Source organism: Microbulbifer magnicolonia (genome assembly GCF_035117725.1).
In the GTDB taxonomy this organism is placed as follows: domain Bacteria; phylum Pseudomonadota; class Gammaproteobacteria; order Pseudomonadales; family Cellvibrionaceae; genus Microbulbifer; species Microbulbifer magnicolonia.
The window spans coordinates 918522-1149207 of record NZ_JAYEFD010000002.1 but is presented as its reverse complement, the minus strand read 5'-3'; the positions used below and the strand labels follow the sequence as shown (position 1 = coordinate 1149207).

Sequence of the window (230686 nt, the reverse complement as noted above, 5' to 3'; positions counted from 1 at the left end):
GCCAGTGCCGTACTCGGCGACGAACTGGGACTGCTGACACCCAAGGGGGATGCGGTGTTATGGCGCGCGCATACCGGCTGCCTGAACTGGTTTGCGGCGCAGCTGGTGCGACTGCCGTTTGCCTTCGAGATTCTCGCACCGTCAAACCTCAGGGCGGAGTTGCGCCGCCAGGCGGAGAGACTCTTGACCATGACGAAGGCCTAGTATGTCTGCACAAACAGCGTCCGCGGGAAGCCGCGTAAAGGGCAAGATCAGCAGCTGGAACGACGACAAAGGATTCGGCTTTGTTGAGCCAATGCCTGGGGGCAAGCGGGTCTTTATCCATATCAAGGCCTTCGCCAATCGCCAGCGTCGGCCGCAAACCGGCGATGTGGTGACATTCGAGCTGTCTTCCGACCGACAGGGGCGCCCCCGCGCAATCAAAGCCGTGCTTGCCGGGGACAAACCCCAGGTCAGGCGCAAATCCGCTGGTTCCCATCCAACCGGTTCCCGCCCAATGCTGATCGGCCTGATATTTTTCGGGCTGGTTGCGGCTTCGGTAGCGCTCGGCAAGTTACCCCCGCTGGTGCTGATGTTCTACCTCGGCATGAGCCTGCTGACCTACCTGCTCTATTACCTCGACAAGTCCGCGGCGCGCAGCGGTGGCTGGCGCACCAAGGAGAGCAGTCTCCATCTGCTGGCCTTGCTGGGCGGCTGGCCCGGTGCTTTGATTGCGCAGCAGAGGCTGCGGCGCAAATCCCGCAAGCAGCCGTTCCGCTTCCTATTCTGGCTTACGGTGCTCGGCAACCTCGGCGCTCTGGCCTGGCTCCATACGGCGGAGGGTTCGGTTTACCTGCGCGCGCTACTGGGTAGCTACGGCAACTTTCCTTTTTGAGCGATTCGAGAACTTATGAAAGCTTTCTTGTTGGGCCTTGCCCTGATCGCCGCCGACGACCTGGCCTTCGCAGAAGCAGCGGCAACTGCCGGCTATGTCATTGAGCATGAGGCGGAGATCGCGGTACAGCAGCCGGGTCCACACAAAGGCGGCGGCGAAACTACCGGCTACCCGTTCTTCGCCGATGTCCCCGCCATGGACCTGGTGTTTAAAAAACGCGTGCTCCACCCGAGCTCGGCGATCGGGTATCACGAGCAGCACAAGGACGAGATCTATTATGTGGTCAGCGGTTCCGGCGAGCTGACCATGAACGGCGAGAAGTCCAAGGTGGGGCCGGGGACGGCGATTCTCACACGCACGGGCAATGCCCACGGGCTGCGGCAGACCGGTGGCGAAGATCTGGTTATCTTTATTGTCTACCGGAAAGAGTCGCAGCAGTAGGTGACTCACAGACTTCGTTCCCGACCTGTACGACTGCTGTACACTGCCTCCTAAACCCCGCGCCCACTATCCGATCAGCTCAGGAGTGACCAGTCATGTCCCTATTATTTGAAGAAATTGACAGCCAGGCCTCACCCCTGGGGGAGATCTCCCTGCGCAGGCGGCGTATCCCCGCGCTCGGGGACAGGGATATCTACGAGGTAAAGCTCGGCGAAGAATTCCTGATGTCGAGCATGTTTGTGGAGGCGGAAGAGGCCCTGTCTAATCTCGGCCTGGCTCGGGTTCAGGGCGACAGGCTCGATGTGGTCGTCGGTGGACTGGGGCTGGGTTATACCGCCGTGGCGGCACTGCGGGACGAGCGGATTGCCGAGCTGCTTGTGGTCGAGGCCCTGGACACGGTCATCGGCTGGCACAGGGATGAACTGGTGCCGCTGGGGAAAACCCTCAACGCAGATGCGCGCAACCGCTATGTGCACGGCAGCTTCTTCGATCTGGCCACGGCCCCGGATACAGGCTTTGACCCGGACAGCCCGGGTAGGAAGTTCGATGCCATTCTGCTGGATATCGACCACTCCCCGACCGAATTCCTGAATGCGGCCAACGCGGGCTTTTATACCGGCGACAACCTGGCGCTGATGGCGGAGCAACTGAAACCCGGGGGCGTATTTGCCATGTGGTCGCAAAACCTGCCGGAGGAACGTTTCGAGACTTTGCTGAAAACGGTTTTTGAAACTGTCGATTCCCATGTGATTTCTTTTTATAACCCCTTCCTGAATGGCGAATCTACAAACTCTGTTTATGTCTGCGTGAAGGGGGCGGTTTCGGCCAGAAAGTGATGGCCAGCTATAGTCTTTAGGACCAGGCCGCAGATGATGGGCACGTCGCTGCGCTTCTCTTGCATGTTCCGCCCCCCTACCGGGAAAGCGGCTTGTGTCGGCCAGTGGCGACGGGGTTTCTGGATTCCCGCCTGCGCGGGAATGACGATACTTAGAGATGTTCGAGAGTCTGTGTCGCGCCAGATCCGCGGGGGGATGAGCCCGTACAATCGCGTCAGCTCCGCCACACCATAGTTTCACCGGCAGATAGCCGGCCAGGTAGTCAGTCAAGATGCAGGATTCCCAACCCAACAACCCGCTCCACGGTATCACGCTGGCCACCATCGTCGAGGAGCTGCAGGCGCACTATGGCTGGGACGGGCTCGCGGAGCGGATCGATATCAATTGTTTCAGGAATGATCCGTCCTTGAAGTCCAGCCTCAAGTTTCTGCGCAAGACGCCCTGGGCGCGCAGTAAGGTCGAGGCGCTGTATATCGATACCTTCCATGACCCGAGCCATGACCCGAGCCATAAACCGAGCCATAAACCGAGCCATAAACCGAGCCGCAAACCGGGCCCGTGGGGCCGGCGCTGACCGGCCATTCCGTGCCGCGCAGCCGGCCTCGCACGGTCAAACTTTGAGCAAAACCCCTCGACTCCGGGCCGCCAAATCCCTATAGTGCGCGGTCCGCTGTCTCTCTGTACCGCCGCTTTGGCGACGCTGGGTTCCCAGCATAGTCACTGTTGCAGCGCCTTACACAAGCACACAAGCCCCCGGGAATACACTCTTGATCACCACCGCGAACATCACCATGCAGTTCGGTGCCCAGCCGCTGTTTGAAAACATCTCTGCCAAGTTCGGCAACGGCAACCGCTACGGCCTGATCGGGGCCAATGGCTGCGGCAAGTCCACTTTTATGAAGATCCTGAGCGGCGCGCTGGCGCCGACCGCCGGCAATGTGTCCATGACCCCCGGCTGCACCCTGGGCATCCTGAGCCAGGACCAGTTTGCGTTCGAAGACTACACCGTGGTGGACGCGGTGATCATGGGCGATACGCGCCTGTGGGAGATCAAGCAGGAGCGCGAACGCATCTACGGGCTTCCGGAGATGAGCGAGGAGGACGGCATGCGCGTGGCGGAGCTGGAGGTGCAGTTCGCCGAGCTGGACGGCTACAGTGCCGAGAGCCGCGCGGGCGAGATCCTGCTGGAGGCGGGCATCGAGGAGTCGCTGCACTTCGGCCTGATGAAGCAGGTAGCACCGGGCTGGAAGCTGCGCGTGCTGCTGGCGCAGGCGCTGTTTGCGGACCCGGACATACTGCTGCTGGACGAGCCCACCAACAACCTGGATATCCACACCATCCACTGGCTGGCGGAGGTGCTGAACCAGCGCAAGTCCACCATGATCATCATTTCCCACGACCGCCATTTCCTGAACCAGGTGTGCACCCACATGGCGGATATCGATTACGGCGAGCTGCGCATCTTCCCCGGCAACTACGACGATTTCGTCGCGGCCTCCACGCTGATCCAGGATCAGCTGCACGCGGAGAACGCGAAGAAGACGGCGGAACTGGAAGAGCTGCAGTCGTTCGTGAACCGCTTCTCCGCCAACGCCTCCAAGGCCAAGCAGGCGAGCTCGCGGGCCAAGAAGATGGAGAAGATCAAGCTGGCGGAGATCAAGCCGTCCAGCCGGGTGCGGCCCTACATCACCTACCAGCAGTGCAAGAAGCTGCACCGGCAGGCACTGACGCTGGAGGGCCTGTCCCACGGCTTTGACAATGAGCCGCTGTTTGCCGGTGGCGAGATGATCCTGGAAGCCGGTGCGCGCCTGGCGGTGATCGGCGAAAACGGCGTGGGCAAGACCACCTTGCTGCGCTGCCTGGTGGACGAGCTGCAGGCCGACAGCGGCGTGGTGAAATGGTCTGAGAACGCCGCCATCGGCTACTGTCCGCAGGACAGCAGTGCGGACTTCGACAACGACCTGACCATCTTCGAGTGGATGTCCCAGTGGCGCACGCCCAAGCACGACGACCTGACTGTGCGCGGCATGCTCGGCCGCCTGCTGTTCACCGCGGATGACGCCAACAAGAAGGCGCGCGTCTGTTCCGGTGGTGAGAAGAACCGCCTGCTGTTCGGCAAGCTGATGATGATGGAAACCAATGTGCTGATCATGGACGAGCCCACCAACCACCTGGATATGGAATCCATCGAGGCCCTGAACAAGGCGCTGTCCCAGTACGAGGGCACCCTGATCTTCGTCAGCCACGACCGCCAGTTCGTGTCTTCCCTGGCCGCCCGGGTGCTGGAGATCAAGGACCGCCAGCTGATCGACTTCCAGGGCACCTACGACGAGTACCTGACGGACAAGGCGCGCGCGGAAGCCCGCGCGGCCTGATTCGACTGACCTGGCGCAGATCTCCGGATATACCGCGATCTGCGCCAGGTAATATCTGAACAATTTGTAGACAGGGCGGCCAGTTCCCTATAGAGTGGCCCCTGCTAGAAAGAAAGACTTTTATTGATACCGCTATTTCGCTGTTTTATTCGTAATACCTCGTCCTGCAGTTTTTAAGAGCCTTTACCTCCAGCACCACCCGCCTCTCGCAGGCATCACTCTGTTTAAATTTCAGGAATGTTTTATGTCCAATACAGTGAAAGGAACCGTTAAGTGGTTCGACGAAGCCAAAGGTTTTGGTTTTATTGAGCAGCAGTCTGGCCCGGACGTGTTCGCACACTTCAGCGCTATCGCCAGCACCGGATTCCGCACCCTGACCGAAGGCCAGACCGTTGAGTTCACCGTAACTCAAGGTAATAAGGGCCCGCAGGCTGAAAACATCATAGTGGTTTAACACCTCTACGCATGTGAAAACGGGCCCTTAGGGGCCCGTTTTTGTTTGTGTGCCACTTGAATATCCTGTGGCCATATTCCAGCCGCAACTTAACCCCTACCCCACGCCCTATTCCACCAGCGGCTTTTGCCTCTCTGAATCCTGAAACTGCAACTCCGCCAGCCTTTTGTACAACGGCGAAATTTCTATCAGTTCTGCATGCTTACCCTGCGCGACCAGCTGCCCCTGATCCAGCACGGCGATGCTGTCGGCGTGCAGGATCGTCGCCAGCCGGTGGGCGATGATGATGGTGGTGCGGTTCTTCATTAGCGCCTGCAGCGCCTGCTGCACGTGGTACTCGCTCTCGGCGTCCAGCGCACTGGTGGCTTCATCCAGCAGCAGGATCCTCGGGTCTTTCAGGATCGCGCGGGCAATGGCCAGGCGCTGTTTCTGCCCACCGGAGAGCCGCGTGCCCTGCTCGCCCAGGTGGCTGCTGTAGCCGTCCGGCAACTGCTCGATAAACTCATGCGCATGGGCCGCCCTGGCCGCCGCGATCACCTCCGCATCGCTCGCGTCGGGTCTGCCGTAGCGGATGTTGTACCAGACATCCGCGGTAAACAGCGCCGGCTGCTGCGGTACCACGGCGATCTGCCGGCGCAGGCTGCCGGTATCCAGCGCGCGGATGTCGACGCCGTCCAGCGTGATGCGCCCGCCCTGTGGGTCGTAAAACCGTTGCAGCAACTCCAGCAGCGTCGACTTGCCGGCGCCCGAAGGGCCGACCAGCGCCAGGCTCTTGCCGGCGGTCACATCCAGGCTCAGCCCGCGTATGGCGGGATGATTGGGGCGGGCGGGGTAACTGAATTCCACTGCCTCGAAGGCCACCTGCCCCCGGGACGCGCGGGCGGGCTGCTCGGGCTCGGCAGTCGTGCTGACCGGAATCTCCGACTCGACGTGCAGCAAGTCCATCAGCCGCTCGGTGGCACCGGTGGCGCGCTGCAGCTCGCCGTACACTTCGGAAATCGTCGCCACGGCAGAGCCCATCAAAAAGGCGTAGAACACGAACGCCGCCAGATCGCCGCTGCTCATGCGCCCGGCGATCATGTCGTTGCCGCCCACCCACAGCAGGCCGCCGACAGCGCCGAACATCAGCAGTATCACCACCGCGACCAGCAGCGAGCGCTGGCGTATTCGTCGCTTGGCGACGTTGAACGCGGTTTCCACTTCTTTAGCAAACGCCTGCTGTTCATAGCGCTCGCGGGTGTAACTCTGCACGGTCTTGATGTGCTGGATAATCTCACCGGCGTAGCTGCCCACATCGGCGATGGAGTCCTGGCTGGCCTTGGACAGCTTCCTGACCCGGCGGCCGTAGAGCACGATCGGCAGCAGCACCAGCGGCACGCCGACCAGCACCATCAGGCTCAGCTTGAGGTTGGTGAACAGCAGCAGGATCAGTGCGCCGGCAAACATCAGCGCGCTGCGCAGCGCCATCGAGAAGGAAGTGCCGATGATATGTTGCAGCAGGGTGGTGTCGGTGGTGAGGCGGGACATGATCTCGCCGCTGCGGTTGGTCTCGAAATAGCTCGGGTGCAGGGTGACGATATGGTCGAACACCGCCTTGCGCAGATCGGCCACCACCCGCTCCCCCAGCCAGGACACCAGGTAATGGCGCGCGTAGGTGCCGATTGCCATCAGGCCCGCCAGCACCAGCAGCACCAGCACGGCGTGGGCCAGCGCCTGGCTGGTATCGCCCGTCAGGCCCTGATCGACGAGCAGCCTGACGCCCTGGCCGATGGACAGGGTGATCACCGCGGTAAACACCAGTGCCACAGCCGCGCCCGCCAACACCAGTTTGTAGGGCCGCATAAACTGCCAGAGCGCGACCATCATCTCGCGCGCGCTCATGCTGGCGGCGGTTCTTGCGGGCCGGTCAGCCACCGGAACGCTGGCGGTAGGTTCGAGGGTATTCGACATAAGGCTCTACAGATAGACAGAGGACGTCAGTATACGGGGCCTGCGCAAATTTTTGGCGCACTGCTATTAACGCACTGGACGGCGCGCCAATCGCCACAACGAAAGAAGCAGGTGCAAAGCGTCTGCCCTGCACCTGCGTCTCAATTTGCCCGTGTATTCGTGGGCGCCCACCCGCGACGCAGAATTTACTTGAACATCAACTCCGGATTCACCATCGACTTCATCTCCAGCACATTTCCGTTCGGATCCTCGGTGAAGAGAGCTTCCAGCTCGCACTCGTCGCCGACGAAGCGGCAGTAGGTCTTGTCCGGACACCCCGGGCCTGCAGCCTCGATGAGGCGCTTCAGTGTCCGGAATTCATCGCCCAGCAGGTGGACCCAAGATGCGGCACGGCCGCCGCACCCCTATCGACCGCATAGCGGACATTCGGCAACCGCTCTTCACTTCGATTGCACAAATGGCGCAACAAAAGGGGGCTGGCCAACTTTTTGACACCGATTCGAACTTGTTAACCCCCCTCTAAATTACAATCTGCCTATCACTGAATGGCGTCGTTGAAGCCCGACTTTTTCGCTTAACTCCTTTTTGACGTCTCCCAACATGCTATCCAGAGCGCAAATGGCCGACAGACTTTTTTAGTAGCACTCGACTGCATACGGAGGATGGTTTAACCAATTCGCGCGCGGGCTTACAGCAAGGGTTCATGCCGAGTCTTTACGACTGATCACGCCAACCTACGGCCTACCACCGAATCTGAAAATGGCGCAGGCAAAATGATGTAGGCGCCCGGGGAATTTATCTGCGGAATTTCAGCGGGGAGCATTGTCGCTCCGGATTCTTGCGGGAAGTAAGGCTCAGGCATTGCCCAGTGTAATCAGAAAAATACCCGCTGTAATGCTACTGCCAAGCCGGAAATCGAGCTGATGGAACAACGCGTAAAAAAACTATCTGACTGGATAGGGCGAATCGTCTATGGACTCATAAGTTTAAGCTTATGCCTTATCAGTGTTGCTATGATGGTAGTAGCCATGTGGGGCATCTGGATTTCAATTCACGAAAAGGCTTTGCTTATAAGCGCTCTACTAAACGCCATCGGTTTAATAGTAATTGGCATGGCAGTATTTGATGTTTCCAAATTTTTGCTGGAGTAAGAAGTTCTGAGCAGCAGTCGCGGAAAATCACTCTTGGAGCAACGAGCGACGCTTTTAAAATTTCTGGTGATTATAATTATCGCGGTCAGCCTGGAAGCCTTGGTGTTCGTTTTCGATGCCGCCAAAAAGGATATTCGCAACCTGATTTATCCAACTTTTTTGTTGGTCTCCGCTGGATTGGTGGTTATTGGCCTAGGCCTATATCAAAAATTGACCGCCCAGGAAAACATAAATGGCGAGTCAGACCGGGAAGGTTCAGGGTAAATTCAATTGATCAGAGCAGAATTTTGATATCCATTGAAAATCTGCAGTTCAGGATATAAACCGACCACATGTCAGTAAATTTTTCTGATCATTGTATCGAAACCGACGGATACCAATTTAAAGCGCTGCTTATGAATTCAGCCGAAAAAGAAGAATTGCCAGCGTTGCTCACCGAGATCAATGAAAACGTTCCTGCGGTGAAATTGGTCGTCGCGACGCATGCATCAAACTGCACAAGAAAATCGATCACAACGACTGATCGGCGGCCGGAGCGCGGCTATTGCAGGAAAGCGGCTCTTACAACGATCGAAAGCTCCGAGAACCGCCTCCCTCATCGCTGGCATTCACAGCTCACTTGAACATCAGCTCCGGATTCACCATCGACTTCATCTCCAGCACATTGCCGTTCGGGTCCTCGATGAAGAAGGTCTCCTGTTCGTACTCGCTGCCGACGAAGCGACGATAGGGAATATCCAGGTACTCCAGGCCCGCGGCCTCGATGCGCGCCTTCAGTGCCTGGAACTCGTCGTCCGGCAGGTGGATGCCGAAATGCGGCACGGCCACCTCGCCCATATCCACCTTGTGGCGCACGTTGGGCAGCTGCTCCTCGCTCTGGTGCAGGGTCAGCTCGTTGCCCCAGAAGTCGATATCGACCCAGCGCCCCGGTTCACTGTTGCCCGTTTTACAACCCAGCACTTCGCAATAGAAGGTCATCGCTTTCGTGAGATCCCCGGCGGGGATCGCAAGATGCAGACAATTGGACTTCATGGTGCCTCCAGCAATTCACTATTCTTGAAATAATCCAGTTAATACTAAGATTTTTGCGCAATATTAATCCTCAAAAATCGCGCGTTGACGGCAAGAACCCATCAAAATTTAACGATTCTCCCGACTATTCATTCACTAGAGGAATTACGTGCCAGATCCCGTCGCCCTGAAACGCTCGCTGTCACTGCCGGTGACCAGCTGCTACGGTATTGGCACCATCATCGGCGCCGGCATCTACGTGCTGATCGGCAAGGTGGGTGCATCGGCGGGAGTGTCGCTGCCCTATGCGTTCCTGCTGGCGGGCGTCATTGCCGCGTTTACCGCACTGTCCTACGCGGAACTGTCTTCGCGCTTTCCCCACAGCGCGGGGTCTGCCGCCTATATCCACAATGCGTGGCACAGAGGCTGGCTCGCCCAGCTGGTCGCAGTTCTGGTGGCGATCACCGGCATAGTCTCGGCGGCGACCATCGCCAACGGCTTCGTCGGCTATCTCGAGCTTTTTATTCAGACTCCGGATTACCTCGCCATCGTCATCCTGATTGCGGTACTGACCCTGATCGCACTCTGGGGCATCAACGAATCCGCGCTAACAGTGACACTGGTAACGCTGGTTGAGGTCGGCGGATTGCTGTTTGTGATCTACGTCAGCCGCGAGGCCGCGGCGGTACAGGAATGGCAAGCGGTTTTTGCGGTTCCGCAGCCGGAGGCCTGGAGCGGCCTACTCGTCGGCAGTTTTCTGGCTTTCTATGCCTTTATCGGTTTTGAGGACATGGTCAATATCGCCGAGGAGGTAAAGAACCCGCGCAAGACGCTGCCGCGGGCGATACTGATCGCCATTGCCGTGTCGACATTACTCTATATGATCGTCGCCGCCCTGGCGGTGCGCACCATTCCGGTTCGGGAGCTGGCCGAGAGTGCGGCTCCGCTGGCAACCATGGTCACCAATGCCGGCCACTCCACCGCCTTTATCGGCGTTGTCAGCATGTTTGCCGTGGTGAACGGTGCACTGGTGCAGATCATCATGGCGTCGCGGCTGCTGTACGGAATGGCCAAAAAAGAGATGGCCCCGCGAATTTTTGCCACGGTCAGCGCCAGAACCCGGACTCCGGTTGCGGCCACGCTGCTGGTTGCGGCGATTATTCTGGTGTTCGCGCTGTGGTTGCCGCTCACCGTACTGGCGCAAACCACCGCGTTTATCATGCTGGTGATTTTCTCGCTGGTTAACCTGTCTCTCGTGGCCATCAAGATTCGCGGCGCCAACGCGGATGAGGACGCGGTCAGCTATCCGATATTGTTTCCGGTGGTGGGATTTCTGTTGTGCGTTGCGCTGATTGCCTTCCAGCTATTGGCTTGAGGGCGTGCCGAGGAGCTGGTCGACTGGCGACGCGGAGCCGCCGCGCCATTCCAACCTGTCGGCTACTCGATCATCTTTCGCAGCGAGCGTTCGATCTGGCCGCCGCAGTAGCCCTTGCCATGCTGCTGCCGCTGCCTTTCCAGAAAAGGCCGGATGTGCGGGCGCGCCTCGACGCGCTGGCAGAGGGTTGCGATATGCGGGGCGTTTTCCTGCAGGTCAGTCTGCAGCTCCGGGAAGGAATGGACCAGCGTGCCAAACAGGGCAGCGGTGGCGATATCGGCTACTGAGGGAGTGGCGCCGAGCAGGAAACCCTGGTCACTCTTGAGGCCGTGCTCGAGCCCGGTCTTTTCGAAGATCTTCATCCAGTCCGGCAAGCGACCGTAGCGGAATTCCTCCCAGCTGCCTTTCTCCCACATCACCATGCCGTTGAAGTTGGTGATCTCCATCAGCACGTCGTTGCAGTCCAGGATCGTTTTCAGTGCGATGGTGTGGGTGTCGGCGCGCTTGGGCAGGTAGTCATACTCCCTGCCCAGGTGCATTAGGATAGCGGGCATCTGCGCGAAATAGGTTTTGCTCTTGCACTCGTACAGATAGGGCGGCGCCATGCCGGGGTTCTTGATCTTCAGGCTTCGCTCCGGGTAGATATCGGTGGCATCGTGCCGTTCATACTTGGCTTCGACCTCTTCCAGGAACAGCTGGATGAAATTGCCCCGGAACGGCAGGTCCCAGTAGTAGAGCTTGTAGTCCAACATATTCTCCCTGGAGCGTTATTTAGTGGGAAGACTGGAGACCGGCGCTTGTGCAATTTTGGTCGGATGCAGGCTAATCGTGGTGCTCGGCCATCGCCTCGGCTTTGGTCTTGTGCAGGGTGCCATCCTTGTGTTCGGGCGGACTGTAGACGGTATAGAGTTTCAGATCCCGGGTGGCAGATGTGTTAATGACGTTGTGCCGGACTCCAGCCGGTATCACCACGGCGTCATCCGCCTTAACGCGATGCTCTTTGCCATTGAGGATAACCTTCGCTTCGCCCTCTTCGAAACGAATGAACTGGTCGATACCGGTATGCACCTCTTCCCCGATCTCCTCGCCCGGCTTCAGGGACATGACCACGAGCTGACTGCGGGAACCGGTGAAGAGCACCTCGCGGAAATTGGAGTTCGACACGGTTCTCTCGTCGATATTCACGATGTAGCCGTCTTCACTTTTCATTTCTTCCGCATGCGGATTGAAAGAGGCGGTCATCGCAAGTAAGGCGGTCAGGTACCATTTGTTTGCTGCCATAGTTAACCTCCAACGCCTCCCACGAATGGCGATCCGATTCCAGAAAATTTGCCCATTGCCAACTGGCGGCAAGCGCATGATCCGCTCTGTTCAGCCGCGTCAAAATGAAACTATAGACCGCCTGTGGTGGACGATAGCGAGCGCAGGGGCGCGATTCTTGTCCGGGAGATCAATCTCGCGCCTGCCCCCCCAGACGACCGGCTGCTCTCGAGCCAGCTCGATTACTGCCCGCCCCATAGGAATTTTTTCTCCATATTCGCCACTTTAAAGTTCAAACTTGCGCAACTGCCTGCCAGGTCACGCATTCCTCTACTCAAAAGTGGAAAACGCGCCTCCAATCCGGTAAATTCCGCGCTCATTTTTTGACCATGCCGGCCGGACCTGGCCAGCCGCACCCCGTCGCGACCCCCCGGGAAGCGCCATTTCTGCTGATCGCTGATGCTGAGGTACCCGTGAATCTGCCTAAGTTCCTGCTGTTTTTTACTGCCGGCCTGCTGACAGTCGCCGTCCGCGCCGAGGTACTCTGGCAAGACAACAGCCTGAGCCTGCTGAGCGGTAGCGACTACAAGGTCGATTACAGCCTGGACACGGACGACTCCAGCCGCACCGTGGCCACCTACGAGCACGCCAGCGGCCACAGCTGGGGCGACTTCTTTGTGTTCGCCGATTACCTGACCTCCAGCGCCGGCTCCGACGAGCTGTACACCGAGGTGTCTCCGCGCCTGAGCCTGGGTAAATTGGGCCTGGGCAAGCTGAGCGGCCGCGAGCTGGCCTTCGGGCCGGTCAAGGACGTGCTGCTGGCATCCACGCTGGAATTCGGCAACTTCGACGATCCGGACCACCTGACCGCGACCGGCCCGCATTTCACCAACAAGCTGGCCGGTATCGGCGTTGACCTGGCGGTGCCGGGCTTCTCCTTCGTGCAGGCCAACCTCTACCACCGTATCAACGACGACAGGGCGGATAACGAGCAGCTGACCCTGGTGTGGGGCCTGCCGTTTGCACTGGGCGGTTATGACTTCCTCTACGACGGTTTCATCGACTGGACCAGCGCGTCTGCGGATGCGCACCCGAGCCTAAATTTCACCTCGCAGCTGAAGTGGGATGCGGGCGCCCGGTGGGGTCAGCCGAAGCAGCTGTATGCGGGCATCGAATACGCGCACTGGGATGACAAGTTCGGCATCGAGGACCGCACCTTCGGCATCGACTCGAACGAGCGCAACGTGAACCTGCTGGTGAAATACCACTTCTGATTCCTGCAACCGGGCACGCTTATGACTGATATCAATTCCTCGGTAAACGTCACGGCCGCACCGCAATCGGTTGGGCGCCCCTCGCTGCTGGAGCGCTTCTTCAAGCTGTCGGAGCGCGACACCACGGTGCGCCGGGAAGTGATCGCGGGGGTGACCACTTTCCTGACGATGGCCTATATCATTTTCGTGAACCCGAACATCATGGCCGCGGCCGGGATGGACAAGGGGGCGGTGTTCACGGCGACCTGCCTGGCCGCGGCCATCGGCTGCCTGATCATGGGGCTCTACGCGAATTATCCGTTCGCGCTGGCGCCGGGCATGGGACTGAATGCGTTTTTCAGCTTCGTGGTCGTCGGCGAGATGGGCTACAGCTGGCAGGTGGCGCTGGGGGCGGTGTTTATCTCCGGCGTGGTGTTCCTGCTGCTCAGCATCTTCCGGATACGCGAGTGGATCATCGACTCCATTCCCATGTCGCTGCGCCAGGCGCTGGCGGCGGGCGTGGGCCTGTTCCTCGCCATTATCGCACTGAAGAGCGCGGGCATCGTGGTGGCCAGCCCGGCCACGCTGGTGACCCTCGGCGACCTCACCTCCAGCGACGCCGCACTGGCGGCGCTGGGCTTCTTCCTGATTACGGCGCTGGCCCACCGGCGCATGCTCGGTGCGGTGATGATCGGCATTCTCGCGGTCACCGTGATCGCGCTGCTGATGGGCAAGGTGGAATACGCCGGCCTGGTCGCGGCACCGCCGAGCATGGCGCCGACGTTTATGCAGCTGGATATCGCCGGCGCTTTCGAGGTGGGCATGATCAGCGTGATCTTCGCCTTCCTGTTCGTGGACCTGTTCGACACCGCCGGCACGCTGCTGAGCACCGCCGACCGCGCCAGGCTGCTGGACCAGAAAGGCCAGCTGCCGGGCATGGGCAGGGCGCTGATGGCCGACAGCTCCGCCTCGGCGGTCGGCTCGCTGCTGGGCTCCTCGACCACCACCACCTATGTGGAGAGCACCGCGGGCGTCGCCGCCGGCGGCCGCACCGGCCTAACGGCGGTGGTGTGCGCGGGCCTGTTCCTGCTGGCCCTGTTCTTCTCGCCGCTGGTGGGCATGGTACCCGCCTACGCCACCGCTGGTGCGCTGATGTACGTGGCGGTGCTGATGACTTCCGGCCTGTCGTCCATCGACTGGAATGACATCACCGAGGCCGCACCGGCGGTGGTGGCGGCGGTGATGATGCCGCTGTCTTTCTCCATCGCCAACGGCATCGCACTCGGCTTTATCGCCTATGCCGTGATCAAGACATTGAGCGGCCGCAGCAGGGATGTCAGCATCAGCGTCTACCTGCTGGCGGCGCTGTTTATTGCCAAATTCATCTTCTTCTGAGGACTTCTTCTGATGGGTAGCAATGTGAAAAAGCACTTTGTCAGCGCGCAGCAACTGCTGGCGGATTCCTATGCGCTCGCCGAGCAGGTCTTCCAGAGCGGCTTTCGCCCCAACTATATCGTCGGCGTCTGGCGCGGCGGCGCACCGGTGGGCATCGCGGTGCAGGAACTGCTGCACGTGATGGGCGTGGACGCAGACCATATCGCCATCCGCACCTCGTCTTACAGCGGCATCGGCCAGCGCGACAAGCATGTGCGCGTGCACGGCCTGACCTACCTGATCAAACGCCTGGAGTCCCACGACAACCTGCTGATCGTCGACGACGTGCACGACTCCGGCCTCAGCATCGACCAGACCATCAAGGACCTGCACAAGGCCTGCAAGAAGAACACGCCGCAAATCCGCGTCGCCACGCCCTACTACAAGCCGGCCAACAACAAGACCGAGCGCGAGCCGGATTACTTCCTGCACGTTTCCGACAAGTGGCTGGTGTTCCCGCACGAGATCGACGGCCTGTCGCGCGAGGAAATCCTCGAGTACAAGCCGGAGCTGGCGCCCTACATCGACCGGATCAGGACTGTAGAGCCCGCCGCTGAGCCGGCCTGATCGATTGCGCTTCCGGGGCATCGGCCGATGCCCCGATTATTTCCCTCTTCTCCCAGCGCCCAGCGTACCAGCCTTCCCCGCCTCTAACGCGCCTCACGAGAAAGGCCGGCTCGCAGCCATACCACCGGCGCGCGTGGCCGCGGCTAAGCTACTCAAAAGCAACACCGAAACCGGAGACGCGACATGCCACGTCCTGTCGATTGCCCCGGGACGCGCAATTTCAGGCGGAGAGGAGCACCATGATCACTGAAGCCTATTACCGACAGTACACCAGTGATTTCAATGCCGCCTGCGCCGGTGACGGCACCGGCTTCGAGGCCTTCTACGACAAGTACTACGAGCGCAATGCTACGTTCGAATACATTCCCAATGCGACGAAGAATGCGGGGAAAGAGGTGACGGTATCTTTCTGGAAACATGTGCATGATCTGATGCTGGAAGTAATCCGGGACCACCACACACTGGTGATTGGCAAGAACCAGGTCGCCGTGGAGGCACCCATCGACTTCACCTGCAAGAAGGATCTCGAGTGGGTCGGTGTAAAGCACCGCGCGGGCGACTCGTTCAGGCTGATGATGGCGGCGTTCTACGATGTGAGTGCGAATGATAAATTCGAGTATGTCCGCGTCTATTCAATTTTTCACCCGCACTACCAATTAAAATAATTCTCTCGTCTTTTCACGAAATTGCATTGCCTATCGGAGACTAACGGCGCGTGCAAACTAATCGCAATCTCACTGGCCGTGCGCCGTCCCCAGACAATCCCAAAACGTCTGCACGATCCGCGACGGCTTCGGCGATAGCCGCTGTATCGCGACGAAATCACACTGGTACTGGTATTTCTGCGGACACAGCGGACGTATCTCGCCCTTCTTTAAAAACGCCTCTGCATAGTGGTCCGGCAGATAGCCGATATAGCGCCCGGACTGCAGGCAGTGGACGATCGCCTCCTGGTCGTTGACGGTGATGTCGCGCTCCAGCCCCAGCCTGTTGCCCACTTCCATATTCGGCGAGTGATAGCCGAGGCCGGCGTATTTGCAGCTGCGGATGGCGTCGTCGTCGATGGCGATATCCGCGGTGCCGAACAGCGGGTGGCGGTAGCCGCAGTAGAGGTACATCTGCTCGAAGAACAGGTGCTGGTAGTCGAGGCTCGGCGATGACCGGTGCGCGGGGATCACCCCCAGCTGGAAGCGGCCCTCCATCACGCCGCGCTCGATCTCGTTGATCGGCTCGATATGGATATCCAGGCTCACCTCCGGCGCCAGGTCGTCGAAACGGCGCAGCGCCTCGCCGATATGGGCGGCCGGGTTGGTGACCATCTTGTCGAACAGGGCGATGGCGATATGGCCGGTCATGCGCCTGTGCACATCGGCCACCTCGCCGCGGAAAGTGTCCAGTGAGGCCAATAGGCGCAGTGTCGCCTGGTAGATCTGCCGGCCCTCGCGGGTCAGCGCGAAACCGCCGCGGCCGCGCTGGCACAGCGTCACGCCCAGGCGCACCTCCAGGTCCTTGATATGGCGGCTGATGGTGGAGCGCCCCACGTTCAGCTCCAGCTCCGCGGCGGAGAAGCCGCCCGCCTCCGCCACTGCGCGGAAGACGCGCAGCAGGCGCAGGTCGATATCGCTCAGCTGGCCCAGCAGGGCGGCCTGTTTGCGTCCCATATACCTATCTCTGGTTCAGTTCGTTTGTCCGCTGCCGGAATCGCAGTCCGCCCTGGATCCCGGGTCGAGCCCGGCATGGCGAGTCCGAATAGAAAGTTTCAGGTATATGAAACCAAACATCGATAAATTGCAATTTATGAAACTTAAAGAGTGACCCAGAATTCTCGTCAATCCCTACCAATCCGAGCCGGAGAATAACAATGAGTGACAAGTTTGCCGGGCTGACCCAGGCGCAGCTGGACGCCCACTGGATGGCGTATACGGGCAACCGCCAGTTCAAGAAGGACCCGCGCATCATCACCGGCGCCGAGGGCTGCTATTACACCAGCGCCGACGGCCGCCGTATCTTCGACGGCCTGTCTGGCCTGTGGACCTGCGGTGCGGGCCACAACCGCACCGAGATCGCCGAGGCGGTGCACAGGCAGCTCACGACCCTCGACTATTCCCCGGCCTTCCAGTTCGGCCACCCCAAGGCGTTCGAGCTGGCGGAGCGCATCACCCAGTTCATGCCAGAGGGCCTGAACCGCGTCTTCTTTACCGGCTCCGGCTCCGAGTCCGCCGAGACCTCGCTGAAGATCGCCCGCGCCTACTGGCGCAAGAAGGGCATGCCGTCCAAGACCAAGCTGATCGGCCGCGCCAAGGGCTATCACGGGGTGAACTTCGGCGGTATCAGCGTCGGCGGCATCGGCGCCAACCGCGCCCTCTACGGCACCGCCGTGGACGCCGACCACCTGGCGCACACGGTGCTGCCGGAGAACCGCTTCAGCAAGGGCATGCCGGAGGAGGGCGCGCACCTGGCGGACGAACTGCTGGAACTGGTGGCCCTGCACGACGCCTCCAATATCGCCGCGGTGATCGTCGAGCCGATGGCCGGCTCCGCCGGGGTGCTGCCGCCACCGGTGGGCTACCTGCAGCGCCTCAGAGAAATCTGTGACCAGCACAACATACTGCTGATCTTCGACGAGGTGATCACCGCCTTCGGCCGCATGGGCGCCGCCACCGGTGCCGAGGCCTTCGGCGTGACGCCGGACATCCTCAATACCGCCAAGCAGCTGACCAACGGCGCCGTGCCGATGGGCGCGGTGATCGCCAAGCAGGAGATCTACGACACCTTTATGGAACAGGGCGGCTACGACTACCTGCTGGAACTGCCGCACGGCTATACCTACTCCGCGCACCCGGTGGCCTGCGCCGCGGCACTGGCCTCGCTGGATATCCTCGAGCGCGAGAACCTGTTCGACCGCGCCGGCGAGCTGGCCACGGTACTGGAAGAGCGCGTGCACCAGTTGAAGGGCACCCCGCTGGTCACCGATATCCGCAACTGCGGCGTGGCCGCCGGCCTCACCATCGAGGCGGCACCGGGCGAGCCGCTGCTGCGCCCCTATCAGATTGCGATGAAGATGTGGGACAAGGGCTTCTACGTGCGCTACGGTGGCGACACCATCCAGCTCGGCATGCCGTTCGTGGCGCAGCCGGAGGAGATAGATACCCTGGTTAGCGCGCTCGGCGACGCAATTACGGAAGTCGCCGCCAGCTAAAACCCCACTGCCGTCATCCCGGCGCAGGCCGGGATCCAGACCAGCGGAGCCGGGAGATCCTGTGGATCCTGGATGCCGGGTCAGGCCCGGCATGACGAGAAAATAATTAGAGATTCAGATAGAGAGGAATAACCATGAGGATTGTGGGCCACTACATCAACGGCCGGGTCAGCGAGGCCGCCGAGCGCACCCAGGACGTGTTCAACCCGGCCACAGGACAGGTCACCAAGCAGGTCGCCATCGCCGCCAAGGAAACCGTCGAGGAGGCCATAGCCGCGGCTCAGGCCGCCTTCCCGGCGTGGCGCAACACGCCGCCGGCCAAGCGCGCCAGGATCATGTTCCGCTTCAAGCAGCTGCTGGAGGAAAACGCCGAGCAGATCTGCGCGATGATCGGCGAGGAGCACGGCAAGATATCCCACGACGCCATGGGTGAACTGACCCGTGGTATCGAGAACGTCGACTTCGCCTGCTGCGGCCCGCAGCTGTTGAAGGGCGAGCACAGCCGCAACGTGGGCCCGGGCATCGATTCCTGGAGCGAGATGCAGCCGCTGGGCGTGGTGGCCGGTATCACGCCGTTCAACTTCCCGGCCATGGTGCCGCTGTGGATGTTCCCGCTGGCCATCCTGTGCGGCAACACCTTCGTGCTGAAGCCGTCCGAGCGCGACCCGTCCGTGGGCCTGTACCTGGCGCAGCTGATGCAGGAGGCCGGCCTGCCGGACGGCGTGCTGAACGTGGTCAACGGCGACAAGATGGCCGTGGATACCCTGCTGACCGACGCGCGCGTGCAGGCGGTGAGCTTCGTCGGCTCCACCCCCATCGCCGAGTACGTCTATGCCACTGCGTCCGCCCACGGCAAGCGCTGCCAGGCTTTGGGCGGTGCCAAGAACCACGCGATCATCATGCCCGACGCCGACATGGACAATGCCGTGGCCGCGCTGACCGGCGCCGCCTTCGGTTCCTCCGGCGAGCGCTGCATGGCGCTGTCAGTAGCCGTCTGTGTCGGCGACGCGGCCGCCGATACGTTTATCGAGAAGATGAGCGGCGAAATGCAGAAGCTGAAAGTGGGCGCTTACACCGACAGCAGCAACGACTTCGGCCCGCTGATCACCGAGGCGCACAGGAACAAGGTAAACGGCTATATCGCCAGCGCCGCCGAGCAGGGCGCGACCATCGTCGTCGACGGCCGCAACCCGCAAGTGCAGGGCTACGAGAACGGCTTCTTCGTCGGCGGTACCCTGATCGACAACGTGAAACCCGGCATGACCTGCTACGAGGAGGAGATCTTCGGCCCGGTGCTGCTGGTGGTGCGCGCCGAAAGCATGGAAGCCGCCATGCGGATGATCAACGAGCACGAGTACGGCAACGGCACCTGCATCTTCACCCGCGACGGCGAGGCGGCGCGCTACTTCAGCGACAACATCCTGGTCGGCATGGTCGGCATCAACGTGCCGCTGCCGGTGCCGGTGGCCTACCACAGCTTCGGCGGCTGGAAGCGCTCCCTGTTCGGCTGCCTGTCCGCCTACGGCCCGGACGGCGTGCGCTTCTACACCAATCGCAAGACCATCACCCAGCGCTGGCCCTCCAGCGGCGTGCGCGAGGGCGCCCAGTTCTCCTTCCCGAGCAACTGACCCACCCCGACTTAGTGACCAGCCTGGGACTCCGCGTCCCGGGCGTCCCACAAGATCCCGAGATTTTCTACGGCGAAAGACACCCGCAAAAGTAGATAATCCCGCAATTCACAGCTTATCCACAGAATCGACTGGCGCGCGGTGAGGCGCACCATTAGTGCGACGAAACGCCCGCCAAGCAGGGACCACCGTGGTATAAGGATCGACTGTTTTTGCAGCAATGCAGTCTCGAAAACAATCGATGTAACGGGGTACCCCATGATCAAGACCGGAAAACTGACCGCGCCCAAGTTCGCGGCCACCCTGCTGTGCAGTGCCATACTGGCGGCCTGCAGCCAGGAGCCCGATAACCAGCAGGCAGTCGACACCAGCGCCGCACCGGCAGCCGTGACCCGCGCCGACGCGCCCGGGCTGTCCGAGCGCTACGCCAAGCTGCGCAAGCAGCAGATAGCACAGGTCGACTACGAACTTTCGGTCACGCTCGACAAGAGCGGCGGCAGCTTTTCCGGCCAGGCGATCGCGCATACCAGATTCAACGGTCAGCTCGGGCAGCCGCTGACCATCGACTTTGCCGGCGGCACCGTGGATGCGGTCAGCGTCGACGGCCAGGCAGTGCCGTTCGCATACGACGGCCACTTCATCACCATCGCGCCGGAGTTGCTGCCGGGCAGCGAGCACGCGATCGCAGTGAACTATAAGCACCCCTATTCCACCGACGGCTCCGGTCTGCACCGCTTCGAGGATCCGGAAGACGGCCGGATCTATATGTACACGGACTTCGAGCCCTACGATGCCAACCGCCTGTTCCCGCACTTCGACCAGCCGAACCTGAAGGCGCACTACACGCTGAATGTGACCGCGCCGAAAGACTGGACCGTGGTCAGCTCGGTGCGCGAGAGCAAGATCGAGCAGGACGGCGAGGTGAAGCACTGGCAGTTCCCGCAGTCGAAGAAATTCTCCTCCTACATCTTCTCCCTGCACGCCGGCCCCTTCCACATCTGGGAAGACGATGCCGACGGTATCCCGCTGCGCCTGATGGCGCGCCAGAGCCTGGCCCAGTATGTGAAGCCGCAGGACTGGTTCACCTTCACCAGGCAGTCGTTCGAGTTCTTCCAGAAATACTTCGAGATCGACTACCCGTTCGTGAAGTACGACCAGCTGATCGTGCCCGACTTCAACGCCGGTGCCATGGAGAACGTCGCCGCGGTAACCTTCCGCGAGGGCTTTGTATCCCGCGGCGAGAAAACCCAGGCCGAGCGCATGCGCCTGGCCAACGTGATCGCCCACGAAATGGCGCACATGTGGTTCGGCGACCTGGTGACCATGAACTGGTGGGACGACCTGTGGCTGAACGAGAGCTTCGCCACCTATATGGCCAACCTGGCCCTGGCCGAGAACAGCGAGTTCAAGAACACCTGGGAAAACTTCTACCTGGGCACGAAACAGTGGGCCTACCACTCCGACCAGCTGCCCACCACCCACGCGATCCAGCTGCCGGTGAAGAACACCGACGAGGCCTTCGCCAACTTCGACGGCATCACCTACGGCAAGGGCGGTTCCATCCTGAAGCAGCTGCCCTACTACCTGGGCAGGGAAGAATTCCGCAAGGGTGTCAGCAACTACCTGAAGGACTTGTCCTACCAGAACTCCACCCTGGACGATTTTATGGGTCACCTGGGCAAGGCCGCGGGCAAGGACCTGGACCAGTGGCAGCAGCAGTGGCTGTACCAGGCCGGCCTGAACACCATCGAGGCCAGCTTCCAGTGTGAAAAGGGCGAGGTCACCAGCCTGACCCTGGCCCAGTCGGCGCCGGAGGAGTACCCCACCCTGCGCGAGCAGCGCACCCAGATCGGCTTCTACAACATGGCCAACGGCAGCATGGTGCTAAGCAAGGCCATCCCGGTGCTGTACCGCGGCGCCCAGACCAATGTGGCCGAGGCCGTCGGCCAGCCCTGCCCGCAGATCGTCTACCCGAACGAGGGCGACTGGGCCTTCGCCAAGGTGAACCTGGATGCGGTATCCGTCGAGAATATGGCCAAGCATATCAACGACATCGAGCAGCCGTTCACCCGGCTGATGCTGTGGCAGAGCCTCTATGACAGCGTCTACGACGCCAAGCTGCCGCTGGATGAGTACGTGAGCTTCGTGCTGACCAATGCCGGTGAAGAGCGCGATATCAACGTGGTACGCCTGGTGTCCAAACACCTGGGCTACGCCTACGGCTACCTGCACCAGGTGGATATCGACGCGGCCCGCCGCGACGAGCTGCAGCTGGCGATCGAGAACTTCGTCTGGCAGCAGCTGCAGCAGGCCGAGGCCGGCAGCGACGCGCAGAAGACCTGGTTCGACACCTTTACCGGTGTGGCCCACTCCGACGCGGCGCTGGCCAATGCCAAGCAGCTGCTGCGCGGCGAGCTGGACATCGACGGCCTGACCCTGGATCCGGACATGCGCTGGAGCCTGATCGCGCTGCAGAACGAATACCTGTACGACGATTACGAGCAGGCGATCCAGCGCGAACTGGCCAAGGACAACTCCGACCGCTCGCAGCTGAACGCCATCGCCGCGGAAGCCATCCGCCCGCTGGCAGAGAGCAAGGCCAAGTGGCTGGAGAACATCCTCGCGCACCGCGACAACTTCAAACTGAGCCAGCTGAAGGCGGCCGCCTACACCATGTTCCCGCCGCAGCAGGGCGACCAGTTTGAGGCCAACGTGGAGCGCATAGTCGCCGCCCTCGACGACGTCAACGCCAGCGATTCGCCGGAGTTTGTCGGCACCTATGCAAAACTCTTCCCGCTGAATTGCAGCGAGCAGGGCGTACAGGCGCTGAGCAAAATCCTCGACAGCGGCAAGCCGCTGAATCCGCTGCTGGAGAAAGGCCTGAAGAACCGCCGCCAGGAAAACCAGCGCTGCCTGAATATGGCGGCGCTGCTGAGTGGCAGCAACAAGGGCTGAGCGCATCGACACCCCGGGCCTGACCCGGGGCCCGGTGCCTCGGCACCTGGATCCCGGCCTGCGCCGGGATGACGACAACCCCAATAATTTAGAGGCCCCGCGGGGCCTTTTTTATTACCAACCGTAATTATCGGCCGGCTCCCGCTTTTCCGATCCGTATTTGTCGATGCTATAAACAATTATTGAGCATCGGAATTCACGCTGCCGGGCTGCCGCGCCTGCATCTGGAGGCTGACATGCGGTTTTCACGACCCTTGGTCACGGCGCTTCTGTGCGGCGCTCTGTTGAGCGGCTGCGGCGAGAAGACGCCACCGTCAGAGAAGGCCGTCGAACCAACAAGCACGGCTGCTGCGAAAATCAATGCTACCCCGCTCGTAACGCGCCCCGATGCCCCCGGGCTCACCGCCAATTACGCCGCCCTGCGCAAGCAGCAGATCGCGAATGTGGATTACCGGATTTCCGTGGACCTGGACGGCGAGTCGGACACCTTCAGCGGCCGCGTGGTCGCGGAGACAGATATCGCCAGGCCGCTGCGCAACCCGCTCACGGTCGACTTCACCGGTGGCGAAGTGAAATCGGTCAGCGTCAACGGCAAGGAAATTCCGTTCGAGTACAACGGCTACTTCATCACCATCGCGCCGCAGCACCTGCCGCAGGGCCGGAACAACATCGCCATCGCTTACACGCACCCCTATTCCACGGACGGCTCCGGCTTGCACCGCTTCAAGGATCCGCAGGACGGCAATGTCTACCTCTACACTCATTTCGAGCCCTACAAGGCCAATCGCTTCGCGCCGCTGTTCGACCAGCCGAACCTGAAGGCCAGCTATACGATCGACGTGAAGGCGCCGGCGGACTGGCAGGTCGTGACCACCTCGCGCGAGGACCGCATCGAGGAGCTGGCGGACGGGCGCAAGCACTGGCACTTCCCCGCCACCAAGAAATTTTCCACCTACATATTGCCGCTGCACGCGGGCCCCTTCGTGGTTTGGGAGAGCAAGGCCGGCAATATTCCGCTGCGCCTGATGGCGCGCAGGACACTGGCGCCGAACGTGAAGCCGCAGGACTGGTTTACCTTTACCCAGCAGTCTTTCGATTTCTTCCAGAAGTACTTCGGCATCGAGTATCCGTTCCGCAAGTACGACCAGCTGATCGTGCCGGACTTCACCATCGGCGCCATGGAAAACGTCGCCGCGGTCACCTTTAACGAGGCCTATGTCTCCCGCGGGGAGAAAACCCAGGCCGAGCGGCAAAAACTCGCCAATGTGATTGCCCACGAGATGGCGCACATGTGGTTTGGCGATCTGGTGACGATGGACTGGTGGAACGGCCTGTGGCTGAAGGAGAGCTTCGCCACCTATATGGCCTCGCTCGCTCTGGCCACCAACAGCGAATTCGAAGACGTGTGGGAGAACTTCTATCTGCGCTCAAAGCAGTCCGCCTACCAGGCGGACCAGCTGGCCACCACCCATCCCATCGAAGTGCCGGTACCCAATACCGCCGAGGCATTTTCCAATTTCGACAGCATTACCTACGGCAAGGGCGGCTCGGTACTGAAGCAACTGCCGCACCTCCTCGGCAAGGAGGCTTTCCGCCAAGGCGTGAGCAGCTACCTGGAAGAATTCTCCTATGGCAACGCCGAACTGAAAGACTTTATGGACCACCTGGGCAAGGCCGCAAACCAGGACCTGAGTCGGTGGACCCACAACTGGCTGTACAAGCCCGGCGTGAATACCATTGCCGCCGGCTATCAGTGCTGGGACGACAAGATTACCGTATTGCTGATCAACCAGAGCGCGCCGAAGGAATACCCGGTGCGGCGCCGGCAGAAAGTCCAGCTCGGCATCTATCGACTGCAGGACGGGGTCATGGCGCGCGTCGCGGCCGTGCCGGTCATTTACAGCGGCGCCAAGACCGATGTAAAGGAAGCGCGGGGGCAACCCTGCCCGCAGATCCTGACTCTGAACGACGAGGACTGGGGCTATGTAAGAACCAGCCTCGACAACAGATCCATCGCCCAGGTTTCCCAGCACATCAATGCCATCGAGAGCTCCTTCACGCGCCTGATGCTGTGGCAGAGCCTGTTCGACAGCGTGACCGACGGGAAGATGCCGCTGTCCGAGTGGATCGACTTCGCGCTGAACAATGCCGGCGCCGAGAGCGATATCAACGTAATTCGCCTGATCGCCAGCCATCTGGAAGCTGCCAGCGCCTACGCGCACCGCTTTGACATCGCGGAGCCGTTGCGCCGGGAACGACTCGAGGCAATCGAAAACTTTGTCTGGGCCAAGATCAACACCAGCCCCGCCGGCAGCGATGCGCAGAAAGTCTGGTTTGAGACCTTCACCCAGCTCGCCCACACGGATCAAGGCCTGGGCAACGCCGCACAATTACTGTCCGGAGAGCTCGCCATCGACGGTCTATCGATCGACCAGGACATTCGCTGGCAACTGATCGTCCTGTTGAACCGCCACCTGCACGGCGACTATGCAAAGCTGGTTAAGGACGAACTGCAACGGGACAACTCCGATCGCGCACAGAACTACGCGATCAGCGCCCGCGCGATCCGCCCGGTCGCGCAAGAAAAAAGAGCGTGGCTGGACAACATCCTCAACAAGCGCGACCAGTACAAACTGAGCCAGATCCGCGCCGCCGCCGCTGCGCTCTTCCCCGCGGAGCAGCTGAACTTGTACCGCGACATGAGCACGCAACTGTTCGGCGCCGTGCCACAGGTCAGCGACACCAAAGATACCTTGTACAACAAGGCCTATGCGATGCTGTTCCCGATCGTTTGCAGCAAGGCGGACATCAGCCAGTATGCCGAAGCGCTGAAACAGAATAGAGACCTGATGCCGGCACTGGGGCGAGTGTTGCAGGACCGCAGGCAGCAGAGTGAGTGGTGTATGGCGATGGAGAAGTCGCAGAGGAGAGGAAGTACCGACTAATATTCGGATTCGCCATGATGCCCCGTCGCAATTCCGATAAGGCTCCAACGGGTCTTATACATATCCGCCTTTAAAGCGAATTACATCTTATGACAAGGCATCGCAGCATCTAAATGAACGTGATATAAGTCGGCTCGGCAGCATTTTGCTGTCGAATATCAATAACATTAAAAAGGATTTTCCGTGAAAAAAATTACCTCCATATCGTTAGCTTCTGCGTTAGCTCTGTCAGGGTGTTCTGGAGTCGTGAGCACCCCATCCTCATCCGAGACTAACATGCCAGGCCTTACTTACTATCTGCCGGCGAAGGCCGCCAAGGTCAGCGTAACAGTAAGTACAGTGGATGAAAAGAAGGACAAAAACGGCAAAGTTATCCAAGCGGAAGGAACCCGCATCAGCAACATCGAAATCAGCACGACAGAAGCCTATCCAGATCTGGACCAGCGCTATGTACTTAATTACGAAAACAACCCTTTTGCCAAGAACACCTTCAATTTCGGCGTCTCCAGGTCCGGACTGTTGACTTCAGGCAATACCAAGAGCGATGTGCAACTGTCAGAGACACTGAATGCACTCGCCGGCAGCCTGGGAGCAGCAGGCACAATCAAGGGAACTAAGAGCTGGAACCAGAGACGAAATTATTGCGACTCACCGCGAATCTACACTTACATAATTGCCGATACGGCCAGCTCACCGGACAGCAAAATTTGTGGTTACTTTGACTATTCTTTGATGCCATTAAATGATTTCATAACTCGACTTAATGGCAACGACGGTAATCTTTTCGGTGAAAACCCGAGCGAACTCAATGCCGCCGGATTTAAAGGCGCTGATCAAAGTGTATCGGCGAAATCACGGAACGGAGTCTATTACCGCCAAGAGCAACCCTATATATTCACGCTTTACGAGGGTGACAAGAGGGTGGAATCAGTGATTCTGAGTCTCCCTTCCAATGAGGTACATTTCCTGCCACTCGCCAAGACGACATTTTCGGACAATGAGGCCAGCTTTGCCTTTGAAGACGGCATACTGACCGGATTCAACCAGACCACTGAGGGCGAGGCGCTAGCCATCGTCAAGCTGCCAGCCGAAATCCTGGACTCCTACTTCTCGGCCATAGGATCCGTGCTCGACGGACTCAAGGAAAATGCGGACAAGGAAAAATCCCTTGTCGAGGCGACCGAACAACTGGACAACAACCTTGCCAGGCAGAACGCGCAGCTGGCTCTACTGAACAAGACCCGGGAACTGGAGAAATCTGAAGCCTGCCTGGAGGCCTTCCGAGCGGAGGACAAGGATAGGCTTGAGGCTCTCGGCTGCAATTGATATGGAACTGTGATTTGAGCCTTGCCCGCGCCGCGCATTCAACTGCATTTCTGCTATCGCGGTGACGGGTGCGGCCTATCATCCAGAAACACCACACTGTTACTGAAGTCTGAGTCGCACCCACTCAAGGAGGCGCTTTGTCACTAAAGACAATCACAAAATTTGCCGCCCTGCTGCAGGCTGTCGCCTGGAGTGCGGCCTGCCTTGCTGCCGAACCAACCAATCCCCCATCGTCGGACGACGGCTGGCCAACGGTTTCCACCGCCGGGGCGGGGCTGTCCGGCGAGCGGTTGCTACAGATGGACAGCGCCATCCGCAACGGCGATTTCGGCAGCATCACCAGCGTGCTGGTGGCGCGCAGTGGGCGCCTCGCCTTCGAGGGCTATTTTTCCGGGGATGCGGCCACCCTGCGCAACACCCGCTCCGCCACCAAGACGGTGGCCGGCATGCTGGTGGGGCTGGCTATAGACGAGGGCCGGATCTCCGGTGCCAGTGCGAAGGTATTGGCCTATCTGCAGCAGCGGCCACAGCTTTATCTGGACCCGCGCAAGGCGGAGATCACTTTTGCCGACCTGATGACCATGAGCTCTGTGCTCGAATGCAACGACTGGAATTCCTTTTCCAGCGGCAACGAGGAACGCATGTATCTGCGCGAGGACTGGCTGCAGTTTGCCCTGGACCTGCCCATTCGCGGCACGCCGCCCTGGGAGCCCAAAGCAGAGCAGCGCCCCTACGGCCGCGCTTTCAGTTACTGCACCGCGGGTGTCTATATGCTCGGGCGGGCGCTCGCCGGCGCGGTGGCTATGCCGCTGGAGGATTTCGCCCGCGACAAGCTGTTCGCACCCCTGGGCATTGCCGGCGCCAAATGGCAGCGCTCCCCCACCGGCGAAGTGCAGACCGGTGGCGGCCTGGAACTGCGCAGCCGCGACCTGCTGAAGCTGGCACAACTCTATGCCGATGGCGGCAGCTGGTCGGGAAAACGCCTGCTCTCAGAGCGCTGGGTGCGCGACTCGGTGCAAGCGCGCGTGCAGTTCGAGGGTTCGAACGGCAGAGTCTACGAGTACGGCTTTCTATGGTGGCTGCAGCCGTTTGAGATCGGCGATCAGCAAATACCCACTTTCCATATGTCCGGTGCCGGCGGCAATATCGTGCTGGTCGCACCGACGCTGGATCTGGTGGCGACCATCACCAGCGAGAATTTCCGCCGCGGCGATGCCCACGAACTGACTCGCAGCCTGATAAGCGATTACATACTGCCGGCAGCGCTTTGACCGGCGGGTTGATCGGGTCAGCGTTACCAGACACGAAGCCCGCGCTGGCAGTCGCGACGCCGCGCGATACTGCGCAATGCGGCGCAATACTGGCAATGTCGTAAAAGTATCGCCGCCCACCCCCGCCTCAATGGAAAGCGCCTAGTCTTAAGGAAACTGCCTGCTGTGCCGCAGGCCGCCCTTGCTGTGGGAGGAGGATATGCTCAGTGTCAGCCCCGACAACGTCTGCCGCCTGGTCGAACTGGCGCGGGAATTTCACGCCCAGGAGGCAGTGACCATACCGGAGGATCCCGCCAACCCCAGCGGTGACTGGGCGGTACAGATGCTGGCCAGCCACGCGGATGACGCCAGCTTTCTGGAGTTCAAGGCCATCGTTGACGATCTGGAACCTGACCAGCAGCAGGAGCTGGTGGCGCTGCTGTGGTTGGGACGCGAGGATTACGGCCGCCCCGAGTGGCGGGACGCACTGGCGCAGGCGGCCGACAGCTGGAACCCGCAGACGGCGGAGTACCTGATCGCACACCCGCTGCTGGCCTCCTACCTGGAGAAGGGGCTCGACCTGCACGGTTACCAGTGCAATGAGTAGCGACGGAGTCTCTCGCTAGAATTCTGCGCCTTCACGTCAATCACCTGCCAACCAGGAGCCGCGTCAGATCTATGCGCCGCAAATACCCGGCGCAGAATCCCAGTCTCTCTACCGCTGCACCAACCCCGGTGGATACGGCAGCGGCAAGCGACTGCCGGCGACAGGCCCGCCCCTCAGGTCTCCGCTACAGTCACGGACGTCTCGGCAATGCTGGCGCGGAAATCGAGATAGGCACTGAGTACGCTCGCCGGTGCCTCCGTCTGCGGGTAGTGGCCGATGTCGGCCAGTTCGGTGACATTCGCGTCCGGCACCAGCTGCCGGTAGCGGGCCACCATGTGCGCGCCGGAAATGGGGTCGAGCAGGCCGTCGATCAGTTTCACCGGGATCCACTCGTTGCACAGCGCCCCGACCCAGCGCGCGCGGTGCTGCCGCCGCTGCGGCATATAGCGGATCAGCCGGTGCATCACCCCCAGGCCGTCGTTCTGCCGGATCAGCGCCCAGAAGCCGTCGATATCCGCCGCCGTGGGCGGCGTCGCGGGGCCGCAGATCTTGCGCAGGTTCGCGGCGAACTTGCGCTTGCTGGTCAGCCTGGCGACCAGGGCGCCGAGCGGCGAGAGCAGCAGTTTCTGAATCAGCACCGGCTGGTGCGTTTCCGGGAATATGCCGCCGTTGAGCAGGCAGACACTCCGGATGCGCAGTTTGGGCACGCCTGTGCGGGTGACATTCAGGCGCTCGCGATCCCTGGCCAGCAGCTCCTGCGCCACGGTATCGCCGTAGTCGTGCGCGAGGATATGGTAATCGCCGACGCCCTGCTCCATCAGCCAGGTCTCGATCAGTTCGGCCTGGTCGGCGATCAGATAGGAAAAGTCGCGCGGCTTGGCGGAATCGCCGAAGCCGAGCATATCGATCGCGTAGAGCGCATAGCGCTCGGCCAGCTGCGGCCAGATCTTGTTCCAGTCCCAGGAGGAGGTGGGGAAACCGTGAATCAGCACCAGCGCCTCGCCCTCCGGGTTGCCGCCGGTGCGGGTGAATACGGGCCAGCCGCGGTATTCGAAGACGCGCCCGCCGCGGCGCCATTCCTGCAGGTTGATCATGATTTTTATCTTGTATTAACTGATCAGCCGGTTAGCTTAACGGCGGTGAGCGTATCCGGCCAGTGATCGGTTCGCGATTTCAGCGCAAGAATTTATTCACTTCGTCATACCGGGTCAGGCCGGTATGACGAGAGCACTCTGCAGGGACGTTGCTGTTGTATAGACTGTGAATCCGGCATCGACGCTCAGCAGCGGGGATCACCATGGGTTTCTACGAAAACCACTGTCTGCCACACCTGATCAACTGCGCCTGCGGCCTCAAGGCCTTCCGCAGCCAGCGGCAAATCGTCGTGCCGCAGGCCCGCGGCCGCGTGTTGGAAGTCGGCTTCGGCTCGGGTCTGAACCTGCCCTATTACGATCCCGCCAGGGTCGAATTTGTGTGGGGCCTGGAGCCCTCCGCGGGTATGCGCAGGCGCGCGCGCGACAACGTCGGCAACTCGCCATTGGACGTTCGCTGGCTGGATCTGCCCAGCGAGCAGATTCCGCTGGAGGATAACAGCGCGGATACGGTGCTGCTGACCTACACGCTGTGCACAATTGCGGACTGGCGGCGGGCGCTGACTGAAATGCGACGCGTGCTGAGGCCGGGTGGTGTACTGATATTCAGCGAGCACGGCAGCGCGCCGGATGCCGGCGTCAGGGAGTGGCAGGAGCGGTTAAATCCATACTGGGGCCGGGCCTTCGGCGGCTGCAATCTGAACCGGCCGATTCCGCGGTTGATCGAACAAATGGGCTTCAGTATTCAGTCGATGGAATCCGGCTATATCCTCGCGCCGAAATTTGCCGGCTTTAATTACTGGGGTGTGGCCAGGCAGGCGTCCTGAGCAGTTGCCACGTCAGTTACCGCCGCGCAATTAAAAAAGCCCCGGCCTTGCGGCCGGGGCTTTTCGGTTACAGATGGCTTAGCCTTCTTTCCTTGCCAGCTTTGTCTGCGTCTTTTCGACCGGCTTGGGGTCGCCCTGCAGCTCCGCCAGCATCGTCTTCATCTGCTCGAACTCTTCTTCGTTATCCAGTTCCAGCATCAGCGGCTTGGCGACGCGGGCGAAGAATTCGGCATCCTTCTGCTCGTACAGTTCCTGCGCCAGCCACTGGGCGATATGGGCCTCCCGCGGCGCGCGCAGGTAGGCCTGCTCGAGCATTTCCACATACTTGTCCCGCGGGTAATCGAGCATTTCCATCGCCATGGCGAGCCCGAACCAATGGGAGGCCGTGTCCGCATCGTTGTTCACCAGGAACACGAATTCGTCGCGCACTTTTTTCAGTGCATCGCGGTCGCGCGCCTCGCCGGGGAGACCGACCTGGCGATTCAGGCCCAGCCACGCATCGGCGGTCTGGTACCAGATCTCGTCGCGGCGCCCGGCGGGGACGGTCGCGAGCAGCTGCTGCGCGCGGTCGAAGTTGCCGATGCGGGTCTCCGCATCCGCCTGCACCGCGGTGAGCTCCGGGCTGTCGACGCCGGCGGCGCTCGCGTACTGGAACAGGTGCAGCAGGCCCTCGAGGTTGTAGCCGGACATCACCAGGAAGCGTCCGATCTCCGCCACCGCATGCCGCGGGGACAGCTGCGTGACAACGGGCTTGGCCTCGCGGAAATCCGCCGGCACTGTGCCACCGGCAAGGTCGAAGGTGCCGTTCTCGAACATGGCCTCGTATTCTTTGTCGATCTGCGCGAGGGACATACCCAGGGATTTCTCCAGCGCTTCCACCGGGTCGGCGCCGTTGTTGTAGGCATTCACATATTCCTTGAACTCTTCCACCTTGCCGCTCTTCATCAGCAGCCAGTGGGCCAGCATCCAGCCGCTGGCGTAGACGCCGCCCTTCTCGTTGTCCGGGGTGTTGTAGACGGTTGCACGCAGCAGCTGCTCCAGCGGCATCGGGCTGGTGTAGACCAGGGTCATGGCCCGCTCTTCCGGAATGGCGCCCAGCTTATAGCGACCGTTCTGATCGAAAGTCATGGTCGACATAAACTCGGCAAAGCCCTCGCTGTACCAGTAGGGGTAGTGCGTGGTGTTGCCGTTGTAACTGAGGTAGTGGGTGTACTCGTGGAACAGGAACTCGCGCGCCTGCAGCTGGCGCTCGCCGCTGCGGCCGTCCAGGTTTACCAGTGCGTAGCTGCCCTGTGCGGTAGTGTCGAACAGGCCATTGGTCATTTCCGCCAGCTCTTCGCCCACCAGGCCGCCATAGCTGTCGCGGTCGGCGGCGGCGTAGATGGTCAGCTTCTGTTTGCTCGGTTCGGCACCGAGCAGCTGCAGTGCCACTGCGCGGTAGCGCTCCAGATCCGCGGCCAGGGTCTGCACGGCGGCGGGATCGCCATTGGTGACGATGCGGAAATTGTCGCTCTCTACCTGGTACCAGGTTTCCTTGCCCAGGTTCTGCTGCACATTACAGCCGGCCAGGACAATACCGAAACAAATTACCAATACTGACGCGGTGCGACGAAATAGTGTTCTAGCCACCGGATTGCTCCTTCTCTGGCCCTCCGTGGCGGAACTTGGAAGCACACACCCTACCGGTTTTTACTGTTCAAAAAAAGAACAATTTTAGACCAGAACCGTATATCCGTCGGTTTTTTCGGGACTGAAAAGTCCGCACAAGTCACTGACTCCGGGCGCTGCAGACAGATACTCCGGGAACCAATGACCGGGATTGACTATTCAGTATCAATTTTCCGCCCGCCAGCGCCCCACGGCGACCGCACAGACGGAGGCGAACACCGTGTCGCCCCTGCGGATCACCTCGCCGCGCCGCCTTCGGCAATGGCGTCGCAAATCATTACAATACCGGCGTTTGTAAATTCACCGAGTTGTCCAATGAGTAGTAGATCCCTGCGCTGCCTGCTGGCCGCCGCGCTGCTGGCTGCGGCCGGCTGCGGCCTGGCCGGTTGCGGCCCGTCCGACAAGACCGCCGAAACCGGCCCCGCAAAGTCCGATCAGAAGCCCGTCGTACAGGCCCCTGCCGACGCCGCCGAGCAGGCGGATTACAGCGATGCCCCCGAGGGCAGGCTCCCGGAGGGCGTGCGCCCGCAGGCCTACCGCCTCGACCTGGTGCTGGATCCGCGCCGGGACGACTTCTCCGGCAGTGTGGAGATCGATATCCAGCTGGCCAGTGCCGCCGACCATATCTGGCTGCACGGCAAGGACCTGCAGGTCAGTGACATACACGCGACCCTGCCCGACGGCAAGCAGGTGCCGGCCGAATACAGAGAGGTGCTGGACAGCGGCGTCGCCCGGGTCGGCTTCGCGGAAAAGCTGCCCGCCGGCAGCTTCACCCTGCATATCGACTACAGCGCCGCCTTCGACCGCAACCTGGCCGGCCTGTTCAAGGTCGAGGAGAAGGGCGATGCCTACGCGCTGGCCAAATCCGAGTCCATCCAGGCGCGCAAGTATCTGCCCGGCTTCGACGAACCGGGCCTGAAGGCGCCCTTCGATATCAGCCTCACCGTACCCGCGGGCTACGCCGCGGTCAGCAACGGCGCCGAACTGAAGCGCGAGCCCGCCGGCGACGGCATGGAGAAGGTCACCTTCGCCACGACACTGCCGATGCCCACCTACCTGCTGTCGCTGTCCACCGGCCCCTTCGACGTGGTGGAACGCGCGGCCATTCCGCCGAACAAGTACCGCTCCGAGCCGATTCCGCTGCGCGGTTTCGCGCGCAAGGGCCGCGGCCAGGATATGAATTACATCCTCGATATCACCCCGCGCATGGTGGAGATTTTCGAGACCCAGCTGCAGCGGCCCTATCCGTTTGAGAAGCTGGATATCGTCGCCGCGCCCCAGTGGCCGAGCGGCGCCACGGAGCTGTCCGCGGCCATCACCTACCGCGAACAGCGCATCCTCGTCGGCGACAAGCCGGCGCCCGGCACGCGCCTGGCGCTGGTCGAGGTGCACGCGCACGAACTCGCGCATATGTGGTTCGGCAACCTGGTCACGCCGCCCTGGTGGGACGACCTGTGGCTGAAGGAGGGCTTCTCCACCTGGGGCGAGCCGCTGGCGCTGACCATTTTCGAACCCCAGGGCGGCCACGACCTGAATGCCGCGACCGCCGCCATCAGCGCCATGCAGCTGGATTCCCTGGCCAGCACCCGCGCGATCCGCGAGCCGGTGACCGACAACCACGATATCCGCAACGCCTACGATGCCATCACCTATTCCAAGAGCCTCGGCGTGATCAACATGGTGGACAGCTACTTCGGCGCGGAGCGTTTCCGCCCGGCGCTGGGCCGCTATATCGAGACCTTCGCCGGCGGCGTGGCCGACTCCCCGGCCTTTTACCAGGTGATCGGCGAGGAGACCAACACCCCGGAACTGACGGAGACCTTCCGGAGCTTCGTCGAGCAGAAGGGCGTGCCGCAGCTGGATCTGGTGGTGGACTGCAGTGAGGAGGGCGCGGCAAAACTTCTGGTACGCCAGCGCCGCTACAAGCCGCTGGGATCGCCCATTAAAGATGCCGACCAGCACTGGAGCATTCCGTTCTGCTTCAGCAGCAGCGACGGCGTGCAGCAGTGCCAGATGCTGACCAGCGTGGAAGAGGAAATCGATATCCCCGGTGGCGCCTGCCCGCAGTGGCTGATGCCCAACGCCCAGGGCAGCGGCTACTACCGCTGGAGCGTCGCCGAGGACCAGTGGCGGGCACTGATCGAGCGCTTCGCCGACTTCTCCCCCACCGAGCAGCTGTCCGTGATCGACAGCGCCTTTGCCGCGTTCGAAGCCGGCCAGCTGTCCGAACCGCTGCTGCTGGAGCTGGTGCAGCAGTCAGCCCGCGCGGACAAGCGCCAGGTAATCACCGCGCCGCTGCGCTACCTGCAAAAGTACCGGCAGCACTATCTGGCGGAAAAGGATCAGCCGGCTTTCCTGAATTTTGCCCAGAACCTCTATCTGCCGCTGCTGGAGCGGACCGGCGACAGCCCCGACAGCGACGAACAGCTGCTCAACAGCGAGCTGCTGAGCTTTATGGCGCTGGTCGCCGGCGACGAGGACGCGCGCAAGACGCTGCGCGACAAGGCCACCGCCTTTACCGGCTTCAAGCGCGAGCGCGATGCAGAGGCCCTGGATTCCGACCTCTACGAGGCCGCGCTGACCGTCGCGGTGCAGGATGCCGGCGACGACTTCCTCGATCACCTGATCAAAATGCGCAGCGAACTGGACGACCCGCGCTTCGAAAATGCCAGCGCCAATGCGATCGGCGGCAGCAACAGCCCCAGGCAGCTGGAGACAATTCACCGGCTGGCGCTCAGCGAGGATATGGGCCCGCGCGAAGCCTTCGGCCTGATCCAGCGCTCGCTCGCCGAGCCGGCGGTACAGGAACAGAACTGGCAGTGGCTGCAGCAGAACTTCCCGGCGGTGGTCGACAAGATTCCCGCGCAGATCCGCCGCCACACACCGTCCTTTGCCCGCGCCTTTTGTGACAGGGAAAAACTCGGCGAACTGCAGCAGCTGTTCAAGCAGCAGGGCAAGCTGACCGCCGGCTACCAGCGCAGCCTGGCGCAGACCGAGGAGCAGATTCAGCTGTGCATGGCACTGAAGGAGAAGGGGCAGGCGCTGATGCAGGCTCTGCCGCAGGCGGCGAACTGAGTAGTTCTTGCAGACATCGATCGCGGCCAAGGGCCGCTCCTACAGAATTTTTTTAACTCCATGTAGGAGCGGCCCTTGGCCGCGATAGATCCATCCGCATTATTCGATCTCGATACCGCCGGCGGTCAATATCTCGGCCAGCGGCCGCAGCTGCTCCCGATAATTCTTCCACTTGCCGACCGACGACTTGTATACCGGCTGGCGCACCTGGGCGGCACTGGCAGTCGCCGTGCCCTGCTTGTCCTGACGGTGGAAGTCCAGCACCGACTCGGTCCACTGCAGATCGCAGAAATCGAACAGCCTGCGACTCTCTCCGGCCAAATCTTCCACCAGTTTTTCGTAGTGCAGATCGTAGATGGCATCCGGCAGCAGTCCGCGCCAGTGATCCATAAGCCGCCGATAGCCGAGATAATACTGGCCGAGCTCCGACTGGTCGTAAGAAAACGGATATGCGTTGCGGAACTGGGTTTTCAGAATGGCATAGCAGCTGTCCATCGGGCTGCGGCGCAAGTGCACGATGCGCGCCTTCGGCAGTGCCAGCCGGATCAAGCCGATATACAGGTAATTCATCGGGTTCTTGTCGATGATGACGCGGGCGTTTTCGACTCCAGGCCGGCTTCTTAATTCCGCCTGATAGCGGCGGCCGAGCTCGGCGAAATCTACCGTTCTGGATCTGCCCACGAAGTCGGCGGCCACTGACTCCGTGATCTCACTGGTACCGGCCTCCCCAACCAGGCCGGTCAACTCACGTGCAAAAATTCCCGGTTCTCCTGCCGAAAACACACCATCTCCCGCACACAGAATTCGGTCCACCAGCGTAGTGCCCGTTCTCGGCATTCCCAGGATAAAAATGATTCCCTCACCGCGAGCTTCCGCCGGAGTGCTCTGCCGCGATTCCTGGTAACTACGGATAAAATCAACGTTGTAGGCGGATTCTATCCCCTGCAGTCGCTGCAGATCCTGCTCGATGCTGTAGCGAATGCCACTGCGTCGCAAACAGCAGGCTTCGGTCAGGGCGGCGAAACTCTGTTCGTATTCGCCTAGATCTTCAAATTCTTTCGCCAGCGCAAACTGCAGCTGACTGGCACCCAGTGACAGGAGGCCAGGCTGTGCGGAAACCCGCTGCAGCTCCGGGACATGGTTGCACGCCGGCGTTTGCCGACGCAGATCGGAGCGATTCTTGTAGGCCTCGAAGTCATCTGGCCGCATAGCAATCAGCCGGTCGTACTGCGATTCCGCCCTGGCCAGATCGCCCATCGCCCGGTTCGCTGCCGCACAGTTGAACAGCAGTTGTGGATTGTCCGGTGCCAGTTTCAGCGCGCGCTCAAATAAATCTCTGGACTCCCGGTGGGCTTCACATAGTGAGTAGAGGAAGGCTGCCTGACCGAGGGGCTGAAAATGCTCAATATCGGCCACGGGCAGATGGTCCAGTTGCTGCCGGGCCTCGCCATGCCTGCCGGCACGGACGAGAATTTCGGCCAGATGCAGACTGACACTGACCCACTGCCTGGTGTGCAGCTCGGTGTACTGCTGGGCCCGACCGAGGGACTCGACCGCCCGGCCCAGCTGCCCCAGCGCGGCGCAGCTATCCGCCAGTAACCGCCAGCCATTCACCAGCCGCGGATCCAGCCGCAGGACGCGCTCCGACATCTCGATGGCTTGTGTGAATTCCTTGCGCTGATACCGGTTGAGTGCGGTTTGGTAATGCTGATTTGCGTCAGTCACAGTTAGGCCGAGGTATTTACTCTTTTCGCAGCCAGCATACCACTGTCGCCATAACGTCGCTGGTGGAAATGTAGTGGAGCAAAACAAAAAAGCCGGCCACGAGGGCCGGCAGATGAGCAACAATGCAAGAGATTAGAAGCTGTAGCTTCCGGAGAGACCAATGGTTCTGGGCAGGCTGATATAGTCCTTGGACGAATTGCCCAGGAAGCCTTCACTCGGATCGGTGCCCATATGGCGCTCGGTAATCAGGCCGGTTACACCGTCTTCATTGAACAGGTTCTTGATAAACAGTGTGGCGACCCACTTTTCCGCGACCAGCGAAGTGTTGGCACCCCAGAGCTGGAAGGCATCAATTTCCGCCGCAGTGAGGCCGCTGCCGATGGCGTTCTCAGACTCCGACTGGTAGTAGCCGTTGATACGGGAAACCCAGTCGATACCGTCGCTGAATGCGGTGGTGTAGTCCATCGCCACCGAGAAGGTGTTTTCCGCGGTACTCGGCAGGCGCTCACCCTCCTCGGCGATGGTGACGCCGGTGGGAGTCACGAAGTCCGCGGTCAACTCGCCGTCTACATAGGTGTAACCCAGGGTGTAATGCAGACTTTCGGAAAGATTGCCCTCCATCTCGAATTCGATACCCTGCACACGCGCCGATTCTCCGTTCATCGCCGCAAAGAAGCCCCAGTTTGGTGTGGCAGTATTCAACTGCGGGTCCTGCCAGTCGGTGTAGAAGGCGGATACCGTATAGCGGAAGACATCGGTCGCGCCTTTTAAGCCCAACTCGTAGTTCACTACCGAGTCCGAGTCATAGCGGAGATAGCCTGGATCCTCGGCATAAAAACCGATAGTCGGCACCGCATTGGCCCCGCCGCGACGATAGCCCTCGGAAACCGTTGCGTAGCTCATCAAACTGTCGGAAATATCCCAGGACAGGTTGCCCTTGAACAGCGTATCGTTTTCCTCAGTTTCGAAGGCTGCATCGCCGTTGCCGAGGAAGGGCCAGATTGGCAGAGACAGCTGCGATTCGTTGATCAGTTCATTCTGGAAGCTGCGCATACCCAGCGTCAGGCGCAGCGTGTCGGTGAAGTTGATGGTCGCCTCACCGAACACGGCCTTGTCAACAAAGCTCTGATTGCGGCGGAAATAAAAGTCCTGATCCTGAACGTCGGCCGCCCAGCCCGTGAGGGTTTCCGCCAGAGACGTGGCGGGATCCCAAGGGGTCGGTGCTACAGCCATCCAGTCAGACCAGCCCGGCATGGTGCTGTTCTGGCCGGCCTTGGAGTCCTGGTCCATGTAGTAGAAGCCGAGAATCCAGTCGACTTTTGCATCGGTGGCGTTCGACACCAGGCGGATCTCCTGTACCAGCGCGGAATCGTCGTAGAAGCGCTCGGCCCTCGCTACCGGGCGGGGAGTGCCGTAGTAGAGACCCTCGAACCAGTCCATGGTGGCGTAGAAGCCGGAGTTATCGCTGATACCCACACCGCTGTGGCTGTAGTCGGCGGTACTGGAAGTCAGGGTGGCGAAACCCATATCAACTTCGACTTCCAGGGAAGTCATGTCGACTTCGCGCTCGGACGGTTCCAGGATCACCGCGCCGTTTTCGTAATCGTCGTAGGGCTGCTCGGTGCCATTCACCCAGTTCGTGCCCCTGGTCACCTGGCGGCGGCCGCCGATGCTATCTTCCTGCTGCTGGTAGGACAGCTGAATACTGGCGTTGTCGGTGGGCTCGAACAGGATTGAGGCGCGACTGTAGGTGATGTCCACGGTGTCCGCATCCTCGACACTGCGGAATACTGGCCCGCCGTTGGCGATATCACCGCCCGCGGCAAGCGGCGCACCACTGGCATCCAGTTCATAGACGTTGGCGTAGTCGACGATACCGTCGTTATCGATCTTGCCGATATTCGCGCGGAACGCGACCTTGTCCCCGAGGGGCAGGTTCAGCATCGCGTCAGAGTTGAGGTTGTAGCCACTGGAACCCTCGGTCTGACTGAAGCTGGTGCCAACCTTGGCCGCAAATTCTCCGACCTGTGGTTTGTTCATGATGTAGCGCACGGTACCGGCCAGGGAGCCGGAGCCGTAGAGTGTGCCCTGTGGGCCGCGCAGTACTTCCACGCGCTCGATATCCTTCAATACGAAGTTCGCATAGAGGGGCGTATCGTCGACATAGGTCGCTACGGTGCCGATGGCCGACAGCGGCACATCGCCGTTTGCGCCGGTATCGATATTCATGCCGCGAATCACCACGCCATTGACGGTCCCTGAATTGCGGTAGCCGCGATCCACGACAGTCAGACCGGCGATACTGCGCATCATTTCCGCAGCGTCGGTCACCTGCGCCGCCTCGAGGTCGTCACCGGCAACCGCGGAAATATTGTAGGGAATATCCTGTACACTCTCGGCGCGGCGGGTGGCCGTCACAATCACCTCTTCCAGCAATGCCTCCTGCGCAAGCGAGACTTGCGGTACGGACAGCAGTGTACCGGCGGATACGGTGGCGACCGCTGCAGCCAGTGTTTTCTTGCTAAACCCCTGCTTGCTTTGCTCTTTCATGGCTCCCTCTACGTTTCTTTTATTTTCTGGCCAAACCGCGCCGATTGATACTGTTGTTGATGAAATATGCTACGCACCCAACTGGAAAACCCTAGCGCCAGTTGACGCGCACCGACTGGTCCAGTTTTTTGCCCTTATTACTCGGGCACCTTCAATGGACCCAGCTCCTCATAGGCCGGCGATACGGCGCCCGGCTCATACTGTGGATACCGCACCCGCGCATCGCGGAAACTTTTCAGTGTCTGCCCCAGGCCCTTCATGCCGCGCTCGCGCACCTGCTTGACCTTGTGCAGATCCACTTCGAATGCAATCACCTCTTCCTCCACCGACGCCTCGTGGATCACCTCACCCTCGGGGCCGACGATGATCGAGCGGCCGACGCCCTGGGCGCCGGCAGAATTGACGTCGACGATGTAGCACTGATTCGTGACTGCGCTGGCGCGCACTATGGCCAGCTCGTCGCGGCGGTCGATGGTATCGGTCTTGGTCGGGTGGATGATGATTTCCGCTCCCAGCCAGGTGAGCGCGCGGGTGGTTTCCGGAAACCAGATGTCGTAACAGATGGACACGCCGAAGCGGCCTATCTCCGGCACATCGAATACCAGGAACTGGTCGCCGCCGGTAACGCCCTTCTCGTAGGGCAGGAACGGATAGATCTTGCGGTAGCGGCCGACGACTTCGCCGGCAGGGTTGATCACCGGGGTGGTATTGAACACCGCACTGCCGCATTTTTCATACATGGAGCCGGGCACCAGCCAGATGCCCAGTCCGCGCGCGCTGCGACAGAAGGCCTGCTCCTCCGCCGACGGCAGCTCCCGCGCGTGCTGCACGCCGACACCGCGCAGGGCCAGCTCGCTCAGCACGATCATCTTTACCCAGGGGAAACGCAGCTTGGTCTTCTGGATGCGCTCCAGCAGCAGTTCCAGGTTATCGGCCTCTGCCAGTTTCAGCTGCAGCGCCGCGATTCCGAAGTGTTTGCTCTTATTGTTCATCGCCAGACAGTTCCCGCTTGTCGGTGCCGCTATGGCGGCTTGTATCTGGCTTTATCTTGGAGGATTCGGCGAGGCGGCAATAGGGCCAGATTTTCCTATGCTATGAGTCCACGCGGGCGAAACTGGCTCCAAATGGCAGGAATCGCTTTACCCACCCCTGCGTGGCTCCATAGCCGGGTCGCATCTGGACCTATCTTCTCACCGGCAATGGGTTAGCTTTGCGCCAGGTACAGGAAGTAAACTGATCGTATGGCACGGCTTCAACGCGCTTGAGGCGGTGCCGAATAATAATTGGGGCAGTGCCCGGCGGGAGTAGCCATGAACGATAATGCGGAAAGTCTGACAGGCCAGCCAGCCGGCGCCGAAAATTCTTTGGGTAATATTTCCAGTATCTTTGCAGCGGCGGCACCGCAGGGCTGGATGGCCAGCCTGTTGCTCGCCTTTCTTTCCTCCGCCGGCCTCTATTACGTGAACATTTTCCCGGTCATCGTCGACTCGCTGATGGCCGGCGCCGGCCTCTCGGCGGCCCAGGCCGGCGAGATCACGTTTGCCAATACCATAGGCGCGGTGATCGGCGCCTTCACCATTTCACTGTTCGTCAAGAAAATTCCGCGGTGGAAGCTCGCCGCTTTCGCGCTGCTGCTCTGCTCCATCGGCATGGATGTACTGACTATCATGCTCGCGAACCTGGAACTGCTGATTCCGTTGCGGCTGGTGCACGGGGTGCTCGGCGGCGCACTGGTCGGGCTGGGATTTGCGGCCATTGCGCGCAGCGGCATCGCCGGGCGCACCTACAGCATGGTGCTGCTGGTTCAGTACACCGGCGGCGCACTGGGCCTGGGTTTTCTGCCGGATCTGGTCACCAGGTTCGGCACCTATGTGCCCTTCTATGCGCTGATCACCTTCAGTGTCATCACACTCGCCATGCTGCCCTTCCTGGCCGACTATCCGCTGCCCAGCAAGCAGAAAGAGAAGCAGGGCGGGGAGAAGGAAACGCTGAATGCGAAGGTAGCCATGGGACCGATGCTGATTACGCTGTTGGCGCTGTTCTGCTTCCAGTTCGCCAATATGGCGCTGTTCGCGTTCATCTTCGATCTGGGTAAATCCTTCGCACTGCCGCTGTCATTTATCAGCCAGACGCTCTTCTGGGCCAACCTGATCGCGATCGGTGGCGCCGCGCTGGCGGCCTACACCGGCCAGCGCTTTGCACTGACGATACCGCTGGGCATTGCACTGCTGGTGACGCTGGTGGGGCTGGCGATGTTTATGTTCAGCGACCTGAAGCCGATGTTCATTATTGCCAACGTGGTGACCGGTATCACCTGGGCCTTCTGTGTGCCCTACCTGCTGACAATGGCTTCGAAGTTCGATGCGGCGGGTCAGATGGGCGCCTTCGGCGGCTTCGCCTCGAAGATGGGCCTGGCCTGCGGTCCGCTGCTGGCCGGCTATTTCATTTCCGGCGGGGGCAGCTATACGCAGCTGATCGCGATTGCCTGTGGCATGCTGGCGGTGTGCCTGCTGGCCCTGCCTTCGGCGGCGCGACTGGACAAACACACGATTTGAATCGCGGTGAGGTCAATGGACTGACTTGCATTGCCCAGAACGCCGCGTGCATGACAGGCAGCCCTGACAAGCCAGGGCCGCCCGATTTATGGATAGTGTTTGGTAAACGGATCGTATTCCGGCGCCGCTATTTCGGCGCTGGAGCCCGCCATCAGTGTCTGAGTTTTTGCCGCGCTTTGTCGAAGGCGGACTCCATCTTTCTCCAGGCCGCTTCCGCGCCCTCCTTGACCGAATCCCAGGCGTCGTCGCTGGCTTCGGCTACCTGATGAAGCTGGTGCTTCAGCTCCGAATGCCTGCGTTCCAGCTCGTCCGCCTGACTATTCAGCGCGATGCGCGCATTGGCATCGGCCTCACGCGCCCTCGCGCGCAATTTGTCGATATCTGCCTTGCGCTGGTCGAGCTTGGCCTGCAGTTTTTTCTCGTACGCGGATCTGTCACTCATAGTGCCACCGATTGTCAGTGATGGATGATTGGGAGGGGAAAATTCGTAATTCGGCATGGCTCCCCGCCTGTGGTCACAGCCGGAGAACTCTATAAAAGGCTAGTAGGCACTCCGAGGGAGCGCCAGCGGAATCGCCGGGCGGGGCACCGGCACAGCAGGGACCTGCGCGCTCGCAGCTCGATATTTACCGGCGCCGGAATACGCCCGTCAGCTCTCGAGCGCGCGCATGTCCGCCGCACTTGACGCAGCCGCCCCCGCAGCGACCGGGCGGCCGAGAAACTTCAGCGCTCCGTAAAGCACCGCAGCGCACAGGGGCAGGCCCAGCACCGGCGACAGGCCGAAGCCCGCGGGCAGCGCGCCCAGCAGCAGCGCCACCAGCCCCACCAGTGCCGCGTAGGGCAGTTGGGTGCGCACATGCTCGATATGATCGCAGCCGGACGCCATCGAGGACAGCACGGTGGTATCGGAGATCGGCGAGCAGTGATCGCCCCAGATGGCACCGGCCAGTACCGACGCAATCGCCGCATAGAAGATATGCCCCTGTGCCGCCAGGCCCGCCTCACCACCGGCGAGCGACCAGGCGAGCGGCACCACCAATGGCATCAGAATGCCCATGGTGCCCCAGCTGGTGCCGGTGGCGAAGGCGGTGCCGGCCGCCAGCAGGAACACCAGTGCCGGCAGCAGCTGCGGCGTCAGAGTGCCGCCGATGCTCTCGACCAGATAGCGGGCGGTACCCAGCTCCGCGCTGACGCCGGCCAGCGCCCAGGCCAGCACCAGGATGATCATGGCATAGAACATCGCGCGCGCCCCGGCAAACCAGGCGTTGACGGTCTGCTCCAGCGTGAGGATGCGCTGCCCCACCGACAGCACCATCGCGACCAAGGAGCTGGCGACCGCGGCCCACATCAGCGCGCGATAGGAGTCCGCCGCGGCCAGTATTTCCGCCGGCGCCTTGCCGCTGCCACCTCCGCCGGTAATCCACAGGCCGGCGATCACGCCGCCCACCAGCGTGGCGATCGGCAGGGCGGCATTGATGGCGCGCACCGGCCGGTCGGGCAGCGGCTCGACCACGTCGTACAGCGGCGACTCGTCCGCAGCCTGTGCGGCCACCGCGGTACCACCGGCGCGCGCCGCGCGCTCGGCGGCGAGCATGGGGCCGAAGTCGCGCCCGCTCACCACCACCAGCGATACGAAGAAGATCGCCAGCAGCGGATAGAAACTGTAGGCAACGCTCTGCAGGAAGACGCCATAGGGTTCGAGACCCGCGCCGGCATCCTGCAGCGCATCCTCGATCAGGCCCACTTCGAAACCTATCCAGGTCGTCACCAGCGCTATGCAGCACACGGGCGCCGCGGTGGAGTCCACGATATAGGCGAGCTTGGCACGGGAGATTTTCATGCGGTCGGTGACCGAGCGCATGGTGTTGCCCACCACCAGTGTATTGGCGTAGTCGTCGAAGAATATCGACAGGCCCATCGCCAGCGCGGCCATCGATGCGCGCCGCGCACTGCTGGCCCAGCGGACTATGTAGGTCACTATGCCGAGCATGCCGCCGTTTCTGGAGACAATGCCGACGGTGCCGCCGATGATGAAGGAGAAGATGATGATCGCTGCGTGATCGGTGTCGGCCAGGGCGCCGGTGACATACTTGTCGGCGCCGGTGAACAGGCCGGAAAGCACCGCGCTCAGGTCACCGCCCTCGATGACCCAGGCTCCCACCCAGACGCCGGCAAACAGTGCCGGCAGCACCTGGCGCAGCAGCAGCGCCAGCAGTATCGCCAGCAGCGGTGGCACCAGGGACACGGGGCCGGCGTGCGGGAGCTGCGCTGTGTCGGCCCAGGCGCCGAGCGGAGCCAATGCCACACAGGCGATCAGCAGCAAGCCCGCCCCCACCCTCCCCGATCTTCGCGCCGCGCGGTGAAAATCTCTGTGGGTGGTTGCTCGCATTGCTCGCTCCTTGTCGTTCGTCAGCCGGCCGTTTCCACGGAGCTGGTGCGGTGTGCCCGCGTGGAGGGTTCGGTCACACTGAAATCGCCTTCCAGCGCGTGCAGATACCAGTCGAAGAAGCGCCTGGGCGTGTCCTCGAACTGCGGGTGCTGCGGTCCCGGCTCGTAGAAGTGCGAGCGCACGCCGCGCGCGTTCGCATCCATGATGCGCTTGTCTTCCAGCGTGGTCTGATGCCAGACGCTGATCAGCTGTTCGCGGTCGTAGTCGATCCCCTCGCGGGCATCGCCGCGCACGAACCAGACAATCTCCATGTCGGCCTTGTCGATGGCGCGCGGTACATAGCGGAACAGCACGCAGTGATCGGGGTAATTCAGCATGTAGGCGAGCGGACCGAACTGGAAATCCCCCGCGCCTTCGTCGAAGCCGCGGAAGTCGCCCATCAGCGGCGCCAGCGGCGCGCCGTCGGCACTGCCGGTCTTGAAGCCGGGGAAGAGCGCATAGCGGCTGGTATAGACACAGGCGCCGAACGCCGGCGCCTCGCGGAAAATCCGGTACAGCGATTGCTCCAGCCCGGGCACGCCGGTGCTGCCGGCGGAGCGCGCCCACATGGCCCGGTTCAGTTCCGCCACCTCGTGCTCGAGGGACTTGAAGGAGTGGATGCGCGAATAGAGCCGGTGGGCCGTCTGGCAGTGGTAGCACTCCAGGTAGTTGCCGAGGGCGATCTTCCAGTTGGCATCCACGGGATAGGTCTGGCGGTGCGCTATCTTCGCGCGCTCGAGCCGGTAGGGTGCCATCTGCCGGTCGAGTAGGGCCATGTGCGCCGCGAAGTCCGCCGCGCCCGCATCGAAGTTGATAAAGATGAGCCCGAAGCGCACGGCCACGCGCACCTTTTTCAGACCGAGTTTTTCCTTTTCGAATCCCTGCAGGCACTCCATCGCGCGCGCGGCGCGCAGCGCGCCGTCGCGTTCGTAGACCCAGCCGTGGTAGGGGCAGACAAATGTCTTGCGATTGCCCGCCTGCGCTTCGCAGACCCGCGAGCCGCGGTGGCGGCAGCTGTTGATCAGCCCGTGAATGCGCCCGTCATCGCCGCGCGCGAGGATCACCGACTCGTCGGCTAGTTCAAACAGGAAGTAGTCGCCGGCCTGCGCCAGCTGGCTCACATGGCCGGCGTAGTGCCAGCTGCGGAACATGATGGTTTCCAGCTCGCGCCGGTAGACGAAGGGAGAATGATAGAAATAGCGCGCGGGGGCGGCATCCGGGTCCCGGCGCTGCAGAGCGATCTGTTCGCGCATCAGCGCGAGACCATCGTCCCTGTCGCTGGCGAGAAAATTCTGCATAGTTTTTATTGCTGTTATTTTTGGCCCAGTCTACTCCAGTATTTCCGCTGCGGAAAAGTAAAAAATCCCGCGGCGTATTCCACCTGTCTCAGAATATTGAAAGACCCCACCTCTCCCTTGAAGCGGGAGCGGTGGCGGCAAAGCACTAAGACGGGTATTTCGAAACGCTGTAAATACGTCCTTGTAAGCTCCGGCGGCGACGTCCTGTCGCCGACGGTTCGAAATACCCGCCCTAGCACTTTGCCTTCGATTCTGGCTGCGGGACCTTGTCAGCATCCGAGGCGTACTCCACCTGCCTCTTGGCGCCGGCGGGGTGCATGGCGCAATATGCGCTTGTGGCCACGAGGCTTTCATCCTGGCCCCTGTCCTGCCCCGGCGCCATCGAGTGAGCAATGCAGAATGAACAATAAGGCTGTAGCGGACCTCCCCGATTACCGACCCGAATGGCTGCAGTCGCAGCCGCTGGCCGAGGCCAGCGCGCTTGTCGCACCCTGCTATACCGACCCGCGCTGGCTGGCACTGGAGCAGCGCGGCATATTCGCGCGCAGCTGGCAGCTGGTCGGTCACCTCGAACAGCTGGAGAGCACCGGTGACTATTTCACCTGCGAAGTGGCCGGTGTGCCGCTGCTGCTGGTCCGTGACAACGGCGGCGCCCTGCGCGCCTTCCACAATGTCTGCCGCCATCGCGCCGGGCCACTGCTGCAGGGCTGTGGCAGGGGCGCCAAGGCGCTGCGCTGCCAGTACCACGGCTGGAGCTACCGGCTCGACGGCCAGTTGCGTGCCGCCCCGGAGATGGACAGTGCCTGCGGTTTTGCCATCGGTGACATTCGCCTGCCGGAAGCGCGCCTGTCGGTGTGGGAGGGACTGGTATTCGTTGCCCTCGGCGAGTCGGTGCCGCCGCTGGAGACGGTGCTCGCGGGGATTGCTGAGCGCATAGCCCCGGTGGAGTTCGCGAGTCTGCGCTTCAGGCGCCGCGACGTTTACGAAGTGGCCTGCAACTGGAAGGTGTACGTCGACAATTATCTCGAGGGCTACCACGTGCCCCACGTGCACAGGGAACTCAACCGACTGATCGACTACCGCGCCTACAACACCGAGGTGTTCGACGATTATTCACTGCAGTGGAGCCCGCTGGAAAATGCCGAAGGCGTCTATGGCAGCGGCAACGCCTGGTACTATTTCGTCTACCCCAATGTGATGCTCAACGTGGTCGAGAAGCGCCTGCAGTCCAACCGGGTGATTCCCCTGGGGCCCGATCGCTGCCTGGTGGAATTCGATTACTACTACGGCGAGGGTGCCGGAACCGAGGACGCCGATCACGCGTTCAGCAACCTGGTGCAAACCGAGGACATGGAGATCTGCCAGAAGGTACAGCGCAACCTGCACAGCGGCAGCTATTTTGCCGGACGCCTGTGCCCGCGCCGCGAAGCGGGCGTGCATCACTTTCACGAGCGACTGCGCCGGGATTATCGCGCGCTGCTGCAAGGCAGCGAAAACTGAGCCGACGCCGCCAGGCGGCGCCGGTCTTCGAGCTTAAGACTCGGTAGCCGGTCCCGCCAGGTCGGTGAGCAGCTGGTGCCAGAAGCGCAGCGCCACCGGCAGTGTCGCCACCGGCACCCGCTCGTTGAGGCCGTGGGCGTATTCGTCCGAGGCCTTCATGAAGATGCCGGTAAACGTATAGCTTGGAATACCGGCGGCGCGGAAGTGCAGAGCGTCGGAAGCGCCCGAGGCCATGTGCGGAATGATCGGCAGGCCGCTGTATTCCGCGTGCACCGCGCGCTCGATGGCTGCGAACACATCCGCGCGGATCGGCGAGGCATCGCTGGCCAGCGGTTCATCCAGCACTTTCCACTCCAGGCCCGGGTTCGCCGCCACTTCTTGCAGGGTTGCCAGGGTTTCCTCGACGGAGTTGCCGGGGAAAATCCGGCAATTAATCGTCGCGGTTGCGGATTGCGGCAGTGCATTTTCCGCGTGGCCGCCGCGCAGCATGGTGGCCACACAGGTGGTGCCGGTAGAGCCGACATACTCCGGCTGTGCCCGCAGTACGGCCAGGGCCTTTTTGTTCCGCGGGTTTTTCGCGAAGGCGGTCATGGCGCGCCCGGTCTCGCCGCCCACCATCGACGCGGAGCGCTTGAAAAACTCGCGTGTCAATTCGCTGTGCTGCACCGGGAATTCGTAGCCGGCGATGTTTTCCAGCGCGCGGGTCAGATCGTAAATGGCGTTGTCCTTGCGCGGCAGTGAGCTGTGCCCGCCGGGATTGCGCGCGGTCACCTCGAAAGTCGCATAGGTTTTTTCGGCGCTGTCGACGATGAAGGAAACCGGCTGGCCGTCTTCGCCCAGCAGGCCGCCGCCACCGTCCGCCACCAGCGCGAAGTCCGCGTCTATGTCGGCGAGATATTTGGTAGACAGCAACTTGGTGGTCACCATCTGCGTCTCTTCATCGCCGGACAACGCCAGCACGATATCCCGCGATGGCACGAAGCCTTCGGCCTTGAGGCGCAGCAGCGTGGTGGTCAGGGTGGTGACACCGAACTTGTTGTCGCTGATGCCGCGACCGTAGAAATAGCCGTTCTCCTCGGTGAGCTTGAACGGGTCGCGCTCCCAGTCCTCCGGCCTGGCTTCCACCACGTCCATATGCGCGGACAGCAGGATCGGTTTCTTGCCGGAGCTGCCGTCACCGCGCAGGCGCACGATCAGCGCCGCCATTTCGCCGTGGGGAATCAGCTTGATGTCCTCCTCGGCAAAGCCGCCCGCGCGGAACTGCTCGGCCAGGTAGCGCGCATAGACCGGCACCTGGCCGTAGCCCTGCACTGTGCGCATGGCGATGGCGTCCTCCAGCAGCTTGCGGGCCTGCTGCTCGTAGGGGCCGGAATCGGCGGCCATCAGTGCGCCGGGCAGGGCGAGGAAGGCCGATAAAACAAGACTCAGTTTCTTCACGGAGAAATCCTTCGATGTTGTTACGGTAAATCCGGTTTGTGCAAATTGTTCAGTCTTCGCGGGCGAGAATGCCGGTATCGATCAGCTGGCCCGACTCGCCGAACCACTTGATCAGGTGACCGTCGATGACCACGTGGAAGCTCGCCTTGCGCCCGTAGGACCAGTTGCGCCACTGCCGCACCCACATGTCGCCATCGAGCCACCAGCGGCCAGTGTCGGTTTCGTCCACATCCACGTCGTTGCGCGCATAGCCCAGCATGGTGCCGTCGGCCATGACCTGCACGCGATAGGACTCGCCGAGCGCGTTGGTGCCCAGCAGCACCGCGCCGGGGAATTCCGCCTGCAGATCGGCGGCGCGCAGCCGGCGGCCACTGGCAGTCTCCAGCGTCTCCTCGGTCTGCGAGACTTCGCCGTTGATCAGCCGCGCCAGTATGGCGACGCCGGCCTCGATCCGGTCCGCCTCTATGGCGGCATAGCCGATGCGCAGCGCGTTGTGCTCCCGCGGCAGCTCCAGCAGCAAGCCCTGCTGCTCCGCCTGTTTTTGCAGCTGTTCGGCGCTGACGCTTTCCGGCAGTTCGAGCCAGCAGGCGGTGCCGCAGCTGGCGCGGCGTACCTTCAGTTTCGGCAGGTGGTGCATCAGCGCCTCGCCCAGGGCCACCCAGCGTTCGCGCAGCTGCTGGGTGATGCGGAAGCTGGCCGCGTCCAGGTGACCGGAGGCAATGAACTTTGCCAGCAGGCGCTGATTGATTGCCGGCACCCGCTCGCGCAGGCTGTAGCGCAACGCGCGCAGCCGCTGTATCACCGGCTTGGGCGCCACCGCGAAGGCCAGCTGCATGCCCGGATCTATGACCTTGGGAAACTGGTAGAGGTAGATCACCGATTCGCCGCCGCCCAGGCTTTTCATCGGCGGCAGCGGGCTGCCGTGATAGCAGAATTCGTGCTCGCAGTCGTTTTCGATAATGACCGTGCCGCGCTCGTGCGCCAGCTGCAGCAGCTTGCGGCGCCGCTCCAGGCTGGTGGTTACCGCCGTCGGGTTGTGCGCATTGGGCTGCAGGAACCAGCAGTCGCTGCCCTGCAGCGCGGCGCCCGCGATGGGGCCGTCGCCGTCCTGCGGCAGTGCATGCAGGTTCGCGCCGGTGCGGCGGAAGATCTCCTCGGTTTCGCTGCAGCCCGGCAGCACCATCCCCAGGGTGCGGCCAGTGCCCAGCAGCAGCTGACCGAGCAGGTAGCAGGCCTGCTGCAAACCGCTGGTCAGCAGTATCTGCCCGGGCTCGACATAGATGCCCCGGCGCGGCAGCAGCCGCGTACAGATCTGCTCCACGAGCTGGCGGTCGTCCTCGTTGCCGCCGAGGGTGGCCCACTGCGCGACCTCGCGGCCGGTATAGATATCGCGGGTGCACTCGCGCCACTCGGCCCCCGGGAACAGGCGCGGGTCGTATTCGTTGCTGACAAATGGATAGGGATACTGCAGCCAGTTGGCCGGGCGCACCCGCAGCGCGCGGCGGCTGACGGAGACCGGGTTGCAGTGTTCGCGCCAGAAAGCGCGGTCCGGCTCACTGCCCGCGCCGGCGGGCAGGGCTTCCGCATGGCTGATGATGCCCTGCTGCTGCACCGCGTCACTGACATAGAAGCCGCTGCGCTCGCGGGTGGCGAGGAAGCCGTCGTCCACCAGCTGCTGGTAGGCCAGCACCACGGTGTTGCGGGCGACGCCGAGCTGTTCCGCCATGCGGCGCGAGGAGGGCATCTTGTGCCCGGCGGGAATGCTGCCGGACAAGATGCCCTGAACGATTTTTTCCCGTATCTGCGCCTGCAGGCTCTTGTCCGCCTGCGGGTCCAATACGATCAGTGATTCCGCCATGAGGGGCCGCTGTACTCAAGGCGCCGCTGGGTCTGCGGCGCTCGTTGTTATATTGGCAAGAATGATGCCCCCAGCGCCATGGGCAAATCAAGCGGGGGATGGCGAGACCGGGCCGGAGCAGACACGCATAGGTTGCACCAGGGATGGCGACCACAATGCGAGTTACCGGCACCAGTCGCCTACAGGGCGGGCTCCCACACACGGATGGGGACAGACGGACGGGAAGACCGGATTCAGGTCTTGTGATGTCTGCGCAGGCGGAAGGCGAGCCAGATCAGCGGCAGGCCGAACAGTATTGCGTAGATGCCGATCAGCCATACCAGGGCCAAGGCGCCGGCACCGGGATTGGCCAGTATCGCAAAGCCGAAGATCATCGACAGCAATCCGACGGCCATCAGCAGCCACTCGCTGCTGATTTCCTTGCGCAGATGGAAAGCGCCGATAATTTCAAATGCACCGCGCACCAGCGCCCAGGCACCGATAAATACCACGAGTACCAGCGCGGTGATCTGCGGATAGGCGAAGGTCACTATGCCGGCGGCGACGCTGATCAGGCCGGCCAGAATCAGCCACCACAGCGGCGTGGCCTTGTGCCGGCCCAGCACCGCGGCGATCAGCGCGAAGAAACCGTCCAGCAGCGCGTAGACGCCAAACAGAATGACCAGGGCGAGCAGGGATGGGCCGGGCCAGATGAAACACAGTATGCCGAAGACGACCCCGGCGACGCCGCGCAGCAGCAACAGCCACCAGTTTTCCGACAGTACCTGCAGTATCGGCCGGGTGGCCAGGGTGGGCTCCAGGCGGGGATCTAGCTTGGGATCGGTAGGCATAGGTGCGGCCCCTGTGTGAGCTGACTCTGAGCTGTTAAAGGCCAATTGAAGTGTCGTCGGCCACGAAATCCAAATTTTCTGGGAAAAAATTCTCGGGAGGGAAAGGGGCGCCGCCGCATACAAGCGCGGCCCATGGACGCGACCACCCAGTCGACTCTGCAAAGACTGAGGTCGCGGCCACGGGCCGCTTCATAAAAGTGTAGCTATTTATTCACGCACGCCAGCGAGTTCGATCAGGCCAGCGAGCCGATCACTCCACGCAGCTTGTCGACGATCGCGTCTATCTCGTGCGCCTCGATAATCAGCGGCGGCGACATGCACAGGGCATCGCCGATACCGCGCGCCATCACGCCGGCATCCCAGGCCAGGGCGGAGGCCTTGGCGCCGAACTTGCCCTTCAGGTTCTCCGGTGCGCGCAGCTCGACCGCGCCGACCAGGCCGTAGTTGCGCACGTCGATCACGTTGTCGAGGTCCGCGAGGCTGTGCAGCGCGTTTTCCCAGTGCTTGCCGATATCGCCGCTGGCGCGGGTCAGCAGGCCCTCGCGCTCGTAGATATCCAGCGTCGCCATACCGGCGGCACAGGCCACCGGGTGCGCGGAGTAGGTGTAGCCGTGGAAGAATTCCACCGCGCCCTCCGGGGCCGCATCCATCACCGTCCGGTAGATCTCATCCTTGACGAACACCGCACCCAGCGGCACCGCCGCGTTGGTGATGCCCTTGGCGGAAGTGATCATGTCCGGCGTCACGCCGAATTCGATGGAGGCGAAGGCGGAACCGGTGCGGCCCCAGCCGGAAATCACCTCGTCGAAAATCAGCAGCAGGTCGTGCTTGTCACAGATCTCGCGCAGGCGCTGCAGATAGCCTTTCGGCGGCAGCACCACACCGCCGGCGCCGGCGAAGGGCTCGACGATCACCGCGGCGATCTGGTCGGCACCGTGGAAAGCTACGAGACGCTCCAGGTCCTCCGCCAGCTCCACGCCGTGCTCCGGCAGGCCGCGGCTGAAGGCGTTGCGCTCGATGTCCAGGGTGTGGCGCATATGGTTGGCCTTCACCGGCTGGCCGAACGTCTGGTAATTGGGCGGCAGGCCGCCAACGGAGATGCCGCCGAAGTTGACCCCGTGATAGCCCTTTTCGCGGCCGATGAACATGGTGCGGGTGCCCTTGCCGCGGGCGCGCTGGTATTGCAGCGCGATCTTCAGCGCGCTCTCCACCGCCTCGGAACCGGAGTTGCCGAAGAACACATGGTTGAGGCCGTCCGGGGTGTGTTTTACCAGGCGCTCGGCGTAGTCGAAGCTCAGTTCGTGGCCGAAGTTGAAGATGGAGCTGTAATCCAGCTTTTTCGCCTGCTGGTGAATGGCCTCGGCGATCTCCGCACGGCAGTGGCCGGCGTTGGAGCACCAGAGGCCGGCAGTGGCGTCGATGATCTGGCGGCCGCCCTTTTCGGTCAGGTAGATGCCCTCGGCGCGCTCGACAATCCGCGGTGCGGACTTGAAGGTGCGGTTCGGGGTGAAGGGCATCCAGAAGGCTTCGGTTTTCAGTTCGGACATTTTTTCGCTCCGCGATTTCCCTGTGAATTCAGTAACGTTTTGTGGTCGGGCGAGCGCAAAGCTCGCCAATAAAAATTCAATTTTTCAATCGTCATCCCGGACTCGATCCGGGATCCGGTTTCGCGATGCCCGCGAGCACGCCGCATCCCTGGATACCGGCCTGCGCCGGTATGACGACAATATTCCCAGGGGCGATCCCAGTGTTCGCCCGGGCGGGCCTGCGGCCCGCGATGCCGAGCTGGGGCTCGGCGCTCCCGGCTCAGGCGCCGAAACAGCAGTACTTGGTCTCGTAAAACTCTGCCATGCCCTCGACGCCACCCTCGCGGCCGATGCCGGATTCCTTGCAGCCGCCGAAGGGCGCCACCGCCGTGGAGAAGACGCCGGTGTTGCAGGCCACCATACCGTATTCCAGCGCTTCCACCACGCGATTCGCGCGGCGGATATTCTCGCTCATCACATAGGCGGCGAGACCGTAGGGCGTATCGTTGGCGCGGCGGATGACGTCTTCCTCGTCGCTGAATTTCTGCACCGGCGCCAGCGGGCCGAAGATCTCTTCCTGCGCGATGCGCATGTCGTCGGTGACACCGGTAATCAGTGTAGGCGCAAAGTAATTTTCCCCGTGCGGCAGGTAGTCGCCGCCCAGCTCCACTTTTGCACCGGCCGCGATGGCGTCCTGCACCAGACCGTTGACGCGCTCGGCGGCGCGGCGGTGGATCAGCGGGCCGACGCTGACACCGGCGTCGCAGCCGTGGCCGACCTGCAGATCCGCGACGGCCGCGCGCAGCTTGTCGACAAATTCGTCGTGTACCGATTCCTGCACATAGATGCGGTTGGTGGACACACAGGTCTGGCCGGCATTGCGCATTTTGGTCGCCACACAGGCGGCGACGGCGGTGTCCAAGTCCGCGTCGTCGAATACGATAAAGGGCGCGTTGCCGCCCAGCTCCATCGACATCTTTTTCACGGTGCTGGCGCACTGGGCCATCAGCAGCTTGCCCACCGCGGTGGACCCGGTGAAGGTGAACTTGGCCACCCGCGCGTCCTGGGTCAAGACCTTGCCGATGCCCGCGGCGTCGGACCCCACCACCATATTGATGGTGCCCTTCGGCAGGCCGGCCTGCTCGGCCAGCTGGCACAGCGCCAGCGCCGACAGCGGCGTCTCCACCGGCGGCTTGATTACCACGGTACAACCGGCCGCCAGCGCGGGCGCCGCCTTGCGGGTGATCATCGCGTTGGGGAAATTCCACGGCGTGATGCAGGTCACCACACCCACCGGCTGGCGGATAGTGTTCAGGCGCATCGCCGGGTTGTGGGTCGGGATCGTCTGGCCGTAGGCGCGGCGGCATTCCTCGGCGAACCATTCGATGAAGGAGGCACCGTAGATGATCTCGCCCTTGGCCTCCGCCAGCGGCTTGCCCTGCTCCAGGGTCAGGATCCGCGCCAGGTCGTCGGCGTTGTCCACGATCAGCTGGTACCAGCGCTTCAGCACCGCGGCGCGCTCGGCCGCAGTCCTGCTCTTCCAGGCCGGGAAGGCGGCGCTGGCGGCGGCCACCGCGGCCTCGGCATCGGCGGCGCTGCCGTCGGCCACCTCGGCCAGCAGTTCGCCGCTGGCCGGGTCGCGCACCTCGATGGTGGAGGCGCCGTCGCGCCAGTCACCGTCGATATAGTTCTGAACCTTCAACAAATCCGGATTGGCCAGTTGCACCGCATATCTCCTTGCAATTATCGGTCTGAACAGCGATTGCGCCGATTCTCGACCCTGCGGGCGGCGGCGCATAGTAGTATCTCTCGAACTAAAGTTTGCCTTTATCAAACTTTCCCCTAAGCTGACACCAATGCCCTTTATGGACCCGAGGACCGCCCCCTGGGAACGCCGAGCTATCTACTTAGAAACGCTGAGGGCTCCAGCTCGGCAATCGGGCCAAAGGCCCGCCCCTTCGGCCCACAATCGCCCCAAATCAACGAGCTCTGAGAGACCCCATGAGCAAACCCAAATCCGCCCTGACCGGCCGCCTGGCCGACATGGACCTGCGCCTGCTGCGCGTCTTCCGCGAGGTGGTCCGCGCCGGCGGCCTGGCCCCGGCGGAGGTGGCGCTGAACATCAGCCGCTCCACCATCAGCACCCATCTGTCCGACCTGGAGGCGCGCCTCGGCATGCAGCTGTGCCTCAGATCCCGCGGCCGCGCCGACTTCAAGCTCACCCAGGAGGGCGAGGCGCTGTACCGGGCCATCGAGGAACTGGACGGCCACCTGGAGGCCTTCAAGAGCCAGGTCAACGCGATCCAGTCGCAGCTGACCGGCAGCCTGCGCATAGTGCTGCCGGACGACGTACTGGAAATCCCGCAGCTGGACCTGCCCGCCACCATCGCCCGCATCCGCGAGCGCGCGCCGCAGCTGCAGCTGGATGTACAGCTGGCGGCGCCGCAGGAGCTGGAACTGGAGATACTCGCCGGCCGCGCCGACGTGGGCATCAACCCGCTCCACTCCCGCCGCCCCGGCCTCGACTACCGGCCGCTGTTCCACCACCAGTCGCGGCTCTACTGCGCCCGCAGCCATCAATTGGGAAACGCTCAGGAAGTCAGTGAGGAGCTGCTCACCGAACAGGAACTGGCCGCACCCAGCCACGCAGTGCTGTCCGGCGCCGCCCACCTGTACCGGCTGTTCCCGCACAAATCCACCGCCAACCATATGGCCGCGCGGCTGGCGATGATACTGTCGGGCCGCTTTATCGGCTTTCTGCCCGAGTACCTCGCGGAGCGGTATGTACAGCGCGGCGAACTGCTGGCTCTGCACCCGCAGCGGTTTCGCTACCAGATCCAGAATGCGGCGACTTTCAAGCGCAGCGCCGCCGAGCACCCGGCCGTGCGGCTGTTTCTGGAATCCCTGGTGATCAATGGCTGAAGCCTGTCGGCCGGCACTGGCGCCGTATCGCACAAGCGTGGAATTGGGATGGACGCGGGGCATGGTTATATCTGGCAATTTATGGCCTTATATGGGCTTTCATGGTCAGATACGCCAGTGCGACCGGATATGGCCATGCCTTTTAATAAACTGTTAAGCGAATGAAGCCGATACTACTTACAATAATTGCGTTACTTATTTCTTCATGTTCAACTTCGGAACATGTTGTTGAAGATTCGATAGTTGAAAAATTTCAACTTCAGTCGAACCAAGCGCTTTTACTCGTACGAGTTGTAGAGTCACAATATACCGGTAAATATCCGTACGAATGCTCAGAGGATGAATGCGTTCCGTTTTATTTTTGGTTTGTATATGAGGCAGAAGTGCTAAAAGTGATTAAAGGAAATTTCGTGTCCAGGCATATAAATTTTGCCGCACTGCACCATACAAATTACTCCAAAGATGTTACAAATGAATGGTACGTTCAGGTGGCAGAGTTTGAGGATCGGCAAACCTCTCATGATTTAGGTGTGGAGTATTACGTGGTGGCTCACGATGCCAGAGCATTTTACTGAGTCCGCCGCGCTTAACAAAGCAATGCAGCCGACGTCTTACTTTGTGCACTTTTTGCACGGTCGCTACGCTCCCATTTTCGTGCAAAAAGCACACAAAGTAAGCCGCGCCTGATTGCGGCGCTATGGCTCCTAATCATGAGTGAATACGAAGAAAAATTGGACGTTAGTATTTTGTACAAAATCGCGATGTGGATAATCGATAGTGCTATAAAGAGCTCCGCTCTCACGAGAATAGTTGTATTTTCATCGTTGCTGATTTTACATTTGGTTCTTGTGTATTTTTTTGGAAGTTTTAATTATTTGGCTTCTTTTGGTGGGTTAATGACTGTTATTGGTTTCATCTTTATATTTGGATATAGCTTTCCTGAACATGAACCAGTCATGCCTTCCAATCCGGTTTCTGAGAGTAGAGCAACATACACGGTCGATGTGGGTGACACTTTTAGTGAAACTGTTCCAAGAGAAATAGCTGAAGAAATCAATAAAGATTACAAAAAAAAGGTTACAGAGCATCACAAATATCTAGATGCCAAGCGCAGACACCTATTTCAGAGCTTTTATTTTACAGTTTCGGGTACTTTATTGTGGGCATACGCGGGATACTTGGACTTAGTATTCTGCAAGTAGCCATAACAAGCTAGGCAGGATGCTCCGGGCCTTAGGTCCTCCGCGGGGCAACTTACCCTGCTGGCGGCGTTATGGCAGAGCAAGAATGAAGAATAATTTCTGTAATTATTCAGGCAATAAGAAGCCAATAATTACTCTCGTTCTCTTACGATGGATGCCAACGTATAGTTGAACCCCGCACTTATGGAGTGACGACCAAAGAGAAGAAAACTCCCGAGCAGATCGACTATGGAATCCAATCAAAAATGATGAATCGCAGGCTGTCTTTGACGTGTCTTCACCCACCATGACGATTTTTCCGCCCAAAGGGAAGAGTACGGGCACAGCCATCATCGTTTTTCCCGGCGGGGGCTATAGGGCTGTAGTGGTCACGCTGGAGGGCACGGAAATCTGCAATTGGATAACGTCAAAGGGCATAACTTGTGTATTGTCCAAGTATCGTGTTCCGGGGTCCAACCACCATTGGGATGCCGAATGCAAGTGCCACATCACCCCCGATGTGCCGCGTGCGCTGCAGGACGCTCAGCGCACGATCCGGATGGTTCGCTCAAAGGCACGGGAATTGCGCGTAGACCCGCAGAAGATTGGCGTGATGGGCTTTTCCGCTGGCGGGTATCTCGGCGCTCAAACCAGCAATATCGTTAAACCTGCCTATGATCCGGTCGATGAGATCGATCGGATCAGCAGCCGGCCGGACTTCGCCATTCTGTTCTTTCCCGGGCACCTCTGTCGTTCCGGCGACACACTCGATCCCGGCATTCAGGTCACCGGGAAAACGCCGCCGACCTTTCTGCTCCAGGCGTGGGACGATCCGGTCAATAAAATCTGCAACAGCACGGTTTATGCAAGGGCGCTGGATGCAGCGGGCGTTCCGGCAGAGGTCCATCTCTTCGCTACCGGCGGACATGCGTTCGGCCTGAGGCGAGATCGGTCTCCCGATATGATCTGGCCTTCCCTCGTTGAGAATTGGCTCAAGGATATCGAAATCCTGCATTGATCCCTACACGCGAAGTTGCAGGGGACGCCTTGTTTCGTGCAGCTTCTGTGCAAGCCGCCCCCGGGCGCGGTCTTATCGGTAAGACTTACCCACGAAAAGTGGATGGAACAACAGTTCATCCAGTGCCGCAGAGAGGAATAGCAAGTTGAAGGATTCAGAAGCGTTTTGGGACAAGATCGCGCCTCGCTACGCCAAAAGCCCGGTCCGGAACGGGGAAATCTATCAAAAGAAACTGGCAATCACGCAGGAATACTTCCGGCCCGACTGGTCGGTATTTGAATTCGGCTGTGGCACCGGCAGTACCGCCATTATCCACGCGCCCCACGTCAGGCATATTCTCGCTACCGATATCTCGGGCAAGATGCTCGATATCGCCGAAAGCAAGGCGCGGGATGCAGGCGTGGAGAACATTCGCTTTCAGCAGGGCACGCTGGATCGCCTGGAGCTGGAAGCGGAAAGCTTTGATGCCGTGCTGGGGCTCAATATTCTGCACCTGATGGCAGATGTGAATGCGGCAGTTTCGAGGGTATACGGACTGTTGAAGCCGGGCGGAATCTTTGTATCCAGCACCGCGCTCATCTCCGAGGCTAGGCTCCTCTGGCGACTGCTGATTCCGATCATGCAGTCCTTAAACTTAGCGCCTTATGTGAATCGATTTGGCAGGCAGGAGCTTATTTCGATGCTGATCAATGCCGGCTTTAGTGTTGACCGCGAGTGGCAGCCGGGAAATGAATCGATTTTTATTGTCGCTAAGAAGTGCGCCTGAATCTGCTTAGCCAAAATCAACCGACAAAAAACCATAGCAGGTTGGCTTCCGCTACCGGTAAAGGCTGCCCGTCTAAATTGCGCCAGGCTTCGACCGCCGCTTGCAGGAACTTCGGCAAGCCGTTATCCGCCACCAAGGGAGCCCGTATGCCTAGAGAGAGACCCAACTGCGCAATAGCCAGGAAACTCTACGAGGCATTCCTGGCGGGCGATCTCGAAGCTATTTACGCGCTGCTGGATCCGGGCGTGGAGTGGGAGCTTATCGGTTCCGGGGAGATCCCGCATTTCGGCCTGTACCGCGGCATAGACGCGGTGAAGCAGTTCTTTTCTATCCTAGGGGAGATCAATCACGTGGAGTCTTTCGAGGTGCTGTCATACACCGAGACGGAGAATGGCGCCTACGCCGAGTGCCGGGAGCGCGGCCACTTCAAGGGGCACCCGAAACACTTTGATATGCGCTCTTGCCAGATACTGGAAATCGCGCAGGGGCGCATCGTTCGCTTCAGGATCTACCAGGATACCGCGCAGATGCTCGATGCGTGGCGTTCCCAATAAGTGGAGGCTGCGCCCGGCGAATGCCCGCCAGCGGCTCAAGGCGTTGGCGGAATGATTGGCTGCATGTTAGGTATGGCGCTTCCCTGCGGCCGGGCCTGCCGAGCTGAAACTATCGTGGTGGCCACCCGCGCGAAAAGGAAACGCGGTTTTGCCGCCTCCCGATCGGGGCAGCCGCTGCGGCTCAGCGCTCGCCGCGGCACAAACTATTAGGGGACAGCGTGGATTCCAGCAAACTCTATCTGTTGGCGGCAGATGCAATCCTCTTTACGCATGTACTCTTTGTCGTGTTTGTCGTCTTTGGCCTGCTGTGCATTTTGGTTGGCAAATGGCTGTCCTGGTCCTGGGTGCGCAATCGCTGGTTTCGGCTGGCGCACCTCGCCGCCATAGTTTTTGTGGTGCTGCAGGCGTGGCTCGGCGCGATTTGCCCTCTCACCATCTGGGAAATGGCGCTGCGCGAAAGGGCCGGTGACGCGGTCTACGCCGGCTCCTTCATTGCGCATTGGCTGGGAACAGTATTGTTTTACCGCCTACCCGATTGGGTATTTGTCGTCTGCTATACCGCATTTGGCGCACTTGTGGTTGCGAGCTGGTTCTGGGTGCGGCCGCGCCCGTTCAGCAAAGACTGAATCGATGGCACTGAGTGTGCGATCCCCTAGCGCCGACAGCCGATGCCGGCTCGTTTGTAATCTGGGCGCCCGTCGTCTATTTACTGTATCGGATCTACGTTTGTGCGAGTGTGAAACGGTTTTTTCAACCGTCGCATGACGCGCAACAGCCCGTACACCCGTGTCGACCCAGTAATCATTCTTAGCGGCAATTCCGAACCGTTCATGCGCATATGAGTTATTCCAGCATTCGCATACCCGGATACTGTATTCACGGCGAGGTCGGTGATGGCGGCATGGCGTCTGTTTATCTCGCGACCCAGGAATCGCTGAACCGCAAGGTGGCCATCAAGGTCCTGCACAACGGAGTCGACGCGCGCATCGGCGAACGTTTCGTCAACGAGGCGCATTTTATCGCCAGCCTGAACAATCCCCACGTCATTACCATCTACGATATTTCCACCCTCGAAAATGGCGACAGTTACATCGCCATGGAGTTTGTCGGGGGCGGCGACTTGATCGGCAACTCGGACAGGTTTAGCGAGCCGAGCGCCATGCTCGGCCTGATCCGCCAGGTGGCGCTGGGCCTGGCGGAAGTCCACGAGAACGGCATCATTCACCGGGACGTGAAGCCGACCAATATCCTCTTCCGCAAGGACGGCACCGCGGTGCTGACGGATTTTGGCATCGCCAAGGATGTCGATAACGACTCAGACCTGACCCAGGCCGGCTCCAGTCTGGGCAGCCCCTCCTACAGCAGCCCGGAACAGGCGCAGGGCCTGCCGCTCGATGTGACGACCGATATCTACAGCCTGGGTGTGGTGCTGCTGGAGCTGATACTGGGCCAGAACCCGTTCAAGAGCGACAGCCATACCAGTACCGCGATCAACCATATCCATCTGCCGGTGCCCGCGCTGCCGGCTGGCTTCGACGAGCTGTCGCCGCTGGTGCAGCGGATGCTGGCCAAGCGGCCGGAGGAGCGCTACCAGTCCTGCCGGGACCTGATCGCGGACATAGACAGGATTCTGGAGTCGGTCGGCGAGGACGCAGGCCCAGCGGACGGGGAGGTCCTGCCAGCGGCGATCGCGGGCTGGTGGTCCGCACTGCCCGCGCGCTTCAAGGCCGGGCTCGGCGGCCTGGCGACGGGTGCCGCACTGGTCGCACTGTATCTCGGCGTTTTCTATCAAAGCGAAACCGAGCGGGAGATCAGCCGGTTGCTCGCGCAGGCGGAACAGAGCATGGAGGCGGGTCGCTATCTGGCCCCCGCGGGGGATAACGCCCGCGACTTCTACCGCCAGGTGCTGCTGCTGGACAGCACGAATCTCAAGGCGATCCTGGGCCTGAAGACCGCCGAGGAAAGACAGCTGGATGCCTACCTGATGAAGGGCGCACAGGCGCTGGCATCCGACCGGCTGCAACGGCCCAGGGGAGACAACGCCCTGCATTATTTTCGCCAGGCGCTGGCCCTCGATGCGGACAACCAGCGAGCCCACATGGGTATCGCGCAGGTGATCGAGGCCTATGTGCGGCTGGCGCAGGCGGATCTGCTCGAGCGGGACTACAGGGGCGCCAACTACCACGTCGACAGCGGCCTCAGCATCGCGCCAGCCCATGAGACACTGCTGGCGCTGCGAACCGAGCTGTCGCTAAAACTGGAGCAGAAGCTGGCGCAGGAGCAGAAACAGGAGAGAAGTCAGGAACCGACACAGCAGCAGGAGCGACAGGAACAGCTTCAAGAGCAGGATTCGCCCACAGTCAGAACAGTTATCCGCAATATGCTCGACAAGTTGCGCACCACCATCATCGGCGATCACTGACAGCGCGCCGCCTTCGCGCGAGCCGGTCGGCGCCCTCGCGATAACAGAGAGCGGCGGTCAACGCCCACGTTTCGAAGCGCCAACGGCAGTCGCCTGGCACAGGCGCGAGCAACCGATTACCATCACCGACTTCTGCGCGACCGGGCCGGACAGCGTTTACACGCGCAGCTGTCCCGCCGGCCCCGACGATTTAGGAGCAGTACCCTTGAGCCAGCATGCAGCGGTAACCACCCACTTCCTGGAAATGACCGCCCCGAACCAGCTGCGCGGCAAACCGCGGCCGCCAGCGCTCGAAGTGATCGAGGCGGAACTGAAGGAGTATCGCTTCAACCGCTACCTGTACCAGCTGGTGGGCGAGCCCTGGCAGTGGACCGACAAGCTGGCACTGCCCGACGAGACCTGGCGCCAGTACGCGGAGCGGGAGCAGCTGCGCACCTGGGTGGCCTACCACCGCGGCGCCATCGCCGGCTACTACGAGCTGGAACAGCAGGCGGACGGCGATGTGCAGATCGCCTATTTTGGCCTGGCACCGAGGTTCGTCGGCATGGGTTTCGGCGGCTACCTGCTGACATGCGCGCTGCAATCGGCCTGGGCCTGGGGCAATACCCGGCGGGTCTGGGTGCACACCTGCACCCTGGACCATCCGGGCGCGCTGCACAATTATCGCGCCCGCGGCATGCTGGTTTACCGCACCGAACAAGAATAACTGCCGACGCACTGGGCAACGCGATACGCTAGCCGGTGACTGCAGAAGCACGCTGCTTCGTCGTGCGCTGCAGGCCGTCGCCAAAGTCTGGTGTTGCGCTCCTGAATCCGCCGCTCCAGGCAGCGCTGCGCGCTATAAAGACCCCACCGCCGTCTACAATTTGCGGACTCGAGCGGCAATCACCCGCGCGCAGCACAGCCGCGGCACCCGGGCCCTTGCCGCGCACCGCATCGGGATGGATCCCAATGGAAACCAATTCGCACACTGCGGTTAGCCGCCGGCAGGGAAGCGGGCGCGACGCCGCTTTGACGCTGCTGGTGCTGGCCGCCCCGCTGGGCGCGACCCTGTGGCTGCTGGCACTGCTGCCGGACGTGCGCGCCGGCGCGGCGCTGCAGTTCGCTATTTCCTGGGTGCCGAGCCTCGGGGTGACGCTGGCGTTCATGGTCGACGGCCTGAGCCTGCTGTTTGCACTGCTGGTCAGCGGCATCGGCTTTTTTGTCGTGATCTACGCCGGCCTCTATCTGCGCGGACACCCGCTGTTGTCGCGTTTCTATCTCTACCTGCTGCTGTTCATGATCGGCATGCTCGGCCTGGTGCTGGCGGCCGACCTGATTACGCTATTCGTGTTCTGGGAGCTGACCACCGTCGCCAGCTACCTGCTGATCGGATTCAACCACGCCACTGCCGCGGCGCGGCGCGCGGCGCTTCAGGCGCTGTTGCTCACCGGGCTCGGGGGCCTGTGCCTGCTCGCCGGACTGATCCTGCTCGGCAATGCCGCGGGGAGTTACCAACTGGCAGAAGTACTGCAGGCGGGAGCGCGAGTCCGCGCAGACAGTCTCTATGTGCCGACGCTGCTGCTGATCCTCGCCGGCGCGCTGACGAAATCGGCGCAGATCCCTTTTCATTTCTGGCTCCCCAACGCGATGGCGGCACCGACGCCGGTGAGCGCCTACCTGCACTCGGCGACCATGGTGAAGGCGGGCATCTACCTGATCGCGCGCCTGCACCCGGTGCTGTCGGGCACCGGCCTGTGGGAGTGGGCGCTGACGTTGACGGGCGCGGCCACCGCGGTGGTGGCGGCGGTGCTGGCGCTGCGCCAGACGGATCTGAAGCTGGCACTCGCCTATACCACCGTGGTGGCCCTGGGCACCCTGACGATGTTTCTCGGCTCCGACGACACCGTTGCGATCGCCGCGGCCATTACCTTCGTGCTGGTGCACGCCTTTTACAAGGCGGCGCTGTTTATGGTGGTGGGCATCATCGACCACGCCACCGGCACCCGGGAACTCACACAGCTCGGCGGCCTCTGGCGCAAGCTGCCGGTTACTTTTGTCGCCGCTCTGGCCGCGGCCCTGTCGATGGCCGGCTTCCCGCCATTTCTCGGTTTTATCGGCAAGGAACTGAAGTACGAGGGCGCACTGGCGATCGCCACTGAGCCGTTGCTGGTGGCTGGCGCGGCGGTGTTTGCCAATGCCCTGATGGTGGCGGTGGCGGCGACGGTGGTGCTGAAGCCCTTTCTCGGCCGCCCCGGCCGCCAGGCCACTCACCGCGACGGCCCGGCTGGCCTGTGGCTGGGACCGCTGCTGCTGGCGTGCCTGGGCCTGGCATTCGGCCTGGATACCAGTCTGGTGGCAGACAGCCTGGTACAGCCTGCTGTCACCGCGATACTCGGCCGCCCGGAAACCGTGAAGCTGAAGCTCTGGCACGGCATCAATCTGCCGCTGCTGCTGAGTGTCGCCACCCTCACCCTCGGCGTTGCCGCCTTCGCTGCCCAGCACCGGCTGCGCGCCTTGATGGACAGCGTGGCTCCGCGCCTGCCATTAAGTGCCGACCGCATTTGGGACAGCTTGATCGAAAGCCTGAAGTCCCTCGCCGCCGCACAGACACGCCTGCTGCAGCACGGTGTGTTACACAAGTATCTGCAGACGGTATTTGTCACCCTGGCACTGCTGCTCGCGCTGGCGCTGCTGCACGGCGGGGCGCCATCGCTCGAATGGCCAGAGCTGACTATCAAGGAGTGGGCGGCAATGGCGCTCACCCTTGCCGGCGCACTGATGGCAGCTGCGGCGCGGCAACCGCTTACCGCCATCTGCGGACTCGGAGCCCTCGGCGTGGGCATCGCGCTGATTTACCTGTTCTTCGGCGCGCCGGATGTGGCGATCACGCAGCTCTTGGTGGAAACGCTGTTTCTGGTAATGATCGCCATGACCCTGCACCGGTTGCCTCTCTTCTCGCGTCCGCACCATGCATCGCTGCGCCGCGGCGACGCCCTGCTCGCTATCGCCGTCGGCTGCGCGGTAACCGCGGCCTTGTTGCTCGCGTTGCAGCAGCCGTTCGACCCCGCCACACGGGATTACTTTGAGCGGGCCGCGGTGCCGGAGGCCCACGGGCGCAATATCGTCAACGTGATCCTGGTGGACTTCCGCGCGCTGGACACCTTCGGCGAAATACTGGTGGTCTTCGCCGCCGCGGCCGCCGCGGTCACGCTCTTGCGCGGGCACCGAATCCGGAGCCGGAATGGAAACGGAAACGGAAACGGGAACGGAAACGGAGAGTGAAGAATGAACTCGCCGATCCTGCAGGGCGCCACCCGTATTCTCGCCGCACTGATTCTGCTGTTTTCGGTCTACATGCTGCTGCGCGGGCACAACGAGCCGGGCGGCGGCTTTATCGCCGGCCTGATCGCCTCGGCAGCTCTTATCCTGTTCGCGCTGGCCTGGGGCGTCGCCGAGGCGCGCGCTTCGCTGCGAGTGGCGCCGGCAAAACTGGCCGCTGCGGGCGGCCTGCTTGCCGGGGGTTCCGGAGCCGTCGCATTGCTGAGCGGTCTGGCGCCGTTTACCGGGCTGTGGCTGTTCATCGGCGGCGGTGATGACGGCAAGGGCTTACCTGTCAGCACCGTGTTGGCGTTCGACATCGGCGTCTACCTGGCGGTGTTCGGCTCGGTGCTGATGCTGTTCTTTGCCCTGGAGGACGACTGACCGTGGAAACCGCACTGGCTCTTCTTGTCGGCGCCATGACGGCAACCGGGATCTACCTGATGCTGGCCCGCAACCTGCTGCGCTACCTGTTCGGCCTGATCCTGTTCAGCAATGCCGCCAACCTGGCGATCTTCGCCGCCGGCCGGCTGACGCGCGCCGTGCCCCCACTGGTCGAGGCGGGCCTGAATGCGCCGGCGACGCCGGTAGCCAATGCGCTGCCACAGGCGATGATTCTGACTGCTATTGTGATCGGCTTCGGACTGCTGGCATTCGCGCTGGCGCTCATCGTCGCCAGTTACCGCACGCTCGGCACCCTGGACGCGGATACCATGCGTCTCGCCGAACCGCCAGTGGCGCACGACGCGCAGGGGACGCACTGATTTGAGCTGGCTACTCGCGCTGCCTTTCCTGCTGCCGATCGTCACCGCGCTGGTGGCTTATCTGACGCGCCGCCGCGAAGCGCTCACGCGCGGCCTCAGTGTCGGCAATTGCGCGCTGTTGCTGCTGGTGACCCTGATGATTTTCATTGCCGTCGTGCGAGGGGGGCCGGTGGCGGCGCAGATGGGCGGCTGGCCGGCGCCGCACGGCATCTCCCTGGCCGCCGACTACCTGAGCGCGCTGATGCTGCTGGTCACCGCTATCGTCGGCCTCGCGGTGGCAATCTTCGCGCTGGCGGATATCGATCGCGCGTGCGCCCGCCTCGGCTTCCACAGTTTTTTCCAGCTGCTGCTGGCCGGCGTCTGCGGCAGCTTCGTGACCGGCGACCTGTTCAACCTCTACGTCTGGTTCGAGGTAATGCTGATCGCGTCCTTCGCACTGATGGTGCTCGGCGGCAAGCCGCTGCAACTGGATGCCGGAATCAAATACGTGGCGCTGAACCTGGTCTCGACCCTGCTGATGCTGACCGCGATCGGCCTGGTGTACGGGCTCACCGGCACGCTGAACATGGCGCAGCTGCACCTGACGGTGGCCGCGATCGACAACCCGGCGGCAATCGATGTGCTGGGCGTGCTGCTGCTCGGCGCCTTCGGCATCAAGGCGGCACTGTTCCCGCTGTTTTTCTGGCTGCCGGCCTCCTATCACGCGCCGCCGGTGGCAGTCACGGCAGTCTTTGCCGGGCTGCTTACCAAGGTCGGCGTCTATGCGCTGATCCGCACCTTCACACTGATTTTTCCCGCCGGTGAAGGCCTCGTGCATCAGCTACTGCTGCCGGCGGCGCTGCTGACGATGCTCACCGGGGTGCTCGGCGCCGCGGCCCATTATGAGTTCCGCAAGATCCTCGCTTTCCACATCGTCAGCCAGATCGGCTTCCTGGTGCTGGGGCTGGCACTGTACAGCCCGCTGGCGCTGGCCGGAGCTATCTTTTACATGGTCCACAACATAGTGGCGAAGACCAACCTGCTGCTGATCAGCGGCACTGCGCAGCGCCTCGCCGGCAGTTTCGAACTGCTGCGTATCGGCGGCCTCTATCGCGCCGCGCCGCTGCTGGCGGCGGTGTTTTTCATCGCCGCCTTCGGACTCGCCGGTTTTCCGCCGCTGTCCGGCTTCTGGGCCAAGTTTCTGCTAGTAAAGGCGAGCCTCGACCAGACCGCTTACTGGACCGCCGCGGTGGCGTTGCTGACCGGCGCCCTGACCCTGTTTTCGATGAGCAAGATCTGGGCGGAGGCGTTCTGGAAGGATCACCCCGGTGGCGAGCAAAGCCTGGCGCCACTGGCCGGCACCGAACGTCTGCAACGCTTGCTGCCTTCGCTGGCGCTGGCACTGGTGACGCTGGCGCTCGGACTGTTTCCGCAGCCGCTGATCGGTTTTTCCCTGCGCGCGGCCGCGGCCCTGCTCGACCCGGGCGCCTATGTTGAGGCGGTGCTGGCCGGGCCTTGACGCCGACAAAATGAGGAACGCAATGTGAAACTGCTGTTGGTGAATATTCTGCTGGCGATGAGTTGGTCAGCCCTGACCGGCAGCGCGTCGCTGATCAATTTCCTCACCGGCTTTGCCCTCGGCTATCTGGCGCTGGCGGTAACCCGCGGCCGGCGGCACGGCGAAACCTATTTCCGCCGGCTGCCGCGGATGATCGGACTGCTGGGGTTTTTCCTGCGTGAGCTCGCCGCTTCCGGGCTGCGCGCGGTGCGCGAGGTGCTCTCCCCGGTGCGCCGCAGCCGACCGCAGATCATCCGCGTGCCGCTGGCACTTCGCGACCGACACCAGATACTGACGCTGGCACAACTGCTGTCGCTGACGCCGGGCACACTGGTGCTGGATATAGCGCCGGAGCAGGACGCGTTCTACGTACACACTCTGTTTGTCGACGATGCGGACGCGTTTCGCGACGAGGTGCGTTCGGGATTCGAACGCCGGGTGGCGGAGGCCCTGTCCTGATGCTGGAATTGATCAACGCCGTCGACTCGCCACTACTGAATCTGGCGATCAACCTGTCGTCATGGCTTCTGCTATTGGCACTGGTACTGTGTTTTTTCCGCCTCGCCCGCGGCCCGACCCTGGCCGACCGGGTGGTGGCGCTGGACGTGCTGAATATTCTCGCGGTTGCCTACTGCGCACTGCTGGCGGTTGCGTCAGGGCGCGCCGTTTACCTGGATGTGGCCATCGCGCTGGCACTGGTGGCGTTCCTGGTCACCGTGGCCTTTGCCCGCTTTATCGAACGCGGCGGCGCGCGCGCGGAACGGGGCGAGGAGGCGCAAGAGCATGGCGATCGCTGAGATCCTCGTGGCGCTGCTGATTCTCGGTGGCAGTTTTTTCGGTTTTACCGCCGCATTCGGACTGGTGCGCATGCCGGATATCTATACGCGCATGAGCACCTCCGGCAAGGCCGCCACCCTGTGTTGCGGGCTGCTGCTCGCCGCCGTGGCGCTGCTGTTTCAGGACGCGCGGGTAACCGCGCGCGCGGTGGCGGCGATATTATTCCTGTTCCTGACCGTGCCAGTGGGCGCGCATATGATCGCCCGCGCCGCCTTCCGCACCGGCACGCCGCTGTGCGAGGGCACCGGAGTGGATCCGGAACTGGTCCGGGACAGGCGGGAAAACTGAGGGAACGGTACCGAGCATACCGTTATTGCCGTGGCTCTTGTCCCGCGGTCGCGCGAGGTGAAAATGAAACTCAAACCGGCCCTGCTCCTGCTGCTCCTGGCATATTGCCCGGGTGCGCGGCACAGGACGAAGCGACCTGCCGTGTCGAACAGATGAAAGACAACGTCTACCGCTTTAGCGTCGGCCATTACCGCTCGGCGTTTATGGTGACCGATGCCGGTATCTTCCTCACCGATGCGGACACGCGCGAGGATGTGGCGCGCTATCTCGGCTAACTGGAAGCTCTCGACGCTGCTGTGCGCGACGGCATGCTGGAGGGCAAATTCCTGCAGACGCTGCAGGCAGAAATCCCGCTGCCGCAATTTAGTAATTTGCGAATGTACGAGGAACGGTTGCCCCTGAACGTCGCCGGTGTCTACAGAACCCTGCAGGATATGTCCTGTTTCAATCTGCGCGAGGACATCAACACCCGATGAAAGCCAAGAGCAAAGTAGTGCTGCTAATCCCGGGCATTTTCGACCGCGGCCATTCGATGTTGCTGATGCAGCAGGCCCTTAAAGACGCGGGTTTCTCGGCGCACTATATTCACCTGCACTACAACTCCGGCTGGCGCGGCATGGAATATCTTTCCCTGCAGCTGAAAAGCCAGGTGGATGCGCTCGCGGACAGGGGCGCCACCTGCGCTCTTGTCGGTTTCAGCATGGGCGGCATCGTGGCCCGGCAGTACCTGCAGATGCTCGGCGGCATCGAGCGGGTGCACAAGTTCATTTCCATTTCGAGCCCGCACTACGGCAGCCTGTGGGCGGGCTTCCTGCCCTACAAGGGCGGCCGCCAGCTGCGTATCGGCAGCGACTTTCTGAAGACGCTGAATAGCGACATTCATTGCCTGTCGTGCACGGCGCCGGTATCCATCTGGACCCGCTACGACATCACCATAGTGCCGCACACCAGCTCCCGGCTGCCGATCGGCGCATGCTATGAATTCCCGGTGAAGCTGCACCGCTGGATGCCGCTCGACCGGGAGGTGATCGCGGCCGTCCAGGCGGAACTCGAGCTGGCCCTGGACTGAATCCTGTCGCCGCGACGGTATGCGACCGGTGGTTCCAAGAAAGTCCGTTCCGGCGGCAGTTTTCTGCCCGCGCCCTATTGACGCCCAACTCGACCTGCCTTACAAACGCGCGTCGCAACTTCACACCTTTCACTCGATGTCCTGGGTCTCCTTTAATGTGTTCCGCACCCTGGGGTTCGCAGATACCCTGCAGATAAAGCCCGAAGAGGTTTTCAAGTACAGAGCCGAGCTCGGCGCCGCCGACTGGGTGCTGTTCCCGGAGTACTGGCAGCTGAACGCACTGGTCTACGGCCTCAAGGCGCGGGTCTTTCCCAGTGAGGCCAGTTACCGCCTCGGCCACAACAAGATCGAAATGACGCGCGCCTTCGAGCTGGTGGCGCCGGCCAACACGCCCTGCACGCGCATACTGGCCAATACGCCGGAGAATGCCGCCGCCCTGTGGGAGGCGATGGATCACCCGTTTGTGGCCAAGCTGCCCAAGGCCTCCCAAGGCAACGGGGTGTGGCTGATCGAATCGCGGCAGGACTGGCGCGACTATCTGGCCAGGACCGATGTGCTCTACGTGCAGGAGCAGCTGCCGATCGACCGGGATATCCGCATCGTGATCATCGGCGACCAGGTCATCGCCGCCTACTGGCGCCTGCAGGCGGCACAGGGCTTTTACAACAATGTGTCCAAGGGCGGCTTCGTCGACCGCAGCCCGGTGCCGCAGGCGGCCGTCGACCTGGCGCTGCACCTGGCGCGCTCGCTCGACATCAACCACGCGGGTTTCGATATCGCCATGGTCGGCGGGCACCCCTATGTGCTGGAGTTCAACCGCCTGTTCGGCAACCAGGGTATCGAGGGCGGCGACGCCTACCTGCGCGAGGTGATCCTCGCTTACCTCTACCGGCAGTCGGTCCCCACCGGTCCCAATTTCCCCAGCCGGCCTTCGTCGCCGCGGCGGCGCCTCAAGCGCGTGGCCTGAGCCGCCATAGGCGTGCGGGAAGTGGGCCGCGACGCGTTGTTTACGCCGCAGTCCGGTGCCTTCCCTGTGACCCCGCAGCGGCACTGGGCTATATACAGGTAAGCAATCCGGCCGCTGCGGGCAGACATGGAAAAGGAATTCCTCGACCTGATCAAATTCACCGGCTACGCGATCGAGTCCTTCGGCGTCGTGGTGGTATTGGTGGGCTCTATCGTCTGCACGACGCAGTTTCTGCGCAGCTACCGGCAACTGGAGGCGGGCCAGGCCTACCGGATCTACCGCCAGAACCTGGGCCGCGCCATTATCCTCGGCCTCGAGTTCCTGATCGCCGGCGACATCATCCGCACCGTGGTGGTGGCGGACTCACTGCAGAGCGTCGCCATACTCGGGCTGATCGTGGTGATCCGGGCCTTCCTCAGCGTGATGCTGCAATACGAAATCGAGGGCAGGCTGCCGTGGCAGCGACAAGGCAAAGCCGAAGCCTGATGGCCTGGACATTGCGCGGACACGGAACAGCGCCCGGAAAATGGGCGCCCAGCACCGGGGCAGATTGCTTATGCAGATAGAGACCGCATCGACGGGCGACAGGGATCCGGGCGCAACGGTCGTCATTACGCACCGCGTCTGCGCGGATAAGCAGGCCGCCTACGAGGCCTGGCTCGACGAAATCGGTCCGCTCTGCAGAGCCAGCCCCGGCTACCTGGACACGCACATCATCCGGCCGATCCCCGAGCTCACGTCCACCTATACCGTCATTATCCGTTTCGATACCAAGGCGCACCTGCAGGCCTGGCTGGAATCCGCAGATCGGGAGCGCCTGATTGCCAAGGCACAACCGCTGCTCGTCGAGGGCGATGATTTCTTTGTCAGCAGCGGGCTGGATTTCTGGTTCACGCCGGAAGGTGCCAAGGCCCAGTTGCCGACACGCTGGAAACAGTTCCTGGCCACCTGGTCGGTCATCTACCCGCTGGTACTCGCCATTCCCCTGCTGATGCTGCCGCTATTGCGGTGGCTGGGCGTGCCGGGCAGCCGCTGGCTGGACACGCTGATCATCACCGGCACCATCGTCTTCCTGATGGTCTACGCGATCATGCCGAACTACACGCGGCTGATCCGGCGCTGGCTGTTCGACTGAGCCGGGCCTCGAACCGCCGGCAATGCTGGCGCCTTTTTCCTTCTCTCGAGGCCAGGTGCTTCTGGCCCAATCGCTGCGCAAGAATTGGTGCTAACACGGCCGAGGATTCGATCGCATCCTAGTGCCGCTCTGTGTTTGCCGGTTTAAAGCCCGCAGCCATTTTCGGCCCGACAGTATCTCCCCTTCCTCACAGGTCGGAGCGGGGGCGCCCCGCGCCCCTTTATCAATGTATTTAATTCGCTACTCGCGCGATCGATATGAAGATAATCAGGCATCTCGTGCTGGCCAGCGCCCTCAGCGTCTCGCCTCAGCTGACGGCAGACACACCCGCCGCCGCCAAATTCCCGGACGGCAATAAACACGGCCACAAAGCCGCCGGTACTACTCCTGCAATTAATCACCACGGCAAGTCTTCCGTCGGCTCACCGGGAGGGGACGACTACGACCGGCTCACCGGCAGCGGCGACGTGAAACGCACGCTGCTCGGCTACGACACGCTGATGACCGGCAGTGATCCGGGTATTCCCATCGACCTGTCCGGCTACGCGCTGCCTGCCGACGCCGCGCCGCCGCGGCACATCTTCGCCGGGCGACTGACGCTGAGCGGGGAAGCCAGCGGCGGCGGCTTTGCCGAGCATGTGGACACCTGGAATTACACCGACGCGGAAGACCATACGCGCAAGCACCTGCCGGAATTCGACTTTCAGTTCGTGCAGACCGGCAGTCATATTTTCCCGCTCGAGCGCGGTGCCATCCCGAGCGCGCACCCAAACTGGGAGTATGTGCTGACACCGGGACGCGTCTGGCAGGAAAACGGTGACCACGGTTATAGCCGCGCGGCGATTCCGTTTGCGCTGCTGCAGCGCAACGCCAACTGCGTACACAACGGCGTACTGTCGTTCCTGTTCAAGGGGGATGGCGCAGTCTCGAAAGTGGCTTACCAGATCAGCAGCGAGACCTGCCTCTATTTCAAGGCGGACTGGTGGGGACTGCTTTCGGCAAACTATACGCCGCAGTCGATCGCAGAGCGGCAACGGCTGATCCGGGATTTTCACGCGGAATTGGCCGCGCGCCTGCCGGTAAAGCCGCTGTCGGCACTGGCGAGCGATTACCCGGGCACCGACTACACGGCGTTCGCCGCGCCCAACAGCACCGATCCCAGCCATATCAGCACCGCGGGCTTCGTGATCGACGGCACCCACTACCGCGGCGACTGCGTCACGCGCAACGGCAACTATCCCTATTGCGACTCACTCCTGGTGCCCTCCTACTCCGCCGCCAAGTCCCTGTTCGCCGGCGTGGCGTTGATGCGCCTGGAGCAGCAGTATCCGGGTGTGCGCGACAGCATCGTCGGCAACTATGTCAGCGCCTGTGCGGACAACGGCAACTGGAGTGACGTGACGCTGAACAATCTGCTGGACATGGCTACCGGCAACTATGCCAGCGACACTTACATGGAAGATGAGGACGCCGGTCACACCGACGGGCTGTTCCTGCCGGACAGCCACGCCGACAAGATCAATTACAGCTGTGGCCAGTACGCGCGCAAGGCGGCACCGGGCAGCCAGTGGGCCTACCACACCTCGGACACCTATATCGCCGGCACCCTGATGAATGCCTATCTGCGGAAGCAGCGGGGCACAAGTGCGGACATCTTTGCCGATACCATCGTCGAGGACCTGTGGAAGCCCATCGGCGTCGGCGCCACCGGCCGCTACACGCGCCGCACCTACGATGGGGCGGCGCAGCCCTTTGCCGGCTGGGGGCTCATCTGGCTGCCGGACGATATCGCCAAGATCGCGCGCTTCGTCGGTATCGACTACGGCAAAATCGCCGGACGGCAGATGCTGGATTCAGCGGAGCTGGACGCGGCCCTGCAGCGCGCGGCAAGCGATACCGGCACCGTGCCGCTGCCGAACTACCGCTACAACAATGGCTTCTGGGCACACAACGTCGCCGGCAAACTGAGCGGCTGCAGCGGCGACCAGTGGATTCCGTTCCTCTCCGGTTACGGCGGTATCACCGTGGTGCTGTTGCCGAACGACAGTGTCTACTACTACTTCAGCGACAACGACACCTATTACTGGTTGGAGGCGGCGCAGGCGGCGCATTCGATCCGCAGTCTGTGCCAGTAGATCCGCGATCGCTCTGCAGCGGCGCCCGGGAAGGGCGCCCCAAAAAAAATCCCTTACTCCGCCAGCTGGGCAATCAGCTCCATGGCCCGCGGCCATTCGCCATAACCCGAGGCCGGATTCAGGTGGCCGACGTCGCCCTCGTTGACCAGCTGGCTGCCCCAGTCCCGAGCCAGCTGCGCCACCCGCTCGAAATCGCCCAGGGGATCGTCGGTGCTGGCGGCGACGATGCTCGGAAACGGCAGCGGCCGGCGCGGAATCGGCAGCCAGCCGTTCTCTTCCAGCACCGCCGTGGTGGGATAGCCGTCGGGAAACGGCGATTCCACATCGGCGGGTGCTGCCAGCAGTGCGCCCTTGATCGGCCGGCTGTACTTCTGTGCCCAGTGCGCCACCATCATGACGCCGGCACTGTGCGCCACCAGGATTACCGGGCCCTCGATGGCATCCAGTGCACGCTGCAGTGCTTCGACGCGCGCCGCACAGCTGAGCCTGTCCACTTCCAGCGGCGGTACCGTGTGTACTTTGGTAAGACGCTCCGCCAGCAGAGTCTGCCAGTGTTCGGCGACATGGTCGCGCAGGCCTGGAACTATGAGGACGGTCGCGTTGTCGTGATCAGCCATTTCAATACCTCTCATTCACGAGTGGTCCAAGCGGCAAGTTCGGTAACCGATCTTGCCGTTTGAACCACTACATCAGGACACAAAGCAGTAGTCGGCAAACTGCTGTCGCAGTTCGCGCTTCTGGATCTTGCCGGTGGCAGTGTGCGGCAGCGCATCCACCACTTCCATTGCGCCGGGCAGCCACCACTTGGGCACCTTGCCCGAGAGAAATTTGTGCATCTCTTCCAGGGTGAAATCGTCTTCGGCATTTTTCAGGACAACAACCAGCAGCGGCCGCTCCTGCCACTTATCGCAGGGCACGCCGATCACCGCGGCTTCCGCCACTTTCGGGTGGCCGACCGCGACGTTTTCCAGATCGATGGAACTGATCCACTCACCGCCCGACTTGATCACGTCTTTGGCGCGATCGCAGATGCGCATGTAACCGCGGCTGTCGATCGTGCTGATATCGCCGGTGCGGAAATAGCCCTCGCCGTCGAAATCGCTCGCGGTGCCCTGTGGATTGCCGAAATAACCGCTGGTGATCCAGGGCCCGCGGACCCAGAGTTCGCCCATCGCCTCGCCGTCGTGCGGGAGGGCATTGCCCGCGTCGTCGACGATCTTCAGCTCTACGCCGTACACGGGCATGCCCTGTTTGCATTTTTGCGCGGTGCGCTCCTGGCGCGGATCCTGCTGCATAGCCGGCTTCAGTCGGCACACGGTACCCAGCGGTGACATTTCGGTCATGCCCCAGGCGTGCACGAAGTTCACCGCCTGCTCTTCTTCGAAGTACTCGATCATCGAGGGCGGCGCGGCGGAGCCACCCACCACCATGCGTTTCAGCGTCGGCAACTCGAAACCGTATTGCTGCAGATGCTTCTGCAGGCCGAGCCACACCGTCGGCACACCGGCGGTCAGGGTGACCTCCTCTGCAGACATGAGCTTATACAGGCTCTCGCCATCGAGGCGCGGTCCGGGCAGCACCAGCTTGGCGCCGGACATCAGCGCGGCATAGGGAATACCCCAGGCATTGACGTGAAACAGCGGCACCACCGGCAGTACTGCATCCTCCATACCCATTTCCAGCGCATTGGGTGTCGTGACTGACAGCGCGTGCAGCACGGTGGAGCGGTGGCTGTAGAGCACGCCCTTCGGGTTGCCCGTTGTGCCCGAGGTGTAGCACAGGGCACAGGCTTGGTTTTCGTCGAATTCCGGCCAGGAGAAGGTGTCCTCCTCACAGGCAATGAATTCCTCGTAATTAATCGTGGCGATGCCATCGATCGCGGCCGCGGCGTCGTCGTTCAGCACGATCAGGGCGCGCACTGAATCTGCCTTCCTGGCGACAGGCGCAATCAGGTCGGTAAACATCGGATCGACGAACAGCAGCGTATCCTCGGCGTGCTCGACGATGTACTCGATCTGTTCCGGAAACAGCCGCGGATTGATCGTGTGGCACACGGCACCGATGCCGGAGATCGCGTAATAGAGTTCCAGGTGGCGGTGATCATTCCAGGCCAGGGTTGCCACGCGGTCGCCGGGCTTTACGCCGGCATTGCGCAGGGCGTTGGCCAGTTTACAGACGCGCTGACCGAAGTCCGCAAATGTGTAGCGAAACAACGGCTGGTTGGCGGTTACCGAGACGATTTCCTGGTCTGCAAAGTAAGTGGTGGCGTGGCGGAAGATACTGGAAACCAGCAGCGGCCACTGCATCATTTTGCCGTGCATAGTAATTACCTCTGGCGTTTGTCATCAATCGTGCGGGTCTGCATCCCACAAAAAATTCAAAAAAATGGGCGCCATGAGGGCGCCCACAAAGGTCCGAATTAAAAGTGCATACGGAAAGTGACACCGGCGGTGCGGGGCGTTCCGGTGAAGGTCTGATAGGAACCCTCCGGACTCCGCACTACCCGATCGACATTGGAGGAGACGTTGGCGGGCAGCTTCTGCGTGTAGTAGCTCTCGTCGGCGAGGTTCTGCACCCAGGCGGAAACATCGTAGCTGCTGTCACGCCATCCCAGGCGGAAGTTGCCCACCGCGTAGGCATCCTGCTCGTGGCGCGGATCCAGCTCGGAGCTGTAGTTGGCGTCGCCGTTATAGCGATAGTCGAGGCGCGCATAGAGATCGCCGGTGAACAGCGGTTGCTCCCACTGCAGCGCGACGTTGCCGGTCAGCTTGGGCGCGAAGGGCAGAATCTCACCGCTCAGATCGCACTGGCCCAGCGCGTTATCGGGGGTCCGGCCGTGATAACACTGACCGCCGGTATACTGATCGTAGACCGCCTCGATATAGGCGAGGCTGGCATTGGCGGTCAGGTTCTCGCTCAGCAGCCACTCCGAGTCGATTTCGATACCGTCGACGGTAACTTTCTCGGCATTGTTGACCGTGAAGCCCAGGCTCACGAAGCTCGCATTCTGGAAGTCTTCATACTCGGTGTGGAATACCGCCGCATTGACACGCGCGCGGCGACCCCAGAATTCGGTCTTCCAGCCCGCTTCCAGGTTGGTAATGTCTTCCTGGTCGAAGGGGCGGGATTCCAGCGATGACTGACCGTACTGCAGGCTGAAACCACCGGCCTTGAAGCCGCGTGAATAGAGGCCGTAGAGCATGGTGTTTTCGGACAGGAAATAGCTCAGATTGACGTTGCCGGTAACTGCCGACCAGGTATCGGAATCATCAAAGTCGAGTCCGGCGGGGGTCAGGCTGCACACTAGGTTAAAGCCACAGGCCGGAGCGGCAATATCGGTGCTCTGCACGATCGAACCGGATTTCTCCTCTGAGGAATAGCGCAGACCCACATCGAGTTTCAGGTCTTCGGTCAGCTGGGTACCGACCTGGGAGAAAAGGCCGAAGGCACTGCTGTCCTGCTCGGCGAGAAAATCGCCGCGATCGCCTTCGACCCCGAACACCGGCACGGGGACGCCCAGCAAGGCATTGCCGATGACACCACCGTACTCCTCGATATCCTCTTCCAGCACAAACTCGGCCCGCTTCTTGTCACCGCGGGTCAGTTCATTGGTGTAGTAAAAGGCACCAACCATCCAGTCCCAGTCGCCATCGGCGTTGGAGGCCAGACGCAGTTCCTGCGAGAGGGAATTGCCTTCCTGCAGATCGTTGAACTCGACCAGATGCAGCGGCATCTCCTCGGCGCCGCCGAAGCGGAGGTCCGCGCTGTAGTCTTCGAAACCGCTGATCGAGGTCAGGGTGTAACCATCGCCCTGGTACTCCAGGGTCAGCACCCCGTCCACCGCCTTCTGGTCGAAGTCGGAATGGTCATCACTCTCGATGACCCGGTCGGCGGGATCGTTGTTCGTCACCGTGTGCCCGGCCTGCGCGAGAATGGCTTGCTGGATGGGGCTGAAGTAAACATCGGCCATCATCGGCCGCATATTCCGGTTCGCGGCACCGACAATCAGGCGCGCCGAGAAGTCATCGCTGAGATCGTACAGCAGCTGGCCGCGCACCGCCCGGCCGTCGAGGCTGTCGCCGGCACCCGCAACCAGGTTGTCGATCAGCGGATCGCGCTGGGTATCGGTAAAGCTGATGCGGCCACTGAGGTCCTCAGTCAGCGGCGAGTTCACGTCGCCGCGCAACTGCCGGTAACCTTCGGTGCCCAGGTTCACCTCGGCCATCGCCTCGAATTCGTCGTGCGGCGCCGCCGTGGTGACGCTGACCACGCCGGCACCCGCGTTCTTGCCGTAAAGGGTGCTCTGCGGGCCTTTCAGCACTTCCACCGACTTGACGCCGACCAGGTCGCCGAGGCCGAGACCGGAGCGCGAGCGGAAGGCACCGTCGATGATCAGGGCGGTGTCCGGTTCGAAGGTGGGAATATTGCCTTCGTTGCCGATGCGACGCGTGCGGAAACTGGCGTTGATCGGCGAGATATTCGTGGTGACGATCAGCGACGGCACCTGTGCGGCAATATCGTTGACGTCGCGGAAGCCGGTGTTGGCGAGATCGTCGCCGGTAATGGCACTGACGGCCACCGGCACATCCTGCATGCTTTCCGCGCGCTTCTGTGCGGTAACCACTACCTCCTCGAGCGCCGGTGCATCGGACTGCGCGAATACGACCGACGGATTAGTGATGGCAATCAGACCGATTGAGTGCAGGATGGCGCGGGCAATCGGGCGCAGCCCCAGACCTTGTTCGATGTTGGTGCAGCTCTTCATTATTATTTTCCTCTAATGACTGTCGAACTGGACAGACACGCTGTGGTGCAGACGCCAGGTCTTTACTGCCCGGCTTATCCTGTTAAGTCCGCTAAACGCGGAACCCTCCCGGGCTTTCGCACTTGCGGAGCTGTCACTTTAGGTGAGGGGTTCGACGCGCACTTATCATGGAACGACAGTCACTTCTCTATTCGCGACAGAAGCTTGCTCCCGGCCATGTTCGAGAGACCGCGGCTGCAATACCGTTCACGCATCGAATTTTCAGCCGCAATTTCCCGGGTCGATTTATGGTTCGGCCGCAACGTCAACGGCGATTGCCGGCACTGCGGTTCCGCTGCGGTGCAACGGCTTGGAGCGCGAAAAAAGGCCGCTGAAGAAAACCTTCGCGGCCGAGGATGGAGTCGCCGGCCAATGCGCCGGCGAGCGAGAAAAACCTTGTCACCGATGCGCGCCGGTCAGCCGGCGAAGCGCATTAGCAGCAACACCAGAACCGCGAGGAACAGCGTCTCGCCAATCATCAGCGCGATGGGTTTGAAGCCGACCGAGGTCACCTCTTTGAGTTGCGTCTTCATGCCGATCGCGCTGATTGCGGCAATCAGGCACCAGCTCGACAGGTCGCTGCCCAGGCCCTGCAGTGCGGGTGACACCCAGCCGGTGCTGTTGACCGCGGCGAGGATGACGAAGGCAACCGCGAACCAGGGCAGCAGCGGTGGGCGCTTGCCGCCCTCGGCGGCGCCCTGCGCACGGGTGATCATTGCCGCGCAGACGATGACCGGCAACAGCATGGCGATGCGCATCAGTTTGACGACCGTCGCCGTGTCTCCGGTTTCCTGCGAGATGCTGTAGCCGGCCCCGACCACCTGGGCCACATCGTGAATGGTGCCGCCCAGAAAAATGCCCGCAGCCACCGGCTTGAGATCGAGCAGCTGCACGACCATCGGATAGGCGATCATCGCGATGGTGGAGAGCGCCGAAACGCCGATCACGGTAAACAGCGTCGCCCGCTCCTTGCCCGGGTGCGACGGCAGGGCCGCGGACAGTGCCAGCGCCGCGGATGCGCCGCAAATGGCCGTGGCGCCGCCGGTGAGCATGCCGAACAGCGGTTGAAAACCCAGTACCTTGGCCGCGGCAACGGACACCAGGATGGTCACCGCCACTGACGCGATGACGATCAGCACCGGCTCCCAACCCAGCGCGGCAATCTGCGCGAAGGTGAAGCGCAGGCCGAGCAGCGCCACGCCGATGCGCAGTACCTGGCGGGCGGTAAACTCGATGCCCGCCTTGCAGGGCCCATCGGCGGCGAGAAAATTCATCGCCATGCCGAGCAGCAGCGCGAACAGCATCACCGGCGTACCGTAATGCTCGGAGAGAAAACTTGCGGCCGCGGCAACAACGACACTGGCGATAATGCCGGGAAAAAGCGCGCGCCCGCGCTCACGGGCGGCGGTAATGGTGGTGATAGCGGCGGTAGTCATACTGGCGATTCCTCACAACGGGTGTCCGCAGACACGGCCAGTGCCTTGCGCATCGCTGCGACAAGGGTATCGGGATCCACGGCACCAGCGATGGCGCTGCGGTTGTCGAAAACGAAACAGGGAACACCCTGTGCGGCGTATAGTGACATTGACCGCGGTAGCGGCGCAGCAGTAGCCATTGCCCGTTCAGAGGACGCTGCATCGATACCGATACGGCGCGCGAGCTCAAGCAGCGCAACCGGATCACCGATGTTCTTCCCCTGCTGAAAATAGGCGCAGAACAGTCGCTCGAGCAGATCGGCGTGCTGCGCTGCACCGCCGTGCTGTTCGGCCACCGCGAGCAGGTGATGCGCCCGCGCGGTATTGGGCATCACCGCGATGCGCTCGAAGGCAATCTCGAGTCCGGCGCTCGCAGCCGCGCGGCGCACCTGCGCCTGGCGCAGGCGCACCGCGTCCGGGCCGCCGAGACGGCGCTCATAGAACTCGGTGAAAGGCAGCCCCTGCGCGGGAATCTCCGCCAACAGCTGCAGCGGCTGCCAGCGCAGTTCAGTCCGGACGTCTGGGCAGAGCCTGGCAAGGATTTGCAGTGCCGCCTCGAGATTGCGCTTGCCGATCAGGCACCAGGGACAGATCAGCTCAAAATAGATGTCGATTCGCAATACGGGCATCAGGCGCGGGCCTCGATCGCGGCGGCGCCATTGTCGTCGCCGGACCCGTGCAGTCTCTGCAGGTCCTGCAGATAGCGGCGCTTGCCCAGGTAGAACACCAGTGCGGCCACCAGGCACACCAGCGGAATCAGCTGCAGGGCGCCATTGAGACCGATGGCATCGGCGAGACGGCCGGTCACCAGGGGGCCCGGGGCGAGACCCAGCAGGTTATTGACCAGCGTCAGCGTGGCGAAGGCGGTGCCGTGTATGGTGGCGTGGGTGAGGTTGGCCACCATGGCGCCGGCCGGCCCGGACGTGCCCGCGGCGACAAACATGCCGGCACCGATCAACAGCAGCTGCGGCAGACCTGGCGGAAGCTGGAACGCCAGCGACAGCAGCAGGAAGGTCGCCAGGCTGTAGGTGCAGGCCAGCACAAACTTGCGCTGCGGCAAATTCTGGCTCAGGCGGTCGCTGAGGATGCCGCACAGCACCATGCCGGCGCCGGCGATGAGGACAAACACGGCGGCGAGGCCACCCGCCTTGTCCGGCGTCATGTCGTAATAGCGGTTCAGGTAACTGGGGATCCAGGCGATCATCGCGCCGCCGATAAACAGCTGCAGGCCGCTGCCGACGTAGGCGCAGATGACCGAGCGGCTGGAGACCAGCCCGGCCAGTCGCACGCGCAGCGGCGGCGTCGGCTCGGCGTCGGCGCGCGCCTTGCGCGGGGCAATCTTCGCCTCCCGCACGATCAGCGGGTAGATAAAGGCCAGGGCCAGACCGAACAGCGCCATGCAGGCGAAGGCCCAGCGCCAGCTCAGCGCCGTGGCGATGACACCCCCGAGACCCATGCCGAGCACCGAACCGAACATGCCGCCGGCCATAAAGGCGCCGCTCAGGGTCGCGCGCAGACGCGCCGGAAAAACCGACAGCACCACAGCGATGCCGACGCTGCCGTAGGCGGCCTCGCCGATACCGACGAAAAAGCGCGCGGCCAGCATCTGCTCGAAGCTCTCCGACAGCGCGCACATCAGGGTCGCGACGCTCCACAGGATCGCCATCAGCGTGAGGCTGCGCACACGCCCCCAGCGATCCGCGAGCAGCGACAGCGGAAAGGTCAGCAACCCGACCATCAGCGCCACAATGCCGGCCAGCAATCCCAGCTGGGAATCGGACAATGCCCACTCTTCCTTGAGCAGCGGAAACACGGCGTTGAGCACCTGCCGCGACATATAGTCGGAGATCAGCAGGCCAAAGGTAAGAGCGAACACAATCCAGGCATAGCGACGCGGAACGTCGCCGGCTGCCGTGTCGCTGTGATGGTCGCTGTGATGGAATTGGGCCATGGAGCTACCTCGTTGAAGACTGGGCGAGCCTGCATCAGCTGCTCGCGCCGCACCGCGGGTGCATTACTTTTGCAGGAAGCCCTGCACGCCGCCTTTCGGATTCGGAGCGAAGCCGTTGGCCGCCAGCGTCTCTTCGACCGTGTCGTAGAACACGCCGATCTTGAGGATCTCACGAGCCTCCGGACCGTTGGCAACCGGACGACCGAACTCTTTGGCGATGCGCACCAACTGCTGAACCTGCTCGACGGTGGTCACCTTGCGCGAGCGGTCCTGGGCCCAGAGGTTGTCCTCGATACCACAGCGCACGTGCAGACCCATCGCCATGCCCATCATGTTGATCGGCAGTACGTTGAGCATGGTGCTCTCCACGGTCAGCATGGTGCCGTCGGGGATCGCGCGCAGGAAGTTGGCCAAGCTGTAGATGTGCGGCTGATCCATACCGCCACCAATGGCCACCCAGTTACACACCAGCGGGCCCTTGTAGACACCGCGACGGATCAGGCGCTCGACCGTCTCGTAGCTGTTGATGTTGTAGAACTGGAAAGCACTCTGGATACCGGCGTCGCTCAGGCGCTTGACGTGCTCTTCGATAAAGCCCGGACCCGATGGCACGATCATTTCGCGGTAGGCGTCGTAAGTCTCGTCGCCCATGGAGGTGCCGGCGTAGTCGCGCACATCCATCTGCTCGATGACGTTCATCTGGGTGGTGTTGACCGTTACGGTGACCTGGTCGGGCTTGGGGTCGAGCTCGGCGAGCATATGACGGGTGTCGTCATGCAGCCACTTGGCGGCCGCACCGTCTTCCGGCGGAGCGAAGGAAATGGAACCGCCGACCTGGATAACCATCTCCGGCACCGCTTCGCGCACACCGGCGATCAGTTCGTTGAACTTCTCCAGGCGCTTGGAGCCCTTGCCGTCCAGCTCGCGCACGTGCAGGTGCAGTACCGAGGCGCCGGCTTCGTAGCAGTCCACGGCCTTCTGGATCTGGTCTTCCATGGTCACCGGGATGTCTTCCGGGAAGTCGGAGGGGAACCATTCGGGGCCGTAGGGGGCCGCGGTGATCACGAGTTTGTCCTGGTTTTCAGGGAAGAGTGCACCGTCTAAAAAGTTCATGACTGTTTCCTCAAATTATTGAAAGCGGCTGGTGTTGCCGGGTGCTTCCGCTCAGTAGGTATTGTCGCCGATGATCCCGGCCCGCTCCATCTTGCGGTGGCAGGGCGGGTAGTCCATCACCGCATAGTGCTGGGTGCTGCGGTTGTCCCAGATGGCCACACTGTTTTTCTGCCAGCGCCAGCGCACCTGGTACTCGGGGATAGTCGCCTGGCTGATCAGAAAGTTGAGCAGCTGGCTGGCCCCGGGATTGGCATCCTGGCCGAAGCGCACGCGCTCGGGCGTGTGGTAATTGGTGAAGTGGGTGGTGAACGCATTGACGAACAGAATCTTTTCGCCGGTCTCGGGATGCGTGCGCACCACCGGGTGTTCCGCGTCCGGATACTGGGCCTTGAGCGCGAGGCGTTTTTCAACCGGCATGGCCGCACCGAAGCTCGCCTCGATGCTGTGGCGGGCGCGCAGACCGGCGATCTGCTCTTTGATGTGCGCCGGCAGATTTTCATAGGCCAGCGCCATATTGGCCCACATGGTGTCGCCGCCGATTGGCGGGCACTCCACACAGCGCAGCACGCAGCCCATCGGCGGCGCGTCGCGCCAGGTGGCGTCGGTGTGCCAGGCGTTCTCGTAGCGATCCATCGGCTGGTCCGGCGATTTGTAAATCTGCACCAGACCCGGATGCTCCGGATCGCTGCCGGCTACCGGATGATCTTCCAGCTCGCCGAAGCGGCGCGCGAAGGCCACATGCTCGGCGCGGCTGATGTCCTGGTCGCGCAGGAACAGCACCTTGTGCTGCAGCAGCAGCGCGCGAATGTCGGAAAACAGTCCGTCGTCGCGCGCGGCGTCGGCGAGATTCACATCGCGGAGCTCGGCGCCTATGCTGCAGGTCAATGGCTCAACACGCATGGCCGCACCTCCCTAGATGATGAAAATCGACGAGCCGGTGGTCTTGCGCGCTTCGAGATCGCGGTGCGCCTGCACCGCGTCGTTCAACGCATAGTGCTGATTGATCTCGATGTGAATGCGCCCGGCGGCGATGTGATCGAAGATCTCGCCGGCCAGTTCGGCCTTTTCCGCCGGATCGGCGATGTAGTCCGCCAGCGCCGGGCGTGTCATATACAGCGAGCCTTTCATCGCCAACAGTTGCGGATCAAACGGCGGAATGGTTCCGGATGCGGTGCCGACACAGACCATCAGTCCGCGGCGCTTGAGGGAGTCCAGCGATCCCATGAAGGTGTTGCGGCCGACACTATCGAACACCACCGAGACCCCTTCGCCGCCGGTGATCTCGCGTACGCGGCTGGGGACATCTTCATGGCTGTAATTGATCGTGTAGTCGCAACCGTGCGCGCGGGCGATTTCCGCCTTGGCGTCCGTGGACACAGTGCCGATCACAGTCAGGCCCAGCAGCTTCGCCCACTGAGACACGATCAGGCCGACGCCGCCCGCGGCCGCGTGCAGCAGGATGCTGTCACCGGCCTTGAACGGATAGATGCGGCGCATCAGGTAGGCCGAGGTCAGACCGCGCATGGTCATCGCCGCGGCGGTCTCGAAGGCGATGGTTTCCGGCAGCTTGATCAGCGGCGCCGCCGGCACCAGGCGCTCGGTGCTGTAGGCACCCAGGGTGTTGACGAAACCGGTGTAGGTGACGCGGTCACCCGGCGCCACATTGGAGACGCCGTCGCCGACGGACAGCACCACGCCCGAGGCCTCCACACCCATGCCGTTGGGCATCGGAATCGGATAGGTGCCGTTGCGGAAATAGGTATCGGCGTAGTTCAGGCCGACCGCCACGTGGCGAATGTGTACCTGGCCGGGACCCGGCTCGGGAACCGAAACGTCCTCATAGCGGAGCACTTCGGGTCCGCCCTTCTCGTAAATGCGCACGGCTTTTGCCATTGTCGTCACCTGTCTTCAAACTCGGTTGTTGCCGGGTTCGCCCAGTGGCATACCCTGTTCGACCCTACTGTAGGCAACCGGGGCGGATATCACTTCTCTCTGCGCGACAGGCGCTTTTCTTTTCGCGACACAGCTAGACATTGCAATAATTCAGTGATTTGCAGGCTAAAATAGCCAGACATCGTGTATGGGGGTCTGCAATCCATGACATTCAGTTTCCCTTTCACGACAATCGAGCTCTTTGCTTTACCGGGCTGCCCCGCGGACTGGAGGCGGCCGGCGACAGACACAACTGGCGGGTTGCAATCAATGGCGACACTCTTTCGGGCCGCGGCGCTGACCAACTATTTCGAGGTGGCGGAGCACCTGGGGTTAAACCCCCAGCCGCTGCTCAGCAAGTACGGTTTAAGCCGCGCCCAGCTGGCCGATCCGGAGAACCGCATCCCGGCGGCGGCGACCATCGCCCTGCTGGAGGAGTCTGCGCGCGCGAGCAACTGCATCACCTTCGGGCTACTGATGGCGGAGTCGCGCCAGCTGGCGGATTTCGGCGCGGTGAGCCTGTTGCTGACTCACCAGCCGACGCTGCGCGACGCCTTGCGGGCGGTGGTGCAGTACGAACACCTCCTCAATGAGGGGCTGGCGATCAGCATTGAGGAGGCGGGAAAAACGGTGATCGTGCGTGACGAGGTGGTGACCGATCCGCCGATGGCTTCACCCCAGGCGACGGAACTCGCCGTCGGCGCCCTGTTTCGCCTGTGCAGCGCCCTGCTCGGCGCCCACTGGCAGCCGTACAGCGTCAACTTCACCCATGAGGCACCCTCGGATCTGCAGGTGCACCGTCGCGTGTTCCGCTGCAAACTCAACTTTGGTGACGAGTTCAACGGCTTCACCTGCCCGGCAGACAGCCTCGATTACCCCAACCCGACCGCCGACCCCTCACTGGCCCAGATTGCCGAACGCTATGTGGAATCCCTGCCACGAAAAGCGAAACACTCCGTCGAGCTGGACGCGCGCAAGATGATTGTGCTGTTACTGCCGACCGGGCGCGCGACCATCGATCAGGTGGCGATGACTTTGGGTATGAACGTGCGCACGCTACAGCGGCGCCTCGACGAATCCGGCTCCGGGTTCTCCGACCTGGTGAACAGCGTGCGGCGCGAACTGGTCATGCGTCATATTGAAAACCCCAGGCACAGCCTGGGGCGGGTGGCCGAGCTGCTGGGTTACTCGGTGCCGAGTTCCTTCACGCGCTGGTTCAAGGCCCAGTTCGGTTCCTCCCCGGCGGAGTGGCGAGCCAAACACATCAAGAAGACCGGCTGATTTCGGAATTGCAGCCCGAATACCGGATCACAAACCGGGTGGATTCGTCAGCTCCTTCTCAAGCTCCACCATCCGGGCCAGGCTGACATTATCCAGCTGTATGTTGGAGACGAAGTCGGAATAGGCCATGAGCGCCGCGAGCCGGCGCAGGTCGGCAGGCCAGGGTGGCAGATACTGCGGCGGGTTCAACCAGCCGGACTCAAACAGTGGGGCGAGCCGCACGGCATCGGCAATGGTGAGACGGCCGGCAAAGAGATTGTGGATCAGCTCCGGACGGTTGTCGCGGATGGCTATGCGCATGAAAGTGTGGACCTCGAGCAGTCCACTCAGATAGACGGCGTCCTTGGTAAAAACGATGCCGTCCTTGACGGCGCCGCCACGGAAAATACGCTGTGCTGATTGCACCGATTCCTCTTCGGACTGGCCGGCATCGAGGAAGAACTTGAATACATCGATAAAATCGGCACCCTGCATGGCGTCGTCAACGGCAATCACGCGCAGGGCAACGCGCCGCAGGCGTTCGATGTCCATGGAGTCGGTTACCAGCTCACTCAACACCGCTATGCCTTCCTGGGTCCGTGTTGTGCGCGGTGCGCCGAGTGCCAGCGACCGCAGCCGGGGCTGATGTTTGCCGTTCTGCATGGTCGCCGTATGCACGAAGGCCTCGTGATGCAGTAGTTGGTCGCGATCCAGTGCGGAGAATTTCGCCGTGGCGCGGATCCGAATGCGGCTGGCACCGGCGAGGGCCTTGGCGGAGATTGCCGGGTCCTGTTTGACTGCCACGGTTTCCTGTCCGAAAAATCTATCCACCTCCGCTTGCAGCCACCCGGCAAAATCGTCGGCGCTGATACTGAAATCTGTTTCCTGAATATGTTGCGAACCCAGTAGTTCATCGGTGCGCGCGAGAAAAAACTTTGCGGCATCGACTGCCGTCACACCCTGAAGTTTGTATACATGATCGGGCCGTCCGTAAATTCGCGTAGAGTGCCGGGTAAAATCCCGCGTGCCGATGGCGCCCAGCATGCGCCCGGCTTCGGCATAGCTGAGCGCGGTATCCGCCAGAAATTTTTCAACCGGGTTCTCCGTATCGCATTGCGCCGCAACCGCCTCGAGCCGATCGATGTCGCCGCTCAGGTCGCGACGTTGCTGGTGCACTTCCGGCAGCGAGGGTTTGCCTCTGCGCCAGTTACTGAGAAACCTGCCCTCACTGTCCGCCGGCCAGGCCAGCGAGTTCAGGACCCGAACGCTGCGCGCCGCTGCGACTAATGCCTGGTCCAGGTCTGCGATCTTCTGCTCATTCATTTGGTTGCTCCAGGGTCCCGGCTATATTGTGGCGAATTTCATTTCGCTTTCGGCTTTGATGGTCGTGGCGGTGTCCCCGCCTGGTGTGGGGAGAGCGCCTGTCCCCTGAGCACTAACGTGAACGCCCGCGACAGTGTCGCGGTGGAGACGCCAATCATCAGGGCCCCGTTGATCGCCTCCAGCGGGCCGAGCAGCCGGTGCTTTTCCGACATCACGATATCCCCGTAGCCGAGCGTGGCGAAATTCACTCCGGAGTGATAGAAGGCCATCTCCAGCGTCTCGAACTCGCCCAGGGCGTAAAACAGCAGTGCCCAGACCGCAATCTGGGCGAGACTGGAAAATATCAGGATCAGCATCAGCCCGGTGATCACGGTCTCCGCCCAGAGGAGGGTCGAGTGCACTCTGTGCTCCCTGCGTGCGTAGTAACGCAGCGCGGCCACTACCAGCAGGCTCTGTAGCAGCAGGCACAGCGTGGTGGTGGCTATGCCGAGCAGCAGATCGATCAGCATCAGTCGGCCTCCGTGAGAGTTTCCCTGAATGCCCGCCCGCGCAACCACTCGAGCAGGGACATGGCCGCCACCGCGTAGACAGTGACGCCCAGGAACAGCGTCATGCGCACGACGAAGGCCTGATAGACGTCTTTCCCTTCAGCACTGTCCTGCACTGCGGCGCCGAGCAGGATCAGCATGGTCAACAGCGTATTGACCCAGAATCCGGCCGTCATCCGGTTGCGAAACACCTGATAGGTGCCGCCGGCCAGCAGCAGGCTGGCCAACAGCACCCAGGCGGTGAAAAACCACAGCTCCACCGCGAGACTCAGACACCACCAGACAGCGACGGCGCAGACGCCGCCGAGCAAGGTGGAACCGACCAGCTCGCGACTCGCACCGCGCAGCTGAATATCACTGGCCTCGCGCCCCAGCAAAATGCTCTTCACCAGGAACGGCAGATTGGTAGTGGGATTCGTCAGCGTGAAGGCAAATGCCGGCAGCACTATCAGGGTCGCGCGCAGGGACAGCCAGTTCCCCCGCGCAGGCGTCGATGCCGGCGGGCGCGGTGGGACCGCGCCCGGGTCTTCCGGAAACAGCGGATACACCAGCCACAGGCTGGCAATCGCCACGGCGAGGCCGAGCACCATCGCATTGACGATCGCCGCCGCCAGTGCCGGGCTGGCGCTGTTCGCGGCGGGGATGACCGTGAAGCCGAGGACGAGCAGAGTGGCGGGCAGCTCTCTGCCGCCGACGATGGCCAGCCGGCTGCAGAAGAACACCCCCAGTGCTATCAGCAGCAGCGCCGAGAAGGGCACTTGCTGCAGCAGCGGGCCGAGCAGCTCGCCGACCCCCAGTGCCAGGGCCATGAACAGCACCAGCCCGACGGCCCGTCGGCCCCCCGGTGGCGGCGCGGGCTTTGCCGCCAGCAGGACTGTGAACAGCGGCGCGACAAAGGGCACCCCCAGATCCAGGCCATAGCACAGGGCCAGTGCGAGGCCGGTGCTGAGCGCGAGGCGGTAACTGCGACGCGCGGCCAGCGGCATGGGCCCGGCCCTGCCTCCGGGCTTTCGCTTCGCGGGAAATTGTGTCCTGTCGTCGGGGGCCGCCATCACAATGACCGATCAGTAGGCGTAGGAAAGGTAACTGAGCAGGCGGATATACAGCTTGCCAAGCAGCCGCAACAGGCCGTGACCCTCGGTGTAGGCAATGACCGACGCCTGCCCGCCGATGCGCAGCTGCTGCAGCACCTCCGGAGGTGGTGCGCTGAACTCCACCCGCACCGGAAATCGCTGCGCCTGGCGCAGCCAGTCGCGATTGTTTTCCACGCTGGGCAGTTGGCCGGGCGGCGGCGCGCTGCCAGCGCTGACACCGAAGCCGATATCGCGCACCCGCCCCTGCAGCACCTGCCCCGGCAGCGCGTCCAGCAGTATCTCCACCGGTGTGCCCTCGCGCAGGTGCCCCAGGTTGTTCTCGGTGAAATCCGCGCTGATCCACAGATCCTCCACCGCGATCAGCGTCAGTACCGGGCTGCCGGCACCGGCGTAGAGGCCGACCTCCGCTCGCAGGTCGGTGATGATGCCCTCGGACTCAGCCACCACAATGGTGTTGTCGAGATCCAGCTGCGCCTGGGCCAGCTCCGCCCGAGCCAGTTGGAGCAGGGTATTGGCCTCCTCGGTGGCGCCGCCCTTCTGTTCTATGGCCTGTTGTATGGCGGCTTCCGCCGCCGCGACCCGGGCGCGGGCCTGTTCCAGGTTGGCGCGGGACATCTCCAGCCGGCGCACGGAAATCGTGCCCGGGTCGTCCTCCCACAGGCGCTTCAGCCGGGTGTAGTCCTGTTCCGCCTCGCGCTGCCCGGCGAGCGCGGCGCGCTGGTTGGCTCTCGCCTGTTCCACCGCGGCGTCCCCGGCCGCCACCTGCTGCCAGGTGTTGTCGAGGTTGGCGCGGGCGCGCTGCAGCGCCACCCGGTACTCGGCGCCGTCGATCGCGAACAGCTTGTCCCCGGCCTTGACCCGCTGGTTGTTGGTCACCCACACCTCGGTGACGACGCCGGCGACCTTGGGCGCAACGCCCACCACATAGCCCTGGATCCTGGCCTGGGCGGTGTAGGGGGTGAAGCGGTCGGCGAGCAGGTACCAGCAGAGCGAAACCAGTATCAGCGCGAGCAGAATCTTCACGCCGCGCCCCACCGCCCTGGCCGGTGTGGAGTCGGGTGGCGGCGGAGCGGCCTCGTCCGCAGCCTTTTCGTCTGCGTCGACGCTTTCCTGAGTCATGGCTCGTATCCCCGATCGGGCGGAACGGGAAGGGGCGCATCCAGCAGGTCGCCCCAGTCGGTGCGCTCGCGCATGCGTTCACGCATTTCCGGCGGAATCACGTCGTCGATGGTCACCTCGCGCCAGCCGCCGCCCAGTGATGTGTACAGATCAATAATGGCAGCCACATGGTCACCGCGGTTGACGGCCACCAGGTCGGACTGGGTGAACAGCGCCGCCTGGGCGTCGAGCACGCGCTGAAAGTCGGCGTAGCCCTCCTGGTACTGGCGGGTGGCGATCTCCAGCGAACGCTCCGCCGACACTACAGACTCGTCGAGAATTTTCTGGCTGGCCGCGGTCTGGGCGATGCGGCTGGCGGCGTCGTCGATTTCGCGCGCCGCGTCGAAAACGGTGGCGCGGAAACTTTCCAGGGTCTGCTGCAGGCGCGCGTCTTCGACCCGCACGTTATTTTCGAGGCGTCCGTAACTGAAGATGTTCCAGGTCAGGGCCGGGCCGGCCACCAGCCTGGCCACATCGCCCACCGAGTCCAGGCTGTTGCCGGACCAGCCGACGGTGCCGAACAGGGAGATGGCCGGGTAGAGATCGGTCACGGCCACCCCCACGCGCGCCGATTGCGACGCCGCCTGCCAGGCGGCCCGGCGCACGTCCGGGCGGCGCAGCAGCAGGTTCGCGGGCATTTCGCGCAGGAGAATCTGACCGATCTCCGGCAAGCTGCCACCGACGGTCGCCAGTTCCGGCAGGCTCCCAGGCGCCCGCCCCAGCAGTGCGCAGAGTGCATTGCGCTGCCGGGTCAGATCCAGTTGCAAGACCGGGATGGTGGCCAGGGTGGCCAGGTACTGGGTGCGCGCCTGCTGCAGGTCGAGCTCGGACTGCTGGCCGCCCTCGAACAGCTTGCGCGTGATCTCCAGGCTGCGCTCTTGCAGGGCGACGTTATCGCGCGCTATGTCAATGCGCTGCAGGGTGGTCTTGTAACCGTAGTAGAGGATGGCGACCTGCGCCGCCAGCAGCACCTGCACGTCGCGCTGGTTTGCCACCGACGCAAAGTAGGCCGCATCGGCAGATTCGATGCCGCGGCGGAAGCGCCCCCAGAAGTCCATTTCCCACTGGATATCGAAGGCGGCGTCACCGGTGCGGAATTCCCGGTGGCCGTCATCGGGGCCGCCATCAATGTACTCGGAAACGTAAGCCCCGGCCGCATTGATCTGCTGGAGTTGCGGATACTTCAATCCGGTGGCGATACCCAGCACCGCGCGGCTCTCGAGGATGCGCAGGCCGGCGATGCGCAGGTCGGGGTTCTCGAACCGCGCCTGCGCGAGCAGATCCTCGAGCACCGGGTCGCCCAAGCGCAGCCACCATTGGCTGATGCCATCCGCCTGAGGATCCCAAATCGCCTCGCCGTAGAGTTGCGGCTGCCACTCGGCCAGCCACTCGATATCCGGCTCACTGAAATTGGGCCCCAGGGGTGCGCAGGCTACCGCGCTCGCCAGAAACAACGCGCCCAGCGGGCGGGCAATAGGACGACAAGCGGCCGGTCGAGTCATTCGGCGTCCGTATCGGCGCCGGGATCGGAGGAGCGCGCCGGCTCCATTCCGTACACCCAGGCCCGGAAAATCTGGTAGGCCAGTGCGAGCGTGACGGCGCCGACGAACAGGCCGATCAGGCCGGCGGAGATCATGCCGCCGATGGCGCCCAGCAGGACCACCGGCATGGGCACCGCCAGGCCGCGCCCGAGCAGCAGCGGCTTGAGCACATTGTCGGCCAGGCCGGCCACCAGCAGGTAGATGGTGACCAGCGTGTTGGCCCGGGTGGAACCGTCGCCCCCCATCCATATCCAGGCCAGCACCGGGATAACGATCAGTATTGCCGGAATCTGCGCGATACCCAGCAGCAGCGCGACTATCGCCAGCAGGCCGGCCGCCGGCACCCCGCCCAGCAGGAAACCGATACCCAGTAAAACGGCCTGGATGAACGCCACCCCGATCACCCCCGAGGTCACCGAGCGCACCGTGGCGACAGAGAGGTCGAGCAACTCTGGGCCGAATTTGGGGCCGCAGACACGGGTGAAAATGCGGCGCGAAGATTCCTCACCGGGGGCGGCGTAAGCCAGCATGATTCCTGCGACGATGAAGGCGCCGACGAAGGCGAGCAACTTGGCCAGCGTGCCGCCCACTGCGGCGGCGGCTTCGCGCGAGATGGAGCGCAGTTGTTGTTCGTAGTTATGGGCAAAGGCGTCGAAGTTCTTGGACGCGGCCTGCCAGGCCGCATACAGCTGCTCGCCGACCAGCGGCCACTCCTCGATCGAGGGTTTCGGCGCGGGGACGACCACAGAGCCCTCGGAGAGACCCTTGTAAATCCCCAGCGTGTGATCGATGAAGGAAACGCCGAGCAGCACTGTGGGCACACCGAGCAACAGCAGCATCAGCAGCACCAGGATGCAGGCGGCGCGGCCCTTGGTAGTCCCGATTGCGGAGGCCAGCTTCCGGTTCAGCGGATACAGGGAAATGGCCAGCACCAGGGCCCACAACATGAAGGTAAGGAAAGGTGCGAAGGCGCGCGCGGCCAACCAGGCGAGCAGCGCTACCAATGCCAGGCGCACCGCAATATCCACCAACGCGCTGGGGTTGAAGGCGCGGCGATTGTTCTCGGGTGCGTCCATGAACCGAAGTCCCTTTTTTCCCGCGGGCGGCAGGTCCGGCTCCCTTACATAGGCCCGCTTCCGGCCGAAATTATAGCAGCCGCCCTATGGCGAGCCTTGTCGCGGGCGCTCTATCGCCGGGAGCGACAGTTGCCGTTCCGCTCCACCGTGTCCTCCTGTTTGGCAAACGAGAACCCGCGTCTGCAGATCAAATGCACACAAAACCCCCGCCAACAAAAAAGGCCGGCGAATGCCGGCCTGTGGGTTTGTTTTGTATTCAGGCGCCGGCGTCTTCCGGCGCGCGCAGTTCCTTGTGCAGCTCCACCGGCTTGGCCTTCTTGCGCAGGCGCAGGTTGAGCATCTCCACCGCGATCGAGAAGGCCATCGCGAAGTAAATATAGCCCTTGGGAACATGCACATCGAAGCCCTCGACGATCAGGGTGAAGCCCACCAGGATCAGGAACGACAGCGCGAGCATTTTCACCGTCGGGTGGCGGTCGACGAAATCGCCGATCGGCTTGGCGGCGATCAGCATCACCAGTACCGCCAGGATAATGGCGATGGCCATGATCGAGATCTGGTCCACCAGGCCCACCGCGGTAATCACCGAATCCAGTGAGAAGACGATATCCAGGATCGCGATCTGCACCAGTACCATGCCGAAGGATGCGGTGGCGGTGCTGACGGTCTGCTCGGCGCCTTCCAGGCTGCCGTGGATCTCGTGGACGGCCTTGAAGAGCAGGAACAGGCCGCCGCCGATCAGGATGATGTCGCGCCCGGAAATTTCCATACCGAACAGCGTGAACCAGGGTTCCACCAGCCCCATGATCCAGACGATCGAGAACAGCAGTGCCAGGCGGGTGAGCATGGCCAGGGCCAGGCCGATAAAGCGCGCCGGTTCGCGCTGCTTGTCGGGCAGGCGGCCGACGAGAATGGAGATAAAGATGATGTTGTCGATACCCAGGACGATTTCCAGTGCCGCCAGCGTCGCCAGCGCCACCCAGGCCTCGGGGTTGGCCACCCACTCAAACATGTAGGAATTCCTTTTCTGCAAAGGGAGGTTTATTTGAGTGGGCTATTCTATGCGCCTTCGTTCAGCCAGGCCATGGCCTCTTCTTCGTTTTCGAAATAGCGCGCCTCGCCGCCGATAAACCAGCTGCCCACCTTGGCCGCCATCTCCTGCCAGCGCCGGTTGCCGACCATGGCGATGCGGTTGAACTCGCGCCCGTGCTTGACGCCGAGCTTCAGGTCATCCCAGGCCGCGCGCGGCTCCCAGCCCTCCATTTCGGTCGCGTCGAAGTAGACATTGATCTTCGGGTGTTCCACGCCGGCAATGGCGGATTCGAGCATTGGCACCAGGGACTGGTAGTCCTCGTGGGTCAGTTTGCCGCGCACGCGCATGGTGAGAAAAAACTCGCCGTCGGTGCGCTCCAGACCAATCGAGACGCCATGACGTTGCACACTCATAAATGACTCCTGCTACTCGGGCGGCAGTCTCGCATTTATAGTGTGGCAACGCGCCCAAACCAATCGGGCTTCGGAGAGAAGTGAGGGAGGCCCGCAGCGAAACCCGTTCGCCGCAAGCCCGAAGCGGAAAGGATTAGTGGTGGCTGACTATCTCGACGATCTCGTGTGTGTGGTGCATCAGCCTTACCAGCTCGCCCTCGATACTGATGGTGACAATACCGTGCTTGTCCACCGGTTTGACGACTATGCCATGCCGGTGAATTTCCGCATCGAGAATTGCGCCCACTTTTAGCTTCTTCTGCCAGCCCGGGGGCAGCTCGCCGCCGCGTTCGACTTTTTTCTCCAGTCCCGGCGGCAGCTCTTTGCCGGGCTTGGCGAGGGCACCGGCGGCCGGCAGCGCCAGCAGGACGGCGAGGCCGGCAACTATTGCGGGTTTAAACATACAGATAGCCCTCAGTCTGAAAGGTAGTACTCGACTGTCGATACGACGCGCACCTTCTTGATATGCGGGTTGTTCTTGTCGCGGTCGCTGATGCTGAACTGCCCCTGGGAGGCGCGCTTGATCTTGCCCAGTACGCTATCCGAGTCCTCGGCAAATTTCTGTGCGACCTGTCGCGCCTCCACGGTGGCCTGTTCGATCATTTCCGGTTTGATGTCGTTCAGGCCGGTAAAGATGTAGTCCGTCTGCCCCTGGTAGTTGTTCTGGGAAAAGGCGATGCCGTCCTTGCCCAGGTCCGCCAGCTTTTCCATGGCCGCGCGCACCTTGTCCACCTGCTCGGAGTAGACGGTCACCGTCTGCAGTGCGGTGTAGCGGAATTCCGGCCGCGGCCCGCCGCCGTACTGCTGGGCAAACTTGTCGGTAATCGCCGGCAGCGACACCGAAACCGCTTCCGCCGCTATGCCCTGCTCGCCGAGAAACTGTTCGATGCGGGCGCTGTTGCCGGCGATGTCCCGGTATAGGGACGGCAGGTCGTTGCTGGCGGCAGTGAACTGGATCGGCCAGATGACGATATCCGCCGGCACCTCGCGCTCGGCCAGCCCCTTCACGGTAACCGTGCGCTCGTAGCCCTTGAACCTGTCCACCGCACTGCCGAGCAAGTAGCCCAGTGCGGCCAGGCCGGCCAATATGCCGGCGCCGAGGAGCAGGGCGGCGAGATTGTTCTGTGTTTTCATAGGCAGTTTCCGCAACCTGTCGATTGACCACTAAAAAAGGGCGACCACAAGGATCGCCCCCTTCCGCTGAATTTGACCTGAACGCGTCGCTACAGGCAGATCTCGTCGTAGCCGCGCCCGCGGAACTCCAGCAGACAGAAGCCGTGGCCGAAGGGGTCGGACAGGCCGGCGATCGCACCCCACTTTTGGATCCGGATCTCCCCTTCCAGTTTCGCGCCGGCGGCCACCGCCCGCCGGACGGCGGCCTCGACATCCTCGACCACCAGGTCCAGGTGCACCGGGGTCCAGTGGCGCTCGTAGCGGCGTGTCTGTGCCAGCGGTATCGCCACCCGGGTGCCGGTCTCCTTGGCCAGCAGATACAGCGGTGCATTGCCGCCGAGCATCTCCACCCCGGCGGTGCCGAAGCGGCGCCCGATGTGCAGGCCGAAGGCGTCCCGGTAGAAATCGATCGCGCGCTCCAGGTTATCGACATCGATATTGATCAGAAATTGCATCGGGATCTCCTCACGCCTCGGTGCGCGAGTGCTGGCAGTTCCAGCAGTAATCGAAGGCCGCGCCATTGTGCTCGCCGCACCGCCGGCAGACCCAGGACCCCCGCTCGGCCCCGGCGTCGGCGAGCAGTTGGCGCGCGCGCTCGTAATCGCGCGCACGCTCCAGCCACAGTTCCGGCCAGGCCTGATGCGGCGCCAGGTCGCCGGAAGCGCCCTGGGCAAATTCATTCTTCAGGAACACCGCTATGCCGGCGACTTCCAGCTTGCTTCGCGCCAGTTCCACCAGCAGGCGGTTTTCGTGGGTATAGATCAGTTTCATTAATAAAAAGGGCCGCTAATGCGACCCTGAGGGTAACAGTCCCGATCGACAACTCAAATCTTTACGCGTTCGATCGGCAGTTAGAGCGCCGCCGGCGCTCAGTCGCTGTGCATCTCCTGACAGAGGCTGCCCGCGCAGCTCTCCCCGGCGGCAACTGTGCCAATTTCGAGTATGGTGCTGTCGGGCCCGAGGTCCATGCGCCCACTGACCGCCACCTTGCCGGAAGTGCGCGCGACGTATTCCAGTACCACCTTGCCGAAGGCATTTCTCTGCACGGCCAGCTTCTGGCCCGCCTTGACCTTTTCGCCGCGGCAGACGAACAACTGTATCCACTCGCCGGCGCGAGCCTGCCCGACATCCAACTGGCCTATTATCCCGCCGGACTGCTGAACCGTGGCCGCCGTGGCCGACAGCGCACCGACGAGGAAAAACACGAGCGGAAACCACCGTAGGGACTTCACGGATTTTTCTCCTGCAAAGCAAAAAAGTGCGGCGGGCAGACCGGCCCGCCTCGGTGAGCAGTCGCCAGGTTTCCATTAAGAGGGCGATGATTTAGGTATAGACGAGAAAGAAAATACGCGCCAACCGGAATTGGGAAATACCTAAGGGGCGGGAGAAAAAAAGGGCCGCGATTGCGGCCCAAGCTTAGGAGTCCGGGCTGATGACCAGCCCGCAAAAGGAAACCTAATCAGCTCAAATCGATCCAGGTGGATTTCAATTCGCAGTACTTGTCCAGCGCGTGCAGCGACTTGTCGCGGCCGTTGCCGGACTGCTTGAAGCCGCCGAACGGCACGGTGATGTCGCCGCCGAAGTAATTGTTCACCCACACCGAGCCGGCGCGCAGATCGCGGGCCATGCGGTGGGCGCGGCCCAGGTTGTGGGTCCAGACGCCGGCGGCGAGACCGTAGATGGAGTCGTTGGCGATGCGCAGCGCCTCCTGCTCGGATTCGAACTCGATCACCGACAGCACCGGCCCGAAGATCTCCTCGCGGGCGATGGTCATCTGGCCGGTAACGCCACGGAACACGGTCGGTGCGTAGTAGTGACCACCGGCCACGGCTGCCACCGGCTTGCCGCCGCAGACCAGCTGCGCACCCTGCTCCAGGCCCTTGGCCACATAGAACTCGACGGTGTCGAACTGGCTCTGGTCGATCAGCGCGCCCATGACGGTGTTGGGGTCCTGCGGGTGGCCCGGCACGAAGCGCTCGGCGGCCCTGGCGACCTTGGCGATAAATTCGTCGGCCACCGATTTTTCCACCAACAGGCGCGAACCGGCGGTGCAGGTCTCGCCCTGGTTGTAGAAGATGGCCAGCGCCGCGGCCTCCGCGGCCTTGTCCAGGTCCGCGTCGGCGAAGACGATATTGGGGCTCTTGCCGCCCAGCTCGAGGAAGGTGCGCTTCAGGTTGGACTGGCCGGAGTACTCGGTCAGCGTCTTGCCCACCTCGGTGGAGCCGGTGAAGGTCAGGCAGTCGATATCCATGTGCAGGCCCAGCGCCTTGCCGAGGCTGCTGCCCGGGCCCGGCAGCACGTTCAGCACGCCGTCCGGCAGGCCGGCCTCTTTCGCCAGGCCGGCGAGGCGGATCGCGGTCAGCGGCGTGTTGGAGGCGGGTTTCAGGATCACGCTGTTGCCGGTGGCGAGCGCCGGACCGAGTTTCCACGCGGTGGTGGAGAGCGGGAAGTTCCACGGCACTATCGCGGCGACCACCCCCAGGGGCATGCGGGTGACCAGGCCCAGTTCGTTGGGGCCGGTCGGCGCCACTTCGTCGTAGAGCTTGTCAATGGCCTCGCCGTTCCAGCGGATGGTGGTGACCGCGCTGGGCACATCCACGTTCATGGTGTCGCTGATCGGCTTGCCGGCGTCGAGGCTCTCGAGCAGGGCGATTTCAACCTTGTTCTGCTCGATCAGCTCTGCGAAGCGCACCAGGATTTTTTTGCGCGCCATCGGTGGCATGTGCGACCAGACACCGGATTCGAAGGTCTCGCGCGCGACCTTGACCGCCAGTTCGGCATCCTCGGGGCCGCAACTGGCGATCTGCGCCAGCTCCCTGCCGTCGGCCGGATTGGTGGTGGGGCGGGTCTTGCCGGAGAGGGCATCCACATACTCGCCGTTGATAAAGGCGCGGCCCTCGATCTTGAGGCCGGCCGCCAGGGCCTGCCATTCCTGCAGGGTTTGGGGAGTCTTGGATTGCTCTGACATGGCACACCTCATCTGAAATTGAACAATTATTCGGTTTATACAAAAAATGTGATCACAAATCAAAGGGTATCAGAATTCCACCGCCGGCGGCCAGGCGCGGACTATTCGACCGCACAGGCCTCGAAGGTACCGCTGTCGCGGTTCTTGCGCACGCCCGGCACCGGAAATACCCGGTTGTGGAAGGCGATATAGAAGCCCGGCGGCATCAGGCGCGCGGCGAGCAGTGACTCGATCACGTTCTGGCGCGCGTCGGAATCGATAAAGCCCATCGGTTTCATGGCGCCGGTGAAGACCACCGCCACCTTCGGCGTGCCCAGCCTTCTGAAACAGTAGTCGGCGGTATCGGCCATGGTGTCGGTGCCGTGCAGCACGACGATGGGCTCGCCCAGCTCGGCGGTGCGGGCTACGGCGTCGGCGATCTGTGCGCGATCGCTGTCGTCCATCTCCAGCGAGTCCTTGTTCATCAGGCTCTCCAGCTCCAGGCGCGTATAGGGCAGGCGCAGGCTGGCGATCAGTCCGTCGCGGATAATGGAGGCGCGGTTCTTCAGGGTACCTTCGGCTTCGCAGTAGCTCTTCTCGATGGTGCCGCCGGTGGTGAGGATGCGGATGGTCGTGGTGGGGTTGAGTTCGGTCATCGCGTCTCCGGACGGGGTTCAGGGCGGCCTGCGACAATATTAGTCCAGTCGCTTTGTTGGGGGCTCCGATCGGGCCTGCCGCCGGTGGTTGTCCGGGAAAAAACCTGATCGGTAACTGTTACTTTGAAGCCGCCGGCGCCTTCCCGGACAACCACCGGCGGCAGGCCCTTGCATCACAGTGCCGGGTTTTCTGTCGGCTGTCAGACGACGCTGGTCTCCACCCTCAGCCAGTCCTCCTCCAGCTGCATCGCAATCCTGTCGCCGTGCAGCAGCTCTCCCACGCCGGCGGGCGTGCCGGTCAGCACCACGTCACCGGGCAGCAGGGTGAAATAGCTGCTGATATAGGCGACCAGGTCCAGGATCGGCGTGAGCATATGCGCCGTCTTGCCGCGCTGGCGCAGTTCGTCGTTCAGCCACAGGGAGTAGCTGAGGCTGTCCCAGTCCGGCAGCCAGTCCAGTTTCACGAAGGACGACAGGGGGCAGGCGCCGTCGAAACCCTTGGCCTTCTCCCAGGGATGGCCGTCTTTTTTCAACTGCGACTGCAGGTCGCGCAGGGTCAGGTCCAGTGCCAGGCCGAGGCCGGCGATCGCCGGCGGCACATCGGCTGCGTTGGCACCGCTGAGCCTGTCGCCGATCAGCAGCGCCAGTTCCCCCTCGAAGTGGCAGCTGCCGCGGCCCGCCGGGAGGTGTATCGGCTCGCTCATCGGCACCGCGGCGCTGGCCGGCTTGATAAACAGCAGCGGCTCTTCCGGTATCGGGTTGGATAGCTCCTCGGCGTGGGCCGCGTAGTTGCGGCCGACGCAGACGATCTTGCCCAGGTTGAGGCTGGTCTCGGTGCCGCAGGTGAACTGGTGTCGGTACATAATGTAATTAGATAGTTAGGATAGGTATTTCGAATAAAGCGCCGCAGGGCGCTTGTGGTATGATCGCGCCCTCGCCGGATTCCCGGCGATCGAATATTTTACCGCTTTTCCTGTCGCCCATCGTCAAGTGAGTGTTTATGGCTGCGCCCAAACCCAATCAAAAAGAGTCTCTGCAAAAGGACAAGATTCGCATTCTGCTGCTGGAGGGCGTGCACCAGTCCGCCGTCGACCTGCTGGCGTCCCGCGGCTACACCAATGTGGAGTATCTGAAGACGTCACTGTCGGAAGAGCAGCTGATCGAGAAAGTCGCCGACGCCCACTTTATCGGTATCCGCTCCCGCACCCAGCTGACCCGCAAAGTTCTGGAGAGCGCGCCCAAGCTGATCGCCATCGGCTGCTTCTGTATCGGCACCAACCAGGTGGATTTGAAGGCGGCTACCGAACTGGGCATCGCGGTGTTCAACGCGCCCTATTCCAACACCCGCAGTGTGGCCGAGCTGATTATCGCCGAGACCATCTTCATGCTGCGCGGCATACCGGAGAAAAACGCGGTGTGCCACCGCGGCGGCTGGATGAAATCGGCTGCCGGTTCCTACGAGGCCCGCGGCAAGACCTTGGGCATCGTCGGCTACGGCGCTATCGGCTCCCAGGTGTCGGTGATGGCGGAAGCCCTGGGCATGCGCGTGGTCTTCTTCGACGTGATCACCAAGCTGCCGCTGGGCAACGCCACCCAGATCCACTCCCTCGACGAACTGCTGGGCGAGGCAGACGTGGTGTCCCTGCATGTACCGGAACTGCCGTCCACCAAGATGATGATCGGCGCCAGGCAGATTGCGCAGATGAAACCGGGCGCGATCCTGCTGAACGCATCCCGCGGTACCGTGGTGGACATCGATGCGCTGGCGGAAGCGCTGAAGAGCGGCCAACTGGCCGGCACGGCCATCGATGTATTCCCGGTGGAACCGCGCGGCAACGATGACGAGTTCGTGTCCCCGCTGCGCGGTATCGACAATGCGCTGCTGACGCCCCATGTGGGCGGCTCCACCATGGAGGCGCAGGAGAATATCGGCACCGAGGTGGCGGAAAAGCTGGCCCACTACTCGGACAACGGCACCACCACCAGTTCGGTCAACTTCCCGGAAGTGGCCCTGCCGAGCCATGTGGGCGTGCATCGGCTGCTGCACATCCACAACAATGTGCCCGGCGTGCTCGGCGCCATCAACCAGGTGTTCTCGGAAAACAATATCAACATCTCGGCGCAGTTCCTGCAGACCAACGAGACCCTCGGCTACGTGGTGATCGACGTGGATGCGGAGTACTCGGACCTGGCGCTGGAGAAGCTGAAGAACGTGCCTAACACGCTGCGCTGCCGCGTGCTGTTCTAATTGTCCCGGGACCGTCCGGTCTCTCGTCATTCCGGCGCAGGCCGGCATCCAGCCTCGCGGGAGCTGGATTCCGGCCTGCGCCGGAGTGACGAATGCGCGCGCCGTGGCTTCGCGGCGCCTTCGGCCATACAATTGCGCCATTCCCAAAGCGGGCCTGCGGCCCGCTAGCCGAGCTGGCGGCGGGCGCTCTCGGGCTCGGCGCTCCCAGCCCCACAATCAGGTGTACCCCCTTGCGCAATAACGATTCCGCTGCGACCGGCCTGCTCGCCGGTGTTTCCGCCTTTCTCTTCTGGGGGCTGGCGCCGCTGTACTTCAAGCTGCTCGACGGCATCCCCTCGACGGAAATACTCGCGCACCGCAGTATCTGGGCGCTGGCGCTGGCGCTGATCATCCTGGCGCTGATCGGCAAACTGGGGGATTTCCGCGCGACCCTGCGCGACCATAAGAAAATGCGCACGCTCGCGCTGTCCGCACTGCTGATCGGCAGCAACTGGCTGGTGTTTATCTGGGCCATCACCAACCAGCACCTGCTGGACGCGAGCCTCGGCTATTACATCAACCCGCTGATCAATGTGCTGCTCGGCGTCCTGATCCTGGGCGAGCGGCTGCGCCGCCTGCAGTGGATCGCGGTGGGCCTGGCGGCACTGGGAATCGCCTGGTACCTGCTGCAGTTCGGGCAGATACCGCTGGTGGCGCTGTTTCTGGCGCTGACGTTCGGCTTTTACGGGCTGGTGCGCAAGCGCGCGCCGGTGGACAGCCTGACCGGTCTCGCGGTGGAAACCCTCTATATGCTGCCGCTGGCACTGGCCTACCTGATCTGGAGCAGCAGCCCGAGCAGCAATCCGCTGAACAACAGCTGGGAGCTGAACGGCCTGCTGTTGCTGGCCGGCCCCATCACGCTGACGCCGCTGCTGCTGTTCAATATCGCCGCGCGCCGCCTCAACCTGTCCACCGTCGGCTTCCTGCAGTACATAGCCCCGACACTGCAGCTGCTGGTGGCGGTCATGCTGTTCCACGAGCCGTTCGACCACGACACATTGCTGACCTTTGCCTTTGTGTGGCTGGGGCTGCTGCTCTATACAGTGGATGCGCTGGCACAGCGGCGCAAGATGCGGTTGCAGAAAAAAGCGGTGGTTTGATTTTTGCGGTGCGCGCGGCGCACCCTATGGAGTGCAGGTAGGGTGCGCCGTGCGCACCATCCCAGTTACGAATTCAGCCAGTCGTCCAGCGCCGCCAGTATCTGGTGCCGGTAAGGCTGGGTCTCGTTGATCATCTGATGGCGGGCGCCGCGGATGATCACCCGCCTACTGTTAGGAAAGCGGTCGCGGATGGCGCGCATGTTGTAGCGCCAGGATACCGTCTCGTCACCTGTGCCCTGCAGCACCAGAATCGGTTTCGGGTTTTTCGCCGTTTTCGGGAAAGTCTTCAGCCAGTCCACCATGGCCCCGAGCCAGCGCATCGACATCACCGGCGACTGCAGCGGATCGCGGTGTGCCTGGCGGCGCGCGAACTCGGCGTCGTGGGTATTGATATTGAAGCCGCGATTCGGTGCGACCATGAAGAAGCGACCCAGATAGTACATCCACTTGCGCACATGCCAGCGCGCCGGGCGCACCAGCGGCGCCAGCAGGAAGACCTTGTCGAACGGCTGCCAGCTGCTGAACTGCAGGAACGCCAGCAGCGCCGCGCCGCCGGTACTCTGCCCCATCGCATGCCAGGGGCCGGGCAGCTTGTCGCGGGCGATCTGCAGCAGCGCATCCAGTGCCTGGCGGTATTGCAGGAAGGTGTCGATGGCCACCGGCTCGCCGCTGGACAGGCCGTGGCCGGGGAAGTCGAAGATCACCACATTCAAGTCGCGCTCGAGACCGAAGCGCACGGCCGCGCCGTAGATGCCGGTGTGATCGAAATAGCCGTGACAGATAAACAGGGTGCCGCGCGGCTTTTCCACCAGCCAGTACTGGGCCACCAGCTCGAAGCCGGCGGCGGCGAAGGTACCGACGCCGGTCCTGCTCGCCAGCGGGAACTGCAGGTCGTAGTAGTTGCGGTACTCCTGCAGTGCCGGCAGCAGCGGTCCCTCGTCGTTGCTGCTGAAGTCGAGCTCCGGCAATTGCTGGCGCAACGCCGAATAGTCCGGCCGCCTGAGCACCGGGCTGTGTTCGACGGTGGTGATATCTTGCAACAGGTCCATTGGGGCAATGGTACTGCATTTTGGGGGCGGGGGAGTCGACCGGTTGCTCGACCGGAATCTGGCAGACACAAAATGGGCGAGCCTTTCGGCTCGCCCATTTTGCATACCGTCGTCATGCCGGCGCAGGCCGGCATCCAGTTCAATGGCACCCGGGTTCCGGCCTGCGCCGGAACGACGACCGATCAGCCTTATTTGATCTGCGGCTCCAGCTCGCCGGCAGCGTAGCGCTGGCTCATGGCGTCCAGGCTGAGTGCGCGGATCTTGCTGGCGTTGCCGGCGGTGCCGAAGGCCTCGTAGCGCGCCACGCAGATGTCCTTCATCGCGTCCAGCGCCACCTTGTAGTATTTGCGCGGATCGAACTCGGACGGGTTCTGGGCCAGGAAGCGGCGCGTGGCGCCGGTGGAGGCCAGGCGTAGGTCGGTGTCGATGTTCACCTTGCGCACGCCGTGCCTGATGCCCTCGCAGATCTGCTCGACCGGCACGCCGTAGGTCTCCGGAATCTCGCCGCCGAACTCGTTGATCACCGCCAGCCACTCCTGCGGCACGGAAGAGGAACCGTGCATCACTAGGTGGGTATTGGGGATGCGCGCGTGGATTTCCTTGATGCGGTCGATGGCGAGGATGTCGCCCGTCGGCGGACGGGTGAACTTATAGGCGCCGTGGCTGGTGCCGCAGGCGATCGCCAGCGCGTCCACCTTGGTCTTCCGCACGAAGTCCGCGGCCTCTTCCGGATCGGTCAGCAGCTGGTCGTGGGACAGCACGCCCTCGGCGCCGACACCGTCTTCCTCGCCGGCCATGCCGGTTTCCAGCGAACCCAGGCAGCCCAGCTCACCCTCGACAGACACACCACAGGCGTGCGCCATTTCCACCGCGCGGCGGGTGACGTCGATGTTGTAGTCGTAGGACGCCGGGGTCTTGCCGTCCTCCTGCAGGGAGCCGTCCATCATCACCGAGCTGAAACCCAGCTGGATAGAGCGCTGGCACACCGCCGGGCTGGTGCCGTGGTCCTGGTGCATCACCACCGGGATTTCCGGAAACTCCTCGATCGCGGCGAGGATCAGGTGGCGCAGGAAGGGGGCGCCGGCGTATTTGCGCGCGCCGGCGGAGGCCTGCACGATCACCGGGGAGTCGGTCTGCCGGGCCGCCTCCATGATCGCGCGCATCTGCTCCAGGTTGTTGACGTTGAATGCCGGTACGCCGTAACCGTGCTCGGCGGCGTGATCCAGCATTTGGCGCAAGCTGATAAGGGCCATGAAAATTTCCTTTCTCGTCGTCTGTATAAAGTTTTAATCGTTGTAGTTATTTTTTTGGGCTGTAGGAGCGGCCCATGGCCGCGATCGATGGTGGAATTCTGCAACTCCGATCGCGGCCATGGGCGGATGGCCGCCCCGCCGCTCCCACAAAAAAAAGCAATCAGTCGTGGGTGCGGTTCTTTATCCGTCAGCGCGGCTTTCGAGCATCGCCACCGCCGGCAGGGTCTTGCCCTCCACATATTCCAGGAAAGCGCCACCGCCGGTGGAAATATAGGAGACTTTGTCGGCGATGCCGTACTTGTCCACTGCGGCCAGGGTGTCGCCGCCGCCGGCGATGGAGAAGGCGTCACTGTCGGCGATCGCCCGGGACAGGCGCTCGGTGCCGCCGCCGAACTGGTCGAACTCGAACACCCCCACCGGGCCGTTCCAGATAATGGTCTTGGCCCCTTGGAGAATCTCTTCCAATTGGGCCGAGGACTGCGGGCCGATATCGAAGATCATGTCGTCGGCGGTCACCTCGTCGGCGGACTTGGTCTCCGCCGCAGCGGACTCGCTGAATTCCTTGCCGGTCACCACGTCCACCGGCAGCGGGATATCGCATTGCTGCATCAGCGATTTCGCGGTATCCAGCAGGTCGTGCTCGCACAGGGACTTGCCCACCGGCTTGCCGCTGGCGGCGAGGAAGGTGTTGGCGATGCCGCCGCCGACGATCAGCTGGTCCACCTTGTCGGCGAGAGTTTCCAGCACGGTCAGCTTGGTGGACACCTTGGAGCCGCCGACGATCGCCACCAGCGGTCGCGCCGGATTGGCCAGCGCCTTTTCCAGGGCATCCAGCTCCGCGGCCAGCAGCGGGCCGGCGCAGGCCACCGGGGCAAACTTGGCCACGCCGTGGGTGGAGGCCTGAGCGCGGTGCGCGGTGCCGAAGGCGTCCATCACGAAGATGTCGCACAGGCCGGCGTAGGCCTTGGCCAGCGTTTCGTCGTCCTTCTTCTCACCGGGGTTGAAGCGCACGTTTTCCAGCAGGGCCACCTCGCCGTCCGCCAGCTCGACGCCGTCGCGCCACTCCTTGACCAGCTTCACGTCGCGGCCGAGTAGCTCGCCCAGATGGGCGGCGACCGGCGCCAGGGAAAACTCCTCCTCGTACTCGCCCTCGGTGGGCCGCCCCAGGTGGGACATCAGCAGCACCTTGGCGCCGGCCTCGATGGCGGCGCGAATGGTCGGCAGCGCCGCGCGGATGCGCGCATCGGAAGTGACAACCCCGTCCTTTACCGGAACGTTCAGGTCTTCGCGGATCAGGACGCGCTTGCCCGCCAGCTCCAGATCCGTCATCAATTGAACCGCCATTCGCCAATCCCCTCGTAGCTAACTGTAGAAAAGTGGGCGCGGATTATAAGCCGATGCATCGGACAACGCCCACCGGGGTCCGCCGGACGGCGGCCCGCGCGGAGTATATCAAGCCGTTATGTAGTTGAATTACCACACGGCAGCCACGGCGTGCTGATAACGCTGTCATTCCATCCCCCGATCGCCGCAGTACAATTGCCCCAACGGTCGCCGTAAAAACCAGCGAGGGCGCGCATATGGCCAAGAGGCACAAGGTCGAGTTCAGCGGCGGCAGCGGGGCCCGCCTCGCCGGCATTCTGGAGATGCCGGACCAGGGCGCGCCGCGCGCGTACGCGCTCTTCGCCCACTGTTTTACCTGCGGCAAGGATGTGGTGTCTGCGTCGCGCATTGCGCGCAAACTGGCGGGCCTGGGCATCGCCGTACTGCGCTTCGATTTCACCGGCCTCGGCGCCAGCGAGGGCGACTTCGCCGATACCAATTTCTCCTCCAATGTGCGGGATCTGCTCTGCGCCGCGGATTTCCTGCACCGCGAGCACCACCCGGTGGACCTGCTGATCGGCCACAGCCTCGGCGGTGCCGCGGTGCTGGCGGCCGCCGGGGAGATTGAAGAGGCAAAGGCCATAGTCACCATCGCCGCACCGGCGGACCCGGACCATGTGATCAAGCAGTTCGCCTGCTCCATCGATACCATCGAGGCGCAGGGCCACGCCGAGGTGCAACTGGCAGGGCGCCCCTTCACCATCAAGAAGCATTTTCTGGAAGACCTCGACAGCCACAAGATGGGCTATATCCGCGAGCTCGGCCGGCCGCTGCTGATCTACCACTCGCCGGTGGACCAGACGGTATCCATCGACGAGGCGGCGGAGATCTACAACCGCGCCATGCACCCGAAGAGCTTTATCAGCCTGGATCACGCCGACCACCTGCTGACGCGGCGCGAGGATGCGGATTATGTGGCCAGCACCCTGGCCGCATGGGCCGAGCCCTACCTGCGGCGGGCCGAAGACAAATGATGCAGGGTCTCGAGGAAATCTTCAGAACCTGCCCTTACTGCGGCGAGATCATCTCACTTCTGGTGGACTATTCTGCGGGTGCGCAGACCTATATCGAGGACTGCGCCGTTTGCTGCCGCCCGATCGGCATCACCGTGACTGAAAACCCCGATGGCACGCTGGATATCAGCCTGCACCACGAAAACGAGACCGGCTGAGCAACTGCATTGAGCTGCCTCGCGAATAATCCCACCGAAAGAACGCTTCCTGCCCATGCCGCCGCCCGCTAGAATCCGCGCGCCAATTCCATACAAAAATTAAGTCTATTGCCTGGCGGCCACTGCTCGCCGGCGCAGTTCCAACAGGGAGTACCAACAGATGGGAACCGCGGATAGCGATATGGTGTTTCAGAGCTACGGGCGCTGCTGCAACGACGAACAGTTCTTCGTCGACTTCTACGATCGCTTTATGGGCAGCTCGGCGGAGATCCGCGCGCTGTTTGCCGACACCGACATGCGGCAGCAGCGCCACCTGCTGCGCAACGGCATTATGCAGCTGGTGCTGCACGCCCGCGGTATGGCTGACACCAAGCTACGCGCACTGGGGCAGAGCCACTCCCGCAACGGCTACAACATTCGCCCCGAATGGTATCGGTTGTGGCTGGACGCCTTGATGGCCACACTGCGCCAGCACGACCGGGCTTTCTCCGATGAAGTGGAGGCCGCCTGGCGCCGCGCCATTGGAGCGGGTATCGCGCTGATACGCGACGCCTATTGAATTCGCTGGCCCTCACTATGTGAAGGCCAGCGTACAAATCAAGCCCGCCACCTGAACCCTGACCGGCCTTGCTCGCGATATGGTTTAATAGCCGGCCAAAATTTTTGCCGAAGAGCGCCATGGAACTGCAATTTCTCACCGCCACTCTGTTCAACCTGGGAATCAATCTTCTCTACACGCTGCTCGCACTGTTTATCGGTATCGTCGCGCTGATTACGATCGACAAGAAGCTGCTGCGCAATGTCGATATCGAAGGCGAACTGAAGAACGGCAATATCGCGGTGGCGATTTTTGCCTCCACCATTCTGATCTTCGTCGCGCTCATTATTTCCTTCGGGCTGAAAGGTTAGGTAAATGCGCGGCTGGTTGATTCCTGGCCTCCTGGGCGTCGCGCTGCTGCTGCCGGAACTGCTGCGCACTGCCGGTCAGTCGCAGGAGAGCCGCGCGCTTCGCCAGCAGATCGAAGACCTGAGCCGCACCTTTGCCGGCGCGCCGGAGACAAGCGGCAGTATCCGGGACCGCCAATACGGCGTGGTGCGCGTGACCGGCAGCGGTCAGCCGCTGCCCGAAGAAACCATTCAGGAGATCGTTGCCAAACGCAGTCTCGAACAGAGCGCTTACGTATCCGTGTGGAACTGGCAGGGCATCACCGCCGTTACCGCCTCGGCGCGCGGCCTCGACAGCAAGCACCATTTCGCCAACAGTTACCTGGTGGGTTTCAGGCCGTTCGAGACCGAGCAGCTGTGGGTGCCGCTCTACACGCTGGCGATCCGCAAGGAATACCAGTACGACCACCTGCAGTATGCCGGCCTCGCCGATATCTGGCAGACCTCGCGCCAGGCCTTTTATCAGAAGCGCGGCGACTGCGAGGACCACGCCATACTGCTGGCGGACTGGCTGATCGAGCTGGGCGTCGATGCGCGGGTCGCGCTCGGCACCCACAACGGCCAGGGCCACGCCTGGGTGGTGGCGATAGTGGATGGCGAGGAATATCTGCTGGAGGCCACCAGCAAGCGGCGCCAGTCCACCTGGCAGGCGATGCCGCTGGCGGAGCTGGCCGAGGGCTACGAAGTCGAATTTCAGTTCAACCGCAATTTCTTCTGGGCCAAGAAAGACGCCGCTTCGACGAGACAGTATCGCGGCAGCCACTGGATCAGGAAATCGCAGTTTATCCGCAGTTGATTGGCAGCCAAGGCGACTGGTGCCAACACGCCTGTGGGAGCCTGCCCTGCAGGCGATGCGGAGGGTGCCAGACACTCCGAACAATCGCCTGCAGGGCAGGCTCCCACAGGGCACTCAAAGGCGATCCATCTACCGCTAAATCGGCGAGCCCGGCGGCATCGCCTTCAGATCACCCGCCTCAACTTTTAGCTCACCACGCATAAAGGCCGCGATGCGCTGCGCCTGGTAGAAGTAGTGTGCACTGTAACCCTGCGGATCCTCGCCAAAGAGCTTCATGCCGCCCATCGCCTGCTGGAATTTGGCCAGCTGTAAATTGGCTTTGGCGCGCACCGGCTCAGACGCATTCTTGTCACCGGCCAGCAACATCAGCCGCTGGATATAGGCGTGGTTGACGCGCTGGTGGATGACTGCCTGCAGGCCGGAATACTTGTCTGCCTCCAGCGCCCGCTCGCTCAGCTGTTCGAGCAGCGCGTCGAAGCCCGGGATCTCACTGCTGCGCGCGTGCTGTTGGCCCATGCGCGCGGCGCGCTGCGGATCGAGCAGAATCGACAGTGTGTGACCGGCAGCGGCCTCGCTCAGGGCGACGGCATCGAAGGCGACGCCGGTATAGGCGGGGAAGCTCTCATCGGTGCGGTCGTAGCCATAGGACTTGGGCGGCAGCAGCTGCAGCACTCTTTCCGGCAGTACCAGGAATTGCGGATCCAGCGTGGACAGCAGCGCATCGATCGCCCGCTGCTGGCGTTCAGCCGGAACCAGCGTATAGCTGTTCTGCTCGGCGCCGTTATACAGGTAGTCGTAGTCGATACCGCCGATCAGCTTGCCGACCGCCTCCGCCTGGTAGCGGTGGCCGTAGTAGACGGGCACCAGCGTCTCCTCGAGTGAGGAGCGCGGCGCGCCCTGCGGGTTGGCCGCGGCGGAGAAGTTGTCCAGCGCGTGGCGGCGCAGCTCGGCCATGCGGGCAAATTCTGCCAGCGGCTCACTGCCGTTGTCCCACAGGTGGGAAGTCGCGTGGGCATTGTTGATCGAGCGCGAGTCCGGGTCGGAGATAAAGCGCAGCTTCTGCGCCTCCGCTTCTGCGATCACGCCGGCTAGATACTGCTGCTCATTCTCACCGTCACCGTAGCCATAGCGGACCGCCAGCTTGTCCCAGGCACCGATCCCTTCCGCATAAGCACCGGCCAGCTCCAGCGCCTCGCCCTGCAGCGACACCAGCGGCGCCGGATAGTCCATCACCGAGGCGCGCGCATCGATGCTGGCGGCGAAGTTGTGGGCGAGACCCAGCGTGTGGCCGACCTCATGGGCGGAGAGCTGGCGGATGCGCGCCAGTGCCATCGCCTTCAGCGATTCGGTATCGGCCGTCTCGCTGCCGTAGGGCTGCAACAGACCCTGGGCGATCAGGAAGTCCTGGCGCACCCGCAACGAACCCAGGGTGACGTTGCCCTTGAGGATCTCGCCGGTGCGGGGGTCCGCAATCGAGTAACCGTAGGACCAGCCGCGGGTGGAGCGGTGTACCCAGTTGATCACGTTGTAGCGCACATCCAGCGGATCCACGTCTTCCGGCAGTATTTCCACCCGGAACGCATTCTTGTAGCCGGCGGCCTCGAAGGCCTGGTTCCACCAGCTGGCGCCTTCCACCAGCGCGCTGCGCACCGGCTCCGGCACGCCGGAATCCACGTAGTAGACGATCGGCTCCACCGGCTCGTCGCTGCCGGGCTTCTTCTGCAGGCGGTGGCGGTAGATCAGGCGCTGGTCCAGCGGCTGGTCGATCGCGGTGGCGTAGTCCCGGTACTCGAACGGAAAGTAGCCACTGCGGCTGTGGAAGCGGCGCGGCTGGTAGCCGTCGTCCGGCAACTCGACCAGGGAGATATGCTGGCGCAAAGACACCAGCGTCGGGGTGGGCACCACCTCCTGCAGATACTTGCCCGGCTGACCGCCGGCGAAGGTCAGCTGTGCCTCGAACTCACTGTTCTTGGGGAAGTTCTTTGTGCGGGGCAGGTAGATCGCGGATTTGGACTGATCGACCGTGTAGGCGCCCTGCTCGGTCTGCTTCAGGCGCGTTGCGATGCCGTGCTGGTCGCTGAGCAGGAACGGGGTGAAGTCCACCAGTACGCGGCCGCCGTTTCGCGCCAGCGCCTCGAAGCCCCACAGCACCGAGGAGGCGAAAGCCTCGGCCACCGCGCGCCGCTCGGCGGCGTTGTCGGACTCGGCGCGATACTTCAGGTTCAGCTGGTGCAGCAGCACCTTGTTGCCGACCCGCTCGAATTTCACCAGCCGGTTGTCTCCCACCTGGTTGCGGTCCAGACCCACCGGATTGGAGCCTAGGCCCTGGGCCAGACCGGTCAGCAGCAGAAACTCGCGGTCGAAGTCGGCGATCTCCAGCAGCACACGGCCGGTTTCGTCGTCCCAGTAGAAGTCGTGGTAGCCGGCATGCTTCTCCATGCCGGCGGTGTACTCGGTGATGGTCTCGGCCCGGGCTGTGACGCTGAGCAGTACCAATAACGCCGCGAAGATGAGCCTGCGTGTCGACATATGCTGTCCCCAAGTTATTCGATTTCTGGGATGACCCGGCGGGAACCGGGGCCATCAAGGGCAATGCGCAAGGTTAACATTTAATCCGCCAGAGAGCTCACAACGACGGATGTGAGCCTAATCCTCACTCGTCCGTCTAAAAAACATATCGACCCGTGCATCCAAATCCGCCCCCAGGGCCGTCATAACAGCAACCAGAAGAATCCGGAGACATTGACTATGTGGAAGCCGCTTGCCATTTCGACGCTGATTGCCGCGAGCGCCTCGGCGCAAGCCGGGGGCGTCAACCTCACGGTTGGAGATGACCAGCACTGCAGTGCGGAACTGAACCACAGCGTGCGCGTGGGGCCCGACTTTTTCGAAGTCCGTGAAGACAACGGCGACAACGAGCCCAGACTCCGCTACCAGTCCCCGGCGCTGCTTGTGGTCGCCGGCGAGACACTGGAACTGGACGAACAGCAGCAACAGCTGCTGCGGGACTACCAACTGCAGCTGCACGGCACCGGGCGGGAGATTCTGCTGATTTCGCTGGAGGCCGTGGATGTGGCGCTGAACGGTATGTCCGCGGCGCTCACGGTACTCGCCGGCAAGGACCATCCGGACAGCATCGAGCTGCAAGAGGCCTCCGAAGATATACTGCGCCGCACCGAGGAGCGGCTCAACCGTGAGGGAGAGATCTACACGCTCGGAGATCCAGAAAACGACGCATTTATCGAGCAGGTGATAGAGGAAGAGTTTGAGCCCAAGATCGAGAAGCTGGTCATGAAGTCTGCCGGCGCCATTACCTGGAACGCGCTGAAGGCGGCGTTCACCGGCGGCCGCAGCATTGAGCGCGATGCCGAGCTGGCGGCAGAGGAGATCGAGAAGGAGGTCGAGCAGCGGGCGGAAAGTATTGAAGCTCGCGCAGAGGGGCTATGCCAGCAGCTCGAGGCCGTGAACCGCATTGAGAGTGAGCTGCACCAGTCCATTCCCGCCCTGGCACCCTACGATATCGTCACGATTAAATAGTTATACCTACCCCCAAAGTGGTCGGCCGCCTCGTGCGGCCTTTTTTATTCCTGCAACTGCAGCAGGGACATCAAATTCACGGCACAAACCCTATCAGCAGTCTGGTAACAACGGGAAAATTCGGATCAGAGTCAGCGTCACTCACCCGTTCCACAGAGGACTACAATCTGGAAACCCTAAACAGCCGGTTCTGAATCTCCACCGCCGCACTTTCGGTTTCTGTAAATCCATCCAGGTAGTTCACCAAGTTCGATTCCAACAAGCTCGCTGCCTGCCGACTTAGGTAGTTTCGAATTTCATCTTCTGCGCTCGTCACTTCACCCACTATCTCGGGGCGGTGCTCAAACACAAATAGAATGTCTTCCATATCGTGGGCGAAGATGTCACCCCTGCCACGGCCATGCCAGGCTTCAAATTTTGTCGCCAGAAAATACACCGGCTTGGCCACCCTTATCGAAGCCCTGCCGAGGTCCACGGAAAACGCTTGCGCTATCGTCGCTGGATACCAACGGTTGGCAAATCCCAGGATCCGCTCATCTGTTGGCATTACATCCAAGCGCACATCGGGAAAATCTCGCAAGCAATAACGACAAATCAGAGCGTCTTCGGACTGATCTTCCCTGAAGCCCCGCGCCTTCAATTGGTCGCAAAAGGCATGGTAATCGCGCGTGGTGACAACATCGATAACTATATCCACGTCTTTGGTCTGGCGGACTTGACCGCGCCGCTCCGGAGCCACCAGGAGCGCAGTGGTAGAACCACCGATGTACACGACCTGTTGATTGAGCTCTTCTCCGATCGTGTACGCCACCAGCTCAAGCAGTTCGATATTCCTTAAATTCATGGTGCAGCCGATCTTGAATTATCTGGGCATTATTCAGTAGCTTCTTCAGCTCGTTTCTAGCGTGCATCAATTCGCGAGGCTTGCCAATGCGGATGGCATCCACTACAGCCAGCAGCACATAAGCACCGGGGGACAAGCTGGGGCCACTGATGACATGCTTGTCTACGGGATTGATCAGTATTCCCTCCTGATCAGATTCACGGATCACGGTACTCGCGCCGGCAATACAAAGTGGTGGGTTCGGCGGCATCATTTCACTGCGAATCAGTTTGCAATTGAATCCAGTGGGCAGACCAAAGCCGAAGCCAATCTTGCGGGTTGGCTCCGCATAGCGGATGCCATAGCCGAGCCACTCCCCGGCGGCTGTGAGATTTACCCAAGGACCGAAGCCGGCTGGCCGCAGTTCTGGCTCGCGGATCAAACCGGCCTCGACCAGGGTCCGATAACTGCGGATCAACCCGGTCTTACTTACGCCGTAGAGTTCCGCCTGCTCGGCCAGCGATCTGGCGCGGGATTCAAAATACTCACTCCGACCCTCGGGCGGCAAGGGCGCATAGGGCTCCAACGGCTCGCTTAGCAACTGGCCTATGGTCTGGAGAAGGATGTAGGAGTCTTGAGATTTCATTCTTGATTCATAGTCCGGAATTTGGACCAAAAAAATCACAACTGCCCACCCTTGTCAAGTGGCAACTTGCTCCCACTATCTACAGGTCCACCCGAGCTACAGGTCCACCCGAGCTACAGGTCCACCCGAGGTCTGCCGACAACAGCCGGGGTAACTCGTCGCTGATATTGCTTTTCTATCTCCTCCTTGAACCTGTCACTGCCCAACGCCAGCCCCTTGTTGACTGCGGATGAAATATGTTCGGCCAGGCTCTGATCAAGATGGCGCGAGAACAGCGCGCGGTACCTTTCCCGGCGCTGCTTCGGGTACCGTCCCAGCTGCAGATATTCCGTATGGGGTGTTATGAGGTTCGAATTTCTGCCCAGGGCATTACTCGCATAGCTGGACCAATAGTAATCCGCAGGATCAGAAACCATTCGGGCGCGGACCGGGTTCAGCTCGATATAGCGATAGCAGTGCAACAAATACTCTTCGGACTGCACCAGGCAGGATTTGTAGCGACCCTCCCAGAGAGTTCCGGAGCGGCGATACTCCCGGTTAAAGTAGCGCACATACATCCTGCCGAGGGACTGCATCATTTTTGATACACCCTGTCCACTTTGCGGCGTCGCTAACAGGTGTACATGGTTGGTCATAAATACCCAGGCATGTACTTGCACCCGGTACTGCGCTGCGTAGTCGCGCAGCCAGCCGGCATAGGCGATAAAGTCGTTTTCGCAACAGAAACACGCCTGTCGATTATTGCCGCGCTGGATGATGTGCTGAGGGATGCCGGGTGGAGCAAGGCGTGGTAAGCGGGCCATTGGTTCCTCCTTGAACATTTGGCCATAGTTTAGATACGAGATCGGCTAGCAGGTTGGATTGGGTGTCAAAATTTTACTCTGACCCCTATTATTGACCTCCACGCCGTCAGGCTACGCGCAAAATAGATACGGTCCTCGGTTTCCAGGCTGCGCTTGGAGGGGATCAGGGCCCTGTTGAGCGCTGTACCGTCTAGCGCCCGAATCCACTCACTCAGGTACCAGCTGAGTGGCGGGTTCATGGTTACGCGGCTCGGTGGCAGGTGTGGATCTTTGGTTAGCCCGGCAGACTCCTGTACCAGATGTGCGGAGTTGCAGGCAGCGTTGCCTAGCCAGGCTTCGAAGCCATCGGGCGTGCCATCTATCAGGTTGCTGACCTCACCAAGCGCCTTTCGCAGTTTCGTCTTCCACTGCTCCGCCTGCGCGGGCGTCAGTTCTTGTCGGCACTGTAGCCAGTACGGGAAAGAAGCGTGTAGCGCCTCCATCAACCAGACCTGGCCGCGATCAGCACGGCCGGGAAACAGTTTACGCGCTTTTTTCCACACGGGAGCCATCACCGGATCAGTAACGCAGTTGATCATGCCCGTGTGTCGGCGCTGGAAGCGGATCCGTTCTTTACCGCCCAGGCTGGAAACATCCGGCGCAAATACAGGCAGAGAGTCGGGATCATCCAATTTGCCCGCCATCAGAAACTTCAACGCGACAACAGCTGGACCGGAAATGCCCGACAAAAGATCAGTAACCTGCAGTCGCCGTGAGTTTGACATCATATAGCACCGTCTAGTCAGCCCTATGTGTCAGGGTGGCGCTAGAAGTGTAGTCAACAGGTCGCGGAGTAATTAGGAGGGTGTAAATACCACCCACGTCTGCGCTATATCGTCTGATATGGGACCAGAAGCAAGTGATTGGAGTACTTGAGGCGCAGTTCGAGCAGTAGAAGCTAAGTAAAATCACAAGGTCCCTACAAGTTACCCTGCAGGGACTTAATCTACGGAATAGTCAGAAGTCGATCTGACTCATGTTGTTCACTACCGCAATAGCATTTTACCTTCTAGTTCAATCTATCGAAGGAAATGCCCTGATATTTATAAAAACCGTAAATAGCCCAACCCCTTAACGAGTCCAGTGATTTCTCCACACCTGAATTAGAATCGGGAAATGGGTAAATTCCAGTTATATCCCTCAATACACAATCGACAGAATCAAATATCAATCTCCGAATACAGTTTTTAGGAGTCCCGGATATCGAAAGCTCTCCAGCATAAGCGCTTGACTGACCGGACACGTAAAGCAAAGGTAGCTCCTCGATAAGTGCTGGAACAGCGCTTTCTCCAAGCCCAGCAAGGCCTTCAATCCCCGCTTTATAGCCGTCTACATTCTGCAGCATATCTAAGTAACGGGAAACTTTACGTTTCACGCTATCGCGATCTTCATATTGCAGCCGTATATGGTTTGGGAGCCAAGATTCGACTCGATACTTATCCCGCAACCAATCTGATAAATCATTTGAGAATGGAAACATACCACCGCCAATAAGCGAAGCAAGATTATAAGTATTCCTATGAAAATCATAATTTAGAAAAAAAATATACCTTCCCTTCTGAACCAGTGAATCGCCAAAATTCAGATTAATGATCTTGCTAGGCGGAATCCGACCACGGATCCCACTTTCAACCTGAACCTGGATAAATCCAGAACCCCCTGACAAAACCTGGCCAACTATTGTCAAGGATGAAAACCCGATGATTGCGTCATCCATCTCCGCGCCCCCTTCAACTTTTTCTATCGCATTGGCTCCAGTAAGCGACAGCAGAGAAGATAACAACAATATGACTTTAAGGACCGAAACCAAGTTTCTCATAATGGAACCTTAACAAATTTCTTTTTTCAGGGTCTCCCCCCATGATTGAGCCCTCGTGGCCTGGGAGAAACCGTTTACGCCGAAAATATGCATCTCTAAACCCGAGATTATGGCCAAATTCATGGGCCATTATGTAACCGACCTTTTCTGCACTGTAATGCACCGCAGCCTGAGAAAACCAAATTATATTACCTTGTCCATTCGGCCCCACTGTAGCCGCCGCATCTCGATATGACCCATCTATGCGCAAATTCTCTGAATCTGGAGGAACCACGCGAACAGTAACCAACGCGCTCTCTGAGGAATCAGTAGAATTCATTGATGCAGAAACATCAATAAAATACCCATCATCATACTCAAAAGTTCCATCCCATGTATTATTTATACCAGACAGTGATGCATTGACAAATTCCTCGGAAACATCGCCATCAAAATAAATTCCGCCTTCAATTGATACGCGCTTCCCAATAGATTTTCCATCCTCAATAACATCAGTGCTTTTGCTTATATTGTTCCCCCTAAATGCGTTCGCCCGGTCTAACGCTGCATTTTCTGCGTTTCCTTCACTGGAAGCTACACCATGCTGCGAAGTACTATTTTCCCTGTTGCTCAATGCTCCAACTTCTGTTGAAGCAGTGAAGTTTCCAGCACCTGTTTTTACTGAGACCGTACCGTTACCATTTCCCGTCATGGTTCCAACTTTGACATCACGTTTTATACGAGAACCAGTAACTGCCTGCTTTTGCGTAATATCAGCAGTGTCGCCCTCCCCAAGACCACTTGCCACGTCATTGCAACTACCGGGGTCCTCCATGCTGCAAGAGGCAAAACCGGTCGGGTCAGTCCCCGCCAGTGGATTATTCATGATATACGAATACGGATTCATACTCTGGCTGTTGCCCGGAGCCTGAATAATCGGGTCAACGCTCAGGAACCGGCCCAGATTGTAATCGTAAGCCCGCCCATTCATATGAATCAGCTCGACATCATCCAGATGCTCGTGATCCGTAAAGCCCCGGGTCGTAAAGCCGCTTTCCAGCCGCGCCACCGTCTTGTCGAGGATGTTCCCCAGCCGCGGCTTGCCGAACGGATCGAAGCTGTGGGTCTCCCGCAGGTTGCCCGACTCGTCCCCGACAGCCACGGTGGAACCCAGCCGGTCGCGGTGGGTAAAGCCGATCTCGTGGCTGGTTTCGCTGGCGGTCTCGGTGCTGGTGACCACGGCGATATCGCCGATAAAGTGGCGGTACTGCGTCTCACTGCCGCCGCCGATGCGCTCGAACAGCTTGTCAATATGGACCGTGGTCTTGCCGCTGCCCTGGTTGACCTGCTTATAGCGCATCTGGTCGGCGCCGTAGGAGAAGTACAGGTCGACGCCATTCCTGCTGATACGGGTCGGCTTGTTGAAGGCGTTGTACCAGACCTGCTGCACCCCGTTCTCGTGGGTGCGGTTGCCATTTGCGTCGTAACCGTAAGTGACGGTGCCGCCGCCGACCAGGACGACGCCCTTGACCGCATTGGGGCCACCGCTGGCGCCCCCGATGTAGCTGTAGCTACTGGCGAAGTCGTCCTTCTTCAGCAGGTTGCCGATGGCATCGTAGTCGTAATCGATGGTGGGCCCGTCGGTCCTGGTGCTGTAATCGAGACGGTTCAGCGCGTCGTAGTAGTGGTTTTCTACGTTCGTGCTCGGACTTTCACCGGGCACACTGACGGTCTGCTGCCACAGGTTGCCGAAGTTGTCGTAGTCGTACGACAGCAGCTGGTGGCTCTGCACCAGGCTGTCGAAGGCGGTGCCCGCCATCTGCCCGGTTGCTGCATGGAAGTCGCGGCCGACGATATAGTTGCCCGCCGCCACGTTCGCGAACTCCCACTCGCCCCAGGCGTCCATCTGGGTGATTTCCCGGTAGCTGTAACCGCTGACGGCATTGCGGGTACGGAACTGATAACCCGCATCGTTGTAGCCGTACTGCAGCGTGAGGCCGCTGGGATAGGTCAGGCCCTTGAGGCGGCCGTAGTTGCTGTCATAGTGGCTGACCGTGAGGAAGTCCTCGCCGTCGATATTGGTGGTCACCTGATCCGGACGGCTCAGGGTGTCGTAGCGATAGGTGCGGGTGAAGCCGCCGTCGCTGGTCTGCTCGATATGCGGCAGGCCTATGCCGTTGGCAGCCGTGTCGTATACCCATTCGGCCTGCGGCGTGCCGTTGACCTCGCGCTGTTCGAGGCGCCCGATCCGGTCATAATGGTATTCGGTAACCTGCTGCCGGGCGTCGGTTTCCGTCTCCACCTCGCCGAAGCCGGTATAGGTGAACGACTTGAAGCCCATATTGGGGTCGTCCACCCAGTCCTTCTGGCCGAGGGCGTTGTGCTTGGCGGTGATGCTGTTGCTGGCGGCATCCCGCAGGACGATCGGATTGCCGGCACCGTCGTAGGCGTAGTCGGTGCTGCCCTGCAGGGCGTCCACCGTTTGCGTGAGCTGCTGCAGGCCGTTGAAGGTGCGGTACATGATGCGGCCGTTAGCGGTGACCTGGGTTGTGAAGCTGTCTTGATAATCGTGGGTGTAATCGATATCCAGAACCTGGCCATCGGTCTGGTCGACAGTCTTACCCAGTGTCCGGCCCAGGGTGTCGTAGCCGTCGTACCTCGTCCCGTAGCTATTCGGGCTGCTGGCGTAGTGGGGCGCGGACTCGAAGGTGACTTGGCCCAGTGCATTGTATTGGGTTCGGGTCACGACCCAGTCGGTGCCGCTGAAAGCCTGGACCTCGGCCTGGATAACGCGGCCCAGGGCGTCGTGGTAGGCGACCTGCTCGGGCGCGCCCGCCTGCTGTTGAATGGTCTTGTAGACAGACCCGGCAATTCGCCCCGACCCCGAACCGTCCAGACAGCCAACCCCTTCCGGACACCACTGCTGGGCTGTGTGGACATTTGGCGCGGCTTTCAGTCCGAGAGTCTCATCGTAAGGCGCCGTAACGGTGATGACTCGGCCAAAGTCGTCGAATGCGTAGTCCGTGCGCAGGCCGTTGGCATCGGTGACCGAATCCGGCTTGCCGAATTTGGGGTTGGTGATGGTCGTGACCGGATGGCCCAGCGCGTTTTCTATGACCTGAGGGAAGTAGCTGTCGCTGCTGAACTGGGTTGTCGCCACAAAGCGCGATTCGGTTTCGCCCTCGGCGGTGGTGGTGACCCGTTCTGCGAGGCCGTGGGCCGTGTACTCCGTCACCACCCGGTTCCACTTGCCGGTGGAAGGGTCGGTCAGAATACTGGTGGGCTTGCGGACGTCGTCGTTCCAGCTTTCAAAGGTGACGACCACCGACTGTTGCACATCGGTATCGGCTCCGATCTCCACTGCACCGTCCCGGTTCTGTATCGGGTTGGTGGTGACGGTTTGGCTTTGCGTCTTGTCGAGCCACCAGCTGGTGGTATCCGCGGGGGAATAGTCCGTACTCGTGGAACTGGTGACGATATGCAGGCCGCCGCTCGGCCCCTCTTCATATCGACTTTCGGCCAGGACCACGTTGCCCCACTGGTCGAATTCCGTGGTCTGCGCCTGTTGGTACAGCTTGGCCCTGGTACCGAGCGTTCTGTGGCTGCTGGACTGCTGCCGGATACCGACGAAATAAGGCTCGTCGGGCAAAGCGGTCCAGTCATAATCCAGGTCGTCCTCGATCACCGGCGCACTGTGGCCGCCAAGGGGCCAGAATTGCCACTGGAAGTCGGTTTCCACGAAAGCACTGGCTGAATCGTCGTCGGATCCCCGGTCGCCCAGTTCCCATTTGCGCTGCTTGTAAAGTTTGCCGGCCAGCGGGAATATCTGGTGGAAGTCGGACTGGGTCTCGACATTGGCCGCCAGATCTTCCTCGACAATCGTGTGGAAGCCCTGGAAACCCCGGCCTTTGTTATTGAAGACAGCGCCCTTGTAGCGGTACTGCTTTCTATTGAGCGCACCCGGCCCGAGACCATTGGATTGGCGGTGCTCGGCGACAACATACATGCTGGAGGTGAACGCAAAGTGGTCGTCTTTAACGGCGCCATCCAGGTTATCAAAGTATCCGCCCTGCTCGTCTGCCGATTCATAGAATGGCTTATCCCCAGAGTGATAACGATCGTCGCGGGAGGATAGGGGGCGATAGTGCCACTCGTCACGGAAACCCAGGCTGTTCTCTACAGATACCAGCATGTCCGTGGGTTCATAGAGTTCATCGCCGGTGGCTGAACCGCGGTTGCGCCGCACGTAGACCCCCGGTGAATGGCCGGCTGTTTCAGGCACTGTGCAGGAACCTGGATAATTGGCACAGCCATAGGAATAGACGAAGTCCGACAATCCGTTGCCAAAGGCATCAATGACTGCAGAATTGTACGCCGTACCGGATATATTCGGACTATATTGCTCTACCCGGAAGCTACCATCGGCCTGCTCGACAAAATGCAGGCCTTCATAGCCGTAGAAGCTGTGATCCACCTCAGTGACATCAAAGCTTTCATAATTGGGACTCCCCGCAGTTCCGGAATTGAATACGTCGTAGAGGTCGTCACCACAGAAGTTTTTTGTACCTCCGCTATCGTAGGCCTCGAGGCAGCTTTCCACCAGCGTGTATTTAGGGTAGATGAGACCCATCTTGCCATCGGCGCCGCGGTCATATTTCTTTAGCGCGCTGACGTATTTCAGGCCGTCCAAAAACTCACCTGACATATCGCCGTCATTGAAGTAGCGGTACCTCCGGGTTTCCAGCGGGCTGTCGAGTTCAACAAATTGCCAGTTGGTAAATACTCCCCCCTTGTTCAGTCGATAGTAAAGGCCGTCTTGCTCGCCGCGCCAGTTGACCCAGTCAGGCAGACCGTCGCCGTTAATATCCAGCAAATAGTAAAAGTACAGGTCCTTATCCAGTCCATTTTGAGGTGTGTTCGTAGCGACCGGCACAAAGCTAACACCACTGCCATTCCTCTCTGCGAATAGGAACATAGTTGGGGTCGGCTGCGGAGACGTTACCTCGCCAACGCCGTTGACGTAAATTGTATTGTCATAAAGCAAAAGATCCGGAAGTCCATTGCCCGTCACATCGCCGACAAACTCTACTGAGCTTCTATGCGACCAACTGGAAGCGTCATACTGGAAGGTGGTGACCAACTGCCCGTTGTTAGCATATGGCGCAGCCGTATTGCCGGTATGCAAATAGAGATAGAGCTCGTTGTCACTGATGGAGTCGCCGCGGCGAATTTGCAGATCCACCCAGCCGTCGCCATTGTAATCCCGGGCATCAAGGATATGATCCAAACCGGGCAGACCAATGGGCGTTGAGATCCAGGTGAAGCTCCCGTCCCCATTACTGATACCTATCTGCAACTGGTCGCCCTGATCCCGCCAGGTATCGGTCTTGCCGTCGTTATTGGCGTCCAGCTCGACGCAGCGGATACTACCGGGAAATGGCACACAACCCCCAGATTCAGGGTTGAATGTGCCCGTCACCGCTCCTTCGGCACTCATAAAGTAGCCGGGCCAATCACGGACGCCATCGCCGTTAAAGTCGCCACGCGGCATCAGGCGATCGATATGCTTCTCTTCTGGGAACAGTGGTGTGACGGATTTTCCGGAGTTCAGGTGGTTGCCTCCAGTGTAGCTCGCCGAGCCGAGCAGCTCTTTCTGTTTAACTTCGGCAGTATCCGCCCACTCGAAGGTTGTCGGCTCCAGGCACTGGCCGCCAGTGCCGCAAAGTGAAATCTCCTGTAACAGGCTGCTGCCGGTGGCTTCACTCAGCCTGTAGGAAAGGCTGTACTCCCTGACCAAATCGGCCTGGTAGTAAACTGCAATTTTCTCCAACCGCTTGGTCTGCCGAGTGAGACCGCCCGCCAGATAGCTGGAAGCGATATCCGGCCTGGCTCCCGGTTCGTAGATAAAGCTTATGCGACGGTTGCCGTTCTCTTGGCCGGAACCCGTGTAATAGATATCACTGAGTTGGTATTCACCCCCGCCGAAGCCCTGGTAGACATAGTTGATGGAGTTACTGACCGGATCCTCTTCCCTCGATATGGCCCAGGACTTGATCGCGCTGACGCCATCGGCGACATGCCGGGAGTCGGCATCGTCGCCGTAATAGCGCACACGGCCGCTCTTGAGCTCCACCTTAAACCAGGTCGTGGTTCCGTTAAGATCGCCACTCTGGGTAATCCGCGCGAAGCTGTCCAGTTCCGTGCGGTAGACGGCTCCGCTTGTGCCATAACTGCCACTTACCCTTATCAGACGCTGGCCGTCCAGGCAAAGGCGGTCGGAACTCAGGTACTGGACCGGTATCATCTGGCCGTCTTGCGCCATCGTTTGCGGGCACCGGGAGATCTGCGAACCGGCACCGAGCGACCAGCCCTTGCCGACGACACCATTGCCGGTGCGGCTGGAGTAGCTCAGCGAAACCTGCGGCTGCACGCCATTTCGACCGGGAGGTATCTCAATTGGAATATTATAAGTCGCTGCACCGCCGCTGACGCCACCGCGTCCGCCTACGACGCCGACATTTTGATGTTGTTTCAGTTGCGGGTCAGCGAATCCGGCATCCAGAAGCTGGATATCCAGATTAGCTTTCTTTGCCCACGCCGGTGTCGAAGGATCCGGATCTTGATATGCAAATTCGGTGTCAACCGGTTCGGAACACTTCGCTTCACCCGGGGTGACATTACAGGCCCGTACTTCGAGGAAGTAGGAACCGTAGCTGCCGAGTGGTTGCTGGGCAGTCGTATCACTCGTGGTCGGCAGCCAGGTTTCTCCATTCACCCTGAACTGATAGTAGTCATCATAACCAGTTGCCACCTTATCCCAGATCAAGTCAATGACTTGGCCATTTTGAGTTGCGACTAGATTGCTCGGTTGATCCGGCACCGGGTGATCAATCGTGACATTTGATGATGTTATAACTTCACTGCATCCGGAAGTGTTGCAGGCGTAGACTTCGTATTGATAGTCTCCATCGGGCTTTGCGTTCGAAGGACTGTATGACCTGGAGATCCCCAGATCCTGCCAGTCTCCCCATAGAGCGTTCTCGCTCTCGCGCAACCAATAGTGATCGACCTGGCCGGAATCTGCCGTCCAGCTGACAGAGATTTCACCCTCGTCGAAATTACCACCCTGGCTGATGTTGAAATCTCCACGCGGCGCGCGCAAAACTTGCAAATTTGCCGGCGTACTCCAGCTGGCGCTACACCCAGCGGCATTACAGTTCTTAACGCGGATATCGTGGCTGCCGTCTTCCAAGCCCGAAATATTGAACATGGAGTCCTGGGCCGTCTCGAAAACTCCATCTCCTGGCCAGGCAACTCCCGCCGGCTTCAACTGCCAGCGCACAGTCTCGATTGGGCCAGAACCCGCTGTAATAATTTCGAATGTCCCATCTTTCGAAAATGTAGAAATAAGGCCATTGCTCTTAATCCACTGGATCACGGAAGTGCCCGGCACCAATACTACTGAGACGTTCAGACTATGGTGTGGATTGGGGAAAATCGGCTCCCAGTGGTTATCCCCGCTATTCCAATTAAATAGCGACAAATCATAATTGTAGGAACCGCTAGATCCGACGGAAACGGTTCTATAGCCACCCGTTGGCGAATTGCCGCCACTGGCGATTTCGACTCCGTTTTGCTTCAGTACGTAGTGTTCAGAACCTAAGGTCCATGTCAGTGTAAAACCGCCGTCTAAGCTGGGATTCTCGTTGGACGAAAAGGCGGGGAGACTTACCGTTACGCTATCGGCAGCCGTGCTGACACTGCAGGGCGTTAGACCTGAATAGGAATTACACGCTTTAACGCGATAGTGCCAGGTACCGTTCTGGGTCTTGTTTATCGTTACTGACAACCCGGCTTGGCTGGAAACCTCTACCCAGGTACTGCCACCATTTGAGCTCTCCTCTAGCACATACTCGGTGACCGGTGTTGGCGGCGCGCCCCAGCTTATCGTGTAAGTCCCATTGATTGAGCTACTGGGGACGACAAAATTGAGTGGAGGGGCCGGCTGAATGGCGACTATCACGTTGCCAGAAGTCTGGTAGCCACTGTTGTCGCCCGAAAACTGTGCCTTGACCCGATATTTATAGGTATTGGTTGTTCTGCCGGAAAAGCTCGTGCTAGTCGCAGTACCGGTGTAGACATTTGACCAGCTGCCGCCATTGACCTGCTCCTGCAGAACATACTGGTCAACGCCGGCGGACCCAACCCAGGAAATGGTGTAGGCACCGTTGGTGTCCGTTGCTGGCACGGTAATATCGGTGGGCGTCCGGACCACCCTGACCGGTGACGATGTTCTGTAGCTGCCGGCGGTACCCGTATATCTTGCCGCAACCCGGAACGTATGATCCGCCGTATTCAGGCCGACAACGGTATGACTGGTCGCGGTACCTGTATAGACGGTGGACCAGGTTCCGGCGTTGACCTGTGCTTGCACAATATAGTCAGAGGCACCGGACACCGCAGCCCAGCTAATGTCAAATAACCCGGATGTATTGACAGTGGTCGGAACGGTGATGGATGCCGGAGTCAGGACGACTTTTTTGTCGGAGGATATCTTGTAGTTACTGGTAACCGAATTGTACTTAGAGGCGACCTGGAACTTGTAGACACCCGAGGTCAAACCGCTCACAGATTTTGTGGTTGCAGCTGTGTTTTGAATGGTGGACCATGCCCCGCCGTTCTTCTGTTGTTGGAGAATGTAAGTATCCGCTCCTGCTGCGGGGCTCCAAGAGATGTCAAAAGCCCCATCTTGATCCGTTCCGCTGGGGACCGTAAAAGTGGATGGTGCGACGCTATTGTCAAACGCCGAAGAATATTTCCAATCTCCGCTCACGCCATTCTCTATGGCGCGAATAGCATATTGGTAGGTCGCTATGCCCTTGCTCGAAAAGGACTTACTGGTTGCGGTTCCGTTGTAGACAGTAACGTAAGATGCGGAGTTGATTTTCTCCCGCAGTTCATAGCTCGCTGCCCCTGTAACCGACGCCCAGGAAATGGTATATGCGCCGTCGTTGTCCGAATTCGGCACTGTGATGCTAGACGGTGTTCTGACCACCGTTATAGTCTTCTGGGCCGTCCAGCCGCTACAATTTATCCGTGAAGTATGAGCGCTGTCATTGCAGGCGCGCGACCGGTATTTATAGACAGCCGTCGACTTTCCGCTAACGGATTTCGAAGTGGCAGAAGTATTGTGAATGCGTACCCAAGGTCCTCCATCCTTCTGCTCTTCCAATTCGTAGCGATCTTTAGTACCTGAGGCCGCACCCCAGCTAATGGAATATGCACCGTCAGTGTCGCTTGTTGGCAATGAGATTGCTCCCGGCGTACCGGGCATGTGCAACACCTCGGTTTCTGACGATCCGAGATACGTATCAGCGGCATGTGCAGATCCTACGAATAAAAATAATGGATTCTGTTTAAATTTCTCCACAATTATCGTTACAAAATTCGGAGTTGCACAATCAGGTGGGCAGTTATTCCCTGTATTTTCCCCATACACCATATATTTCCAGACACCTTCTGTGCGTCCGGTGATATTGACAGATGATCCGAAGCTAACCGGAATCGTACGTTGATAAACGCCGTTTTTATATTCCTGGACTTCAATACCTACGTAACCGGAATCCCAATTGACGGTAAAGGATCCATTCGTATCTGTAGAAGGAGAAATCACCGTAGCCACCGATGGCAGGGCAAGGAATAAGCAAGAAATAATTAGAATGTGCGCAAAAAGTTTCACTCTGCCCCCAAAGATCCAGCTTGATTTTATTATTTATATGTAAAGATCAAATTGTCGCCTAAGCGTTCAAAACGACGAAATATTAATCATTTATTGTAATAAAGTCTTTAATATATAAGCATTCACTTCTGCTGTGCCATTACACGCCATTACGACCGCGAATATGTGAACGGCATCACGCAATCCCTTGCTCGGTGTATTTCCAAAAATATGCCGCACGCCCTGGAGATGACCCCCCCGTGATTAGGCCACCCAACCATTACCCCAAGGTCTACCTCTACCGTGGGTGGATGGATATGCGCAAATCCATCAACGGCCTATCGGCAATCGTAGAGCAAGAGATGTCGCTCAATCCGTTTGCGGAGACGGTCTTTGTGTTCTGTAACCGTGCCAGGGATAAAGTCAAAATCCTGTGCTGGGAGAAGAACGGTTTTATCCTCTGGTATGACTGAATGGGGTCATAAGACTGAATGGGGTGCTGAATGGGGTCACCCATTTATTATTGAGGTGTGTTCGTAGCGACCGGCACAAAGCTAACACCACTGCCATTTTTTTCTGTAAAGAGGAAGGTGGCAGGGGTAGGCTGCGAGAGCCCCGCACCGGGGATTTTCCGTAATGGTCACCTTTCCCCTCTACTGGATATTTTTACGGATAAAACTTAATGACTCAGCGAGGAATACCTTTCTCGACTCCCCCTTGGACAACCAGTGGTCCTCACCTTCGAGTGTGACCAGTCTGCTGCCCTTGACCCTGAATTTCTTGAGCTTTTTATACATTTTTTCCGATTGGAAAAAGGGAACGACAGTGTCCATATCGCCATGAAACAACAGCATGGGAGCCGAATCCTTTCCGGCAATATCCAACGGAGAGTATGCTGCAAGTTCATCGTAGTCATATTGGTCGCCTATGGATTTTTTCCAGTAATCCAGTCCTCTCAGTTGCTCCTTTGCGTGGTAATGCATAGCGCTCAACTCGCTGACCCCGCCAAATGAAACGCTGCATTTGTAGATATCGGGTCGCTTCACTGCACCATAAAGAGCCACAAAGCCTCCGTAACTGGAGCCGACGATACAAATCCGTTCTGGATCAACCATCCTGGCCGCAACGAGCGCAGCAACACCGTCATCCACGTCATCCTGCATTTTACGGCCCCACTCGCCAAACCCCTTCTTGACAAACGCGCTACCGAATCCAGAAGACCCACGGAAATTTGGCTGAAAGACAGCATATCCTTCCGTAGCAAAAGCCTGGCGCATCCAGTCGAAACTCTTGCTATCCCTACTCTCCGGGCCACCATGCGGCATCACGATCAAGGGTGGAAGTTTTTCGCCGGATGATTTCGGCAGCGTGAAGTAAGAGGTGAGCTCCAAACCGTCTCTCGCCTTGAAATCAAAAGGCTTTACATGCCCCAGGATCGCTTTATCCTCGACGCGATAACCTTCCCCCAGAAACTGTAATTGGCCGGCGCTTCTGTCAAACAGAAAGTATTGCTCTGGGTTGGCGGGCCCAGAAACGCGGGCGACAAAACGGTTTTTATCCGCCGTGTATGAGGTGATCTGGACCTCCGCATCGGAAAATGTCGCCTTCAGGTCTGCATAGACTTGCGCCAACTCTGGAGAAAGGAAACGATACTCTTCAAAATCCTCGATCACGGCATAGCCTGTCAATGTGGAAGAGTGGTAATCATACACGAGCTCACTAACATCGTAGCTCTGATCGCCGACTGGCCCCAGCACAACGCCAAGATCGACATAGCCATTTCTTATAGTCGCACTGAAGAAATGGTCGACCCCACCATCTCCGTCATCGACATAGTAGACTTTATTCGTTTCGGCACTCAGGCCAATAACGGCCTTGTCGAATACCTTTTTCTCGCCCTCCACTTCGGTCATCAATGGCTTGAAATTTTCGCCCCCCGGCTCACGAAGCATTGATACTGATTTTTCCAACTTTGCATCAAACTTCCGGTAGAAAACAGGATTACCATCGTCATCCGCCACCCAGAAGTTGACATTCCTATCCTGCAGGACTTCCTCTTTATCCCCGTCATTCAGATTTACCCTGAAGAGAGTGCTCAACTGCTTACCACTACCAAGGCCTTCGTAGTAATAGGAGAGCAGCACATGATCATCATCATTGAGAATCTTACTGACCAGCGCCGGAGCGGCAATGTTGTACTTAAACCGGTCACTGTTGAACGCCCAAGTAATATCATTCTCTTCGATATCCCATATGCCGAGCCGGTACAAGGTAAAGCGCTCAAAATCCGCCCGAGAGTAGTAGGGCTCGGATACCCTAAGCAAAATTTTTGTATTGCTTGCCCAGGTCAGCCCCCTTATCTCACTCTCCTCAAAACCAAAAATGGCCGGCTTTTTCTTTCCATCCATCCACTGGCCAACGGCATAGTAGCGGCCGTCATTTTCCTTGAGATAGGCTATCTTCTTTCCATCCGGCGAAATTTGGACATCCTTCATTATCGGCAGACGTCCGAATGCCTGAACGCCATCAAAGGCTTTGACCGCAGAAGTGACGAAAAGAAAAGTAATGATGATTACCGCTCGCATACCCCTTCCCCCTGAAAGTTATGACTATTATTTATTTTTCTGAAATCCTGAAAATCTGACCGGCACCGCAGGTTCCGGGCACACGGCGCTGCAATCGAAACTGCGAACGTCATTGACAGGCAGATCCCGATCGAAAGGCTCAGGATAGGCTATGAGAAATGATTATTGAAGGATTTTGGAGGCAGGAAATTCAAAAGGGGCAAGATACTGGCCGCAAAGCCCATGCGACTGAAATCTCAACCGATAACTCTCGGTGGACCGGGCCGGGAGATTTTACGGCTACTGGCAAGTGCGGAGCGCCGAGTAGCAGGCAAAGATTCGCATTCAACGAACCCGATTCAGGACGCCAGGATTCTCGCCACATCCAGCATCCGATTCGCAAACCCCCACTCGTTATCAAACCAGATCAGGATTTTCACCAGCTTGCCGCCGGCCACGCGGGTCTGGCTGGCATCGACGATGCCGGAGCGGGAATCGTGGTTGAAGTCGCAGGAAGCGAGGGGTTCCTCGGTGTAGCCGAGGACACCGGCGAATTCATTCTGCGCGGCGGACCTGAGCAGATCGTTGACTTCGGCCTGGGTGACGGACTTGTGCAGCTGCACCGACAGGTCGATGGCGGAGACATTGACCGTGGGCACGCGCATGGCCTGGGCCTCAAACCTGTCGGCCAGGTGCGGCAGGATGCGCTCGATACCGCGGGCCAGACCTGTATCGACCGGAATTATCGAGGTCACCGCGGAGCGGGTTTTGCGCAGATCGGTGTGATGGTAGGCATCGCTTACCGGCTGGTCGTTCATCGCCGAGTGAATGGTGGTGATCACTCCGGCTTCGATGCCGAACGCCTTATCCAGAGCGGCGATCACCGGCACACTGCAGTTTGTGGTGCAGGAGGCGGCGGAGATGATCTTTTCGTCGCCGGTCAGGCTTGTGTCATTGACGCCGTAAACAATAGTCGCATCGACATCGCGGCTAGCGGGCTGGGAGAACAGCACCTTCCTGGCGCCGGCCTTCAGGTGCAATTCGGCGCGCTCGCGCTCGCTGAAGCTGCCGGTGCATTCCAGCACCACATCGATATTTTCTTGCGACCAATCCAGGTCTTCCAACTGCTCGTGATGGGTCACCGCAATGCGGTCGCCGTTGACGATCAGCGTGTCCGCCTCGGTGGACACATCGCCGATAAAGCGGCCGTGTACCGAATCGTACTTGGTCAAATGGGCGATGGTGGCGCAATCGGCCAGCTCGTTGATGGCCACGATCTGCATGCGGTCGCGCGCGCCGGATTCGTACAGGGCGCGCAGGACAGAGCGGCCGATACGGCCGTAGCCATTGATGGCGAGTCTGATACTCATTAGAGATTGGCCAGCTTCGGCATGAGAAAGGGACTCCAGGGAGTGCTGGATCCCGGCCTGCGCCGGGATGGCGACTTGGACAAGTTACCAGTTCGCCATGCCGGCGCAGGTCGGCATCCAGACGGACAGGAAGCGATTACTTCAGCAGCTTTTCTACGGTATCCGCGACATTGTCGACGGTGAAGCCGAAGTACTTCATCAGCTCGCCACCGGGTGCGGATTCACCGAAGCTGTTCATGCCGACGATGGCGCCGTCGAAGCCGACGAACTTGTACCAGTAGTCTTGGTGACCGGCCTCAACCGCGACGCGCTTGCGCACGGCGGACGGCAGCACCGACTCGCGGTAGGACTCGTCCTGCTCCATGAACAGTTCGGCACAGGGCATGGAGACCACGCGGATCTTCTTGTCTGCCAGCTTCTCTTTCGCCGCCATCGCCAGTTCCACTTCGGAACCGGTAGCAATGATGATCGCTTCGGGCGCGCCGTCGCAGTCGGCCAGCACGTAACCGCCCTTCTCGATCTGCGTCAGCTGCACGGCATCGCGGTTCTGCGGCGCCAGGCCCTGGCGGCTGAAGATCAGCGCGCTGGGACCGTCCTTGCGGGCCACCGCCGCCTTCCAGCTCACCGCGGACTCGGTGGCGTCGCAGGGGCGCCAGGTGTGCAGGTTCGGCGTGGCGCGCAGCGCGGTCAGCTGCTCCACTGGCTGGTGGGTGGGGCCGTCTTCACCGAGGCCGATCGAGTCGTGGGTGTAGACGAAGATCACGCGCTGCTTCATCAGCGCCGCCATGCGCACGGCGTTGCGCGCATACTCCATGAACATCAGGAAGGTCGCACCGTAGGGCACGAAGCCGCCGTGCAGGGCGATGCCGTTCATGATGGCGCTCATGCCGAATTCGCGCACGCCGTAGTAAACGTAGTTGCCGGATGCGTCGTCGGCGCTCACGCCCTTGGAATCGGACCAGATGGTGAGGTTGGAGCCGGCCAGGTCGGCGGAGCCGCCGAGGAATTCCGGCAGCAGCGGGCCGTAGGCGTTCAGCGCATTCTGGCTGGCCTTGCGCGACGCGATCTTCTCGGCATCCTGCTGGCACTGCTTGATGTAGTCGTCGGCCTTCAGCAGGAAGTCCGCCGGCAGCTCGCCGCTCATGCGGCGCTCGAATTCCGCCGCCAGCTCCGGGAACTCCTCGCGGTAGTCGGCGAAGATGTCCTGCCACTCATCTTCCTGGGCCTCGCCCTTGCCGCGGGCATTCCAGGCGTCATAGATGGCCTCCGGAATCTCGAACGGCGCATGGGACCAGTTGATGGTCTCGCGCACCAGCGCGATCTCGTCTTCACCCAGCGGCGCGCCGTGACACTCCTCGCGGCCCTGTTTGTTCGGGGAGCCGAAGCCGATCACGGTCTTGCAGCAGATGATGGTGGGCTTGCCGGTCTCCGCGCGGGCCGCCTCGATGGCCGCCTTGATGGCCGCGGCATCGTGGCCGTCGACGCCCGGAATCACGTGCCAGCCGTAGGACTCGAAGCGCTTGGGCGTGTCGTCGGTGAACCAGCCCTCGACTTCACCGTCGATGGAGATGCCGTTGTCGTCATAGAAGGCGATCAGCTTGCCCAGGCCCAGGGTGCCGGCCAGGGAGCAGGCCTCGTGGGAGATGCCCTCCATCAGGCAGCCATCGCCCAAGAATACATAGGTGTGGTGATCGACCAGCTCATAGCCGGGGCGGTTGAACTGCGCCGCCAGCACCTTTTCCGCCAGCGCCATGCCCACGGCGTTGGTGATGCCCTGGCCCAGCGGGCCGGTGGTGGTCTCGACACCCGGCGCGTAGCCGTACTCCGGGTGACCCGGGGTCTTGGAGTGCAGCTGGCGGAAGTTCTTCAGCTCCTCGATCGGCAGCTCGTAACCGGACAGGTGCAGCAGGGAGTAGAGCAGCATCGAACCGTGGCCGTTGGAGAGCACAAAGCGGTCGCGGTCGGCCCAGTCCGGGTTGGCCGGGTTGTGTTTCAGGTAGTCGTTCCACAGCACTTCGGCGATATCGGCCATGCCCATGGGCGCACCGGGGTGGCCGCTGTTGGCTTTCTGGACCGCGTCCATAGCCAGGGCGCGGATGGCGTTGGCCTTTTCTGTGCGAGACGGAGTAGAAGACATAGGGGAGCTCTCTGGTTCTCAGATTGGCCGCGGGCCGGTTCTCGGTGACCCCCAGGAACCAAATCCCAGGAACCAAACCCTAGAAACCAAAGCGAGCCCGCGACAGCGAAAATGGGGGCGTATTTTCCCGTAATCCCCCGGTGCGCGCAAAGGCCGCGGAGGCGATTTCCGCTCCACAGCGATAACATTTTCCTAACCGGGCAGTCAGCGGCGCACCTCGCGCGGCTACATCAAAATAATTTTATACAGCTATATCAAAAAATTTTGATATAGCTGTCGGCGACTGCTAGACTCGCGTCCATGCTCGAGTCCACCATTGCGCCCAACAGCGCCCCAGAATCCAGCCCCGGCGCGGAAATCCCGCAGCTGGCGGCGACACTCAAGGCCGCCGGCGATCCGCTGCGGCTCGAGATTCTGCGCCTGCTGAGCCAGGACTCCTACAGCGTGCTGGAACTCTGCCGCATCTTCGAGCTGCGCCAGCCGGCGCTCAGCCATCACCTCAAAGTGCTGGCCCAGGCCGGGCTGGTCAGCAAGCGCCGCGAGGGCAACAACCTCTTCTACCGACGCACCGGCGGCAGCCCGCTGTTGCAGCAACTGTTCACCAGCCTAGACCAGCTGCCGCTTTCCGCTGAGCGGACGCAGGCAGTGGCGCGGATCGCCGCGGAGCGCGCCGAGGTTTCGCGGCGCTTCTTCGCCGACTACGGCAACCGCTTCCGCGAACAGCAGGAACTGATCGCCAGTTATAGCGTTTACGGCCCCCAGGTAGCACAGCTGCTGAAACCGGGCCGTCACGCCGTCGAGGTGGGCCCCGGCGAGGGCGAGTTCCTGGAGGAACTGGCGTCCCGCTTCAGCACCGTCACCGCCCTGGACCTGTCGCAGACCATGCTGGAACGGGCCCAGGCCTTTGCCGATGAGGAAGGACTGAACAACATCGAATTTGTCTGCAGCGACACCCGCGCCGCGGCCGCGCGCCCCGGCAGTGCCGACAGCATCGTGGTGAATATGGTGCTGCACCATACGCCGGAACCGGCGCAGATCTTCCGCGATCTGCACGTTGCGCTGAAAGGCGGCGGCCAGCTGTTGGTGGCTGAGCTGCAGGACCACCGCCAGGACTGGGCGCGGGAGGCCTGCGGCGACCTGTGGCTCGGCTTTGCGCCGGAACAGTTGACCGGCTGGGCGGAGGATGCCGGCCTGGTGAACGGGCGCAGCGTCTACAGTGCGCTGCGCAATGGCTTCCAGATTCAGATTCGAGAATTTATCAAGCCCTGACGGCGCGCCGTCAGACGCGGAACTAGCATAACCGCCTGCGGCGGAATAAATGGAGCGCCAGCGGCGCTATCAACGGAGAGCATCACATGAGTGAGTACAGACTGTTTACCTCGGAGTCGGTATCCGAGGGGCATCCGGACAAGATCGCCGATCAGATTTCCGACGCGGTACTGGATGCGCTGCTGGCGCGCGACAAGCAGGCGCGCGTGGCCTGCGAGACCCTGGTGAAGACCGGCATCGCCGTGATCGCCGGCGAGATCTCCACCAGCGCCTGGGTCGACCTGGAAGATCTGGTGCGCAAGGTGATCACCGATATCGGCTACACGTCATCGGACGTCGGCTACGACGGCGAGACCTGCGGCGTGATCAACGTGATCGGCAAGCAGTCGGTGGATATCGCCCAGGGTGTCGACCGCGCCAAGCCGGAAGATCAGGGCGCGGGCGACCAGGGCCTGATGTTCGGCTACGCCACCGACGAGACCCCGACTTTCATGCCGGCGCCGGTCTACTACGCGCACCGTCTGGTGGAGCGTCAGGCGGAAGTGCGCAAGTCCGGCCTGCTGCCGTGGCTGCGCCCGGACGCCAAGAGCCAGGTGACCTTCCGCTACGACGAGCAGGGCAAGCCCTGCGCGATCGACGCGGTGGTGCTGTCCACCCAGCACAATCCGGACGTGAGCCAGGAAGACCTGCGCGATGCGGTGCTGGAGCTGATCGTGCACCACGTGCTGCCCAAGGAATGGCTGCACGCGGACACCAAATACCATATCAACCCCACCGGCAAGTTCGTGATCGGCGGCCCGGTCGGTGACTGCGGCCTCACCGGGCGCAAGATCATCGTCGACACCTACGGCGGTTCGGCCCGCCACGGCGGCGGTGCCTTCTCCGGCAAAGACCCGTCCAAGGTGGACCGCTCCGCGGCCTACGCCGGCCGCTATGTGGCGAAAAATATCGTCGCCGCCGGCCTGGCCAAACGCTGCGAGATCCAGGTGTCCTACGCCATCGGCGTGGCTGAGCCCACTTCGCTCTCCATCAACACCTTCGGCACCGGCGCGGTGAGCGAGGACAAACTGATCGAGCTGGTGCGCGAGAACTTCGACCTGCGCCCCTATGCGATCTCCAAGGCGCTGGATCTGCTGCATCCGATGTACCAGCTGACCGCCGCCTACGGCCACTTCGGCCGCGAGCCGTTCCAGCACACCTACAACTGGGTGGACAGCAACGGCGAGGCGCGCAGCGAGACCTTCACCGCCTTCCCGTGGGAGAAGACCGACAAGGCCGCAGCGCTGCGCGAGCAGGCCGGCCTGTAATTTACGGGCCTCGGGAAATCACCTTGTAGGAGCGGCGGGGCGGCCATCCGCCGGCGGCCGCGATCAATGTATCTGTTGGCAGAGATCGATCGCGGCCACCGGCCGCTCCTACAACGTAAGAACGAATTAATTGGAAAAAAGATGAACCAGATGAGCACCGAATTCAAAGACTTCAAAGTAGCCGACATTTCCCTCGCCGACTGGGGTCGCCGCGAGATCGAAATCGCCGAGGGCGAGATGCCGGCGCTGATGACCCTGCGCGAGAAATACAAGGCCGAGCAACCGTTAAAAGACGCGCGCATCATGGGCTGTATCCACATGACCATCCAGACCGCCGTGCTGATCGAAACCCTGGTGGCGCTGGGTGCGGAAGTGCGCTGGTCCTCGTGCAACATCTTCTCCACCCAGGACCACGCCGCCGCGGCCATCGCCGCCAGCGGCATCCCGGTCTTCGCCTGGAAGGGGGAAACCGAGGAAGAATACGAGTGGTGCTTGGAGCGCACCGTGGGTGCGGACGTGGCCGGCTGGCAGCCGAACATGATCCTCGACGACGGCGGCGACCTGACCGAGCTGCTGCACCGCAAGTACCCGCAGATTCTCGACAAGTGCCACGGCATCAGTGAGGAGACCACCACCGGCGTGCACCGTCTGCAGGAAATGCTGCGCGAGGGCACGCTGAAAGTACCGGCGATCAACGTCAACGACGCCGTCACCAAGAGCAAGAACGACAACAAGTACGGCTGCCGCCACAGTCTGAACGACGCCATCAAGCGAGCCACCGACCACCTGCTGGCCGGCAAGAAAGCGCTGGTGATCGGCTACGGCGACGTCGGCAAGGGCTCTGCCGCCTCGCTGCGTCAGGAAGGCATGATCGTGAAGGTGTCCGAAGTGGATCCGATCTGCGCGATGCAGGCGTGCATGGACGGCTTCGAGCTGGTGTCGCCCTACAAAGATGGCATCAACACCGGCACCGCCGACGGTATCAACAGGGATCTGCTGGCGACCACCGACCTGCTGGTGACCACCACCGGCAACACCAATGTCTGCGACGCGCATATGCTGGCCGCGCTGAAGAGCGGTGCCGTGGTGTGCAACATCGGCCACTTCGACAACGAGATCGATACGGCCTATATGCGCAAGAACTGGCAGTGGCAGGAAGTGAAGCCGCAGGTGCACAAGGTCGTGCGCAATAGCGAGAGCAACGATCACCTGCTGCTGTTGTCCGAAGGCCGCCTGGTCAACCTGGGCAACGCCACCGGCCACCCGAGCCGCATTATGGACGGCTCCTTCGCCAACCAGGTGCTGGCCCAGATTCACCTGTTTAAGGATAAGTTCGCCGACCTGCCGGCGGACCAGAAAGTCTCGGCACTCTACGTGAAGGTATTGCCGAAACAATTGGACGAGGAAGTCGCGCGTTACATGGTGCAGGGCTTCGGCGGCGTGATCACGCGCATGACGGAAACCCAGGCCAAATATATCGGCGTCTCCGTCGATGGCCCCTACAAGCCGGAAAGTTACAAGTACTAATCAACCGCGGCACTGGATACCGGCCTAGGCCGGCATCCAGGTATCCGGGGATAGAGAATTGCACTATGACCGACTCAATTCGCATCAGCTTTGAATTCTTCCCGCCCAAGACTCCCGAGGGCCGGGAAAAGCTCTACCAGACCCGCGAGGCACTGCAGGAGTTTCAGCCGGAATTCTTCTCTGTCACCTATGGCGCCGGCGGCACTACCCGCGATACCACCGCGAACATCGTCACCGGTCTGCGCCGCGACGGTATTTCGATTGCACCGCACCTGTCGTTCGGTGGCGACAACGAGGAGACCATTCTCGGCCTGCTGAACCAGTATCGGGATGCCGGCGTCGATCGCATCGTCGCCCTGCGCGGCGATATGCCGTCCGGCATGGGCGCAGTGGCGCAGCTGGTCTATGCGAATGAGCTGGTCGCCTTTATCCGCCGCCACACCGGCGATCACTTCCACCTGGAAGTGGCGGCCTACCCGGAAATCCACCCGGAAGCGGAGAGCTACGACGACGATATCCGTTTCCTGAAAGGCAAGTTCGAGGCCGGCGCCGACAGCGCGCTGACCCAATACTTCTTCAATCCGGATGCGTACTTTTATTTTCTCGACCAGTGCGAGAAAGCCGGCATAGACGCGCCCATTTATCCGGGCATCATGCCGATCATCAACTTCGCCAACCTGTCGCGCTTCTCGCGCAACTGCGGTGCGGAAATTCCGCGCTGGCTGCGCCATCGCATGGAGAGCTACCGCAATCCGGAAGATATCAGGAAGTTAGGGCTCGAGGTGGTCACCGACCTGTGCGAGACGCTGCTGGAAGGCGGGGCGCCCGGCCTGCATTTCTATACGATGAACCAAGTGGAGCCGACCGCGGAGATCCTGCGCGTACTCGATCTCGGCCCGGAGGCTTAAGGAGCAGCTTTCTGTAGGGGAGAATGCTCGATTCCCCCTACAGCGCCTCCAGGCGCTTGCGCAGAAACGTCATTTCCGGCGCTTGCCGGGCCAGCGCCAGCGCTTGCATATAAGAAGCCCTGGCTTCCGGAATATTGCCCAAGCGCCGACACAGATCGGCCCTGGCCGCGTGCAGCAGGTGATAATCCTGCAACTCTCCCCCCGCAGCGATTTGCTCTACCAGCTCCAGCCCGGCTTGCGGGCCATCGCGCATCGCCACGGCTACGGCGCGGTTCAGAGCCACCACCGGCCCCGGGGAAAACTGTAACAGCAGATCGTAGAGGCCAACGATTTCCGCCCAGTCGGTCTCCTCACTGCTGGGCGCCTCGGCATGAACCGCCGCGATAGCCGCCTGCAGCGCGTAGGGCCCGAAATGCTGCGAGCGCAAGGCGCGCTGCACCAGCTGCACGCCTTCGGCGATCAGATTCTTATCCCACAGTTTCCGATCCTGGTCTTCCAGCAACACCAGTTCGCCGGCGGCATCGGTGCGCGCGTCGCGGCGGGATTCGTTGAGCAGCATCAGCGCCAGCAGGCCCTGTATTTCCGCATCCAGCAACAGCCGGTTGAGCAGGCGCCCCAGGCGGATGGCCTCGCCGCTCAGATCGGCGCGTGTCAGGGTGTCGCCGCCGGAGGCGGAGTAGCCCTCATTGAAGACCAGGTAGATAACCCGCAGTACGCCGTCGAGCCGCTCGGACAGCTCGCGCCGCGCGGGCACCCGATAGGGAATGCCGGCGCTGCGGATCTTGTTCTTGGCGCGCACTATGCGCTGTGCAATGGTGGCGGGTGAATTCAGGAAGGCGCTGGCGATCTCCTCCGTCGTGAGTCCGCAGACTTCCCGCAGGGTCAGCGCCACCCGCGCGTCCATGGACAGGGCCGGGTGGCAGCAGGTAAAGATCAGGCGCAGGTGGTCGTCCTCCACCCGGTCTTCCGCCCAGTCGACGGGGTCGCCGCTGTCGGATTCCAACTGCTGTGCCATCTCCTCGGTGAGCGGATCCTGGCGCGCCTGGCGGCGCAGCCGGTCGATGGCCTTGAAGCGGCCGGTGGACACCAGCCAGGCGCGCGGGTTGTCCGGCAACCCTTCCTCTGGCCACTGCTTCAGCGCCGCGGCAAAGGCATCGTGCAGGGCCTCTTCGGCCAGCTCGAAATCCCCCAGCAGGCGGATCAAAGTGGCCAGCACGCGGCGCGACTCCGCGCGATAGATTTGCTCCAGCTGCTCGTGTATCCGTTCACACTGAACCGCCGCCATTCCATTGCCCTTCAGGAAAAAACTGAAGCGGCTATTCAAGCATTGAACGAAGGCGGATAACAGCGACTGCGCGGCAAACTGAGCCGATTTACTGCCGGGGCTTGTCGCAGTTCACCATCCAGGGCGTGCCGAAGCGGTCTGTGAACATGGCGAATCTCTGCGCCCAGAAGGTTTCCGCCATCGGCATGGTGATCTCGCCGCCTTCGGACAGGGCCGCGTAAATGCGTTTCGCCTCTTCCGGCGTGTCGGTGCCGATGGTGATATGCATTCCCTGGGCCGGCCGAAAAGTCTTGGGCGCGTCCGAGGCCATAAAGATCTGCTCGCCGACTTTCAGCTGGGCGTGCATCACCTGGTCACCCACATCCGCTGACATGTCCGCTTCCGGAGGCGCCTCGGCAAAAGTCATCATCGCGATTATCTCGCCGCCGAGCACCCGGGCGTAAAACTCGAAGGCCTCTCTGCAGTTACCGTTGAAATTCAGGTAGGGGGAAAAGTTCATCATTACTCCTCTGGGTCTGCATTAAAATTAATTCGATTAAACCTGCAACTGCCGAACCGGACGCACTTCCACACTGCCCACGCGGGCGGCGGGAATCCCGGCGGCGATTTCCAGCGCCTCATCGAGGTCATTCGCATCCACCAGATAGAAGCCCGCCAGCTGCTCCTTGGTTTCGGCGAAGGGGCCGTCGGTAATGGTCACCCTGTCGCCGCGCATGCGCACCGTGGTGGCACTGCTCACCGGCTCCAGCGCCTCGGCAGCCAGCATGCGACCGCTGCTGGCGACCGACTCCGCGTAGGCCTGGCACTCGGTGTCCGCCGGGCTGTCCGGCAATGAGTGCAATTTTTCTTCGTCGCTGTACACGAGACACAAGTATTTCACGGTCATCTCCCTGTTGGCTGGGCCGGTCGCACCGGCGCTGGTAGAAGTCGGGTCTATACGCCGAATGACGGCGGCGTTGTTGTTCTGCAGGAATTCCCCGGTCCGCCGAATCGCCTGGTTCAGGTCCCGCGCCTCAACCAGGGCCGCGTCCGTCAGCGGCGGCGCAGCGACGCAGCCCGCTCGTGCAGTCGGCGACGGTGAATAGGCCAGGCACAGATATTTCACCCTACCCCCTTGCGGCGGACCTTCTGCCAACTAGTCGCGTGGCGTCGGAGGATTTCGACGGATCGTGAAGAAAATTTTTTGTTCTTATTCTTGTTTACTGCGGGCCCCGGCTGTCGCTATCGGGAGGGATCGAGCAGGGATGCCGACTGGCGCTCGGGGTTCAGGATCCGGATCACCAGGCGGCGGTTCGTCTTTTGCCCTTCCGGCGTGCTGTTGTCGGCGATCGGGTCGCTGTCGCCAAAGCCCTGAGCCTGCACCCTGTCGGCGGCAATGCCGCGCTCGAGCAGAAAACTCCGTACCCAATCGGCTCGCCACTGGGACAGTTTCAGATTCTTTTCCGCCTCGCCTTCGTTGTCGGTGTGGCCTTCGATCGCGATACACAAGCGCGGGAAATCGCGCATGATCACCAGCAGCGCCTCCAGCTCGCCGATGGTATCCATCAGCGGCGCAAAGCCACCCGGCTCGAACTCCAGCTGCAGGACAAAGGTGTCGCCATCGTCGCGCGGCGCGCCGCGCAGATAGCGCACCAGCTCATCCGCAAATGGTGCAGCCTCGCGCGCGACCCGCTCGCTCTCTCCACCCCGCACTTCACTGAGCGGATCCAGCGTGTATTTCTTGTGCGGGTCGAAGCAGCCGCTGGTCGCCAGTGCGGCCAGCAGCGGCAAGCAGTAGACGGACGGGCCAACCCTCGCCATAAGCAGGACTCCCGGATTACTGGCGTCGAACTCATGGTAGTGTCGCTGTGACAATTGCCAAGCCGTGTTACCGGGCAACCGCGCGGGACCCTAACATTGAGCTTCTGCGAGTCTCTTTGTTTCTGCCGGGGCCTGTCGCGGATGCAGTTCTTGTCGCCATTTCTCCACTGTTTGCTGTTTACCCTGCTGTGGGGCACAGCGGTCGCCAGCGCGCAGCAACTGGTCACGGTGAATCCGGGCAACCTTCGCATGGCTGGCGACAGCGATCTGCGCCAGACGCTGACCTGGCGCATCGCCAGCCGCGGCGGCGCCAGTTCCGTGCGCGGGGAGTTCGTCAACCTGGACAACAACCGCGTGCTCGCCACTGTCGAGGCGCCGCTGGGAATTTCCACCAGTACCGGCACCGTCCGCGAACAGCTGCACTTATCCAGTAAACAGGCGCGTCGCTGGTACAGCGACGGAGTGCGCCAGCTTGGCTACCGGCGCACTTTCGGCGGCGCGGCCGGCACCCTGTCCAACCGCGTCGTGATCGATCTGCGCTTCAGCGCGCGGCTGGCGGGGCTGTCGGTCTCCCCCCCGCGACAGACGCTGACACCGGGTTCGCGGCAGATGATGTTGAGTTGGGATCTGCGCGGCAGCGGACTCGGCGCGCTGGAAGCGACCTCGGCAGGCGGCGACTTCCTGCACGGCGACCGGGTGGTTTACGCAACCGGGCAGCGGCTGTCCAGTGACGGCCAGAGCCGCATCACGGAAGTGGTGGAGATACCGCCGGGACTGGTGGCAAAACTGCTGGATAGCGGCGTCGAGCAATTGCGCTACAGCCGCACCTTTACCGATACACAGAAGCGGCGGCGCAGCGCCTCGGTAACAGTCAACTTGCGGCTCTAGAGAAAATTCAGCACCGCCATCAGATCGCCAACCACCCGCGCACCCTCATGCTGCAGCTGTGGCGTGCGCACCACGTGCGTACTGTAGCCGATCACCGGCATACCGGCGGCCACTGCCGCCTTGACGCCGGCGATCGAATCCTCCACCACCAGACAGTGCTGTGGCTCCACCCCCATGGACTGGGCCGCGTGCAGGAACAGGTCCGGCCAGGGCTTGCCGCGGGACACGTCTTCGGCGCTAAAGATGCGGCCGTCGAAGTAATCATAGAGCCCGGTCTTGTTCAGGGTCAGCCGCATTTTCTCGTGGGAACCGGACGAGGCGACGCAGCTGCGCACGTTGAGCTGCAGCAGGTGATCGAGCAGGTCCTCGATGCCTGCGATCGGCTCGAGTTCGGCGTGAAATGCCTCGCGGATGCGCCGCTCGGTATTGCCGAAATACTGGTCCGGCAGCGGGCCGCCGTAGCGGGTCTCGATTTCCAGCAGGCAGTCCCGGGCCGGGCGGCCACTGAACTGCTCGTCCAGCTCCTCGGCCGTGGTCTGCATACCGAGTTTGTTCATCTCTTCGGCAAGGATGCGACAGACGATGCTCTCGCTGTCCACGAGTACGCCGTCGCAATCGAATATGACCAGTTCAGTGGCGAACATCAGCGCGACAAACTCCTGTTAACTGGCGGAGAGGAGCATCAGGCCCAGCAGCACGCCGATGGCGCCGCTGATCCGCAGAAACGTCTCGCTGCCTTCGGAGATCTTGAGCGCCAGCGCCTTGCTGCGCTCGAAACCGATGTGCAGCATATAGGCGCCGGCCAATACCACCAGCACACCGAGCGCGTTGAAGAGCACGTTCCAGGCCCGCGTGTCGGCGATCAGCAGCAGGATCAGGCCGATGATAACGCGCGCCCAGGCGGATACCGCGTATCCGGTCTCGTTGAGGCGCTCGCTGATGGTGCGCGCCAGTTGCGGCTGCACGATGATGGCGATGGACAGGACGATAATGGTCAGGCCCAGCACCCACAGAATCAGTTTAACCATCGGTCTCTCCCTGAGTGGATTGGTATTAAACCGCCTACAAGAATAACGCGATCCGCTACAGATCGCCCCACTGGAACTGCAGAACGGACAGGGCCGCCACGGGCGCGGTCTCGGTGCGCAGGACCCGCGGACCGAGGCGCAGCGGCATAAACCCCCGGCCGATGGCCGCATCGATTTCAACCTCGGACAAACCACCCTCCGGCCCCACTAACAGCAGCGCCGAATCCGGCTTGCCCCGCTCCGCTTGCAGCTGGCGCAGATCGAGCTGGGTGCGGTGGTGCAACACCAGCTTTGCGCCATACTCGCGAACCGTTTCGTGGGCGTCCAGAAACTGCGCCAGCTTCAGCGGTTCGGCAATGTCCGGCAACAGATTCCGCTCGCACTGCTCACAGGCGCTGGCGGCTATCTGGCGCCAGTGACCGAGCTTCTTCTCCAGCCTGTCGCCGCTCAGTTTGACTTCGCAGCGCTCGGTAAACAGCGGCTGTATCGCCGCCACCCCCAGCTCGGTGGCTTTCTGTACCACCCAGTCGAAACGGTCGCCGCGGGAGATGCCGATGGCGAGTGTCAGCGCCAGCGGCGACTGGCGATTATCTGCGGAAAACTCGCCGAGACGCACCCGCGCCCGCTTGCCGGCTTCGAGCAGCTCCGCGCTGTACTCGCCGCCGCTGCCGTCGAACAGCACCAGCGGGCGGCCGGGGGCGAGGCGCAGCACCTTGACCAGGTGGCGGGAGGAGCCCTCGTCCAGCTCTATTTCATTCTGGCCGGCCAGAGGCTCGGGGGAGAAGATACGCGGAATGCGCATGGGCGGCGTAATCCTGTGAGGACTGACATGAAAAAGCCGACACTGAGTCGGCTTTTGGCTGGCGAATAGTTTAGGCATTTTGGACGGGACCGCGCAACGGGCACGGGCCCTATCCCATGTTCCCCGCTCCCGAAGCGGGAGAGGGGAACAGGAGGTATCAGGCTTTTTCCAGCGTGACCGGCAACGCCTCTTCGCCGCCCTTGCGGCCCTGGACCTTCTGCCGCAGCACTTCGATGACCTTGTACAGGTTCGGCACCAGGATCAGGGTCACGAAGGTGGCACAGAGCACGCCGAACGCCAGGCTGACCACCATCGGGATCAGGAACTGCGCCTGGATCGAGCGCTCGAACATGATCGGCACCAGCCCGACGAAGGTGGTGATGGAAGTCAGGATGATCGGGCGGAAGCGGTCGCGCCCCGCCTGTACCACCGCGTCCATCACCGCCATACCCTCGGCGCGCAGCTGGTTGATGCGGTCCATCAGTACCAGGTTGTCGTTCACCACCACGCCCGCGGCGGCGAGGAAGCCGAGCATCGACATGATGCTGATATCGTAACCCAGCAGCAGGTGGCCCAGGATGGCACCGAAGAAGCCGAACGGCACCGCGGTCAGGATCAGCAGCGGTTGCGAATAGGAGCGGAAGGCGATCGCCAGCAGCGCGTAGATCGTAAACAGCGACAGCACGAAGAAGGCCAGAATCGCCGAACTGAATTCCTCCTCTTCCTGCATTTCACCGGCGGTCTTCAGGCTGAAGCCGCTGAACTGCTTCTCCCACTGGGGCACTTCCTTTTCCCGTAGCTGTTGCAGTATCTCGTGGGCCGAGGCCGCACCCGGGGTCAGTTCCGCGGTAATGCGCACGGTGCGCTCGCGGTCGCTGCGGCGGATGGTGGTATAGCCGGGCACATAGACCGCGTCGGCGACCGCACTGAAAGGAATCTCCCCCTCGTTGGTGCGGATGCGGATGCGGTCGATCTGCTCCTCGCTGGCCCGCTCCTCTTGCGGGTAGCGCACCATCACGCGCACGTCCTCGCGGCCGCGGGGAATGCGCTGCACCTCCTCGCCGTAGAAGCCCTGGCGCACCTGCTTGGCGACGTCGGCGAGGCCGATGCCCATATTGGTGGCGTGGGGCTTCAGCTGTATCTCGATATCCCGGCGCGCGCTGATCAGGTTGTCGCGCACGTCATAGACACCGGCGTAATTGTTGAGCGCCGCTTTTACCGCATCGGCGGCCCTGCGCAGCTCGTCCATGTCACCCGAGGAGGTGCTCAGGTTCAGGGACATGCCGGCACCACCGTCGTTGAGCGTGTGGTGAATGCGCATCTCCTCGACGCTGGCCGGCAGTTCGCCCACATATTCGCGCCAGCGCAGTGCCAGCGCTTCCGATGTCACGTCGCGCTGCTCACCTTCGGCCAGCTGCAGCAGCACGGTGACATTGCCGCGCCACAGGAACGCCATGGTGTTCTCGACGAACGGCCTGCCACCATTCAGCTCCAGCATTTCGGCATCTTCGCCGACCTTGACGGCGGCGCGCTCGAACTGTTCCATGACCCGTTTGGTTTCCTCGAAGGATTCGCCGGGCGCCATGGTGGTGCGCAGTTGCAGCAGATCCGAGGGCACTTCCGGCGAGAAGGCGGAACCGATATAGCCGCCGCCGAATACCGCGAAGGACAGCAGCAGCGCCATCAGGAAGGCCATCACCGTCGCGCGGCTGTTGCTCAGGGACTTCTGCAGCAGCGGCATATAGTACTTGTCACAGGCTGTCTTCATGCCGCCGGCAAACTTTGCGCGCAGCTTCTGCAGCTGCAGCCCCAGACCGGACTTGGCCTGCCGCTCCGGCTTCAGGTTCACCAGGTGCGCCGGCAGGATCAGCAGCGACTCGATCAGGGAGAAAGACAGCGCCAGCAGCACCACCACCGGCAGCGACAGCATCATCTGCGACGTGTAACCCGGCAGGAACAGCATCGGCACGAAGAACACCATGGTGGAGACCACGGCAAAGAGTACCGGTGACGAAACCTGCTTCACGCCCTCTTCCGCCGCCGCCAGTCCGGTCACGCCGCGGTCGTGCGCGGCGTGCACCGCCTCGCCGACGATGATCGCGTCGTCGACCACGATCCCCAGGATCATCAGGAAGGCGAACAGCGACAGCATGTTCAGCGTCACGCCGGTGGTCGGCAGCAGCCAGAAGGCGCCCATAAAGGCGGTGGCGATGCCCACGGTGACCCAGACGGCCAGCGCCGGGCGCAGGAACAGCATCAGCAGGATGAACACCATTACCAGGCCGCCGATGGCATTGCCCAGCAGCATGCTCATGCGGCCCTCATAGGCGTCGGAGAAATCGAACCAGACCTCGAACTGCATACCCGGCGGCAGCTGCTCGCGGGCCTCCGCCATAAATTCTTTGATCGCCTCGGCGGTCGCCACCACGTCCAGCGGCTCGCCCTGCATCACGCGCAGGTTCATCGCCGGCTTGCCGTTGAAGCGGATCACCGAGCCCTCTTCCTCGAAGCCGTCCTCGATATCCGCCACGTCGCCCAGCAGCAGCTGGGTGCCGTCGGCGCGGCTGATCAGCGGGATGCGGGCGAAGTCGTCGGCGGTATAGGCCTGGCCGCGGGTCTGCACCTGGATGTCGCCGCGGTCCGAGCGCACCATGCCGGCGGGCAGGTCGAGGGACGAGCGGCGCACCGCATTGGAGACGTCGTCGAAGCTCAGGTTGTAGCGGCGCAGGTCCAGCTCGGAGACTTCGATGGACACCTCGTCGGCGCGCTCACCCCAGATGTCCACCCGGCGCACGCCGGGCAGCAACATCATCTTGTCGCGCAGATCCATGGCGGTGTCTTTGAGCAGGTGCGGGGAGACGGGACCGCCGATGGCGATCATCATGATCTCCTGCTCCCACTCCTGCAGTGCGACGACCGGGCGCTCGATATCGGAGGGGAAGGTGTTGACGCTGTCCACCTGCATCTTGATGTCGTTCAGCAGACGCAGCTCGTCGTAGCCGTCCACCGCCTTGATTTCCACGGTACTGTGGCTGCGGCTGGACCAGGAGTTGACCTCCTTGATGCCCTTCACCTCGGAAATGGCCTGCTCCACCCGCTGGGTGACCTGCTGCTCCACTTCCGCCGGGCCGGCGCCGGGATAGCTGATATCCACCCGCACTATGCCCGGATTGATGGCCGGGAAAACCTCGCGACCGATATGACTGATACCGAAGATGCCGCCGATGATGATCATGATCATCAGCAGGTTGGCGGCCTTACTGTTGCGTACGAACCATCCGATGATGCCCTGCATGATCAGCGCGCTCCCTGGGCGGCGCCCGCGGCCGGATTGACGCCCGCAGAGCTGGCGGTCGAGTCGGCGGCGGCGCCGCCACCCTCACCGAGCATCAGGCCAGTGGGCTTCTCGTTCAGCGGATTGGCGGTGATCACCATGCCCTCGCGGGAATAGCCGAGGCTGGACACGATCACCCGCTCGCCGGGCGCAATATCACCGCGCACCCAGACATCCTCTTCCACCGCCTGCAGCAGCTGCACGTCCTTGAACACCAGCTTGTTCTCCGCGTCCAGCACCAGCAGGTGGTCGCCCTCGTGCAGGGCCTGGCGCGGCAGGCGCAGGATGTTATCGAAGGTCTTGCCGGCGATGTCCGCCTCGACGAAGAGGCCATTCACCAGCGGCGCCTCACCCTGGTAGGGATTAGCCACCTGGGCCACCGCGTAGACGAAGCGACTGTTCGGATCGATGCTGGCCTCGGTGCGCACCAACTGACCGCGCCACTCGCGCTCCTGTCCGGCGATACGCGCGGACAGGCGTACGGCCGGGCCGTTTTCGATCGACTGGCCCAGGGGCAGGTTCAGCAGGGAGAGCTGGTGGTCGGTCAGTGGCAGGCGCACTTCGGCGATGCCGGTGCTGTGGATCTTCGCCAGACGGGTACCCGGGGTGACGTACTGGCCCAGGTCGACAAAGGTTTCCACCACGCGGCCGGCGAAGGGCGCCTTCACGCGGGTGCGCTCCAGGTCCAGCTTGGCCTGGTCGCGATCGGCGCGCGCTGCGGCGACGGCGGCCTCGGCCGCGGAGAGTTGCGGCTTGCGCAGGAAGAGGTCGTTGGCGGCGGCGGAGCCGAGGTCGCGCCACTCGCGCTTGGCCTGCTTGGCGCGGCCCGCCTCCTGGGCGAGGGTGGACTGGGCGTTGGCCAGCTGGGCCTCGGCGCGGGTCAGCTGGTGGGCGTAGTCCGCCGACTCTATCTGCACCAGTGCATCGCCCGGGCCGAAGAAGCCGCCGGGCACGAAGGCATCGTTCACACTCTCGATAACGCCGCCGACACGGGCCACCACTTCGATCTCGTGGCGGGCGCGCACCGTACCCTGGCTCGGTACCAGCAGCGTCTGGCGGCCGGGCTCGGCGTAGATCACGTCGGCCACCGGCGGCACCTTCGCTTCGACAACTTTTTCCTCAGGTTTTGGCGCAAGCCCCAATGTCAGACCAATAACTGCGACGCCGGCGATAACGACGATCGCCAGAAGCTTGTTTTTGTTGGAAAGTTTCACAGACACCCTCTAACCAATAAAGACCTGAACTGGTCAAATTTTAACTAGTTGCGCATTCTACTGGAGTTCGACAACAAATGATGCCGTTTTGGATGCAGGCCACCGCACGGTCCTGCGCTTCGCCGCATAAAGCGGCATGGACTGCCGTTTTACACAGCCGAAGGCTGCCCGATGGGTGAGGGCCATGGATGGCCCGCATGAAACCTTTCTCGATGCGCCCGCGTGACGCATAATGCCCGGCCGAATTTGCCCCTGTAGGAGCGGCCCCGGGAACGCCGAGCTCCAGCTCGGCATTGCGGGCCACAGGCCCGCCCATCGCGGCCATGGGCCGCTGGCCGCCCCGCCGCTCCTACAGAGAAGAAAGCCCCGCAGAACGGATGTAAAAATAAGATGTTGGATATCAACGTTCGAATCGCCGAAGAACTCAATGTACGCCCGCAGCAGGTGACCGCCGCGGTGGGACTGCTGGATGAAGGCGCCACGGTGCCGTTTATCTCCCGCTACCGGAAGGAAGTGACCGGCGGCCTCGACGACACCCAGCTGCGCACCCTGGAAGAGCGCCTGCGCTACCTGCGCGAACTGGAGGAGCGCCGCGCCACCATCCTCAAGAGCATCGACGAGCAGGGCAAACTGACCCCGGAACTGGCGCAGCAGATCAACGCCGCCGACACCAAGAACCGCCTCGAAGACCTCTACCTGCCGTACAAGCCCAAGCGCCGCACCAAGGGCCAGATCGCCATCGAAGCGGGCCTCGAGCCGCTGGCCGATGCGCTGTTCAGCGACCCGTCCCTGAACCCGGAAGAAGAGGCGCAGAAGTACCTCAACACCGATAACGAAGACGCGGCCCTGCACGTCAAGGACATCAAGGCCGCCCTCGACGGCGCCAAGTTCATCCTGATGGAGCGTTTCGCCGAGGACGCCGAGCTGCTCGGCAAGCTGCGCGATTTCCTCAAGCGCGACGGCCAGGTGAAATCCAAGCTGCTGGACGGCAAGGAAGAGGAGGGGGCCAAGTTCCGCGACTACTTCGACTACGCCGAGGACTGGGCCAAGGTACCGTCGCACCGCGCCCTGGCGATCTTCCGCGGCCGCAACGAGGGCATCCTCGCCCTGAGCATCGGCCTCGAAGATGATGAAGAGCGCCCCGCTACCGCCGGCCATCCCTGCGAGACGATGATCGCCAGGCATGTGGAGATTTCCGACCAGGGCCGCCCGGCGGACAAGTGGTTGGGCGAAGTGGTGCGCTGGACCTGGCGCATCAAGCTGCTGACCAGCCTCGAAACCGACCTGATGGGCGAGCTGCGCGAGAAGGCGGAAGAGGAGGCGATCAAGGTCTTCTCCCGCAACCTGAAAGACCTGTTGCTGGCCGCGCCGGCCGGCCACAAGGCCACCATCGGCCTGGACCCGGGCCTGCGCACCGGGGTGAAGGTGGCCGTCGTCGATGCCACCGGCAAGATCCTCGACCACACCACCATCTATCCGACGCCGCCGCAAAACCGCATCCAGGAAGCCGCCGCGGTGATCGCCGCGCTGTGCAGCAAGCACAATGTCGGCCTGATCGCGATCGGCAACGGCACCGGCAGCCGCGAGACCGACAAGTTTGTCGGCGAAACCCTCAAGCAGTACAAACTCAGCGCGCAGAAAGTGGTGGTGAACGAGGCCGGTGCGTCCGTGTACTCCGCCTCCGAATTCGCCGCGCGCGAGTTCCCGGACCTGGATGTGACCATCCGCGGTGCCATTTCCATCGCGCGCCGCCTGCAGGACCCGCTCGCCGAGCTGGTGAAGATCGATCCCAAATCCATCGGCGTCGGCCAGTACCAGCACGACGTCTCCCAGACCCAGCTGGCCCGCTCCCTCGACGCGGTGGTGGAAGACTGCGTGAACGGCGTCGGCGCCGAGCTGAACTCCGCCTCGGCACCGCTGCTGGCGCGCGTGTCCGGCCTGAGTGCGTCCATTGCCGCCAATATCGTCAGCTACCGCGACCAGCACGGCGCCTTCAAGAGCCGCAGCCAACTGAAGGATGTGCCGCGCCTCGGGCCCAAGGCCTTCGAACAGGCCGCCGGCTTCCTGCGCATCAACAACGGCGAGAACCCGCTGGACAAGTCCGGCGTGCACCCAGAATCCTATGTGGTGGTGAAGCGCATCGCCGAGAAGAACGGCCGCGAGATCAACAGCCTGATCGGCGACTCCGCCTTCCTGCGCAGGCTGAACCCGGCCGACTATACCGACGACAAGTTCGGTGTGCCGACGGTGACCGATATCATCGCCGAACTGGAAAAGCCCGGTCGCGACCCGCGCCCGGAATTCCGCACCGCCAAGTTCGAAGAGGGCGTCGAGGAGATCAAGGACCTGCGACCGGGCATGGTGCTCGAGGGCACTGTCACCAACGTCACCAACTTCGGCGCCTTCGTCGATATCGGCGTGCACCAGGACGGCCTGGTGCATATCTCCGCGCTGTCGGAGAAGTTCGTCAAGGACCCGCATGAAGTGGTCAAGGCCGGCGACATCGTCAAGGTGAAAGTGATGGAAGTCGACGTGGCGCGCAAGCGTATCGGCCTGTCCATGCGCATGAGCGACGAGCCCGGCGAACAGGGCAGTGGCGGCGTCAAGAAGGGCGACCACCGCGAGAGCCGCCAGGCGCAGAAGCACAACAACCGCAACCGCCAGCAACAGGGCGGCCAGGGCAATGGCCGCGGCAGTATGGGCGACCTGCTGATGGCGGCGATGAAAGACAAGAAGTAAAAAGCACAAAGGGCGATCGATTGATCGCCCTTTTTTTAACTGAACAATACCTGATCCGGCGGACTGCTGAATTGCATCCACTCGCCAGTCTCGGGGTGGGCGAACGCCAGTTCCGTCGCATACAGCAGCAGCCGCGGCGCCGCCGCCAGGGCCTGCGGATGTGCGTAGAAGGGATCGCCGAGGATCGGGTGGCCAATCGCCTGCAAATGCACGCGCAACTGGTGCGAGCGCCCGGTGACAGGCATTAACCGCACCAGGCTGATACCGCCCGCTGACGAGATTTTCTCCCAGCGGGTCACGGACGGCTTGCCCAGCTCGAAATCCACCTTCTGCCGCGGGCGGTTGGGCCAGTCGCAGATCAGCGGCAGGTTGATCTCCCCGGAGTCGTCCACCAGCTCTCCCCAAACCTTTGCACAGTAGACTTTTTCAATCGCGCGATTGCGAAACTGGGCGCTGAGCTGCCGGTGCGCCTCGGGGCTGCGCGCCATGATCACCAGGCCGGAGGTGTCCATATCGAGGCGGTGCACGATCAGGGCGCCCGGATAGCGCTGCTGCGCGCGGCTCGCCAGGCTGTCGCGATGCGCCGGATCCCGCCCGGGCACGCTCAATAGACCGCTGGGCTTGTCCAGCACCAGCAGTGACTCATCTGTGTAAACCACCGACAGGAATGGCTCGGTTGGCGGACGGTATTCCCGCAACTTTTCGCTCCAACATCAATAACATCGACAGCCGCGGTTTTGGCGCAGGTGCAAAAGATCGATCGCGGCCATGGGCCGCACCTGCAAGTTTTTTCCACCTCCTCCTATAGGAGCGGCCCATGGCCGCGATCATACTATCGGCAACCGCGAAACTGTCTACTTCAAGGACACTTCCAACGGACGCTCGCACCGCTGCGGCGGCGCCGCCAGGATGCGCTTCAGCAACGGCAGCCCCCGCCGCCAGCCGAGGATACTCTGCGCTGTCACCACGCCGCCGAACATGGCCCCGGCCACGCCGCAGCTCATGATGTCCTGCCCCGTCAGATAGAGCCCGCCGATACGGCTTTTCGGCCGCAACCAGGACTGCTCGAAGCGGTTCGGGTCGTGATCCAGACCGTAGATCTCGCCGCGCGGGTAGCAGCAGAAATAATCGGTGGATAGCGGCGTGGAAAGCTCACAGTAATCGATCTGCCCGCGCAACTGCGGGAAGTGTTTGAATAAATGCTCCAGCAGTCGCTGGCTGAACTGTTCTTTCAGCGCCTCGTAGTCCTCGCCGCGCTTTCCCCAAGGCTGGTCGTGCCACCGGGCAAACCACTCGTATTTTCCCGGTGCGACGATTTCGATGGTGGCGCGACCCGGGTAGCGCTGGTTAAAGCTCGGGTCCTTGGCGGAGGGGAAAGAGATATAAACGAGCGGGATTTCCTCGGCACTGCGATCGAGAAACTTCTGCATTGCCGCCTCGTAATCCGCGCTCGGGTATAGCCAGTAATTGGTCTTCGGCAGGCCCAGCTCTTCCGCGGTTTTCCGCAGGCCGATATACAGGCAGATATGAGCCATCGATGGCTTGACGGTTTTCAGGTCGCGGCTGTAACCGGTCCGCTCACTGGTACTCTGCGGCAGCAGGCGCTCGAAGGTATTGAAGACACCCGCGTTGGAGATGACCAGCGGCGCTTCTATTTCCGTGCCGTCTGCCATGCGCACACCGCGCACCCGGTTGCCGTCGAGCAGCACGGTTTCCACTTTTGCGTAGGTGAACACCTCGCCGCCGCCGGCCTGGATCTGCGGAATGATGGTCTCGGCGATCTTGCTGGCACCGCCCACCGGGTAGTAACCGCCGTAGAGATAGTGCTTCACGATCAGCGCGTGAATGATGAAGCTGCCGGTCTTGGGCGTCATGCCGTTGTCACCCCACTGGCCGGTCAGCACCGCGATCAGCTGCTCGTTGTCGGTGAGTTCGCGCAGCACCTCATAGGTGGTCTCGTTCAGCCAGGCCGGCTCGCGCAGCCTGCGCCACAGCCTGATGCCGGGAGCACACCAGCGCGGCAGCAGTTTCTCCAGCGTCAGCAGCGGCATCGCCCTGGCCACCGCATTCACCCGCCGCAGGTACGCCTCGATGGTGCGCTCTTCACCGGGGAAACGCCGCACCAGCTCCGCGACAAACTCGTCGCGCCCGGCGCGCAGGTCGTACTGTTCGTCGCCGATACAGATGCGGTCATAGGTCTTGTCCATCGGCGCCCAGTGCAGCTTGCCGGCAGACAGGAAATCGAACAGCTTGCGGGTCATTGTCGGGTGATCACCGACGTCGCCGATATAGTGCACGCCGACATCCCACTCGTAACCGTTGCGGTCGTAGGCGTGGGTGAAGCCACCGGCCGTGTAGTGCTGCTCCAGCACCAGCACTTTTTTGCCCGCCGCACTCAACATGGCCGCGGTGGTCAGGCCGCCGATACCGGAACCGATCACCAGCGCATCGTAGGGGCCCTGGAGTCGGCTGGGGCGATAGCGCCGCCCCACGCGCAGGCGGCTGGGCTTGGGGGCGCTGCGCGCCGCTGCAGTTGAGTCCGACATATTGGCCTCGTCACGATTGTTGTTATCGCTCAACCATAGCGGCGCAACACACAATATGCAATTAATTGCATATCAGGCAGCTCGATGAAACTGGCGCCCGGACCTTTACCCGCATATACACTTTATATATGCTTCGTATATTGAACCGAGGTGGACAATCATGGGTATAGTAAAAATTTCCGAAGACCTGCACGATGAAATTCGCAGGGCGAGCTCGGCCATGGCCCGCTCGATCAACGCCCAGGCGGAATTCTGGGTCAGGATCGGCATGCTGGCCGAGCTCAACCCCGAACTCAGTTACAACCAGCTCAGCAAGAGACTGCTGCGCACACAGGCGCCGTCGCTGGAAGAGCTGACCCGTGAATAGCGTCGCGACAAAGACTACCCGCGAGCAGGCGCTGATGCGCGATGCCGGCCGGCTGCTCGCCCGGGTCTTCGCGATGCTGGACGAATTTATCGCCCCCGGCGTTTCCACCATGCAGATCAACGACAGAGTCGAGGACTTTATCGTCAACACGCTGCACGCGAGACCGGCCAGCAAGGGCCAGTACGACTATCCCTTTTCGCTCAACACCTCCATCAACGAGGTCGTCTGCCACGGCATGCCGCGGGAATCGCAGTTGCTGCAGGACGGCGATATCGTCAATGTGGATATCACTCTGGAGAAAGGCGGCTACATCGCCGACTCCAGCAAGATGTACCTGATCGGCAGCGTCTCCCCGGCGGCGAGGCAGCTGGTCGACACAACCTACAAGGCCATGTGGGCCGGGATCGACGCCGTAAAGCCCGGCGCCACCCTCGGCGATATCGGCCACGCGATACAGCGCTGCGCCGAGAGCCGCGGCTACAGCGTGGTGCGCGAATACTGCGGCCATGGCAAAGGCCGGGAAATGCACGAGGAGCCACAGGTACTGCACTATGGCCGCCGCGGCAGCGGCGCGCTGCTGCGGGAGGGCATGACCTTCACCATCGAACCGATGATCAACCAAGGCAGCCGCAAGACCAGGGTGAAGAAGGACGGCTGGACCGTCGTGACCCGGGACGGCAAGCTGTCGGCGCAGTGGGAGCATACGGTGCTGGTCACCGCAACCGGCTGCGAAGTGCTTACCCTCAGGGAGGAGGAAGCACTTCACCGCTAGAAAACGCTTACGCGGAGTTTTCTACCGCTTTGTCGGTGCCCTTGGACGCGCGCTTGTCCCGCATTTTTCCAGTCACCGCCCAGGCCAGCAGCGCGAACCAGGCCACCCAGGAGGCAATCGCGGGAATATTGGCCAGGAAAATCTTGCCCAGGTGGCGGCGGTTGAAGAAGAGCGCGGCAATCACAGGTAGAAACCATACAGCGAGAAAGAAGAGCGCGAACAATATGCCCTTGGCCAGGCCCATATTGGTGAAAGCGTCGATAAAGCTCGCCAGCGTCTGCTCGAAATCGGTAAACATTTGCAGTTCCCTCGTTAATTGACTGATTCGATTTCTACAGTCCCCACCGAGCGCACTTCCTTACAGAAAATTTTCGCTTTTCTGCTGCAGCTCGCCAAAGATTTCCCGCTCGCGCTTGCTGCGCAGCCAGACAGCCAGGCTCCAGCCACCGAGCAAACCGGTGACGGCCAGAATCGTGAAGAGCCCATTCAGTGAGACGAAACTGAAAGAGGGCTCGATCAAGCCGAATTTCCCCAGCAGTTCCCAGCCGGCAAAGATTGCCAACTCGGCTGCGTACAGCAGCCAGGCAAAACGGATCGCACGGTAATTTCTGTCGATACGCAGTAGCGCCAGATCGATATAGGCCTGCGTCGATTCCTCCGGCGGACACCAGAGTCCGCGGCGATTGGCAACGGAAAAGCTCACCGCCCAGGCCACCAGCGCAAACACCACCAGCGCCCAAAAGAATCCGGCCGTGTCCCACTTTGTGGCGGCAAACAGGATCGCATAGGTGCAGAGTGCTATCGCGGCCAGCCACTCCAGCGCCGCGCCGATCCGCATACGCCACTCCTGCCGCCGCACCCGGCGGCGGATCTCATCGGGCACAGGTGCCGCGGCGGGCTGTTCGCGCCACAGATTTTCCAGCGCCTGCCACTGTTCGTCTGTTTCCCGTTTCATGTTTCTCACTCTCCAGCCAGGCGGGCGCTGAGACGCTCGCGCGCGCGGTTCAGGCGCACGGCCACATTGGACTCGCTGATACCCATAACTTCAGAGATCTCCGCATAACTGAGCCCTTCGAGGCGCAGGGTCAATGTCTGCCGCAGCCCCAGCGGCAACTGCTGCACCGCCCGCACCAGCCGCTCGGAATCGCGCTGATCCTGCAGTCGCTGCTCCGGTCCGGGTGCGTCATCTTCGATGGTCTCCAGTTCTTCCGTGCCCGTGTGCGCGGCGCGCCGCCGCGCCAGCTCGGTGACGCTGCGGTTGTGGGCGATGCGGAACACAAAGGTCTTGAGACTGGCCTCGCCGCGGAACGACGGCAGCGCGCGCCACACGGCCAGCCAGATTTCCTGCACCAGGTCGTCGCGCTCGGCGGTGTTGCGCACATAGCTGCCCGCGACCCGGGAAACCCCCGCGCCGCAATCGGCCATGGCTTGTTGGAACAGGCGATCGCGCGCGTCCACAGGTCTCTCCATCCTTTTATCAGGAGTACTGTATCGGCGCGGCGGAAAAACTTACAAAAAATTTATGCAAGCTCGCTCTCAGCTACGATGTACCGATTCACGCGAGTTCACCGCGGGCGCAGTACCTCAGCGTACAGTTGCGCTAAACTCGCGCAAAATTGCCGCCTGTCCGTCATTGAGTGCCCCATGGCCAAATCCGACTTCGAAGACCTGAAACTCGACAACCAGCTCTGCTTCAGCCTCTATTCAACCTCGCTGGCAATGAGCAAGATGTACAAGCCGCTGCTGGAGAAGTTGGGGCTCACTTACCCGCAGTACCTGATGATGCTGGTGCTCTGGGAAGAGGACGGCATCACCGCCACCGAGCTGGGCCAGCGCCTCGGGCAGGACAAGGGCGCGCTGAGCCCGGTGATCAAGCGCCTGGAAGCCCAGGGACTGATCGACCGCCGCCGCGACCCGAAGGACGAGCGCCGAGTTCACCTGCGGCTCACTGCCGCGGGCAGATCCATGCAGCGCGAAGCGCAAGTGATTCCCGAGCAGGTACTGCGCGCCACCGGCCTGGACCGCAAGTCCGTGCACCAGCTGAAGGCGCAGATAGAAGCCGTGCGCCGGGCCCTGAGCAGCCTCGACGGCGCCACCGACTGATTCGTCACCCTCCCGCAATTCCTTGCCAAGCCGCGCCAGCAGCTGCTGTCGACTGAAGCTATCAGCACAATAGCAATAAATGATTATCGCAATAACCGTAAGCGCGATAACTTTCTCTCCGTACCCAACACGGTCACCTAGACTTCTGAATCAATTCCACGAGGAGACAGTCATGCAAGTACTCTACAAAGCCGTAGCCACTGCCACCGGAGGCCGCGACGGCCAGGCCAAATCTTCCGACGGCATCCTGGACGTAAAACTCAGCACCCCGAAGGAACTGGGCGGACCCGGCGGCGACGGCACCAATCCGGAGCAGCTGTTTGCCGCCGGTTACTCCGCCTGCTTTATCGGCGCGATCAAATTTGTCGCCGGCCAGGAAAAGGTCAAGGTGCCGGACGACACCAGCGTGCGCGGCGAGGTGGGCATAGGCCCGATCAACAACGGCAAGGGTTTCGGCCTGGATATCGACCTGTATGTCAGCCTGCCGGGACTGGACCAGGCGACCGCGGAAAAGATCGTGAAGCGCGCGCACGAGGAGGTCTGCCCCTACTCCAACGCCACCCGCGGCAATGTGGATGTGCGCGTGCACGTCGCTACTTAACAACCACTCGCAGTAATCCCCCGCAGTTCGGAGGTAAGAGTCATGAAAAAGTCACCCGTATCCAAAGTCGTCTTCTCGCTGCTGTTCGCCCTGGATACCGCCATCGCATTTGGCGCCGGCTCGCCGGGCGTGGAGCAGAACACGCAGAAGTTCCTCGAAGCGCTGGAGCAGGGCGGCGGCAAGCCGATCGAGCAGCTGTCGCCCGTGGATGCGCGCGCGGTGCTGATCAAAGCCCAGAAAGGCGTGACACTGCCGCCGGCGGATGTGTCGGAAAAGACCATCCAGGCAGACGGCAAGCCGCTGAAGCTGGTCGTCGTCAAGCCCAAAGGCGCCAAGGGAGCCCTGCCGGCATTTATGTTCTTCCACGGCGGCGGCTGGGCCCTGGGCGACTACCCGACACACGAGCGCCTGATCCGCGACCTGGTGAACGATTCCGGTGCGGCGGCGGTGTACGTGGACTACACCCCGTCCCCGGAAGCCAAGTACCCGACCGCGGTTGAGCAGGCCTATACGGCGACCAGGTGGGTCGCGCAACACGGCGAGGAAATCGGCGTGGACGGCTCCCGCCTGGCGGTGGCCGGCAACAGCGTCGGCGGCAATATGGCCGCGGTGGTGGCGCTGATGGCCAAGGACAAGGGCACGCCGAAGATCCGCTACCAGCTGCTGCTGTGGCCGGTGACCGATGCCAACTTCGATACCGCGTCTTACAAAGAGTTTGCCGAGGGCCACTTCCTGACCCGCAACATGATGCAGTGGTTCTGGGACAACTACACTACCGATCCCAAGCAACGCGCCGAAATCTACGCGTCGCCGCTGCGCGCGACTACCGCGCAACTCAAAGGCCTGCCGCCGGCAATGGTGCAGACCGCGGAAATGGACGTGCTGCGCGATGAGGGCGAGGCCTATGCGCGCAAGCTGAACGACGCCGGCGTGCCGGTGACCGCGGTGCGCTACAACGGCATGATCCACGACTACGGCCTGCTCAACGCACTGAGCAGTGTGCCGGCGGTGCAGGATGCACTGGAACAGGCGGGCGCGGAGCTGAGGGACCACCTCCAGTAAAGTCTCACACCGCAACGCAAGAAGGCCCCAGATGGGGCCTTTTTTGCATTATCAGCCCCCGAGTTCAGCGGAATAGGTATCTATATCTGGGACCGGACAGCTGTAAGTAGTTGATTTACTTAGGACCGATTTTGGATATAGAGAATGAGGATCATGGTGGGATATAAAGAAAGGCGCTTGTTTTGCCCGCCATGGTCAGATCAAAAGTCCGCAATTGATTGTTAAGCAGTTTTTCGGCAGGCTCTGTGGAGTGCTCGGGATATAAGGCCTCTGTGATATAAAGACCCATTCCTTTGAATTAACTGTTATACGTACAAGACCGGAGGATGAATTGAAGAATTTGGCTTTTCTGGCTCCCCTGAGCATCATCGCAATGACAGCTTGGGCAGTCTTCACTGATTTTATGCCAGTCATGATTCTCCTCTTAGCTCTGTCGCTTATTGGGGCATTTTTCCGGTTTAAGAATAGAGAAGATGAGGTCTGGTTAAAGAGGCTGAATTTCTCAATTTTTGCCTCAGCTATTGTTTCTGCCGCATTGGTGATCTATGGGCAGAAATACGTATAACCAGGCGCTGCACCGGACGGCCAACGCTATGCACCTTTGTGCTGGTCGCTTCGCTCCCATTTTTGCACAAAGGTACATAGCATTGTCCGCCGGTGAGCGCGGCGTTAGCTGTCCTACATATCGAGGTTCTTATAAATATGGAATACCCAGTTAGTGGTTCATGCCAATGCGGTCAAGTCACCTATAGACTCTTTAAACCACCGATCGCCGTGGCCGCATGTCATTGCAAGCAATGCCAAAAACTCTCAACCAGTGCTTTTAGTCTCACTGCAATGATAGATTCTGATGCCATTGAGATACGTGGTGAAATGACCGAATGGAGCCGGATTGCCGAAAGTGGAATTACAAGTGCAGCCAAATTCTGCCCGGTGTGCGCCAATCACATATACCATTACAATCCAAGCAACCCTAAACATCTAATGCTTAAGCCATCCACACTTTCAGATACAAGTGCTATCAACCCCACGATTCACGTTTGGGTTAGTGAAAAGCAAAATTGGTTTCAAATACCAGTAGGCGTATTGACCTATGAAACACAGCCATAAGCAGCTAACAAACGCGTCAATTAGGACGCTCGCAAGTTCGCGCCTTTTACGCGGGCGTTAGGCGTGCGCGGAGCCAACAGAAGATGAACCCCCAGCTTATTCAATCGGCCGCTATCGAACTGGAACGACTGCTTCAGAAGTACGCTGCTGAGTACGAGCAGGCGGGGATCGCTCAAGAAAAGTATGCGAGCCTGCTTGATCGGGCGAAGCATGGAACGATCACAAGCCCCACGAGTGAGCTTCCCGCCGTTGGTACTGGGGAATATTGAGCGTATTGATCTGCCGAACCATGAAGCGCGGGATGCTCAGTGAGCATCATCCAGGGTCGGGTAGGCCTGTCGCACTCGACCGTCTCGCTGTATCTCGCTGCCTTGCAGCGGGAGCAAATGGAGGAAAGAGCATGTTTACTCCGAATTCCATTCCCTATCAGCAACAACCTGGCTTTCAGCGCACCTACCGCCAAGGCCGCCTGAGCCTAGGTCTTTTCTTCCCCCTCGAAGCCTTTACCGGCGATATGCCGAGTATGCTCGACCAAGTAAGCTTGGCCCAACGTGCCGAAAAGCTGGGTTTCTCTGCCCTCTGGTTTCGCGACGTGCCGTTACGCGACCCCAGCTTCGGTGATTCGGGCCAGGTGTTCGATTCCTGGGTCTACTTGGGTTTTATGGCGGCACACACTCGCTCGATTGCGCTGGGTACCGCGTCGGTCATCCTGCCAATCCGTAATCCCCTACATACACACTGCCAAGGCCGCAGCGAGTGTCGATCAGCTCAGTGGTGGCCGTCTGTTACTCGGCGTGGCTTCCGGTGACCGTCCAGTAGAGTTCCCAGCATTCGGTGTCGACCCGGAGCAACGCGGCAGCCTGTTCCGCGAATACCTCAAGGTATTTCGCGAGGTTCAGCTCAGCAGTTTCGTGCCTTTGACCTGGTCCGGCGGCACGCTTCAGGGAGCCGATCTGATTCCCAAGCCGACCACGGCGGAAATTCCTTTCTTCGTCACCGGCCATAGCCGCCAGACGCTGGAGTGGATCGCCCGCTGCAGCCATGGCTGGATCAGCTATCCGCGTGCACCGAAGGCTCAGCAGGTGGTTGTCGAGGGCTGGTGCGCGGCGGTTCATGCCGAATGTGGTGAACTGTTCAAACCCTTCACCCAGTCGCTATACATTGACCTGACAGATAACCCACAGGCACCACCACGGCCGATCCACCTAGGCTATCAACTGGGACGGCATCACCTGATCGCGCTGCTCTACAGCTTGCAGGAGGTCGGCGTAAACCATGTGATTATCAATTTGAAATACGGCCAACGCCCCGCTGGTGAGGTCATTGAGGAAATCGGTCAATTCGTTTTACCTGACTTCGCCATGTCGGCATAAGCCGGTCAAGTACCGCACGGAGGAGGCCTTCGCCAGGTGGTTAAAACCTAACCGAAGAAGGCCAGGGTGCGAACCTCGATACTTTCGCGCGGCGGGGCTCCTGGCGGCGTATTGGGGTCCTGGAAGGCGGTATGGGGGGTGAAGCGGGCACGGCCGTCGTGACGCGAGTCATACCCTTTGATCAGCAAGGCCTCGTCACGGCCCATGTCCGGAAAATAGTACCAGCGGTGGAGCGGATTGTAGGCCAGGTGGTAGATCTCACCGATACGGTCCGGATAGACCATGTCGGTGGCCAGCAGGTCATCGGGGTCGAGCGTCGATGCGTCCAGCAGGGCCAGCGGCGAACGCTTGACGGGCCCGCTTATGGGGCGCCAGAGGTTGATCTGAGCCACCGGCACCGCTGCCAGCGCGTCGGCCTGTTCCCTGCCCAGCACTTCGCGGATACGCTCAGGCCCTGAGCGCTCGGTGTAGTCATTATGCACACGGCTGGCCGGGCCGCGAATACCCCGTTTCTCGGCATCGCTACGCCGGGTGTGGTCGAAGATGACGACCCGGCTCGCGCCCGTCAGCTCCTTGATCAAGGCCTCAACCTCGGCATAGTAGACGTTTTCCACCGACGTATCGTCGTAAAGGTCGTCGACCACCGTATCGCGCCGATGAAGTTCGAACCCCTGCTTGTCCAGAGAGAGGCTGTCTACCAACGGTCGTCCGTTGTATATCGTGACTTCGCGCTCCTCCTGCTCGGCAAAGTAGTGCGGTTCACTTTCACCGGTCAGAGCCTCGGTATGCACATAGGGTTTCGCGTCGTGCTTGACCAAATAGGTGAGCGTCGTAGTGATGCTGGCGGGCATGTCAGTCGTGCGCTGCAAGAAACACCTCCCGGCCTGCTGAGCGCATCCAGGATGGTGTCATCGTGGCGGCGCGGTAGCATGCATGTAAGCTTCTAGGCTTCTTACCTACCAAGTCTAGGCCTTCCAACGGGAACTTTCCCTATCGAATTTATGCATTAGAATGAGCACCAAACGCCCTCGGAGCTGCATGGCCCCGACCGAAGCGATCGGCCGCCTCAGGTAATGGCCACTGACAATGACGATCACGATCGCACCGACCCCAGCCCGAACCGTCTGGCCAACGGCAGCGCGTGACTTCAACTCTGAAGTGCAACATTAATCAGTTTTCATACAGCCGCTCCCAGGGGGTTTGAAAGCCGAAACGTTTGCGGGGTCGGGTATTGAGCCGATCCGCGATGGCATCACACACGCCTTGGGTCACATGGCGCATCGTCTTCCGCTTGGGCAGATACTGGCGAATCAGGCCATTCAAGTTTTCATTACTGCCCCGCTCCCAGGAGTGGTACGAGTTGGCGAAGTAGAAGCGCGCGCCGGTCGGGGCCTCGATCTCGGCGTAGCCGTGGAACTCCGTGCCGTTGTCCGCGGTAATGGTCTTGACCGGTAGCCCCCGGCGCTTGATCAAGCCTATTGCCACACGATTAAGGGCGTCCTTGGTCTTGTGGCCCAGCTTGCCGATCAGGACTACAACGCTGCGCCGCTCGTTGAGGGTGACGATACAATCCTTGCCGGGATCGGTGCCCAGCGCCGTATCGATCTCCCAGTGGCCCGGTTCGGCGCGTGTGTTGGCCGGCTCGGGGCGCTCGGAAATATGGCGTTTGCCGGCTAGGCGCCCGCGGCTATCGCAGGCCCCGTAGCGCTTACGCTTGAGCTTGCGAGCCCCGCGCAACTGCGTGTGGAGCCGCCCGCCCCGGGCCTTGTCCCACCAAACGTGGCGATAGATGGTTTCGTGGCTGATCGAGAGCTTGCTTATCGCCTTGAGCCGCCCGGCGATCAGCGCCGGGCTCCATTGCAAGGCCAGCAGGCTCTCGACAAAGCGCCACTGCTGATCGGTGAACCGCCGGCCTCGTCGCGAACGTGCCCGGCGGCCGTTGGTCCGCTGGGAGGCCTTCTGGGGGCGGTAACAGCCGTCATAGCGGCAGATGTTGCGGGCAAACTCCCGGCTGATCGTGCTGCGGTGACAGCCCAGTGCGCGTGCCATTTGGGCCCGGCCGAACTGTTACTTGCGCAACTCAGCCAACGTATACCTCTGGTGTGAGGTGACCCGGCGATACCTCATGCCGACGCTCCTTTTCTTGGCGGAGGAGAAGCGTCGTCAGTATCCCAGGTCACCTCCCTTTTTCCACAGGGGCTTGTTGCGGTTAGTTTATGAATCCGGGTCGTCTAACATCTGCTTGGAGCCGACGTCGCCGCTAATGCGGCGCCGCGGCTCAAACAGGCGTTATAAACCCAGATGAGAAGAATCGTTGGAAACTGACCCACTAATAAAATGGAATGAGCTAAACAAAAGCAATGCGGAGCATGCTTTTGTTTCCGCAATGTATACGTCTGTAGTTGAAACTGGCCCTATAGTTGATAAGTTTTCAACTTGGTTGCTTGCCGGAACTGGAGCGACCGGAGCGCTCTTGATATCTCAGATTGAATCCGTTCTGCCCTACCTAGGGAAGTTTGATTTTAGGGTGTGTATTTCACTACTGGTGATCTCGTCTTTACTCGGTTTTCTGTCAAAATATTTCTCAATTCTTTGCCAAATACAAGTCAGATCTATTACTGTTCTTCCTGAAAAATTAGAAAAAATATTCTCAGATCATGAAAAAAATAAAGAGGAGATAATTGAGATTGCAAATAAGAGAGGCATAACGCTAGAAACAGAAATCGATATTAACAATGTTTTGAAAGAATTTTCAAAGCCATTTCCAAAGTTAACGAAATGGATGATACAGAGACAGGGAAATAGAGGTTTAGAAAATAGGCAAATCGGTTACCAAGCTGCTGCAATCCGTTTCCACAAGCAAGCTATCTACACATTCTTACAGGGGCTATCTTTTGTTCTGTTTCTCTGCTCAGGTGCCTGGTTCGCACAAAGTTTATAACAAGCGCAAGCAGAATGCTTATGCCCTTAGGGTCTCCGCGGGACGCCCGATGCTGCGGTACTGAGGCTGTAGAAAAGCTCGCACGAGCCTTCATCGGATAAATCTTTCGTGCGAAGAGTGCCCTGAAATTCATTTTCCATACGGTAAAATTCCAGAATTTATATAGAAGCTAGATTTTCCGGGGAAGATTGAATCATATGTAGAGACTGAAGCTTTTTCCAGCTTCGTTAGACCTTAAAAAAGAACTGAAATCATGAGATCACTGACCCAAGAAGAAGCCAAGGCATTTTCGGAGCATTGGCTTCCCGCGTGGACCGGCAACAATCCAGAGTTGTTGGCGAGCTTCTACTCAGACGATGCCTTCTACCTTGACCCCGCCATCCCCGATGGCGTAGAGGGGAAGGCTGCGCTGCTCGCTTACTTTCGCAAACTTCTGGCTCACAACCCGGATTGGGTATGGACCCAGTTGGAAGGTATTCCGCTGCAAGGCGGATTTCTCAATAAGTGGCTGGCTCGAATTCCCGTTGGAGAAAAGGAGCTGGAGATCGTTGGCGTCTGTTTCGTCCAGTTGGACCGTGAAGGCAAGATCAAGCGAAACGAGGTGTACTTCGATCGCGCGCAATTGCTCGCGGAGATCGAACGTGCCAGGGGAAACTAGGCCGTGCAAGGCCATTCAGTAAGCTCCTCTGCTAAGCGCTGGAGCAGGCGGGAGCGGAACTCAAGGACCACCCCCAGTAAGATAGCGCGATACCAAAGCAAAGAGGCCCCTCAACCGGGGCCTCTTCGCATTCTCACCGATGCCGCAGGGCTACTCTTCCTCGCGCAATAACTCCCGCCGCTGCCGCTGATAATCCGCATAGGACTGGTCGTACTGCTGCAGGCAGTCGCGATACTGGGGGCCGGAATATTTCTCGCAGTTATGCAGCCGGTTCCGCTGTACCGAGTCGTATATCTGCTGATTGCTGCATGCGGCCAACACGACAAGCGGCACGGCGAGTAGTCCCTTTTTCACAATCCCGACTCCGATAAATGTTCAGTCTCTGTCTTTTTCCAGAGTGTGCTTTTCGCCGCCGGACATTTCGTCCAGTTAGGTTTTTATGATTTTCCAGCCGTGCTTCAGATAAAAATTATTCGCCTTGTGATTGCCGGCAAAGCTCTCCAAACGAATGGTGTTATAGCGCGGAAACAGGTTGTTCTCCATGTGGGCCAGCAGCCTGCCCCCCAGGCCACCGCCGTGCCTTTCATGGTCGATCATCATCAGGTCGATCAGATTGTCGGTGCACACGGAAAAGCCCAGCACCTGGCCGTTACCCACGATAACTTCGGCAGAGCCGAGATGTTCCGCCAGATAGTCGTCGGAGGGCCCGGATAAAAACCAATCCACACCCTCATCCCCCCCAAAAAAAACGCGGTAGTTCTTGTCGATGGTGCGGCGAGCTATTGCCTGCATCTGGGCGAGATCGTGAGGTTGCGCGGGCCTGATTGCTATATCCATTCTGCCCCGATGTCACTCAACGGCCGGCCATGGCAGCGCCGGCAATCTGGAAGCCAATACGCGCAGCCGTGCGCGCGGCGTGATCCTCGATATCGAAATAGGGATTGAACTCGGCCATATCGGCGAGGCACACCTTGTTCGAATCCAGCACGCTATCCAATAGCGGCTCGATGAGTTCCAGCGACACACCGCGCCCGGCCGGAGAGCTGACGGCGGGCATCACCGCCGCCGGCAGCACATCCAGGCAGAAGGTCAGGTAGACGAAGTCCACACCATCGATAAATTCGCGGATCTGCGCCTGTACATTTTCCAGATTCCAGCTGCTGATCTCGCGGTCGCGGATCACTTTCGCGCCCAGCTCGTCGGCGCGGTTATACAGCGCCGGCGTATTGGCGCTGTCGGCGGCGCCGACGCAGAGATAATGGAACGGGCGGCCGTTGATCTCGCACTGCTCGGCGATCTGGTAAAAGGGCGTGCCGGAGGAGCCCTTGGGTGCGGGGATGCGCAGGTCCAGGTGGGCATCGAAATTGATAATGCCGAGGGTCTTGTCGCGCTGCAGTTCCCGCATCCAGCGCGCTATGCCCTGATAGCTGCCGTAGGCAATCTCGTGACCGCCGCCCAGCACCAGCGGGAAGTGGCCGCCGTTTAGCAGTTCGGTAATACGTGCGCCGAGCATCGACTGCGCGGATTCCAGGTCCTCCTTCTCGATTTTCACGTTGCCGGCATCGTACAGCGGCGCGTCGAAAGTGGCCGGCAGGTTCGCCATCGCCAGGCGCAGGATGCGCGGCCCCTTAGCGGCGCCAATGCGGCCCTTGTTGCGGCGCACGCCCTCGTCGGAGACGAAGCCGAGAATCGCGAGGCCCGCAGGACTGTCCAGCTGCAGTGGCCTGACACGCTGGTGCCACCGTTCACCGGCCTTACCGTCTTCAGTGTCGGTGCGGCCGCTCCACAGGTGCATGTCAGCCAGCTGTAACATCTCTGCCTCCTACTGTTTTACCTGCGAAGAAGATCTGTGCGGGTTTCAGTGCGCCCACTTCGTAAGCCAGCTGGTCGGGTGTCTCCATCGGCCACAGCACCATGTCCGCGCGCAGCCCCGGGCGCAATGCGCCGCGGGAGCAGCAGAGCCCCAGTGCGCGCGCCGCCGAGCGGGTCACGCCGGCCAGCGCCTCGGCGGGCGTCAGGCCGAACAGGTTGCAGCCCATATTCATCATCAGGCGCAGCGACGCGATCGGGCAGCTGCCCGGGTTCAGGTCGGTCGACAGCGCCATCGACACACCCGAAGCGCGCAGCTTTTCCACCGGCGGCATCTGTGTCTCGCGCAGCGTGTAGAAGGCGCCGGGCAGCAGGACCGCGACGGTGCCGCTCTCGGCCATGGCGGCCACGTCCGCGTCGGTGATGTATTCGATATGGTCGACAGAGAGCGCACTGGCCCTGGCGGCCATCGCGGTGGCGCCGGTGCGCGCCAGCTGTTCCGCATGCACCTTCACCGGCAGGTCGAGTTTCTTGGCGCAGTCGATCACCCGCTGGCACTGTTCGACGGAGAAGGCGATGGACTCGCAGAACATGTCCACCGCGTCGGCGAGCTGCTCTTTCGCCACCGCCGGCAGTATCTGCTCGCACACCAGGTCGATGTATTCGTCCGGGCGGCCGTCGTACTCCGGCGGCAGCGCGTGGGCGGCCAGGCAGGTGGTGGTGATCTCCACCGGGTAGTGCTGGGCCAGGCGGCGCGCGGTGCGCAGCTGTTTCAGCTCGGTGTCCAGATCCAGGCCGTAGCCGGATTTCACCTCGAGCGTGGTCACACCTTCGGACATCAGCGCCTGCAGGCGCGGCTCGGCGGCGCGGTACAGCTGTTCGGCGCTGGCCGCGCGGGTCGCGCGCACGGTCGAGAGAATGCCGCCGCCGGAGCGGGCCACTTCCTCGTAGCTTTCGCCGCCGAGGCGGCGGGCGAATTCCGACGCGCGGTGACCGCCGTACACCAGGTGGGTGTGACAGTCGATCAGGCCCGGCGTCAGCCACTGGCCCTCGCCGTCGAGGGTCTTGTCCGCGGCGCAGTCCGGCAACTCCCTGCGCGGCCCCAGCCACACGATCTTGCCGCCGGTCACCGCCACGGCGGCATCCTCTACGGCACCGTAGGCCCCGGCAATGGAGGGATCCATGGTGGCGGCGTGGACATTGGTAATCAGCAGATCACAGCGTTCTGTCATAGGCTCACATTTACGGCGCTCTCGCACAGGACGACCCGTCTCCGGGGTCAGGGCGGCGCGGTTTTCCTTTTTCTAACCATAGACGCTCGGTCAGTCGACCGAACGGATTTATCGGCGGCCGGTCCGGCTGACTAGTGGTCCAAGCGGTACATTCAGTAACCGATCTCTTCGCCACAGGCGCCGGTGCGGCGTTGAAAAAGCTTGAATTAGCCCTGCTAGTCCTGCGCTTTTTCGCCTTGCCCCGGAGCCTGTGGCTGTGAGCTTTAGTTACCGAATGTACCGCTTGAACCACTAGCCAACCGCTTGACAGTCACCCCCGGGGCGACCATAGTTGCCACAATCTTGTATATACAACCATATACAAGTTCATACAGCACTGTACCCGAGTTTATGCCCAACCCCAAGAACACCGCGGCAGGTAATGAGCCCCGCTACGCGGCGATCAAGCGCCATATCCGCCAGCAGATCGAATCCGGTCTGTGGCCGGTGCACTTTCGTGTGCCGTCGGAAAACGATCTGGCGCGGGAGTTCCAGGTCAGCCGCATGACCGCGCGCCGCGCCCTGACCGAGCTGACCGACGAGGGCGTGCTGATGCGCTCCCAGGGCCTCGGCACCTTTGTCGCCGAACCGGTGCCGGCGGGCTCGCTGCTGGAAGTGCGCAATATTGCCGACGAGATCTCCGCCCGCGGCCACAGTTACAGCAATCGCATTCTATTGTTGCAGGAGTGCGAGGCCGCGGCCGACGTGGCGCGCGCCCTGGGCATGCCCGAGGGCGCACGGGTATTTCACTCGATCATAGTGCACTGCGACAACCAACTGCCGGTCCAGTGGGAGGAGCGCTTTACCAATCCGGCACTGGCGCCCGAGTACCTGCAGCAGGATTTCAGTGCCACCACGCCCAACGCCTACCTGTCCAGGGTAGCGCCGCTGACCGAAGCGGACACCACCGTCGAGGCGATTGCAGCAAAACCGGCGATAGCGGCGGCACTGGCGATAGAGACGAACAGCGCCTGCCTGCAGATCTGGCGGCGCACCAAGAGCAGCGTCGGCACCGTGAGTTTCGCGCGGCTGGTGCACCCGGGCAACCGCTACCGACTGGGAGCGCAGCTCCGATTTTAGGAATTCACATCTGTAGGAGCGGCCCATGGCCGCGATCAGAGTCGAGAGAAACCTGGAAGCCCAATCGCGGCCATGGGCCGCTCCTACAGCGAAATTATCGAATGCTCTGGAAAAAAATTGCGAGGTAATCATGACCACCGACAACCGCCACGACCCCAGCCGCAAGATCACCGCCCCGCGCGGCACCCAGCTGAACGCCAAGAGCTGGCTCACCGAAGCGCCGCTGCGCATGCTGATGAACAACCTGGATCCGGACGTGGCCGAGCGCCCCGAGGATCTGGTGGTCTACGGCGGCATCGGCCGCGCCGCGCGCGACTGGGAGTGTTTCGACAAGATCGTCGAGGTGCTGAAGCGCCTCGAAGACGACGAAACATTGCTGATTCAGTCCGGCAAGCCGGTGGGCGTGTTCAAGACCCACGCCGACGCGCCGCGCGTGCTGCTCGCCAACTCCAATCTGGTGCCGCACTGGGCCACCTGGGAACATTTCAACGAACTGGATAAGAAAGGCCTGGCCATGTACGGCCAGATGACTGCCGGCTCCTGGATCTATATCGGCTCACAGGGCATCGTGCAGGGCACCTACGAGACCTTCGCCGCGGTGGCGCGCCAGCACTTCGACGGCGAAGCAAATGGCCGCTGGATCCTGACCGGCGGCCTCGGCGGTATGGGCGGCGCCCAGCCCCTCGCCGCAACCATGGCCGGCTTCTCCATGATCGCGGTCGAGTGCGACGAGACCCGTATCGACTTCCGCCTGCGCACCGGCTACGTGGATAAAAAGGCCACCAGCCTCGACGAGGCGCTGCAGATGATCGAAGACGCAAAAGCGAAAGGCGAGGCGGTGTCCGTCGGCCTGCTCGGCAACTGCGCGGATATTTTCCCGGAAATCGTCGCGCGCAATATCCTGCCGGATTCCGTTACCGACCAGACTTCTGCCCACGACCCGCTGAACGGCTACCTGCCGAAGGGCTGGACGCTGGCCCAGGCCGCTGAAATGCGCAGATCCGACCCGGCGCTGGTGGTGAAGGAGGCGAAAAAATCCATGGCGATCCAGGTCGAGGCGATGCTGGAACTGCAGAAGCGCGGCGCCGCCACCCTGGACTACGGCAACAACATCCGCCAGATGGCCTTCGAGGAGGGCGTTGAGAACGCCTTCGATTTCCCCGGTTTCGTGCCCGCCTATATCCGCCCGCTGTTCTGCGAGGGCATAGGCCCCTTCCGCTGGGCGGCGCTGTCCGGCAACCCGGAGGATATCTACAAGACCGATGCGAAAGTAAAGGAGCTGATTCCGGACAATCCGCAGCTGCACAACTGGCTCGATATGGCGCGCGAGCGCATCCAGTTCCAGGGCCTGCCCGCGCGCATCTGCTGGGTTGGCCTGAAAGACCGCGCGCGCCTGGCGCTGGCGTTCAACGAGATGGTCGCCAACGGCGAGCTGGAAGCGCCGGTTGTGATCGGCCGCGACCACCTCGACTCCGGCTCCGTGGCCAGCCCCAACCGCGAAACCGAAGCCATGATGGACGGCAGTGATGCGGTGTCCGACTGGCCGCTGCTGAACGCACTGCTGAATACCGCCTCCGGCGCCACCTGGGTGTCACTGCACCACGGCGGCGGCGTCGGCATGGGCTTCAGCCAGCACTCCGGTGTGGTGATCGTCTGCGACGGCACCGAGGCCGCGCGCAAGCGCGTCGGGCGCGTGCTGTGGAACGACCCGGCCACCGGCGTGATGCGCCATGCGGATGCCGGTTACGAGATCGCGAAGCAATGCGCTAAGGAGCAGGGCCTAGACCTGCCGATGCTGAAAGACTGACGGAAACCATTTCACGACTACTGCGCATGCGCCTGGCGGCGTTCGGCGGTGCTCGGCATCCTCATGTACGCTCTGTACATTCCGGTGCCTCCGCTCCGGCGACCGCCGCCTGCCACCCGCTCGCTACGTCGTGCAACGGTTTCCGACGCAAATGTAATAATTAATTTTCGGTGAAAGAATTTATGTACAAACTGGAAATCGATCCCGGTCAACTGAGCCTGGCGCAACTGCGCCGCGTGGCGCGCGAGCCGGTGCAGCTGTCACTGGCGAAAAGCGCCTATCCGGCCATCGAGGCCTCGGCCAAGACAGTCGCCCAGGTGCTGTCCGAGGGCCGCACCGTGTACGGCATCAATACCGGTTTCGGCCTGCTGGCCAACACGCGCATCGAGCAGAAAGATCTGGAGGCGCTGCAGCGCGCCATAGTGCTGTCGCACGCGGCGGGCACCGGCAACTTTATGGAAGAGGCCACCGTGCGCCTGCTGATGGTGCTGAAGATCAACTCGCTCGCGCGCGGCTTTTCCGGTGTGCGCGCCGAGCTGATCGAGGCGCTGATCAAGCTGGTCAATGCCGAGGTCTTCCCGGCCATCCCGGAGAAGGGTTCCGTGGGTGCCTCCGGCGACCTGGCGCCGCTCGCGCATATGAGCGTGGTGCTGCTGGGCGAGGGCGAGGTGTTTATCGGCGGTGTGCGCAAGTCCGCCAGGGAGGGCCTGAAAAAGGCCGGCCTGCAGCCGATGACCCTGGCACCGAAAGAGGGGCTGGCACTGCTGAACGGCACCCAGGCGTCCACCGCATTCGCGCTGCTGGGCATGTTCTCCGCCGAAGACCTGCTCGCCGGCGGCCTGGTGACCGGCGCCCTGGCGCTGGAGGCGGCCAAGGGCTCGCGACGCCCGTTCGACGACCGCATTCATGCGGCCCGCGGCCAGCAGGCGCAGCGCGATGTGGCCGCCGTGTACCGCGATCTGCTCGGCGATGCCAGTGCGATCGGCGAGTCGCACCAGTTCTGCGAAAAGGTGCAGGACCCATACTCCCTGCGCTGCCAGCCGCAGGTCATGGGCGCCTGCCTGCAGCAGATCCGCTTCGCCGCTGAGGTGCTGCTGGCGGAGGCCAACGGCGTGTCCGACAACCCGCTGGTATTCACCGACGAGGAGAATCCGGCCAACTCCGACATCATCTCCGGCGGCAATTTCCACGCGGAACCGGTGGCCATGGTCGCCGACAACCTGGCGCTGGCGCTGGCGGAAATCGGCGCACTGTCCGAACGCCGCATGGCGCTCTTGATCGACAGTAACCTGTCCGGCCTGCCGCCCTTCCTGGTGGAAAACGGCGGCGTCAACTCCGGCTTTATGATCGCGCAGGTAACCGGGGCGGCGCTGGCCAGCGAGAACAAGACCTTCGCCCACCCGGCCAGCGTCGACTCACTGCCGACCTCCGCCAACCAGGAAGACCATGTATCCATGGCCACCTTCGCCGGCCGCCGCCTGCGCGATATGGCCGACAACACCTGCGGCATTCTCGCGGTGGAACTGCTGGCCGCCTGTCAGGGTATCGATTTCCGCGCGCCGCTGAAGAGCACGGAAAAACTGGAGCAGGCCAAGGGCTTGCTGCGCGAGCGCGTGTCTTTCTACGACAAGGACCGCTACTTCGCGCCGGATATCGAACAGGCCAAACAGCTGCTCGCCAGTGCGGTTTACTTGCAGTTTGTCGATCCGCAGCTGCTGCCCAGCACCCACTGATTTTCCCCTCCTTTGCAAAAGGCGCTGCGTTCAACCGGCGCCTTTTCTTTTTTGAACCGCTCGACCTGTGCCAGCTTTCCAAGCTCCGGGCATTGTGCAATGCTGACCGCGGAGTAATGGATGTACACCGAAAATAAAGCAGGAATCAGCTATGAAAAAACCAAGCGGATTTTTAGGGGTAATATCACTCTTTGTACTGGTCAGCGCCTGTGGCCCCAAGGGCGAATCGACAGCGGAAATCAAACCGGAAAGCCTTGCCGACAAGCCACCGGCAGAGCAGAAAATCAAACTGATTGACCGGGAGCTGCTGTTCGGCAATCCCAGCCGTTTCCAGGGGCGCCTGAGCCCCGATGGCAGCAAGATGAGTTTTCGCGCGCCGCTGGATGGCGTGATGAATCTGTGGGTGGCGCCGGCGGGCAACATCGACGCCGCCGAACCGGTCACCCGCGATACCGGCCGCGGTATTCCCGCGCACTTCTGGGCGCTGGACAGCGAGCACCTGTTGTACATCCGCGACGAAAACGGCGACGAAAACTGGCACCTCTACAGCATCGATCTGAACACCAAGGACATTGTCGATCTGTCGCCCTACAAGGGTGTGCAGGCGCAGATGGTAGCCCAGAGCGAAGCGCATCCGGGACTCGTCATCGTGGGCATGAACGATCGCGATCCGCGCTGGCACGATCTGTACAAAGTCGACCTGAAATCTGCCAAGCGGGAACTGATCCTCGAGAACGACGGTTTCGCCAGTTTCTTCCTCGACAACGACCTGAATCTGCGCCTCGCCACCGAGTCGACGCCGAGCGGCGGCTTCAATGTCTTCGAATGGCGCGACGAGGACTGGCTGCAGCTGTTCGAGATTCCGGTCGAGGACACCTTCACCACGCAAATTCTCGGCTTCGACGCCAGCAACAGCGGTATCTATATTCTCGACAGCCGCGGTCGCGACAAGGCGGCGCTGGTGCACATGAGCCTGGAATCCGACGAGACCGAGTTGCTGGCGGAATCCAAGCTCGCCGATATTTCCGATGTCTTTTTCCACCCGCGCAACCACGAGCCCATCGCCTATGCGGTGAATGTACACACCAACAGCTGGACGGCCCTGCAGGAAGATTACGCGGATGACTTCGCCGCGCTGAACGCGAAGGTCGAAGGGGATTTCTCCATACTGGCGTCCACGCTGGACGCATCCAAGTGGGTGCTGTACACCGACCGCGGCAACGCCTCGCCCGTCTACCAGGTTTTCCAGCGCGACGGCAATAAACTGCAAGAACTCTTCGTCACCAATCCGAAACTCGCCGGCCTGCCGCTGGCAAAAATGTATCCACAGACGATCCGCTCCCGCGATGGCAAGGATCTGGTTTCCTACCTGACCCTGCCGGCAAATGCCGATAAAAACGGATCCGTATCCGCGCCGGTTCCTCTGGTCCTGCTGGTGCACGGCGGCCCCTGGGGCAGGGACAACTTCGGCTATTCGGGTGAAGTGCAGTGGCTCGCCAACCGCGGCTACGCCGTGCTGCAGGTAAACTTTCGCGCGTCCACCGGTTTCGGCAAGGACTTCGTCAACGCCGGCAACGGCGAGTGGGCCGGGGCCATGCACAATGACCTGATTGACGCCGTCGACTGGGCCATAGCGCAGGGCATAACCTCGCCGGACAAGGTCGCCATCATGGGCGGCAGCTACGGCGGCTATGCAACCCTGGTGGGACTGACCTTTACGCCGGAGAAATTCGCCTGTGGCGTCGACATCGTCGGGCCGTCCAATCTGTATACGCTGCTGGATTCTGTACCGCCTTACTGGGAGAGCTTCCGCAACACACTGCACGCGGCAGTCGGCGATCCGGAAACACCTGAGGGCAAGAAGCTGCTGCAGGAGCGCTCACCGCTCAATCGCGCCGACAAAATCGTGCGGCCGCTGCTGATCGGCCAGGGCGCCAACGATCCGCGGGTGAAGCAGGCCGAATCCGACCAGATAGTAGCGGCCATGAAAGACAAGGGTATTCCGGTGACCTACATCCTCTATCCCGACGAGGGTCACGGCTTCCAGAAGCCGGAAAACAACCTGTCGTTTTACGCCGCCACGGAGGCCTTTCTGGCCGACTGTATCGGCGGGCGCTACCAGCCGATCGGCGGGGACCTGGCCGAATCCAGCATTCAGGTGGTGCACGGCGCCGACTTTGTGCCGGGCCTGAGCCAGGCGCTGGACAAGGCGAAGATGATCGCAACCAACCTGGAAACCGCCGAATAGCCCTCCCTCCCCAATGGCGCCGGGCCTCTCCGCGCCATTGGGGTCACTGCACCCGGCACAATCTCGGGTAAATATCACCAATTTAATGAAATTTGCGCCAGCCCTGCTAGGCTGAATAGTAGACGTTTTACCCGCCAAAAGGCGCGGAGGTCTACATGAAACTGCTGCCCAGGAAGCTGCTGCTTTCCGGTGCAGGCTGTGCGCTGACTGCCGTGGCGGCACTGACGCTGCCGGCCTGCACAAACACCACCTATACGGGCGCTTCCACTTCCGGTTACAGCAGCTCCCCCCACTACCAGGTCGGCGGCCGCTATTACCACTGCCACCCCGGCGGCGTCTGCCACAATGTGCGCCACCCCGACTACTACCGGAGCGGCGGCCACTACCTCCAGCGCCCCATTCACCGATATCACCGGCCGACACACCACTACCGGTACCGGCCAGCCCCACCGCCCCCGCGACCCAGGCCCTACTGACCGGGCGCGGGTGTGATTCACCCCCGACAGGCGAGCGACATGCATGTGCCGCAGGGAATGCCTCAACCCAAGGAGCTTCCCACTACCGGAGAATGCATCATGAACAGAGCACTTAAAACCGGGCTCACTGCCGTCACGGTTTGCACCGCCCTGACCCTGGGCGCCTGTGCAACCGATGGCTACTATGGCGGTAGCTACTATTCCGGTGGCTACTACGGCTATCCCTACGCTTATCCATCCAGCGGTGTGTCCTTCTACTACACGTCACCGCGCTATTACCCCTATTACCGCTATCGCTACCACCCGCGCTACCGCCACTACTACGGCCGCCCCTACTATCGCGGCCACCACTACTATCGCGGACGCCCCGACTATGGCCGCCCCGGCTACCGGCCCGGGCGCCCCGGCTACCATCGCCCGGCGACCCCGCACCGCAGTTACCGTGGCGGCGCACACAGACCGGCACGCGGCAGGCGCTAACCGCTAGCCCGGGGAGTCACATTCCTCGGGTTGCGCACACCCGCCCCCGCCGCCTTCAATCAGCGAGGGCTGCGGGGGCATGGATTTTTTCCGTGCATCTGGTGGAGCCTGCGCAATGAATATAATCGCTGAGCGAAGACTCGCAGGCATCACCTTGTGCCTGGCGATTGCCCTGAGCGCCTGTGCGACCGGCGGCTCCTATTATGCCGGTGGCCCCGCATACACCGCGCAGGCCTACTCCCGGCCTTACACTTATCCCTCCTCCGGTTCTTCCACCGGAGGCCACTATGCGGAAGGGACCGGGACTTATTATTCGCGCTCGTACAGCTATCCGGCCGGCGCTATCTATTCGACGTACTCATCCCCCGACTATTACCGCTACCGGCCGGACTATTACCCGTCCGGCGCCTACTACGGCCAGCTCTATTACTACCGTCCCTACGCGTACTATCGCCATCGCCCTTATTACAAACGCGATCGCCGCTTTCGCGACGACAAACGTCGTCGCATACAGGGCCGCCACTTCATTCATCGCCGCCATCCCCCGCAGGGCGACAGCGACCTGCGCGGTATTCACCGGATTCGCTCCGCGCCGGGCATTGGCAGTGACCGCCGCGTGCGCGGCGAGATCCAGGTGCGCGACGGGCGGCGCCTGGACGGCAGACGCAGCCTGTCGAGCCCGCGCGTGAGAGGCAGCCACCGCATCCGCGCCGAACAGCGGGCAAGGGGCAGAGTCCGCGCCTATCCCGCTCCTGGCCTGCAGGGCGCGGAACCGGGAACACTCAGGTCGAGAGCATACGGATCGAGAGCACACCGGCCGCGCGCCCGCAGCGGGCGCCGCTAAAGGCTGGCAATAGCTCTCATACCTTGGTCATACAGACCCGCCGTCCCCCCGCTGTTAGGATTTTTCCACAATCAGGAGTAAGGGCACGCTGCCGCCCCGGTGCGAAACGAGCCGGATCTGTAGCAGCGCCAGAACAAGAGCCGAATAACAGCCGCGGGGGGTTTCAGTGCAGCGGGAACAGCAACAACCAGTCTTGATCACCGGCTCAACCAGCGGTATTGGCCTCGCTATCGCCCGCACTATGGCGCGCGCGGGCTACCCGGTGATGCTGCACGGATTGGCCACATCCGATCAGGGCGAGGATTTGCGGCGGCAGTTTCGCGCCGACTACAAGGTCGACTGCGGCTTCAGCAGCGCCGATATCAGTTCGGAAGCGGGCTGTGCACAGCTGCTGGCAGAGACACGCGAAGTTCTCGGCAACCCGGGCATACTGGTCAACAACGCCGGCGTCCAGTACACGGCGGAAACCCAGGACTTCCCGGCCGAGCAGTGGCATACGATCCTGTCGATCAATCTGAGCGCCGCGTTCTTTCTCACCCGCGACCTGCTGCCGAGTATGCGGGCGGGCAACTGGGGCCGCATCGTCAACATCTCCTCGGTGCACGGCCTGGTCGCCTCCGAGCAGAAGGCCGCCTACTGCGCCGCCAAGCACGGCCTGATCGGCCTCACCAAGGTGGTAGCACTGGAAAATGCCAACCGCGGTATCACCGCCAATGCCATCTGCCCCGGCTGGGTGGAGACACCGCTGATCCAGCCGCAGATCGAATCCATCGCGCGCGAAGAGAATATCGACATCGAGTCTGCGCGCTGCCGCCTTATCGGCGCCAAGCAGCCATTGAGCCAGACCAGCAAACCCGAGGCCATCGGCGAGCTGGTGCTGTACCTGTGCGGCGACTTCGCCAGCACCATTACCGGTGCCGCCCTGCCGGTGGACGGAGGCTGGACCGCGCAGTAAGATTTCCACACCCGCAAAATAATTTTTACAGGGTGTAAATTGAATTACCGACTGTTGATTGCCGACGACCACCCCCTCTATCGCGATGCCCTGGCCGGCACATTGGCGCGGCATTTCCACAATTGTGAATTGCTGGAAAGCGAAGACCTGCCGTCGACACTCGAGCGACTGCAATCCACGGACATCGATCTGCTGTTGCTGGACCTGAATATGCCCGGCAGCGAGGGTTTCAACGGCCTGGCCCAGATCCGCAACAATTACCCGGCGGTGTCGGTGGTGGTGATTTCCGGCAGTGACAAACACGCGGTGATCCAGCAGGCCGCCGGCTTCGGTGCCAGCGGCTTCCTGTCGAAGACCGCGAGGCCGGCAGAGATCGTGCAGTGCATCGAAGCTGTTTTTGCCGGAGAGCAGTGGTTCAATACCGAGGCATTGGAAGAAGCGGAAGAGACACCGCTGCCCGAGCGCCTGACCCGACTCACGACACAGCAGCTGCGAATATTCCAGATGATTGCCCAAGGGCTGCTGAACAAGCAGATCGCCTACGAGCTGGATATTACCGAGCCCACGGTAAAGAGCCATGTTACGGCGATTCTGCGCAAGCTGGAGCTGCGCGATCGCAAACAGCTGATTCGCGAGGCCCAGTCACTGACTCAGCTGGGTTGATCCCCAACATTAATCCTATCTGTGGGAGCCAACGCGCGGGCATCCCGCTCGGGGTCAAATTCCACGCACATACTCACCGACATGCCGGTAGAATTTTTCGCAGGCCGCCGGCACCAGTTTTTGCAGGTTCACAAACGCGTGGATCATATCGTCAAAATGCAGCGACTCGGTCGCGACGCCGGCGCCGCGCAATTTTTCCGCGTAGGCGAATCCCTCGTCCCGCAATGCGCAGAACTCGGCGGTGATCACCAGCGACGGGGGCAGCTTGTCGGTGAACTCGCCGTGCAGCGGCGAAGCCTGGTAGGCGTTGTGCGCGCCCTGAAAATAATTGTCGAAGTACCAGAGAATCTTTTCCTTTTCCAGCAGGTAGCCGCTGCCATTTTCCTCGATCGATGGTTGCCGCATCGTGTAGTCGAGGCTCGGGTAGATCAGTACCTGCGCGGCGATGGAGCCTTCAGCGCACGGGAGTAAATTTTGCGGGCGGTGCTGCAGCAGGCGGCTGGCGCTGGCGCAGAGCGCACCGCCGCCGGAATCGCCCATCAGTATCCAGCGGTTGTCGTGCGCGATGCGCTTCCTGTCCAGCGCGGCACCCAGGCCGCGCACCACACCGATCAGATCGTTTAAGCCGGCGGGATAGGGATTTTCCGGCGCTAGGCGGTATTCCACCGACACCAGCGTGCGCCCGCAGGCCTCCGCCAGGCGGCGGCATATCGGATCGTAAACGGCCACGCTGCCGGCCATATGGCCCCCGCCGTGACAGTAGATGATGACCGGGCCCGGGGTGCGGTTCTCGGGTGCATAGATACGCACTGGCACTGGATATTCGCCGCCGTGCACCAGGGTTTCGCAGGCGGCCATCTCCGGCCCCGGCTCGACGAAAGTGCGCGTCAGATTGGCGAGGCTCTCGCGCGCGGTGATCGGCGTCGGCTCGAAGCCAGCGGCTTTCAGCTGGGCGACCTGAACGTTGACGGCCTGCAGCCACTCGGCCAGTTGCGGATCAAGCTGGCGCATTGTCGGCCTCCAGATTTTCTGTGCCGCTGTTTGCGGCCACCTTGCCACTTTCCGGCAGTAGGAAGGAGAAGATAAACAGCGAGGACGAACAGGCAACGGCAAAATAGGCCGCATAGGCGGGCTCACCGCTGATATCCGCGAGCAGTCCCGCCGCGGGAATCAGGATGGAGGCGATCAGGTAGGAAATTGACCAGAACATCGCAAAGGTGATCGTGATGCGCGCCGGTGTCATACCCGGCAGCTCCTGCGGCAGCGTCACCAGCGCAGTCATCGGCAGGAACATGAAGAAGCCCGCCAGTGCCGCAGCGCTATAGGCGATGAGCGGGTTGCGACTGGCCAGCATCAGTGCCGCGAAGATCACCAGCGCCAGGCCGGCATAGCGCAGCACCGGCAGGCGCAACGGATAGCGCTTGGTCACCAGGATTCCGGCGATGGTGCCGAGCATGCCCGCGGCGATCATCACCGCCGCCAGGTCGCTGCTGGCCACGGCAAAACCGTCGATCAGCGGGAAGAGTGAGAAGACTGCGATATAGCACAAGAGCACGCCACAGTAGGCCAGTGGCAGCCACCAGTTGACCCCCTCTCGAATGCCTTGGCGCAGCCCGTATCTCTCGCCGCTATTGGCCCCGCCGCCGGAGAGCGGAAAGCTCTCCGCCGCCAGCCACCAGAGCACCGCCAGCGCCGCCACCATCACACCGTAGAGCGCCACCACCGACTGCCAGCCGCCCAGCCAGTTGGCCAGGGTGCCGGTGCACAGGAGTGCGATCAGGTTGCCGCTGTTGAACGCGGCCGCATTCACGCCGTTGACTACCGGTCGCTCGCGGGCGTCGAAGTAGTGCAACACGACCGGATTGAAGTACACGATCGCCAGGGCGCCGCCCAGCCCCATCGCCAGTCGCGACAGCAGCCAGCCGCTGTAATCGCCCGCCAGGGCGCCGAAGCCGCCGGCGGCGATCAGCAACATGGCCAGTGTAAAGGCATATTTGGCGCCGATACGTATCAGGATGAGCGCCGCGGCCAGGTTGCCTGCGATCTTGGCGACGGTGATCATCAGGCTGCCCCAGGTGGCATTGGCGAAGCCCGCCTCGCCGAAGGACGCCTGAATCTCCGGTGTCAGCATGGCGCCGGACACCCAGGAGGCGGCGAACAGTGCATAGGCACTGAACATCAGGATTTCGAGCAGATATCTTTTCATTGTTGTCACATCTTCATCATCGCAATAGGTCCAGAGTGCGACGGGCATTTGCGCGGCGCTATACGACCTTGGTCGCAGGCTCCGCCTGTTCGCGACCTTCCGGTTGCAGCTGTACCTGCCGCGCCTGCAGCAGTGCGCGCAGCGCCGCCGGGCGCAGCGGTTTCTGCAGGAACTGCCAGCCCTCGCCCCGGGCGCGGTTTTTCACCAAGTCGGTATTTTCCGCGGAAATGATCACGCAGGGCACCGCTTCGCCCCAGTGAGACATCAACTGCCGCGCCAGGGCTATGCCGTCGATGCTGTCATCCAGGTGAAAGTCCATCAGCAGCAGGTCCGGCCGTTGCAATTGCAGCGCCTCGCGCGGGCCGCGTGCGCAGACGACATTACAGCCCCAGCCGCCGAGCAGTGCCTGCATCGCCTCCAGGATTGCGGGTTCGTTGTCCACACAGACGACGTGCAGGTGCAGCGTCGACGGCCGCGGTGGGGCGCTTGCCGGCACCGGCACCGTGCTTAATTTTTCCCTCGCCGACGGCAGGCACACACGGAACACACTGCCGCGCCCCGGCTGCGAGGTCAGGTCGATGGGGGATTCCAGCAGCCGGCACAGGCGCTCGACGGTGGCGAGCCCCAGGCCGTAACCGTGCTCGCGCTCGACGCCGCCCAGGCGACAGAACTCGCGGAAGATGTTCTGCTGCTGCGACGCATCGATACCGCAGCCGGTATCCCAGATCTCCAGGGAGACCGATGTGCCCTGCTTGCGCGCGCCGATCAGCACACCGCCGTCGCGGGTGTATTTGATCGCATTGTCCAGCAGGTTCTGCACCACGCGGCGCAGCATCTTCTCATCGCTCTGCACCCACAGACTGCTGCGGCGGTAGCGCAACTGGATATTGCGGGCGGCGGCGGCGAGGCGCGCCTGGTCCACCACCTCGGCGACCACCTTGTCGAGCGCGGTGGGCCGTATCTGCGGATGAATATCACCGGCGTCCATGCGCGCGATCTGCAGCATATCGGTGATCAACTGCTCCGCCGCGGCCAGGGCGCGGTCGGCGCGATTCAGCAGGCTGCGGCTGTCGCCGTCCAGCTGCCGCGCGGTCAGCGCATCCAGGAACAGGCGGCTGGCATTGAGTGGCTGCACCAGGTCGTGGCTGGCGGCGGCGAGGAAGCGGGTCTTGCCGGCACTGGCAGCGTGCAGTTCGCTGTTCAGCTTCTGCAGCTCGTCGTTGAGCGACTGCAGCTCCGCCGTGCGCGCGGCCACCTTGTGTTCGAGAGAGTTTTTCACCTCGGTCAGTTCGGCCAGCGTGCGCTGGTAGTCCGACACGTCGGTATAGGTTGTCACGAAGCCGCCACCGGGCAGGGGATTGCCGCGGATTTCCAGCACTGTGCCATCGGTGCGGTGGCGCTGCACCCGGTAGGCGGTGCCGGCCTTCAGGTGTTCGACCCGCTTCTCCACATGCATTTCCACCGAACCCGGCCCGCACTCACCGCGGCTCGCGTTGTAGCGCACCAGCTCCGCCACCGGCTGGCCGACGTAGATCATCGCTGACGGGTAGTGGAACAGCTCGACATAACGGCGATTCCAGGCAACGAGATTGAGGTTGGCGTCCACCACCGAGATGCCCTGGTCGATATTGTCGATACTGCTCTGCAGCAGGCCGCGCCCGAACTGGTAGATGGCAGAAGCCTGCTCCAGGGTCTGGGCGCTGGCCTCGGCGCCGCTGTACTGGCGCACCAGCCGGCGCGCACTCGTAGAACCGACGATTCCTGCGAGAATTTTCTCCACCGCCTCGCGGTAGTCCCTGCCCGATGTTTCTTCGGCGCCGGCCCCGCGCAGATTCTCAAAGGTCCGCGCGGCCGCATCACTGCCGACAAAGCGCGCCAGCAGTTCGCGCAGATGCGCCCGGTTCGCCGGCGCTTCCTCGACGCTGTGGCCACGCGGATTCCAGAGCGCCAGCCACTTGGAAACCAGCAGCAGCGTCGCGCAGTTCAATCCCAGACCGAAGGCGCAACAGATCGACAGCGAACTCCATGGCAAGCCCAGCCAGTGCGCCACCAGATCCACCTCGCCCACCGCCGCCGGCAGCGCCGACAGGGCCCAGACTGCAGAGCCGGCTGCTAGTCCGGCGATGACGCCACTCGCGCGCAGGCGCAGCCAGTGTTTCGGCCAGCAGGCCGCGGCGATCATCGCCGGCGCCAGCTGTGCGACCAGGGCCAGCGACAACAGACCGAAAGTACCCAGGCGCACACCCGCGCCGATGGCCTCATTGACCGCAAAGGCCGCCAGCATGATCAGCGCGATGATGCCGCGGCGCACGCGCCGCAAGTCCGAGCCCAGCGCTCCGCCTCTCGGTCGACGCTGCAACCGCTGCAGCCACCAGGGCACCACCATGGTGTTGGCGATCATGGTGGACAGGGCGATGGTGGCGATGATCACCATGCTGGAGCCCGCCGACAGACCGCCGATAAACGCCAGCAGGGACAGCCACTCGGAACCGCCCTGCAGGGGGATGCCGAGCACGAAGCGCTCCGGATTGCCGTAGCTCTCCGGCAACCACAGCAGCCCGCCATAGCCGACCACCAGAATTGCCCCCGACAGAATGCCCAGGTAGAGCGGAATCAGCTTTCTGACCGGGCCTATGTCTTGTTCGCCGTCGCTCTCGATCATCAGGATATGGAACTGCCGCGGCAGGCAGAACATCGCCGCCATACCCAGCACCACTACCGCGAAATAGCCGGTATCCGCCGGGCGGGCGGCGCTCAGTTGCGCGACCCGCTCGCTGGCGAGGGCCGTGCGCGCCAGATCGGTGGCGCCGTCGAAGGCGCTGCCGACGACAAACCAGGCCACGGCGACGAAGGCGCCTATCTTGACCAGCGCCTCGAAGGCCACCGCCAGCAGCATGCCATTGCGGTGCACGCTGCTGTCGATATGGCGGGTGCCGAACAGCAGCGCGAACAGCCCCAGGGTCGCGCTGACGATGGCGGCGACCAGCGAGGGACTGATTTCTCCGCTGTCGGTCAGCAATAGAAAACTGTCCGCAACCGCGCGCAGTTGCAGTGCCAGATAGGGCAGAACGGCAGCCAGCGCGAGCACAGCCACCGCCGCCGCCAGCCACTGGGAACCGCCGAACTGGGCGCTGATAAAGTCGGCGATGGAGGTGGAACCCTGCTGTTTGCACAGGCGCACGAAGCGGGTCAGCAGCGGTGCACCGACGATCAGCATCAGGCTGGCGCCGACAAAGGTGGGCGGCAGCAGCCAGCCCTCTTCGACCGCCTGTGCCGGGGTGCCGAAAAACATCCAGGCGCTGGTATAGGTCCCGGCCAGCGCCAGCAACAGCGGTTTGATCGGGCGGATTCGCCCGGCGGGCAGCCGGTCGCCCCAGAAGGCGATGGCGAACAGCAGCAGTAGATAGGCCAGCGCTACGGCTGCCAGCGCGGTCAGGCTAAACAAGCGGGCACACCTTCGTTATTCTTGGTTTCAGCGACACAAACAATACCCCAGTGGCTGTTTTTTGTCCTCCAATCCGTGCGCCGCTCGCGTCATACCTTGGTCTAACAGGCAAATGGACCCGGCACCGCTAGAGTGGCAATCCCGGATATTTATAAAAACCATAAATTTGGTGATTGGAGAGAGCCATGAAAAGAGCAATCAAGTTCCATCCCCTCGCTGCAGGCATCATGCTCGCCTGTGGTGCCAGCTTTACCTACGCCGACCCGGCCCTCGAGGAAGTGACCGTTACTGCGCAGAAGCGCGAGCAGTCGCTGCAGGAAGTACCGGTGGCCGTAACCGCCATCGGCGAGGCGGCCCTGATTGAAAACGGCATTGCGGATATGACCGATATCCAAAAGCTGTCCCCCAACACCACGCTGCAGGTGAGCCGCGGCACCAACTCCACCCTGACGGCGTTTATACGCGGTATCGGCCAGCAGGATCCGCTGTGGGGCTTCGAACCGGGCGTCGGCATTTACGTGGATGACGTCTATGTCGCCCGCCCTCAGGGTGCGGTGATGGACGTGTACGACGTAGAGCGCATCGAGGTCCTGCGCGGCCCTCAGGGCACCCTCTACGGCAAGAACACCATCGGCGGCGCGGTGAAATACGTCACCAAGAAGATGACTGGTGACAATGAAGTCCGCATAGGCGCGGCCCTGGGCAGCTACAACCAGCGGGACCTGAAAGTGGCCGGCTCAATGGCGGTATCGGAAAAGGTCAATATCGGCGGCGCCATCGCCAGCTTCCAGCGCGACGGCTTCGGCGAGAATATGGTCAATGGCGAAGACCAGTACAACAAGGACACTTTGAGCGGCCGGGTTTCTGTCGAGATTAACGCGACGGAAGATTTGTTTATCCGTTTCGCCGCTGACAAGACTCGCGACGAATCCGCCCCCAAACACGGACATCGCTTCGGACCCGGGTACGCGGGCGAACCCGTACTCGACAGCATCTACGACACTGAATCCAACCTGCCGTCTGAAAACCTGGTCGAAACCAGCGGTATGTCATTGACCGCAGAGTGGAAGGTTTCCGACAGCGTAATCGTGAAGTCAATCACCGCCAGTCGCGAAGGCTACACCGAGACGGTCATCGACTTCGACGCCACCAATGCACCCCTGTTCGACGTTCCCGCCTTCTACGACGACGAGCAGTTCTCACAGGAGTTCCAGTTGAACTGGCAGGGCGACAACGCCGACCTGGTCAGCGGTGTCTACTACTACGATGGAACGGCTGCGGGCGGTTTCGACGCGGTGCTGGGCTACCTGGATTTCAGTGCGCTGGGTCTTCCGGCCGGCTTCACCCAGAATGTATCGGGTCAAGTGGATACCAATAGCCTGTCCTTCTACGCCCATTACAACTGGCAGTTCGCCGACCAGTGGAACCTGAACCTGGGCGGTCGCTATACCAACGACGAGAAGAAAGCCGAGGTTTATAAGGGCAATTACTTCGGTATCGGCAGTGACATGTTCCACGACCAGTACTATGCCGACAGGCCCGCACCGGTATTTGGCGGTGCGCTGACCGATTACGCCAACGAAAAGGACTGGGGTGAATTCTCCCCGCGCGTCGGCCTCGACTACCAGGTCAACAATGACGTCATGCTGTATGCCGCCTATAGCGCCGGCTTCAAGTCCGGCGGATTCGACATGCGCGGTGACGCGGTGGAAATTCCGGAAACCGTCGATGGTTACGATCCGGAGACCGTGGACACCTTCGAACTCGGCTGGAAGCTGGATCTGCTGGGCAACCGTATGCGCATCAACGGCGCCCTGTTCCGCTCCGAGTATACGGACATGCAGGTGAACCAGCAGCGCTTGAAGGCTAGTGGTGCCGGTTTTGTCAGCGCGGTGCTGAACGCCGGTGAATCGCTGATTCAGGGATTGGAACTGGAAGCGTCTCTCGCCTTGACGGACAACTTGTCTGCGATGGCTACGCTGGGGTTAGTCGATGCTGAGTTTGTGGAATTCATTAACGGCGACGGCACCGATATCGCCGACCAGCTGGAAATGCAGAACACGCCGGACACCACCGCGATGGTGCAGCTGAACTGGTCCACGCCGGTGGCGGGCGGCGAGCTGGTCGTGGTTCCATCTGCCTCCTACCGCGCGGATACCCAGATTTTCGAAAGACCGGGCATTCTGGACCAGGACGCCTACACGCTGGTTGACCTGACTGCGACCTATTACAGCCCGGATGGCAGCTGGAACCTGGGCCTGCAGGGTAAAAACCTGACGGACAAGGAGTATCGGATCGCGGGCTATGACTTCGGCGCGCCTTTCCAGACCGGTTTCTATGGCAATCCGCGCACCATTGCCCTGACCGGCAGCTACAACTTCTAACGGGAAGCTCATTCAACCGATTGTTGCGTCTTTTCTCCAAGGGGGCGGTCTTCGCCCCCGGCTCAGTGAGCAACCACTTGCCGCCGTTAGTGATAACGGCGGCTTTTTTATGGGGAGGACTGGATCGGTAGCTTCGGCTGGGGCGCAATAGCGCAACGCGGGCGGGGCGAGTCTATACGGCAATCAGGGCTCGGCTCGCTTTTCCGCGGCTTCCTGCAGCTGCCCCTCGACCTTCTGCGCCTTCTCCAGCGCATCCAGCTGATACTGCGGAATCACACCGCCCGCTTGATCGGCCTGTTCTTCGGCCGCGGCCGATGGCTGGGACTGCGCCTGCTCATCGGCGCCGCAGCCGACCATCAGCACCAGAGCCGGGTAGAGAAAGAAACTCGCGCGCATAGGATTACCCTGTTGTGTTTATCGTTATGCGGGCCATTGTAAGTGCCGATTCCAACAACGTATAGCACCGCCGGCAGCGCATGACTGTCGCGACTTTGCACAAATTGGCGCCAAAACCGACACTTTGACGGCTGCTTCCTCTAGGCTGAAACAGAGCGCGGAACAATTTCGCGCCTGCCAGACAAGTCAAGAGGTACCTGCAGTGCAGAAATTGAGTCGTATTCTGCTGGCAGTGGCCCTGGCGACAGGAGTTGCCGGTTGCTCGACAACCGCGCCCGAGGGAGTTCCCACCACGCTGACCCTGAACGGTCAGAGATTCCAGTGTGTCGAACAGGAGCTGGAAACCAAGGTTCTGGTGCGCTGCGTGCGGGCTTCGTAGGGATGTGCCACTTCCTTAGTGACTCCGATCGGCCCTGCCACCGGTGGCCACCCGTGAAAAAACCTCATCGGTAAATATTTCCCGGGTGACCACCGGTGGCAGGACCTCGCATCGTGCCAGCTGAAGGGACTAGTGGTCCAAGCGGTAAATTCAGTAACCGATCTCTTCGCCACAGGCCCCGGTGCGGCGTTGAAAAAGCTTGAATTAGCCCGGCTAGTCCTGCGCTTTTTCGCCTTGCCCCGGAGCCTGTGGCTGTGAGCTTTAGCTACCGAATTTACCGCTTGAACCACTAGTACAGCTTGAATATTTGATACTTTGGGTATCAATCAACCCGCACGATACGCAGCGTGTCCGTACTGCCGCCGATATCCTGGTGATAACCGCGGGATACCAGCACGAAATCACCGGCCGCAAGCAGCTTGCGTTTTTTCAGATGCGCGATCGCCTGGCTGTCCCGCGACGGGCCGTCGAGGCCCTCCACGTCCATCAACACCGGATCGACGCCGCGATACAGGGCCACGCGACTGCAGCTGCTGCGGTGGCGGCAGAAGGCAAAGATCGGGATGTCGGAGCGCACGCGCGACATCAGCAGCGCGGTGTTGCCGGTTTCGGTCTGGCAGATGATGGCCTTGATATCGCGGCAGTGGTTGGCAATGGTCATCGCGGCCATGGCGATGCAGGCGTCGCCGGCCGGATAGTTGTCCTGCATCACCCGCGGGGGCCGGCGGGTGGCGCGGTGCTTCTCGGCACCGACGATCACCTCGGCCATGTGTGTGACTGTCTCCACTGGGAAGTCACCGGCGGCGGTTTCGGCCGACAGCATCACCGCGTCGGTGCCGTCCAGCACCGCATTGGCCACGTCGCACACCTCGGCGCGGGTCGGTACCGGGCTCGAGATCATCGACTCCATCATCTGCGTCGCGGTGATCGCCACCCGGTTCAGGTGGCGCGCGCGACGAATCAGGTGTTTCTGCACCCCCATCAGTTCCGCATCGCCGATTTCCACCGCCAGATCCCCGCGCGCGACCATGATGGCATCGCTGGCGAGTATCAGCTGATCCAGGTTTGCCTCTTCGGCCACCGCCTCGGCGCGCTCTATCTTGGCGACGATATGGGCGCTGCCGCCCGCGGCACGCAGCAGCTGGCGCGCCTTCTCTACATCGGACGCATCGCGGGGAAAGGACACCGCCAGGTAATCCAGTTCCAGCTCGGCTGCCACCTTGATGTCCTTGCGGTCCTTCTGGGTCAGCGCTGGCGCGGTCAGGCCGCCGCCGAGTTTGTTGATGCCCTTGTTGTTGGAGAGCCAGCCGCCGACCTCCACGCGGGTCTGCAGGGCGCGGCCGTCGATTTTCAGGACCCGCAGACGCAGGCGACCGTCGTCCAGCAGCAGGATATCGCCGGCGGCACAGTCGGTGGCGAGCTCTTCGTAATCGACCGACACGCCCTGGACATTGCCGCCGCCCTCGCCCCAGTCCGGGTCCAGGACAAATTCCGCGCCCTTCTCCAGGCGCGCGCGCCCCTCGCTGAACTTTCCCACGCGGATCTTGGGGCCCTGCAGGTCGCCCAGCACCGCCACATGCCGCCCCTGGCGCGCCGCCTCCGCCCGCACCTGCTCCGCGCGGCGGCGGTGGTCATCGGCAATACCGTGGGAAAAATTGAGGCGCACCATGTCCACACCGGCCGCAATCAGCTGCTGCAGTATGCCGGCCTTGTCGGTGGCCGGGCCGAGGGTGGCGACGATCTTCGTGCGTCTGATCATGTTGAACAAAAGCCCTGTCCTTGCTCGCCGGCTACTTTTTCGGCGGATAGTGGAAGCATAGCTTGTCGCCCTATTCATCGCCGTTTGCCGCGCAGCAACTAAGCTTGCTCTAGCAGCTTTTGGAAGAAGGGTGCCCGCAACTAATTGAAAGCGGCGCCATAGTTCAGGGATAGACAGGGAAGAACAGGGAGAAAAACGCCAATGAGCAGATTCATGCAGTTGTGGCTGCTGGGAGTGGTGCTGGTTGTGGGGGGCTGTCTCGGTGTCGGTACCGAAGAGGCGCCGGTGGTTCAGTCGGCCGGCAACATGAATGCGGTTTGCGGCAGTAAGTGGGAGTTGAAGCGCCTCAGGGTCAACGGCGAAGTTGTGCCCGTGGAGCAGACGGACCGCTTCACTTTCCTGTGTAATCCCGAAGGTAACGTGATGGGCAAGAGCGGCATCAATACCTTCCGCGGCGCGCTGCAGATCACCGATAACGGCCAGTTGCTGTGGGACACCGCCAGCTTCGCCTCCACCAAGATGGCCGGACCGGAAGCCCAGATGCAGCAGGAAAACGCCTACCTCCGCGCCCTGGCCGGTACCCGTCAGGCCTTCACCAAAGGTGGTGGCTCCCGGCTGATACTGCGCGATGCCTCCGGAGATATCTATATAGAATATGTCAAGGTCGGACCTTGAACACGGCCACAGACGGCCGGGCCTTTTTACGGTTAAATATCACAAAAATAACGAGACATGTCTCATGGTGCTATCCCCGAAAGCCCTTTTGCCGCTGATTCCGTTTTGGTTGCTACTGGCCCTGTCAGGTTGCGGATCCGTTGAAGAGAAAGAGCTGGCGGAGAACCCGGTAGAACCTTCAGTCTGCGAGCACGAGTGGCTGCTGGAAAGCCTGTCGGTCGACGGGCGCGAACACCGTTCGCGCCTGCTGTGGAAAAAGCTGTGGCGCGACCGCCCCTATTTCACCTGCGACAAGCTCGGCTATGTGCGCGGCAGTGCGGGCACGAATCCCTATCTGGGCCGCTTCCTACTATCGAATTCCGGGGCAATTTCCTGGCCGCAGGTGCCGGCGGTGTCGCGCATGAGTGATGCCCGCGACAGCAGCGATCTGGAAAGAGATTATCTCAAGGCACTGCCACAGACCGACAGCCTGTCGGTAGAAGGCGACTCGCTGATTCTGCAAAGTGAAAGCGGCAAGACCCGCCTGGAATTCAAACGCGTCGAGTGAACGCACGGCTGCACCTCAACGCGATTTCTTGTTTATCGGCGACAACAATTTTTTCCAGCGCAAAATAAAAATGGCGGCCGGATGGCCGCCGAATAATCACAATCAAGAAGGGTCAAAATCCGCATTGAGCGGATCAAAGAGAGAAGACCAACGCTGCCTCGAAATGCCGCTCGAACCCTGACGAGGCGGACAAGCATGTCGTTGTGATTGCATCGTAACTGGCAGTCGTGACAAACAGATGACAGGAGCGGCTATTTGCGGCGCTGGTGCTGCTCCAGGTTTTCCTGCCGCTTGCGCTCGCTTTTGCGCAGCAGTACATAAGTCGCACCCAGGCCGCCGTGCTGCTTCTGCGCGCTGTGGAAGGCGAGCACCTCGCGCAGCTGCGGCAGCCAGTGATTGACGCAGCTCTTCAACAGCGCCGGCTGCTTACGCCCCTCGCCCTTGCCGTGGGTAATCAGCGCACAGCGCACGTCGGCCTCGACGCAGTCGCGCACGAATTCCACCACCGCACGGCGCGCCATCTCCACCGTGTGGCGGTGCAGGTCGAGGCGCGCATCCACCGCGTATTTACCCAGGCGCAGATTGCGATAAACGCCGTTCTGCACGCCGTCGCGCTTGAATTCGATGGGGTCCCAGGGGTCCACCGGCTCGACATATTCACCGGAGAGGGGGTTCAGTTCCCGCGCGGTTTCCCGGGTGGCAGCTTCCCGGCGCGCGCGCCGGCCCAGCGCGGCGTCCTTGCGCTCCTTGTTGAGTGCCACGCGGCGCTCCTGCGCCAGCGGCTTGACGTCGCCCAACTGGCCGAGCGCGTCTTTAAACAGGTCAATATCGCTGGTCATAACATCTCCCCCCAGCTCGGTCACGGCTCGAGAAACAGGTCCACCGCTAACTGGTCGGCCTTGGCCGGATTGTGGGCGTACTCGGTAAAGTCGGTGACGCCGCGCTCGCCGAGAAGCTCCTCGTCGATCAGCTGGCGACCGGTGAGCGCGCTGTTCTCGGTGATCAGAATTTCATAGGCGGCATCGGCCATGATTGCGGGCTTGCGGCTCTGCTCGAACATCTCGCGGCTGCCCACCGCGAACTCGATCGCCGCGGTGGCGACCAGGGTGCGCGGCCACAGGGTGGCAACGCTGACACCGGCCGCGCGCAGTTCCTCCGCCAGGCCCATGCTCAATATGGTCATGCCGAATTTCGACAGCGCGTAGGGGGCGAAAGGTCCCAGCCATTTCGGCTGCAGGTTCACCGGCGGCGACAGGCTGATGATGTGGCCGTTGGCGGACTGCTTGAGGTAGGGCATCGCCAGATGCGCGGTCAGATAGACGGCGCGGCTGTTGATGTTCTGCATCAGGTCGTAGCGCTTCGGCGGCGTGGATTCCACATTGGTCAGGTTGATGGCACCGGCGTTGTTCACCACCGCGTCGATACCGCCGAACTTCTCCGCTGCCTGCGCCATGGCCTCCGCCACCCGCCGCTCGTCGCGCACATCCACCTGCAGCGCCAGGGCCTTGCCGCCGGCGGCCTCCACTTCCCCGGCGACCGAGTAGATGGTTCCGGGCAGTTTCGGGTGCGGCTCGGCGGACTTGGCGGCAATGACGATGTTGGCGCCATCGGCGGCACACTTGAGCGCTATGGCGCGGCCTATGCCGCGGCTCGCACCGGTAATGAAAATCGTCTTGCCCTTGAGGGCGCCGCTGTTTTCGGTCAGGGTGAGAAATTCTTCAGTCACTTTCGGCCTCCGCGCTGATGACTGCCGGGCAGTAGATTTCCTTGAATATTTCGGGCATGCGCTTCGCCTTGCCGCTGGACAGTTCGATACACACCATCTGCCACTGGGCGCGCAGAATCAGCGCCTCGTCAGCGGCTCGGAAAACCTGGAACTGACGGGTCATATTGAGGCGTCCGTCCACCTTGGTCAGCCAGGTGCCGAACAGCAGTTGGTCGCCGTCCCTCGCGGCCAGTATATAGTCGTACTCGGCGTGGCGAATGGCCATACCGCGGTCCAGGCCCTGGTAATTGGTGACATCCAGGCCAAGTTCAACACTGTGTGCCCAGCCGGCGCGCTCGCACCAGCGCACATATTCGGCATTGTTCGCGTGGTGCAGGCCGTCGACATGCTGCGGCTCTACAGTGACCGTCCAGATATAGGGCCGCGGTAAATCCCACTGCATTGGTGCTAAACCTTACTGCTCGATTGCTGGGAGCCTATGCGATCTGATGGGAGGGGACAAGTTTGATGCTCTGGTGCGCACGGTGCACCCGACAGGCAGGAGCAGGGAAGAATTGCTGCGCCGGACGCCAGGGACCTGATGCCGGGCGGCCACCGCGCCGCGCTCGGTGCCCAAAACGCAAAAAGGCCCCGATTGGGGCCTTTTTGCGAACGCTCAGGAGAATCAGGCTTCGGCCTGCTCCGCCTTGGCGCTCTCCGCCTGCTGCTGCGCCTGGGCCAGGGCCGCTGCGAACAGGGCGTCGAAGTTGATCGGCGGCAGCATCAGGGCCGGGAAGGAGCCCTTGGTTACTGCGTTGTCCACCACTTCGCGGGCGTAGGGGAACAGGATCTGCGGGCACGCAGTGTTCAGTGCCTGGGCCAGCTGCTGGCCTTCCAGACCCTTGATGGTGAACAGGCCGGCCTGCTTCACTTCCACCAGGAAAGCGGTCTCGTCTTCCAGTTTCACGGTGATGGTCAGGGTCAGCGCCACTTCGTACAGATCTTCGTCGATCTTGGCGGTTTGGGTGTTCAGCTCCTGGTTTACCTGGGGCTTCCACTGTTTCTTGAAGACCTCAACGCCCATCGGGGTTTCGAAGGAGAGATCTTTCAGGTAGATGCGCTGCATCGCGAATTGCACTTGCGGAGCCTCTGCGCTTGCCGCTGCGCCGTTTTGTTCTTCAGCCATGTTACTGCCTGTTATTTTAGAAATGGTTTATTTGTGCCTTCCGTGAGAAAGACTCCCTGTATGAGTCTTTCAAATGGGGCCGTCGAATACCGTTTCAAGGCCGAAAATAGAGAAACTGCGTTTTTTCAGCTGCCGTCGCCGCTGGCCTCATCAGCCGGCGCGCAGCAGCCCGTCCAGCTGGCGGCTGCGCTCCAGCGCCATCAGCTCGTCGCAGCCGCCCACATGGTGCTCGCCGATCCAGATCTGCGGCACGGTGCGGCGACCGGCCTTGCGGGCCATCTGCTCGCGCAGGGCGGGGTCGTTGTCCACGGCTATCTCGCGATACTTGACGCCCTTGCTGTTGAGCAGGTCCTTGGCGCGGATACAGTAGGGACAGAAACGGGTGGTGTAGATAACAACGTCTTGCATAACCGGATTCCGCTAAACCTCAGCGTCAATACTAGCCCTTGACCAGTGGCAGATTCTGGTTGGCCCACTCGCTCATACCGCCCTGCAGGCGCCGCACCTGGAAGCCCTGCTGCTTCAGCAGGCGGCCGACCGGGCCGGCGTGCTGGCCCATCTTGTCGGCGACGACCAGCGGCTTGTCCTTGAGCGGGGCCAGCTCGCCAATCCGCTCGGCCACTTCGCCGTGGGGAATATGTACCGCATCGACGATATGGCCGGCGCCGAACTCGCTCCGGTCGCGCACGTCCAGTACCCGCGCGCCCTCACTGTTGATCAGCCGCGTCACCTCGTGCACCGAGGCCGGGGTGCCGGCCTTGTAGCGCTCGTTCAGCGCGAACGCATACAGCAATACCACCAGCAGGCTGACCAGCAGCCACTGTTCGCTCATAAAGACGAAAAAGTCCACTTCGCTTCCTTATTATCCAGCAATCCAGTAGATCGTCCTGATCTATTGGATTGTCGCCCGCCGACGGCTGGCGCAGCTACGCGAAGCTGCTTGCCGTTTGCGGGCTCGCGTCGGCGATGGCCGACGACGGCGCATCCACGCGCCGCCACCTTGTTTCTTGTTTGAGCGGCGCACTCGGCGCCCGATGCGGCGGGAGTATACACGATCCTGGCGAAATCTTAACCAGCCCAACACTAAAAAGCGGGGCGCGCTGAATCCGCGTATCCGCCCCGCCAAACATGGTTAAACGGTGGCCAAACAGGTTAAAATCCGCGTCCCCTTATCGATCCACCGGCAGAGGAACACTTTCGCGATGGCCGCTGACCAACACCTCCAAAAACGCCCCCTGGTTCTGCTGATCCTGGACGGCTTCGGCCACAGCGAGAACCCCGAACACAATGCCATCCACGCGGCCAATTCGCCGGTTTGGGACCAGCTCTGGGCCGACAGACCCAGGACCCTGATCCAGACCTCGGGCATGGCCGTGGGCCTGCCGGAGGGGCAGATGGGCAACTCGGAAGTGGGGCACATGACCCTGGGGGCCGGCCGGGTCGTCTACCAGAATTTCACCCGTATCAACAAGGCGATTGCGGACGGCGACTTCTTCCGCAACCCGGCCTATACCGCGGCGGTGGACAAGGCCGTCGCCAACAACGGCGCCGTGCATATCATGGGCCTGGCATCCGAGGGCGGCGTGCACAGCCATGAGGACCATATCGTTGCGATGGTGACCCTGGCGGCCCAGCGCGGCGCCAGAGCCATCTATGTACACGCCTTCCTCGACGGCCGCGACACGCCGCCGCGCAGCGCCGAACCGACCCTGGCGCGCCTGATGCAGGTGTGCGACGCGGTGGGCAGCGCGCGCATCGCCACCCTCGCCGGGCGCTATTTCGCCATGGATCGCGACCAGCGCTGGGACCGCACCCGGTCCGTCTACGACCTGCTGACCCGGGGCAAAGCCCAGTACACAGCACCGGATGCCCTGGCCGGCCTGGCCGCCGCCTACGAGCGCGGCGAGAACGACGAGTTCGTGGCCCCGACCCTGATTGGCGACGCGGCGCCGATTCAGGACGGCGACGCGCTGATCTATATGAACTTCCGCCCGGACCGCGCGCGCCAGCTGACCCGCGCCTTTACCGAAGCCGATTTCGACGGCTTCGAGCGCCAGGCGGCGCCGAAACTGGCGGACTTCGTGATGACCACCGAGTACGCCGGCGATATCCGGGCCAGCTGTGCCTTCCCGCCGGAGAAACTGGTGAACTCCCTCGGTGAGTACCTGGCGGCCCGGGGCAAGACCCAGCTGCGCATCGCCGAGACCGAGAAGTACGCCCATGTGACCTTCTTCTTCAGCGGCGGCCGCGAGGAGCCCTATGATGGCGAGACCCGCGAGCTGATCAAGTCGCCGAACGTGGCCACCTACGACCTGCAGCCGGAAATGAGTGCGCCGGAAGTGACCGAAAAGCTGGTAGCGGCCATCGAAAGCGGCGACTACGACGCGATCATCTGCAACTACGCCAACGGCGACATGGTCGGCCACACCGGCGTATTCGAGGCCGCGGTTGCGGCGGTGGAGGCGCTGGACCAGTGCGTGGGCCGGGTCGTGGACGCAGCCCTGGCCGCAGGCGGCGAAGTGCTGATCACCGCCGATCACGGCAATGTGGAGGAGATGTTCGACGCCGGCTCCGGCCAGGTCAGCACCCAGCACTCCACCCTGCCGGTGCCCTTCGTCTATGTGGGTGAGCGCAAACTCCACTTGCGCGACGGCGGCAGTCTGGCGGACGTGGCGCCGACCATGCTAGCGTTGATGGATCTGCCGCAACCGGCGGAGATGACCGGCCAGAGTTTGGTGCAATTCGACTGATGACCCATACCGTGAAAGCCCTCGCTGTAATCCTCTTCGCGCTGCTGTCCCTGCCCGGCTGGTCCCAGACCGGGGCGGACGAGGACCAGCAGGCGCGCCTCGCCGAGATCAAGCAGCGCATCGAAGCGCTGCAAACAGAACTCAACGAGGTGCGCAGCCAGCGCGACCAGCTGCTCAAGGACCTGGAGAATAACGAGAAGGATATCTCCGAGCTGCACCAGCGCATCGACCAGATCAAGCGGGATATGCGCAGCCGCACCGACAAGCTGCAGGAACTGAAACGGGAACAGCAGCAGCTGGAGGAATCGCGGCGAAGTATGCAGCGGCGGGTCGAGCAGGAAGTCGCCGCCGCTTACCGACTCGGCAAACAGGAGCAGATCAAGCTGCTCCTGAACCAGCAAGATCCGCAACACATCGCCCGCCAACTCCGCTACCACGAATACTTCCTCCAAGAACGCAGCCGCGTTATCGACGACTACCTCGACACCCTCACGTCCCTGCAGACCGTCAGCACCTCGATCGAGCGCGAACGCGACACCCTCGACACCGAGCGGCGCCAGCTGCAGGAGCGGGAGAATGCGCTGCGCGGCGCACAGCGCGAGAGGAGCAGAACGCTGGACAAGCTGGCATCGCGACTGGCGGACAAGAGCGGCGAGCTGCAGCAGTTGCAGGGCGACCGCTCGCGCCTGCAGAAACTGGTGGACGAAGTCGGCCGTGCCATCGCCTCCCTGGTGAGCCCGCAGGACCAGCGGCCCTTCGCCAAACAGCGCGGACGCATGCAATGGCCGACCAAGGGCCGCCGCGCCAATGCCTATGGCCAGCGCCGCGCCAACGGCATCACCTGGAAAGGCATCACCATTCGCGCCGACGAGGGTGAGCCGGTGCGCGCGATTCACCGCGGCCGCGTGGTGTTCTCCGACTACCTGCGCGGCCAGGGCATGTTGCTGATCCTGGATCACGGCGACGGCTATATGAGTCTCTATGCCCACAACCAGTCCCTGACCCGCAGCCTCGGCGAGTGGGTGGAGAGCGGCGACACCATCGCCCGCGTCGGCAACAGCGGCGGCCTGGCGCAGAGCGGCGTCTACTTTGAGATCCGCCACCGCGGCGAGCCGCAGGATCCCACGCTCTGGTGCCGTTCGTAACAACACCTCGCCGGAGGGCGGGCGTCGGGATCGCCCTCCGTTAAAAGGCCGCGCGGTTGAGTTAACCGCCAACTTAAAAACCCTGCCAGCCCCGCGGTCTACACTTTCGTAAAGAAGCGTAGAAATAAGGCAGAGGTTTCAACGACATGTTCACCCCCAAAGCGCTGACCACTTTTATCGGCGCCGCCGCCCTCACCGCTCTGCCGCTGATGGGCCTCAGTGAAGGCGATTCCGCTCAGAACCTGGTTCCCGAAGCCTCTACCCGCCTGCCGTTGGAAGATCTGCGCAGTTTCGCCAAGGTGTTCGAACAGATTCGCCAGGGCTATATCGAAGAAGTGGACGACAGCACGCTGCTGGAATACGCGATCAAGGGCATGCTGCAGGGCCTGGACCCCCACTCGTCCTACCTGGACCGGGAATCCTTCGACGACCTGCAGGCCAACACCACCGGTGAATTCGCCGGCCTCGGCATCGAGGTGGGCCTGGAGAACAACCACATCACCGTCGTCACCCCGATGGATGACACCCCGGCGGCCCGCGCCGGCCTGAAGGCCGGCGACATCATCCTGCGCCTCGCCGGCAAATCCATGAGGGGGGTCAGCCTGGATGAGGCGGTGGAGCGCATGCGCGGGCCCATCGGCAGCAGCGTCACCCTGACCATCGCGCGCAAGGGCTACAAGGAGCCCTTCGACGTCACCCTGAAGCGCGACACGGTGCGCGTGCGCAGCGTACGCAGCAAGATCCTCGACGAGGGCTACGGCTACCTGCGCATCAGCCAGTTCCAGCTGGACACCGGCAACGACGTAGCGCGGGAAGTCCGCAAACTGCAGAAAAACGGTGAACTGAAAGGCCTGATCATCGACCTGCGCAACAATCCCGGCGGCGTCTTGCAGTCGTCGGTGGAAGTCGCCGACGCCTTTCTCGAGGAGGGCCTGGTGGTCTACACCGAGGGCCGCACCGAATCCTCCAACCTCAGCTACTCCGCCGAGCCCGGCGACCTGACCGAAGGCGCGCCGCTGGTAGTGCTGATCAACGAGGGCTCCGCCTCCGCGGCGGAAATCGTCGCCGGCGCCCTGCAGGACCACCGCCGCGCGGTGATCATGGGTACCGACAGCTTTGGCAAGGGCTCGGTACAGACGGTGATCCCGATCAACAGCGAACGCGCCATCAAACTCACCACCGCGCTCTACTTCACCCCCAACGGCCGCTCCATACAGGCCCAGGGCATAACGCCGGACATAGTGGTGGAGCGGGTCAAGATCACCCGCCTGCAGGAGCGCGCGCGCACCACCGAGGCCGATCTGGCCGGTCACCTCGGCAACGGCAATGGCGGCGAGGACCGCAATGCAGAGGACCGGGCGAAAGAGCAGGAAAACCGCGACGACTGGCTCGATCGCGACAACCAGATTTTCGAGGCCCTCAATGTGCTCAAGGGGCTGAACCTTTACGCCCAGCGGGACAGGGGACTGCGGGCGAGCGTCGCCCGCGCAGATTAGAATCTGCAGAAAAGGGCAGTGGCGTATTTACTCGCCCAGTGGCCCAGGTCACACGGGCGAGTGAACGCGCCCCTGCCGGCAGAAACCGCGCGATTTATGTGCGTGCCCGGTTTTTTGGAAGGTGGTTATGCTGCAGCATCGCGCCGGCGAACAGGGACAACCCATTCCCCTGCGCTCCGACCGTTTCTACAAACTGGGAGACGAGTGGTACTTCCAGATTCGCGGCGGCGCCTGTTTTGGCCCCTTCGCCTGCCGCAGCGAAGCGGCGCGCACGGCGCGACTTTTCTTTTGCCCACCCAGAGATTCCAGCGGCAATCCGACCGGTGCGGTAATCCACCCATTCGGCAGCCGGCCCGCCAAACAGCGGCAGAAAAACCACAACCTCTGAATTCCGTTAATCCCTCCCGCCTTCGCCGGGGATGATGGTATTCACAAGCGCATTTCTATACCCGCATCCCGCATAAAGGCCTTGGCCTCGGCGATCGTATACTCGCCGAAATGGAAAATACTCGCCGCCAGCACCGCATCGGCACCGCCTTCGAGCACCCCATCCACGAGGTGCTGCAGATTGCCGACGCCACCGGACGCGATCACCGGCACCGGCACCGCATCGGACACGGCGCGGGTCAGGGCCAGGTCGAAGCCGTTCTTGGTGCCGTCCCTGTCCATGCTCGTCAGCAGTATCTCCCCGGCACCGAGTTCCGCCATCCGTTTCGCCCAGGCGACGGCATCTATGCCGGTGGCCTGGCGCCCGCCGTGGGTGAAGATTTCCCACTTGCCTTCTGCCACCTGCTTGGCGTCTATGGCGACGACGATGCACTGGCTGCCGAAACGCTCGGCGGCCTCGCGCACGAATTCGGGATTTTTGACCGCAGCGGAATTGATCGCGGTCTTGTCGGCGCCCGCGTTCAGCAGGTTGCGGATGTCTTGCAGGGTGCGCACGCCGCCGCCCACGGTCAGCGGAATGAACACCTGCGCGGCCATCTTCTCGACCGTGAGCAGTGTGGTGTCGCGCTCCTCGTGCGTGGCGGTGATATCGAGGAAGGTGATCTCGTCGGCACCGGCCTCGTTGTAGCGGCGCGCGATTTCCACCGGGTCGCCGGCATCGCGGATATCGACAAAGTTAACGCCCTTCACCACGCGACCGGCATCGACGTCCAGGCAGGGGATGATTCTCTTGGCCAGTCCCATCTTCTCTTCCCCTTTACTGTTTCCAATCGTCGCACAGCCGCTGCGCCTCGCGCAGGTTCAGCTTGTCTTCGTAAATAGCGCGGCCGGTGATGGCGCCGGCAATTTTTTGGGAAGAGCCATCAGCTATTTTTTGAGAGTCTCCGGCCTCGAGCAACTGGCGGATATCATCGATGCTGCTGACACCGCCGGAGGCGATGATCTGCACCTGTACCGCGCGGGCCATTTCCAGCGTGGCCGGAATATTGACGCCCTGCATCATGCCGTCGCGGGCGATATCGGTGTAGACGATGGAACTCACCCCGCAGTCGGCAAACCGCTTGGCCAGCTCGGTGGCCTGCAACTCCGATACTTCCGCCCAACCCTCGGTGGCCACCAGGCCGTCCTTCGCGTCCAGGCCGACGATAATGTGCCCCTCGAACTCGCGGCAGGCCTCCTTAACCAGTCCGGGATTCTTTACCGCGGCGGTGCCGATGATGGCCCACTGCACACCCGCATCCAGATACTTCTCGATGGTGTGCAGATCGCGAATGCCGCCGCCGATCTGCACCGGCAGCCGCGGGAACTGCCGGGCGATTGCGGTGACCGCTTCATGGTTGACCGGATTGCCGGCGAAGGCGCCGTTCAGGTCGACCAGGTGCAGCCGCCTCGCGCCTTCGTCGACCCAGTGCTGCGCGGTGGCCAGCGGGTCGTCGGAGAATACGGTAGCGTCTTCCATCTCGCCCTGACGCAGGCGCACGCACTGGCCGTCTTTCAAGTCTATTGCGGGGATAACGATCATGGTCTGTCTTTTAATCGGCGGTGAAGTTAAATCTTTAAGTAGGAGCGGCGGGGCGGCCATCCGCCAGTGGCCGCGATCGATTTTTGCTGCGTAGCGAACATCGATCGCGGCCAACGGCCTCTCCTACAGAGTAATGCTCAGATTTTGCCGTTCCAGGCGACGAAGTTCTTCAGCAGCTGCAGGCCGGCATCGGCGCTCTTTTCCGGGTGAAACTGGGTCGCGAAAATATTCTCCCGGGACACCGCGGCGGCGAGCGATACGCCGTACCGTGTCTGCCCGGCGATATCCGCGTTGTCGTCGGCCGGCACATAGTAGCTGTGCACGAAATAGAAACGGCCGCCGTCCTCGATATCGCGCCACAGCGGATGCGCCCGTTTTTGCGCGACGCGGTTCCAGCCCATATGGGGAACCTTTAACCTCGAGCCGTCTTCGTGCAAATCGTTGCCGAAGAATTTCACCGGCTGCGGAAAGATATCCAGGCAGTCGACGCCGTTGTTCTCCTCGCTGCGGCGCATCATGATCTGCATGCCGACGCAGATGCCGAGCACCGGCAGGCCGGAGTCGATGGCATCTTTCAGCAAGGGGCCAAAGCCGGCCTCGACAAAGCCCGCCATGCAGTCGCGGATGGCACCCACGCCCGGCACCAGCAGGCGGTCGGCGCCCTGTGCCTGCGCTGGCGTAGTCGCGAGCACGACTTCCTCACCGGGCGCGACCTTGTGCAGGGCGCTGGCCACCGAGTGCAGATTGCCCATGCCGTAGTCGAGTACCGCGATTTTTTTCCTCGAAGCGGGCATCAGAGCACGCCCTTGGTGGACGGCATGGTACCCGCCATGCGCGGGTCCGGCGTCAGCGCCATGCGCAGCGCGCGGCCGAAGGCCTTGAACACCGTCTCCACCTGGTGGTGGGCGTTGTGACCGCGCAGGCAATCGATATGCAGGGTCACCAGGGCGTGATTCACGAAGCCCTGGAAGAATTCATAGAAGAGTTCGGTATCGAAATTGCCGATGCGCTTCTGGGTGAAGGGCACGTTCATCACCAGGCCGGGACGGCCGGAGAAATCGATCACCACCCTTGAGAGCGCCTCGTCCAGGGGTACATAGGCGTGGCCGTAGCGGGTCATGCCCTTCTTGTCGCCGAGCGCCTCGCTGATCGCCTTGCCGAGGGTGATGCCGATGTCCTCCACCGTGTGGTGATCGTCGATATGCACATCGCCGTCGCAGCTGATATCCAGATCGATCATGCCGTGGCGGGCGATCTGGTCGAGCATATGCTCGAGGAAGGGCACCCCGGTATCGAACTGGCCGCGGCCGTCGCCGTCCAGATTGACGCTGACAGCGATCTTGGTTTCCAGGGTGTCGCGGTTGACGCTGGCCTTGCGCATGGAGGGAAAGTCCTTCTTTCGGGCGATTAGACAGGAGGCGCGAATTATAGGACGAATGGCGCCCCCTGTGACCGGATAGTGACAGATGAAACTTGATTCGTAAGCGGAAGCCAATATCATACAGCCCATGGTCAATCACTCCCGCCAAAGATCCCGCTTCTGGGCCAGCCTGTTGCTGCTGCTTGCACTGCTCGCAGCCCAGCCGCTGTGGGCGGAGCACATCCACCTGAACGACGGCCAGGTGGAGCTGTGTGACCTGTGTTTCAACCATATGCCCGCCGCCCTCGGCAGCGACTTCCAGTTCGCCCAGCCGGCGCCGGCGGTACTCTACAGCATCCAGTCCGCGCCGGTTCCGCGCGACTGCCAGCCCGAGCGCCAAAACGCCCGCGGTCCCCCGGCTTACCTGCCACACAAATAAAAAACCGATCCGATCTTGAGTTTCGGCGTTTCGCCGCTGCGAAAAGCAGTGCGCGCGCCACTGTGACAGGTAAAAAAACCGTGAATAACCGCAATAAACTCGCGCTGGCCGTAGCCGGCGCGCTGACCGTTTCTGTTTCTGTTCAGGCCCAGTCAGAGCGCCTGGAAGAGGTCAACGTAACCGTTTCCCCCCTGGAAAAACCCGCCGACGCTGTGGCCGCACCGGTGTCCGTGCTGTCCGGCGATGCGCTGCGCCAGGAGGCCGCCGGCACTCTCGGTCAGACCCTCAACAGCGAACTGGGTGTCGCCAATGCCTCCTTCGGTGGCGGCGTCGGCCTGCCGGTGATCCGCGGCCAGAGCGCCAACCGGGTCAAGGTGCTGAGCGACAACCTGGATGTGGCCGATGCCTCCAATACCAGTTCCGATCACGCCGCCAGCATTGAACCCCTGCTGGCCGAGCGCATCGAGATTCTGCGCGGCCCCGCGGCGCTGCGCTACGGCAGCGGCGCCATCGGCGGCGTGGTCAACGTGATCGACGGCCGCATCCCTACGCGCGTGCCGGAAGAAGTCGAGGGCGCCGTGGAAATGCGCCACGACACCGCCAATGACCAGGATGCCGGCGTATTCCGCCTGGACGGCGGCGCGGGCCAGGTGGCTTGGTACCTGGACGGGGTATACCGCGAGAACGGCAACACCCAGATCCCGGGTCTGGCGATTCTCGAGCACGGTGAGCATGAGGAAGAGGAACACGAAGAAGAGGAGTTCAACACCGACGGCTACGTGGGGAACACCAACGCCCGCGCCAAGAGCGGCAGCGCCGGCCTGTCCTGGGTAACCGACAGCGGCTTTATCGGACTCTCCGTCAATCGCCTGGAGAATAACTACGGCATTCCCCTCGGCACGCACGAGCACCACCATGAGCACGAGCAAGAGCACGAAGATGAAGCGCTCGCCGGCGAAGATCACGTGGAAGAACACGGCCAGGAAGCCGTGCGTATCGACCTCGCCCAGACCCGCTATGACCTCAAGGGTGAACATCGCTTCGACGACAACTACTGGGACAAACTCAGCGTGCGTGTCGGCCACAACGACTACGAGCATGTTGAGCTGGAAGAGGGCGAACCCGGCACCCGCTTCACCAATGAAGCCTGGGAGAGCCGCGTCGAGCTGACCCACGATGCCGGCGGCGAGTGGCGTGGCGCCTACGGCCTGCAGCTGTCCGACAAGGACTTTGCCGCGGTCGGCGACGAGGCATTCATCCAGCCCAGCAACACCCGCGCTGCCGGCCTGTTTGCTATGAAAGAACGCACCTGGGGCGCCTGGCACCTGGATCTGGGCGGCCGCGTGGAACGCGTTGAGGTAGAGCCTGAGATTGCCGCCAGCCGCGACTTCAACCTGCTGGGCGTGAGCAGCACGCTGCAATACTTCCTCGCCGAGCACCAGCACCTGAGCTTCGGCGCTACCCACGCCGAGCGCGCGCCGGTAGCGGAAGAACTGTTTGCCGACGGCGCCCACCTGGCCGAAGCCCGCTACATCGAGGGCGAAGAGGATCTCGACAAAGAGAAATCCTTCAACCTGGAACTGGGTTATCACCACCACAACGAGGAAGCCAGTGGCTGGCATGCGGCGCGGGTGGAAGCCAACCTGTTCTACAACCACGTGACGGACTACATCTACGCTGCCAACACCGGCGAAGAAAACCTCGAGGAAGAACTGCCGGTCTATGCCTACAACAACCGCGATGCGGTGTTTTACGGCGCCGAGGCCTCGGTGCGCTTCCCCTTCGCCGGCGGCCATTACGTGGAGCTGTTCGGTGACAGCGTGCGCGCCAACTTCACCAGCGATCTGGAGCTGCATCACGACGAAGAAGAAGGCGAGCACGAGCATGAGCACGAAGAGGGCGAGGGCCGCGCATACAGCCGCGACGTACCGCGTATGCCGCCGCTGCGTGTTGGCCTGGCCCTGGGCGGAAGCTACGACCAGTGGAACTGGGAATGGCGCACCACCAAGGCTTCCGCTCAGGAACGCGCCGGTGCCTTTGAAGAGGAAACCGAAGGCTACACACGCATGGACCTGACCGCCCGCTACAACCTGAAAGTGGCCGGTAACGATGCCGTGCTGTTCGCCAGCGCTCGCAACCTGCTGGACGAAGAGATCCGTCACTCCACTTCCCTGCTGCGCGACTTCGCCCCGGAGATGGGCCGCAGCGTCGAAGCGGGCGTGCGGTTTATTTTCTGACCCTTTACTGCTTCAATTAGCCCACCGAGTGCCTCCGCCCATCCGGGCGGGGGCCGAATCTCCTACAATACCCGGATAACTTTCCGGTAGGAGCGGCGGGGCGGCCATCCGCCCCGCCGCTCCTACACATAAAACAGAGACTCATCCTCCATGGCCTGGTTAAAGCGCACCTTTGTCGCCCTTCTTGTCGTCTTCCTGCTGCTCGCCGGCGGCGTCGCCTGGCTGCTGGCGGGTCTCGACGTCAACAAGTACAAGCCGCAACTGGAACAGCTGGCGGCCAGGCAGGGCATCGCCCTCAAACTCGACGGCGATATCGGCTGGCAGCTGTGGCCGAATATCGCGCTGAAACTACAGGGTGTGCAGCTGGCCCCATTGCCGCAGCCGGAACAGCCACTGGTGCGCGCCGAGTCCATTTCCATCGGCGTGGCCCTGATGCCGCTTTTGAAGAAACGCATCGAGGCCCAGGAAATCGTCCTGATGGCGCCACAGATCGACCTGACTGTCGATGCGCAGGGCCGCGGCAACTGGGAACTGCTCACGGAGGCCATGGAGGCGCAGAAAAAGCGGGAGGAACGGCAACCGCCCAAACTGGAAGTCCCCGCAGAGCAGGCCGAGCAGGACCTGCACCTGACCCTGGAAAAGCTGCGCATCGAGGACGGCCGCCTGAGCTACCGCGATGCCAGCAACAACACCGAGTACGCGGTGGAACAGCTGCGGATGGCCGCCGACAACCTGGTGCCCGGCGGCGAACCGGGCCTGGTCCAGGCGAGCGCGCTGGTGAGCGGCAGCGCCCTCAAGCAGCCGGTTGCCATCGACCTCGATAGCACCCTGGCCCTGGATGAGGGCCTGAACGGCCTGCGCCTGCAACCGCTGCAACTGGACCTTTCCAGTGGCGAGGCCGCGGCGACCATCCACCTGCGCGGCCACGTGCGCCGCCGCGCCGCCGACCAGCCGTGGCAGATCCAGATGAACGTCAACGCCAACGCGGAGCCCCTGCGCCCGTGGCTCGCGGTCACCGGTACCGAACTGGCCACCCAGAGCGGCGCGGTGCTGCAGAAGCTGAGCCTGGAAACCAGCGTCGAGGGCACGGACAAGAAACTCGACCTGACGCCGCTGCAACTGCAACTGGACGACACCGTGTTCGCCGGCAGCGCCCAGCTGCGCAACGCCGACATGCCGGGACTGGACCTGACCCTGCGCGGCGGCGCGCTGGTGCTGGACGACTATCTGCCGCCGCCGGCTCCCGAGGCCGGAGAGGCTTCAATCCAGGGCGAGAAGCCGCAAGCTGAAACACCCGCGGCGCCGGCGGAACCCGTGCCGCTGCCGCTGACCGCGATGCGCGGCTTCAATGCCAACCTGGATCTGTCGCTCGAACAGCTGAATGCGGTCGACCTGCAGATGGACAGGCCGCAGCTGCAACTGACCATCGACAATGGCCTCTACCAGCTGCAGAAGCTGACGGCCGACCTCTACGGCGGCGAGCTGAGCAGCAATGGCCAGTTCAACGCCCGCGGCCAGTCCGCCGAGGCCGAGCTGAGCGGCGGCCTCGCCAATGTGGAAATTTCCAAGGTACAGCAGGCGCTGTTCCCGTCCGACAAGGTGCAGCTGTCCGGCAAGGCGAGCATCAACTGGGCGGCGCAGACCAGCGGCAGCGACACACTGCAACTGCGGGAAAAGCTGCGCGCGGCGGTGCAAGTGTCCAGCGACCAGCTGTCCCTGGCGCCCTTCAATCTGGAAAAGGGCATGTGCCAGCTGGTCAGCTACGCCGAGAAGACTCCGCTGGCGGAACGGGACTGGCCCGCCAGCACCCGCCTGCAGGACCTGCGCGCGAACATCGCCATCGAAGGCCACAAGGCCAAGATTCAGGAGGTGCTCGCGGGCGTGGAGAATATCGCCATGACCGGCGACGGCGAGATCGATCTGGACAAACAGGAATTCGACTTCGCCCTGGGATTAGCGCTGGTCGGCGAGCGTACCTCCGCCGACGGCTGCACCGTCAAGAACGACCGCTGGCGCAACCGCCCGCTGCCGCTGCGCTGCAAGGACAGTTTTGCCGACGCCGGCATCGACAGCTGCAAGCCCGACAGCCGCCGCCTCGACGACTTGGCGCGCGAAGAGCTCAAGCACAAGGCCGAGAAGAAGTACGGCGAGAAGGTGGAGAAAAAAGTCGACGAGCTGAAAGAGAAATTCAAGGGCCTGTTCAAGCGCGACTAGCCCGGGAGCGCCGAGCCCCAACTCGGCATTGCGGCCGCAAGGCCGCCCCCGGGAACGCGGAGCTGTTTTCCCAAATCGCGCTGAAGGCCGCAGCCCGGCAACGCGGCCACAAGGCCGCCCCCGGGAGCGCCGAGCCCCAGCTCGGCAACGCGGCCGGCAGATTTTTGCTCCTGCAAAATCTGCATTTCCGCTGGGCGGCACTCCACCATCCATGGCGGTCACAAACCGCCACTCCACAAGACCAGCAGTAAACCCCATGACCCCCAAGCAATTCCAACAAGCCGTTCTGACCTGGTTCGACCGGCACGGGCGCAAGGACCTGCCCTGGCAGCAGGACATCAATCCCTACCGGGTGTGGGTGTCGGAGATCATGCTGCAGCAGACCCAGGTCACGGCGGTGATCCCCTATTTCGAGCGTTTTATGGCCAGCTTCCCCACGCTGGCGAGCCTCGCACAGGCGCCTCTGGACCGCGTGCTGGCCCACTGGAGCGGACTCGGTTACTACGCCCGCGCGCGCAATCTGCACAAGTGTGCGCAGACTGTAGTAAGTGATTACTGCGGCGAATTTCCCCGCGACGTCGAAGCGCTGACCGCCCTGCCCGGTATCGGCCGCTCCACCGCCGGCGCGATCGCCAGTATCAGCATGGGCCTGAAGGCGCCGATCCTGGACGGCAACGTCAAACGGGTGCTGGCCCGACTGCACGCCGTCGCCGGCTGGCCCGGGCAGACCGCCGTGGCCAACAGGCTCTGGCAGCTGGCCGAGACCTATACCCCCGATCAGCGCGGCAACCACTACACCCAGGCGATGATGGATCTGGGCGCCACCGTCTGTACCCGCAGCAAACCCCGCTGCGGCGACTGCCCGCTGGCCGACGCCTGCGCGGCCCGCGCCCGGGGCAATCCACAGGGCTACCCCGGCAAGAAGCCCCGTGTGGAAAAGCCGGTGCGCAGCGCCACCATGCTGTTGCTCGAGCACGACGGTGACATCTACCTGGAACAGCGCCCGCCCAGCGGCATCTGGGGCGGCCTCTGGTGTCCGCCGCAACTGGACGAGGACGACGGCGGCGAGGCCAGTGCGCAGGAGTGGCTGGCGGTGCGCGACCTGCACGCGCAGCAGATCCAGACGCTGCCGCCAATGCGCCACACCTTCACCCACTTCCACTTCGACATCAGTCCGGTGTGGGTGCAGCTGCAGAATCTCCCCGCACAGGTGGCAGAGACTGGCGGTGGCTGGTATAAACTGCGCCGACTCAACCGCCCCCGCGCGGCGCAGGAACTGGGGCTGCCGGCTCCAGTCGTGAAACTGGCCAAGCAACTGCTGGCCCTGCAGGCACCGCTGCTGGCCGAATCCCCAGCCTCCTGATCCCCTGTAGGAGCGGCCGTTGGCCGCGATCGGTCTGTGGACAAAACCACCTCTGTTCGCGGCCAACGGCCGCTCCTACAGAAGGACAACCGACTCAACAATGGAGAAAGCCATGTCCAGAACCGTCTACTGCCGCAAGTATCAACAGGAACTGGAAGGCCTGAACGCGCCGCCCTTCCCCGGCCCCAAGGGCCAGGACATCTACGAGCACGTCTCCAAGCAGGCCTGGCAGGAATGGATGGAACACCAGACCATGCTGATCAACGAGAAGCGCCTGAACATGATGGAACCCTCCAGCCGCGCCTACCTGATGGACCAGATGCAGAAGTTTCTGAGCGGCGAGAGTTACGACGAAGCAGAGGGTTATGTACCGCCGGAAGAAGGTACAGACGACTAAAAAGTAAGCACTCACTGACAAGAAAACTATTTAGCAATCAAAGGCTTGACTCGGCTCCGGGGAGCAGGTTTAATACGCGCCTCGCCGCCGGGGACAGCCCGGCAGATAGCGAAGCCCAGATAGCTCAGTCGGTAGAGCAGGGGATTGAAAATCCCCGTGTCGGTGGTTCGATTCCGCCTCTGGGCACCATACAAAACAAGGCCTGCAAGCAACTGCGGGCCTTTTTTGCTTCTGCTGCCGTCACACTCCTGTCACACCAAAGCACAATAGATGACAATCTATTGCAAGTAGCCTAACCAAAGTGGAAAATTACCGGGACAAGGACAACAATAAGGACGAGGACATGGAGCCCAAGAAGCCTGAAATGCGTAAGTCATCTAATGACCGTCTTCGGGACGTTAAGCTGCTTGAGAAGTACTACGACATACACGGTGATGGCGTGTCAGCACTTCGTCTGGACAAAGCTTTAAGCTCCCCCAGATTCAAAATTGCCGTCCGTAAACTTTTTGACGCTGACCTCACAGCTAAAGATAAGCACCCACGGCGCACTTAATTAATGTCTGGTAGCGCAGGCCTACTCTTAATCGCAATAGCCGCGGCAGGCTATCGCTTTTCTACTTATTGCTACGCCCTCAAGTTCCGTGTAATTCGAGAGTCCGGACACCGCCTGTACCTAACGTCATTAACTGTCGGCCTCGTTTTTCTCTTCCCTGCATTGATACTTCTTCGAGTAACCGAGTGGGCTTGCTCCTTTGCAAGCAACTACTGCATAAAGATTTCTGAATTTGAATATACCGTCGCCTTATCCTTGTGGACCCTTGTCTTTGGATACCTATTTGCCTACGGATACAACAAATTCAAGAAGCACGCGAAAGCTGAAAATATCATCCGCGAATGGCGCAAGAACGACTTTGATTCTGTATACCTTCGCGCCCAACTTGATTTCAAGCCTCTTGCGGTTTCCTTAGATACAGGCAAGGTATACGTTGGCATGCCCGCCCTATCCCGAGAGCCAAGCTCAGAGAACAGCCACATCTCTATTCTCCCGATCTATAGCGGTTACCGAAAAGAAAAGAGCCTAAAGTTCGTCCTGGCAACTCGATACGAAGCCGTCGCCAAGCTGGTTAGCAGTGGAGCTGAGCATTCGGATGACGCAAAAGACTTCTATATGGCTTTCCCAAGAGAGCGTATTGTTAGTATCCATATCTTCAATGACCATCTATATAAGCAAGTAGACGCCACGTACCACCCCAAAAAGCCTAACGCAGTAAAAGACCTTCTGCGCCGCCTTCGTGAAACGAGCGAAGCGCGCGAGAGTTAGGGATTGGCCCGGTATTCAAAACTCTCATATCGGCAATTCGACCCAACACCGGGAACCTCCATATAACGACCCACAAGCCTTTGAACGCTTTTATTGTTCCACCCCAGGTGACCTGCTCCCCCCTTTCTAGTCCAGCCGGTACCTAGTAATGTTCATCACCAATGAGGACGATGAACATGAAGAAACGATTCACCGAAGAGCAGATCATCCCGATCCTGAAGGAGGCCGAGGCCGGCATCCCGGTCAAGGAACTCTGCCGCAAGTACAGCATCTCTGATGCCACCTTCTACACTTGGCGCAAAAAATACGGTGGTCTGGAGGTGGCTGAGGCCCGGCGACTCAAAGCACTCGAAGAGGAGAATGCCAACCTGAAGAAGCTGCTGGCGGAGTCCATGCTCAATCAGGAAGCGCTCAAGGCTGCACTCAACCGAAAGTACTAACCGTCGGGAGCAAGCGCGAGGCCGTGCGTACCATGCAGTCGGAAACGACTATCTCGGAGCGCATGGCCTGCTCACTCGTCGGATTATCCCGCGCATCGATGCGATACCAGCCCCGGAGTACCGAAACTCCCGAGTTGGCCGATCGTATCAAGGCAATCGCGCTAGAGCGGCGTCGCTTTGGCTATCGGAGAGTGCACCAGATGCTGCGCAGGGAGGGCCTGCAAGTGAATCATAAGAAGGTCTATCGGCTATACAGCGAGGCGGGACTGGGAGTTCGTAAGCGTAGGCGTCGCAAAGGGATTATGGTTGAACGGCAGCCCCTGCTACTGCCTGGGGCACCCAACCATACCTGGTCGATGGACTTCGTAATGGATGCCCTGGCCAGTGGCCGCCGCATCAAATGCCTGACAATCGTCGATGACTTCACTAAAGAGTGCCTCGACATCCCGGTCGCCAACGGCATATCGGGGCCACAGGTAGCGCGGACGCTAGATGCCATTGCCGCGTTTCGTGGCTACCCGAAGGCCATCAGGACGGATCAGGGGCCGGAGTTCACGAGACCAATGGGCATACCACAACGGCGTTGAACTAAAGCTGATACAGCCGGGAAAGCCGACGCAGAATGGCTACATCGAGAGCTTCAACGGCAAGTTTCGAGATGAGTGTTTCAACGAGCACTGGTTCCGCGACCTGGCACATGCCCGGGAGCTGATCAGCATATGGCGCCAGGATTACAACGAGCAGCGACCGCACTCATCGCTGGACTATCAGACACCGGCTGAGTTTGCTGCAGCGTTCCGAGCTAGTGAGAAAGAATCAACCAGCAAGGACATTACTAAGTCGCGGTTGGATTAAAAGATGTGGGCAGGTCAGGTAAGCTGTGACATGAAATAAAATCCAAATGAACGTTTTCAGATGATCATAGCTTAATTGGGTAAATTAGCTCTTCACAAAGCGCGCCGCATTACATTCGCCATCAATAGAACATGATTTCAAGGATGTCGACGGCTCCAGTAATTGCTTAGAGAGCACGTCCGGAACTACTCATAGCGAAACGGCTGTTGCCTTGAAATCGTCGTCTTAATACCCGAAGTTCTTTCCTCGTGTCATTTGACACTTTGAACCGCCACGGGTTTCGCGTACAACGAAATAGCTCAAGCCGACCATTTCACCGATCAAGTGATAAAAGGCCAATAAAAATTGACTCTGAAGTGTATCAAGTAGCGCAATCAGGCGACCACTTGCGGAGTAGTACACGCCTAAATTGGGCGGTTTGGCGAATACTAGGTTTATAAAGCCGATTGAAGCCGTATTAACGATACCTGCCTTTATCGCTCGTACTATCGTTAGCGCGCGTTTTAATCCACGAATTTACCTGATCTTCGAGCAAGTCAAGCGGTACCGCGCCGCTGGTGAGCACGATGTCGTGGAAGGCGCGCATGTCGAATTGGTCCCCCAGCGTCGCTTGAGCGGTTGCGCGTAGCATCTGGATCTGGCGCATGCCTACTTTGTACGCGGTAGCCTGTCCGGGATTGATGATGTAGCGCTCTACGGATTTAGCAATGTCGTCGGGTGCATTCGGAGTGTTTTCACTTAGCCACTGCTCAGCTCGTTGCCGGCTCCACTTTTTTTGGTGGATACCGGTGTCCACCACAAGCCGCGCAGCCCGCCATAACTCTGAGGCGAGACGGCCAAATTCCGCATAGGGATCTTGGTATAAACCCATTTCCGCCGCCAGTGACTCAGCATATAGGCCCCAGCCTTCGGTATAGGCGGTGTAATTTCCCTGACGACGGAAGCGGGGGATTCCCTGCATTTCCTGCGCCAGCGCCCGCTGCATATGATGCCCCGGAATGCCCTCATGATAGGCCAGTGCCGCCATCTGGTATTTCGGCATGCTCCGCATATTGTGCAGATTTACGTAAAAAATACCGGGGCGGGATCCATCTGTGGTGACCCGCTGGTAAAACGCCTTGCCGGCAGAAGCTTCACGAAAGGGTTCCACCGCCTTGACCACCAGAGGCGCCTGCGGCTTGCGGGTAAACAATTCATCCAACCGCCCCTCCATTTCTCCGATCAGGGCAGTGGCATCGGATATGTATTGTGCTCTCCCCTCAGCGGTCTGCGGATAATAGAACTGCGGATCGCTGCGCATGAACGCGAAGAACTCTGACATGTTCCCCGGGAATTTTATCTCGGTCATTACAGCCCGCATGGCGCGGTGAATGCGCGCAGTCTCCTGCAGGCCGATTTCGTGGATTTCGCTGGCACTCAAATCCGTCGTGGTAAAGCGGCGCAGGGCGAAACCGTAATAGTCGTCGCCATCGGGAAACTGCCAAGCCCCGCCATTCTCTTTGGCGTGCGGTGCACGTGAGTGCAGATAGCCGATGAGTTTGCGATAGGCGGGCGCAACGCGGAAAGCAAGAACATCCTCGGCCCGATTTAGCAGCCGGCTTTTTTGTTCAGCCGAAAGGTCGAGCTTGTCAACCTTGCCACGAAAATCGGCCAGCAGCGGACTATCGCTGCCCGGAGAGAAGGGAGCACCGTGTAGCATGTTTTCGCTATCACGAATTGCATGGGCAAAGGCAAAACGCGGCGCAATGATGCCGAGTTCTGCCCTCCTCTCCAGCTGCTGGATAATCTGATCGAAATATTCCGGTAGTGCGTGCATGCGCGCAATATACGCATCGGCATCACTCAGGGTGTCGATGCTGTGCTGCACGATCAGTACCGTGGACACTCGCGAGCGGGTACCGTACATGGTATTGAGAAAATAATTGTGATGGCGCCAGCGGTAGCCTTCGATCTCCGTTTCGAGACTGTGCATCGCCAGAGTCAGGCTTAGACGTGTGGCGTCATCCAAGCGCTGCGGGTCTATGGTTTTGAGTATTTGCAGTTGGCGCTGATACAGCGCCAATGACTCTGCCTGATACGGGGCTGAGAGATCATCCCAGTGAGCGTAATCGTTCTTGATTCCCAGAAATGTCTGCTGCTCTGGGCTGCGTGCCAACCGCTGCTGGAAAAACTCTTCGAACAGCCGATTGGTGTGTGCGACCAGTGCCTCGTCGTGCGCGGCCGTCTGCGCTTCGGCTGCCTGCAGTGGCGCAATTGCCACAGCGGGCAACCACAAGTTTCCGACAGCCAACATCAGGACGGCGGCGGCGAGTAGTGTGCGCCGGGGTGCGGACTTCATCAATCGGGGTCGCATGGTGTAACTACCGGCAGCTGGATACTGCACGGATATTCTGGCCCCAGGTGGATACGGTTTGTCGCTACCCGCACGTTTTCTACCGCGCCCTCGGGATCACCGCTATTTGGGTTCACATCGAAGTGCGGAAAGTTACTACTGGAAATATCCACGCGCACGCGGTGACCCTTGCGGAACAGGTTACTGGTGGCAAACGCCTCTATGGTAACGGGATAAACACTTCCCTCCTGCATGAACACCTGGCGATCCCAACCCTCGCGATAGCGCATGCGGAAAATACCATCGGTGATGTTCATGGCGTAGCCCTGCGGATAATCCGCATTGGGCGGATAGCGGTCAATCAGCTTAAAGGTGAAATCCGTATCCGGGCAATCGGAGGACACCCAGAGTTTCACCGCGACCGGTCCGGTAACGATCAAGTCTTCGCGCAGCGGCTCCGACATGAACACCAGTACGTCGTCGCGCTGGTCCAGCCGCAGCTGCAAACTGTCGTCCGCGGCAAACCGGCCCGGTGCCGCGTCCTGGTCAAAGGCGCCGCCGTACATCACCGGCTCGCCAGAGGTGAGCGCGCCACCGCACGTGGGCACCGGATCCCGCGGGTCGAAACGGTATTCGAGCACACAGGTCTGCGCCTGTTGGCCATCCTGCGAAAGGTCACCGTTGGCACTCAGGTAGAATTCCAGCAGCTGGGTCTGTGCCGGTGGCCAGGTGTCGGCGGTACGCCAGCAGCCGCCGTGCTGCAGATGCCCGGCACTATTGCGATCGCCGCTGCCACCGCCCATTTGGAAATAAGTTACCGGCGCAGCAAACGGATCCCGTACCTGCTCGTCGCACTTAAGCCAACGATCGAACCAGGCCAGCCGCATGCAGCGGTAGTCCTCGGCGATATTGCCGTCCAGGGTGGACTGCGGGCCGAAATCGACATCGCCAGCATGGGTCACCGAGCGGTTGCCGTGGGTCCAGGGGCCCATCAGCAAGCGCACCGGGGACTGCTTGCGCTGAGACAAACCGAGATAATTCGTTAAACAGGTGACCACGTATGGGTCGTACCAGCTGCCGACGATAGCGGTGGGCACATCAGGAAACTCGTCGTAGTACCCCTCTGCATACAACCCGGGGCGCTTCCAGTACTCGTCCAGTGTGCCGTGCTGCCACAGCTCGAACAGGTATGCCTCGTACTCTGGCGCCGCGCGAAGCAGCGAGTACCCCGGGCGCCAGGGCATTTCGCAGAACCACTTGTGGATATTTTCGCGCTCGAGCGCCGCTTTGCGCTGTGGGTCGGCCTGGGTTTTCGGGCTAACCAGTGCGTGACGGTAGGCCCAGGTCGCCTGCTTTAGCTCGTAGGCGCCGCCGCGGCGGATACCACCGTGGAACGCACTGGAAAAGCCGCCGGAGTCCATGAACATGCACGCCAGCCCGGGAGGATTCAGGCTCGCCAGCGCGCACTGGGTGTGGGCACCGTAAGACAGTCCCATGGTGCCGATGTGACCGTTGCACCAGGGCTGATCTACCAGCCAGCACAGCGTGTCGTAACCGTCCTCGGCTTCGTTGATATATTTGGTAAACACTCCTTCGGACTGGTAGCGGCCGCGGCAATCCTGCATCACCACCACATAGCCGTGGCCGGCAAAAAATGCGGCGAGTTCGGCGCGGGTGATAGGATCGGGCTCACGCAGGCTTTTTTCCGCGCGGCTAATTCCAGACTTGTTGTAGGGCGTGCGCTCCATGATGACGGGCAGCGGCGCCGTCACCACCTGACCGTCGTGCACCGGGCGATAAATATCCGTCGCCAGGCGCACTCCATCGCGCATGGTCACCATGACATCGCGCTGCACCACAAAGGCGTTGCGGTTCTCTATTTCCTGCTGCGCTACTTCCAGCATGAACCTGAATCCTTATTGTTTTACATCAGTAGCCGATTGCAACGGCAAAAATGAGTAGAGCCGATGCCACCGCAATAAACAGCAGCCACAGCGGGAAAATGAATTTTGCCCATTCGCCCCAGCCTACGCGCGCGGTGGCGAGATAGGCCAGCAAGGTTCCAGAAGTGGGCGTGAGCATGTTGGTAATACCATTGCCGAACAGGAACGCGAGTACCGTGGTCTGCGGCTGCACCCCGGCGAGCTGTCCCAGCGGGCCCATGATCGGCATGCTCACCGCCGCCTGCCCCGAGGTGGACGGGATCAGAAAGTCCAGTAACAGCTGGCTGGCGAACATGCTGACCGCGGCGACGGTGGCGCCACCGTCGCCGATCAGGGTGCTGAGGCCATGTACGATGGCGTCCAGCACCTGGCCCTGCTGCAGGGTGATCGCCACTGCCGAGGCCACACCGATCAGCACCGCCGCCATCAATACCTTTTTCATCCCGCGGACAAAGGCCTCTGCGGCTTCACTGGCCCCGAGCCCGGCCACGGCTGCCAGCGCAATACTCAGGCCGATGTAATAAGCCGACAGTTCACGGTGGTGCCACTGCCAGTGATTGGCACCGAACACCAGGAATGCAATACCAGCGACCAGCACCAGCAGGGTTACGCTCTGGCGCCCGCTCAGCGGCTGAGCAAGAAATGTAAAGGTTGCATCCGCGCGGAAGCCGCTGCGGCGAATGGCCAGCAGTACAAAAGCGATGCCTAGGGTGAGGAACACCAGGAAAAATGCGAAACGCAGGCCGGCACCACTGAACACCTGCACCCCCACCAGGGGCTGCGCGATGGACAACGGCAGCGGGTTCGTGACGGAGGACAGGTAACCCGCTTTGACGGCCACGGTCACAATGGCGAGGCCGATGAGGTTCGACAGCCCCAGGCGATTTGCCAAGGCCACCATCAGTGGAATCACCAGCAGGTATTCGGAGGCGAGGCCGAGGAAGGTACTGCCGGCACCGAACACCATCATCAGTAGGCTCACCAGCACGTAGACATTACCGCGCACCAGCGCCAGCAGGCGCTCCATTCCCAGCTCCACCGCGCCGGAATGATTCAGGATCCCGAACATACCGCCGATGATCAGCACCATGAAGATCAGGCCCGCGGTCTTTTCCAGCCCCGCGGGAATTGTCATCGCCGCATCGATCAGGCTGACCGGCTGCGCCCGCCCGGGCACTGCATCCGCGGGCAGGCTGAACAGCTGCATAAATGACGCGTCTTTCTCCAGTGTGCGGTAACTGCCCGGCACTACCAGTTTGCCGTCGCGTTCGTAAATTCCTGACTCGACCACATAAGTCAGGCCGGTGGCGAGCAACAGGATCCCGAGCAAAACCACGATCGGGTTGGTGCCGCGCCGCCGGGCTTCGGCCGCGGGCGCAGCCTCTTTGTCGACGTGGGTGTTTACAGCAGTTTCGATGGACATAACGCTTTCCGGAAACTCGACGCAGACGGTGCGGGCACTCGGCCCGCACCGTCCGGGACTTAACTATCGAAGGAGTAGTTCACCTGCATATACAGGAATCGACCCACCGGGTTGTAGGTGTTCTGGTCGAAGTTGATATTCAGGTTGGTGAGTGACACCGGCGGCTGCTTGTCGGTCAAGTTGTTGATGCCCACCTTCAAGTTCAGGTTGTCCTGCACGTCGTAGCTGCCGGAAACGTTGTGGTAAATCACCGCCGGAATACCGTAGCTCTCGTCGGCCACGCTCTCCTCGGTGGTACCGATGTAGCGTGCGGTGTAGCTGGCGCTCCACTTGTCCGCACTGAGCTTCGCGCTCAGGCTCGCGCGCCACTCGGGGAAGGATTCCCGCGAGGCCGCGGTGCCCACTTTGTCTTCAACCAGGATGCTGCCATCCGGCAGCGTCGATTCCTGGGTGAGGTCCAGCAGCCTTGAGGCATTGAAGGTCAGGTCGAGGCCGCCGAGCGCGGTTTCCATACCGTAGCGGGCCACCAGATCCATACCTTTCACTTCGGTGCGGTTCAGGTTGATGGGGCCGTCGACGATATTCAGGATCTCGCCGTTGGCGGCGCGGCTGACGTAGTCACAGCGCTGACCCGTAGTGGCACACAGCTCCAGCAGGTTCTGTGCACCGAACGTGCTGATAGTGTCGTCAATGGCGATGCCGTACCAGTCCAGGGTCAGGCTTGCACCCTCGAGGTAAGACGGGGTGTACACCAGGCCGAACGAGGTATTCTCTGAGGTCTCCGGTTGCAAGTTGCGGTTGCCGCCTACTTCGCCGGGCACGTTCGGGCCCTGCTGCACGTAGCTGTCCGGCACTGCCGCACAGCCGACCAGGCCTTCGCCACCGCCATTACAGGGATCGTTGACCGGCAGGAAGGTACTGCGGGCACCCTCGAACATTTCGAGGATCGACGGCGCACGGAAGCCCTGCGCCCAAGTGCCGCGCAGCAGCAAGTCGTCCACCGGGCGGTAGGCCAGTCCCACCTTGCTGTTGGTGGTATCGCCGAAGGTGCTGTAGTCGGAGTAACGGGTGGCCAGGTCCAGGGTCAGGTCCTGTACCAACGACATACCTCGCAGCAGCGGCACGCTCAACTCCGCATACACCTCACCCAGGTTGTACTCACCCATGGTGCCGTCGCGCGGCGCGGAGGTGGTGGTCTGGTAACTGTTCACCCGCGGGTCTGCCTGCACATAACTGTCGGGACGGTCCTCGCCGGATTCCTCGCGGTACTCCACACCCGCGGCAAAGGCCACTTCGCCAGCCGGCAGCGTAAACAGGTCGCCGGTCACGTTGAAGGTGAAGTCGCGCTGCTCCGCACTGTTGCGGTCGCGTCCGGTAAAGTTGATGTAGTCCACCATCTCGCCGGTGAGCGGCTCGAACAGGTTGACCGGCACACAGCCCGCGGCGATGTCAGCAATATCGCCGCCAATCGCGCTGGTGTCGCAGGCACGCAGGCCGAGGGCCAGGCGGTCCAGGTCGATCTGGTTATAGGAAATGAAATCCGCCTCATTCTGGGCCCAGGACACAAACGCGTCCCAGCTCCAGCCGTTGCGGAGCTCGCCTTCGAGGCCGGCGGCCAGGCGCAGTGTGTCCACTTCCTGCGCATTGCGGCGCTGGCCCACATCGTCGAAGTAGTTGTCGACACGGAAGTCGCTGCCAGAGAACTCAACCCCGAATGGATTTACCAGCGGATCGTTGGCAATTACGAAACCGCGGCTGCCGCGGATAACCGGCGGTGCCGAGGAGAACAGCTGATCGGACTCGCGGCGGTTGTACAGCGCCTCCACGGAAAATTCGATGTTGTCGGTAAGCTCGGTGCGGTTGCGCGCGAACACGGAAGTGCGCTGCAGCGGGCCCACCACATAGTTGTTGTAGTAGCGGTTGAACTGGTCCGCTTCGGCATCCACCGCGCGCCAGCTGGCCGGAACGCTGCCATCGCTGCCCGGGTCGCGGGTGACACCTGCGGAGGCATACCCATCGAGCACACTCGCAAGGTTGCTCTCGCGGAACACGCCTTCGATGGTACCGGCGGAGAGGCCGTTCAGCGGCACCGCAGTCAGCTCGCGGTCCTGGGTGAAAATAGGTTTCTGGTCGGTGTGGCTCACCGCAACCATCAGGTTGCCGCCGTCGTAGTTGGTGCCCCACAGATAGTCGAGGCTAGCGGTCTCGCGGTCGCCCTCGCCAGCGGCGCCGTAGTAAACCTTGAGGTCAGCGCCATCGTAATCGCGATAGGTGTGAATGTTTACTACCCCGGCAATGGCATCGGCACCGTAGACCGCGGTGGCACCGTCCTGCAGCACTTCAACGCGTTCGACGATGGCTTGGGGAATGGTGTTCAGGTCGACGAAATCGCGGAAACCGCGTGTGCCGGCCCCGTTCACCCAACGGTGACCGTCAACCAGCACCAGGCTGCGGTTCTCACCTAGGTTGCGCAGGTTCAGACTGCTGGAGCCGTGACTGGTACCGGCAGAGCCGTTGCCATTCAGGCTGGAGCCTACCGAGGGTAATTCCTGCAAGGTTTCACCGATGGAAACGGAACCGCTCACCCGCAGGTCGTCGGCGCTCAGTGTCTGCACTGGGCTGGTAACTACTTCATCGCTGCGCTTGATGCGGGAACCCACCACAGCAACTTCTTCAATTTCACTCGCGCCCCGCTGGTTCTGGGCGATAACCGGTGAGGAAAGGATTCCGAGAGCGACAGCGGCGACCACAGCACTGATGGGTGTGCGTACAAATGGATGATGCATAAATATCCCCTTGCCAAGCGCAGTGCCACGGTGGGCCTGCATCGAACGGCACTTATTAGAGTTAATCGGGCTTACTGTTCAATTTGCTTGCGGTGCAGCGTAGCGGTCTGTAAGGAGAATACAATATCATGATGCCTAATTATTAATCGATAACATTTTGTTATGTTTTTAGGTGGATGGCGACCGGAACTGCGGTTACCATGGGGCAGGACACACAACCACTTTCCTGAAACCCACAAGCGCAAGTCACCCATGGACTGGTCAGCTTTCAACATCAATCTCAAGAGCCTGGAATGTTTCCGCGCGATTATGGCCACCGGCAGTGCCACCGCGGCAGCGCGCCATCTCGGGCTGACACAACCAGGTGTTAGCCGGCTGCTCGGCGTGCTGGAACAGCAGCTGGGTTTCGAACTGTTTTACCGGGAGAAGGGTCGTCTCATTCCCACCGAGGAGGCCCTCACCCTGCATCCTGAGGTGGAACTAGCGCTGGACAGCTTGGAGCGGGTAACCAAGCTGGCCAGGGGACTGAAGGATTCGGAAACCAGCGCCCTGCGTATTGTGGCCCCTCCCAGCGTCGCCGAAGGGATACTCTCGGACCTGGTGAGCCGTTTTCTCGCCAGACACCCCAATGTACAGATCAGCCTCGATTCCCACAGTGTCGAAACCGCCACAAAAATGGTGGCGCTGCGCGCAGTGGACTGTGGATTCCTGAAACTACCGGTAGATCAACCGGGGCTCACGGCCCAATTGCTGTTTACGGCCAGCACCGTTTGCGCACTGGCCAGCCATCACCCGCTGGCGGCGAAGAAAACAATTACCGCAAAGGATTTGGAGAACGAGCCGCTGATTCTGCTGGGAAAGGGTCGGCACTCGCGGGTTCAGATCGAAAATGCGTTTGCCATTGCCGGCGTAAAGATGCGCGTGCAGGTGGAAACGCACACCATCGCCGCCGCCTGCGCCTTCGCCCGCCGTGAAACCGGCATTGCGCTAGTGAACGAAACACTTGCCCAACAGTACGCCGGCGAGTCGCTGGTTTTCCGCACCTTTGTGCCGGAAATTACTCACGACTACGCGTTTGTGACCTCGGCCCATGCACCGATGACACGCACCACGCGCAAATTTTTTAACTTCTGCACCGCGTTTTTCCACAGCAAGCGTACTAATCCTGCAAGTCCCGCTACTGTCGAATAACTCTGAACAAAAAAGGGCGATGCGACGTCACACTTGATCCAATCAGCTCCGAGTAGGAAGCCGAGTACAGTCTTGCAGCGCAAATCCCGTGTGAAGAGATCTAGTGGCACTGATGACAGTAAGGTATAGAAGCCGGCAATTGCTACAATTCAATCGCTTGGCTTTCTAGGGTATGAAAAAACTGACTTGCAACTTCAAAGAAATCGCTATTCTGTGGTTATAGCTGTGGTTATCACTGATATTAGCCTTCTAACCCGTAGGCACGACAGGAACGTCAGAAGATGCTTCGATTCCGCCTCTGGGCACCATAAACAAAGCCGTACCCGAAAGGGTGCGGCTTTGTTTATGGTGCCTGGTGGCGGATGAGCACCTCCGATGTGGTTCGACTAATCGCGAAAGCGATTTGCAACGAGCGCGCAAGCGCGAAGCCCGCAGGGTCGTAATAGCCCCTAGGCTATTACGATTCTTCCGCCTCTGGGCACCATAAACAAAGCCGTACCCGAAAGGGTGCGGCTTTTTTTATGGTGTCGAGGGGCGGATGAGCACCCCCGATGTGGTTCGACTAATCGCGAAAGCGATTTGCAACGAGCGCGCAAGTGCGAAGCCCGCAAGGCCGGAACAGCCCCTAGGCTGTTCCTACTATTCCGCTTCCACGCCGCCGCTTAAATGGCAGAGCTATTCGACCGTATTAGCCCCATCGACGTGGACCGACCAAATACGACAGCATTTGGACAAGCGAGCACAAGCGCGATAGCCACAAATACGCCCCCGAAATTGAACTTCGCTATTTCGTTACTGCACAAACACCTTACCGCCCTTCATCACAAAGTCGACATCCAGCAACTCCTCGATATCGACCAGCGGTGATCCTTTCATGGCGATTATGTCCGCCTGTTTGCCCACCTCCAGCGTGCCGAGAGAATCGCCCATATCGATCAGATCTGCCGCGTTGACTGTGGCGGACTGAAGGATGGTCATTCTGTCCATGCCGGCTTCGTGCATCAGCACCGCCTCGCGGGCATTGTCGCCGTGCCTGGACACCCCGCTATCGGTACCGAAGGCGATCTTCACCCCCGCCTTGACCGCCTTGCCGAAGTTGCCCTTCATGTCGGTGCCCACCCGGATCGCCTTGGCTTTCTGCGCATCCGTCAGCACCTCGGTATTCTTCGCCATATTGACCACTGTCTCGCCGGCGAGCAGCGTCGGCACCAGGTAGGCGCCGGTGCGTTTGAACAGGCGGTGCGAATCCGGTCCCGCATAGGAGCCGTGCTCGATACTGTCGACCCCCGCCTCCAGGGCGGCAATGATGCCCGCTTCGTGGTGTGCGTGACTCGCCACCTTGCGGCCCATGCGCTTGGCCGCGCTCACGACTTCCCGGAGTTCGTCCATTTCCATCTGCTGCCCGGTGCCAGTGGCGCGGTCGGTGAGCACGCCGCCAGTGGAAGTGATCTTGATCAGGTCGGCCCCGTACTTGATTGCGTGGCGCGTGGCGCGGCGGCAGTCAAAGGGTCCGTCGCAGATGGTCTTGTTTTTGTCATCGTGGAAGGCCATGTATTCGGGACTGATGCCACTGATATCGGCGTGGCCACCGGTAATGCCGACTCCGCCGGCGGCGACGATCCGCGGCCCATCGACCCAGCCGTTATTGATCGCATCGCGCAGGGCGTACATTTCCTGGGGGCTGGAGCCCACGTCGCGCACGGTGGTAAAGCCTGACCGCAATGTGCGCATCGCGAACATATGGGAGCGCATCTGTACCAGGGGCATAGACATCTTGAGGGATTCCGTATCGTTGTCCGGCCCCAACTCCCCCTGTAAATGCACATGCATATCCATCAGGCCCGGCATGACGAAACTGTCCTTCAGATCGATCACATTGGCGCTGCCCTCGCGCACGAATCCGGCGCGGACATCGGTGATAACACCATCTTCGATCACGATGCTCTGCTGTTGGAACGGTTTCTGGCCCGGGACGGCGAGCAGCTCGCCGGCGTGGATGATGGTGGTCTTGGCAAAAACGCCGGCGGAAAAGAGGGTGGCCGCGAAGGCGGCAAAAATAGGCTTCTTCATAGTCTTGTAGCGGTTGTTATTTTAGGAGCCAAGCTACTGAAAAATCCGCACGGCGGCAACGCAAAAAAAAAAGATTCTGGCGAAGGTCGATAACGCAGAAATGCTGTCGCATATTAAGTGGTAGCCAGCCCGATTAGTGAAGCGCCATAACCTGGACGCCCATGAGCATCCCTCAACAGTGGCAAGACCTGTGTGGTCTCAATCACCCTTTCGTCGAATTGCCCTGGAGCATCGGGAACTGGCAACGCCGATAAGCGGCCAGCCGCCTGTGCAGCTAATGCGACAACTTCCGCCACACGAACAATCCTGACTAACCGTTGTTTCGCGCGCTATCGATACCCGAAATACAGGTTCTCGTAAGGCTTGCTACAAAACTGGAATAAAGGCGTCCTTGCTTAAGCAAACTTAGCTGTAGTAAAAAGTGTGATCTGCGTCACCATTTTTATGCGCCACCTTTCCTTCCGCGCATCAAGACAGTATCTGGCATCAAATGGCAATTTACGCACCCGGTTTCAATGTCTTTCAACCGGGGCGGGCAATAAAGTTGCTGCGCCGGAGTGAAAAGTCGACATCCGGTATGGGCAGTGGGGCCAGATTCCAAATGATGCTGGATCAATCACAGCGACGAGAATAACAACGATATCCATGAAGCCAGATACTCAGCTACTGAAATCTGTATGGGAAGAATCCAGGCATATCCTCAGCAAGAAAGAGGTGGGGCTGCAGAGATTTGAACTGGACAAGCTCATCTCCTCCGCATTCAGCAACGGCCCCTTCTATTTCTACGTCGTCGATTTTGCGACCATGGAACTGAGCCATGTCAGCCCGGCAATCGCTGATATTCACGGGCTGGATTCGCAGACTGTAGTTTTTCAGGACATTCTCGACCAGATTCACCCGGAGGACATGGATTTCGTTTCGCGCGCCGAAAGCAGATGTATCGATATTGTCTACAAGCACACGCCGCCGGAAAAACGAAGTAAATACAAGATGTCCTATTGCCTGCGATTCAGGACGGCCGACGGCTCTTACCAGCTGTTCAATCATCAGGCCATCATGCTGACCGCCGATAAAGACGGCAATCTGTCGAAATCCCTGAATATCCATACCAATATCAGCCACCTGACCGAAGAAAATAACTACAGGGTCTCCGTGATCGGCATGCTCGATGAACCCTCCTACTTGAATATGGACGTCAGTGAAAAGACCCAATTGCCGACACCAACACAGGATCTGTTCAGCGAACGGGAAATGCAGGTGGTCCGTTTGATGTCTCAGGGTCTTACCAGCGAAAAAATTGCCCGCGAACTTTGTATATCACCAAATACTGTCAAAAATCATCGCAAAAATATCCTTAATAAATCCGGCTGCAAGAATACTGGTCAGCTGGTCACAAAGTGCATAACGGAAGGGCTGCTATAAGTTCATCGCGCCTTGGACGCACTCGGGACGAGGTTTTTTGCGGCGCAATTCGGTGGGCACAAAAAGGACATTCGAGAACCGATGCAAGAAAATGCGATACCAAACACACAAGTACTGCGGGACGTGTAGAAAAAGAACAGCGCAAACCTCAGCGCACGCAGAATAGATCTTGCCGCTCACGAAATTGACAGACTGATCTCCTCCGTCTTCAGCAACGGGCCCTTCTACTTCTATCTTCTCGATACGGCTAACGCCAACATGAAGTTGGATTTTGTCAGCCCCGACATTGCTGCCATTCACGGCCTGAATCCCTTGACGGTTACTTTTCAGGATATCCTCGACCAGACACACCCGGACGACATGGAGTTCGTATCCAAAGCCGAGAGCAAGGCCTTCGAAGTTGTTATGGGCAGCATAGCGCCGGAAAAGCGAAAAAAGTACAAGGTATCCTACTGCTTTCGCTTCAAAACCGCCGATGGCACCTATCAGCTGTTCAATCACCAGGCCATCATGCTGACCGCCGATCCTGAGGGGCGGCAAGCCCTGGCGCTCAACATTCACACAAACATCAGCCATCTTACCGAACAGAATAATTATCGGCTGTCTGTTATCGGCATGTTCGGCGAGCCATCTTTTTTGAACATCGATGTCTGGGATTCAAGCGGGCAGCTGTCGGCCTCAAATCCGCTGTTCAGCGAGCGCGAAACCGAAATCATCAAGCTGATCGCAAAGGGGCACACCAGCACCTCGATCGCAAACGAGTTGTGTATTTCCAGCAATACGGTCAAGAATCACCGGAAAAATATCCCGCGCAAGTCCGGCTGCAGGAACACGGGACAGCTGATCCGAAAATGCATTACCGAAGGATTGCTATGACTCTTGTTCGTCCTAACGGGCGACAGCAAGAAACGCGCAAAATAGCCCTTTTGGACTATTGCCGCGAACACGCGGTAGTGGCACTTTAAGCGTGAGTTCTCGAATCCCCGAAACAATTCGAGGCTCAGCGGAACAGGGAAGTACCGCTTACTAACCCGCCCCAAAAATGGGCTTCTGGCGACGGATTTGCCGGATCTTAGTAAGCGATTCAATCAGCCAGTTTTCAGGATGCCCCCATCGGCTCCGCGACAGATCTGGCCCTCTCCTCTCCAAACAGGCATTTCACCAGCTGCAGGGCAAACTCCAGCGCCGTTCCGGGCGCCTGGCTCGTGATCAGCTTGCGATCAACCACCACTGCCGCGCCACTGATCTCCCGGGCCTGCTCGCGCAACTCCTCGCGGAACCCGCGGTGGCAGGTCGCGCGGTATCCCGCGAGCAAGCCGCGGCGCCCCAGCACCACCGCCGGCGCCGCACAGATGGCGCCCAGCCAGCGCCCCGCCTCCATCTGGTCGGTAACCATTGTGACCAGCGCCCGGCAATTGTGCAGGTGCTCCGCACCCGGCATCCCGCCCGGCAGTGCGATCAGATCCCAGCGGCTGCCCGTGCATTCGCTCAGCAAACGGTCGGCCTCAATACTGACGCCGCGGGACGCGGTGATACGGCGGCTCTGCATCACTGAAGCCAGCGTCACTGCCGCCTCGGCGCGGCGCAGCACATCGACAATGGTGACGATTTCGATCTCCTCGGAACCGTCGGCTACCGGTACCAGTACCTGTTTCATCGATATTGATCACCATGCCGATTCGGGCACCGCTTATCGGCTTGCTGCTACTCCGCCTGCACCTCAACCGTCACCTTGGCCCTGGCAAAATTGCCCTGCCCATCGCTCGCCCAATAGTAAAATCTATCGGTACCAATAATGTTTATGCCCGGGCGATAGGTGAGTGTGCCGTCACTGTTACTGAATACCCGGCCATAGACTGGCTGCACCAATCCGTCTACAGATAGCTTGTCCCCATCGGGATCACTATCGTTACCGAGTACGTCAATCACCAGCTCCCTGCCGCGGACTGCCCGCACACTATCATCCCCGGCAAGCGGCGGTTTGCTGGCGAGATCAATTACTCCGCTATATTTGGCACCGGCCCAATCGTCATGCGGATCGCCAAGCAACTTCACGACTTTCGGCCCCAAACGGGTCTTAAAGCTGTATTTATGAATCTCCGCGGTCGCTCGATCGCTGAAATACTGCTCCACGATTGCATAGACATCGCCGTCTTTGCTCTTGTAGTAGCCGTCGCGCTCAAGCAGGGCGACCATATCGTAGGCGGGCGTTTCAAATTCGTCTCCGCCGGCCGGCAGCGGGTTGGGCCCGATACTATCGACCTTGGTGCCACTGTATGTCACACCGCTGCGATAACCTGCGGACGGATCCATGTATGTGAAATTCCATCCCCCATCGATATCCACTTCAAACCTGCCGTCTACCAGCTCGTCCTTTTGGAGCAGCAGGTCCTGCTTTGGATCGTAATCTATCAGCGGCTTCTTCACGCCGATAAACTCGGTGTTAATCAGGACAAACTGATCCCTGCCTATGGCGGATGGATTATCGCTGGTGTGTTCCTTGCCGAGTCGGATACCTTCCTCGAAGCCGGCTATACGAGCATTGTTAACCACCATGTCCGAGGTGTTCGTGCCAAAGCGGATACCGAAAAGAGGTTCGCGAAAATCTTCCGGTGTATTGCCGACCAGGTCGAGATCTTTAAGCAGATAGTGGGACGTATACTCAATTGCTACGCCCGCCTTTACTTCCCACGCGGTAAAATTGCTGATTTCCGTATAGACATCGTGCTGCTGCATGGGATTTGCCTTGACCACGAACAAGCCCACCGTGCAGGCGAAGGCCTCATTGCCGAGGAAATTGCGGATCGGCACATCATCTGCCTCCGCCCGTTCCCCATAGCCGAGCGCTTCCGGCAACATAAAGTGATCGGGTGGAAAATCGATCATGCCGGGTCCGCGATGGTAGTACACATAACCGTGATTTACGCTGGCGGCAACATTATCTACCGCGCGTACCATGCGGCCCTGGAACCAAAAGCCATCCCCGGTGCGCGCCGTATCAAAGGCATCGCGGTCGGTACCGTTTTTTGGATTGAAGGCTTCATTGCCTTCCGCTTTAATCGCGATATTGCCGATCCAGGTGCCCGTCTCGTTGCCGGTTTCCGCTACGAAACCGGCACCGAACGTATCAAAGCTGGCGTTTTGGTAAAACTCTGCGTGGCTGTCATGGTGTACGAAACCCCAGCCCGGAGAGCGAAATACTGCATTGCCGACGGCCACAGCCGGATTTCGCTGATCACTGGTGCCCGTGCGGTGAAAGTGAAAGCTATACCTGCCCCGCACATTACTGTCCGCCTGGACATTTTCAACATTCTGCACCTCAAAGCTCGGGACCGATTTGTCGGTGCGCCCCAGTTCACGAAACTCGGCGTAACGCACGTCGACTGCCGGGCTGTGCATAAACATCACATGACCACGCCGATGTACCGGTAGTCGTTGCCCGTTCTCGGTAGTGATAGAGACATTGCGACTGAAGTTCGCCACTCTGGCCTTGAGATCGCCCCTCGGCGAATGGTGGTCGTACTCCAGCGGCACGTCCAGAGTCACCGCATTTGCGGCAATAGCGACGATACGGCGCACCTCATCACGGGTTCCATAGTAGCGAACGTCGCGCCGATCATTATCCCATTTCCACCCGGAGTATTGCGTTCCGGGGATTACCAGCTGGTCGCCAGGGCGCCAGTTAACCGGTTCCCGCTCCAGATAGAGAACGGTATCTCCTGCCGAAGGGGCGATATCCAATTTTGCGTGGACAGTCTTTTCCGCACCGTGAATAACGGTACTGCCGTGGGCGATTATGCCGCGACTCAACAGCATCGGATCCCACTCGGTGTCTATGTCGCCATTGTCGGCGATAATGATTTCGGCCTGTATCTTCTCGTCAAGCGGGTTGTCTTCGGTACCAATCACCAGACTACCGCGTCCATCGATATACAGCGTATCGAGGCGCAGGCGGGTGGACTTGCTCGGTGAGAACCACAGCTGACCATCCACCCGCAAGGTTTTCAGGGAAACGTCGGAAACCGTCGCATAAGTGACCAGCCGCCCGGCGGGAATCACCACTCTGGCGCCTTCGCCCGGGACCTGCCTGTTATGCCATGTCTGCGGGTCACACCAGTCGCCATCTTGCACCGCGGCGTGGGTAGCCTGCTCGAAAGGCACCAGCGCCAGCGCCGCCATATGCTCTGCCATCATCACGCCACCGTGACTCGGCATAGGTCCTTCTTCCATTGCCGGTAACCGTTGCTGAGCGTTGGAATTATCCGATGTGGCGCCGGCCGGGCACCCGAATTTGTCTGTCGTGGCGATGGTGGCGATGGGGGGAGCGGAGGCTGGATGTGCGTCAGTATAGACCCCTGCCGCGCTGCTTCCATACTGGCCCGTCTCGACTTGCCCAGTACTTGCAATTCGATCAGAGAGCCTGCATGAGCTCGCTACGAGCCCGAAACACAGGAGAAGAATCAGGCGTAGGAACATGGCACCTCCTTTCATGCTGTATGGCTAGCCGCTGCGCCACAAAAAATCCTTAATTCAGCCGCCGAAACCGACATGAAGAACTGTGCTCATCCAGAAATTCTGTGTACAAGCCGTATTCCGACGCACGCTCCGATTTACATTCCGAAGCCAGATTCCGCTCCTTTGCCAAAACCTGTCCGCGCCAGCTTAATGGACGCGATATCCCAGTTGACGCGACTACTATTATTCTCCTGTTGTTACCACGCTTCATCAGAGGATCACCTGGCAAATCGCAACTGTGGTGCAAAGCTTTGTTGCAACTATTTCCGCTACTATTGCCGCATTCTCTGCTCATTTTCAGAGAAACTATAGACAGGCCGCACGCTGCTCGGCTTTGGGAAAGTGTTGCGCGGCGATAACGAGCGGATTGTTCCACACCAGATCCCAGGAGCTGGATTCGCCGACGATTTGCTCCGCGGCTTCGCGTCCAGCACTGAGCAGTGGCGGTCGCCGCGATGTATTATGCGCGTCAGTGGCAAGGACCGTGACCAGCCCTTCCCGTAGCATCTGCTCTGCCCGGAGCTGTGCGGTATCACCAAAGCCACCGGTCAGCGACGCCGCGGTAACCTGCAGCAGGCAGCCGAGCTGGACCAGTTCCCTGACACCGTCATAATTTCTCAGGATATCTCTGTTGCGCTCCGGGTGCGCGATCATAGGCCGAATGTTGCGGCTCAGCAGCCAGGTTACCAGCTGCTTCATTCCCACCGGTACATGGCTGTGTGGCATCTCCAATAGCAGCACCCGATGCGATTCCCAACTGCCGAGAAACGGCAGCTCTTCGTCAACGACCAGCCTGGGCAACTGACCGCAAATTCGCACCTCGGCGGCACAGCTCAGCTGCAGAGGGATCTGCTGCCTCTCCAGCGAAACTCGGAACTCCTCGCAAGCTTTTCTAATTGACGCCCGTGTATTGGTGTAGCGGCCCAGATGAATATGCGGTGTGATGACCGCATGGGTAATGCCATCTGCTGCGGCGGCAGACGCCAGCGCCAGCGCCTCTTCCAGGTCTCCGGCACCGTCATCAATGGCCGGCAGCAAATGGCAGTGTAGATCTATCATGGGTAAACCGACCATCGTACATCGGGTAGTGTCGTAACGGGCCGCGTCGGTAAGCGCCGCCCGTCATTGCCGTCTACGCATGCTCCGGAGCATCTTTCTTGACCAGCGCTGCCTCCGACACGTCGGCCGATGCGGCGTCGGCGCCATAGCCGTATATGTCGGTGTAGTAATCGCCCTCACGGTTTGCCTTCGAGGTAATGTCAAACTGATTCAACACCACACCGTCAATGGGTCGTCCCGATTGCGCGAAGCGTTCCAGCCCCTTTCTAACGAGACGCTTGCCGGTCGAATCGGCCTTGATCACATACAGCATCGTTTGCACAACGCGGGATATAAGCAGCGCGTCGCTCACCGCGTGTACGGGCGGCGTATCGATGATAATGCAATCATACCTGTCGGCCAGCATCTTCACCGTGTTCGCGAATGCCGGGGATCCTAGTACCTTCAGTGCATCGGGCGGCGTGGTACCCGCGGGAATGATGTCCAGGCCCGTGTCGTGATCGTGGTAAATGCACTCCTCTATGCTATTGCTGTTTGTCAGTAAATCGGTCAGTCCCGGATGTTTTGATGGCAGGGAGAAATCCTTGCCGACGGAGGACCGGCGTAAGTCGGCGTCTATCAGCAGGACGCTCTCCATCTGCGCCAGGGCAAAGGCCAGGCTCTCGGAGACGGTCGTTTTGCCCTCCCCGGGCGCCGTTGACGTGACTCCAATCACCTTCGTCGGCTGTTCGAGCTGAGATAGTACCAGGCTTGTGCGAAGTGTCCGCACGGCCTCCGCGAAGCGGTACTGCCGCGGATCGAAATAGATCCGCAGATCCTGGCGTTCGTCCTTGATTTTCGGCAGCATTGGTATCAGGCCGAAAAGGCTTTCCTGCAGTGAAAATTCGACATCCTCAGGGTTACGCACAGCGTCGTCGAGCATATCCCGCAACAGGACGAAGGCGATACCGAACCCGGCACCGGCGAACATTGCCAGCACCACGAGCAGTTTCAGCTTATTGTCTACCGGCTGGCGCGGTGGCAGCGCGGGGTCGGCAAGGCGCGCCTTCTCTGAGTCGAATCCACTGGTTTCATTTGCCTCCTTCAGTCTGGTCAGGAAGGCGCTATAGAGGTTGCGATCGATCTCGACCTGCCGCTTTAGATCGGCATGCTGTGTATCCTTCTGCGA

At 61.3% G+C, this 230686-nt stretch carries 202 protein-coding genes, 1 tRNA gene, 1 other RNA gene and 2 pseudogenes (2 of these 206 only partly in view); 106 read left to right on the top strand and 100 right to left on the bottom strand.

The features are described 5' to 3' along the window. The 7 genes from RRF64_RS14365 to RRF64_RS14335 all read left to right on the top strand — a co-directional run. Positions 1–204, top strand: the 3' end of a protein-coding gene (locus tag RRF64_RS14365; protein WP_323846582.1) for a helix-turn-helix transcriptional regulator. Its footprint begins 780 nt before the window's first position; only the last 204 of its 984 coding nucleotides appear in the window; the start codon falls outside the window, past its left edge; the stop codon is at positions 202–204. A gap of 1 nt (position 205) precedes the next feature. Beyond that, positions 206–874 (top strand): DUF1294 domain-containing protein, encoded by a 669-nt coding sequence (locus tag RRF64_RS14360; protein ID WP_323846581.1) that lies wholly within the window; start codon positions 206–208, stop codon positions 872–874. 15 nt (positions 875–889) lie between these two features. Next, on the top strand, positions 890–1315 hold the full coding sequence (locus RRF64_RS14355; RefSeq protein ID WP_323846580.1) for a cupin domain-containing protein: 426 nt from the start codon (positions 890–892) through the stop codon (positions 1313–1315). Between the two features lie 95 nt (positions 1316–1410). After that, positions 1411–2151, top strand: coding sequence for a spermidine synthase (locus RRF64_RS14350; protein WP_323846579.1), 741 nt, complete (start codon positions 1411–1413; stop codon positions 2149–2151). A gap of 271 nt (positions 2152–2422) precedes the next feature. Then, positions 2423–2725 (top strand): VF530 family protein, encoded by a 303-nt coding sequence (locus tag RRF64_RS14345; RefSeq protein WP_323846578.1) that lies wholly within the window; start codon positions 2423–2425, stop codon positions 2723–2725. Positions 2726–2918: 193 nt separating this feature from the next. Then, on the top strand, positions 2919–4526 hold the full coding sequence (locus tag RRF64_RS14340) for an ABC-F family ATPase (protein WP_323846577.1): 1608 nt from the start codon (positions 2919–2921) through the stop codon (positions 4524–4526). Positions 4527–4770: 244 nt separating this feature from the next. Continuing rightward, positions 4771–4980 carry a cold-shock protein gene (locus RRF64_RS14335; protein WP_323846576.1) on the top strand — a complete coding sequence of 70 codons (210 nt, stop codon included), beginning with the start codon at positions 4771–4773 and terminating at the stop codon, positions 4978–4980. A gap of 108 nt (positions 4981–5088) precedes the next feature. Here RRF64_RS14335 and RRF64_RS14330 read toward each other — a convergent pair whose 3' ends face one another. Then, the gene (locus RRF64_RS14330) at positions 5089–6930 is read right to left on the bottom strand and encodes an ABC transporter transmembrane domain-containing protein (protein ID WP_422732630.1); all 1842 of its coding nucleotides are present in this window, start codon (positions 6928–6930) and stop codon (positions 5089–5091) included. Positions 6931–7853: 923 nt separating this feature from the next. Here RRF64_RS14330 and RRF64_RS14325 point away from each other — a divergent pair. The 3 genes from RRF64_RS14325 to RRF64_RS14315 all read left to right on the top strand — a co-directional run bounded on the left by RRF64_RS14325 (position 7854) and on the right by RRF64_RS14315 (position 8704). Beyond that, positions 7854–8081, top strand: a complete 228-nt coding sequence (locus tag RRF64_RS14325; protein WP_323846575.1) for a hypothetical protein — start codon at positions 7854–7856, stop codon at positions 8079–8081. A gap of 33 nt (positions 8082–8114) precedes the next feature. Further along, positions 8115–8345 carry a hypothetical protein gene (locus RRF64_RS14320; RefSeq protein WP_323846574.1) on the top strand — a complete coding sequence of 77 codons (231 nt, stop codon included), beginning with the start codon at positions 8115–8117 and terminating at the stop codon, positions 8343–8345. Between the two features lie 68 nt (positions 8346–8413). Then, positions 8414–8704 carry a hypothetical protein gene (locus RRF64_RS14315; RefSeq protein WP_323846573.1) on the top strand — a complete coding sequence of 97 codons (291 nt, stop codon included), beginning with the start codon at positions 8414–8416 and terminating at the stop codon, positions 8702–8704. Here RRF64_RS14315 and RRF64_RS14310 read toward each other — a convergent pair. Further along, positions 8697–9113: a VOC family protein gene (locus tag RRF64_RS14310; RefSeq protein ID WP_323846572.1), complete on the bottom strand. Its 417-nt coding sequence runs from the start codon at positions 9111–9113 to the stop codon at positions 8697–8699. The two genes, RRF64_RS14315 and RRF64_RS14310, sit on opposite strands and share 8 nt — an antisense overlap. 148 nt (positions 9114–9261) lie before the next feature. Between RRF64_RS14310 and RRF64_RS14305 the strand changes: the two genes are divergently transcribed. After that, on the top strand, positions 9262–10467 hold the full coding sequence (locus RRF64_RS14305) for an APC family permease (RefSeq protein ID WP_323846571.1): 1206 nt from the start codon (positions 9262–9264) through the stop codon (positions 10465–10467). 62 nt (positions 10468–10529) lie between these two features. Here RRF64_RS14305 and RRF64_RS14300 read toward each other — a convergent pair whose 3' ends face one another. Next, a complete protein-coding gene (locus RRF64_RS14300) occupies positions 10530–11219 on the bottom strand; it encodes a glutathione S-transferase (protein WP_323846570.1) in 690 nt (229 codons plus the stop codon). Between the two features lie 70 nt (positions 11220–11289). Further along, the gene (locus RRF64_RS14295; protein ID WP_323846569.1) at positions 11290–11748 is read right to left on the bottom strand and encodes a cupin domain-containing protein; all 459 of its coding nucleotides are present in this window, start codon (positions 11746–11748) and stop codon (positions 11290–11292) included. Positions 11749–12200: 452 nt separating this feature from the next. On the opposite strand from RRF64_RS14295, the gene RRF64_RS14290 reads away from it, so the two are divergent. The 4 genes from RRF64_RS14290 (at position 12201) to RRF64_RS14275 (ending at position 15646) form a co-directional block, all read left to right on the top strand. After that, the gene (locus tag RRF64_RS14290) at positions 12201–13001 is read left to right on the top strand and encodes an outer membrane protein OmpK (RefSeq protein WP_323846568.1); all 801 of its coding nucleotides are present in this window, start codon (positions 12201–12203) and stop codon (positions 12999–13001) included. Positions 13002–13022: 21 nt separating this feature from the next. Next, a complete protein-coding gene (locus RRF64_RS14285; RefSeq protein WP_323846567.1) occupies positions 13023–14375 on the top strand; it encodes an NCS2 family permease in 1353 nt (450 codons plus the stop codon). Between the two features lie 24 nt (positions 14376–14399). Beyond that, the gene (locus tag RRF64_RS14280; RefSeq protein WP_323846703.1) at positions 14400–14981 is read left to right on the top strand and encodes a phosphoribosyltransferase; all 582 of its coding nucleotides are present in this window, start codon (positions 14400–14402) and stop codon (positions 14979–14981) included. 239 nt (positions 14982–15220) lie between these two features. Next, on the top strand, positions 15221–15646 hold the full coding sequence (locus RRF64_RS14275; RefSeq protein WP_323846566.1) for a hypothetical protein: 426 nt from the start codon (positions 15221–15223) through the stop codon (positions 15644–15646). A 69-nt stretch (positions 15647–15715) separates the two neighbouring features. Here the strand turns inward: RRF64_RS14275 and RRF64_RS14270 are convergent, their stop codons facing one another. Beyond that, positions 15716–16642: a LysR family transcriptional regulator gene (locus RRF64_RS14270; protein ID WP_323846565.1), complete on the bottom strand. Its 927-nt coding sequence runs from the start codon at positions 16640–16642 to the stop codon at positions 15716–15718. Positions 16643–16842: 200 nt separating this feature from the next. Between RRF64_RS14270 and aptA (RRF64_RS14265) the strand changes: the two genes are divergently transcribed. From aptA (RRF64_RS14265) to RRF64_RS14235, 7 genes are all read left to right on the top strand, one after another. Beyond that, positions 16843–18180, top strand: a complete 1338-nt coding sequence (gene aptA, locus RRF64_RS14265; RefSeq protein ID WP_323846564.1) for an omega-aminotransferase AptA — start codon at positions 16843–16845, stop codon at positions 18178–18180. A gap of 134 nt (positions 18181–18314) precedes the next feature. Next, the gene (locus RRF64_RS14260) at positions 18315–19808 is read left to right on the top strand and encodes a CoA-acylating methylmalonate-semialdehyde dehydrogenase (RefSeq protein WP_323846563.1); all 1494 of its coding nucleotides are present in this window, start codon (positions 18315–18317) and stop codon (positions 19806–19808) included. 258 nt (positions 19809–20066) lie between these two features. After that, entirely contained in the window at positions 20067–22763 is a 2697-nt protein-coding gene (gene pepN, locus RRF64_RS14255) for an aminopeptidase N (protein ID WP_323846562.1), read from the top strand. Between the two features lie 236 nt (positions 22764–22999). Continuing rightward, complete coding sequence (gene pepN / locus RRF64_RS14250) at positions 23000–25708, top strand: aminopeptidase N (protein ID WP_323846561.1); 2709 nt, start codon at positions 23000–23002, stop codon at positions 25706–25708. A 276-nt stretch (positions 25709–25984) separates the two neighbouring features. Further along, positions 25985–27034: a hypothetical protein gene (locus RRF64_RS14245; RefSeq protein ID WP_323846560.1), complete on the top strand. Its 1050-nt coding sequence runs from the start codon at positions 25985–25987 to the stop codon at positions 27032–27034. Between the two features lie 137 nt (positions 27035–27171). Further along, on the top strand, positions 27172–28305 hold the full coding sequence (locus RRF64_RS14240) for a serine hydrolase domain-containing protein (protein ID WP_323846559.1): 1134 nt from the start codon (positions 27172–27174) through the stop codon (positions 28303–28305). Positions 28306–28504: 199 nt separating this feature from the next. Continuing rightward, on the top strand, positions 28505–28891 hold the full coding sequence (locus RRF64_RS14235) for a DUF3775 domain-containing protein (protein WP_323846558.1): 387 nt from the start codon (positions 28505–28507) through the stop codon (positions 28889–28891). Positions 28892–29064: 173 nt separating this feature from the next. Here the strand turns inward: RRF64_RS14235 and RRF64_RS14230 are convergent, their stop codons facing one another. Then, positions 29065–29985 (bottom strand): alpha/beta fold hydrolase, encoded by a 921-nt coding sequence (locus tag RRF64_RS14230; protein ID WP_323846557.1) that lies wholly within the window; start codon positions 29983–29985, stop codon positions 29065–29067. Between the two features lie 203 nt (positions 29986–30188). On the opposite strand from RRF64_RS14230, the gene RRF64_RS14225 reads away from it, so the two are divergent. Continuing rightward, entirely contained in the window at positions 30189–30809 is a 621-nt protein-coding gene (locus RRF64_RS14225) for a class I SAM-dependent methyltransferase (RefSeq protein WP_323846556.1), read from the top strand. Between the two features lie 78 nt (positions 30810–30887). Here the strand turns inward: RRF64_RS14225 and RRF64_RS14220 are convergent, their stop codons facing one another. Next, a complete protein-coding gene (locus RRF64_RS14220; RefSeq protein WP_323846555.1) occupies positions 30888–32438 on the bottom strand; it encodes a collagenase in 1551 nt (516 codons plus the stop codon). A 354-nt stretch (positions 32439–32792) separates the two neighbouring features. Between RRF64_RS14220 and RRF64_RS14215 the strand changes: the two genes are divergently transcribed. Beyond that, the gene (locus RRF64_RS14215; RefSeq protein WP_323846554.1) at positions 32793–35552 is read left to right on the top strand and encodes a M1 family metallopeptidase; all 2760 of its coding nucleotides are present in this window, start codon (positions 32793–32795) and stop codon (positions 35550–35552) included. A 99-nt stretch (positions 35553–35651) separates the two neighbouring features. Here the strand turns inward: RRF64_RS14215 and RRF64_RS14210 are convergent, their stop codons facing one another. The 3 genes from RRF64_RS14210 to RRF64_RS14200 all read right to left on the bottom strand — a co-directional run bounded on the left by RRF64_RS14210 (position 35652) and on the right by RRF64_RS14200 (position 40819). After that, positions 35652–37277 carry a tetratricopeptide repeat-containing sulfotransferase family protein gene (locus tag RRF64_RS14210; protein WP_323846553.1) on the bottom strand — a complete coding sequence of 542 codons (1626 nt, stop codon included), beginning with the start codon at positions 37275–37277 and terminating at the stop codon, positions 35652–35654. 132 nt (positions 37278–37409) lie between these two features. Continuing rightward, entirely contained in the window at positions 37410–39827 is a 2418-nt protein-coding gene (locus RRF64_RS14205; protein ID WP_323846552.1) for a TonB-dependent receptor, read from the bottom strand. Between the two features lie 137 nt (positions 39828–39964). Further along, positions 39965–40819, bottom strand: a complete 855-nt coding sequence (locus RRF64_RS14200; protein WP_323846551.1) for a carbon-nitrogen hydrolase family protein — start codon at positions 40817–40819, stop codon at positions 39965–39967. Between the two features lie 318 nt (positions 40820–41137). On the opposite strand from RRF64_RS14200, the gene RRF64_RS14195 reads away from it, so the two are divergent. Further along, positions 41138–42382: an MFS transporter gene (locus RRF64_RS14195; RefSeq protein ID WP_323846550.1), complete on the top strand. Its 1245-nt coding sequence runs from the start codon at positions 41138–41140 to the stop codon at positions 42380–42382. A 151-nt stretch (positions 42383–42533) separates the two neighbouring features. On the opposite strand, the gene RRF64_RS14190 is transcribed toward RRF64_RS14195, so the two are convergent. The 3 genes from RRF64_RS14190 to RRF64_RS14180 all read right to left on the bottom strand — a co-directional run bounded on the left by RRF64_RS14190 (position 42534) and on the right by RRF64_RS14180 (position 46108). Then, entirely contained in the window at positions 42534–42824 is a 291-nt protein-coding gene (locus tag RRF64_RS14190) for a sll1863 family stress response protein (protein ID WP_323846549.1), read from the bottom strand. 207 nt (positions 42825–43031) lie between these two features. Further along, the gene (locus RRF64_RS14185) at positions 43032–44771 is read right to left on the bottom strand and encodes a Na+/H+ antiporter NhaC family protein (RefSeq protein ID WP_323846548.1); all 1740 of its coding nucleotides are present in this window, start codon (positions 44769–44771) and stop codon (positions 43032–43034) included. A 20-nt stretch (positions 44772–44791) separates the two neighbouring features. Then, on the bottom strand, positions 44792–46108 hold the full coding sequence (locus tag RRF64_RS14180; protein ID WP_323846547.1) for an aromatic ring-hydroxylating oxygenase subunit alpha: 1317 nt from the start codon (positions 46106–46108) through the stop codon (positions 44792–44794). A gap of 399 nt (positions 46109–46507) precedes the next feature. Here RRF64_RS14180 and RRF64_RS14175 point away from each other — a divergent pair, with 399 nt between their 5' ends. Next, positions 46508–47608 (top strand): aromatic ring-hydroxylating oxygenase subunit alpha, encoded by a 1101-nt coding sequence (locus tag RRF64_RS14175; RefSeq protein ID WP_323846546.1) that lies wholly within the window; start codon positions 46508–46510, stop codon positions 47606–47608. A gap of 33 nt (positions 47609–47641) precedes the next feature. On the opposite strand, the gene RRF64_RS14170 is transcribed toward RRF64_RS14175, so the two are convergent. From RRF64_RS14170 to RRF64_RS14150, 5 genes are all read right to left on the bottom strand, one after another. After that, on the bottom strand, positions 47642–49045 hold the full coding sequence (locus tag RRF64_RS14170; RefSeq protein ID WP_323846545.1) for a M20/M25/M40 family metallo-hydrolase: 1404 nt from the start codon (positions 49043–49045) through the stop codon (positions 47642–47644). Positions 49046–49094: 49 nt separating this feature from the next. Continuing rightward, a complete protein-coding gene (locus RRF64_RS14165) occupies positions 49095–50903 on the bottom strand; it encodes an aminotransferase-like domain-containing protein (protein WP_323846544.1) in 1809 nt (602 codons plus the stop codon). 233 nt (positions 50904–51136) lie between these two features. Beyond that, a complete protein-coding gene (locus RRF64_RS14160; RefSeq protein ID WP_323846543.1) occupies positions 51137–51733 on the bottom strand; it encodes an HdeD family acid-resistance protein in 597 nt (198 codons plus the stop codon). A gap of 233 nt (positions 51734–51966) precedes the next feature. Continuing rightward, a complete protein-coding gene (aptA, locus tag RRF64_RS14155; RefSeq protein WP_323846542.1) occupies positions 51967–53280 on the bottom strand; it encodes an omega-aminotransferase AptA in 1314 nt (437 codons plus the stop codon). A gap of 259 nt (positions 53281–53539) precedes the next feature. Next, a complete protein-coding gene (locus tag RRF64_RS14150) occupies positions 53540–54985 on the bottom strand; it encodes an NAD-dependent succinate-semialdehyde dehydrogenase (protein WP_323846541.1) in 1446 nt (481 codons plus the stop codon). A gap of 275 nt (positions 54986–55260) precedes the next feature. On the opposite strand from RRF64_RS14150, the gene RRF64_RS14145 reads away from it, so the two are divergent. From RRF64_RS14145 to RRF64_RS14035, 23 genes are all read left to right on the top strand, one after another. Then, positions 55261–56181: a LysR family transcriptional regulator gene (locus RRF64_RS14145; protein WP_323846540.1), complete on the top strand. Its 921-nt coding sequence runs from the start codon at positions 55261–55263 to the stop codon at positions 56179–56181. A 161-nt stretch (positions 56182–56342) separates the two neighbouring features. Beyond that, positions 56343–56756, top strand: coding sequence for a hypothetical protein (locus tag RRF64_RS14140; protein ID WP_323846539.1), 414 nt, complete (start codon positions 56343–56345; stop codon positions 56754–56756). A gap of 135 nt (positions 56757–56891) precedes the next feature. After that, complete coding sequence (locus tag RRF64_RS14135) at positions 56892–57383, top strand: hypothetical protein (protein WP_323846538.1); 492 nt, start codon at positions 56892–56894, stop codon at positions 57381–57383. Positions 57384–57669: 286 nt separating this feature from the next. Beyond that, on the top strand, positions 57670–58380 hold the full coding sequence (locus RRF64_RS14130) for an alpha/beta hydrolase (RefSeq protein ID WP_323846537.1): 711 nt from the start codon (positions 57670–57672) through the stop codon (positions 58378–58380). A 145-nt stretch (positions 58381–58525) separates the two neighbouring features. Next, positions 58526–59146 (top strand): class I SAM-dependent methyltransferase, encoded by a 621-nt coding sequence (locus tag RRF64_RS14125; protein WP_323846536.1) that lies wholly within the window; start codon positions 58526–58528, stop codon positions 59144–59146. Between the two features lie 146 nt (positions 59147–59292). Further along, a complete protein-coding gene (locus RRF64_RS14120; protein ID WP_323846535.1) occupies positions 59293–59700 on the top strand; it encodes a nuclear transport factor 2 family protein in 408 nt (135 codons plus the stop codon). 218 nt (positions 59701–59918) lie between these two features. Next, complete coding sequence (locus RRF64_RS14115; RefSeq protein WP_323846534.1) at positions 59919–60326, top strand: DUF2784 domain-containing protein; 408 nt, start codon at positions 59919–59921, stop codon at positions 60324–60326. A gap of 212 nt (positions 60327–60538) precedes the next feature. After that, positions 60539–62122, top strand: a complete 1584-nt coding sequence (locus RRF64_RS14110; RefSeq protein ID WP_323846533.1) for a serine/threonine protein kinase — start codon at positions 60539–60541, stop codon at positions 62120–62122. Positions 62123–62327: 205 nt separating this feature from the next. Continuing rightward, entirely contained in the window at positions 62328–62828 is a 501-nt protein-coding gene (locus tag RRF64_RS14105; RefSeq protein WP_323846532.1) for a GNAT family N-acetyltransferase, read from the top strand. A 245-nt stretch (positions 62829–63073) separates the two neighbouring features. Further along, complete coding sequence (gene mbhE, locus RRF64_RS14100) at positions 63074–65386, top strand: hydrogen gas-evolving membrane-bound hydrogenase subunit E (RefSeq protein WP_323846531.1); 2313 nt, start codon at positions 63074–63076, stop codon at positions 65384–65386. 3 nt (positions 65387–65389) lie between these two features. Beyond that, positions 65390–65806 carry an MnhB domain-containing protein gene (locus RRF64_RS14095; protein ID WP_323846530.1) on the top strand — a complete coding sequence of 139 codons (417 nt, stop codon included), beginning with the start codon at positions 65390–65392 and terminating at the stop codon, positions 65804–65806. Positions 65807–65808: 2 nt separating this feature from the next. Continuing rightward, entirely contained in the window at positions 65809–66186 is a 378-nt protein-coding gene (locus RRF64_RS14090) for a Na+/H+ antiporter subunit C (RefSeq protein ID WP_323846529.1), read from the top strand. Between the two features lies 1 nt (position 66187). After that, positions 66188–67684: a Na+/H+ antiporter subunit D gene (locus RRF64_RS14085; RefSeq protein ID WP_323846528.1), complete on the top strand. Its 1497-nt coding sequence runs from the start codon at positions 66188–66190 to the stop codon at positions 67682–67684. Between the two features lie 24 nt (positions 67685–67708). Next, complete coding sequence (locus RRF64_RS14080) at positions 67709–68182, top strand: Na+/H+ antiporter subunit E (RefSeq protein ID WP_323846527.1); 474 nt, start codon at positions 67709–67711, stop codon at positions 68180–68182. Further along, on the top strand, positions 68182–68520 hold the full coding sequence (locus RRF64_RS14075; RefSeq protein ID WP_323846526.1) for a cation:proton antiporter: 339 nt from the start codon (positions 68182–68184) through the stop codon (positions 68518–68520). The genes RRF64_RS14080 and RRF64_RS14075 overlap by 1 nt, the downstream gene beginning before the upstream one ends. Further along, entirely contained in the window at positions 68507–68848 is a 342-nt protein-coding gene (gene mnhG, locus RRF64_RS14070) for a monovalent cation/H(+) antiporter subunit G (protein WP_323846525.1), read from the top strand. The genes RRF64_RS14075 and mnhG overlap by 14 nt, the downstream gene beginning before the upstream one ends. A gap of 152 nt (positions 68849–69000) precedes the next feature. Beyond that, the gene (locus tag RRF64_RS14065) at positions 69001–69123 is read left to right on the top strand and encodes a hypothetical protein (protein WP_323846524.1); all 123 of its coding nucleotides are present in this window, start codon (positions 69001–69003) and stop codon (positions 69121–69123) included. 21 nt (positions 69124–69144) lie between these two features. Next, complete coding sequence (locus tag RRF64_RS14060) at positions 69145–69324, top strand: hypothetical protein (RefSeq protein WP_323846523.1); 180 nt, start codon at positions 69145–69147, stop codon at positions 69322–69324. Further along, on the top strand, positions 69321–69917 hold the full coding sequence (locus RRF64_RS14055) for an esterase/lipase family protein (RefSeq protein ID WP_323846522.1): 597 nt from the start codon (positions 69321–69323) through the stop codon (positions 69915–69917). Before RRF64_RS14060 ends, RRF64_RS14055 begins: the two co-directional genes overlap by 4 nt. A gap of 136 nt (positions 69918–70053) precedes the next feature. Beyond that, positions 70054–70884 (top strand): ATP-grasp domain-containing protein, encoded by an 831-nt coding sequence (locus RRF64_RS14050; protein ID WP_323846521.1) that lies wholly within the window; start codon positions 70054–70056, stop codon positions 70882–70884. Positions 70885–71010: 126 nt separating this feature from the next. Further along, entirely contained in the window at positions 71011–71370 is a 360-nt protein-coding gene (locus RRF64_RS14045) for a DUF1622 domain-containing protein (RefSeq protein WP_323846520.1), read from the top strand. Positions 71371–71440: 70 nt separating this feature from the next. Next, entirely contained in the window at positions 71441–72019 is a 579-nt protein-coding gene (locus RRF64_RS14040; RefSeq protein ID WP_323846519.1) for an antibiotic biosynthesis monooxygenase, read from the top strand. Positions 72020–72276: 257 nt separating this feature from the next. Beyond that, positions 72277–74154: a serine hydrolase domain-containing protein gene (locus tag RRF64_RS14035; RefSeq protein WP_323846518.1), complete on the top strand. Its 1878-nt coding sequence runs from the start codon at positions 72277–72279 to the stop codon at positions 74152–74154. 53 nt (positions 74155–74207) lie between these two features. Here RRF64_RS14035 and RRF64_RS14030 read toward each other — a convergent pair whose 3' ends face one another. The 9 genes from RRF64_RS14030 to RRF64_RS13990 form a co-directional block, all read right to left on the bottom strand. Beyond that, the gene (locus RRF64_RS14030) at positions 74208–74771 is read right to left on the bottom strand and encodes an RBBP9/YdeN family alpha/beta hydrolase (RefSeq protein ID WP_323846517.1); all 564 of its coding nucleotides are present in this window, start codon (positions 74769–74771) and stop codon (positions 74208–74210) included. A gap of 72 nt (positions 74772–74843) precedes the next feature. After that, positions 74844–76475, bottom strand: coding sequence for a long-chain fatty acid--CoA ligase (locus RRF64_RS14025; RefSeq protein WP_323846516.1), 1632 nt, complete (start codon positions 76473–76475; stop codon positions 74844–74846). A 98-nt stretch (positions 76476–76573) separates the two neighbouring features. Beyond that, on the bottom strand, positions 76574–78919 hold the full coding sequence (locus RRF64_RS14020) for a TonB-dependent receptor (RefSeq protein WP_323846515.1): 2346 nt from the start codon (positions 78917–78919) through the stop codon (positions 76574–76576). A gap of 455 nt (positions 78920–79374) precedes the next feature. After that, positions 79375–80394, bottom strand: a complete 1020-nt coding sequence (locus RRF64_RS14015; RefSeq protein ID WP_323846514.1) for a YeiH family protein — start codon at positions 80392–80394, stop codon at positions 79375–79377. Further along, positions 80391–81062: a DsbA family oxidoreductase gene (locus RRF64_RS14010; protein WP_323846513.1), complete on the bottom strand. Its 672-nt coding sequence runs from the start codon at positions 81060–81062 to the stop codon at positions 80391–80393. The genes RRF64_RS14015 and RRF64_RS14010 overlap by 4 nt, the downstream gene beginning before the upstream one ends. Next, positions 81062–82384 carry an MFS transporter gene (locus RRF64_RS14005; protein WP_323846512.1) on the bottom strand — a complete coding sequence of 441 codons (1323 nt, stop codon included), beginning with the start codon at positions 82382–82384 and terminating at the stop codon, positions 81062–81064. Before RRF64_RS14005 ends, RRF64_RS14010 begins: the two co-directional genes overlap by 1 nt. Before the next feature lie 63 nt (positions 82385–82447). Next, the gene (locus tag RRF64_RS14000; protein WP_323846511.1) at positions 82448–83497 is read right to left on the bottom strand and encodes a beta-keto acid cleavage family enzyme; all 1050 of its coding nucleotides are present in this window, start codon (positions 83495–83497) and stop codon (positions 82448–82450) included. A 51-nt stretch (positions 83498–83548) separates the two neighbouring features. Then, a complete protein-coding gene (locus tag RRF64_RS13995) occupies positions 83549–84397 on the bottom strand; it encodes a TauD/TfdA dioxygenase family protein (RefSeq protein ID WP_323846510.1) in 849 nt (282 codons plus the stop codon). A 12-nt stretch (positions 84398–84409) separates the two neighbouring features. Continuing rightward, complete coding sequence (locus tag RRF64_RS13990; protein ID WP_323846509.1) at positions 84410–85390, bottom strand: quinone oxidoreductase family protein; 981 nt, start codon at positions 85388–85390, stop codon at positions 84410–84412. Between the two features lie 309 nt (positions 85391–85699). On the opposite strand from RRF64_RS13990, the gene RRF64_RS13985 reads away from it, so the two are divergent. Continuing rightward, positions 85700–86710, top strand: a complete 1011-nt coding sequence (locus tag RRF64_RS13985; RefSeq protein WP_323846508.1) for an AraC family transcriptional regulator — start codon at positions 85700–85702, stop codon at positions 86708–86710. A 27-nt stretch (positions 86711–86737) separates the two neighbouring features. Here the strand turns inward: RRF64_RS13985 and RRF64_RS13980 are convergent, their stop codons facing one another. The 16 genes from RRF64_RS13980 to RRF64_RS13905 all read right to left on the bottom strand — a co-directional run bounded on the left by RRF64_RS13980 (position 86738) and on the right by RRF64_RS13905 (position 100553). Next, positions 86738–88012: a peptidase MATCAP family protein gene (locus tag RRF64_RS13980; protein WP_323846507.1), complete on the bottom strand. Its 1275-nt coding sequence runs from the start codon at positions 88010–88012 to the stop codon at positions 86738–86740. A gap of 38 nt (positions 88013–88050) precedes the next feature. After that, positions 88051–88521: a potassium channel family protein gene (locus tag RRF64_RS13975; protein ID WP_323846506.1), complete on the bottom strand. Its 471-nt coding sequence runs from the start codon at positions 88519–88521 to the stop codon at positions 88051–88053. Continuing rightward, complete coding sequence (locus tag RRF64_RS13970) at positions 88521–89546, bottom strand: DUF2955 domain-containing protein (protein ID WP_323846505.1); 1026 nt, start codon at positions 89544–89546, stop codon at positions 88521–88523. Before RRF64_RS13970 ends, RRF64_RS13975 begins: the two co-directional genes overlap by 1 nt. 78 nt (positions 89547–89624) lie before the next feature. Next, on the bottom strand, positions 89625–90773 hold the full coding sequence (locus tag RRF64_RS13965; RefSeq protein ID WP_323846504.1) for an HlyD family secretion protein: 1149 nt from the start codon (positions 90771–90773) through the stop codon (positions 89625–89627). After that, entirely contained in the window at positions 90770–92314 is a 1545-nt protein-coding gene (locus RRF64_RS13960; RefSeq protein WP_323846503.1) for a TolC family protein, read from the bottom strand. The genes RRF64_RS13965 and RRF64_RS13960 overlap by 4 nt, the downstream gene beginning before the upstream one ends. Then, positions 92311–93429, bottom strand: a complete 1119-nt coding sequence (locus RRF64_RS13955) for an AI-2E family transporter (RefSeq protein WP_323846502.1) — start codon at positions 93427–93429, stop codon at positions 92311–92313. Before RRF64_RS13955 ends, RRF64_RS13960 begins: the two co-directional genes overlap by 4 nt. Positions 93430–93685: 256 nt before the next feature. Beyond that, complete coding sequence (locus RRF64_RS13950) at positions 93686–94441, bottom strand: TerC family protein (RefSeq protein ID WP_323846501.1); 756 nt, start codon at positions 94439–94441, stop codon at positions 93686–93688. A 47-nt stretch (positions 94442–94488) separates the two neighbouring features. Next, positions 94489–94875, bottom strand: a complete 387-nt coding sequence (locus RRF64_RS13945; RefSeq protein WP_323846500.1) for a SpoIIAA family protein — start codon at positions 94873–94875, stop codon at positions 94489–94491. A 133-nt stretch (positions 94876–95008) separates the two neighbouring features. Next, positions 95009–95317 (bottom strand): hypothetical protein, encoded by a 309-nt coding sequence (locus tag RRF64_RS13940; protein ID WP_323846499.1) that lies wholly within the window; start codon positions 95315–95317, stop codon positions 95009–95011. Between the two features lie 11 nt (positions 95318–95328). Then, a complete protein-coding gene (locus RRF64_RS13935; protein ID WP_323846498.1) occupies positions 95329–96048 on the bottom strand; it encodes an SIMPL domain-containing protein in 720 nt (239 codons plus the stop codon). Positions 96049–96137: 89 nt separating this feature from the next. After that, positions 96138–96542 (bottom strand): VOC family protein, encoded by a 405-nt coding sequence (locus tag RRF64_RS13930; protein ID WP_323846497.1) that lies wholly within the window; start codon positions 96540–96542, stop codon positions 96138–96140. A gap of 10 nt (positions 96543–96552) precedes the next feature. Continuing rightward, the gene (locus tag RRF64_RS13925) at positions 96553–96858 is read right to left on the bottom strand and encodes a putative signal transducing protein (protein WP_323846496.1); all 306 of its coding nucleotides are present in this window, start codon (positions 96856–96858) and stop codon (positions 96553–96555) included. Positions 96859–96956: 98 nt separating this feature from the next. Further along, positions 96957–97319, bottom strand: a complete 363-nt coding sequence (locus RRF64_RS13920) for a hypothetical protein (RefSeq protein ID WP_323846495.1) — start codon at positions 97317–97319, stop codon at positions 96957–96959. Between the two features lie 227 nt (positions 97320–97546). Next, positions 97547–99055, bottom strand: a complete 1509-nt coding sequence (locus RRF64_RS13915) for an aldehyde dehydrogenase (RefSeq protein ID WP_323846494.1) — start codon at positions 99053–99055, stop codon at positions 97547–97549. 101 nt (positions 99056–99156) lie between these two features. Continuing rightward, positions 99157–99690 carry an asparaginase gene (locus RRF64_RS13910; protein ID WP_323846493.1) on the bottom strand — a complete coding sequence of 178 codons (534 nt, stop codon included), beginning with the start codon at positions 99688–99690 and terminating at the stop codon, positions 99157–99159. 200 nt (positions 99691–99890) lie between these two features. After that, positions 99891–100553: a fumarylacetoacetate hydrolase family protein gene (locus RRF64_RS13905; protein WP_323846492.1), complete on the bottom strand. Its 663-nt coding sequence runs from the start codon at positions 100551–100553 to the stop codon at positions 99891–99893. A 137-nt stretch (positions 100554–100690) separates the two neighbouring features. On the opposite strand from RRF64_RS13905, the gene serA reads away from it, so the two are divergent. Both serA and rarD read left to right on the top strand, forming a co-directional pair. After that, positions 100691–101938: a phosphoglycerate dehydrogenase gene (gene serA / locus RRF64_RS13900; RefSeq protein WP_323846491.1), complete on the top strand. Its 1248-nt coding sequence runs from the start codon at positions 100691–100693 to the stop codon at positions 101936–101938. A gap of 230 nt (positions 101939–102168) precedes the next feature. Continuing rightward, positions 102169–103077, top strand: coding sequence for an EamA family transporter RarD (rarD, locus tag RRF64_RS13895; protein ID WP_323846490.1), 909 nt, complete (start codon positions 102169–102171; stop codon positions 103075–103077). Between the two features lie 65 nt (positions 103078–103142). On the opposite strand, the gene RRF64_RS13890 is transcribed toward rarD, so the two are convergent. From RRF64_RS13890 to RRF64_RS13880, 3 genes are all read right to left on the bottom strand, one after another. Continuing rightward, positions 103143–104126, bottom strand: coding sequence for an alpha/beta hydrolase (locus tag RRF64_RS13890; RefSeq protein WP_323846489.1), 984 nt, complete (start codon positions 104124–104126; stop codon positions 103143–103145). Positions 104127–104314: 188 nt separating this feature from the next. Then, positions 104315–105379, bottom strand: coding sequence for a class II fructose-bisphosphate aldolase (fba, locus tag RRF64_RS13885; protein WP_323846488.1), 1065 nt, complete (start codon positions 105377–105379; stop codon positions 104315–104317). A 180-nt stretch (positions 105380–105559) separates the two neighbouring features. Continuing rightward, entirely contained in the window at positions 105560–106723 is a 1164-nt protein-coding gene (locus RRF64_RS13880) for a phosphoglycerate kinase (RefSeq protein ID WP_323846487.1), read from the bottom strand. A gap of 236 nt (positions 106724–106959) precedes the next feature. Between RRF64_RS13880 and RRF64_RS13875 the strand changes: the two genes are divergently transcribed. From RRF64_RS13875 to RRF64_RS13855, 5 genes are all read left to right on the top strand, one after another. Next, the gene (locus tag RRF64_RS13875; protein WP_323846486.1) at positions 106960–107736 is read left to right on the top strand and encodes an alpha/beta hydrolase family protein; all 777 of its coding nucleotides are present in this window, start codon (positions 106960–106962) and stop codon (positions 107734–107736) included. Then, positions 107733–107933, top strand: a complete 201-nt coding sequence (locus tag RRF64_RS13870; RefSeq protein ID WP_323846485.1) for a CPXCG motif-containing cysteine-rich protein — start codon at positions 107733–107735, stop codon at positions 107931–107933. The genes RRF64_RS13875 and RRF64_RS13870 overlap by 4 nt, the downstream gene beginning before the upstream one ends. A gap of 160 nt (positions 107934–108093) precedes the next feature. Next, on the top strand, positions 108094–108492 hold the full coding sequence (locus tag RRF64_RS13865; protein ID WP_323846484.1) for a globin: 399 nt from the start codon (positions 108094–108096) through the stop codon (positions 108490–108492). 119 nt (positions 108493–108611) lie between these two features. Then, positions 108612–108842: a DUF350 domain-containing protein gene (locus tag RRF64_RS13860; protein WP_323846483.1), complete on the top strand. Its 231-nt coding sequence runs from the start codon at positions 108612–108614 to the stop codon at positions 108840–108842. 4 nt (positions 108843–108846) lie between these two features. Then, a complete protein-coding gene (locus RRF64_RS13855) occupies positions 108847–109674 on the top strand; it encodes a transglutaminase-like domain-containing protein (protein ID WP_323846482.1) in 828 nt (275 codons plus the stop codon). A 135-nt stretch (positions 109675–109809) separates the two neighbouring features. Here RRF64_RS13855 and RRF64_RS13850 read toward each other — a convergent pair whose 3' ends face one another. After that, a complete protein-coding gene (locus tag RRF64_RS13850; protein ID WP_323846481.1) occupies positions 109810–112203 on the bottom strand; it encodes a zinc-dependent metalloprotease in 2394 nt (797 codons plus the stop codon). A gap of 219 nt (positions 112204–112422) precedes the next feature. On the opposite strand from RRF64_RS13850, the gene RRF64_RS13845 reads away from it, so the two are divergent. Next, positions 112423–113211: a DUF2884 family protein gene (locus tag RRF64_RS13845; protein ID WP_323846480.1), complete on the top strand. Its 789-nt coding sequence runs from the start codon at positions 112423–112425 to the stop codon at positions 113209–113211. Between the two features lie 160 nt (positions 113212–113371). Here the strand turns inward: RRF64_RS13845 and RRF64_RS13840 are convergent, their stop codons facing one another. From RRF64_RS13840 to RRF64_RS13815, 6 genes are all read right to left on the bottom strand, one after another. After that, complete coding sequence (locus tag RRF64_RS13840) at positions 113372–114055, bottom strand: nucleotidyl transferase AbiEii/AbiGii toxin family protein (RefSeq protein WP_323846479.1); 684 nt, start codon at positions 114053–114055, stop codon at positions 113372–113374. After that, on the bottom strand, positions 114027–114680 hold the full coding sequence (locus RRF64_RS13835) for a hypothetical protein (protein ID WP_323846478.1): 654 nt from the start codon (positions 114678–114680) through the stop codon (positions 114027–114029). Before RRF64_RS13835 ends, RRF64_RS13840 begins: the two co-directional genes overlap by 29 nt. A gap of 113 nt (positions 114681–114793) precedes the next feature. Then, positions 114794–115483: a transposase gene (locus tag RRF64_RS13830; RefSeq protein ID WP_323846477.1), complete on the bottom strand. Its 690-nt coding sequence runs from the start codon at positions 115481–115483 to the stop codon at positions 114794–114796. Positions 115484–115548: 65 nt separating this feature from the next. Continuing rightward, a complete protein-coding gene (locus RRF64_RS13825; protein WP_323846476.1) occupies positions 115549–116178 on the bottom strand; it encodes a hypothetical protein in 630 nt (209 codons plus the stop codon). A gap of 353 nt (positions 116179–116531) precedes the next feature. Then, complete coding sequence (locus tag RRF64_RS13820; protein WP_323846475.1) at positions 116532–117341, bottom strand: hypothetical protein; 810 nt, start codon at positions 117339–117341, stop codon at positions 116532–116534. Then, positions 117316–127059 (bottom strand): RHS repeat-associated core domain-containing protein, encoded by a 9744-nt coding sequence (locus RRF64_RS13815; protein WP_323846474.1) that lies wholly within the window; start codon positions 127057–127059, stop codon positions 117316–117318. Before RRF64_RS13815 ends, RRF64_RS13820 begins: the two co-directional genes overlap by 26 nt. Before the next feature lie 239 nt (positions 127060–127298). Here RRF64_RS13815 and tnpB point away from each other — a divergent pair, with 239 nt between their 5' ends. After that, entirely contained in the window at positions 127299–127511 is a 213-nt protein-coding gene (gene tnpB / locus RRF64_RS13810) for an IS66 family insertion sequence element accessory protein TnpB (protein ID WP_323846473.1), read from the top strand. Between the two features lie 180 nt (positions 127512–127691). Here tnpB and RRF64_RS13805 read toward each other — a convergent pair whose 3' ends face one another. From RRF64_RS13805 to tkt, 3 genes are all read right to left on the bottom strand, one after another. Beyond that, entirely contained in the window at positions 127692–129623 is a 1932-nt protein-coding gene (locus tag RRF64_RS13805; RefSeq protein WP_323846472.1) for an alpha/beta hydrolase family protein, read from the bottom strand. Between the two features lie 338 nt (positions 129624–129961). Then, positions 129962–130972, bottom strand: a complete 1011-nt coding sequence (gene gap, locus RRF64_RS13800) for a type I glyceraldehyde-3-phosphate dehydrogenase (RefSeq protein WP_323846471.1) — start codon at positions 130970–130972, stop codon at positions 129962–129964. A gap of 136 nt (positions 130973–131108) precedes the next feature. Further along, positions 131109–133109, bottom strand: a complete 2001-nt coding sequence (gene tkt / locus RRF64_RS13795; protein WP_323846470.1) for a transketolase — start codon at positions 133107–133109, stop codon at positions 131109–131111. Between the two features lie 300 nt (positions 133110–133409). Between tkt and RRF64_RS13790 the strand changes: the two genes are divergently transcribed. From RRF64_RS13790 to metF, 4 genes are all read left to right on the top strand, one after another. Next, positions 133410–134378, top strand: coding sequence for a metalloregulator ArsR/SmtB family transcription factor (locus RRF64_RS13790; RefSeq protein ID WP_323846469.1), 969 nt, complete (start codon positions 133410–133412; stop codon positions 134376–134378). A gap of 86 nt (positions 134379–134464) precedes the next feature. Continuing rightward, a complete protein-coding gene (gene metK, locus RRF64_RS13785) occupies positions 134465–135685 on the top strand; it encodes a methionine adenosyltransferase (protein ID WP_323846468.1) in 1221 nt (406 codons plus the stop codon). Positions 135686–135826: 141 nt separating this feature from the next. Next, positions 135827–137212: an adenosylhomocysteinase gene (gene ahcY / locus RRF64_RS13780; RefSeq protein ID WP_323846467.1), complete on the top strand. Its 1386-nt coding sequence runs from the start codon at positions 135827–135829 to the stop codon at positions 137210–137212. Positions 137213–137277: 65 nt separating this feature from the next. After that, positions 137278–138120: a methylenetetrahydrofolate reductase [NAD(P)H] gene (gene metF / locus RRF64_RS13775; protein ID WP_323846466.1), complete on the top strand. Its 843-nt coding sequence runs from the start codon at positions 137278–137280 to the stop codon at positions 138118–138120. 37 nt (positions 138121–138157) lie between these two features. Here metF and RRF64_RS13770 read toward each other — a convergent pair whose 3' ends face one another. The 4 genes from RRF64_RS13770 to RRF64_RS13755 all read right to left on the bottom strand — a co-directional run bounded on the left by RRF64_RS13770 (position 138158) and on the right by RRF64_RS13755 (position 141205). Then, on the bottom strand, positions 138158–139405 hold the full coding sequence (locus RRF64_RS13770; RefSeq protein WP_323846465.1) for an RNA polymerase sigma factor: 1248 nt from the start codon (positions 139403–139405) through the stop codon (positions 138158–138160). Between the two features lie 88 nt (positions 139406–139493). Then, on the bottom strand, positions 139494–139904 hold the full coding sequence (locus tag RRF64_RS13765; RefSeq protein WP_323846464.1) for a VOC family protein: 411 nt from the start codon (positions 139902–139904) through the stop codon (positions 139494–139496). A 36-nt stretch (positions 139905–139940) separates the two neighbouring features. After that, positions 139941–140510: a YciI family protein gene (locus RRF64_RS13760; protein ID WP_323846463.1), complete on the bottom strand. Its 570-nt coding sequence runs from the start codon at positions 140508–140510 to the stop codon at positions 139941–139943. 116 nt (positions 140511–140626) lie between these two features. Next, on the bottom strand, positions 140627–141205 hold the full coding sequence (locus tag RRF64_RS13755) for an OmpA family protein (RefSeq protein ID WP_323846462.1): 579 nt from the start codon (positions 141203–141205) through the stop codon (positions 140627–140629). Positions 141206–141355: 150 nt separating this feature from the next. On the opposite strand from RRF64_RS13755, the gene RRF64_RS13750 reads away from it, so the two are divergent. Further along, positions 141356–142093: a hypothetical protein gene (locus RRF64_RS13750; RefSeq protein ID WP_323846461.1), complete on the top strand. Its 738-nt coding sequence runs from the start codon at positions 141356–141358 to the stop codon at positions 142091–142093. Here RRF64_RS13750 and RRF64_RS13745 read toward each other — a convergent pair. The 5 genes from RRF64_RS13745 to RRF64_RS13725 form a co-directional block, all read right to left on the bottom strand. After that, the gene (locus RRF64_RS13745; RefSeq protein WP_323846460.1) at positions 142090–142737 is read right to left on the bottom strand and encodes an HAD family hydrolase; all 648 of its coding nucleotides are present in this window, start codon (positions 142735–142737) and stop codon (positions 142090–142092) included. The two genes, RRF64_RS13750 and RRF64_RS13745, sit on opposite strands and share 4 nt — an antisense overlap. 18 nt (positions 142738–142755) lie before the next feature. Further along, positions 142756–143121 (bottom strand): hypothetical protein, encoded by a 366-nt coding sequence (locus tag RRF64_RS13740; protein ID WP_323846459.1) that lies wholly within the window; start codon positions 143119–143121, stop codon positions 142756–142758. Positions 143122–143176: 55 nt separating this feature from the next. After that, positions 143177–143923, bottom strand: coding sequence for a 16S rRNA (uracil(1498)-N(3))-methyltransferase (locus RRF64_RS13735; RefSeq protein ID WP_323846458.1), 747 nt, complete (start codon positions 143921–143923; stop codon positions 143177–143179). Positions 143924–144080: 157 nt separating this feature from the next. Then, positions 144081–147218: an efflux RND transporter permease subunit gene (locus tag RRF64_RS13730; protein ID WP_323846457.1), complete on the bottom strand. Its 3138-nt coding sequence runs from the start codon at positions 147216–147218 to the stop codon at positions 144081–144083. A gap of 2 nt (positions 147219–147220) precedes the next feature. Next, positions 147221–148471 (bottom strand): efflux RND transporter periplasmic adaptor subunit, encoded by a 1251-nt coding sequence (locus tag RRF64_RS13725; RefSeq protein ID WP_323846456.1) that lies wholly within the window; start codon positions 148469–148471, stop codon positions 147221–147223. A gap of 390 nt (positions 148472–148861) precedes the next feature. Here RRF64_RS13725 and RRF64_RS13720 point away from each other — a divergent pair, with 390 nt between their 5' ends. Further along, positions 148862–151210 (top strand): Tex family protein, encoded by a 2349-nt coding sequence (locus tag RRF64_RS13720; protein ID WP_323846455.1) that lies wholly within the window; start codon positions 148862–148864, stop codon positions 151208–151210. Between the two features lie 35 nt (positions 151211–151245). Here the strand turns inward: RRF64_RS13720 and RRF64_RS13715 are convergent, their stop codons facing one another. Next, positions 151246–151908 carry a pseudouridine synthase gene (locus tag RRF64_RS13715; protein ID WP_323846454.1) on the bottom strand — a complete coding sequence of 221 codons (663 nt, stop codon included), beginning with the start codon at positions 151906–151908 and terminating at the stop codon, positions 151246–151248. A gap of 156 nt (positions 151909–152064) precedes the next feature. Then, entirely contained in the window at positions 152065–153756 is a 1692-nt protein-coding gene (locus tag RRF64_RS13710) for a phytoene desaturase family protein (RefSeq protein WP_323846453.1), read from the bottom strand. A 160-nt stretch (positions 153757–153916) separates the two neighbouring features. Here RRF64_RS13710 and RRF64_RS13705 point away from each other — a divergent pair, with 160 nt between their 5' ends. Next, complete coding sequence (locus tag RRF64_RS13705) at positions 153917–154123, top strand: ParD-like family protein (protein ID WP_323846452.1); 207 nt, start codon at positions 153917–153919, stop codon at positions 154121–154123. After that, positions 154116–154895: a type I methionyl aminopeptidase gene (gene map, locus RRF64_RS13700; RefSeq protein ID WP_323846451.1), complete on the top strand. Its 780-nt coding sequence runs from the start codon at positions 154116–154118 to the stop codon at positions 154893–154895. Before RRF64_RS13705 ends, map begins: the two co-directional genes overlap by 8 nt. A gap of 7 nt (positions 154896–154902) precedes the next feature. Here the strand turns inward: map and RRF64_RS13695 are convergent, their stop codons facing one another. The 3 genes from RRF64_RS13695 to RRF64_RS13685 are packed head-to-tail and all read right to left on the bottom strand — an operon-like array spanning position 154903 to position 156353. Continuing rightward, positions 154903–155193 carry a superinfection immunity protein gene (locus RRF64_RS13695; protein WP_323846450.1) on the bottom strand — a complete coding sequence of 97 codons (291 nt, stop codon included), beginning with the start codon at positions 155191–155193 and terminating at the stop codon, positions 154903–154905. Between the two features lie 60 nt (positions 155194–155253). Then, positions 155254–155850, bottom strand: a complete 597-nt coding sequence (locus RRF64_RS13690) for a hypothetical protein (RefSeq protein WP_323846449.1) — start codon at positions 155848–155850, stop codon at positions 155254–155256. A gap of 5 nt (positions 155851–155855) precedes the next feature. After that, positions 155856–156353 (bottom strand): RNA polymerase sigma factor, encoded by a 498-nt coding sequence (locus RRF64_RS13685; RefSeq protein WP_323846448.1) that lies wholly within the window; start codon positions 156351–156353, stop codon positions 155856–155858. 186 nt (positions 156354–156539) lie between these two features. Between RRF64_RS13685 and RRF64_RS13680 the strand changes: the two genes are divergently transcribed. The 8 genes from RRF64_RS13680 (at position 156540) to RRF64_RS13645 (ending at position 161144) form a co-directional block, all read left to right on the top strand. Then, complete coding sequence (locus tag RRF64_RS13680) at positions 156540–156998, top strand: MarR family winged helix-turn-helix transcriptional regulator (RefSeq protein ID WP_323846447.1); 459 nt, start codon at positions 156540–156542, stop codon at positions 156996–156998. 172 nt (positions 156999–157170) lie between these two features. Continuing rightward, positions 157171–157599 (top strand): organic hydroperoxide resistance protein, encoded by a 429-nt coding sequence (locus tag RRF64_RS13675; protein ID WP_323846446.1) that lies wholly within the window; start codon positions 157171–157173, stop codon positions 157597–157599. A 42-nt stretch (positions 157600–157641) separates the two neighbouring features. Beyond that, positions 157642–158661: an alpha/beta hydrolase gene (locus RRF64_RS13670; RefSeq protein WP_323846445.1), complete on the top strand. Its 1020-nt coding sequence runs from the start codon at positions 157642–157644 to the stop codon at positions 158659–158661. Positions 158662–158992: 331 nt separating this feature from the next. Further along, positions 158993–159226: a hypothetical protein gene (locus tag RRF64_RS13665; RefSeq protein ID WP_323846444.1), complete on the top strand. Its 234-nt coding sequence runs from the start codon at positions 158993–158995 to the stop codon at positions 159224–159226. A 137-nt stretch (positions 159227–159363) separates the two neighbouring features. Further along, complete coding sequence (locus RRF64_RS13660) at positions 159364–159771, top strand: GFA family protein (RefSeq protein ID WP_323846443.1); 408 nt, start codon at positions 159364–159366, stop codon at positions 159769–159771. Positions 159772–159854: 83 nt separating this feature from the next. After that, positions 159855–160040 (top strand): hypothetical protein, encoded by a 186-nt coding sequence (locus tag RRF64_RS13655; protein WP_323846442.1) that lies wholly within the window; start codon positions 159855–159857, stop codon positions 160038–160040. A 131-nt stretch (positions 160041–160171) separates the two neighbouring features. Beyond that, positions 160172–160579: an LLM class flavin-dependent oxidoreductase gene (locus RRF64_RS13650; RefSeq protein WP_323846441.1), complete on the top strand. Its 408-nt coding sequence runs from the start codon at positions 160172–160174 to the stop codon at positions 160577–160579. Next, complete coding sequence (locus RRF64_RS13645) at positions 160566–161144, top strand: LLM class flavin-dependent oxidoreductase (RefSeq protein WP_422732629.1); 579 nt, start codon at positions 160566–160568, stop codon at positions 161142–161144. The genes RRF64_RS13650 and RRF64_RS13645 overlap by 14 nt, the downstream gene beginning before the upstream one ends. 47 nt (positions 161145–161191) lie before the next feature. On the opposite strand, the gene RRF64_RS13640 is transcribed toward RRF64_RS13645, so the two are convergent. Both RRF64_RS13640 and RRF64_RS13635 read right to left on the bottom strand, forming a co-directional pair. Further along, on the bottom strand, positions 161192–162013 hold the full coding sequence (locus RRF64_RS13640; RefSeq protein ID WP_323846440.1) for a CmcJ/NvfI family oxidoreductase: 822 nt from the start codon (positions 162011–162013) through the stop codon (positions 161192–161194). A gap of 301 nt (positions 162014–162314) precedes the next feature. Beyond that, positions 162315–163271: pseudogene (locus RRF64_RS13635) on the bottom strand (IS30 family transposase). A 187-nt stretch (positions 163272–163458) separates the two neighbouring features. On the opposite strand from RRF64_RS13635, the gene RRF64_RS13630 reads away from it, so the two are divergent. Both RRF64_RS13630 and RRF64_RS13625 read left to right on the top strand, forming a co-directional pair. Next, positions 163459–164085 carry a hypothetical protein gene (locus RRF64_RS13630; protein WP_323846439.1) on the top strand — a complete coding sequence of 209 codons (627 nt, stop codon included), beginning with the start codon at positions 163459–163461 and terminating at the stop codon, positions 164083–164085. A gap of 253 nt (positions 164086–164338) precedes the next feature. Further along, entirely contained in the window at positions 164339–164743 is a 405-nt protein-coding gene (locus RRF64_RS13625; protein ID WP_323846438.1) for a nuclear transport factor 2 family protein, read from the top strand. Between the two features lie 150 nt (positions 164744–164893). On the opposite strand, the gene RRF64_RS13620 is transcribed toward RRF64_RS13625, so the two are convergent. From RRF64_RS13620 to hutI, 4 genes are all read right to left on the bottom strand, one after another. Then, positions 164894–165097, bottom strand: coding sequence for a hypothetical protein (locus RRF64_RS13620; protein WP_323846437.1), 204 nt, complete (start codon positions 165095–165097; stop codon positions 164894–164896). Between the two features lie 75 nt (positions 165098–165172). Then, positions 165173–165580: a GNAT family N-acetyltransferase gene (locus RRF64_RS13615; protein ID WP_323846436.1), complete on the bottom strand. Its 408-nt coding sequence runs from the start codon at positions 165578–165580 to the stop codon at positions 165173–165175. 16 nt (positions 165581–165596) lie between these two features. Continuing rightward, positions 165597–166556 (bottom strand): formimidoylglutamase, encoded by a 960-nt coding sequence (gene hutG, locus RRF64_RS13610; protein ID WP_323846435.1) that lies wholly within the window; start codon positions 166554–166556, stop codon positions 165597–165599. Further along, a complete protein-coding gene (hutI, locus tag RRF64_RS13605; protein WP_323846434.1) occupies positions 166540–167784 on the bottom strand; it encodes an imidazolonepropionase in 1245 nt (414 codons plus the stop codon). Before hutI ends, hutG begins: the two co-directional genes overlap by 17 nt. Positions 167785–168174: 390 nt before the next feature. Here hutI and hutC point away from each other — a divergent pair, with 390 nt between their 5' ends. The 10 genes from hutC to RRF64_RS13555 all read left to right on the top strand — a co-directional run bounded on the left by hutC (position 168175) and on the right by RRF64_RS13555 (position 178109). Continuing rightward, a complete protein-coding gene (gene hutC, locus RRF64_RS13600; RefSeq protein WP_323846433.1) occupies positions 168175–168903 on the top strand; it encodes a histidine utilization repressor in 729 nt (242 codons plus the stop codon). 130 nt (positions 168904–169033) lie between these two features. After that, a complete protein-coding gene (gene hutU, locus RRF64_RS13595) occupies positions 169034–170710 on the top strand; it encodes a urocanate hydratase (RefSeq protein ID WP_323846432.1) in 1677 nt (558 codons plus the stop codon). Between the two features lie 63 nt (positions 170711–170773). Next, a non-coding RNA gene (locus RRF64_RS13590) (sX9 sRNA) lies at positions 170774–170848 on the top strand. Between the two features lie 44 nt (positions 170849–170892). After that, entirely contained in the window at positions 170893–172443 is a 1551-nt protein-coding gene (hutH, locus tag RRF64_RS13585; RefSeq protein ID WP_323846431.1) for a histidine ammonia-lyase, read from the top strand. 151 nt (positions 172444–172594) lie between these two features. After that, on the top strand, positions 172595–174691 hold the full coding sequence (locus RRF64_RS13580) for a S9 family peptidase (RefSeq protein ID WP_323846430.1): 2097 nt from the start codon (positions 172595–172597) through the stop codon (positions 174689–174691). A 155-nt stretch (positions 174692–174846) separates the two neighbouring features. Next, positions 174847–175167: a hypothetical protein gene (locus RRF64_RS13575; RefSeq protein WP_323846429.1), complete on the top strand. Its 321-nt coding sequence runs from the start codon at positions 174847–174849 to the stop codon at positions 175165–175167. Between the two features lie 99 nt (positions 175168–175266). Then, a complete protein-coding gene (locus RRF64_RS13570) occupies positions 175267–175647 on the top strand; it encodes a hypothetical protein (RefSeq protein WP_323846428.1) in 381 nt (126 codons plus the stop codon). A gap of 115 nt (positions 175648–175762) precedes the next feature. Continuing rightward, positions 175763–176491 (top strand): hypothetical protein, encoded by a 729-nt coding sequence (locus RRF64_RS13565; RefSeq protein ID WP_323846427.1) that lies wholly within the window; start codon positions 175763–175765, stop codon positions 176489–176491. 166 nt (positions 176492–176657) lie between these two features. Next, entirely contained in the window at positions 176658–177446 is a 789-nt protein-coding gene (locus RRF64_RS13560; RefSeq protein WP_323846426.1) for a 3-hydroxybutyrate dehydrogenase, read from the top strand. Positions 177447–177485: 39 nt separating this feature from the next. Beyond that, positions 177486–178109 carry a response regulator transcription factor gene (locus RRF64_RS13555; protein WP_323846425.1) on the top strand — a complete coding sequence of 208 codons (624 nt, stop codon included), beginning with the start codon at positions 177486–177488 and terminating at the stop codon, positions 178107–178109. A 54-nt stretch (positions 178110–178163) separates the two neighbouring features. Here the strand turns inward: RRF64_RS13555 and RRF64_RS13550 are convergent, their stop codons facing one another. From RRF64_RS13550 to RRF64_RS13540, 3 genes are read right to left on the bottom strand one after another with little or no spacing between them, the layout of a single operon-like run. After that, positions 178164–179120: an alpha/beta hydrolase gene (locus RRF64_RS13550; RefSeq protein WP_323846424.1), complete on the bottom strand. Its 957-nt coding sequence runs from the start codon at positions 179118–179120 to the stop codon at positions 178164–178166. Beyond that, positions 179107–180315 carry an MFS transporter gene (locus tag RRF64_RS13545; RefSeq protein ID WP_323846423.1) on the bottom strand — a complete coding sequence of 403 codons (1209 nt, stop codon included), beginning with the start codon at positions 180313–180315 and terminating at the stop codon, positions 179107–179109. Before RRF64_RS13545 ends, RRF64_RS13550 begins: the two co-directional genes overlap by 14 nt. A gap of 58 nt (positions 180316–180373) precedes the next feature. After that, the gene (locus RRF64_RS13540) at positions 180374–183760 is read right to left on the bottom strand and encodes a hybrid sensor histidine kinase/response regulator (protein ID WP_323846422.1); all 3387 of its coding nucleotides are present in this window, start codon (positions 183758–183760) and stop codon (positions 180374–180376) included. A 185-nt stretch (positions 183761–183945) separates the two neighbouring features. Here RRF64_RS13540 and RRF64_RS13535 point away from each other — a divergent pair, with 185 nt between their 5' ends. After that, entirely contained in the window at positions 183946–186144 is a 2199-nt protein-coding gene (locus tag RRF64_RS13535; protein WP_323846421.1) for a TonB-dependent receptor, read from the top strand. Positions 186145–186327: 183 nt separating this feature from the next. Here RRF64_RS13535 and RRF64_RS13530 read toward each other — a convergent pair whose 3' ends face one another. Further along, a complete protein-coding gene (locus RRF64_RS13530; protein WP_323846420.1) occupies positions 186328–186540 on the bottom strand; it encodes a hypothetical protein in 213 nt (70 codons plus the stop codon). A 202-nt stretch (positions 186541–186742) separates the two neighbouring features. On the opposite strand from RRF64_RS13530, the gene RRF64_RS13525 reads away from it, so the two are divergent. Continuing rightward, positions 186743–186919, top strand: coding sequence for a hypothetical protein (locus tag RRF64_RS13525; RefSeq protein ID WP_323846419.1), 177 nt, complete (start codon positions 186743–186745; stop codon positions 186917–186919). 322 nt (positions 186920–187241) lie between these two features. Here RRF64_RS13525 and pyk read toward each other — a convergent pair whose 3' ends face one another. Continuing rightward, a complete protein-coding gene (gene pyk / locus RRF64_RS13520; RefSeq protein WP_323846418.1) occupies positions 187242–188678 on the bottom strand; it encodes a pyruvate kinase in 1437 nt (478 codons plus the stop codon). A 201-nt stretch (positions 188679–188879) separates the two neighbouring features. Here pyk and RRF64_RS13515 point away from each other — a divergent pair, with 201 nt between their 5' ends. Both RRF64_RS13515 and RRF64_RS13510 read left to right on the top strand, forming a co-directional pair. Continuing rightward, positions 188880–189353: an META domain-containing protein gene (locus RRF64_RS13515; RefSeq protein WP_323846417.1), complete on the top strand. Its 474-nt coding sequence runs from the start codon at positions 188880–188882 to the stop codon at positions 189351–189353. A 64-nt stretch (positions 189354–189417) separates the two neighbouring features. Next, positions 189418–189900 carry an META domain-containing protein gene (locus RRF64_RS13510; RefSeq protein WP_323846416.1) on the top strand — a complete coding sequence of 161 codons (483 nt, stop codon included), beginning with the start codon at positions 189418–189420 and terminating at the stop codon, positions 189898–189900. A gap of 251 nt (positions 189901–190151) precedes the next feature. Here the strand turns inward: RRF64_RS13510 and smrA are convergent, their stop codons facing one another. From smrA to RRF64_RS13480, 6 genes are all read right to left on the bottom strand, one after another. Then, positions 190152–190739 (bottom strand): DNA endonuclease SmrA, encoded by a 588-nt coding sequence (gene smrA / locus RRF64_RS13505; protein ID WP_323846415.1) that lies wholly within the window; start codon positions 190737–190739, stop codon positions 190152–190154. A 20-nt stretch (positions 190740–190759) separates the two neighbouring features. Continuing rightward, the gene (locus RRF64_RS13500; protein WP_323846414.1) at positions 190760–191626 is read right to left on the bottom strand and encodes an SDR family oxidoreductase; all 867 of its coding nucleotides are present in this window, start codon (positions 191624–191626) and stop codon (positions 190760–190762) included. After that, positions 191619–192068, bottom strand: a complete 450-nt coding sequence (locus tag RRF64_RS13495) for an acyl-CoA thioesterase (RefSeq protein ID WP_323846413.1) — start codon at positions 192066–192068, stop codon at positions 191619–191621. The genes RRF64_RS13500 and RRF64_RS13495 overlap by 8 nt, the downstream gene beginning before the upstream one ends. 222 nt (positions 192069–192290) lie before the next feature. Beyond that, positions 192291–192806, bottom strand: a complete 516-nt coding sequence (gene secB / locus RRF64_RS13490; protein ID WP_422732632.1) for a protein-export chaperone SecB — start codon at positions 192804–192806, stop codon at positions 192291–192293. Between the two features lie 135 nt (positions 192807–192941). Then, positions 192942–193199: a glutaredoxin 3 gene (grxC, locus tag RRF64_RS13485; protein ID WP_323846411.1), complete on the bottom strand. Its 258-nt coding sequence runs from the start codon at positions 193197–193199 to the stop codon at positions 192942–192944. A gap of 31 nt (positions 193200–193230) precedes the next feature. Then, a complete protein-coding gene (locus tag RRF64_RS13480) occupies positions 193231–193641 on the bottom strand; it encodes a rhodanese-like domain-containing protein (RefSeq protein WP_323846410.1) in 411 nt (136 codons plus the stop codon). A 352-nt stretch (positions 193642–193993) separates the two neighbouring features. Here RRF64_RS13480 and gpmI point away from each other — a divergent pair, with 352 nt between their 5' ends. From gpmI to RRF64_RS13460, 4 genes are all read left to right on the top strand, one after another. Next, positions 193994–195541 carry a 2,3-bisphosphoglycerate-independent phosphoglycerate mutase gene (gene gpmI, locus RRF64_RS13475; protein WP_323846409.1) on the top strand — a complete coding sequence of 516 codons (1548 nt, stop codon included), beginning with the start codon at positions 193994–193996 and terminating at the stop codon, positions 195539–195541. After that, positions 195541–196686: a murein hydrolase activator EnvC family protein gene (locus RRF64_RS13470; RefSeq protein ID WP_323846408.1), complete on the top strand. Its 1146-nt coding sequence runs from the start codon at positions 195541–195543 to the stop codon at positions 196684–196686. The genes gpmI and RRF64_RS13470 overlap by 1 nt, the downstream gene beginning before the upstream one ends. 146 nt (positions 196687–196832) lie before the next feature. Continuing rightward, entirely contained in the window at positions 196833–198182 is a 1350-nt protein-coding gene (locus RRF64_RS13465) for a S41 family peptidase (RefSeq protein ID WP_323846407.1), read from the top strand. A gap of 127 nt (positions 198183–198309) precedes the next feature. Continuing rightward, positions 198310–198570, top strand: coding sequence for a DUF6316 family protein (locus RRF64_RS13460; RefSeq protein ID WP_323846406.1), 261 nt, complete (start codon positions 198310–198312; stop codon positions 198568–198570). Between the two features lie 41 nt (positions 198571–198611). On the opposite strand, the gene hisF is transcribed toward RRF64_RS13460, so the two are convergent. The 4 genes from hisF to hisB all read right to left on the bottom strand — a co-directional run bounded on the left by hisF (position 198612) and on the right by hisB (position 201532). Beyond that, on the bottom strand, positions 198612–199373 hold the full coding sequence (gene hisF / locus RRF64_RS13455) for an imidazole glycerol phosphate synthase subunit HisF (RefSeq protein ID WP_323846405.1): 762 nt from the start codon (positions 199371–199373) through the stop codon (positions 198612–198614). A 13-nt stretch (positions 199374–199386) separates the two neighbouring features. After that, positions 199387–200151 (bottom strand): 1-(5-phosphoribosyl)-5-[(5-phosphoribosylamino)methylideneamino]imidazole-4-carboxamide isomerase, encoded by a 765-nt coding sequence (hisA, locus tag RRF64_RS13450; RefSeq protein WP_323846404.1) that lies wholly within the window; start codon positions 200149–200151, stop codon positions 199387–199389. 137 nt (positions 200152–200288) lie between these two features. Then, on the bottom strand, positions 200289–200945 hold the full coding sequence (gene hisH / locus RRF64_RS13445; RefSeq protein ID WP_323846403.1) for an imidazole glycerol phosphate synthase subunit HisH: 657 nt from the start codon (positions 200943–200945) through the stop codon (positions 200289–200291). After that, positions 200945–201532, bottom strand: coding sequence for an imidazoleglycerol-phosphate dehydratase HisB (gene hisB / locus RRF64_RS13440; RefSeq protein WP_323846402.1), 588 nt, complete (start codon positions 201530–201532; stop codon positions 200945–200947). The genes hisH and hisB overlap by 1 nt, the downstream gene beginning before the upstream one ends. 127 nt (positions 201533–201659) lie before the next feature. On the opposite strand from hisB, the gene RRF64_RS13435 reads away from it, so the two are divergent. The 8 genes and pseudogenes from RRF64_RS13435 (at position 201660) to RRF64_RS13400 (ending at position 210777) form a co-directional block, all read left to right on the top strand. Further along, entirely contained in the window at positions 201660–201950 is a 291-nt protein-coding gene (locus tag RRF64_RS13435; protein ID WP_323846401.1) for a hypothetical protein, read from the top strand. A gap of 80 nt (positions 201951–202030) precedes the next feature. Further along, a complete protein-coding gene (locus RRF64_RS13430) occupies positions 202031–204187 on the top strand; it encodes a TonB-dependent receptor (protein WP_323846400.1) in 2157 nt (718 codons plus the stop codon). A 150-nt stretch (positions 204188–204337) separates the two neighbouring features. Further along, a complete protein-coding gene (locus RRF64_RS13425; protein WP_323846399.1) occupies positions 204338–206401 on the top strand; it encodes an AsmA family protein in 2064 nt (687 codons plus the stop codon). A 256-nt stretch (positions 206402–206657) separates the two neighbouring features. Then, a complete protein-coding gene (gene mutY / locus RRF64_RS13420) occupies positions 206658–207764 on the top strand; it encodes an A/G-specific adenine glycosylase (protein ID WP_323846398.1) in 1107 nt (368 codons plus the stop codon). 112 nt (positions 207765–207876) lie between these two features. Continuing rightward, the gene (locus RRF64_RS13415; RefSeq protein WP_323846397.1) at positions 207877–208161 is read left to right on the top strand and encodes an oxidative damage protection protein; all 285 of its coding nucleotides are present in this window, start codon (positions 207877–207879) and stop codon (positions 208159–208161) included. Between the two features lie 113 nt (positions 208162–208274). Next, a tRNA-Phe gene (locus tag RRF64_RS13410) sits at positions 208275–208350 on the top strand. 367 nt (positions 208351–208717) lie between these two features. Continuing rightward, a complete protein-coding gene (locus RRF64_RS13405; protein WP_323846396.1) occupies positions 208718–209482 on the top strand; it encodes a hypothetical protein in 765 nt (254 codons plus the stop codon). 176 nt (positions 209483–209658) lie between these two features. After that, positions 209659–210777, top strand: a pseudogene (locus tag RRF64_RS13400) (IS3 family transposase). A gap of 457 nt (positions 210778–211234) precedes the next feature. On the opposite strand, the gene RRF64_RS13395 reads toward RRF64_RS13400, so the two are convergent. Genes RRF64_RS13395 through RRF64_RS13380 form a run of 4 tightly spaced genes read right to left on the bottom strand, consistent with a single transcriptional unit; the run spans position 211235 to position 219261 of the window. After that, entirely contained in the window at positions 211235–213115 is a 1881-nt protein-coding gene (locus RRF64_RS13395; protein WP_323846701.1) for a DUF885 domain-containing protein, read from the bottom strand. Then, on the bottom strand, positions 213115–215013 hold the full coding sequence (locus tag RRF64_RS13390; protein WP_323846395.1) for a CocE/NonD family hydrolase: 1899 nt from the start codon (positions 215011–215013) through the stop codon (positions 213115–213117). Before RRF64_RS13390 ends, RRF64_RS13395 begins: the two co-directional genes overlap by 1 nt. 25 nt (positions 215014–215038) lie before the next feature. Then, a complete protein-coding gene (locus tag RRF64_RS13385; protein ID WP_323846394.1) occupies positions 215039–216475 on the bottom strand; it encodes a YfcC family protein in 1437 nt (478 codons plus the stop codon). A gap of 59 nt (positions 216476–216534) precedes the next feature. Then, positions 216535–219261: a TonB-dependent receptor gene (locus tag RRF64_RS13380; RefSeq protein WP_323846393.1), complete on the bottom strand. Its 2727-nt coding sequence runs from the start codon at positions 219259–219261 to the stop codon at positions 216535–216537. A gap of 252 nt (positions 219262–219513) precedes the next feature. Between RRF64_RS13380 and RRF64_RS13375 the strand changes: the two genes are divergently transcribed. Then, complete coding sequence (locus tag RRF64_RS13375; RefSeq protein ID WP_323846392.1) at positions 219514–220452, top strand: LysR family transcriptional regulator; 939 nt, start codon at positions 219514–219516, stop codon at positions 220450–220452. Between the two features lie 792 nt (positions 220453–221244). Here the strand turns inward: RRF64_RS13375 and RRF64_RS13370 are convergent. Continuing rightward, on the bottom strand, positions 221245–222522 hold the full coding sequence (locus tag RRF64_RS13370; protein WP_323846391.1) for a metal-dependent hydrolase family protein: 1278 nt from the start codon (positions 222520–222522) through the stop codon (positions 221245–221247). A 645-nt stretch (positions 222523–223167) separates the two neighbouring features. On the opposite strand from RRF64_RS13370, the gene RRF64_RS13365 reads away from it, so the two are divergent. After that, entirely contained in the window at positions 223168–223944 is a 777-nt protein-coding gene (locus RRF64_RS13365; protein WP_323846390.1) for a LuxR C-terminal-related transcriptional regulator, read from the top strand. Positions 223945–224202: 258 nt separating this feature from the next. Further along, positions 224203–224820, top strand: coding sequence for a LuxR C-terminal-related transcriptional regulator (locus RRF64_RS13360; protein WP_323846389.1), 618 nt, complete (start codon positions 224203–224205; stop codon positions 224818–224820). A 223-nt stretch (positions 224821–225043) separates the two neighbouring features. Here RRF64_RS13360 and RRF64_RS13355 read toward each other — a convergent pair whose 3' ends face one another. The 4 genes from RRF64_RS13355 to RRF64_RS13340 form a co-directional block, all read right to left on the bottom strand. Continuing rightward, positions 225044–225601 carry a DJ-1 family glyoxalase III gene (locus tag RRF64_RS13355; RefSeq protein WP_323846388.1) on the bottom strand — a complete coding sequence of 186 codons (558 nt, stop codon included), beginning with the start codon at positions 225599–225601 and terminating at the stop codon, positions 225044–225046. A gap of 47 nt (positions 225602–225648) precedes the next feature. Beyond that, complete coding sequence (locus RRF64_RS13350; RefSeq protein WP_323846387.1) at positions 225649–228174, bottom strand: Ig-like domain-containing protein; 2526 nt, start codon at positions 228172–228174, stop codon at positions 225649–225651. A 591-nt stretch (positions 228175–228765) separates the two neighbouring features. Continuing rightward, positions 228766–229518, bottom strand: a complete 753-nt coding sequence (locus RRF64_RS13345) for a tyrosine-protein phosphatase (RefSeq protein ID WP_323846386.1) — start codon at positions 229516–229518, stop codon at positions 228766–228768. A 73-nt stretch (positions 229519–229591) separates the two neighbouring features. Next, on the bottom strand, positions 229592–230686 hold the end of the coding sequence (locus tag RRF64_RS13340) for a GumC family protein (RefSeq protein ID WP_323846385.1). 1398 nt of this gene lie beyond the right edge of the window; the window shows 1095 of its 2493 coding nt (coding positions 1399–2493); its start codon lies off the right edge, out of view; its stop codon occupies positions 229592–229594.

Excerpts from the sequence above, each read along its gene's own strand:
- RRF64_RS14360 (WP_323846581.1), top strand. The coding sequence starts at position 206 with ATGTCTGCACAAACAGCGTCCGCGGGAAGCCGCGTAAAGGGCAAGATC.
- RRF64_RS14355 (WP_323846580.1), top strand. The coding sequence starts at position 890 with ATGAAAGCTTTCTTGTTGGGCCTTGCCCTGATCGCCGCCGACGACCTG.
- RRF64_RS14350 (WP_323846579.1), top strand. The coding sequence starts at position 1,411 with ATGTCCCTATTATTTGAAGAAATTGACAGCCAGGCCTCACCCCTGGGG.
- RRF64_RS14345 (WP_323846578.1), top strand. The coding sequence starts at position 2,423 with ATGCAGGATTCCCAACCCAACAACCCGCTCCACGGTATCACGCTGGCC.
- RRF64_RS14335 (WP_323846576.1), top strand. The coding sequence starts at position 4,771 with ATGTCCAATACAGTGAAAGGAACCGTTAAGTGGTTCGACGAAGCCAAA.
- RRF64_RS14330 (WP_422732630.1), bottom strand. The coding sequence starts at position 6,930 with ATGTCGAATACCCTCGAACCTACCGCCAGCGTTCCGGTGGCTGACCGG.
- RRF64_RS14325 (WP_323846575.1), top strand. The coding sequence starts at position 7,854 with ATGGAACAACGCGTAAAAAAACTATCTGACTGGATAGGGCGAATCGTC.
- RRF64_RS14315 (WP_323846573.1), top strand. The coding sequence starts at position 8,414 with ATGTCAGTAAATTTTTCTGATCATTGTATCGAAACCGACGGATACCAA.
- RRF64_RS14310 (WP_323846572.1), bottom strand. The coding sequence starts at position 9,113 with ATGAAGTCCAATTGTCTGCATCTTGCGATCCCCGCCGGGGATCTCACG.
- RRF64_RS14300 (WP_323846570.1), bottom strand. The coding sequence starts at position 11,219 with ATGTTGGACTACAAGCTCTACTACTGGGACCTGCCGTTCCGGGGCAAT.
- RRF64_RS14295 (WP_323846569.1), bottom strand. The coding sequence starts at position 11,748 with ATGGCAGCAAACAAATGGTACCTGACCGCCTTACTTGCGATGACCGCC.
- RRF64_RS14285 (WP_323846567.1), top strand. The coding sequence starts at position 13,023 with ATGACTGATATCAATTCCTCGGTAAACGTCACGGCCGCACCGCAATCG.
- RRF64_RS14275 (WP_323846566.1), top strand. The coding sequence starts at position 15,221 with ATGATCACTGAAGCCTATTACCGACAGTACACCAGTGATTTCAATGCC.
- RRF64_RS14270 (WP_323846565.1), bottom strand. The coding sequence starts at position 16,642 with ATGGGACGCAAACAGGCCGCCCTGCTGGGCCAGCTGAGCGATATCGAC.
- aptA (WP_323846564.1), top strand. The coding sequence starts at position 16,843 with ATGAGTGACAAGTTTGCCGGGCTGACCCAGGCGCAGCTGGACGCCCAC.
- RRF64_RS14260 (WP_323846563.1), top strand. The coding sequence starts at position 18,315 with ATGAGGATTGTGGGCCACTACATCAACGGCCGGGTCAGCGAGGCCGCC.
- pepN (WP_323846562.1), top strand. The coding sequence starts at position 20,067 with ATGATCAAGACCGGAAAACTGACCGCGCCCAAGTTCGCGGCCACCCTG.
- pepN (WP_323846561.1), top strand. The coding sequence starts at position 23,000 with ATGCGGTTTTCACGACCCTTGGTCACGGCGCTTCTGTGCGGCGCTCTG.
- RRF64_RS14245 (WP_323846560.1), top strand. The coding sequence starts at position 25,985 with ATGCCAGGCCTTACTTACTATCTGCCGGCGAAGGCCGCCAAGGTCAGC.
- RRF64_RS14235 (WP_323846558.1), top strand. The coding sequence starts at position 28,505 with ATGCTCAGTGTCAGCCCCGACAACGTCTGCCGCCTGGTCGAACTGGCG.
- RRF64_RS14230 (WP_323846557.1), bottom strand. The coding sequence starts at position 29,985 with ATGATCAACCTGCAGGAATGGCGCCGCGGCGGGCGCGTCTTCGAATAC.
- RRF64_RS14225 (WP_323846556.1), top strand. The coding sequence starts at position 30,189 with ATGGGTTTCTACGAAAACCACTGTCTGCCACACCTGATCAACTGCGCC.
- RRF64_RS14215 (WP_323846554.1), top strand. The coding sequence starts at position 32,793 with ATGAGTAGTAGATCCCTGCGCTGCCTGCTGGCCGCCGCGCTGCTGGCT.
- RRF64_RS14205 (WP_323846552.1), bottom strand. The coding sequence starts at position 39,827 with ATGAAAGAGCAAAGCAAGCAGGGGTTTAGCAAGAAAACACTGGCTGCA.
- RRF64_RS14200 (WP_323846551.1), bottom strand. The coding sequence starts at position 40,819 with ATGAACAATAAGAGCAAACACTTCGGAATCGCGGCGCTGCAGCTGAAA.
- RRF64_RS14195 (WP_323846550.1), top strand. The coding sequence starts at position 41,138 with ATGAACGATAATGCGGAAAGTCTGACAGGCCAGCCAGCCGGCGCCGAA.
- RRF64_RS14190 (WP_323846549.1), bottom strand. The coding sequence starts at position 42,824 with ATGAGTGACAGATCCGCGTACGAGAAAAAACTGCAGGCCAAGCTCGAC.
- RRF64_RS14185 (WP_323846548.1), bottom strand. The coding sequence starts at position 44,771 with ATGCGAGCAACCACCCACAGAGATTTTCACCGCGCGGCGCGAAGATCG.
- RRF64_RS14180 (WP_323846547.1), bottom strand. The coding sequence starts at position 46,108 with ATGCAGAATTTTCTCGCCAGCGACAGGGACGATGGTCTCGCGCTGATG.
- RRF64_RS14175 (WP_323846546.1), top strand. The coding sequence starts at position 46,508 with ATGAACAATAAGGCTGTAGCGGACCTCCCCGATTACCGACCCGAATGG.
- RRF64_RS14165 (WP_323846544.1), bottom strand. The coding sequence starts at position 50,903 with ATGGCGGAATCACTGATCGTATTGGACCCGCAGGCGGACAAGAGCCTG.
- RRF64_RS14160 (WP_323846543.1), bottom strand. The coding sequence starts at position 51,733 with ATGCCTACCGATCCCAAGCTAGATCCCCGCCTGGAGCCCACCCTGGCC.
- aptA (WP_323846542.1), bottom strand. The coding sequence starts at position 53,280 with ATGTCCGAACTGAAAACCGAAGCCTTCTGGATGCCCTTCACCCCGAAC.
- RRF64_RS14145 (WP_323846540.1), top strand. The coding sequence starts at position 55,261 with ATGAGCAAACCCAAATCCGCCCTGACCGGCCGCCTGGCCGACATGGAC.
- RRF64_RS14140 (WP_323846539.1), top strand. The coding sequence starts at position 56,343 with ATGAAGCCGATACTACTTACAATAATTGCGTTACTTATTTCTTCATGT.
- RRF64_RS14135 (WP_323846538.1), top strand. The coding sequence starts at position 56,892 with ATGAGTGAATACGAAGAAAAATTGGACGTTAGTATTTTGTACAAAATC.
- RRF64_RS14130 (WP_323846537.1), top strand. The coding sequence starts at position 57,670 with ATGACGATTTTTCCGCCCAAAGGGAAGAGTACGGGCACAGCCATCATC.
- RRF64_RS14120 (WP_323846535.1), top strand. The coding sequence starts at position 59,293 with ATGCCTAGAGAGAGACCCAACTGCGCAATAGCCAGGAAACTCTACGAG.
- RRF64_RS14110 (WP_323846533.1), top strand. The coding sequence starts at position 60,539 with ATGAGTTATTCCAGCATTCGCATACCCGGATACTGTATTCACGGCGAG.
- mbhE (WP_323846531.1), top strand. The coding sequence starts at position 63,074 with ATGGAAACCAATTCGCACACTGCGGTTAGCCGCCGGCAGGGAAGCGGG.
- RRF64_RS14095 (WP_323846530.1), top strand. The coding sequence starts at position 65,390 with ATGAACTCGCCGATCCTGCAGGGCGCCACCCGTATTCTCGCCGCACTG.
- RRF64_RS14075 (WP_323846526.1), top strand. The coding sequence starts at position 68,182 with ATGCTGGAATTGATCAACGCCGTCGACTCGCCACTACTGAATCTGGCG.
- mnhG (WP_323846525.1), top strand. The coding sequence starts at position 68,507 with ATGGCGATCGCTGAGATCCTCGTGGCGCTGCTGATTCTCGGTGGCAGT.
- RRF64_RS14065 (WP_323846524.1), top strand. The coding sequence starts at position 69,001 with ATGAAAGACAACGTCTACCGCTTTAGCGTCGGCCATTACCGCTCGGCG.
- RRF64_RS14055 (WP_323846522.1), top strand. The coding sequence starts at position 69,321 with ATGAAAGCCAAGAGCAAAGTAGTGCTGCTAATCCCGGGCATTTTCGAC.
- RRF64_RS14050 (WP_323846521.1), top strand. The coding sequence starts at position 70,054 with ATGTCCTGGGTCTCCTTTAATGTGTTCCGCACCCTGGGGTTCGCAGAT.
- RRF64_RS14045 (WP_323846520.1), top strand. The coding sequence starts at position 71,011 with ATGGAAAAGGAATTCCTCGACCTGATCAAATTCACCGGCTACGCGATC.
- RRF64_RS14040 (WP_323846519.1), top strand. The coding sequence starts at position 71,441 with ATGCAGATAGAGACCGCATCGACGGGCGACAGGGATCCGGGCGCAACG.
- RRF64_RS14035 (WP_323846518.1), top strand. The coding sequence starts at position 72,277 with ATGAAGATAATCAGGCATCTCGTGCTGGCCAGCGCCCTCAGCGTCTCG.
- RRF64_RS14030 (WP_323846517.1), bottom strand. The coding sequence starts at position 74,771 with ATGGCTGATCACGACAACGCGACCGTCCTCATAGTTCCAGGCCTGCGC.
- RRF64_RS14025 (WP_323846516.1), bottom strand. The coding sequence starts at position 76,475 with ATGCACGGCAAAATGATGCAGTGGCCGCTGCTGGTTTCCAGTATCTTC.
- RRF64_RS14020 (WP_323846515.1), bottom strand. The coding sequence starts at position 78,919 with ATGAAGAGCTGCACCAACATCGAACAAGGTCTGGGGCTGCGCCCGATT.
- RRF64_RS14015 (WP_323846514.1), bottom strand. The coding sequence starts at position 80,394 with ATGACTACCGCCGCTATCACCACCATTACCGCCGCCCGTGAGCGCGGG.
- RRF64_RS14010 (WP_323846513.1), bottom strand. The coding sequence starts at position 81,062 with ATGCCCGTATTGCGAATCGACATCTATTTTGAGCTGATCTGTCCCTGG.
- RRF64_RS14005 (WP_323846512.1), bottom strand. The coding sequence starts at position 82,384 with ATGGCCCAATTCCATCACAGCGACCATCACAGCGACACGGCAGCCGGC.
- RRF64_RS14000 (WP_323846511.1), bottom strand. The coding sequence starts at position 83,497 with ATGAACTTTTTAGACGGTGCACTCTTCCCTGAAAACCAGGACAAACTC.
- RRF64_RS13995 (WP_323846510.1), bottom strand. The coding sequence starts at position 84,397 with ATGCGTGTTGAGCCATTGACCTGCAGCATAGGCGCCGAGCTCCGCGAT.
- RRF64_RS13990 (WP_323846509.1), bottom strand. The coding sequence starts at position 85,390 with ATGGCAAAAGCCGTGCGCATTTACGAGAAGGGCGGACCCGAAGTGCTC.
- RRF64_RS13985 (WP_323846508.1), top strand. The coding sequence starts at position 85,700 with ATGGCGACACTCTTTCGGGCCGCGGCGCTGACCAACTATTTCGAGGTG.
- RRF64_RS13980 (WP_323846507.1), bottom strand. The coding sequence starts at position 88,012 with ATGAATGAGCAGAAGATCGCAGACCTGGACCAGGCATTAGTCGCAGCG.
- RRF64_RS13975 (WP_323846506.1), bottom strand. The coding sequence starts at position 88,521 with ATGCTGATCGATCTGCTGCTCGGCATAGCCACCACCACGCTGTGCCTG.
- RRF64_RS13970 (WP_323846505.1), bottom strand. The coding sequence starts at position 89,546 with ATGCCGCTGGCCGCGCGTCGCAGTTACCGCCTCGCGCTCAGCACCGGC.
- RRF64_RS13965 (WP_323846504.1), bottom strand. The coding sequence starts at position 90,773 with ATGACTCAGGAAAGCGTCGACGCAGACGAAAAGGCTGCGGACGAGGCC.
- RRF64_RS13960 (WP_323846503.1), bottom strand. The coding sequence starts at position 92,314 with ATGACTCGACCGGCCGCTTGTCGTCCTATTGCCCGCCCGCTGGGCGCG.
- RRF64_RS13955 (WP_323846502.1), bottom strand. The coding sequence starts at position 93,429 with ATGGACGCACCCGAGAACAATCGCCGCGCCTTCAACCCCAGCGCGTTG.
- RRF64_RS13950 (WP_323846501.1), bottom strand. The coding sequence starts at position 94,441 with ATGTTTGAGTGGGTGGCCAACCCCGAGGCCTGGGTGGCGCTGGCGACG.
- RRF64_RS13945 (WP_323846500.1), bottom strand. The coding sequence starts at position 94,875 with ATGAGTGTGCAACGTCATGGCGTCTCGATTGGTCTGGAGCGCACCGAC.
- RRF64_RS13940 (WP_323846499.1), bottom strand. The coding sequence starts at position 95,317 with ATGTTTAAACCCGCAATAGTTGCCGGCCTCGCCGTCCTGCTGGCGCTG.
- RRF64_RS13935 (WP_323846498.1), bottom strand. The coding sequence starts at position 96,048 with ATGAAAACACAGAACAATCTCGCCGCCCTGCTCCTCGGCGCCGGCATA.
- RRF64_RS13930 (WP_323846497.1), bottom strand. The coding sequence starts at position 96,542 with ATGCAATTTCTGATCAATATCGATGTCGATAACCTGGAGCGCGCGATC.
- RRF64_RS13925 (WP_323846496.1), bottom strand. The coding sequence starts at position 96,858 with ATGAAACTGATCTATACCCACGAAAACCGCCTGCTGGTGGAACTGGCG.
- RRF64_RS13915 (WP_323846494.1), bottom strand. The coding sequence starts at position 99,055 with ATGTCAGAGCAATCCAAGACTCCCCAAACCCTGCAGGAATGGCAGGCC.
- RRF64_RS13910 (WP_323846493.1), bottom strand. The coding sequence starts at position 99,690 with ATGACCGAACTCAACCCCACCACGACCATCCGCATCCTCACCACCGGC.
- RRF64_RS13905 (WP_323846492.1), bottom strand. The coding sequence starts at position 100,553 with ATGTACCGACACCAGTTCACCTGCGGCACCGAGACCAGCCTCAACCTG.
- serA (WP_323846491.1), top strand. The coding sequence starts at position 100,691 with ATGGCTGCGCCCAAACCCAATCAAAAAGAGTCTCTGCAAAAGGACAAG.
- RRF64_RS13890 (WP_323846489.1), bottom strand. The coding sequence starts at position 104,126 with ATGGACCTGTTGCAAGATATCACCACCGTCGAACACAGCCCGGTGCTC.
- fba (WP_323846488.1), bottom strand. The coding sequence starts at position 105,379 with ATGGCCCTTATCAGCTTGCGCCAAATGCTGGATCACGCCGCCGAGCAC.
- RRF64_RS13880 (WP_323846487.1), bottom strand. The coding sequence starts at position 106,723 with ATGGCGGTTCAATTGATGACGGATCTGGAGCTGGCGGGCAAGCGCGTC.
- RRF64_RS13875 (WP_323846486.1), top strand. The coding sequence starts at position 106,960 with ATGGCCAAGAGGCACAAGGTCGAGTTCAGCGGCGGCAGCGGGGCCCGC.
- RRF64_RS13870 (WP_323846485.1), top strand. The coding sequence starts at position 107,733 with ATGATGCAGGGTCTCGAGGAAATCTTCAGAACCTGCCCTTACTGCGGC.
- RRF64_RS13865 (WP_323846484.1), top strand. The coding sequence starts at position 108,094 with ATGGGAACCGCGGATAGCGATATGGTGTTTCAGAGCTACGGGCGCTGC.
- RRF64_RS13860 (WP_323846483.1), top strand. The coding sequence starts at position 108,612 with ATGGAACTGCAATTTCTCACCGCCACTCTGTTCAACCTGGGAATCAAT.
- RRF64_RS13855 (WP_323846482.1), top strand. The coding sequence starts at position 108,847 with ATGCGCGGCTGGTTGATTCCTGGCCTCCTGGGCGTCGCGCTGCTGCTG.
- RRF64_RS13850 (WP_323846481.1), bottom strand. The coding sequence starts at position 112,203 with ATGTCGACACGCAGGCTCATCTTCGCGGCGTTATTGGTACTGCTCAGC.
- RRF64_RS13845 (WP_323846480.1), top strand. The coding sequence starts at position 112,423 with ATGTGGAAGCCGCTTGCCATTTCGACGCTGATTGCCGCGAGCGCCTCG.
- RRF64_RS13840 (WP_323846479.1), bottom strand. The coding sequence starts at position 114,055 with ATGAATTTAAGGAATATCGAACTGCTTGAGCTGGTGGCGTACACGATC.
- RRF64_RS13835 (WP_323846478.1), bottom strand. The coding sequence starts at position 114,680 with ATGAAATCTCAAGACTCCTACATCCTTCTCCAGACCATAGGCCAGTTG.
- RRF64_RS13830 (WP_323846477.1), bottom strand. The coding sequence starts at position 115,483 with ATGGCCCGCTTACCACGCCTTGCTCCACCCGGCATCCCTCAGCACATC.
- RRF64_RS13820 (WP_323846475.1), bottom strand. The coding sequence starts at position 117,341 with ATGAGAAACTTGGTTTCGGTCCTTAAAGTCATATTGTTGTTATCTTCT.
- RRF64_RS13805 (WP_323846472.1), bottom strand. The coding sequence starts at position 129,623 with ATGCGAGCGGTAATCATCATTACTTTTCTTTTCGTCACTTCTGCGGTC.
- gap (WP_323846471.1), bottom strand. The coding sequence starts at position 130,972 with ATGAGTATCAGACTCGCCATCAATGGCTACGGCCGTATCGGCCGCTCT.
- tkt (WP_323846470.1), bottom strand. The coding sequence starts at position 133,109 with ATGTCTTCTACTCCGTCTCGCACAGAAAAGGCCAACGCCATCCGCGCC.
- RRF64_RS13790 (WP_323846469.1), top strand. The coding sequence starts at position 133,410 with ATGCTCGAGTCCACCATTGCGCCCAACAGCGCCCCAGAATCCAGCCCC.
- metK (WP_323846468.1), top strand. The coding sequence starts at position 134,465 with ATGAGTGAGTACAGACTGTTTACCTCGGAGTCGGTATCCGAGGGGCAT.
- ahcY (WP_323846467.1), top strand. The coding sequence starts at position 135,827 with ATGAACCAGATGAGCACCGAATTCAAAGACTTCAAAGTAGCCGACATT.
- metF (WP_323846466.1), top strand. The coding sequence starts at position 137,278 with ATGACCGACTCAATTCGCATCAGCTTTGAATTCTTCCCGCCCAAGACT.
- RRF64_RS13770 (WP_323846465.1), bottom strand. The coding sequence starts at position 139,405 with ATGGCGGCGGTTCAGTGTGAACGGATACACGAGCAGCTGGAGCAAATC.
- RRF64_RS13765 (WP_323846464.1), bottom strand. The coding sequence starts at position 139,904 with ATGAACTTTTCCCCCTACCTGAATTTCAACGGTAACTGCAGAGAGGCC.
- RRF64_RS13755 (WP_323846462.1), bottom strand. The coding sequence starts at position 141,205 with ATGGCGAGGGTTGGCCCGTCCGTCTACTGCTTGCCGCTGCTGGCCGCA.
- RRF64_RS13745 (WP_323846460.1), bottom strand. The coding sequence starts at position 142,737 with ATGTTCGCCACTGAACTGGTCATATTCGATTGCGACGGCGTACTCGTG.
- RRF64_RS13740 (WP_323846459.1), bottom strand. The coding sequence starts at position 143,121 with ATGGTTAAACTGATTCTGTGGGTGCTGGGCCTGACCATTATCGTCCTG.
- RRF64_RS13735 (WP_323846458.1), bottom strand. The coding sequence starts at position 143,923 with ATGCGCATTCCGCGTATCTTCTCCCCCGAGCCTCTGGCCGGCCAGAAT.
- RRF64_RS13730 (WP_323846457.1), bottom strand. The coding sequence starts at position 147,218 with ATGCAGGGCATCATCGGATGGTTCGTACGCAACAGTAAGGCCGCCAAC.
- RRF64_RS13720 (WP_323846455.1), top strand. The coding sequence starts at position 148,862 with ATGTTGGATATCAACGTTCGAATCGCCGAAGAACTCAATGTACGCCCG.
- RRF64_RS13710 (WP_323846453.1), bottom strand. The coding sequence starts at position 153,756 with ATGTCGGACTCAACTGCAGCGGCGCGCAGCGCCCCCAAGCCCAGCCGC.
- RRF64_RS13705 (WP_323846452.1), top strand. The coding sequence starts at position 153,917 with ATGGGTATAGTAAAAATTTCCGAAGACCTGCACGATGAAATTCGCAGG.
- RRF64_RS13695 (WP_323846450.1), bottom strand. The coding sequence starts at position 155,193 with ATGTTTACCGATTTCGAGCAGACGCTGGCGAGCTTTATCGACGCTTTC.
- RRF64_RS13690 (WP_323846449.1), bottom strand. The coding sequence starts at position 155,850 with ATGAAACGGGAAACAGACGAACAGTGGCAGGCGCTGGAAAATCTGTGG.
- RRF64_RS13680 (WP_323846447.1), top strand. The coding sequence starts at position 156,540 with ATGGCCAAATCCGACTTCGAAGACCTGAAACTCGACAACCAGCTCTGC.
- RRF64_RS13675 (WP_323846446.1), top strand. The coding sequence starts at position 157,171 with ATGCAAGTACTCTACAAAGCCGTAGCCACTGCCACCGGAGGCCGCGAC.
- RRF64_RS13670 (WP_323846445.1), top strand. The coding sequence starts at position 157,642 with ATGAAAAAGTCACCCGTATCCAAAGTCGTCTTCTCGCTGCTGTTCGCC.
- RRF64_RS13660 (WP_323846443.1), top strand. The coding sequence starts at position 159,364 with ATGGAATACCCAGTTAGTGGTTCATGCCAATGCGGTCAAGTCACCTAT.
- RRF64_RS13655 (WP_323846442.1), top strand. The coding sequence starts at position 159,855 with ATGAACCCCCAGCTTATTCAATCGGCCGCTATCGAACTGGAACGACTG.
- RRF64_RS13650 (WP_323846441.1), top strand. The coding sequence starts at position 160,172 with ATGTTTACTCCGAATTCCATTCCCTATCAGCAACAACCTGGCTTTCAG.
- RRF64_RS13625 (WP_323846438.1), top strand. The coding sequence starts at position 164,339 with ATGAGATCACTGACCCAAGAAGAAGCCAAGGCATTTTCGGAGCATTGG.
- RRF64_RS13615 (WP_323846436.1), bottom strand. The coding sequence starts at position 165,580 with ATGGATATAGCAATCAGGCCCGCGCAACCTCACGATCTCGCCCAGATG.
- hutG (WP_323846435.1), bottom strand. The coding sequence starts at position 166,556 with ATGTTACAGCTGGCTGACATGCACCTGTGGAGCGGCCGCACCGACACT.
- hutI (WP_323846434.1), bottom strand. The coding sequence starts at position 167,784 with ATGACAGAACGCTGTGATCTGCTGATTACCAATGTCCACGCCGCCACC.
- hutC (WP_323846433.1), top strand. The coding sequence starts at position 168,175 with ATGCCCAACCCCAAGAACACCGCGGCAGGTAATGAGCCCCGCTACGCG.
- hutU (WP_323846432.1), top strand. The coding sequence starts at position 169,034 with ATGACCACCGACAACCGCCACGACCCCAGCCGCAAGATCACCGCCCCG.
- hutH (WP_323846431.1), top strand. The coding sequence starts at position 170,893 with ATGTACAAACTGGAAATCGATCCCGGTCAACTGAGCCTGGCGCAACTG.
- RRF64_RS13580 (WP_323846430.1), top strand. The coding sequence starts at position 172,595 with ATGAAAAAACCAAGCGGATTTTTAGGGGTAATATCACTCTTTGTACTG.
- RRF64_RS13575 (WP_323846429.1), top strand. The coding sequence starts at position 174,847 with ATGAAACTGCTGCCCAGGAAGCTGCTGCTTTCCGGTGCAGGCTGTGCG.
- RRF64_RS13570 (WP_323846428.1), top strand. The coding sequence starts at position 175,267 with ATGAACAGAGCACTTAAAACCGGGCTCACTGCCGTCACGGTTTGCACC.
- RRF64_RS13565 (WP_323846427.1), top strand. The coding sequence starts at position 175,763 with ATGAATATAATCGCTGAGCGAAGACTCGCAGGCATCACCTTGTGCCTG.
- RRF64_RS13550 (WP_323846424.1), bottom strand. The coding sequence starts at position 179,120 with ATGCGCCAGCTTGATCCGCAACTGGCCGAGTGGCTGCAGGCCGTCAAC.
- RRF64_RS13545 (WP_323846423.1), bottom strand. The coding sequence starts at position 180,315 with ATGAAAAGATATCTGCTCGAAATCCTGATGTTCAGTGCCTATGCACTG.
- RRF64_RS13535 (WP_323846421.1), top strand. The coding sequence starts at position 183,946 with ATGAAAAGAGCAATCAAGTTCCATCCCCTCGCTGCAGGCATCATGCTC.
- RRF64_RS13530 (WP_323846420.1), bottom strand. The coding sequence starts at position 186,540 with ATGCGCGCGAGTTTCTTTCTCTACCCGGCTCTGGTGCTGATGGTCGGC.
- pyk (WP_323846418.1), bottom strand. The coding sequence starts at position 188,678 with ATGATCAGACGCACGAAGATCGTCGCCACCCTCGGCCCGGCCACCGAC.
- RRF64_RS13515 (WP_323846417.1), top strand. The coding sequence starts at position 188,880 with ATGAGCAGATTCATGCAGTTGTGGCTGCTGGGAGTGGTGCTGGTTGTG.
- RRF64_RS13510 (WP_323846416.1), top strand. The coding sequence starts at position 189,418 with ATGGTGCTATCCCCGAAAGCCCTTTTGCCGCTGATTCCGTTTTGGTTG.
- smrA (WP_323846415.1), bottom strand. The coding sequence starts at position 190,739 with ATGACCAGCGATATTGACCTGTTTAAAGACGCGCTCGGCCAGTTGGGC.
- RRF64_RS13495 (WP_323846413.1), bottom strand. The coding sequence starts at position 192,068 with ATGCAGTGGGATTTACCGCGGCCCTATATCTGGACGGTCACTGTAGAG.
- grxC (WP_323846411.1), bottom strand. The coding sequence starts at position 193,199 with ATGCAAGACGTTGTTATCTACACCACCCGTTTCTGTCCCTACTGTATC.
- gpmI (WP_323846409.1), top strand. The coding sequence starts at position 193,994 with ATGGCCGCTGACCAACACCTCCAAAAACGCCCCCTGGTTCTGCTGATC.
- RRF64_RS13470 (WP_323846408.1), top strand. The coding sequence starts at position 195,541 with ATGACCCATACCGTGAAAGCCCTCGCTGTAATCCTCTTCGCGCTGCTG.
- RRF64_RS13465 (WP_323846407.1), top strand. The coding sequence starts at position 196,833 with ATGTTCACCCCCAAAGCGCTGACCACTTTTATCGGCGCCGCCGCCCTC.
- RRF64_RS13460 (WP_323846406.1), top strand. The coding sequence starts at position 198,310 with ATGCTGCAGCATCGCGCCGGCGAACAGGGACAACCCATTCCCCTGCGC.
- hisF (WP_323846405.1), bottom strand. The coding sequence starts at position 199,373 with ATGGGACTGGCCAAGAGAATCATCCCCTGCCTGGACGTCGATGCCGGT.
- hisA (WP_323846404.1), bottom strand. The coding sequence starts at position 200,151 with ATGATCGTTATCCCCGCAATAGACTTGAAAGACGGCCAGTGCGTGCGC.
- hisH (WP_323846403.1), bottom strand. The coding sequence starts at position 200,945 with ATGCCCGCTTCGAGGAAAAAAATCGCGGTACTCGACTACGGCATGGGC.
- hisB (WP_323846402.1), bottom strand. The coding sequence starts at position 201,532 with ATGCGCAAGGCCAGCGTCAACCGCGACACCCTGGAAACCAAGATCGCT.
- RRF64_RS13435 (WP_323846401.1), top strand. The coding sequence starts at position 201,660 with ATGGTCAATCACTCCCGCCAAAGATCCCGCTTCTGGGCCAGCCTGTTG.
- RRF64_RS13425 (WP_323846399.1), top strand. The coding sequence starts at position 204,338 with ATGGCCTGGTTAAAGCGCACCTTTGTCGCCCTTCTTGTCGTCTTCCTG.
- mutY (WP_323846398.1), top strand. The coding sequence starts at position 206,658 with ATGACCCCCAAGCAATTCCAACAAGCCGTTCTGACCTGGTTCGACCGG.
- RRF64_RS13415 (WP_323846397.1), top strand. The coding sequence starts at position 207,877 with ATGTCCAGAACCGTCTACTGCCGCAAGTATCAACAGGAACTGGAAGGC.
- RRF64_RS13405 (WP_323846396.1), top strand. The coding sequence starts at position 208,718 with ATGTCTGGTAGCGCAGGCCTACTCTTAATCGCAATAGCCGCGGCAGGC.
- RRF64_RS13395 (WP_323846701.1), bottom strand. The coding sequence starts at position 213,115 with ATGAAGTCCGCACCCCGGCGCACACTACTCGCCGCCGCCGTCCTGATG.
- RRF64_RS13390 (WP_323846395.1), bottom strand. The coding sequence starts at position 215,013 with ATGCTGGAAGTAGCGCAGCAGGAAATAGAGAACCGCAACGCCTTTGTG.
- RRF64_RS13385 (WP_323846394.1), bottom strand. The coding sequence starts at position 216,475 with ATGTCCATCGAAACTGCTGTAAACACCCACGTCGACAAAGAGGCTGCG.
- RRF64_RS13380 (WP_323846393.1), bottom strand. The coding sequence starts at position 219,261 with ATGCATCATCCATTTGTACGCACACCCATCAGTGCTGTGGTCGCCGCT.
- RRF64_RS13375 (WP_323846392.1), top strand. The coding sequence starts at position 219,514 with ATGGACTGGTCAGCTTTCAACATCAATCTCAAGAGCCTGGAATGTTTC.
- RRF64_RS13370 (WP_323846391.1), bottom strand. The coding sequence starts at position 222,522 with ATGAAGAAGCCTATTTTTGCCGCCTTCGCGGCCACCCTCTTTTCCGCC.
- RRF64_RS13365 (WP_323846390.1), top strand. The coding sequence starts at position 223,168 with ATGAAGCCAGATACTCAGCTACTGAAATCTGTATGGGAAGAATCCAGG.
- RRF64_RS13360 (WP_323846389.1), top strand. The coding sequence starts at position 224,203 with ATGAAGTTGGATTTTGTCAGCCCCGACATTGCTGCCATTCACGGCCTG.
- RRF64_RS13355 (WP_323846388.1), bottom strand. The coding sequence starts at position 225,601 with ATGAAACAGGTACTGGTACCGGTAGCCGACGGTTCCGAGGAGATCGAA.
- RRF64_RS13350 (WP_323846387.1), bottom strand. The coding sequence starts at position 228,174 with ATGGAAGAAGGACCTATGCCGAGTCACGGTGGCGTGATGATGGCAGAG.
- RRF64_RS13345 (WP_323846386.1), bottom strand. The coding sequence starts at position 229,518 with ATGATAGATCTACACTGCCATTTGCTGCCGGCCATTGATGACGGTGCC.